General features: G+C 68.1%; 166 protein-coding genes, 3 rRNA genes, 2 pseudogenes, 1 CRISPR repeat array and 1 riboswitch (1 of these 173 only partly in view). Of the genes and pseudogenes, 100 read left to right on the top strand and 71 right to left on the bottom strand.

Annotated elements, in window-relative coordinates:
* Window positions 1-218 carry the 3' portion of a 30S ribosomal protein S17 gene (gene rpsQ / locus ACQCX5_RS10840; protein WP_434542044.1) on the top strand. It extends 76 nt beyond the left edge of the window, so the window shows 218 of its 294 coding nt (coding positions 77-294); its start codon lies off the left edge, out of view; the stop codon is at window positions 216-218.
* Window positions 219-308: 90 nt separating this feature from the next.
* On the opposite strand, the gene ACQCX5_RS10845 is transcribed toward rpsQ, so the two are convergent.
* On the bottom strand, window positions 309-1,598 hold the full coding sequence (locus ACQCX5_RS10845) for an FG-GAP-like repeat-containing protein (protein ID WP_434542045.1): 1,290 nt from the start codon (window positions 1,596-1,598) through the stop codon (window positions 309-311).
* Window positions 1,599-2,039: 441 nt separating this feature from the next.
* On the opposite strand from ACQCX5_RS10845, the gene rplN reads away from it, so the two are divergent.
* From rplN to rplO, 10 genes and pseudogenes are all read left to right on the top strand, one after another.
* The gene (gene rplN / locus ACQCX5_RS10850; RefSeq protein ID WP_434542046.1) at window positions 2,040-2,408 is read left to right on the top strand and encodes a 50S ribosomal protein L14; all 369 of its coding nucleotides are present in this window, start codon (window positions 2,040-2,042) and stop codon (window positions 2,406-2,408) included.
* Window position 2,409: 1 nt separating this feature from the next.
* Window positions 2,410-2,778, top strand: a pseudogene (rplX, locus tag ACQCX5_RS10855) (50S ribosomal protein L24); the annotation flags it as partial.
* A gap of 77 nt (window positions 2,779-2,855) precedes the next feature.
* Complete coding sequence (gene rplE, locus ACQCX5_RS10860; protein WP_434542208.1) at window positions 2,856-3,521, top strand: 50S ribosomal protein L5; 666 nt, start codon at window positions 2,856-2,858, stop codon at window positions 3,519-3,521.
* Window positions 3,522-3,535: 14 nt separating this feature from the next.
* Window positions 3,536-3,721, top strand: a complete 186-nt coding sequence (locus ACQCX5_RS10865) for a type Z 30S ribosomal protein S14 (RefSeq protein WP_434542047.1) — start codon at window positions 3,536-3,538, stop codon at window positions 3,719-3,721.
* A gap of 170 nt (window positions 3,722-3,891) precedes the next feature.
* Window positions 3,892-4,299, top strand: coding sequence for a 30S ribosomal protein S8 (gene rpsH / locus ACQCX5_RS10870; protein WP_434542048.1), 408 nt, complete (start codon window positions 3,892-3,894; stop codon window positions 4,297-4,299).
* Window positions 4,300-4,323: 24 nt separating this feature from the next.
* Window positions 4,324-4,866, top strand: a complete 543-nt coding sequence (rplF, locus tag ACQCX5_RS10875) for a 50S ribosomal protein L6 (RefSeq protein WP_434542049.1) — start codon at window positions 4,324-4,326, stop codon at window positions 4,864-4,866.
* Between the two features lie 2 nt (window positions 4,867-4,868).
* Entirely contained in the window at window positions 4,869-5,252 is a 384-nt protein-coding gene (rplR, locus tag ACQCX5_RS10880) for a 50S ribosomal protein L18 (protein ID WP_434542050.1), read from the top strand.
* A gap of 25 nt (window positions 5,253-5,277) precedes the next feature.
* Window positions 5,278-5,880 carry a 30S ribosomal protein S5 gene (gene rpsE, locus ACQCX5_RS10885; protein WP_434542051.1) on the top strand — a complete coding sequence of 201 codons (603 nt, stop codon included), beginning with the start codon at window positions 5,278-5,280 and terminating at the stop codon, window positions 5,878-5,880.
* Window positions 5,880-6,062, top strand: a complete 183-nt coding sequence (gene rpmD, locus ACQCX5_RS10890) for a 50S ribosomal protein L30 (RefSeq protein WP_434542052.1) — start codon at window positions 5,880-5,882, stop codon at window positions 6,060-6,062. Before rpsE ends, rpmD begins: the two co-directional genes overlap by 1 nt.
* 1 nt (window position 6,063) lies before the next feature.
* Window positions 6,064-6,522, top strand: coding sequence for a 50S ribosomal protein L15 (rplO, locus tag ACQCX5_RS10895; RefSeq protein ID WP_434542053.1), 459 nt, complete (start codon window positions 6,064-6,066; stop codon window positions 6,520-6,522).
* A 27-nt stretch (window positions 6,523-6,549) separates the two neighbouring features.
* Here the strand turns inward: rplO and ACQCX5_RS10900 are convergent, their stop codons facing one another.
* Window positions 6,550-7,254, bottom strand: coding sequence for a lysoplasmalogenase family protein (locus tag ACQCX5_RS10900; RefSeq protein ID WP_434542054.1), 705 nt, complete (start codon window positions 7,252-7,254; stop codon window positions 6,550-6,552).
* Window positions 7,255-7,349: 95 nt separating this feature from the next.
* Between ACQCX5_RS10900 and ACQCX5_RS10905 the strand changes: the two genes are divergently transcribed.
* Window positions 7,350-7,841 (top strand): methyltransferase family protein, encoded by a 492-nt coding sequence (locus tag ACQCX5_RS10905; RefSeq protein ID WP_434542055.1) that lies wholly within the window; start codon window positions 7,350-7,352, stop codon window positions 7,839-7,841.
* Window positions 7,842-7,879: 38 nt separating this feature from the next.
* Here ACQCX5_RS10905 and pntB read toward each other — a convergent pair whose 3' ends face one another.
* The 7 genes from pntB to ACQCX5_RS10940 all read right to left on the bottom strand — a co-directional run bounded on the left by pntB (window position 7,880) and on the right by ACQCX5_RS10940 (window position 18,444).
* A complete protein-coding gene (pntB, locus tag ACQCX5_RS10910) occupies window positions 7,880-9,265 on the bottom strand; it encodes a Re/Si-specific NAD(P)(+) transhydrogenase subunit beta (RefSeq protein ID WP_434542056.1) in 1,386 nt (461 codons plus the stop codon).
* Between the two features lies 1 nt (window position 9,266).
* The gene (locus ACQCX5_RS10915; protein ID WP_434542057.1) at window positions 9,267-10,817 is read right to left on the bottom strand and encodes a Re/Si-specific NAD(P)(+) transhydrogenase subunit alpha; all 1,551 of its coding nucleotides are present in this window, start codon (window positions 10,815-10,817) and stop codon (window positions 9,267-9,269) included.
* A gap of 111 nt (window positions 10,818-10,928) precedes the next feature.
* Entirely contained in the window at window positions 10,929-11,117 is a 189-nt protein-coding gene (locus ACQCX5_RS10920; RefSeq protein WP_434542058.1) for a hypothetical protein, read from the bottom strand.
* Between the two features lie 434 nt (window positions 11,118-11,551).
* Window positions 11,552-13,453, bottom strand: coding sequence for an ABC transporter ATP-binding protein (locus tag ACQCX5_RS10925; protein ID WP_434542059.1), 1,902 nt, complete (start codon window positions 13,451-13,453; stop codon window positions 11,552-11,554).
* On the bottom strand, window positions 13,450-14,721 hold the full coding sequence (locus ACQCX5_RS10930; protein ID WP_434542060.1) for an ABC transporter permease: 1,272 nt from the start codon (window positions 14,719-14,721) through the stop codon (window positions 13,450-13,452). Before ACQCX5_RS10930 ends, ACQCX5_RS10925 begins: the two co-directional genes overlap by 4 nt.
* Window positions 14,718-16,283 (bottom strand): ABC transporter permease, encoded by a 1,566-nt coding sequence (locus ACQCX5_RS10935; protein ID WP_434542061.1) that lies wholly within the window; start codon window positions 16,281-16,283, stop codon window positions 14,718-14,720. Before ACQCX5_RS10935 ends, ACQCX5_RS10930 begins: the two co-directional genes overlap by 4 nt.
* 316 nt (window positions 16,284-16,599) lie before the next feature.
* Complete coding sequence (locus ACQCX5_RS10940) at window positions 16,600-18,444, bottom strand: ABC transporter substrate-binding protein (protein ID WP_434542062.1); 1,845 nt, start codon at window positions 18,442-18,444, stop codon at window positions 16,600-16,602.
* A 1,980-nt stretch (window positions 18,445-20,424) separates the two neighbouring features.
* Here ACQCX5_RS10940 and secY point away from each other — a divergent pair.
* The 4 genes from secY to ACQCX5_RS10960 all read left to right on the top strand — a co-directional run bounded on the left by secY (window position 20,425) and on the right by ACQCX5_RS10960 (window position 24,781).
* Window positions 20,425-21,732, top strand: coding sequence for a preprotein translocase subunit SecY (gene secY / locus ACQCX5_RS10945; protein WP_434542063.1), 1,308 nt, complete (start codon window positions 20,425-20,427; stop codon window positions 21,730-21,732).
* The gene (locus ACQCX5_RS10950; protein ID WP_434542064.1) at window positions 21,729-22,307 is read left to right on the top strand and encodes an adenylate kinase; all 579 of its coding nucleotides are present in this window, start codon (window positions 21,729-21,731) and stop codon (window positions 22,305-22,307) included. Before secY ends, ACQCX5_RS10950 begins: the two co-directional genes overlap by 4 nt.
* 4 nt (window positions 22,308-22,311) lie before the next feature.
* Entirely contained in the window at window positions 22,312-23,145 is an 834-nt protein-coding gene (map, locus tag ACQCX5_RS10955; protein ID WP_434542065.1) for a type I methionyl aminopeptidase, read from the top strand.
* 241 nt (window positions 23,146-23,386) lie between these two features.
* Window positions 23,387-24,781: a DEAD/DEAH box helicase gene (locus ACQCX5_RS10960; protein ID WP_434542066.1), complete on the top strand. Its 1,395-nt coding sequence runs from the start codon at window positions 23,387-23,389 to the stop codon at window positions 24,779-24,781.
* A 9-nt stretch (window positions 24,782-24,790) separates the two neighbouring features.
* Here ACQCX5_RS10960 and ACQCX5_RS10965 read toward each other — a convergent pair whose 3' ends face one another.
* A complete protein-coding gene (locus ACQCX5_RS10965; RefSeq protein ID WP_434542067.1) occupies window positions 24,791-26,875 on the bottom strand; it encodes a hypothetical protein in 2,085 nt (694 codons plus the stop codon).
* Between the two features lie 130 nt (window positions 26,876-27,005).
* Here ACQCX5_RS10965 and ACQCX5_RS10970 point away from each other — a divergent pair, with 130 nt between their 5' ends.
* Both ACQCX5_RS10970 and ACQCX5_RS10975 read left to right on the top strand, forming a co-directional pair.
* A complete protein-coding gene (locus tag ACQCX5_RS10970; protein WP_434542068.1) occupies window positions 27,006-28,022 on the top strand; it encodes a zinc-dependent alcohol dehydrogenase family protein in 1,017 nt (338 codons plus the stop codon).
* Between the two features lie 165 nt (window positions 28,023-28,187).
* Window positions 28,188-29,894 (top strand): choice-of-anchor G family protein, encoded by a 1,707-nt coding sequence (locus ACQCX5_RS10975; RefSeq protein WP_434542069.1) that lies wholly within the window; start codon window positions 28,188-28,190, stop codon window positions 29,892-29,894.
* Window positions 29,895-29,905: 11 nt separating this feature from the next.
* Here the strand turns inward: ACQCX5_RS10975 and ACQCX5_RS10980 are convergent, their stop codons facing one another.
* Window positions 29,906-31,045, bottom strand: coding sequence for a GNAT family N-acetyltransferase (locus ACQCX5_RS10980; RefSeq protein WP_434542070.1), 1,140 nt, complete (start codon window positions 31,043-31,045; stop codon window positions 29,906-29,908).
* A 97-nt stretch (window positions 31,046-31,142) separates the two neighbouring features.
* Between ACQCX5_RS10980 and ACQCX5_RS10985 the strand changes: the two genes are divergently transcribed.
* From ACQCX5_RS10985 to ACQCX5_RS11005, 5 genes are all read left to right on the top strand, one after another.
* Window positions 31,143-33,329, top strand: a complete 2,187-nt coding sequence (locus ACQCX5_RS10985; protein ID WP_434542071.1) for a prolyl oligopeptidase family serine peptidase — start codon at window positions 31,143-31,145, stop codon at window positions 33,327-33,329.
* Window positions 33,326-33,988, top strand: coding sequence for an IMPACT family protein (locus tag ACQCX5_RS10990; protein WP_434542072.1), 663 nt, complete (start codon window positions 33,326-33,328; stop codon window positions 33,986-33,988). Before ACQCX5_RS10985 ends, ACQCX5_RS10990 begins: the two co-directional genes overlap by 4 nt.
* 52 nt (window positions 33,989-34,040) lie before the next feature.
* A complete protein-coding gene (locus tag ACQCX5_RS10995) occupies window positions 34,041-34,415 on the top strand; it encodes a DUF1707 SHOCT-like domain-containing protein (protein ID WP_434542073.1) in 375 nt (124 codons plus the stop codon).
* Between the two features lie 10 nt (window positions 34,416-34,425).
* Window positions 34,426-35,856: a neutral zinc metallopeptidase gene (locus ACQCX5_RS11000; RefSeq protein WP_434542074.1), complete on the top strand. Its 1,431-nt coding sequence runs from the start codon at window positions 34,426-34,428 to the stop codon at window positions 35,854-35,856.
* 74 nt (window positions 35,857-35,930) lie between these two features.
* A complete protein-coding gene (locus tag ACQCX5_RS11005; RefSeq protein WP_434542075.1) occupies window positions 35,931-37,250 on the top strand; it encodes a neutral zinc metallopeptidase in 1,320 nt (439 codons plus the stop codon).
* A gap of 112 nt (window positions 37,251-37,362) precedes the next feature.
* Here the strand turns inward: ACQCX5_RS11005 and ACQCX5_RS11010 are convergent, their stop codons facing one another.
* Window positions 37,363-37,950 carry a hypothetical protein gene (locus ACQCX5_RS11010; RefSeq protein WP_434542076.1) on the bottom strand — a complete coding sequence of 196 codons (588 nt, stop codon included), beginning with the start codon at window positions 37,948-37,950 and terminating at the stop codon, window positions 37,363-37,365.
* A 158-nt stretch (window positions 37,951-38,108) separates the two neighbouring features.
* Window positions 38,109-38,402 (bottom strand): YciI family protein, encoded by a 294-nt coding sequence (locus ACQCX5_RS11015; RefSeq protein WP_434542077.1) that lies wholly within the window; start codon window positions 38,400-38,402, stop codon window positions 38,109-38,111.
* 194 nt (window positions 38,403-38,596) lie between these two features.
* Between ACQCX5_RS11015 and infA the strand changes: the two genes are divergently transcribed.
* The 7 genes from infA (at window position 38,597) to rplQ (ending at window position 42,673) form a co-directional block, all read left to right on the top strand.
* Entirely contained in the window at window positions 38,597-38,818 is a 222-nt protein-coding gene (gene infA / locus ACQCX5_RS11020; protein ID WP_207475599.1) for a translation initiation factor IF-1, read from the top strand.
* 113 nt (window positions 38,819-38,931) lie between these two features.
* Window positions 38,932-39,045: a 50S ribosomal protein L36 gene (rpmJ, locus tag ACQCX5_RS11025; protein WP_002514836.1), complete on the top strand. Its 114-nt coding sequence runs from the start codon at window positions 38,932-38,934 to the stop codon at window positions 39,043-39,045.
* 284 nt (window positions 39,046-39,329) lie between these two features.
* On the top strand, window positions 39,330-39,704 hold the full coding sequence (gene rpsM, locus ACQCX5_RS11030; protein WP_434542078.1) for a 30S ribosomal protein S13: 375 nt from the start codon (window positions 39,330-39,332) through the stop codon (window positions 39,702-39,704).
* A 68-nt stretch (window positions 39,705-39,772) separates the two neighbouring features.
* Window positions 39,773-40,183 (top strand): 30S ribosomal protein S11, encoded by a 411-nt coding sequence (rpsK, locus tag ACQCX5_RS11035; protein WP_434542079.1) that lies wholly within the window; start codon window positions 39,773-39,775, stop codon window positions 40,181-40,183.
* Window positions 40,184-40,213: 30 nt separating this feature from the next.
* Complete coding sequence (rpsD, locus tag ACQCX5_RS11040; protein WP_434542080.1) at window positions 40,214-40,819, top strand: 30S ribosomal protein S4; 606 nt, start codon at window positions 40,214-40,216, stop codon at window positions 40,817-40,819.
* 205 nt (window positions 40,820-41,024) lie between these two features.
* Window positions 41,025-42,032, top strand: coding sequence for a DNA-directed RNA polymerase subunit alpha (locus ACQCX5_RS11045; protein ID WP_434542081.1), 1,008 nt, complete (start codon window positions 41,025-41,027; stop codon window positions 42,030-42,032).
* 53 nt (window positions 42,033-42,085) lie between these two features.
* The gene (rplQ, locus tag ACQCX5_RS11050) at window positions 42,086-42,673 is read left to right on the top strand and encodes a 50S ribosomal protein L17 (protein WP_434542082.1); all 588 of its coding nucleotides are present in this window, start codon (window positions 42,086-42,088) and stop codon (window positions 42,671-42,673) included.
* 147 nt (window positions 42,674-42,820) lie between these two features.
* Here the strand turns inward: rplQ and ACQCX5_RS11055 are convergent, their stop codons facing one another.
* Window positions 42,821-43,459, bottom strand: a complete 639-nt coding sequence (locus tag ACQCX5_RS11055) for a VOC family protein (protein WP_434542083.1) — start codon at window positions 43,457-43,459, stop codon at window positions 42,821-42,823.
* A 190-nt stretch (window positions 43,460-43,649) separates the two neighbouring features.
* Here ACQCX5_RS11055 and ACQCX5_RS11060 point away from each other — a divergent pair, with 190 nt between their 5' ends.
* The 5 genes from ACQCX5_RS11060 to ACQCX5_RS11080 all read left to right on the top strand — a co-directional run bounded on the left by ACQCX5_RS11060 (window position 43,650) and on the right by ACQCX5_RS11080 (window position 49,617).
* Window positions 43,650-44,309 (top strand): TetR/AcrR family transcriptional regulator, encoded by a 660-nt coding sequence (locus tag ACQCX5_RS11060; RefSeq protein WP_434542084.1) that lies wholly within the window; start codon window positions 43,650-43,652, stop codon window positions 44,307-44,309.
* Entirely contained in the window at window positions 44,306-45,220 is a 915-nt protein-coding gene (locus ACQCX5_RS11065; protein WP_434542085.1) for an ABC transporter ATP-binding protein, read from the top strand. Before ACQCX5_RS11060 ends, ACQCX5_RS11065 begins: the two co-directional genes overlap by 4 nt.
* Window positions 45,217-46,863 carry an ABC transporter permease gene (locus ACQCX5_RS11070; RefSeq protein ID WP_434542086.1) on the top strand — a complete coding sequence of 549 codons (1,647 nt, stop codon included), beginning with the start codon at window positions 45,217-45,219 and terminating at the stop codon, window positions 46,861-46,863. Before ACQCX5_RS11065 ends, ACQCX5_RS11070 begins: the two co-directional genes overlap by 4 nt.
* A 1,000-nt stretch (window positions 46,864-47,863) precedes the next feature.
* Entirely contained in the window at window positions 47,864-48,964 is a 1,101-nt protein-coding gene (locus tag ACQCX5_RS11075; RefSeq protein WP_434542209.1) for a glycosyltransferase, read from the top strand.
* Entirely contained in the window at window positions 48,955-49,617 is a 663-nt protein-coding gene (locus ACQCX5_RS11080) for a transglutaminase domain-containing protein (RefSeq protein ID WP_434542087.1), read from the top strand. The genes ACQCX5_RS11075 and ACQCX5_RS11080 overlap by 10 nt, the downstream gene beginning before the upstream one ends.
* A gap of 19 nt (window positions 49,618-49,636) precedes the next feature.
* Here the strand turns inward: ACQCX5_RS11080 and ACQCX5_RS11085 are convergent, their stop codons facing one another.
* From ACQCX5_RS11085 to ACQCX5_RS11125, 9 genes are all read right to left on the bottom strand, one after another.
* Window positions 49,637-50,272, bottom strand: coding sequence for a hypothetical protein (locus tag ACQCX5_RS11085; RefSeq protein WP_434542088.1), 636 nt, complete (start codon window positions 50,270-50,272; stop codon window positions 49,637-49,639).
* Window positions 50,269-51,144 (bottom strand): type II secretion system F family protein, encoded by an 876-nt coding sequence (locus ACQCX5_RS11090; RefSeq protein WP_434542089.1) that lies wholly within the window; start codon window positions 51,142-51,144, stop codon window positions 50,269-50,271. The genes ACQCX5_RS11085 and ACQCX5_RS11090 overlap by 4 nt, the downstream gene beginning before the upstream one ends.
* A gap of 10 nt (window positions 51,145-51,154) precedes the next feature.
* Entirely contained in the window at window positions 51,155-52,099 is a 945-nt protein-coding gene (locus ACQCX5_RS11095) for a type II secretion system F family protein (RefSeq protein WP_434542090.1), read from the bottom strand.
* Window positions 52,096-53,679 (bottom strand): CpaF family protein, encoded by a 1,584-nt coding sequence (locus ACQCX5_RS11100; RefSeq protein ID WP_434542091.1) that lies wholly within the window; start codon window positions 53,677-53,679, stop codon window positions 52,096-52,098. Before ACQCX5_RS11100 ends, ACQCX5_RS11095 begins: the two co-directional genes overlap by 4 nt.
* Window positions 53,676-54,827, bottom strand: coding sequence for an AAA family ATPase (locus tag ACQCX5_RS11105; protein ID WP_434542092.1), 1,152 nt, complete (start codon window positions 54,825-54,827; stop codon window positions 53,676-53,678). Before ACQCX5_RS11105 ends, ACQCX5_RS11100 begins: the two co-directional genes overlap by 4 nt.
* Entirely contained in the window at window positions 54,824-55,570 is a 747-nt protein-coding gene (gene cpaB / locus ACQCX5_RS11110) for a Flp pilus assembly protein CpaB (RefSeq protein WP_434542093.1), read from the bottom strand. The genes ACQCX5_RS11105 and cpaB overlap by 4 nt, the downstream gene beginning before the upstream one ends.
* A gap of 30 nt (window positions 55,571-55,600) precedes the next feature.
* The gene (locus ACQCX5_RS11115; protein WP_434542094.1) at window positions 55,601-56,545 is read right to left on the bottom strand and encodes a pilus assembly protein TadG-related protein; all 945 of its coding nucleotides are present in this window, start codon (window positions 56,543-56,545) and stop codon (window positions 55,601-55,603) included.
* Window positions 56,542-56,931 carry a TadE/TadG family type IV pilus assembly protein gene (locus ACQCX5_RS11120; RefSeq protein ID WP_434542095.1) on the bottom strand — a complete coding sequence of 130 codons (390 nt, stop codon included), beginning with the start codon at window positions 56,929-56,931 and terminating at the stop codon, window positions 56,542-56,544. The genes ACQCX5_RS11115 and ACQCX5_RS11120 overlap by 4 nt, the downstream gene beginning before the upstream one ends.
* A 327-nt stretch (window positions 56,932-57,258) precedes the next feature.
* Window positions 57,259-57,483 (bottom strand): Flp family type IVb pilin, encoded by a 225-nt coding sequence (locus ACQCX5_RS11125; protein ID WP_434542096.1) that lies wholly within the window; start codon window positions 57,481-57,483, stop codon window positions 57,259-57,261.
* Between the two features lie 176 nt (window positions 57,484-57,659).
* Here ACQCX5_RS11125 and ACQCX5_RS11130 point away from each other — a divergent pair, with 176 nt between their 5' ends.
* Window positions 57,660-59,156 (top strand): VWA domain-containing protein, encoded by a 1,497-nt coding sequence (locus ACQCX5_RS11130; protein WP_434542097.1) that lies wholly within the window; start codon window positions 57,660-57,662, stop codon window positions 59,154-59,156.
* A 131-nt stretch (window positions 59,157-59,287) separates the two neighbouring features.
* Window positions 59,288-72,286: a CRISPR direct-repeat array (repeat unit 28 nt; unit sequence GGGCTCATCCCCGCTGCGCGGGGAGCAC).
* A gap of 44 nt (window positions 72,287-72,330) precedes the next feature.
* Here ACQCX5_RS11130 and cas2e read toward each other — a convergent pair.
* From cas2e to ACQCX5_RS11225, 19 genes are all read right to left on the bottom strand, one after another.
* Window positions 72,331-72,672, bottom strand: coding sequence for a type I-E CRISPR-associated endoribonuclease Cas2e (cas2e, locus tag ACQCX5_RS11135; protein WP_434542098.1), 342 nt, complete (start codon window positions 72,670-72,672; stop codon window positions 72,331-72,333).
* On the bottom strand, window positions 72,666-73,613 hold the full coding sequence (cas1e, locus tag ACQCX5_RS11140; protein WP_434542099.1) for a type I-E CRISPR-associated endonuclease Cas1e: 948 nt from the start codon (window positions 73,611-73,613) through the stop codon (window positions 72,666-72,668). Before cas1e ends, cas2e begins: the two co-directional genes overlap by 7 nt.
* A complete protein-coding gene (gene cas6e, locus ACQCX5_RS11145; RefSeq protein ID WP_434542100.1) occupies window positions 73,610-74,203 on the bottom strand; it encodes a type I-E CRISPR-associated protein Cas6/Cse3/CasE in 594 nt (197 codons plus the stop codon). The genes cas1e and cas6e overlap by 4 nt, the downstream gene beginning before the upstream one ends.
* Before the next feature lie 50 nt (window positions 74,204-74,253).
* Window positions 74,254-74,958, bottom strand: a complete 705-nt coding sequence (gene cas5e, locus ACQCX5_RS11150; RefSeq protein ID WP_434542101.1) for a type I-E CRISPR-associated protein Cas5/CasD — start codon at window positions 74,956-74,958, stop codon at window positions 74,254-74,256.
* Window positions 74,955-76,085, bottom strand: coding sequence for a type I-E CRISPR-associated protein Cas7/Cse4/CasC (gene cas7e / locus ACQCX5_RS11155; RefSeq protein ID WP_434542102.1), 1,131 nt, complete (start codon window positions 76,083-76,085; stop codon window positions 74,955-74,957). Before cas7e ends, cas5e begins: the two co-directional genes overlap by 4 nt.
* A 6-nt stretch (window positions 76,086-76,091) precedes the next feature.
* Window positions 76,092-76,754: a type I-E CRISPR-associated protein Cse2/CasB gene (gene casB / locus ACQCX5_RS11160; protein ID WP_434542103.1), complete on the bottom strand. Its 663-nt coding sequence runs from the start codon at window positions 76,752-76,754 to the stop codon at window positions 76,092-76,094.
* Entirely contained in the window at window positions 76,751-78,316 is a 1,566-nt protein-coding gene (casA, locus tag ACQCX5_RS11165) for a type I-E CRISPR-associated protein Cse1/CasA (RefSeq protein ID WP_434542104.1), read from the bottom strand. The genes casB and casA overlap by 4 nt, the downstream gene beginning before the upstream one ends.
* Window positions 78,317-78,540: 224 nt before the next feature.
* The gene (gene cas3, locus ACQCX5_RS11170; protein ID WP_434542105.1) at window positions 78,541-81,294 is read right to left on the bottom strand and encodes a CRISPR-associated helicase Cas3'; all 2,754 of its coding nucleotides are present in this window, start codon (window positions 81,292-81,294) and stop codon (window positions 78,541-78,543) included.
* A gap of 186 nt (window positions 81,295-81,480) precedes the next feature.
* The gene (locus tag ACQCX5_RS11175) at window positions 81,481-82,089 is read right to left on the bottom strand and encodes a superoxide dismutase (protein WP_434542210.1); all 609 of its coding nucleotides are present in this window, start codon (window positions 82,087-82,089) and stop codon (window positions 81,481-81,483) included.
* A gap of 80 nt (window positions 82,090-82,169) precedes the next feature.
* Window positions 82,170-83,021, bottom strand: a complete 852-nt coding sequence (locus ACQCX5_RS11180; RefSeq protein ID WP_434542106.1) for an ECF transporter S component — start codon at window positions 83,019-83,021, stop codon at window positions 82,170-82,172.
* Window positions 83,018-84,697 carry an ABC transporter ATP-binding protein gene (locus tag ACQCX5_RS11185; RefSeq protein ID WP_434542107.1) on the bottom strand — a complete coding sequence of 560 codons (1,680 nt, stop codon included), beginning with the start codon at window positions 84,695-84,697 and terminating at the stop codon, window positions 83,018-83,020. Before ACQCX5_RS11185 ends, ACQCX5_RS11180 begins: the two co-directional genes overlap by 4 nt.
* Window positions 84,694-85,923: a CbiQ family ECF transporter T component gene (locus ACQCX5_RS11190; RefSeq protein WP_434542108.1), complete on the bottom strand. Its 1,230-nt coding sequence runs from the start codon at window positions 85,921-85,923 to the stop codon at window positions 84,694-84,696. Before ACQCX5_RS11190 ends, ACQCX5_RS11185 begins: the two co-directional genes overlap by 4 nt.
* A gap of 3 nt (window positions 85,924-85,926) precedes the next feature.
* Window positions 85,927-86,898 (bottom strand): hypothetical protein, encoded by a 972-nt coding sequence (locus ACQCX5_RS11195; RefSeq protein ID WP_434542109.1) that lies wholly within the window; start codon window positions 86,896-86,898, stop codon window positions 85,927-85,929.
* On the bottom strand, window positions 86,895-88,070 hold the full coding sequence (locus ACQCX5_RS11200; RefSeq protein ID WP_434542110.1) for a prenyltransferase/squalene oxidase repeat-containing protein: 1,176 nt from the start codon (window positions 88,068-88,070) through the stop codon (window positions 86,895-86,897). Before ACQCX5_RS11200 ends, ACQCX5_RS11195 begins: the two co-directional genes overlap by 4 nt.
* 89 nt (window positions 88,071-88,159) lie before the next feature.
* Window positions 88,160-88,299, bottom strand: a riboswitch (cobalamin riboswitch).
* A gap of 118 nt (window positions 88,300-88,417) precedes the next feature.
* Complete coding sequence (locus ACQCX5_RS11205) at window positions 88,418-88,618, bottom strand: CsbD family protein (protein WP_434542111.1); 201 nt, start codon at window positions 88,616-88,618, stop codon at window positions 88,418-88,420.
* Window positions 88,619-88,884: 266 nt separating this feature from the next.
* Window positions 88,885-89,502: a class I SAM-dependent methyltransferase gene (locus tag ACQCX5_RS11210; RefSeq protein WP_434542112.1), complete on the bottom strand. Its 618-nt coding sequence runs from the start codon at window positions 89,500-89,502 to the stop codon at window positions 88,885-88,887.
* The gene (truA, locus tag ACQCX5_RS11215) at window positions 89,499-90,386 is read right to left on the bottom strand and encodes a tRNA pseudouridine(38-40) synthase TruA (RefSeq protein ID WP_434542113.1); all 888 of its coding nucleotides are present in this window, start codon (window positions 90,384-90,386) and stop codon (window positions 89,499-89,501) included. Before truA ends, ACQCX5_RS11210 begins: the two co-directional genes overlap by 4 nt.
* The gene (gene trmB / locus ACQCX5_RS11220) at window positions 90,383-91,159 is read right to left on the bottom strand and encodes a tRNA (guanosine(46)-N7)-methyltransferase TrmB (protein WP_434542114.1); all 777 of its coding nucleotides are present in this window, start codon (window positions 91,157-91,159) and stop codon (window positions 90,383-90,385) included. The genes truA and trmB overlap by 4 nt, the downstream gene beginning before the upstream one ends.
* Window positions 91,146-92,585: a glycoside hydrolase family 125 protein gene (locus tag ACQCX5_RS11225; RefSeq protein ID WP_434542115.1), complete on the bottom strand. Its 1,440-nt coding sequence runs from the start codon at window positions 92,583-92,585 to the stop codon at window positions 91,146-91,148. The genes trmB and ACQCX5_RS11225 overlap by 14 nt, the downstream gene beginning before the upstream one ends.
* A 211-nt stretch (window positions 92,586-92,796) precedes the next feature.
* On the opposite strand from ACQCX5_RS11225, the gene rplM reads away from it, so the two are divergent.
* The 4 genes from rplM to glmM all read left to right on the top strand — a co-directional run bounded on the left by rplM (window position 92,797) and on the right by glmM (window position 97,313).
* Complete coding sequence (gene rplM, locus ACQCX5_RS11230; RefSeq protein ID WP_434542116.1) at window positions 92,797-93,240, top strand: 50S ribosomal protein L13; 444 nt, start codon at window positions 92,797-92,799, stop codon at window positions 93,238-93,240.
* 23 nt (window positions 93,241-93,263) lie between these two features.
* The gene (gene rpsI / locus ACQCX5_RS11235; RefSeq protein WP_434542117.1) at window positions 93,264-93,800 is read left to right on the top strand and encodes a 30S ribosomal protein S9; all 537 of its coding nucleotides are present in this window, start codon (window positions 93,264-93,266) and stop codon (window positions 93,798-93,800) included.
* 751 nt (window positions 93,801-94,551) lie between these two features.
* The gene (locus ACQCX5_RS11240; RefSeq protein ID WP_434542118.1) at window positions 94,552-95,814 is read left to right on the top strand and encodes a TerC family protein; all 1,263 of its coding nucleotides are present in this window, start codon (window positions 94,552-94,554) and stop codon (window positions 95,812-95,814) included.
* A gap of 149 nt (window positions 95,815-95,963) precedes the next feature.
* Complete coding sequence (glmM, locus tag ACQCX5_RS11245) at window positions 95,964-97,313, top strand: phosphoglucosamine mutase (protein WP_434542119.1); 1,350 nt, start codon at window positions 95,964-95,966, stop codon at window positions 97,311-97,313.
* A 128-nt stretch (window positions 97,314-97,441) separates the two neighbouring features.
* On the opposite strand, the gene ACQCX5_RS11250 is transcribed toward glmM, so the two are convergent.
* Both ACQCX5_RS11250 and coaA read right to left on the bottom strand, forming a co-directional pair.
* Entirely contained in the window at window positions 97,442-98,407 is a 966-nt protein-coding gene (locus ACQCX5_RS11250; RefSeq protein WP_434542120.1) for a peptidoglycan-binding domain-containing protein, read from the bottom strand.
* A gap of 139 nt (window positions 98,408-98,546) precedes the next feature.
* Window positions 98,547-99,500 (bottom strand): type I pantothenate kinase, encoded by a 954-nt coding sequence (gene coaA, locus ACQCX5_RS11255; RefSeq protein ID WP_434542121.1) that lies wholly within the window; start codon window positions 99,498-99,500, stop codon window positions 98,547-98,549.
* A 194-nt stretch (window positions 99,501-99,694) separates the two neighbouring features.
* Here coaA and glmS point away from each other — a divergent pair, with 194 nt between their 5' ends.
* The 5 genes from glmS to ACQCX5_RS11280 all read left to right on the top strand — a co-directional run bounded on the left by glmS (window position 99,695) and on the right by ACQCX5_RS11280 (window position 104,250).
* Complete coding sequence (gene glmS / locus ACQCX5_RS11260) at window positions 99,695-101,539, top strand: glutamine--fructose-6-phosphate transaminase (isomerizing) (protein WP_434542122.1); 1,845 nt, start codon at window positions 99,695-99,697, stop codon at window positions 101,537-101,539.
* A gap of 73 nt (window positions 101,540-101,612) precedes the next feature.
* Complete coding sequence (locus tag ACQCX5_RS11265; RefSeq protein ID WP_434542123.1) at window positions 101,613-101,996, top strand: holo-ACP synthase; 384 nt, start codon at window positions 101,613-101,615, stop codon at window positions 101,994-101,996.
* On the top strand, window positions 101,993-103,423 hold the full coding sequence (locus ACQCX5_RS11270) for a bifunctional ADP-dependent NAD(P)H-hydrate dehydratase/NAD(P)H-hydrate epimerase (protein ID WP_434542124.1): 1,431 nt from the start codon (window positions 101,993-101,995) through the stop codon (window positions 103,421-103,423). The genes ACQCX5_RS11265 and ACQCX5_RS11270 overlap by 4 nt, the downstream gene beginning before the upstream one ends.
* Before the next feature lie 87 nt (window positions 103,424-103,510).
* Window positions 103,511-103,891: a hypothetical protein gene (locus tag ACQCX5_RS11275; protein WP_434542125.1), complete on the top strand. Its 381-nt coding sequence runs from the start codon at window positions 103,511-103,513 to the stop codon at window positions 103,889-103,891.
* A complete protein-coding gene (locus ACQCX5_RS11280; protein WP_434542126.1) occupies window positions 103,888-104,250 on the top strand; it encodes a hypothetical protein in 363 nt (120 codons plus the stop codon). The genes ACQCX5_RS11275 and ACQCX5_RS11280 overlap by 4 nt, the downstream gene beginning before the upstream one ends.
* Before the next feature lie 747 nt (window positions 104,251-104,997).
* On the opposite strand, the gene ACQCX5_RS11285 is transcribed toward ACQCX5_RS11280, so the two are convergent.
* From ACQCX5_RS11285 to ACQCX5_RS11315, 7 genes are all read right to left on the bottom strand, one after another.
* Window positions 104,998-105,690: an N-acetylmannosamine-6-phosphate 2-epimerase gene (locus ACQCX5_RS11285; protein ID WP_434542127.1), complete on the bottom strand. Its 693-nt coding sequence runs from the start codon at window positions 105,688-105,690 to the stop codon at window positions 104,998-105,000.
* A 54-nt stretch (window positions 105,691-105,744) separates the two neighbouring features.
* Window positions 105,745-106,698 (bottom strand): ROK family protein, encoded by a 954-nt coding sequence (locus tag ACQCX5_RS11290; protein WP_434542128.1) that lies wholly within the window; start codon window positions 106,696-106,698, stop codon window positions 105,745-105,747.
* 2 nt (window positions 106,699-106,700) lie between these two features.
* Window positions 106,701-107,612: a dihydrodipicolinate synthase family protein gene (locus tag ACQCX5_RS11295; protein ID WP_434542129.1), complete on the bottom strand. Its 912-nt coding sequence runs from the start codon at window positions 107,610-107,612 to the stop codon at window positions 106,701-106,703.
* Between the two features lie 63 nt (window positions 107,613-107,675).
* The gene (locus tag ACQCX5_RS11300; RefSeq protein ID WP_434542130.1) at window positions 107,676-108,503 is read right to left on the bottom strand and encodes an ABC transporter ATP-binding protein; all 828 of its coding nucleotides are present in this window, start codon (window positions 108,501-108,503) and stop codon (window positions 107,676-107,678) included.
* On the bottom strand, window positions 108,500-110,572 hold the full coding sequence (locus ACQCX5_RS11305) for a dipeptide/oligopeptide/nickel ABC transporter permease/ATP-binding protein (protein ID WP_434542131.1): 2,073 nt from the start codon (window positions 110,570-110,572) through the stop codon (window positions 108,500-108,502). Before ACQCX5_RS11305 ends, ACQCX5_RS11300 begins: the two co-directional genes overlap by 4 nt.
* Complete coding sequence (locus tag ACQCX5_RS11310; RefSeq protein WP_434542132.1) at window positions 110,572-111,537, bottom strand: ABC transporter permease; 966 nt, start codon at window positions 111,535-111,537, stop codon at window positions 110,572-110,574. The genes ACQCX5_RS11305 and ACQCX5_RS11310 overlap by 1 nt, the downstream gene beginning before the upstream one ends.
* Window positions 111,538-111,689: 152 nt before the next feature.
* Window positions 111,690-113,312, bottom strand: a complete 1,623-nt coding sequence (locus ACQCX5_RS11315; RefSeq protein WP_434542133.1) for an ABC transporter substrate-binding protein — start codon at window positions 113,310-113,312, stop codon at window positions 111,690-111,692.
* Between the two features lie 264 nt (window positions 113,313-113,576).
* Here ACQCX5_RS11315 and ACQCX5_RS11320 point away from each other — a divergent pair, with 264 nt between their 5' ends.
* The 19 genes from ACQCX5_RS11320 (at window position 113,577) to groL (ending at window position 133,142) form a co-directional block, all read left to right on the top strand.
* Complete coding sequence (locus ACQCX5_RS11320) at window positions 113,577-114,353, top strand: FadR/GntR family transcriptional regulator (RefSeq protein WP_434542134.1); 777 nt, start codon at window positions 113,577-113,579, stop codon at window positions 114,351-114,353.
* A 99-nt stretch (window positions 114,354-114,452) separates the two neighbouring features.
* Window positions 114,453-115,604, top strand: coding sequence for a glycosyltransferase family 4 protein (locus ACQCX5_RS11325; RefSeq protein ID WP_434542135.1), 1,152 nt, complete (start codon window positions 114,453-114,455; stop codon window positions 115,602-115,604).
* Between the two features lie 1,232 nt (window positions 115,605-116,836).
* Entirely contained in the window at window positions 116,837-118,300 is a 1,464-nt protein-coding gene (locus ACQCX5_RS11330) for a DEAD/DEAH box helicase (protein ID WP_434542211.1), read from the top strand.
* A 180-nt stretch (window positions 118,301-118,480) separates the two neighbouring features.
* Window positions 118,481-118,777: a hypothetical protein gene (locus ACQCX5_RS11335; RefSeq protein WP_434542136.1), complete on the top strand. Its 297-nt coding sequence runs from the start codon at window positions 118,481-118,483 to the stop codon at window positions 118,775-118,777.
* Between the two features lie 30 nt (window positions 118,778-118,807).
* The gene (locus ACQCX5_RS11340; RefSeq protein WP_434542212.1) at window positions 118,808-120,685 is read left to right on the top strand and encodes a glycosyltransferase family 39 protein; all 1,878 of its coding nucleotides are present in this window, start codon (window positions 118,808-118,810) and stop codon (window positions 120,683-120,685) included.
* 12 nt (window positions 120,686-120,697) lie between these two features.
* Window positions 120,698-121,930: a glycosyltransferase gene (locus ACQCX5_RS11345; RefSeq protein WP_434542137.1), complete on the top strand. Its 1,233-nt coding sequence runs from the start codon at window positions 120,698-120,700 to the stop codon at window positions 121,928-121,930.
* Between the two features lie 713 nt (window positions 121,931-122,643).
* Entirely contained in the window at window positions 122,644-123,633 is a 990-nt protein-coding gene (gene tsaE, locus ACQCX5_RS11350; RefSeq protein WP_434542138.1) for a tRNA (adenosine(37)-N6)-threonylcarbamoyltransferase complex ATPase subunit type 1 TsaE, read from the top strand.
* Window positions 123,626-124,339: a tRNA (adenosine(37)-N6)-threonylcarbamoyltransferase complex dimerization subunit type 1 TsaB gene (gene tsaB, locus ACQCX5_RS11355; RefSeq protein ID WP_434542139.1), complete on the top strand. Its 714-nt coding sequence runs from the start codon at window positions 123,626-123,628 to the stop codon at window positions 124,337-124,339. The genes tsaE and tsaB overlap by 8 nt, the downstream gene beginning before the upstream one ends.
* Window positions 124,339-124,830: a GNAT family N-acetyltransferase gene (locus tag ACQCX5_RS11360; protein ID WP_434542140.1), complete on the top strand. Its 492-nt coding sequence runs from the start codon at window positions 124,339-124,341 to the stop codon at window positions 124,828-124,830. Before tsaB ends, ACQCX5_RS11360 begins: the two co-directional genes overlap by 1 nt.
* The gene (tsaD, locus tag ACQCX5_RS11365) at window positions 124,823-125,866 is read left to right on the top strand and encodes a tRNA (adenosine(37)-N6)-threonylcarbamoyltransferase complex transferase subunit TsaD (protein ID WP_434542141.1); all 1,044 of its coding nucleotides are present in this window, start codon (window positions 124,823-124,825) and stop codon (window positions 125,864-125,866) included. The genes ACQCX5_RS11360 and tsaD overlap by 8 nt, the downstream gene beginning before the upstream one ends.
* Window positions 125,867-125,925: 59 nt before the next feature.
* Window positions 125,926-126,759: a rhomboid family intramembrane serine protease gene (locus tag ACQCX5_RS11370; RefSeq protein ID WP_434542142.1), complete on the top strand. Its 834-nt coding sequence runs from the start codon at window positions 125,926-125,928 to the stop codon at window positions 126,757-126,759.
* Entirely contained in the window at window positions 126,756-127,244 is a 489-nt protein-coding gene (locus ACQCX5_RS11375; protein ID WP_434542143.1) for an NUDIX hydrolase, read from the top strand. Before ACQCX5_RS11370 ends, ACQCX5_RS11375 begins: the two co-directional genes overlap by 4 nt.
* Window positions 127,241-128,440 (top strand): THUMP-like domain-containing protein, encoded by a 1,200-nt coding sequence (locus ACQCX5_RS11380; RefSeq protein ID WP_434542144.1) that lies wholly within the window; start codon window positions 127,241-127,243, stop codon window positions 128,438-128,440. Before ACQCX5_RS11375 ends, ACQCX5_RS11380 begins: the two co-directional genes overlap by 4 nt.
* Before the next feature lie 51 nt (window positions 128,441-128,491).
* Window positions 128,492-129,070, top strand: coding sequence for a TetR/AcrR family transcriptional regulator (locus tag ACQCX5_RS11385; RefSeq protein ID WP_434542145.1), 579 nt, complete (start codon window positions 128,492-128,494; stop codon window positions 129,068-129,070).
* The gene (locus ACQCX5_RS11390; RefSeq protein WP_434542146.1) at window positions 129,067-129,690 is read left to right on the top strand and encodes an energy-coupling factor transporter transmembrane component T family protein; all 624 of its coding nucleotides are present in this window, start codon (window positions 129,067-129,069) and stop codon (window positions 129,688-129,690) included. The genes ACQCX5_RS11385 and ACQCX5_RS11390 overlap by 4 nt, the downstream gene beginning before the upstream one ends.
* An 80-nt stretch (window positions 129,691-129,770) precedes the next feature.
* Window positions 129,771-130,331, top strand: a complete 561-nt coding sequence (locus ACQCX5_RS11395) for a biotin transporter BioY (RefSeq protein WP_434542147.1) — start codon at window positions 129,771-129,773, stop codon at window positions 130,329-130,331.
* A complete protein-coding gene (locus ACQCX5_RS11400) occupies window positions 130,332-131,015 on the top strand; it encodes an energy-coupling factor ABC transporter ATP-binding protein (RefSeq protein ID WP_434542148.1) in 684 nt (227 codons plus the stop codon).
* A 223-nt stretch (window positions 131,016-131,238) separates the two neighbouring features.
* The gene (gene groES, locus ACQCX5_RS11405; protein ID WP_434542149.1) at window positions 131,239-131,535 is read left to right on the top strand and encodes a co-chaperone GroES; all 297 of its coding nucleotides are present in this window, start codon (window positions 131,239-131,241) and stop codon (window positions 131,533-131,535) included.
* Between the two features lie 23 nt (window positions 131,536-131,558).
* On the top strand, window positions 131,559-133,142 hold the full coding sequence (gene groL / locus ACQCX5_RS11410) for a chaperonin GroEL (protein ID WP_434542150.1): 1,584 nt from the start codon (window positions 131,559-131,561) through the stop codon (window positions 133,140-133,142).
* Window positions 133,143-133,330: 188 nt separating this feature from the next.
* Here the strand turns inward: groL and ACQCX5_RS11415 are convergent, their stop codons facing one another.
* Window positions 133,331-133,975: an HAAS signaling domain-containing protein gene (locus ACQCX5_RS11415; RefSeq protein WP_434542151.1), complete on the bottom strand. Its 645-nt coding sequence runs from the start codon at window positions 133,973-133,975 to the stop codon at window positions 133,331-133,333.
* 2 nt (window positions 133,976-133,977) lie between these two features.
* Entirely contained in the window at window positions 133,978-134,232 is a 255-nt protein-coding gene (locus ACQCX5_RS11420; protein WP_434542152.1) for a PadR family transcriptional regulator, read from the bottom strand.
* 261 nt (window positions 134,233-134,493) lie between these two features.
* On the opposite strand from ACQCX5_RS11420, the gene guaB reads away from it, so the two are divergent.
* The 3 genes from guaB (at window position 134,494) to ACQCX5_RS11435 (ending at window position 137,528) form a co-directional block, all read left to right on the top strand.
* The gene (gene guaB / locus ACQCX5_RS11425) at window positions 134,494-136,017 is read left to right on the top strand and encodes an IMP dehydrogenase (RefSeq protein WP_434542153.1); all 1,524 of its coding nucleotides are present in this window, start codon (window positions 134,494-134,496) and stop codon (window positions 136,015-136,017) included.
* A 72-nt stretch (window positions 136,018-136,089) separates the two neighbouring features.
* A complete protein-coding gene (locus ACQCX5_RS11430) occupies window positions 136,090-137,190 on the top strand; it encodes a GuaB3 family IMP dehydrogenase-related protein (protein ID WP_434542154.1) in 1,101 nt (366 codons plus the stop codon).
* Window positions 137,190-137,528, top strand: a complete 339-nt coding sequence (locus ACQCX5_RS11435) for a chorismate mutase (protein ID WP_434542155.1) — start codon at window positions 137,190-137,192, stop codon at window positions 137,526-137,528. Before ACQCX5_RS11430 ends, ACQCX5_RS11435 begins: the two co-directional genes overlap by 1 nt.
* 546 nt (window positions 137,529-138,074) lie before the next feature.
* Here the strand turns inward: ACQCX5_RS11435 and ACQCX5_RS11440 are convergent.
* From ACQCX5_RS11440 to cysK, 4 genes and pseudogenes are all read right to left on the bottom strand, one after another.
* Entirely contained in the window at window positions 138,075-138,965 is an 891-nt protein-coding gene (locus tag ACQCX5_RS11440; protein ID WP_434542156.1) for a DUF7224 domain-containing protein, read from the bottom strand.
* Window positions 138,966-139,270: 305 nt separating this feature from the next.
* Window positions 139,271-139,954 (bottom strand): ATP-binding cassette domain-containing protein, encoded by a 684-nt coding sequence (locus tag ACQCX5_RS11445; protein WP_434542157.1) that lies wholly within the window; start codon window positions 139,952-139,954, stop codon window positions 139,271-139,273.
* A 263-nt stretch (window positions 139,955-140,217) separates the two neighbouring features.
* Window positions 140,218-140,757 (bottom strand): annotated as a pseudogene (gene cysE, locus ACQCX5_RS11450) (serine O-acetyltransferase); the annotation flags it as partial.
* Entirely contained in the window at window positions 140,757-141,683 is a 927-nt protein-coding gene (gene cysK, locus ACQCX5_RS11455; RefSeq protein ID WP_434542158.1) for a cysteine synthase A, read from the bottom strand. The pseudogene cysE and the gene cysK, both read right to left, overlap by 1 nt.
* Before the next feature lie 127 nt (window positions 141,684-141,810).
* Between cysK and guaA the strand changes: the two genes are divergently transcribed.
* Window positions 141,811-143,379 carry a glutamine-hydrolyzing GMP synthase gene (gene guaA / locus ACQCX5_RS11460; RefSeq protein WP_434542159.1) on the top strand — a complete coding sequence of 523 codons (1,569 nt, stop codon included), beginning with the start codon at window positions 141,811-141,813 and terminating at the stop codon, window positions 143,377-143,379.
* 71 nt (window positions 143,380-143,450) lie between these two features.
* Here guaA and ACQCX5_RS11465 read toward each other — a convergent pair whose 3' ends face one another.
* Genes ACQCX5_RS11465 through ACQCX5_RS11475 form a run of 3 tightly spaced genes read right to left on the bottom strand, consistent with a single transcriptional unit; the run spans window position 143,451 to window position 145,281 of the window.
* A complete protein-coding gene (locus tag ACQCX5_RS11465; protein WP_434542160.1) occupies window positions 143,451-143,843 on the bottom strand; it encodes a PspC domain-containing protein in 393 nt (130 codons plus the stop codon).
* Window positions 143,840-144,061, bottom strand: a complete 222-nt coding sequence (locus tag ACQCX5_RS11470) for a hypothetical protein (protein WP_434542161.1) — start codon at window positions 144,059-144,061, stop codon at window positions 143,840-143,842. Before ACQCX5_RS11470 ends, ACQCX5_RS11465 begins: the two co-directional genes overlap by 4 nt.
* Entirely contained in the window at window positions 144,058-145,281 is a 1,224-nt protein-coding gene (locus tag ACQCX5_RS11475; RefSeq protein ID WP_434542162.1) for a PspC domain-containing protein, read from the bottom strand. Before ACQCX5_RS11475 ends, ACQCX5_RS11470 begins: the two co-directional genes overlap by 4 nt.
* A 140-nt stretch (window positions 145,282-145,421) precedes the next feature.
* On the opposite strand from ACQCX5_RS11475, the gene ACQCX5_RS11480 reads away from it, so the two are divergent.
* Genes ACQCX5_RS11480 through ACQCX5_RS11490 form a run of 3 tightly spaced genes read left to right on the top strand, consistent with a single transcriptional unit; the run spans window position 145,422 to window position 147,959 of the window.
* On the top strand, window positions 145,422-146,915 hold the full coding sequence (locus tag ACQCX5_RS11480; RefSeq protein WP_434542163.1) for a PspC domain-containing protein: 1,494 nt from the start codon (window positions 145,422-145,424) through the stop codon (window positions 146,913-146,915).
* A complete protein-coding gene (locus ACQCX5_RS11485; RefSeq protein ID WP_434542164.1) occupies window positions 146,912-147,628 on the top strand; it encodes a LuxR C-terminal-related transcriptional regulator in 717 nt (238 codons plus the stop codon). The genes ACQCX5_RS11480 and ACQCX5_RS11485 overlap by 4 nt, the downstream gene beginning before the upstream one ends.
* 58 nt (window positions 147,629-147,686) lie before the next feature.
* The gene (locus ACQCX5_RS11490; protein ID WP_434542165.1) at window positions 147,687-147,959 is read left to right on the top strand and encodes a GlsB/YeaQ/YmgE family stress response membrane protein; all 273 of its coding nucleotides are present in this window, start codon (window positions 147,687-147,689) and stop codon (window positions 147,957-147,959) included.
* Window positions 147,960-148,036: 77 nt separating this feature from the next.
* Here ACQCX5_RS11490 and ACQCX5_RS11495 read toward each other — a convergent pair whose 3' ends face one another.
* Entirely contained in the window at window positions 148,037-149,308 is a 1,272-nt protein-coding gene (locus ACQCX5_RS11495) for a phospholipase D-like domain-containing protein (protein WP_434542166.1), read from the bottom strand.
* A 33-nt stretch (window positions 149,309-149,341) separates the two neighbouring features.
* On the opposite strand from ACQCX5_RS11495, the gene pcrA reads away from it, so the two are divergent.
* On the top strand, window positions 149,342-151,864 hold the full coding sequence (pcrA, locus tag ACQCX5_RS11500; RefSeq protein ID WP_434542167.1) for a DNA helicase PcrA: 2,523 nt from the start codon (window positions 149,342-149,344) through the stop codon (window positions 151,862-151,864).
* A gap of 235 nt (window positions 151,865-152,099) precedes the next feature.
* Here the strand turns inward: pcrA and ACQCX5_RS11505 are convergent, their stop codons facing one another.
* A complete protein-coding gene (locus ACQCX5_RS11505) occupies window positions 152,100-153,194 on the bottom strand; it encodes a M23 family metallopeptidase (RefSeq protein WP_434542168.1) in 1,095 nt (364 codons plus the stop codon).
* A 194-nt stretch (window positions 153,195-153,388) separates the two neighbouring features.
* Between ACQCX5_RS11505 and sucC the strand changes: the two genes are divergently transcribed.
* Both sucC and sucD read left to right on the top strand, forming a co-directional pair.
* Complete coding sequence (sucC, locus tag ACQCX5_RS11510) at window positions 153,389-154,570, top strand: ADP-forming succinate--CoA ligase subunit beta (protein WP_434542213.1); 1,182 nt, start codon at window positions 153,389-153,391, stop codon at window positions 154,568-154,570.
* Window positions 154,571-154,574: 4 nt separating this feature from the next.
* Window positions 154,575-155,471 (top strand): succinate--CoA ligase subunit alpha, encoded by an 897-nt coding sequence (gene sucD / locus ACQCX5_RS11515; protein ID WP_434542169.1) that lies wholly within the window; start codon window positions 154,575-154,577, stop codon window positions 155,469-155,471.
* 46 nt (window positions 155,472-155,517) lie between these two features.
* Here the strand turns inward: sucD and ACQCX5_RS11520 are convergent, their stop codons facing one another.
* The gene (locus ACQCX5_RS11520; protein ID WP_434542170.1) at window positions 155,518-157,272 is read right to left on the bottom strand and encodes a hypothetical protein; all 1,755 of its coding nucleotides are present in this window, start codon (window positions 157,270-157,272) and stop codon (window positions 155,518-155,520) included.
* 115 nt (window positions 157,273-157,387) lie between these two features.
* Here ACQCX5_RS11520 and ACQCX5_RS11525 point away from each other — a divergent pair, with 115 nt between their 5' ends.
* From ACQCX5_RS11525 to ACQCX5_RS11575, 11 genes are all read left to right on the top strand, one after another.
* The gene (locus ACQCX5_RS11525; protein ID WP_434542171.1) at window positions 157,388-158,737 is read left to right on the top strand and encodes a cell division protein PerM; all 1,350 of its coding nucleotides are present in this window, start codon (window positions 157,388-157,390) and stop codon (window positions 158,735-158,737) included.
* A gap of 9 nt (window positions 158,738-158,746) precedes the next feature.
* Entirely contained in the window at window positions 158,747-159,382 is a 636-nt protein-coding gene (gene purN, locus ACQCX5_RS11530; RefSeq protein WP_434542172.1) for a phosphoribosylglycinamide formyltransferase, read from the top strand.
* Entirely contained in the window at window positions 159,375-160,934 is a 1,560-nt protein-coding gene (gene purH, locus ACQCX5_RS11535) for a bifunctional phosphoribosylaminoimidazolecarboxamide formyltransferase/IMP cyclohydrolase (protein WP_434542173.1), read from the top strand. Before purN ends, purH begins: the two co-directional genes overlap by 8 nt.
* Before the next feature lie 38 nt (window positions 160,935-160,972).
* A complete protein-coding gene (locus ACQCX5_RS11540) occupies window positions 160,973-161,830 on the top strand; it encodes a bifunctional methylenetetrahydrofolate dehydrogenase/methenyltetrahydrofolate cyclohydrolase (RefSeq protein WP_434542174.1) in 858 nt (285 codons plus the stop codon).
* Complete coding sequence (locus ACQCX5_RS11545; protein WP_434542175.1) at window positions 161,830-162,189, top strand: DUF3017 domain-containing protein; 360 nt, start codon at window positions 161,830-161,832, stop codon at window positions 162,187-162,189. Before ACQCX5_RS11540 ends, ACQCX5_RS11545 begins: the two co-directional genes overlap by 1 nt.
* 63 nt (window positions 162,190-162,252) lie before the next feature.
* Window positions 162,253-163,263, top strand: a complete 1,011-nt coding sequence (locus ACQCX5_RS11550) for a LacI family DNA-binding transcriptional regulator (protein ID WP_434542176.1) — start codon at window positions 162,253-162,255, stop codon at window positions 163,261-163,263.
* A 145-nt stretch (window positions 163,264-163,408) separates the two neighbouring features.
* Window positions 163,409-164,461 (top strand): extracellular solute-binding protein, encoded by a 1,053-nt coding sequence (locus ACQCX5_RS11555; protein ID WP_434542177.1) that lies wholly within the window; start codon window positions 163,409-163,411, stop codon window positions 164,459-164,461.
* A 3-nt stretch (window positions 164,462-164,464) separates the two neighbouring features.
* Window positions 164,465-165,520, top strand: a complete 1,056-nt coding sequence (locus ACQCX5_RS11560) for an ABC transporter ATP-binding protein (protein ID WP_434542178.1) — start codon at window positions 164,465-164,467, stop codon at window positions 165,518-165,520.
* A complete protein-coding gene (locus ACQCX5_RS11565) occupies window positions 165,517-167,229 on the top strand; it encodes an ABC transporter permease (protein ID WP_434542179.1) in 1,713 nt (570 codons plus the stop codon). Before ACQCX5_RS11560 ends, ACQCX5_RS11565 begins: the two co-directional genes overlap by 4 nt.
* Window positions 167,226-168,626, top strand: coding sequence for a lyase family protein (locus ACQCX5_RS11570; RefSeq protein WP_434542180.1), 1,401 nt, complete (start codon window positions 167,226-167,228; stop codon window positions 168,624-168,626). The genes ACQCX5_RS11565 and ACQCX5_RS11570 overlap by 4 nt, the downstream gene beginning before the upstream one ends.
* Before the next feature lie 199 nt (window positions 168,627-168,825).
* Window positions 168,826-169,086 carry a DUF2798 domain-containing protein gene (locus ACQCX5_RS11575; protein ID WP_434542181.1) on the top strand — a complete coding sequence of 87 codons (261 nt, stop codon included), beginning with the start codon at window positions 168,826-168,828 and terminating at the stop codon, window positions 169,084-169,086.
* Window positions 169,087-169,171: 85 nt separating this feature from the next.
* Here ACQCX5_RS11575 and ACQCX5_RS11580 read toward each other — a convergent pair whose 3' ends face one another.
* The 6 genes from ACQCX5_RS11580 to purU form a co-directional block, all read right to left on the bottom strand.
* Window positions 169,172-170,158, bottom strand: a complete 987-nt coding sequence (locus tag ACQCX5_RS11580; RefSeq protein ID WP_434542182.1) for a malate dehydrogenase — start codon at window positions 170,156-170,158, stop codon at window positions 169,172-169,174.
* A gap of 221 nt (window positions 170,159-170,379) precedes the next feature.
* Window positions 170,380-171,216 carry a M15 family metallopeptidase gene (locus tag ACQCX5_RS11585; protein WP_434542183.1) on the bottom strand — a complete coding sequence of 279 codons (837 nt, stop codon included), beginning with the start codon at window positions 171,214-171,216 and terminating at the stop codon, window positions 170,380-170,382.
* A 190-nt stretch (window positions 171,217-171,406) separates the two neighbouring features.
* Window positions 171,407-172,351 (bottom strand): phage tail tip lysozyme, encoded by a 945-nt coding sequence (locus ACQCX5_RS11590; protein ID WP_434542184.1) that lies wholly within the window; start codon window positions 172,349-172,351, stop codon window positions 171,407-171,409.
* A gap of 287 nt (window positions 172,352-172,638) precedes the next feature.
* The gene (locus ACQCX5_RS11595; RefSeq protein ID WP_434542185.1) at window positions 172,639-174,282 is read right to left on the bottom strand and encodes a solute symporter family protein; all 1,644 of its coding nucleotides are present in this window, start codon (window positions 174,280-174,282) and stop codon (window positions 172,639-172,641) included.
* Entirely contained in the window at window positions 174,282-174,647 is a 366-nt protein-coding gene (locus ACQCX5_RS11600; protein ID WP_434542186.1) for a DUF485 domain-containing protein, read from the bottom strand. The genes ACQCX5_RS11595 and ACQCX5_RS11600 overlap by 1 nt, the downstream gene beginning before the upstream one ends.
* A 240-nt stretch (window positions 174,648-174,887) precedes the next feature.
* Window positions 174,888-175,739, bottom strand: coding sequence for a formyltetrahydrofolate deformylase (purU, locus tag ACQCX5_RS11605; protein ID WP_434542187.1), 852 nt, complete (start codon window positions 175,737-175,739; stop codon window positions 174,888-174,890).
* A gap of 26 nt (window positions 175,740-175,765) precedes the next feature.
* On the opposite strand from purU, the gene ACQCX5_RS11610 reads away from it, so the two are divergent.
* From ACQCX5_RS11610 to metG, 12 genes are all read left to right on the top strand, one after another.
* A complete protein-coding gene (locus tag ACQCX5_RS11610) occupies window positions 175,766-176,356 on the top strand; it encodes a uridine kinase family protein (protein WP_434542188.1) in 591 nt (196 codons plus the stop codon).
* 106 nt (window positions 176,357-176,462) lie between these two features.
* On the top strand, window positions 176,463-178,682 hold the full coding sequence (locus tag ACQCX5_RS11615) for an NADP-dependent isocitrate dehydrogenase (RefSeq protein WP_434542189.1): 2,220 nt from the start codon (window positions 176,463-176,465) through the stop codon (window positions 178,680-178,682).
* A 160-nt stretch (window positions 178,683-178,842) separates the two neighbouring features.
* On the top strand, window positions 178,843-180,294 hold the full coding sequence (locus ACQCX5_RS11620; protein WP_434542190.1) for a hemolysin family protein: 1,452 nt from the start codon (window positions 178,843-178,845) through the stop codon (window positions 180,292-180,294).
* A gap of 61 nt (window positions 180,295-180,355) precedes the next feature.
* Window positions 180,356-181,591: a phosphotransferase gene (locus tag ACQCX5_RS11625; RefSeq protein ID WP_434542191.1), complete on the top strand. Its 1,236-nt coding sequence runs from the start codon at window positions 180,356-180,358 to the stop codon at window positions 181,589-181,591.
* A 232-nt stretch (window positions 181,592-181,823) separates the two neighbouring features.
* The gene (locus ACQCX5_RS11630) at window positions 181,824-182,954 is read left to right on the top strand and encodes a BMP family lipoprotein (protein ID WP_434542192.1); all 1,131 of its coding nucleotides are present in this window, start codon (window positions 181,824-181,826) and stop codon (window positions 182,952-182,954) included.
* A gap of 230 nt (window positions 182,955-183,184) precedes the next feature.
* Window positions 183,185-184,816, top strand: coding sequence for an ABC transporter ATP-binding protein (locus tag ACQCX5_RS11635; protein ID WP_434542214.1), 1,632 nt, complete (start codon window positions 183,185-183,187; stop codon window positions 184,814-184,816).
* Window positions 184,813-185,994 (top strand): ABC transporter permease, encoded by a 1,182-nt coding sequence (locus ACQCX5_RS11640; RefSeq protein ID WP_434542193.1) that lies wholly within the window; start codon window positions 184,813-184,815, stop codon window positions 185,992-185,994. The genes ACQCX5_RS11635 and ACQCX5_RS11640 overlap by 4 nt, the downstream gene beginning before the upstream one ends.
* A complete protein-coding gene (locus ACQCX5_RS11645; RefSeq protein ID WP_434542194.1) occupies window positions 185,991-187,313 on the top strand; it encodes an ABC transporter permease subunit in 1,323 nt (440 codons plus the stop codon). Before ACQCX5_RS11640 ends, ACQCX5_RS11645 begins: the two co-directional genes overlap by 4 nt.
* 24 nt (window positions 187,314-187,337) lie before the next feature.
* Window positions 187,338-187,757, top strand: coding sequence for a cytidine deaminase (locus tag ACQCX5_RS11650; protein WP_434542195.1), 420 nt, complete (start codon window positions 187,338-187,340; stop codon window positions 187,755-187,757).
* Window positions 187,754-188,638, top strand: coding sequence for an RNase H family protein (locus tag ACQCX5_RS11655; protein ID WP_434542196.1), 885 nt, complete (start codon window positions 187,754-187,756; stop codon window positions 188,636-188,638). Before ACQCX5_RS11650 ends, ACQCX5_RS11655 begins: the two co-directional genes overlap by 4 nt.
* Before the next feature lie 69 nt (window positions 188,639-188,707).
* Complete coding sequence (gene treZ, locus ACQCX5_RS11660; protein ID WP_434542197.1) at window positions 188,708-190,489, top strand: malto-oligosyltrehalose trehalohydrolase; 1,782 nt, start codon at window positions 188,708-188,710, stop codon at window positions 190,487-190,489.
* 68 nt (window positions 190,490-190,557) lie between these two features.
* The gene (gene metG, locus ACQCX5_RS11665; RefSeq protein ID WP_434542198.1) at window positions 190,558-192,345 is read left to right on the top strand and encodes a methionine--tRNA ligase; all 1,788 of its coding nucleotides are present in this window, start codon (window positions 190,558-190,560) and stop codon (window positions 192,343-192,345) included.
* Window positions 192,346-192,369: 24 nt separating this feature from the next.
* On the opposite strand, the gene ACQCX5_RS11670 is transcribed toward metG, so the two are convergent.
* Window positions 192,370-192,969, bottom strand: a complete 600-nt coding sequence (locus ACQCX5_RS11670; protein WP_434542199.1) for a uridine kinase — start codon at window positions 192,967-192,969, stop codon at window positions 192,370-192,372.
* Window positions 192,970-193,627: 658 nt separating this feature from the next.
* Here ACQCX5_RS11670 and ACQCX5_RS11675 point away from each other — a divergent pair.
* From ACQCX5_RS11675 to rrf, 3 genes are all read left to right on the top strand, one after another.
* Window positions 193,628-195,142 (top strand): 16S ribosomal RNA (locus tag ACQCX5_RS11675).
* Window positions 195,143-195,486: 344 nt separating this feature from the next.
* Window positions 195,487-198,559 (top strand): 23S ribosomal RNA (locus ACQCX5_RS11680).
* 122 nt (window positions 198,560-198,681) lie between these two features.
* Window positions 198,682-198,798, top strand: a 5S ribosomal RNA gene (rrf, locus tag ACQCX5_RS11685).
* Together the 16S, 23S and 5S rRNA genes form the textbook arrangement of a ribosomal RNA operon.
* 472 nt (window positions 198,799-199,270) lie before the next feature.
* Here the strand turns inward: rrf and ACQCX5_RS11690 are convergent.
* The gene (locus ACQCX5_RS11690; RefSeq protein ID WP_434541906.1) at window positions 199,271-200,545 is read right to left on the bottom strand and encodes an IS256 family transposase; all 1,275 of its coding nucleotides are present in this window, start codon (window positions 200,543-200,545) and stop codon (window positions 199,271-199,273) included.
* Between the last annotated feature and the right edge of the window lie 137 nt (window positions 200,546-200,682).

The raw sequence follows: 200,682 nt of genomic DNA on the forward strand, positions 1-200,682 counted from the left end.
TCGTGTCGGACAAGATGGACAAGACCATCACCGTCGCGATCCAGGAGCGTGTCACCCACGCCCTGTACGGCAAGGTCATGAGCCAGACCAAGAAGATCAAGGCCCATGACGAGAACAACGAGTGCGGCATCGGTGACCGCGTCCGCGTGATGGAGACCCGTCCGCTGTCGGCCACCAAGCGCTGGCGCCTGCTCGAGATCGTCGAGAAGGCCAAGTGACCTGAGGGTCACACTGAATGCAGAACAGCCCGTCCCCGGTGGGGGGCGGGCTGTTTCGCATGTGGGTCGTGCTGCGCGGCCGGGGGGGGGTCAGGCCATCAGGCGGATCGTGTTCCAGCCCGTGCCGACCAGGCGCGCGCTGTTCCAGCCGCCACCATTGGTCTGCAGGTAGCTGTACAGCTGGCCATTGGCGTTGCGGCCGACCAGGTCGTTGCGGGCATCGCCGTTGAAGTCGCCGGGCGAGAAGGCCAGCGTGAAGCCGTTCCAGCCGTGACCGGTCTGCTTCTGTGAGACCACCCGTCCAGTCGAGTTCGAGTAATAGGTCCACAGCGCACCGGTGGTGGTGACGCCGGCGAAGTCGGCATGGCGGTCCCCGTTCACCGACCCGGTGGCGATCAGGTGGTTGACTGCACCCCAGTTCTTGCCGATCACCGCAGCGCCGTGCATGCCGCGGGCAGTGGTGAAGGTGTAGCGCACCAGGTTCTTGGCGGCGTCCACGCCGACGATCTCGGGGGTGCCGTCACCGTTCATGTCGCCCACCACCGAGATCAGGCCGAGCCCGTTCCAGTGGCGTCCGACCTTGACGCCGGATGAGAACTTGCCGCCGCCCTGACCGTAATAGACGTACAGCGTGCCGTCGATGTGGCGGGCCAGCAGGTCGTCGCGGCGGTCACCGTTGGCATCAGGCAGCAGCCCTATCCAGTTGAAGTTGTTCCAGCCGCCACCGACGCTGGTGTGGCCGGCGACCGTGCCGGTGCGGGTGCCGGGGTAGAGCCGCAGCCAGCCCGAGGTGTCGACCGCCAGCAGGTCGGCAACGCCGTCACCGGTGAAGTCGCCCCGCGTCCCGGACGCCGGCGTGCTCGGCGTCGTGACCTTCGGCTGCAGGTTGCGGCACTGGTCTTCGGCGTTGCCCTTCACGATGTTTCCCGAGCCGGTTGGCGCGGGGGAGTTGGACTTGCACTGCAGGTTGCCGTCGATGGTGTTGCGGGTGAAGTCCTGCGCGCCGCGGTTGCTGAACGACTGCAGGTCGCCATTGATGCGAACGGCCTGCACGGACGCGCTGCCGCCGCTGGTGAGCTGGATGCTGCCATCGACCATGCCACCGCTGACGGTGACCGACGCGTGCCGCTCGGCCTGGATGTTGCCCTTGACGGTGGTGTTGCTGACCGTCACCCGCGAGTTGTCATGGGCCAGCACATTGCCGTCGACGTAGGCATTCGTCAGCGTGCAACTGGCGCCGGCCGGCACGATCACGTTCTGGCTGATGGTGCCCGACAGGGTGCTGCGGCAGGTGACGTCAGCGGCTGCGTTCTGGGCGGTGACCACCAGGCTGCCGGCGGCGAGCGCGCCGGCCAGGGCCACGGTGGTGAGCTTCTTCATGGTGTTCACTGGGGATACCTTTCGGTTCGGGGCCTGGGCCCGGGTGCTGCTGACGCTAGGCAGCGGGCGGGAGGCGGCCGTGAAACCCCGGTGAGAGACTTCTCATGGACCCCGGTCTGGGGCGCGGGCCGGCGTGATCAGCCGCTTGTGGCGCCCCGATACCACGGTTTGGGGCCGATGGCACCTCTGGGGTACGCTATGCAGGTTGCCCGAAGTCTGAGCCCTCGGGTTGTGCCCGCATGTATTCCACGCGTGCTGGTGCTGAGGGGACCTTTCGTCGGTGATCAACGCCCGCAGTCGTCAACCACCTCCTTCACCCTGGTGATCCGGTGTGCGCTGCCGCGGGTGCCTGCTGGCAAAATCCAGCGGGCCGGAATCGAAGCCCCACCAGGCCGCTCGTCCCACGGGGCGGGATGGAACCGGCGGGGTGAAGGAGAAGAAATGATCCAGCAGGAGTCGCGCCTGAAGGTGGCCGACAACACTGGTGCCAAGGAACTCTTGTGCATCCGTGTTCTCGGTGGCACCGGGCGCCGCTATGCGTCGGTCGGTGACACGATCGTGTGTTCCGTCAAGGACGCCATCCCCGGCGGCAACGTCAAGAAGGGTGATGTGGTCAAGGCCGTCATCGTCCGCACCACCAAAGAGCACCGTCGTCCCGACGGCTCGTACATCAAGTTCGACGAGAACGCTGCCGTCATCCTCAAGAATGACGGTGAGCCCCGTGGCACCCGTATCTTCGGTCCCGTTGCACGCGAGCTGCGCGAGAAGAAGTTCATGCGCATCATCTCGCTCGCCCCGGAGGTGATCTGACATGAAGTCGCTGCACGTCAAGAAGGGTGACCGCGTCAAGGTCATCTCGGGCAAGGAAGCGGACAAGGGCAAGGTCGGCGAGATCATCGCGGTCGACATCGAGCGCCAGCGCGTGACCGTCGAGGGCGTCAACATCGTCAAGCGCCACCTGCGCGACAGCGCGAACGCTGCCGGCCAGCAGGTCAAGGGCGGCATCGTCAGCTCCGAGGCCCCGATCCACGTGTCGAACGTCCAGCTCGTCACCAAGGTTGACGGCAAAGAGGTCGTGACCCGCGCCGGTTACAAGCGCGAAGAGGTCACCAAGACCCGTCCCGACGGCTCGACCTACACGACCACCCGTTCGGTGCGTTACCTGAAGAAGGACGAGGCTGCGGCCGAGAAGGCCCCCGCCAAGACCAAGAAGGCCGCCGACACCAAGGCGAAGGAGGCTGACAAGTGAGCACCGACGTGACTGAAACCACGCAGGCCACCGAAGCCGAAGCGACCCAGGCAACCAGGGCTCCCCGTGAGCTGCCCCGCCTGAAGAAGAAGTACCGCGAAGAGATCGTCGCGGCGATGAACGAGCAGTTCAAGTACGCCAACCCCATGCAGATCCCCGGTCTGACCAAGATCGTCGTGAACATGGGTGTCGGCGAGGCTGCCCGCGACTCGAAGATCCTCGATGGTGCCATCCGCGACCTGACCGCCATCACCGGTCAGAAGCCGCAGGTCACCAAGGCACGCAAGTCGATCGCCCAGTTCAAGCTGCGTGAGGGCCAGCCCATCGGCTGCCACGTCACGCTGCGTGGCGACCGCATGTGGGAGTTCGCCGACCGCCTGCTGACCCTGGCCCTGCCCCGCATCCGCGACTTCCGCGGTCTGAACGGCAACCAGTTCGACGGCCTCGGCAACTACACCTTCGGTCTCAACGAGCAGGTCATGTTCCTCGAGATCGACCAGGACAAGATCGACCGCGTGCGTGGCATGGACATCACCTTCGTCACCTCGGCCAACACGAACGAAGAGGGCAAGGCGCTGCTGACGCACCTCGGCTTCCCGTTCAAGGCAAAGGACGACCCGAAGAAGGCCGGGCCCAAGCGTGGCAAGGCGTTCTACTCCAAGAAGAAGAAGTGAGCTGAGGAGAACCGATGGCCAAGACTGCTCTCAAGGTCAAGCAGAGCCGCAAGCCGAAGTTCGGCGTGCGCGCCTACACCCGTTGCCAGAAGTGTGGACGACCGAAGTCGGTCTACCGCAAGTTCGGTCTGTGCCGCGTGTGCCTGCGTGACCTCGCCCACCGTGGCGAGCTGCCCGGCGTCACCAAGTCTTCGTGGTGATTTCCTGGCGCCGGTGCGCGAGCACCGGCGTCCCCGGCCGGCCCATCCGGGCCTGCCAGGCGCGGGCGTCGTCCACCATGGACGCCACCACGCCACAACACCCCTGACGCAAAGGGTCCGTTTCCGGTGGACCGGGACGTGAAACCGTTGCGAGAAAGAGGCAACAAGCCATGACAATGACTGATCCCATTGCCGACATGCTGACGCGTCTGCGCAACGCCAACCAGGCGTACCACGACCAGACGAGCATGCCGCACTCGAAGATCAAGGTCGGCATCGCCGAAATCCTCAAGTCCGAGGGCTACATCGCGGACTTCGAGATCGTCGAGCCGCAGGAGGGCGAGGTTGGCAAGACGCTGACCATCACCCTCAAGTACGGCGACACCCGCCAGCGTTCCATCGCCGGTGTGCGTCGCATCAGCAAGCCGGGTCTGCGCGTGTACGCGAAGTCGACCGGCCTGCCCAAGGTCCTCGGAGGCCTGGGCATTGCCATCATTTCCACCTCGCAGGGCCTGCTGACTGACCGTCAGGCCCACGAGAAGAGCGTCGGCGGCGAAGTGCTCGCCTACGTCTGGTGACGAGAAGGTAGAGGAGGAACACCCATGTCACGAATTGGCAGGCTCCCGATCACCGTCCCGTCCGGTGTCGAGGTGACGATCGATGGCAACAACGTCGCGGTGAAGGGCCCCAAGGGTCAGCTGAACCACGTCGTGCCCGCCCCGATCACGATCAACAAGAACGACGAGGGCCAGATTGAGGTCGCCCGTCCTGACGACGAGCGCACCAGCAAGTCGCTGCACGGACTGACCCGCACCCTGGTCTCGAACATGGTGACCGGTGTCACCGAGGGTTACGAGAAGAAGCTCGAAATCGTCGGCGTCGGCTACCGCGTGATCTCGAAGGGCCCGACCCAGCTCGAGTTCGCTCTCGGTTTCAGCCACCCGGTGATCATTGACGCCCCCGAGGGCATCACGTTCGTCGTCGAGGCTCCCACCAAGTTCTCGGTGCAGGGCATCAGCAAGCAGGCTGTTGGCGAGGTCGCTGCCAACATCCGCAAGCTCCGCAAGCCCGAGCCCTACAAGGGCAAGGGCGTCCGGTACGCCGGCGAGCACGTTCGCCGCAAGGTTGGAAAGGCAGGTAAGTGACCATGGCCATTTCTCTGGGACACAAGAAGGGCCTCGCCGCCAAGGCTGCGTCACGCACCCGCCGTCAGGTTCGCGCCCGCAAGCGCATCGCCGGTTCGGCGGAGCGCCCCCGCATGGTCGTCACCCGCTCTGCACGTCACCTGTTCGTGCAGGTCATCGACGATGTGGCCGGCAAGACCCTGGCCAGCGCCTCGACGATGGAGGCCGACCTGCGCAACGCTTCGGGCGACAAGTCCGACAAGGCTGCGGTGGTGGGCAAGCTGGTCGCCGACCGGGCCAAGGCCGCCGGTATCAGCCAGGTCGTCTTCGACCGTGCTGGCAACAAGTACCACGGACGGATCGCGTCGCTGGCAGATGCTGCCCGCGAGGCTGGTCTGGACTTCTGAGCAACACGACGAAAGGTAAGTAGCGATGAGTGAAACCCAGCGCCGCGGTGGCGGTCAGGGCGAGCGTCGCGGCCGTGATGACCGTCGTGGCCAGGCGCAGAAGGAAGAGAAGAGCCAGTACCTCGAGCGCGTCGTCGCCATCAACCGTGTGGCGAAGGTCGTGCAGGGTGGTCGCCGGTTCAGCTTCACGGCCCTCGTGGTCGTGGGCGACGGCGAAGGCACCGTCGGTGTCGGCTACGGAAAGGCCAAGGAGGTGCCGGCCGCGATCGCCAAGGGTGTGGAAGAGGCCAAGAAGCACTTCTTCCGGGTCCCCCTGGTGCAGCGCACCATCCCGCACCCCGTCCAGGGTGAGAAGGCCGCAGGCGTGGTGCTGCTGCGTCCGGCCAGCCCGGGTACCGGTGTGATCGCCGGTGGTGCAGTGCGCGCGGTGCTTGAATGCGCCGGCATCCACGACATCCTGTCCAAGTCGCTCGGTTCGCCCAACGCCATCAACGTGGTGCACGCCACCGTTGCGGCGCTCAAGGGCCTCGAGCAGCCCGAAGACGTGGCCCGTCGCCGCGGCAAGCGCGTCGAAGACGTCGCCCCGGCCGGTCTGCTGCGTTCGGCACGCGAGGAGGTGGCTCACTGATGGCACGCCTGAAAGTGACCCAGTTGAAGTCGGGCGTCGGCTTCAAGCAGAACCAGAAAGAGACCCTGCGTTCGCTCGGTCTCAAGCGCATCGGTGACGTCGTGGTGAAGGAGGACCGCCCCGAGATTCGTGGCATGGTCCAGACCGTTCGCCACCTCGTCTCTGTGGAAGAGGTGGAATGAGATGGCGCTGAAGATTCATGACCTGGCGCCCGCTCCGGGTGCGAAAACCAAGAAGACCCGTGTGGGTCGCGGTGAGGCCTCGAAGGGCAAGACCGCTGGTCGCGGTACCAAGGGCACTGGCGCACGCAAGAACACCCCCGAGTCGTTCGAGGGTGGCCAGATGCCGCTGCACATGCGTCTGCCGAAGCTTCGCGGCTTCAAGAACCCGTTCCGGGTTCAGTACCAGACCGTGAATGTCGGCAAGCTGGGCGAGCTGTTCCCCCAGGGTGGCGACGTGACCGTGGCCGACATGGTCGAGGCCGGTGCTGTGCGCAAGGGCCACCTGGTCAAGGTGCTCGGCAGCGGCGACCTGTCGGTCGCGCTGACCGTGACCGCCGATGCCTTCTCGGCCTCGGCAGTGCAGAAGCTCGAGCAGGCCGGCGGCAAGGCGAATGCGCCCGTCGTCGAGGCAGCCGAGTGAGCTGACCCAGCTGATCGCAGCGGCCCGTCACCCCTTGTGGGTGGCGGGCCGCTGTCGTCGTGGTGCGCGCTGCGAGACCAGCACGAGTGCCAGGGCCAGGCACAGCAGCGCAACGCCGTACAGGGCCATCAGCGCGCTCGACAGGGCCACTGAGCCGGGCGCGACGCCCAGCATGCGCAGCGCCAGCGTCGTGTCGCTGGCGACGAATGCCAGCCCACCGATCGTGCCGATCCGGTTCGTGGACGCCGTGATCGCCATCAGCACCAGCAGTACGGCGTAGCCGGCCATGGCGGACAGCAGCCCCTTGGGCACCTCGGGGGACAGCGACAGGAACAGCATCAGGCCGACGGCATGCGCCACGACGAGCGTGCCGACCACCAGCGTGCGCGGCGCGAACCAGTCCACGAACCGCCAGAATGCGGCGACCAAAAAAACCTGCCCGACCGCGAAGGCACCGATCATGGCCAGGTCTGCCTGGTCGAGGAACCGTGGGGCCAGGTCGCCCGCGAAGCAGCCGAGCATGCCGAGCGTGCCGAGCACCCGGGTGACGCCGGTCGTGCCCCAGAAGACGGTCAGGGTGGCCAACGCTGACATCGCCAGTTGGCCGGTGGTGGCGATCGGATCCAGGGCGAGCCAGAGCCCCAGTTGGTTCACCATCAACCCGATGGCCGCCCCCAGCAGCGACCATGACGCCAGCTGGGGTCGTCCGGGGGAACGCGTCTGGGGCTGCATGCCACGGTTCTATCATCACGATTCAGCAAAACGTCATCCAGATGTCCCCGTGGCTACTTGCGGGCCGTCGGGTGATTGCCCCTAAGGTGTGGCCCATGGCCACGCCCAACCCTGATCAGAGCCCTGCAGCGCAGCTCGAAAACCGCATCCCACCCGTCATCCTGTTCTTCCTGGCCTTCGCGGTGCAGCAGCTGTTGCCGCGCCCGAAGAAGAAGGGCGCGCGCGGTCGGGGCATCAGCCGGTTGGCGGCTACAGGCGTTGTCGGCGGGGCGCTGGTGCTGGTGATGTCGGCGGTGCGCAAGCTGGGCGAGAACCACACCACCGTCGACCCGATGGAGCCCACCGACGCCACCACGTTGGTCACCGACGGCCCCTACTCGCTCACCCGCAACCCGATCTATTTGTCGATGGCCATTGCGCTGGCGGGCGGGGCGATCTGGAAGCGTTCTGTGTGGGCGATCGTGCCCGTGGCGCTGTTCGTCGCGGTGCTCACCCGGTTGCAGATCATCCCCGAGGAACGGGCGATGCAGTTCCTGTTCGGGGATGACTACGAGCAGTACACCCGCGACGTGCGCCGCTGGGTTTGATCGGCCGGCGTGTGCAGCCCGGCCTCACAGCGCGGGACTCACAGCGCGGCGATGATCTCCTGCACCCGCTGCTTGGCGTCACCGAACAGCATGACCGTGTTGTCGCGGAAGAACAGCGGATTCTGCACGCCGGCATAACCAGGGTTCATCGACCGCTTGAACACCACGACGGTGCCGGCGTGCCACACCTCGATCACCGGCATGCCCGCGATGGGGGAGTCCGGCTCTTCCAGCGCGGCCGGGTTGACGGTGTCGTTGGCGCCGATCACCAGCACCACGTCGGTCTCGGAGAGGTCAGGGTTGACCTCGTCCATCTCGAGCACGATGTCATAGGGCACCTTGGCCTCGGCGAGCAGCACGTTCATGTGCCCGGGCAGTCGTCCGGCGACGGGGTGGATGCCGAACCGCACGTTGACACCCCGGTCACGCAGGCGGCGGGTCAGGTCGGCGACGGGGTACTGGGCCTGGGCGACGGCCATGCCGTAGCCGGGGGTGATGACAACCGACTTCGCCGAGGTGAGCATCGAGGCCACCTCGTCGACCGAGGTTTCCTGGTGTTCACCGTAGTCACGGGCCACGCCCTCGCCGGTGGCACCCTCGCCGAAGCCGCCGAGGATCACCGAGACGAACGAGCGGTTCATGGCCTTGCACATGATGTAGCTCAGGATCGCACCCGATGAACCGACCAGCGCACCCGTGACGATGAGCAGGTCATTACCGAGCATGAAGCCGGCGGCAGCCGCGGCCCAGCCGGAATAGGAGTTCAGCATCGAGACGACCACGGGCATGTCGCCGCCACCGATGCTGGCCACCATGTGCCAGCCGAGCGCCAGTCCCAGCACGGTGACCACCAGCAGCGGCCACACGGACGGCGCCACCGCGAACCACACGGTCGCCGCCACGGCGGCCAGCAGCATCACCAGGTTGAGCAGGTTGCGGTTGGGCAGCATCAGCGGCTTGGACTTCATGCGTCCACTGAGCTTGCCGAACGCGACCACCGACCCGGTGAAGGTGTAGGCGCCGATCAGCACGCCCACCGCCACCTCGATCAGGTGGGCCAGCGAGTTGTGCTCGGTGTCCAGGTAGGACGCGAAACCCACGGCGACGGCAGCCAGGCCGACGAAGCTGTGCAGCATGGCGATCAGCTGGGGCATGCCGGTCATCTCGACCTTGAGCGCCAGCCACAAGCCGATCGCCGAGCCCACCAGCAGCGGGGCCAGCAGCAGCACGGCGGTGAGCCCGGGGCTGCGCTCGGAGTTCAGCAGCGCATAGCCGAAGGTGGCGGTGCCGGCGATGGTCATGCCGACTATGCCGGCGAGGTTGCCGGCCCTGGCCGATTCGTGCCGGGACAGCCCGGCCAGGGCGAGGATGAACAGCAGAGCCGCGATAATGTAGGCGGTCTGGATCACGGATTCGGCGGTCACGTCAGCCCTTCCGGAACATGGCGAGCATCTTGCGGGTGACGATGAAGCCACCGGCAACGTTGATGGAGGCGACCAGGATGGCCACCACGGCCAGCCCGCTCACCCAGGGATTGGACGACCCGACCTGCAACAGCGCGCCGACCATGATGATGCCGCTGATGGCATTCGTCTCGGCCATGAGCGGGGTGTGCAGGGCGTGGCTGACATTGCTGATGACGTAGAAGCCGACGACGATCGCCAGCATCAGCACCATCCAGTGCGCGAGCAGGGTGGTCGGCATCAGCGAGCCGAGTACGCCGAACGCCACCAGGCCGAGGGCGGTGCCGTAGAGCGCGCGCTTCTGCCTGGTCTGGCGCAGGGCGACCTCGTCGACATGCTTGGACGGCGCCGGCGCGATCTCTGCGGGGGTGTGGGTGGGCGCCGCAGAAACCTTCACCGGTGGCGGGGGCCACAGGATCTGCCCTTCGTGGGCGACCGTCATCGAGCGCACCACCTCGTCGCCCATGTCGAGCGTCGGTGTGCCGTCCTTGGCCGGCGTGATGAGCTTCATCAGGTTGACCAGGTTGGTACCGAACAGCTGCGAGGCCTGCCGCGGCAGCCGGCCGGCGAGGTCGGTCCAGCCGACGATGGTGACGCCGTTGTCGGTGACCACCCGCTCGTCGGGCCTGGTCAGCTCGGTGTTGCCGCCGGTCGAGGCGGCCATGTCGATGATGACGCTGCCCGGCTTCATGTTCGCGATCATCGGCTCGGTCAGCAGCACCGGGGCCGACCGCCCACGAATCTGGGCGGTGGTGATCACGATGTCGGCGTCGGCCGACTCGGCGGCATACATCTTCGCGGCAAGCGCGGCCTGGTCGGCCGACATCTCTTTGGCGTAGCCGTCGGACGAGGCCTGTGCATCGGCAGCACCCACCTCGACATAGGTCGCACCCATGGACTCGATCTGCTCGGCCACCTCGGGACGCACATCGAAGGCCCGCACCTGGGCACCCAGGGCCCCGGCGGTGCCGATCGCGGCCAGACCAGCCACACCGGCGCCGGCCACGAACACCTTGGCGGGCGGCATCTTGCCCGCGGCGGTCACCTGGCCGTTGAAGACACCACCGAACTCGTCCGCGGCCTCGACCACAGCCCGGTAGCCCGCAATGTTCGCCATCGAGCTGAGCACGTCGAGCGCCTGGGCTCGTGAAATGCGCGGCACGGCGTCCAGGCTCATGCCGGTGATGCCGCGCTCTGCCAGCGACTCGACCATCGCGGGGTGGTTGCCAGGGTCGAGCATCGAGACGAGCAGCGCTCCCGGCCTCACCGCGACCAGCTCGTGCGGACTCGGCGGGTCACAGGTGAAGACCACATCAGCGCCCCACGCCTGTTCGGCGGTGCCGATGGTGGCCCCGGCCTCGACATAGGCCTCGTCCGGAAAGTACGAGCGCGCCCCGGCACCTGACTGCACGACCACGTCGTAGCCGAGGCGCAGCAATTGGGCGGTGGTGGTGGGGGTCGCAGCAACACGGGTCTGGCTGGGCCGCGACTCGAGCGGTACGCCGATCAGCACGTGGGTCCTCCTGGTGGGCGGGGTGGCGCCTGTGCGGGAGCCACCTGTTGTGACACTAGCCATGGAGGTGTCGGCGGTTTCAGCGACCCCGGCAAATGCGCGTCGGTTCAATCAGTTCGGGCGGGTGCTCTGGGCGTCGGCCAGGTCCGTGCGCGCTGATGCTCGTCCACCCTCGACGTGCGCAAGCGGCGTGGGTGCCAGTTCTGCAGGTGATTCGGCCGATTCGGGCTGCACATGCGGCGTGGGTGCCAGTTGTGCAGGTTCTTGGACGAGCCCGGGCTGGTGCAGGGCCGCGCCCATGACATGTCCTCCGCCCAGACCTGCACGAGTGGCGCTGGTGCCAGTTCTGCATGCGATTCAGTCGGTCCCAGCTGCACACGCGGCAAGGGTGCCAGTTCGGCAAGTTCTTGGACGAGCCCAGGGCTGGTGAACGGCCGCGCCCATGACATGTCCACCGCCCAGACCTGCGCAAGTGGCACGGGTGCCAGTTCTGCATGCGATTCGGCCGATCCCAGCTGCACACGCGGCGCAGGTGTCAGTTCTGCAGGTGATTCAGTCGGTCCCGGCTGCATATGTGGCGTGGGTGCCAGTTCTGCAAGTTTGGGACAAGCCCAGGGCTGGTGAACGGCCGCGCCCATGACTCGTCCCCAACACCACCAACACCCGCGCCACCGCAACACCGGCCCCGGGGGATCAACCCCCGGGGCCGGCGTGCGCGGTCGAAACAAATCCGCTCAGCTGACCACGTTCGCCAGCATCTGGTCGCGCAGCTCGCGGCGGCGCTTCTGCTCCTCGGGGTCCGGCACCGGCACCGCGGCGATCAGGCGCTTGGTGTACTCATGCTGCGGGTTGTTCACGATCTCAGCGGTGGGGCCCACCTCGACGATGTGACCGTGGCGCATGACGGCGATGCGGGTGCTGAGCATCTCGACCACCGCCAGGTCGTGGCTGATGAACAGGCAGGCGAAGCCGTATTCCTGCTGCAGGTTCTGGAACAGTTTCAGCACGTTCGCCTGCACCGACACGTCGAGGGCCGAGGTCGGCTCGTCCGCGATCAGCAGCCTGGGCTGCAGGGCCAGGGCACGGGCGATGCCGATGCGCTGGCGCTGGCCGCCCGAAAGCTCGTGCGGGTAGCGGTTGCGCATGGCGCGGGGCAGTTCGACGCTGTCGAGCAGCCGCTCCACCCGGTCCGAGAGGGCCTTGCCCTTGAGCTTCTCGTGCAGGAACAGCGGCTCACCGATCGACTCACCCACCGGCAGGCGCGGGTTCAGTGACGAGCCCGGGTCCTGGAAGACAATGCCCACCTCTTTGCGGAAGGGGAACAGGTCTTTCTGGCGGGCATTGGTGATGTCGCGACCATTGATGGCCAACTTGCCCTCGACCACCGGCAGCAACGCCACCGCGGCGCGTCCAATGGTGGTCTTGCCCGAACCCGACTCACCGACCAGGCCGACGACCTCGCCCGGGTCGATGCGCAGGTTGATGTCCTTGGCGGCGCGGAAGGCCGGCCGGCGACCCTGCTTCGGGTACTCGATGGCCGCATGCTCGAACAGCAGCGCCGGCTTCACATCCGCCGGCCCCTCGGTCAGCGGCACCGACTTGCCCTCGTCGGCGACCAGCGTGGTCACTGTCGCATGGTCATGCCCCTCGGTCGTCGAGCCCAGGTGGGGCACGGCGTCGAGCAGTTGCTTGGTGTAGGGGTGCTGCGGGTTGCCGAAGATCTGCTTGGACGAGCCGTGCTCGACGACCACACCGTCCTTCATCACGATGATCTTGTCGGCCATGTCGGCCACCACGCCCATGTCGTGGGTGATGAGGATGATGCCGGCATCGACACGGCGACGCAGTTCGTTCATGAGTTTCAGGATTTCGGCCTGCACCGTGACGTCGAGGGCGGTGGTGGGCTCGTCCGCGATCAGCAGCGCCGGTTCACACGACAGCGCCTGGGCGATCATGATGCGCTGGCGCTGACCACCCGAGAGCTGGTGCGGGTAGGAATTGAACCGCACCTCGGGCTCGGGGATCTCGACGAGCCGCATCAGCTCGAGCGCCCGCTCCCTGGCGGCATGGGGGCTCATCACGAAATGGTTGCGCAGCGTCTCGACGATCTGGAACCCGACCGTGTACAGCGGGTTCAGCGCCGTCATCGGCTCCTGGAAGATGACCGCGATCTCTTTGCCGCGGATCTCGCGCAGCTTGGTGCCGGTGAGCCCGACGAGTTCGACACCGCGCATCTTCGCCGAGCCGGACGAGCGGCCGTTGGGCGGCAGCAGGCCCACCAGCGACATCGACGACTGGGTCTTGCCCGAACCGGACTCACCGACGATCGCCAGCACCTCACCGGCCTTGACGGTGTAGTTCAGCTTGTCGGCGGCGGTGAACCAGTCGTTGTTGACCCAGAAGTTCACGCTGAGGTCCTTGACCTCGAGGATCGTCTCACCACGGGCGACGTGGCTGTCTGACAGCACCTCGATCGAGGACGACTTGAGGGCTTCGGTCGAGTTCGCCGGGGTGTCCTCGTCCGGCGTTGGCAGGCTGGCGGCGGGGGTCTCGACGGGTTCGGCCCACTCAGCGGCAACCTGGTCGCCGGGGATGCCCTCGCCGGCGGTGTTCTCGTTCTGGGGGTTCTCGCTCATGCGCCTGCTCCAGTCGACTCGACAGCGGGTGTGGTGTTGGCAGCTGCGGCCCGCTTCTCACGTTCTGCGAAGGCGCGGTCCATCTTGCCCTGCGACGGGATCCGCTTGGTGCGCGGGTCGAAGGCGTCGCGCAGGCCGTCACCGATGAAGTTGACGCTCAGCGCGATGAGGATGATGAACAGGCCCGGCCACCAGAACAGCCACGGACGGGTCGAGAATGCGCCCTGGTTGGCCGAGATCAGTCGGCCCAGCGAGATCGCGGGCGACTGGATGCCGAAGCCGAGGTAGGACAGGGCAGTCTCGAGCACCACGGCCGTCGACATCAGCAGCGTGATGTTGACGATGATGATGCCCATCGCGTTGGGCAGCATGTGCTTGGTGATAATGCGGAAGTTGCTGGCACCGGCCACTCGGGCCGAGTCGACGAACTCGCGCTCACGCAGGGACAGGAACTCCGCACGCAGCAGACGGGCCATGGTGGGCCACAGGATCAGGCCCAACGCGATGGCCAGCTCGACCGGCATCCAGTCACGGATGAACCGCTCGATCCACGGCGCGGCGTTCAGCTTCTCGGGCAGCGTGTAGACCAGCTTGCCGAGCACGGCGCCGATGACGATCACCGGCAGGGTGATGACGGTGTCGGTCAGGCGCATCAGCAGGTTGTCGACCCAGCCGCGGTAGTAGCCCGCGAGCGAGCCCACGGTGACACCGACCAGCAGCACGATGATGCCCATCACGATCATGACCATCAGCGAGGTCTGGATGCCGGCCATCACCTGGGCGAAATTGTCGTAGCCGATCTCGTCCTGGCCGAAGGGGAACTCACCGAAGATGAACCAGGAACCGGCCGAGCCGCCGAGCCAGCTCGGGAACTGCATGGTCGGGGTACCACCGTTGACCACGTTGAAGATCTCGTTGGGGTCCTGGTGGTGGTAGAAGCCGTTGAACTTGCCGCCGCCCGGCTTCAGGTCGAGACCCATGGTCAGCAGGCTCACCAACGAAATGATCGCCAGGGTGCAGACACCGAAGATGGCGCCCAGGTGACGACGGAACCGCCGCCACACGATCTGGCCCTGTGACAGGCCCTGCACCTCTTTGGCCTCGCCCACGCCCTCACCACGCCCGTGCGCCGAGGCGAACTCGTGCTCGTCGACGATCGGGCCTTCGTCGTGGACGAAGGTCTCACCGGCGGGGGAGGAGTCGCCGGGCTGCCCCCGGGTGGCGGACATGCGGTCGAGGTCGTCGGGACCGTGGAAGTTGTTGCTCATGCGTTCACCCGAATTCGCGGATCGAGGAGGCCGTAGAGGATGTCGGCCAACAGGTTGGCGGTCATGGCGAGCGCACCTGTGATGAGGATGTAGACCATGACGGGATCAATCTGGTTGGTCTCGAGGTGGTCGACGAAGAACTTGCCCATGCCGGACCAGCCGAAGATCGTCTCGGTGATGACGGCACCACCGAGCAGGCTGACGATGTCGACGGGGATGATCGAGGCCAGCGGCATCAGGGCGTTGCGCAGGGCGTGGCGCACCACGACGACCCGCTCCGACAGACCCTTTGACCGGGCGGTGCGGATGTAGTCCTGCGAGAGCACCTCGAGGGTCGCGCCGCGCTCGTAGCGCACATAGCTCGCGAAGCTGATCAGCACCAGCGCCAGGGTCGGCAGTAGCAGGTGGGTGAACCGGTCGATGTTGACCAGCCAGTAGTTCTCGTCGAAGCCGGGGGTCACCGAGCCGATGGTGGCGATCGGGCGGCCCCGGATGGCGCCGTTGTTGAAGTAGGAGTACCACCACTGCAGCATCTGGTCGAGATACATGCCGGCGGCCATCAGCACACCGGTCAGCGCGGCGCCGCGCATCGAGACCCCACGGTCGTCGCCGCCGAACAACCAGCCCACCAGGCACCCGATACCAATCGTGAGCAGCAGCATGCCCAGAATCAGTGCAGTGCCGACCGACAGGCCGGGGAACAGCTTCGACTGCATGGTGTCGGCCAACTGGAAGAACACCTGCTGCAGCGGGAAGTACAGCGCGACACCGATGGCGGCCGTCGTGAGCGCCGAGTACAGGGCCCGGCGGTTCTTCAGGCCGGCGAACAGCAGCGTCATCGCATACGCGGCGCCGAAGCCGATGATGGCCACGCCGACCACGCCGAGGCTGGGGTTGCTGATCCAGTCAGTGACGATGGCCAGCGTCAGCAACCCGAACGTCACCACGAAGGCCGAGGCAAACGTGATCAGTTTGCGCTTCATGGTGCCGCCGAGCGCGCCCGCCCAGAAGAAACCCGCGATCAGCCCGACCGCGACCAGCAAGGGCCAGTTCGGCTGGGGGTCGGCGAGGTAGTCGTTCAACCCGATGGCCAGGTACTCCTTCAGCAGCACCGCGACCCAGAAGACGGGCAGGGCGTAGAGCACGAACGAGACCAGGGTGATGGCGTAGTCAAAGGTGGTGTACTGGCGCAGCGCCGAGATCACACCAATGGTCACACCGATGAGCAGGGCCAGGAACGTCGAGGCGGCGACCAACTGTACCGAGGTGAGCATCGCCGGGCCCAGCATGTCGTTGACCCGCTGGCCGGTGGCCCAGGCCTGCCCGAAATCCCAGTGCAGCAGGATGGACTGCAGCCAGTCCCAGTACCTCACATACCAGGGCTCGTCCAGCTTCAGCAGGGCGATGCGCCGGGCGATCAGGTCTTCCTTGTTCAGCGCGGTCGACTCACGCAGGTCTGACAGGGGATCAAGCGCGAGGGACAGCAGGCCATAAGCGACGACCGAGATCACAAGGAGGATCGCGAGCGCCGTGACGATGCGTCGCAGCAGGAAGCGAATCATGCGCACCTTCGCAGTGGACAATGCCCAGGTGTTGGGCGATGGACGGTACCCCGGGATGGGGCGGCGGTCAGGGATCCTGACCGCGGCGCGCGATGACCATTCATCGAACGCACGGTGACGGGCAGGTGTCCGAAACCGGATAGATTCTGCCCTACCTTAGCGGCGTACCGGTAGTTTGGCCGGTTACGGCTTGGCGAGGACGGGCCGACAAGGGCCTCGCCATGACTGTGGGGCGCCCGGTCTCCCGGACGCCCCACGAGTCCATCATGCTGGCTGTGATCGCCCTGACGACGATGCGTCAGGGATGGTCACTGGCTCAGGCGGTTTCCCACTGCCAGAAGTTCCAGAAGATGGTCGGCGAGATGGTGGTCTTGCTGACGTTCTTCAGGCCCGAGTCGTAGGCGGTGATGCCCGGGAACTGGAAGATGGTGACGCCGAAGGCGTCGGCCACCAGCTTGGTCTCGACCTCGATCACGATCTCCTTCTGACGTGCAGGGTCGGTGGTGACCAGCAGCTCGTCGTACAGCTTGTCGATATCGGCATTCGTGTAGCCGCCGTAGTTGTTCTGGCCGTTGGTGATGAAGTTGGCCTGCGACTCCGCCACCGCGGTGCTGGTCGACTGCCAGCCGAACAGCGACGCGTCGTAGGACTTGTCACCCAGCTTCTGGCCCCACTGCGGGTTGCCGTTGTCGACGACCTGGAAGCCGGCCTTCTCGGCCGATGCCTTGATCAGGGCGAACTGTGCCTCGCGGCGCTTGTTGCCCTTGCCGTACAGCAGGCGGACGGGCTTGAGGGTGCCACCCACCTCGGCGAGCAGCTTCTTCGCGCCCTCGGTGTCGGGGTTGGCGTAGGTCTTGTTCATGCCGTTGGCTGCGACGGTGTCGTCGTAGTTCGGCGAACCCGGCAGGTTGATGTAGGAGTTGCGGACGTTCGCATCAGGCATCAGCGGCTTGATGATCTTGTCCACGATCTCCTGGCGGGGGATGGTCATCAGGAAGGCCTGACGCACCTTGCGGGCCTTCTCGGCGTCGCCGCCGTAGGTGGCCGGGTCGAACGGACCGCCGTTGTTGAAGGTCAGGTCGACGTGCTCGTAGGTGCCCTCGTAGCCGGTCTCGGTGGTGATGCCCTGGGCGCCCTGCAGCGACTTCAGGATGTCAGCCGTCGACTGGGGGCTGATGATCTGGACTTCCTTGTTCTTGAGGGCCGAGACGGCAGCCGCGGGGTCCTCGTTGTAGCGAACGGTGATCTTGTCGACGTTGGGCACGTTGGTGCCCTCGTACTTGTCGTTCTTCTCGAGGGTGACGTACTGGTCCTTCTTGAAGTCAGTGATCTTCATGGGGCCGTACTGCACCAGCAGCTCGGGGTCCTTCGGCATCTCGACGAAGTTCCAGTCCGTGTTCCACGAGTTCGAGATCTTCGAGAGCGACGCGTTGTCCTTGTTCTTGAACGCGTCGATGATTGCCTGGGCGCCCTTGGTGGCATCGGCCTCGCCGAGAGCGCGCTTGGCGACGATGTGCGCCGGGATGTTCACCGAGGCGTTGGCGCCACCGATGAGGGCCTTCTCCCAGTCAGCGTAGGGCTTGGAGTAGGTGTAGGTGATCGACTTGTTGTCGTCGCCCACCTCAGGGAACTCCGTGATCAGCGCGAGGCTGGGGCTCGAGGAGTCGAAGTAGACGTTGGAGCCTTCCACCTTCTTGATGGTGCCGTCCTCGTTCTGCAGGCCCGAGGCGTCCTTGACCGTGTTGAAGTTACCCGACACGGCGCCGTAGTACAGGATCAGGTCGGCAGCGCTGACGGGGGTGCCGTCGCTCCACTTCGCCTTGTCAGACAGGGTGAGCTTCACCTTGAGGGGGTTGTCCGAGACCTTCTCGTAGGTGCCGAAGCCCTCGTTCTTCACGAGGTTCAGGTCCTTGTCGTAGTAGTTGAAGGTGTCGTTCATCATGTAGATGATGTTGGCGTTGGCCGTCGCGGTGCCGAACGAGGTGTTCGAGTTCAGCGAGTAGAGCGGCTGGTTCCACATGACGCTGACGGCGCCGCCCTTCTTGGCGCCGGTCGATGCGGACGTGTTGTCAGTACCAGTCTTGTCGGTCGAGCCGCAGGCCGTCAGCGCCAGGGAGCTGGCGACGACGACGGCTGCGAGCCGCATGAGCTTCTTGCCCAATGTTCCTCCAAAGGCATGGACCCCGTCCCCATGGAACGGAAGTCGAGTCGTGGCAGGAACCGTATACCCCTCAACGCGCCAGCGATACAGCGGGGGGCAGCCCGTGAGTGGATTGTTACAAACCGCGCGATCTGGGGCCCCGGCGGTAACGGCACGGTCACGACTGGCTGCGTGTTCGCTGTGTGTGGCTGCCGGCAGGCGGGCACGGGCCGTGGACGACGCGCAGCGGCCGACGGCCGGGGGCGGGGGGCCGGGAACCTGCACACCTGGCGCCGGGGGCACGTGTGCAAGCCCTCGGAGCGTTTCGGGTTGCGGTTGTGGCATCAGCGTCACGTGCGCAGGTCGGCGGGACATGCTCGCTCGGCGACTGGACGACGCTCCCTCTGGGGGCGCCGCGCTGCCCTTGGGGTGCACGACGCTCCTTCACGGGTTGCCGCGCTCCCTTTGGTGCCGGGTGCAGGGGGAGCGGCGCGCGCCCCAAGGGAGCGTCGTGCACCTGAGGTGGCGCGTCGTGCACGTGAGGGGGAGCGTCGTGGGCGTGTGCGGTGCGTCGATGCGCCGGGCCGAGCCCGGTTCGGTTGCACACCTGGCACCAGCGTCACGTGTGCACGCCCTGGGCTCGTCCGGCTTCTCGGCAGCGCCGTGGACGACGCACAAGCGGCCGACGGCCGGGGTTCAGGCGCTCGACTGTGCACAACTGGCGTCGGTGTCACTAGTGCGGCTCGAATCGGCGGGTCGACCTGCGGACGCGACACGTGTGCCACTTGTGCAGGTCGGGCTGCCTCTGGCGGGCAGGCCGTGGACGACGCTCGGCGGGTGACGACGGGGGGCCGTGCTGGCGAACGTGCACAACTGGCACCAGCGTCACGTGTGCAGGCGCTGGGTTCGTCCGGCTTCTCGGCGGGGTGGCGGAAGACGCGCAGCGCCAGACGGCCGGGGGCGGGGCCCGGGAACCTGCACACCTGGCGCCGGTGGCACGTGTGCAAGCCCTCGGAGCGTTTCGGGTTGCGGTTGTGGCATCAGCGTCACGTGTGCAGGTCGGCGGGACATGCTCGCTCTGCGACTGGACGACGCTCCCTCTGGGGGCGCCGCGCTGCCCTTGGGTGTACGACGCTCCTTCAGGGGTTGCCGCGCTCCTTTTGGGGCCGGGTGCAGGGGGAGCGGGGCGCGCCCGCAGGGAGCTTCGTGCACCTGATGGGGAGCGGTCGTGGGCGTGAGGGGAGCGTCGTGGGCGTGTGCGGTGCGTCGACGCGCCGGGCCGAGCCCGGTACCGGTGCACACCTGGCACCAGCGTCACGTGTGCCGGCGCTGGGCTCGTCCGGCTTCTCGGCAGCGCCATGGACGACGCGCAGCGGCAGGCGGCCGGGGTCCGCGAACCCGCGAACTTGCACAACTGGCACCAGCGCCACGTGTGCGCCTCGATTCGGCGGGTCGGCTTGCGGACGTGACACGGGTGCCACTTCTGCAGGTCGCGCTGCCCCAAGGGCCAGTCCATGGACGACGCGCAGCGGCCGACGGCCGGGGTCCGCGAACCCGCGAACCCGCGAACCCGCGAACTTGCACAACTGGCACCAGCGCCACGTGTGCAAGCCCTCGGAGCGTTTCGGGTTGCACACCTGGCACCAGCGTCACGAAAGCGGCTCGATTCGGCCAGTCCACCTGCGCACGTGACCCGGGTGCCACTTGTACACGTCGAGTTACCCCATGAGCCCAGCCCATGCTCGTCCACGCCGCAGAAACCCTGCCCGGCACACGCGAATTTCCCCTGACCGGCCCCGGCGTGCCGAAAACCCTGCACCCGCGCAACCATTCCCGGCTGACCGCCCCACCTGCACATGACGACCGGGCTGAACCTGGTGTGGGAACTTGTCCTCGAGTTGATAAGCTGCCCGGGCTGCCGTCTGGCGTGCCCGCATACGGGTGCGCCTCGCGTCACGGGTGCTGCGGCGCCTGCCGATCGATCACGAGAGAAGAGCCTGGATGCTTTCCGCCTTCGCCAACGTCTGGAAGTCGCCAGACCTGCGCAAGAAGATGCTGTTCACCCTGATGATCCTTGCGATCTTCCGGCTGGGCTCGGTCATCCCGACCCCCAACGTGAACCTGGCCCGTGTCGACCAGTGCCGCCAGCTCGCCGAGGCAGGCGCCCAGGCCGGCCTGTACTCGATGATCAACCTGTTCTCGGGTGGCGCACTGCTGCAGTTGTCGATCTTCGCGCTCGGCATCATGCCCTACATCACCGCGTCGATCATCCTGCAGCTGCTGACGGTCGTCATCCCGCGCCTGGAATCCCTCAAGAAAGAGGGTGCCGCCGGCACCGCGAAGATCACCCAGTACACCCGCTGGCTGACGCTGTTCCTGGCCGTGCTGAACGCCACCGCGTTCGTGACCCTGGCCGTCAATGACCAGCTGTTCCCCGGCTGCACCGGCATCGTCTACAGCACCGACATCTTCCCGATCATCGTGATGGTGCTCACCATGACCGCCGGCACCGCCGTCATCATGTGGATGGGCGAGCTCGTCACCGACCGTGGCATCGGCAACGGCATGTCGATCATGATCTTCACCCAGATCGCCGCGCAGTTCCCCGCTGCGCTGTGGGGCCTGAAGGCCGCCCGCTCGGGCGCCAACGGCTGGTTCGTCTTCGGTGCGGTGCTCGCCATCGCCCTGCTGATCATGCTGGCCATCACGTTCGTCGAACAGGCGCAACGCCGCATCCCGGTGCAGTACGCCAAGCGCATGGTCGGCAAGCGCCTGATCGGCGGCACGACCACCTACATCCCGCTCAAGGTGAACCAGTCCGGCGTCATCCCGGTCATCTTCGCCAGCTCGATCCTGTACCTGCCGGTGCTGTACTCCACCTTCCGTCCCGAGAGCCGGTTCTCGCAGTGGATCGCCACGAACTTCGCCACCGGTACGCACTGGACCTACAACACGATCTTCTTCATCCTGATCATCGCCTTCTGCTACTTCTACATCTCGATCACGTTCAACCCCGTCGAGATCAGCGACAACATGAAGAAGTACGGCGGCTTCATCCCCGGCATCCGTGCGGGCAAGCCCACCGAGGACTACCTGGCCTTCGTGCTGAGCCGCCTGACCGCCCCCGGCTCGCTCTACCTGGCCGCCATGGCACTGATCCCGACGCTGATCTTCATCGCGATGGGGGCCCAGCAGAACTTCCCGTTCGGCGGTGTCAGTATTCTCATCATCGTCGGCGTGGCCCTTGACACTGTGAAGCAGATCGAGAGCCAGCTGCAGCAACGCAATTACGAAGGGTTCCTCAAGTGAGACTGCTCATCATGGGCGCCCCGGGTGCAGGCAAGGGCACCCAGGCCTCGCGCATCGCCGCGCGCTACGACATCCCGGCCATCAGCACGGGCTCGATCTTCCGCGACAACCTCGCCAACGGCACCGAACTGGGCCTGAAGGTCAAGGCCATCATGGATGCCGGTGAACTCGTCTCGGACGAGATCACCGATGCCATCGTCGCCGACCGCCTCGACCAGGACGATGCGGCCCACGGCTGGCTGCTCGACGGCTACCCCCGCAACCTGCACCAGGTCAGCGCCCTCGATGAGGTGCTCGACGAGACCGGCACGACCATCGATGCCGTGCTCTCGCTGCTCGTCGACGAGGATGCCGTGGTCGAGCGCCTGCTGAAGCGCGCCGAGATCGAGGGCCGCTCCGACGACAACGAAGCGACCATCCGCAACCGCATGCAGGTCTACGCCGCCGAGACCGAGCCCCTGCTCGAGACCTACCGCGACCGCGGGCTGCTGGTCGAGGTCGACGGCATGGGCCAGGTGGACGACGTGACCGAGGCGATCGTCGAGGCCCTCGACGACTTCCTCGCCGAAGACTGAGCGCATGTTCGGACGCGGCATCGAGATCAAGACCCCCGACCAGCTGAAGGCGATGCGCCGGGCCGGTCTGGTGGTCGCGCGCACGCTCGTGGCGCTGGGTGAACACGTCGCCCCCGGCGTCACGACACGCGAACTCGACCTGCTCGCGCGCGACATGCTGGCCAGCGCCGGCGCCGAATCGTCGTTCCTGGGTTATGGCGCCAGCTGGGGCCCGCCCTTCACGGGGGTGACCTGCATCTCGGTCAACGATGAGATCGTCCACGGCATCCCCGGCGACCGGGTGCTGGCCGAGGGGGACCTCGTCTCGGTCGATTTCGGCGCCATCCTCGACGGTTGGCACGGGGACGCCGCACGCACCTTCGGGGTGGGCGCCATCAGCGCCGAGAACGCTGAATTGTCCCGCATCACCGAAGAGTCGATGTGGGCCGGCATCGGCGCCGCGCACCTGGGGGCCCGCATCGGTGACATCGGCGCCGCCGTGCAGTCGTCCATCTCGTCGGCCGGCGACTACGGCATCATTCGTGAGTACACCGGCCACGGCATCGGCACCGAGATGCACATGTCGCCCGACGTGCCCAACTGGGGCAAGAAGGGCCGCGGCGCGCGCATCGTCGAGGGCATGGCCCTGGCGATCGAACCGATGGCGACGCTGGGCACCGAAGAGACGGTCGAACTCGACGACGAATGGACCGTCGTCACCGCAGACGGGTCGTGGGCCTCGCACTGGGAGAACACGGTGACTGCCACCAAGCACGGCATGTGGGTGTTGACCATGCAGGACGGCGGCGAGCAGGCACTCACCAGCCGTGGCCTGCCGTTCGGCCCGCTGGCTGACTGAACCTGCGCATTGGCCAGGCCGGCAGTGACGCTGTAGGATTCAACTACCTGCGGGGTTCCGACCCCGCCTGCGTCGTAGAACGCGTCCTCCTTCACCGGGAACCTTTCCGGGTGAAGTTGAGGAACTTGTCCACGGCGAACGATCGCGACACCTCGCGCTCGCCGACTGCGTAGTCGTCCTTCATCGGTTCGGGCCCTGCCCGATTTGATGGCGGTGCGCTGCGCCCTGCAGGAAATGACACATGACACAGCCCACCTTCGCCGAACTCGGCGTGCCCACGGTCCTCGTCGATGCCCTCACCGGCATGGACCGGCCAACCCCCTTCCCGATCCAGGCCGACACCCTGCCCGACACCCTTGCGGGGCGCGACGTGCTGGGTCGGGGCAAGACCGGCTCGGGCAAGACCCTCGCCTTCGCCATCCCGCTTGTCGCCGCGCTCGCCGGACGACGCAATGCCAAGCCGCGTGGACTGGTGCTCGCCCCCACGCGCGAACTCGCCACCCAGATCACCGCCACCATCGAGCCCCTGGCCAAGGCCGTCGGGCTCAGCGTCACCACGATCTTCGGTGGCGTGCCGCAGCACCGCCAGCAGGCCGCCCTGCGTCGCGGGGTCGACATCGTCGTGGCCTGCCCCGGGCGCCTCGATGACCTGGTCAAGCAGGGGATCGCCCACCTCGACCAGGTGCGCGTCACCGTGCTGGACGAGGCCGACCACATGGCCGACCTCGGATTCCTGCCCGTGGTCACCCGCATCCTCGACAAGACCCCTCGCGGCACCCAGCGCCTGCTGTTCTCGGCCACGCTCGACAACGGTGTCGACAAGCTCGTCAAGAAGTACCTGGCCGACCCGGTGCTGCATTCGGTGGACGAGGCCAACTCGACGGTGGCGAAGATGACCCACCACGTCTTCGAGGTCGACGATGCCGAGAAGGCCAACCTGGTGCGCACACTGGCGTCGGGCACGGGCCGCCGCATCCTGTTCACCCGCACCAAGCACCAGGCCAAGAAGCTGGCCCGCCAGCTGACCGCCAGTGGTGTGCCGGCCGTTGACCTGCACGGCAACCTGTCCCAGAACGCCCGCGACCGCAACCTGGGCGCGTTCAGCGACGGCTCGGTGAAGGTGCTCGTGGCCACCGACGTCGCCGCCCGCGGTGTGCACGTCGACAATGTCGAACTCGTCGTGCATGTCGACCCGCCGGTCGAGCACAAGGCCTACCTGCACCGGTCCGGACGCACCGCTCGGGCGGGCTCGGCCGGCGATGTCGCCACCATCATGCTGCCCTCGCAGCGCGCGGACACCCGCCAGGTGCTGCAGCGTGCCAAGATCACCGTGGCGGCCCAGCGGGTCACCGCCGGGGCCGAGCCAGTGGCCGCCCTGGTCGGTGAGGTGGCGCCCTATGTCAAGCCGGTGACCGGTGGGCCCGGCGTCGGCAACGAGCCGCGCCAGCCGCAGGGCCCCGGCCGTGCCCGGGCTGCCCAGGGTGGACGTGCCCAGACCGGACGTGCCCAGACCGGACGTGCCCAGGCCGGACGTACCCAGATCGGGCGTGCCCAGGGCGGGCGTGACCAGGGACCTGGTACCAGCGGTTCCGCGTCACGCGGTGGCCGTCCGGGCGGACGCCGCCGCGCCGCCTGAGTCGCGCACTCACTCGATCCGGGTGAGCGTGGCCTGGAAGACCTCGGGGCCACGCGCAAAGTACAACCGGCCGTCGGAATGCGGCAGCACATAGTTGCCGGTGGTCAGCGTGCGGTAGCCACCGCTGTTGGGGTTCAGGGCAAAGATCACCCCTGAGCCCGTCGAGCCGTAGACCAATCCGTCGACGCCCTGCGTGAGCTTCGGGTAGCCGTGGTTGCCACCCGACCCGGCGACGTGTGTCTCTTGCAACACCTGCCGTTTCTTCGGGTCGAACCTGAAGATCGTGCCGGCGTTGGTCAGGGCCCACAGGTGACCACCGCTGGTGGGCACCAGCGCCGAGATCGTCTGCAGTCCCTGCACGGGCACATGCCGCCAGGCGATGGTGTCGGTGCGCAGGTCCCAGGCCACGATCTGGGCCTCGGGTGCGATCGGGTCGGCACCCGGGGTGTTGACAGAGGTGCCGATGAACAGCAGGTGATCGACCACCGCCATCGCCACCAACTGATGGCCTGGCAGCACCTCGCCATGGTCAACAACCACACCCGTCGAGGGCGTGTGGAACAGCAGGCGTCCCGAGGCGTGCCCGCGCTTGCCGAGCGTGCCGGCCGCGATCCGGTCGCCCGCTTTCGTGAGCCCGAAGATGCGGTCCTGGTTGAGGTCGTTGAGGTTGAACACGATGCCCGGGTTGCCCGTGCCCAATGGCAGGGCCGGGTTGAGGCGGCGCAGCACCGCGCCCGTGTAGGTGCCCATGTAGATCACCCCGTCGGCCGTCAGGTACTGGTGGATCTGCGACGCGATGCCGCCCGTCGACTGCACGTGCAGGTCATCGGTGGGCGGGTGATAGGTGACCAGGTTGCCGTTGTTGAAACTCAAGCCAACGTAGACCTTGCCGTCAGGCCCCCGCCCGAAGGCCCGCACGGTCACCGGCGTCAGCGGCATCTCGGCATTGGTCATCACATGGCCGTGCCCGGTCTCGATGTTGAACCGCCACAGTTCACCGCGCCGCCCCATGCCGACCACCGACTGACCCGGGTAGTTGGGGTGCTTGAGGTCGAGCAGGCCCATGCCGCCGCCACCGAGGTAGTAGTTCACGGTGCGTGACCACCCCGCATCACCCACCTCGAGTGTGGCCGGGTTGAACGTGCGCAGCCTGTTGACCACATTGTCGCTGAAGTACAACAGCCCCGATTCGTCGAGTTCGGTGGGCATGGACGGCGCCGACTTCGGCAGGTGCGCGACCCATTGCTGCGTGCGCGGGTCGTACACATGCCACTCGAGCGAGCCGCCGTAGTAGGCCATGACCAGACCGCCCCGCCAGGCCATCAGGCTGATCCGGAAGTCAGTGGCCTTCATGGTCGGCGGCTGCGGGATCTCTGTGCGCGCGCCGGTCGCCAGGTTCAGCTTGATCATGCGGGCAGTTCCCTCGGTGCCGATGTAGAGGTTGCCCTGCTCGTCATAGGCCACCGCCCGTGCGTAGTACTCGCCGGGGTCGACCTGTCCGTAGTCGGTGAAGGTGTCGGTGGTCGGGTCGAACGAGAACGCATGCCCGTTGGGGAAGGTGCCGCCATGGATCGTGCCGTCGGCGGCCTCGATGATGCGACAGATGTGCGACTCGCCGGCCACCGCATGGCCCAGGTTCGTCATCGAGTCGTCGCTCGGGTCGTAGCGGAACAGTAGGGCTTCCGGCCCCCAACCGGGGATGTAGACCCGGCCATCGCCGGCGCGGATCATGGACAGCGAATCGTCGAGTTCTTCGATGGCGTGATGGCGCAGCTGCTTGCCAGTGATGGGGTCGAGGGCTGCGAATTGCACGGCATTCTGCGGACTGCCGCCCTGCACATAGAGCACCGGGCTGCCGTCGGGCAGGTAACCGGTGGCCGAGACGTTCATCCTCAGTTCCTTGACGGGAACGCCGAGGCTGCGGACCGCCACGGACATCTCGGGCACACCGCGCCAGGCATCGCCCTGGCTGGTGTCGGCCATCGCGCGATCCGGTGTCAGGGTCGCCCCGGCTACCGCGGCAGATGACAAGGCGAAGGCCATCGTGGCGAAGCTTCGGCGGTTGAGGGCGGTGAACAACATGGGGTCGGACATCAGGCTCACTCCTTCGTGAGGGCTTGGAATGGCGCTGACGCTGACAGGTTATGGAGCACTGATCAAGCAGCTGATGCGAATAACCTTTACGGATTGTCAGGGATGGGGTCAGCAGTGCTTGGATGAATCCATGCGAGGAGCCATCATCCATGCCCCCGGCGATGTCCGGATCGAGGACCGTCCGGATCCCGTCATCACCGCCCCGACCGACGCCATTATCGAGGTCAGCGCCACCTGCGTCTGCGGCTCTGACCTGTGGCGATTCCGCGGCATCAACGAGGTGCCCAGGCCCACGCCGATCGGTCATGAGAGTTGCGGCGTGGTGGTCGAGGTGGGTGCTGACGTCACCCGGGTCAAGCCCGGCGACTTCGTGGTGGCCTCGTTCTATTCCTGCGACGGCACCTGCCCGCACTGCCGGGCGGGGTTCACCTCGGTGTGCCAGAACCTCGACTGGATGGACGGTTGCCAGTCGACCCACATCCGCATTCCCCAGGCCGATGGCACCCTGCACCCGACGCCGGGTATGCCGTCCGCCGACCAACTGCCAGACCTGCTCGCCCTGTCCGATGTCATGGGTACCGGCTGGCATGCCGCCGTGATGGCAGGGGTGCAACCGGGCATGACGGTCGCCGTCGTGGGTGACGGGGCGGTGGGGTTGTGCGGGGTGCTGGCTGCCGCCGAACTGGGCGCGGTACGGGTCATCGCCATGAGCCGCCACGAGAGCCGCCAGCGGCTGGCGCGCGAGTTCGGTGCCACCGACATCGTCGAGACGCGTGGTGACGAGGGCATTGCCGAGGTGCTCGAACTGACCAGAGGGATCGGCGCCGACGCCGTGCTCGAATGTGTCGGCACTGGCGAGGCGATGACCCAGGCGCTGGCCTGCGCACGTCCGGGTGCCATGGTGGGGTTCGTCGGCGTGCCACACGGCATCGACCTGAACATCCGCACGCTGTTCGATTCCAATGTCGGCATCCGGGGCGGCATGGCCGCCGTGGGCAACTACCTGCCCGACCTGATGACCCGCGTGCTGGACGGGCGTATCCATCCCGGCAAGGTGTTCGATGCGACGTTTGGTCTCGATGACATCCTCGAGGCGTACCGGGCGATGGACGAGCGAAGGGCCATCAAGTCACTCGTGCTGCCCTGAGCCCGGGTGCTGGCAATACGTTCAGAAGAGATCTTCTCGACACCATTTCTGCATCGCCCAGAAGCGTAACAACGTCATCAACAACTCACCCTGAACTTCTGCTGAACCTGCTGCTATGGTTCCCCCGGCGGGTGTGCGAGATGCCGCCGATGGCGGACTCGGAGGATGGACTTTCATGGTGGCTGGCCCGGTCGTGACGACCCGGTGAGCGGGATCGGTGGCAACAAGCAGCCGTCGCGCCGTCGAGTCATGGCCGGCGTGGCCTGGGCGACCCCGGCCATCGTCGGCATCGGCGCTGCGCCAGCGCTGGCGGCGAGTGCCCGGGCCAACTCGTGCGTGCCGCACGGCACCACCTCTGCAGTCGCGGGTGGGCGGGTGCTCAGTGGATCGGTGCTGGGCATCGACCTCGACACCGTGACCGGCGTCGACGGACTGTGCGTGGCCAACAATGGTGCCGGCGACATAGCGCCGCAGGGCTGGGTCACCGGCCCGACCCCGGCGCGGCAGGTGGTCGGCGACCCCACGGCTTTCGTCAACGACATCGATGCCGCGGCGATCAATGACCAGGCGGTCATTCCCGCAGCGACAAGGCTCGGCGCCGGCACTGGACTGTTCACCCAGTACGCCCGCGCGGTCGAGAACGGCTACCAATTGGCGGCGAGTGGCGCCGTCACCCAGACCGGTGGTGTGCAGCCCGACCTCGGCAGCGATGCGCCCACCCTGGCCGAGGTCGACCTGGCCCACCTGGTCGGCACCCTGCTGCCATCCGTCACGCTGAGCCCCGTCGCCAACCTGAGGCTGCAGGTCGGCGCCCTGTGGGGCCGTGCCCTGTGGAACGCGTGCACCGGCCAGGTCGCCCGTGACTACCTGATCGGCCGCCTGGACACCGCCTGGACCTCGCCCGCCCTCGCAGACCTCGCCCACAGCGCGACCCGCACTGTCGGCCGACTGCAGGCGGGTGTCGACCAGCTGGCCAGGGGCACGAACCCCGGCCGCATCGGGGTGCCGCTGGACGCGCTCGACGCCGCCCTCGACGAGCTGCAGACCGGCCTCGCCAGCGCTGCCCCCACTGTCCAGGCACTCAGTGCCGACATCGACCTCGCGGCCGTACGGGCCGCACTGACCCAGCCGGTCACCAGCGCCGACGGCATCGTGGGCATCAACCCGGGCACCGCAGGGGTGCGGATCGACCTTGGCGCTGCGCTCGGTCCCCTCAACCGCCGCGACCCCAACACCGACCTGGTGCTTGATGCCGCGGCGGTGACGACCATCACCGGTGCCCTCACCGAGGCAGTGCGCGGCACCTGGCTCACCGGGCTCAAGCACCAGGTCGAGCAGGCCATCTGGCTCGCCCGGGTCAGCGGTCAGGTGCTGGTCCCCATCACCGTCCAGGGCCAGGTGGCGCTGCACGTGCAGGTGGGCTTCACCGACGTGCCGGTGGCGGGCCTGCGCGACGGCACTGTGACCACGACCGGCACCCCCAGCAGCACCATCACCACCAGCAGCACCGTTCTCGGCGACGGCCTGCCGCCAGAACTCGTGGACGACGTCGTCGCCACAGTCGCCGCCGCCGTGCTGCCGGCCGTCGGCTCAACCATCGCAGACCGGCTCACCCCCACCTGGGCCGGGATGGACACGCCCGCCCGAGCCGTGCACGACGAGGGCGGCCAGTTGTTCAGCGTGCTGCAGACCCACGATGTGCTGTCGGTCACGGTCAACTGGCAGCAGTCGACCGAGCCGGGCACGACCACCCCATGGGTGCCGACCCACGAGGTGGCCGCGCTGAAGCTGGGCGTGCTGGGCGAACGGGGCGGTGTGCAACTGCTGCTCGGCCGGGCGCGTGTCGGCCCGATCGGCGCCTGGACCCGCTGACCGGCCCCTCGTCACAGCTTCTTCTGCCACGCCGCCGCGATGCCCCGGGTCTTGTACCCGAGACGCTCGTTGATCGCCCACATGTAGTCGTTCTCGCCGGCATTCCACGTGTGCACCCGCCTCGCCTGCGGCCAGTGCTCGCACGCCAGGTGCACGGCGGCCAGCTTCATCGCAAGGCCCAGTCCGTGGCCGCGATGGTCGGGCAGCACCACGGTGATGCCCTGGTAGACCGGCACCAGGTTGTGGATTGAGACGATCAGCTTGGTGTAGGCCGCAAGCTCACCGCTGTCGCAATGGCGCACCGCCACCGTCGCGGTGTCGCTCTCGCGGTGGCGTTCCGTGTCCATGTGCAGGATGCGCTCGGCCGTGATCACCGGTGGGGTGAAGTCCAGCTCGCCAAGCGGCACCGTGGCCTCGAACCCGGTGACCAGCGCCGCCATGGCAGGTGCCAGCGTGGGGTCGATCGGCCCCGTCCACGACACCAGTTCGTAGCCGGCGGCGACCTCGGGCACACCGAGCGCCGCGGCGGGGTCGTCGGGCAGGGTCTGCACCGAATAGCGCTCGGCCTGGGCGAGGCTGTAGCCGTGCTTCATCGCAAACCGTGCCGACGGATCGTCGCGCTTCACGCCGAAGGGGCCCTCGGCGGGCATGACCAGGTCGGTCCAGCCAGTGGGGTCACCCACGTGTTCGGCGTAGCCGCCCACCGTGGTACAACCCCACGCACGCGCCACCTGCTCGACTGCCAGGAGCAGTCGCGAGCCCAGCCCCCGACCGCGCCAGTCGGGCCGCACGACGATGCCGACCTCGCCGAGCACATGGGTGTTGTCCTCAAGGTCGGCCCGCATGCCGGTGGCCGCCACCACCGCTGCCGCACCCAGCTCAGAACCGGGCAGCACCTGCGGCAGGCCCTCGGGGCTGGTGCCCAACCCGTCGACGGCGCCGTCGAGTGCCACCAGCAGCCGCTTGCGGGTATAGCGCTGGTCGCCGAGGTCTTGCAGTTGCGACGGGACGAACTCGTCGAAGTCCGCATGCCCGTACACGCCGCGCCACACCGCGTTGGTCATCTCGAGTGATCGGGCGATGACGTCCGCGATCGCGCCGTGGTCGGCTGCCGGCACGTCGACGAGGCAGATCAGGGGTTCAGTGCTCACCCCACAAGTAGATTCCGTGCGCCAGCCTGCCCGCAAGCGAAATACGGGGCCAGAGGCCGGACGAGGCACTGGCGCGGCCGGTGGTTGGATGGACCCCATGACCCAGCCGCCCACCCCGCCCAGCACCGCCCCGTACACCGAGCGTGACGACACGGTCGAGACGCTGCACGGGCGCCGCATCGCCGACCCCTACCGCTGGCTCGAAGACCCCGACTCGCCGCGCACCCGGGCCTGGGTCGATGGCCAGCGTGACTACTGCGAACAGGTCTTCGCCGGCATCAAGGGCCAGGCGTGGTTCAGCGACACGATGAACCGACTGCTGCGCCGGCCCCGCGCCGGCACGCCCGACCAGCGCGGCGGCTGGTACACCCGGCTGGTCAACGACGGCACCCGCGACCACGACCTGCTGGTCGGGGCCCACAGCCTCGACGACCTGGTCGACGCCGCACGTGCCCAGGTGCTGCTCGACCCGAACACCTGGTCGGCCGACGGCACCACCGCGCTGGTCGCCCATGCGGTCAGCCCCGATGGACGCCTGCTGGCCCACCACCGCAGCGAGGCCGGGTCGGACTGGACCACCATCCGACTGCTCGCCCTGGCCACCGGCGAGCTACGTGGCGACCGCGTGATGGCCAAGTTCAGCCGGGCCGAATGGTTGCCCGACTCGTCCGGGTTCATCTATTCGACCTACCCGCAGGCGCTGCGCAACGACGGGGTCGACCCGAGTGCGCTCGAGGTGCCGCACCTGATGCTGCACCGCGTCGCCACCGACGGGGTCGGCGCCCAGTCCGCCGACGACATCGACCTGCTGAGCTTTCCCGACGCCCCGGGGCGCATGATGCGCGCCGACATCTTCACCAGCCCCTCCCAGGACTGGCTCGTGCTCTGGGTGGGCCAGGGCACGAACCGCGCCAATGCCGTCTGGCTCGCCCCGCTGGTCGACGGTCCCGCCGGACAGGTGCCGGGGGACTGGGTCGAGTTCATCGCCGACGAGCTGCATGAACGCCTGCCCATCGGCATCGTCGGTGACGAGCTGCTGCTGCAGACCGACGAGCGGGCCCCGATGGGCCAGGTCGTCGCGGTCGGGTTGCCGGGCACCCCGGCAGTCGGACGACGCCGGGTCGTGGTGCCCCAGGCCGACGACGTGCTCGAGCACACGCTGCTGACCGCCGGCCCGGACGGCGACCACGTGCTGGTGACCTGCCACCTGGTCGATGTCAGCCCACGGCTGCAGCGCTGGTCGGTCGCACACGCGACCCTGCTCGGCGACGTCGATGTCGACGGCGGCGCGCTCGTGGCGCTCAATGGCGACCCGGACGAGGTCGAGGTCTTCATCGGCATGAGCACCGTGACCACGCCGACGGCCAGCACGGTGCTCGATGCGGCCACCGGCGAGGTCGTCCCGATCGCGGGGGCGGGCGACACGACCGCCGACGACCTGCCCGAGGTCAGCATCACGCCGCCGACCATCACCCGACACCGCGCACCCAGCACCGGCGGGGTCGAGGTGCCGTACTTCCTCATCCGCCCCGCCGGTGCCTCGTCCGAGGCCGGCCCCGCACCCACGATCGTCTACGGCTACGGCGGGTTCTCGCTGCCCGTGCTGGCCAACTACAGCCCCGGCTGGGCCGGGTGGTTGGCCGCCGGCGGCTCGCTGGTGATCGCCAACCTGCGCGGCGGTTCCGAGTTCGGTGCCCAGTGGTACGAGGACGGTCGCCGCGCGCACAAGCAGCATGTCTTCGACGATTTCATCGCGGTCAGTGAACACCTGGTCAGCACGGGCATCACCGATGCCGACCACCTGGTCGCCTACGGCCGCAGCAACGGTGGCCTGCTGGTCGGTGCCACGCTGGTGCAGCGGCCCGACCTGTTCGCGGCCGCCATCCCGCAGGTGGGCGTGCTCGACCTGCTGCGCTTTCACAAGTTCACGATCGGTGCGGCGTGGTCGTCCGACTACGGCAACCCTGACGACCCCGACGACTTCGCGGTGGCGCTGGCGTATTCGCCGCTGCACAACATCGTCGGCGCCGACGGTGACCAGCGGGCGTTCCCGCCCACCCTCGTCGTCACCGGCGACCACGACGACCGCGTCGTGCCCGCCCACTCGCACAAGTTCACCGCGACGTTGCAGGCCGCCCAGGCCGACCCCGATGCCCCCATCGTCAGCCGCATCGAGGCCGCCACCGGGCACGGGGTGGGCAAGCCGATCGGCATGCAAGCCGCCGAATGGGCCGACATCCTGGCGTTCGCCGCCCACCATGCCGGACTCCCGGTGCCAGAGTGATCACCACGCTGCGCCCCGCCGCTGACGCCAGCGCCGAACTCGAGATCAAGCGCTCCCGGTTCCTGGCCCACCTGGCCCGTACCCCGGACGAGGCCGCCGCCCGCGACTTCATCACCACCATCAAGCAGCGCTACCCCGATGCACGGCACCACTGTTCGGCCTTCGTCGTGGTCGTGCCGGGGCAGCATGACGCCGAGCATTCCTCGGACGACGGCGAGCCATCGGGCACGGCCGGGCGCCCGATGCTCGACGTGTTGCGCGGAGCCGGTGGCGAGGGCGAGGGGCTCGGTGAGTGCTGCGTGGTGGTGGTGCGGTACTTCGGGGGAGTGCTGCTCGGCACCGGTGGGCTGGTGCGGGCTTATGGCGATGCCACCCGCGAGGTGCTGCGGGGGCTCCCGCTCGTCCGGGTCGCACCGCGCGAACTGCTCGAGGTCGAGGCCGAACACGGCGACGCGGGCGCGCTCGAGCACGGGCTGTCGCAGTTCGGTTGGGCCCCGGTCGAGCGGCACTACGCCAGCCGGACGACCCAGCTGGTGCTGGCCGTCGACGACGTGCAGGGCGCACTGGCACGCATTGCCGAGCTCAGCGGCGGGCGGGCACAGGTGCGTGACCTGGGTGCCAGTCAGGTCGAGGTGCCAGCTGGGCGGCTGCCGGGGTGAGAGGGGCACGCGCATGAGCCCGGGTCGCTTGCCGAGTTCGTAGACTGGACGGGTGAGCAACCTGCCGATCTCGTCGAAGTACCGCAGCCAGGCGCACCTGCCCGTCCCCGATGAGGAGCGCGAAGACCTGGGGCGGCGACTCAACGAGGCCTTCACCAATGGCACGATCCCGGCCGAGCAGTACCCCGTGCTGCTTGACCGTGTCTACGATGCCCAGACGCTCGGCGACCTGGCCCCGGTGGTCGAGTTGTTGCCCGTCAAGCAGACCTATGACCAGCCCAACATCGTGCAGGCCGGTGCCGGGGCACCCGCTCCCGGCGAACTGACCCAGGCCCGGCCCCCGGGCAAGCTGGCCCTCTACGGCGTGGCCGGCGGCATCGGCGCGATCCTGTTGCTGGCCCTGTTGATCCTGATCATCGTGTTGTGAGGCTGATGGCGTGAGCGGACCGCAGCAGGACCCGGCACCGGGCGGGGGCACACCCCCGCAGCCGGGGGAGTGGTGGCCCTTCCGCGGGGCCGCCGCGCCGTCGGGTTCGGGTGCTGCGGGTTCGGGTGCTGCGGGTTCGAGTGTTTCGGGCTCGGGTGCTGCCTCGGCCGCGACGCCGACGCGCCCGGAGACCGCGCCGACGCAACAACTGCCGGGGTGGGACGCCAGCGCCCCGACCCAGCAGGTGCCGACGTGGGGCGGGCAGCCGCACCCGACCGTGGTCATGCCGGGCGTCGAGCCGCAGCCGGTGGCGCAGCAGCCGGTGCCGCAGCAGTGGCCCCCGCACCAGCAGCCCCAGTGGCACGCGCCCCAACAGCCGTGGCTGCCACGGGGCGGTGCGATGCCCCCGGCCCAGCAGTGGCCTGCCCAGCAATGGCCTGCCCAGCAATGGCCCGCACAGCGGTGGCCGCAGCAGGCGACGGCTGCGTCACCGGCGACGTCGTCCCGGGGCAAGACCGGACGTACCGTCGCCGTGCTGGCGCTGTTCCTGGTGTGCGGTGTCGTGGCCGGGGCAGTGTTGACCAACATCTTCGGGCGTGCTGGGTCGACTGCAGCGAGTCCGCCGCCGGTGGTGACCGGCCCCGGGGTCTCGCCGTCGTCCGCAACGCCGACACCGACACCCACCCGATCGCCGTCGAGCGCGAGGCCCACGCCCTACCAGGTGCCGCCCACCAAGTGGTCGGCCCTGCCGAAGCCCTCACCCACCAACCAGGCCCAGCGGGTGACGCAGGCGAATGCGCTCTATGCGCTCGAGTTTCCGTCGCCCATGACCTGCCCGACGATTCCCGAGGGCATCGAGAAGCGGTCGGAGTTCCAGAAGTTGGCCCGCCAGCTGGTCACCTGCCAGTACGAGGCCTGGGCGCCGGTCTTCGAGCAGACGATGGGCTTCAAGCTGTCGAAGCCCGGCCTGGTGATCTTTGCCGAGCAGGTGAAGTCGCCGTGCGGCACGGTCGATGACGACCAGTCCTTCTACTGCCCGAACTCGGCCGAGATCTACCTGAGCGAGAAGCGCTTCGAGTCGTCGCAGGACTGGTGGCGGCTGCACTTCGCCAACACGATCGCGCATGAGTTCCTGCACCACCTGCAGTCAGAGGCGGGCATTCTCGAGGGCGCCTATTCGCTGGACATGACCGGCGACGAGCGCACCCGGCGGGTCGAACTGCAGGCCTATTGCATGACCAGCCGCATGATGGTGGTCACCCCGGCATACGAGTTCGGTGACCGCGACTACCAGATCTTGAAGGCCTGGGCGGCTGAAGGGGATTCGTCCAAGACCCACGGCAGCGTCGCATCTCGCAAGAACTGGTGGATGCGCGGCCTGGAGCAGAAGACGCTGGGCGGGTGCAACACGTGGGTGGTGCCCGCGAGCCAGGTGACGTAGGCAGGTTGACGTAGGCCGGTGACGTGGGCCCGGGGGACGTACCGAAGGAACCCCCGGGGGGACACAATGGCTGCATGACTCAGCCCGTGCCCCAGAACCGTCCGCCGCGAGGACCGCAGTGGTCGCAGGGCTGGGGTGTGCAGCAGTGGGGCCAGCCGCAGGGTGGTCAGCAGCAGGGTGGTCAGCAGGGTGGCTCGTACCGGCCGCAGCATGGCGGGCCGCAGTTCGGCGCGCCGCGGTTCGGCGGCGGCCCGCAATACGGTGCGCCGCGGTTCGGTGGCGGACCCCAGTATGGAGGGCCACAATACGGCGGGCCCCCGCAGGGCCGTCCGCCGTTCGGGCCCATGGGGCCGTGGCCGGGTGGCCATCGACAGCCGCCGGCGCCTCGACGAGGTGGCGGCTGGGGAGTCGTACTGGTGGTGGTCGCCCTGGTGGCGGCGGTGGGACTGCCGGGCTACGTGTGGCTGAACCGCACCAGCAACACGACCAACCCGACCATCAGCCCGGTCGTGCGGACCACGCCGGCGCTGCAGACCACGCCTGTCGAGACCGAGCCGTCGACCGAGCCGCCCACCAGCGAACCGCCGTCGTCCGAACCGCCGACAACACCGCCGACGACCCAGCCCACGACCAGCGAACCGCCGGTGGACACAGGGGTGCTGCCGCAGCGCACGTGGGCAGCGCTGCCGGGGCCGCACTCGAACCACCCGACGTGGGTGACGCTGCAGCGCAACAGCATCTATGGCTATGACTTCCCGAAGCTGACCTGCCCCGATGTGCCCGACGGGTTCAGTTCGACCCAGCAGTTCCGCACGTTCGCGACCAACACGCTGAACTGCCAGCACAACGGCTGGGCGACGATCTTCAAGGCAGCGGGCAAGGCCCTGCCCAAGCCGAAGGTCCTGTTCATCAGCGGGGCCGTGCAGACGCCGTGCGGCACCAGTGGGGCCAAGGTCTCGTTCTATTGCGGGTCGTGGGACGGGTCGTCGTACGCGATCTATGTGCACTCCTCGCTGATCGAGCAGTCAAACACCTGGTGGCGGCTGCGGGGCTACGAGACGCTGTCGCACGAGTACGCGCACCACGTGCAGATGATGGCCGGGGTGCTGCGGGCCAACAGCAACCTGGTGCAGGCCGGCAACCTGACCCTGACAGAGGGCTCGCGCCGGCTCGAGCTGCAGGCGTCGTGCTATTCCATGCGTCTGCTCTACATCACGCCGTCCACGAAGTTCTCGCGTGCCGACTACCAGACGGTGGTCGAGTGGTCGTCGGTTGACCAGGACGAATACCACGGCAGCGCCAAGTCGAACACCTACTGGTGGCAGCGCGGGCTGTACATGCAGAAGGTGGGCGGCTGCAACACCTGGACGGTGGGTTCGTCGAGCGTCTCGTGACGGCCTGGGGCGGTTGCCGGTGTATCGAGAGGTCACCATCTGCAGAACACGTCGCTGGGATCTGCAGATCGTGACCTCTCGGCGGTGACTCAGGGGTGCCAACCCCGCGCGGTCAGCTGTTCGTGCACAATCTGGACGACCTGCGGGTGCATGCCCCGGGCAGATGTTTGGCGGTGACCTGTTCGAAGCCGATCCCGGTCGCCCGGATGAGCCGGGCCCGGTCGAGGTCGTAGTCCATCTGCTTCACCCGCTCGCGGTGGTGGCGCCCGTCGTAGTCCATGGCGAAGCGCCAGCCGCGCCAGTAGAAGTCCACCGTGGCGACCCAGCCGCTCTCGGTGACCAGGTCGACGTTGAGCTCCGGCTCGGGCAGCCCGGCCCGCACGAGTAGCAGCCGCGTCAGGGTTTCGCTGACAGAAGCGCTGCCCGGACGAATCAGGCCGAGCGCCTCACGGGCCCGACGCACCCCACGTCCGCCGCCACGCAGCCCGGCGCGCAGGTCGTCCGCCGTCAACGCTGACTTCGGTCGCAGCAACCAGTCACCCGCAGTGACCAGGTCATCGAGGGCCAACGACTCGGCGAGGTCGACCCACGTCGAGACCCCCGTCGTCACCGGATGGGCAGGGACACCAGCCTGAATCGCCGCTGACACGGTGAAGGTGCCGTTCAGGTCGCGGGGCAGGGGTGGTGATTTGCGGGGCACGCCGTCACTGAACCATGCGAGGCGCCCACCGCGGGGGCCTGAAGTGCTCGCCTGTGGATAACCCCGGCCCTGGTCGGCATCGAGAGGTCGCCATCTGCAGAACACGTCGCTGGGATCTGCAGATCGTGACCTCTCGGCGTCCAACCCCCCGGACGACCTCAGCGCTTGTTGGCCAGGGCCCCGATCAGGGGGTCCCACGCCTGCACGCGGCGCTGCGCAATCAGGCCCTCTTCGTGGAAGGGGTCGGTATCGAGCAGTTCGACAACCTCGTCGGCCGACTCGGCGCGGAACAGCAGCAGTGCCTCGCCCGGATCGGTCTCGAGCAGCGGACCCGAGGCGAACAGCACGCCCGACTGGGCCAGCCCGCCCAGGTAAGCGCGGTGGATCGGACGCACCTCGTCGAGGCTGGCCTGGTCATCGGTGTAGGTGTAGTGCACGGCGAAGAAACCCATGCGTCATGATGACATGCGGGCGACTGCAGTGACAGGTGGTGCCCACTCGTGGCATCATGCCCGGTCCGATTTGGGCTGCGGGTGAACCGTGGCGTAGAGTGGGGCGTCGGTCACCTGTGACCACGGACGATTCTGCCTGCATGCCTTCGGCTCGGACGCATGCCGGCGACAAATCAACCAGAAATGGGAACGCCTTGGCGAAGAAAGAAGGAGCCCTCGAGCTCGAGGGTGTTGTGGTGGAGGCACTGCCCAACGCGATGTTCCGCGTTGAGCTGGCCAACGGCCACCGCGTCCTCGCGACCATCAGCGGCAAGATGCGGCAGCACTACATCCGCATCCTGCCCACTGACCGTGTCGTCGTGGAACTGTCTCCTTACGACCTGACCCGCGGACGAATCGTCTACCGCCACAAGTGATCATCGGGCATGCCCCGAGTCTGCTCGGGGAGTGCCCCGGGTCAGATCAGCAGTAATCCACCCAGACCGGGGCGGGCGCATGTCCACACCGGTTCAGACCAGAAAGAAGCTCGATGAAGGTTCAGCCGAGCGTCAAGAAGATCTGCGACAAGTGCAAGGTGATCCGCCGGCACGGTCGTGTGATGGTGATCTGCGACAACCCTCGTCACAAGCAGCGCCAGGGCTGAGCCCACGCCGCACCGCGAGGTTGCTCGCACCACCTGTCCAACGGGGACGACCCTGAGGACGCTTGACAACTCAATACCCAACACGTGGCGCAAGGCCGGAGCAATCCGGTTCCACCCCCGGGCGAAGGCCGGGGCCCCAGCACACAACCGGTCAATCCGGTGGGGGGACGCGTCACGCCGCCACACCTTCGCGGTCGCTAGCCGACTCCACACAACCCTGCGGGAAACAGGGGGAGCGGTGACCGGGACGCCCACCGGCGTCCAGAACATCGAAAGGTTGCCACATGGCACGCCTCATTGGTGTCGACCTGCCGCGCGAAAAGCGCCTTGAGGTTGCACTGACCTACATCTTCGGAGTGGGCAAGACCCGCGCCGCCGAGACCCTGGCCGCCACCGGCATTTCCGGTGACCTGCGCGTCCATGAGCTCAATGATGACCACCTGGTTGCTCTGCGTGACCACATCGAGGCCAACTACGAGACCGAAGGTGACCTGCGCCGAACTGTCGCGTCCGACATTCGCCGCAAGATCGAGATCGGCACCTACCAGGGTCGCCGTCACCGTGCGGGCCTGCCCGTGCGCGGTCAGCGCACCCGCACCAACGCTCGTACCCGCAAGGGCAAGAAGAAGGCCGTCGCCGGCAAGAAGAAGGCTCGCTGATCGAAGCCCTGACGGGCTCCGGCAGCTGATCGCCTCTCACGACAGACTCCAGGAAGAGACACAGACTTATGGCAACTGCAGGTCGCAAGGCCGCCGCCGCGAAGACGAAGGTGCGGCGCAAGGAAAAGAAGAACGTCACCGTTGGTCAGGCTCACATCAAGTCGACCTTCAACAACACCATCATCGCCATCACCGATCCCAGCGGCGCTGTGATTTCGTGGGCCTCGGCCGGCACCGTCGGCTTCAAGGGCTCGCGCAAGTCGACCCCGTTCGCTGCCCAGATGGCCGCTGAGAACGCTGCCCGCCGCGCGATGGACCACGGCATGAAGCGTGTTGACGTGTTCGTCAAGGGTCCCGGCTCGGGTCGCGAGACCGCCATCCGTTCGCTGGCTGCTGCCGGTCTTGAGGTCGGCGCGATCGCCGACGTCACCCCGGTGCCCCACAACGGTTGCCGTCCGCCCAAACCGCGCCGCAACTGACCCGCCGAGACAGGAAAGAAGGACTGAACAATGGCCCGTTACACCGGCCCCATGACCCGCAAGTCCCGCCGTCTTGGCGTGGACCTGGTTGGCAACGACAAGGCGTTTGAGCGCCGCCCCTACCCCCCGGGTGTGCACGGCCGCGGCCGTACCAAGGACTCGGAGTACTCGCTGCAGCAGCGCGAGAAGCAGAAGGCACGTTTCGCCTATGGCGTGCTCGAGAAGCAGTTCCGTCGCTACTACGCAGAGGCTGACGGCCGTCCCGGCAAGACCGGTGACCTGCTGCTGCAGATCCTCGAGTCGCGCCTCGACAACGTCGTGTACCGCGCTGGCTTCGCCTCGACCCGTCGTCAGGCCCGCCAGCTGGTCTCGCACGGCCACTTCATGGTCAACGGCCAGAAGGTGAACATCCCGAGCTTCCGCGTGACCCCGCACGACATCATCGACGTCGCGCCGAAGTCGCTCGACCTGACCCCGCTGGTCGTGGCTCGTGAGACCCATGGTGAGCGCGAGGTTCCGGCCTGGCTGACCGTGCGTCCCAACCGGATGCGCATCCTGGTGCACCAGCTGCCGACTCGTGACCAGATCACGATCGACGTCCAGGAACAGATGATCGTCGAGCTCTACTCCAAGTGAGCCCCAGCAGCAGCCGTCCGGGCAATCGGGCGGCTGCTGCACCCGGTCCGGGTGGGGGAAGAATCCACCGCCCGGATCACCGATCTTCGGATCACACTGAATCTTCGGATCAACACGATCTTCGGATCCTCGTACTGCATCTCGGGAACGGTTCCCGAGGGCCTGTCGTGCCGTCAAATGGTGGGCGGCGCGGGAAGGAAGACACATGCTCATCGCACAGCGTCCGTCGCTGACCGAAGAGGTCATCGACGAGTACCGTTCGCGTTTCGTCATCGAGCCCCTGGAGCCCGGCTTCGGCTACACCCTGGGCAACTCGATGCGTCGCACCCTGCTCAGCTCGATCCCCGGTGCCGCCGTCACCAGCATCAAGATCGCCGGAACCCAGCACGAGTTCTCGACGATCCCCGGTGTTGTTGAGGACGTCACCGAGATCATCCTGAATGTGAAGAACCTGGTGCTCTCGTCCGAAGAGGACGAGCCGGTCACCATGTACCTGCGCAACAAGGGTGCGGGCAACGTCACCGCCGCCGACATCGAGACCCCTGCCGGTGTCGAGGTGCACAACCCCGACCTGCACATCGCCACCCTCAACGAGGACGGCATGATCGAGATGGAGCTCGTCGTCGAGCGTGGCCGCGGTTACGTGTCGAGCGCGCTGAACAACTCGCCCGACGCCGAGATCGGCCGCATCCCGGTCGACTCGATCTATTCGCCTGTGCTCAAGGTGAGCTACAAGGTCGAGGCCACCCGTGTCGAGCAGCGCACCGACTTCGACCGCCTCGTGATCGATGTCGAGACCAAGCAGTCGATGAGCCCCCGCGACGCCGTGGCGTCGGCCGGTCGCACGCTCGTGGAGCTGTTCGGCCTGGCCCGTGAGCTGAACTACGACGCCGAGGGCATCGAGATCGGCCCGTCGCCGGTCGATGAGCAGCTCGCCCAGGACCTGGCCATGCCGGTTGAGGACCTGAACCTCACCGTTCGTTCGTACAACTGCCTCAAGCGTGAGGGCATCCACACCGTCGGCGAGCTTCTCGGCCGTTCGGAGCAGGACCTGCTCGACATCCGCAACTTCGGCACCAAGTCGATCGACGAGGTCAAGGCGAAGCTTGCCGAGATGGGTCTGGCCCTCAAGGACAGCGCCCCCGGGTTCGACCCGCTGGCCGCCGTCGAGCGTTACGAGGAAGACGACTACGCCGAGACCGAGCAGTACTGATCCGCACCCGCCACCGGGCGCGAGTCCGGTAGATACCCTGAGGAACAACCAACATGCCCAAGCCCACCAAGGGTCCCCGCATCGGCGGAACCCCGGCTCACGAGCGGATCATCCTGGCCAACCTGGCCAGCCAGCTCTTCGAGCACGGTCGCATCACCACCACTGAGACCAAGGCCAAGCGCGTGCGCCCCCTGGCCGAGAAGCTCATCACCAAGGCCATCAAGGGTGACCTGCACAACCGTCGTCTGGTGCTGAGCACCATCACCGACAAGGACATCGTGCACACCCTGTTCGCCGACATCGCGCCGGCGATGGAGGGTCGTGAGGGCGGCTACACCCGCATCACCAAGCTCGGCCCCCGCAAGGGTGACAACGCCCCCATGGCGCTGATCGAGCTCGTGACCGAGCCGGTCGTCAAGAAGGCTGGCCCGGTCCAGGCTGACGAGACCGCCGAGGACGCCAAGGCCAAGATCGCCGCTGCTGCTGAGGCCGAGGTCGAGGCTGACGACGCCGCCGAGATCGACGCCGCTGAGGCTGAGGTCGACGCCGACGCCGACGAGGTCGTTGCTGAGGCCGAAGAGGCTGAAGAGGCCGAGGTCAAGGCCGATGAGGCCGACGCCGATGAGGATGCCAAGGCCTGATCGTCCGATCACCCGGGTACTACTGACAACGCCCGCCCCCTTGTGGGGCGGGCGTTGTGGTGTTTGTGGGGGGTGGGGGTTCGTGGGTGTTCGTGGACGAGGCAGGCGCGCGGCGGATGATGTGGCGCGGGCCCGCGTGCACCCGGCTCAGACGCGCCAGGTTCCCGCCGGGCCGGTGAACTCGACCCAGATCCCGAAGTCGCCCTCGTCCACGGACAACGGCACGCCCAGCGATTCAAGGGCGACCCGATAGGGCTCGGGGTCCGGGGCGCTCGCGCCCCAGGCGGTCACTGCAGCGCGAGGCCCCACCGTTGCCGCCGGTGAGGGTCCGCCGAGCCAGTCGATGAGGAACGGCACGATCCCAGAGGCGTCGGCATGCAGCGGCTCGCTCAGTGTCCAGGCGAGTTCGACGCCGTCCGGGGTGGTGCGGCGTCCGGGGCCGAGCGGGCCCACGTCGAACCCGAGGCCGAGCAGCCCCGCCGCGGCGGACTCGAGGTCGCCCGGGTGTGCGGCGAACGTGCACAGGCTGATGCCGTTCACCCCGGCCAGCTTGAACGGCGGGTTCGGGTGCCCCGGGACGACCTGGGGATCGACCGCGATGAGCTCGACATAGGCCTCGTCCGTGAGACCGAACAGCGCATTGTGCGTGCCGGTGCGGGGGTGCTTGCCGCCGGCTTCGGGGCGCACACCGAGGCGCATGGCGAACTCGTCGCAGGCCGCGGCCAGGTCGGGCACGGTGATGACGAGGTGGTCGAGGTTGCCGAGGTCTTCTGCAGGAGTGGTCACAACAGAATCCTGCCACGGCCTTGCTGGCCCGTTCGGGATTGCCGCCCCACGCCAGCTTTGCCCCGCGGCGGGAACTTTGCCCTGCGGCGCCGCACGGCAAACTTCCCGCCGGCAGGCAGATCTGCCGCGGACGGGCAGTTCCACTGCACACCTCTTGCCATCGACTGAACAGGCGTTTAGTATATTGAACATGGGTTCAGTCACCGACCTCACCGCGCGCGCCCAGATCCGTGACGCCGCCGCTGCGCTCTTCGCCGAGCACGGCTTCGACCGGGTCACCATGCGGCAGGTCGCCGCATCGGCCGGCGTCTCCCCAGCCCTCGTCGTCCACCATTTCGGTTCGAAGGACGGTCTGCGCACCGCTGTCGTCGACCATGTCGTGGCGTGGTTCGACAACACCATCGACAAGAGCCAAGAGGCACTCGATGGCCGCAACTGGCAAGAAGTGCTCAACGACGCCGCAGACTCATTCACCCATGCAGACACCCTGCCCAGGTTGTTCGGGCGCATGCTCGTCGACCGTGACCCAGCGATGCAGGGGCTCTTTGCCCGCATCGTCGAACGCTCAGAAATCATCATGCAGCGCTACATCGAGGCGGGCGTCATGTCCGATGACCCCGACTCCCGGTTGCGAACCGCCATGTTGGTGGCCAGCGACCTGGGGGCGTTGATGTTCAGGCCCTACCTGAGCAGCTTCCTCGGGTTCGACCCCTACGGCGATGGCATGCCACGGTGGGCGGCCGTCGCCACCCGCGTGTACGCCTCGCTGCTTGTCGACCAGTCCTTCCTGACCGCGTTCGACACCAGCCGCACAGACACCACTACCAACTCCCCACAGGAGCAATTGTGAGCATCATCCGCACCGAAGCCCTCGTCAAGACCTTCGGACCCACCCGCGCCCTCGACGGGCTCGACCTCGTGGTCGAACCCGGTGAGGTGCACGGCTTCCTCGGCCCGAACGGCGCCGGCAAGTCGACCACCATCCGCATTCTTCTCGGCCTCATGCGCCACGACTCCGGGACCGCCCGGCTGTTCGACCGCGACCCGTGGCGTGAGGCCGTCGAGCTGCACAAGCGTCTGGCCTATGTGCCCGGCGACGTCACGCTGTGGCCCGGCCTGACCGGCGGGCAGTGCATCGACGTGCTGGCCGCCGCCCACGGCGACATCGACACCCAGCGCCGCGACGACCTGATCGAGCGATTCGAGCTCGATCCCACCAAGAAGAGCCGCAGCTATTCCAAGGGCAACCGGCAGAAGGTCTCGCTGGTCGCCGCCCTGTCAACCCACGTCGAACTGCTGCTGCTGGACGAGCCCACCTCGGGGCTCGACCCGCTCATGGAAAGGGTTTTCCAGGACGTCATCACCGAGCGGCGCGCCGACGGCGTCACCGTGCTGCTGTCGAGCCACATCATGGGCGAGGTCGAGGCGCTGGCCGACCGGGTCAGCATCATCCGCGAGGGCCGGCTGGCCTCGAGCGGCACGCTCGCCGACCTGCGGCGCCACACCCGCAGCCACGTGCACGCGCTCACGCTGCGTCCACCGGCACTGCCCGCGAGCGCCGACCTGGCGCTCACAGCGGACGGCGATCGCACCGAGGTGAACGGCACCATCGACGCCGACCACGTGGGCCAGCTGGTCGCGGCCCTGCACGACGCCGGGCTGCACACGCTGACGGTGACGCCGCCGAGCCTGGACGACCTGTTCCTGACCAACTATGCCGACGCCGAGAATGCGCCGCTGACCAGCGCCGGTGCCCGATGAGCACGCTCACCACACCCGTCACCGCACCCGCGCGGGCGTCGTCCTCGACCGCGGGGCAGGGGCGCACACTCGACGTCTCGAACCTGCACACGATGCTGGGCATCAACCTGCGCACCGGCTGGCGCACGCTGCTGGGCTGGTGGCTGGCGATGGTGGCGCTGGCCGCGATCACCGCCCAGTCGATGGAGCGCACCTACCCGACCCCGGCCGAGGTGCGGGCCTATGGCGAGACCATCGGCTCTGGTGCCGCGATCCAGATGATGAACGGTCGCATCGCGGGCCTGGACACCCTGGGCGGCATTTTCGCGAACGAGTTCGGGTTCATCGTCTCGTTCGTCGTGCCCGTCATGGGCATCGCGCTGGTGGCACGCAGCACCCGACGCGAAGAGGAATCCGGGCGCCTCGAACTGCTGCTGGCCTCGGCGCTTGGCCGGCACGCGCCGCTGGCCGCGGCCCTGCTGATCACCTTGGGTGTCGCGCTCGTGACGGGGCTTGGCGTGTGGGCCTCGGTGCTGGGCACTGACATCGACGTGGCGGGGGCGGCCTGGTATGCGGCCGGCATCGCGGCGATGATCATGCTGTTCGGGGCGGTCGCGGCCGTCGCGGCCCAATTGGCCGAGAACACCCGCGGCGTCTGGATGATCGGCGTCGCCATCGCCATCGCCTCGTACCTGGTGCGCGGCCTGTCGGCGGTCAACGACGGCTGGTACGGCTGGCTGACCCCGCACGGGCTTTTCGACGGCATCAAGGCGTTCGGTGGCAACCCGCAGTGGTGGCCACTCGCCGTGCTGGTCGCGGTGAGCGTGGTGCTGGTGGTCGTGGCCGCCGGGCTGAACGCCAGCCGTGACCTGGGCGCGGCGATGTGGCAGGCGCGTCCGGGGGCGCGGCACGCCTCGGCGGTGCTGCGCAGCCCTTGGGGCATCGCGCTGCACGAGCACCGTGGCGCCCTGATCGGGTGGGCGGTGATTGCCGTCGTGGCCATGGCCATCTATGGCTCGCTGACCCAGCAGGTCATCGAGGCGTTGCAGGCCTCGCCGCAACTGCAGATCTTCGTGCAGGCGGGGCTCAACTCGGTGGTCGCGATGTTCGTGCTGCTTGCGGCGATGCTTGCCGCCGCGGCGGCGATCGTGCTCGGTGGGGCCTTGCGTGCGGCCGAAACCTCCGGACGATTGGAGGCCGAACTGGCGGGCCCTCGAAGCCGTGTCGGCTGGATCAGCCGTCACCTGGTCGTGATCAGCCTCGGGTCGGTGGTGATCCTGTGGCTGGGTGCGGTGATGCTGGCGGCGTCGGCCAACGCCTCGCTGGGTGATGGGCAGTTGTGGGGGCCGGTGATGCGGGCGGCTGCGGTGCATGTTCCGGTGGTGCTGGCCTTCTCGGGGGCCTCGGCCGCGATGTTCGCGTGGCTGCCGAGGTGGCGGGGGCTGGTGTGGGCCGTCTATGGGGTCGCGGTGTTCCTGGGCTACATGGGCGACGCCCTCGGAGTGCCCGACTGGCTGCTCGACAACTCCCCATTCATGCTGGCCGGCATGGTGCCGACTGAGCCGGTGCGCTGGGCCGGGGTGGTCGTGATGTCGGTCATTGCGGTCGTGGGGCATGTGCTGGCGGTGGTGGGAATGCGGCACCGGAGCCTGCCGGTGGTGTGAGTGAGCCTGCCGGTGGTGTGAGTGGGGTGGTGGGCGGTGGGTGGGGACGCCCGACGCGCGTGACCGACCTGCCACAACCACTTGGCTTGCGTAACTCGACTTGGCTTGCACTTACAGCACAAGCTGAGTCGAGTTTCGCAAGCCAGGTGGACGAGGGCTGGGGTCGGGCTCGGGTCCATCACCAGCTGGCGGGGTTGAACTCGTCCGGGGTGGCCCGAAGTTGCAGAAGTGGCGCTGGTGCCGCGTGTGCAGGTTGTTTTCGGGGCTGGGGCTTGCAGAACTGGCGCTGGTGTCAGTTGTGCAAGGTGTTTCGGTCGTCGGGCTTGCAGACGTGGCGCTGGTGTCAGTTGTGCAGGTGTGGGTGTTTCCCGCGGTGCTGAACCGTTGGTAGTCGAACGGTTCGGCACCGCTGTGGAGCCCCTGAACCTGCCGCCCCGACCTGTACTCGTCCCGAATCCGCCCTCTCGCCCCCGCCAGTCCCGCTTGGCTTGCGTAACTCGACTTGGCTTGCACTGACAGCACATGCTGAGTCGAGTTTCGCAAGCCAGGTGGACGAGGGCTGGGGTCGGGGCTCGGGCATTCGTGAGCTGGCGGCTCTGAACTCGACTTGGCTTGCACTTACAGCACAAGCTGAGTCGAGTTTCGCCAGCCGGGTGGACGAGGGCTGGGGTCGGGCTCGGGCATACATGAGCTGGTGGCTCTGAACTCGTCCGGGGTGGCCCGACCTTGCAGAAGTGGCACTGATGCCACGAGTGCAGCCTCCGTCGGCTCTCGGGCTTGCAGACGTGGCGCTGGTGCCACTTCCGCAACCCGAGGGTGCCCCCAGCGGTGCTGAACCGTCGGTAGTCGAACGGTTCGGCACCGCTGTGTCGTCCAGCCCACCCGCGCCCTGAACTCGTCCACACCCCCGTTGCACCCCATTGGTTAGGCTGACCCCGTGCCGGACCAAAAACTACGCATCGCGCAGCTTGCCAACTTCGTCGGCCCCGTCTCGGGAGGCATGCGGGTCGCCATCGACGAGCTTGGCAAGGGCTACGTCGCCGCCGGCCATGAACGCATCCTCGTGATCCCCGGCGAGCAGGACCAGGTCACCGAGACCGAGCACGGCATCATCGTGCAGGTGCGGGCGCCCAGGATCAGCCGTGAATACCGCATGATCGCGACTCCGTGGCGCGCGCTCGATGTGCTCGACCGGTTCAAGCCCACCTCGATCGAGGTCAGCGACAAGTGGACCCTCTCGCCCGCCGGCAATTGGGCCCGCAAGCGTGGCATCGGCTCGGCGCTGTTCAGCCACGAACGCCTCGACGACATGCTGGCCATGTGGCTGCGTCGCCAGTTCGGCGTGGAAACCGTTGTCGGCGGCCTGAACCGGCGCCTGGCCAAGCAGTTCGATGCTGTCGTAGTGACGTCCCACTACGCCGCGGACGAGTTCATGGACACCGGCGCCCACCTGGTGCACGTGCCGCTGGGTGTCGACCTCGAGACGTTCCACCCGATGGGCTACGAAACCCCCGAACCCACCCCCGACGGCACCCGCGACGAGCCCGTGCAGATCTGCTACGTCGGGCGCATGTCGCACGAGAAGAGCCCGCAACTGGGTGTCGCCGCGGCGGTCGAACTGCACCGGCGTGGGGTGCCGATCCAGCTCAACATGTACGGCACCGGCCCCGACGTCGAGGCGCTGAAGGAGCAGGCCGGCGACGCTCCCGTGGTCTTTCATGGCTTCGTCAAGGGACGCGACGAGGTCGCCAAGCGGTTCGCCCACAGCGACATCAGCTTTTCGGTGTGCCCGGCCGAGACGTTCGGGCTGGCGGTGCTCGAGGCACTGGCCTGCGGCACCCCGGTGGTCACCAGCGACCGCGGCGGCGCCCATGAACTCGTCGACGAGACCAGCGGTGAGCATGGACGACCGACTGCCGAGAGTCTGGCTGATGCCACTCAGCGCCTGATCGCCCGACTGGGGCCGGGCCTGCGCAACGCGGCCAGGGCGCGGGCCGAGAAGTACACCTGGCAGGCGAGCACCGACAAGATGCTCGCGATGCACCACCGCCTGGCGGCCGGCCAGGCTGCGACCGACGGAGGGAACAAGCAATGGGCGTGATCGCGCGACTGCTGAAGGTGGCCGCCGTGGCAGGGGCGGTGGCAGGTCCGGTGTGGGCGAGGGCCCCGAAGGGTGAGCGCATCGCCCCGGACGGGGTGCACACCCTGGACGAGGCAACCTCCGCGGCGCAGTCGTCCGGGCTCTCGGGCTGGGAACTCGTCGACCACGTCACGGGGGTGGTGCACCGCAAGTTCAGCTACTACTCGTGCTACCACTGGTGGGAATCGCCCGCCGAGGCCTTCGCCCGCAGCCGTGGCCAGTCGAATCAGTACAACCTGGCGCTGGCCAGCGTGCTGCGTCGGCTCGGTTTCGAGGTGCGGACGGTGCATGCGTCGCGGGTGCGGCTGCAACGTTCGCCGTGGTGGCATGCGGGGCACACGTGGCTCGAGGTCACCATCGACGGCATCACCAAGGATGTCTGCGCCAGCCGCGCCGAGAACCGGGCCGGTCAGGTGACGTTCGTGCCGGTGACGCCGGTGCGGTTGTTCCGGGGGCTGACGTATGTCGACACCACCCTCGGGCTGGCGCTGATCGTGGTCGTGGTGGCGTGGCGGGCGTGGCTGAATGGTGAGCCGCTGCCGCGGTGGGTCTACCGTCCGTTCAACGAGGCGGCCAGCACCGAGGGTTGGCACGAGTCACGCCGCGGCGCCTGACGGCCACCCAACCGGCCACCTAACCCGCCAGCAGCCCCGCCACCCACGGTGCCACCAGCACGCCGAGCACCATGAACGGGCCGAACGCGACGTCAGTGTCGCGCCTGGCCACCCGGGTGGCCAGCAGCACCACGCCCACCACGGCCATCAGCACGAAGGCCGCCACCGTGCCCAGCAGCGCCAGCAGCACGCCGGGCCAGCCGACGCCGATCCAGCCCAGGGCGGCACCGGTCGTGAGCCCCAGTTTTACGTCGCCCAGCCCGAACCCCGCCGGGTTGATGAACGCGATCACGAACAGCACCGTCGCAGTGATCAGCCCCGCGACGATGGTCATGCCCCAGCGGCCCCAGTCGCCATGCACGGCCGCCGGCACCACCAGCAACACCACGAAGACCCCGAACGGCAGCAGCGTGAACCGGTCCCAGAGCCGGTGCTGGGCCAGGTCTTGCGCGGTGCCGGCGCCCCACGCCCACGCCAGCACCGCGAACGCCGGCCACGCCCACACGTCGGTCCACAGCACGGCCCAGACGAACACCGCCACTGCGGTAACCCCATAGATCCACCGCGAGGGCCGGGCCAGTGCGCCGCCGGCGCCAGCCCCGGCCCCGTCGTCAGCGTCACTGTCGTTGCCCCGGACGATGCTGGTGTCGGTCAACGCCCCGAGAACCCTTCGATGATGGTGATCGCCGCCGGCCCCATGATCACCAGGATGATCACGGGCAGAATGCACAGGATCAGCGGGAACACCACCTTGACGGGGATCTCCATGGCCTTCTTCTCGGCCAGCTGCCGACGCGTCACCCGCATCTCGTCCGACTGCGCCCGCAGCACATCGGCCAGCGGGATGCCGTACGCCTCGGCCTGGATGATCGTGCGGACGAACCGCCGCAGCGGCGTCGAGCCGGTGCGCTTGGCCAGGTCTTCATAGGCATTGCGGCGCGACTGGCCGACCTGAATGTCCTGCATCGTGCGGACCAGTTCACGCGCCAGCACCCCACGACCGTTGCGGGCCACCCGCAGCATGGCCGAGTCGAAGCCCAGCCCGGCTTCGACGGCGATGCTCATCTGGTCGAGCGTGTCGGCCAGTTCAAGGTCAACCTGCTGGCGACGATTCAGATACGTGTTGTAGAGCAGCAGGTCGGGCAGAAAGTAGCCGCCGATCGTCAGCCCCAGCAGCATCAGCACCAGCACCGCATGCTGGCCCGAGATCCAGGCGATCGCCGTCATGATCAAGAAGAACAGGGCCAGCAGCACCTTGATCGAGAGCAGCTGGTCGACCGTCCAGCCGCCGGGGAACCCGGCCTTGGCCAGCGCCTGTTCGAGCTGGTTGCGCCGGGCCGGTGAGTTGATCAGCCGGGCGAAGCCCAGGTTGCCCTGGGTGCGCCGCGAACTGGCCATCGTGGGCTGCGCGACGCCGCGTTGCAGGTTGGCGACGGCCCGCGTGCGCACCGGGTCGGCACCGACGAACAGCAGCCCCAGCACCGTGGCGAGCCCGACACCGAACAGGGCGAGTGCGACATAGATCATGGCCGGCCCCTCAGTACTTGATCCGGACGACGGCGCGCAACCACAGGCTGCCGATGATCAACAACAGCGTGGCCAGCCCCAGGAAGAACCAGCCCAGCGGACGGGTGAACAGCAGGCCGATGTAGGGCGGGTTCACGATGGCGAAGATGCCGGCCATGGCGAACGGCAGCACAATCAGCACGATCGCCGACAGCTTGCCCTCACCGCTCAGCGCGTCGACCTGCCGGCGCAGCTGAGCGCGCTCCCGGATGGTGTGGGAGACCCCGTCGAGCACGTCAGCCAGGTTGCCGCCGACCTCGCGGTTGATGGCGACGGCCTGCCCGATCCAGCTGAAGTCCTCGCTCTTCATCCGCTCAGCGGTGTCCTCCATCGAGTCGGCCAGTGGGCGCCCCAGCCGCAGTTCGTTGGTGATCCGCGTGAACTCGTCATTGGTCGGCGTGGCCGCCTCGCGGGCGACGGTGCTCAGCGCCTGCGCAAACGAATACCCCGACCTCAGGCTGCCGGCCAACATCTGCGCGGTCTCGTCCAACTGGGTAGCGAACGCGGCGCGGCGCTGGTCGGTGCGCACCAGCACGAACGCCCACACCGCGACCGGCACCAGCACCAGCAGCACCACGGCCAGGGCGAGCGAGCCGAGCAACAGGCCCAGCGCGAACGCGGCGATCATGGCGCTGCCGGTCAGCACCACCACATTGCTGGCTGGCATCTTGATGCCCGCGATCTCGAGCTTCTCGGCGAGCCCGCTGCCGCGGCGCCGCAGCACCTTGTCGACACCCGTGGTGAGCTTCGTGGCCACCCCTGACAGCGCCGAGGCTTGCTGGGCGTCGTGCGGGCGGCGGCGGTACTTCGGCACCACCGGACGGCTCGGGGCGACCAGCAACACCAGCACCGTGATGAACGAGATCGTGCCCAGGATCGCCGCAGCGGCCAGGTAGCGGTCGTTGAGCCAGCTCATCGCAGCCACGCGCCGTTGGCGCCGAAGACCTGCGGCGAGATGGTGATGCCCAGGTCGGCGAACCGGTCGGCGAACGCGGGCCGCACTCCCGTGGGGACGACGTGGCCCAGGAACCGGCCGTTCGGGTCGACGCCCGCGGCGTAGTCGTACAGGAATACGTCCTGCATGGTGACGGTCTGGCCCTCCATGCCGTGCACCTCGGTGACCGCCACCACACGACGGGTGCCGTCGCGCAGGCGCGCCAGCTGCACGATCAGGTCAATGGACGAGGCAATCTGCTCGCGGATGGCACGCAGAGGCAGCTCCAGGCCGGCCATCAGCACCAGCGTCTCGAGCCGGCTCAGCGCATCGCGGGGCGAACTGGCGTGCACCGTCGACAGCGACCCGTCGTGGCCGGTGTTCATGGCCTGCAGCATGTCGAGCGCCTCGGAGCCGCGCACCTCGCCGACAACGATGCGGTCGGGGCGCATGCGCAGCGCGTTGCGCACCAGGTCGCGAATGCTCACCTCACCCTTGCCCTCGATATTGGGTGGGCGTGATTCGAGCCGGACGACGTGGGGCTGCTGCAACTGCAGCTCGACGGCGTCCTCGATCGAAATGATGCGTTCGCCTTCGGGGATGAACGACGAGACCACGTTCAGCAGCGTCGTCTTGCCGGTGCCGGTGCCGCCGGAAATGATGATGTTCAGCCGGGCCTTGACGCAGGCGGCGAGCAGTTCGGCGATCTCGGGGCTCATGGTGCCCAGGCGGATCAGGTCGGGCACGGTCAGGGCGTCGTGGCTGAACTTGCGGATGGTCAGCGTCGAGCCGCTGACGGCCAGCGGCGCGATGATGGCGTTGACGCGCGAGCCGTCCTCGAGGCGGGCGTCGACCAGCGGTGAGGATTCGTCGATGCGGCGCCCGATGCGGCCGACGATCCGGTCGATGATCTGGCGCAGGTGTGCCTCGTCCCGGAACGTCGCGTCGGTGCGGTAGATGCGGCCCGCGTGCTCGATGTAGATGTTGTCGGGGCCGTTGACCATGACTTCTGTGACGCTGGGGTCGGCGAGGAAGCCCTGGATCGGCCCGAGGCCCAGGATGTCGGCTTGGACTCCCTCGACGAAGCGGCGCCGTTCGGGGCCGCTCATCGCGAGCCCCTCGGACTCGATGACCTGGGCCAGTTCGGTCTGGACCAGTTGCTTCAGCTGGTCGTCGTTGAGGTCTTCGGACGAGAGCCGCACACCCAGGCGCTCGTACAGGGTGTCGATGGTGCGGTCTTGCAGGCGGCGCATCGCGTCGTGCTTGCCAGCGACGGGGCCGCTGCGGGCGGTGAGGGTGGACGGGCCTGTGCCGGTGGAGGGTGCTCCGTTGGAGGGTGCGTCGGGGTCGGGGCGTGCCCAGGGCGAGGGCTCCGAGGGGGACTCCGGCGGCGATGCGGCGCTGGTCGGGGAATCGGTGGGGGCGGCCTGCTCGTCCGATAGTGGTTCGGGATGTTCGGCGTCGGCGGCGTAGGGAGGTTCGGGTGCAGGCGCCGGGGTGGGGGAGAGCGGCGAGTCGGTGCCCTTGGCCCGGGCCGCGGCGAGGCGTTCGGCGAGGTTCACTGGGACTCCTTGCGGCGCGAGAACAGCCCCTTCTTGGGTTCGGCGACGGGGTGGCCCACGAGCCGGGCGACGACCTGGTCGAGTTCCTTGGTCACCTTGTCCTTTCCGGCGCTCTGCGTGAGCGGGATGCCCTGGTTCACCGAGATCGGGATGAGGTTGGTGGTCGGGATGACCGTGTCGACCTTGGCACCGATGCTGGCCTCGACGTCGGCGACCGTGAGCCCGCGGGAGTTGTCAGCGAAGTTGAGCACGATCTGGCGCGATTCCATCAGCATCTGCAGTTCGCCCAGCGTCTGGATCTCCTTGCGCAGGCCACGCACTCCCGGCACGTCGAGCCCGGTGACCAGGATCAGGTCGCTGGTCAGGTCGAGTGCAGCCAGGGTGTGCTCGGACAGCCCGGGGGAGGTGTCGACCACCACATAGGCGAACGCCGTCGAGAGGGTGCGCAGCAGCGTGGTCACCTCTTGTGCGGTGACCTGGTCGGCGGCGACGGGGTCGTCGGCGCCCGCGACCACCCACAGACCGGTCTCGTGGGGGGCGAGGTAGGGCTTCAGCGCGAGCGCGTCACCGCCGGCAGCGGCCTTGGCGGTCTCGGGCAGCGCGTACTCGGGGTTGAGGTTGAGCGCGGTGGCGACGTCGCCGAAGTGCAGGTCGAGGTCAACCAGCACGACGGGCAGGCCGGTGGCGCGCACCAGCCCGATGGCGACGTTGGTGGTGACGGTGGTCTTGCCGACCCCGCCCTTGGGCGAGGCGACGGTGACGATGCGTCCGCGCTGGGTCTCGGCGGGGGCCGAGAGCCGACGCCGGTTGCGGGCGATGGTGTCGCGCACCTCGTCGGGGTTGGCGCTGACGCGCATCATGTCGCGCACGCCGGAGCGCATGGCCGAGAGGCCAAGGGTGGCATCGTCGCTGATCAGCACCACGGGCACTCCGAAGCGTTCGGTGGCCCAATTGGCGATCTGGAGCGACTCCTGGGGGTTGTCACCGGCTTCGATGAGGACGAGTTCGGAGCCGTTGCCCAGGTTCTGGGCGACGAGCTGGGGGTTGCGGGCCTGCTCGCCGACGAGGGTGACGACCTGGCCGGAGGTGGCATTGGTGACGGTGTTGACGACATCTGGCGTGTGCGCCAGCAGCACGAGCCCGCTCATGAGCCGGCCGATGCGGTGGGAGAGGCAGCAGTGAGCGGGTTGGGGGCGCCGGTGGGCAGGGTGACGATGCGCCCGCCGGAGGTGTTGCTGGTCTGCCGCTCGAGCGTGAGCCAGATGGTGCCGTGCTCGGCAGTCCAGACGATGCGGTCGGCATCGGTGCTGGCGACGGCGAGGGTGATGAGTTGCTCAGCGGGTGCTGCGCTCTGACCCGTGTCAGCCTGGGCCGTCGTGCTGCTCACCCGGGTCACGAGCACCTTGTGCAGCATCGGCATGGTGTAAGAGACGCTGTCAGTGGTCTTCCATGAGGCGGTGACGCCGACGGTGTCACCAGCCTTGAGCTGGCCACCCAGAACCCGTTCGGGGGCGAGCTTCACAGTGACCTGCACGAGCTGGGGCGGCACGACGACGGCATCGTTGGTGAGCGCCTCGGGGTTCGTGAAGCGGGACGAGAACAACTGCTCGCCGGGGTGCAGGGTGGTATCGGCGACCTTGCCCTCGAGCGACTTCAGATCAGTGACGACACCCGGAGGCACCGCGCTCGCTGGGAGCTGCCGTTGCTCGACGTTAGTACCCAGTTTGGCGACCTGCCCGCGGGGGATCTCGCGGGTGACGACCAGCACGCTGGTGGGTTCGAGGTTGGCGATGGCGCGCTGGTCAGCGCCGCGCACGTAGAAGGCGATCATGACGACGCCGGCGATGGCCAGGACACTGGCGAGGATGGCGGCGGCAACGCGGCGTTTCATGTGACGTGGGGGCTTTCTGGTCAGGTAGGGTCAGGCGGTGAGTTTGATGCCGTAGGCACCATGCATCGGGGCGGAGTCGTCAACCACTGCGTCGAGCGTCACCATCCTGACGAAATTGCCCGTGATGTATCGCTCCGAGCCGGTGCATTTTTCGTCAGCAGGTCCGTACCAGTCCTGCCCCTTGTTGAGGCAGTAGTTGGTGATTTCGAATTCAGCGTACGCCGCGATGATGTATGGCCCCTTGCCTGAGGCGGGAACATTGTCGAAGACGGGGACCAAGACTGTCTTTCCGACGAGGTTCTGCAGTGCCTTAACGCATACGTCGTTGCTTGGACCAGCATTTCCCGTGATGCCCGGGACCGAGTCCCCGATCTTGGTGTCCGCCTTGCATGTGGTGCTGGCGCCCGCCACATCGAGCCATGCGAAACCGCCCGGGATCTTCTCGGTGGGGTTGTGAGAACTCGTGCATTCGCCCGGCTTGTCGTGGCTGTTGTCCTTCGACAGCAGCGTGACGCCGGTCTTGGGGAGCTCGCTCTCGCTGGGAACCTGACACATCGAGACAACCCAGGGAAGGATGGAACCCCCGCCGACGCCTCCCCACGTGGCGGTCGCTCGCGCAGCGACATCGCTGTTGCTCGTGCCGAGCACCTGGGCGAACCAGTGGGTGCGGGTGGTCATGACCTCGACCGTCACGGAGTTGGACGTATGACTGATGGCCGTCACGGTGACCTTGGTGTCGTTCTTGTTGCCACGGGCGTACTTGGTGGCCATGCCCATCTCGTCGGCTTCACAAGTGCCCTTGGCGCAGCTCTGGGCCAGAGCAAGGGCAGCCGCGTCGGCACCGTTCTGCAACTGCTTCTTATCCCACCACAGTGCGCCGACGTCTATGGCGAGGGCGGCGAAGCCGACCAGCATCACCAGGCTGATGGCGGTGACGATGGCTACGGCGCCGCGCTCGTTCCTGCGGCGGTTCATCCCCCACACCTCATCTCTCCGGTCCCGGAAACGCTCATGGAGCCAAAGAACCCGGTCAGCCCGGGATAGCCGTAGCTGAGGGTGACGATGCAGGACGTACCGTCGGTCGAGGTTGAGGGGGTGGCAGTCCCGGCCTTGCCCGTCGTGTCAGCGAAGGCTTGCTCGGCCTTCACCTTGCCCACGGAACCTTTGTCTGCTGCGGTCGAAATGGCCATGGCGCGCGCGCCCTCGCGAGCGGCGCCGGCGGCAGAACCGGTCAAGTAGAGGCGGTAGCCGTACTCCGTGATACCAAGCAGCAGTGCGATCAGGATCGGGAGAATGAGTGCGAACTCGACAGCGGCTGCGCCGCGCTGTCTCTCGCCGCGGTGCCGATGGTGGTTGCGCATCGAGGCGCCTCCGCTCGGATGAGGGGGATTGCATGCATGGTGCCGCACGAGTGCGGTAAACAGTCTTGCGTGGCCACCTGACATACTGGTGGCCACCCAAGGACATTTCTTTGAAGAACCCAGGGGTGAAAGTGGCAAAGAGAGCCAAGATGCGCAGGCCGAACGCCCAGATGAAGGTCAGAATGCCTCCGGCTATTGCAGCGAGCACAATGGCATACTCAACAGCGGCGGCACCTTTGTGCCAATCGCTGATGCGTCGAAGGTGTGCTGCCACCCCTGGGGGTTGGGCCTGGTGCAGCATGAGCTGGGTCCGTGCCGAAACCTCGGTCAGGCCGGGAGCTCGTCCTGAACGGTGGTGAAGGCCTTCAGAACCCGCTCGCCGATCGTGAACACCACGGTGATGATCACTGCTGCGATCGCCGCGACCATGATGCCGTACTCAACGGCGGTGGCGGCCTTCTTAGGATCCTTGAAGCGACCTGCGATGCCGAACACGACGGACTGGAGCAGGACGCTGACTGAGGCCTGGATGTAGGAAGCAAAAGCACCCATGTCGGATGCACCTTTCTTGAGGGTCCGGGCGTCCCGGTTCGTCCTCCTGGACGCCTGTGGTGTGGCCCGCTGCCATGAAGGTAGCCGGTCCCAACCGGCGCGTCAAGACACTGTTATTTATGAGATGACCCTACCTTGTCTTACTATCTGGCGGCGCTTCGGCAATGATGGGCCTTGTGCTCCGCTGGATCGCCGGTTTTGCCCTGGCCCTCTGCCTCGCCCTCGCCCACCCACCCGTGGCGCGGGCCGATGCGCTGTCTGACCTAGCCGCCACGCTCAACATCACCCCCGAGCCCACTGGTTATGTGGTCCTGGTCGACACGTCCGTCTCGATGCAGAGTGACGGTCGGTGGGGCCGCGTCCGTAGTGCGCTCGGTGCCCTCGCCGGCCAGTTCGGCAGTGATGACGTAGTGAGTCTTATCACGTTTGATAACGGCGTCACAAGCACCTGGGAAGCCACCTCGCCCACGTCGTCCGAGATGCTCGCCAAGCTGCCGTCCAAGCCGACCGGCACCCAGACCGACATTGGCGCCGCCATCGACGCCGGAGTGGCCGCGCTCGGCAAGACCGCCCGCCAGGTCGGTGCCATCGTCCTGCTCACCGACGGCCAGCTTGACGCCGCCCCCGGCTCGAAGTACCCCACCGCCACGTCGCCGAGTTGGCAGGACCTGAAGGCGCGCGCGGCGTCCGTCTCGAAGGACAAGCAGATCGGCGCCTATGCGGTCTCGGTGGGGGCGAACACCGACGCCGGGCTGCTCACCCAGGTGTTCCCCAAGGCGAGCGTCTCGACCCCGACCGACATCACCGCCTATCTGGCCGGCATCAACCGCGAGATCACCAAGACCCGCATCGGACTTGCGCTGGCTGATGACCTTTCCGCGCCGGTGACGGTCACCCTCGACCAGGCGAAGGTCAGCGGGACCACGCTCACGGCGACTGCGCGGATTACTTCGACTGCCAAGAAGGTGCCGCTGACGGCGACCCTCGGTGGGGTGAACCCCGGTGTGCCGGGCGGCACGGCAACGATGAACCCGGCCACGCTGGAACTCGCACCCGGTGCCACGGCGCAGGCGACCATCACCATCACGGGCATGAAGCCGGGGGTCGGCAAGCAGGCGATTACGGTCAACCTGGCCAGCCCGTGGCAGGCGGAGCTGGCGGCGGCGGAGCTGAAGGTTCCGGGGGCGGTGACGTCGAATGCGGTGGACTACACGGTGACGGCAGCTGCGACGTCTGGCGCGTCTCCGTCGAGTGTGGGGCAGACGCCGGCGGCGGCGGAGCCTCCGGTCGCGGAGGGCGCACCGGTGTGGTTCACGCGGGGACTGCCGATCGCTGGTGCGGTGGTGGTGGGGCTGGGGTTGTTGTGGGCGGTGGTGGCTGGTGTGCGGGCGGCGCGTCCGAAGCTCGATGGGTCGCTGGCGCTGCTGGTCGACGGGGTGGTGACTGATGAGGTGGTGCTGACGGGGACTGGGCGCAGCTTCCGGCCTGAGGGGCTGAAGGTTGGGGTGACGGCGCGCAAGGACGGGCGGATCGTAGTGCAGGGCAAGCAGAGTGGCGGCGGCAAGGTCGCTGGGACGCTGGCGGATGGTGAGGCGCTTGACCTGGGGAGTGGGCGGGCGCTGCGGTACACGGCCAAGCGGACGCGGATGCTGGAGATGGTCAACGCGGAGTGAGGCCCGGGTTTGATTGGGTCTCACCCCTTGTCGGGACACTGCGCTGGCGGCTAGGCACCGCAGTCACGACCAGCATCGGAGCGTGCGGCGGTCGCTGCGAGAATTGGCGGGTCGAGGACCTGCCAGACAGCGGGCTCATCCCCGCTGCGCGGGGAGCACAAGGCCGACGGCGCCCGCCACGAGCTGTCCGCGGGCTCATCCCCGCTGCGCGGGGAGCACGCTGGGGCTGGTGCTGGGCGACGGTCATGCGAGGGCTCACCCCCGCTGCGCGGGGAGCACGGCGCGCTGGTCCTCGGCGGCGATGTGCAGCAGGGCTCATCCCCGCTGCGCGGGGAGCACACGGGCTTGATGCCCGCCATGATCATGCGCAGGGGCTCATCCCCGCTGCGCGGGGAGCACCCGGCACCGAGCTGTACCGAACCGAGCTGATCGGGCTCATCCCCGCTGCGCGGGGAGCACACGCGGAGCGCCACACGCTCCACCGTGTCCCAGGGCTCATCCCCGCTGCGCGGGGAGCACCCGTTCACCTTCACCCCATCCCACACCATTTGGGGCTCATCCCCGCTGCGCGGGGAGCACGCGTTCGCGGCCGCGGGCATCGACCCCGCCATGGGCTCATCCCCGCTGCGCGGGGAGCACGGCCACGACATCAACGACCGGATCCTGCTGCTGGGCTCATCCCCGCTGCGCGGGGAGCACGCGGTGCTGATCGGCTTGGCGGCGTCGGAAGTGGGCTCATCCCCGCTGCGCGGGGAGCACGGTCCCGGTGGCCGGCTGCTGGTGCTGCCGTCGGGCTCATCCCCGCTGCGCGGGGAGCACACCAGACCGATGGGGTTTGCGGCCAGGACGATGGGCTCATCCCCGCTGCGCGGGGAGCACACGGCCCGCCGGCTCACGGCCGAGCGGCTGAGGGGCTCATCCCCGCTGCGCGGGGAGCACTGGTCCATGGCAAGGGCGACCGCCAGCGTACGGGGCTCATCCCCGCTGCGCGGGGAGCACATGAATTCGTGGGATCGAGACGACGACGCATGGGGCTCATCCCCGCTGCGCGGGGAGCACTGGCGTCACGGCATTGCCGGCCAGGCGAACCCGGGCTCGTCCCCGCTGCGCGGGGAGCACTGACTCCTGACAGTCGTGGCGATCAGGCCCCGGGGCTCATCCCCGCTGCGCGGGGAGCACCAGGACATGCCGAGCGGGTTGAGTGCGGTGAGGGGCTCATCCCCGCTGCGCGGGGAGCACCAGGACATGCCGAGCGGGTTGAGTGCGGTGAGGGGCTCATCCCCGCTGCGCGGGGAGCACGGCTGGGGGCGCGGAATGATCTGGACCAAGGCGGGCTCATCCCCGCTGCGCGGGGAGCACATGCCCGCCAACGCCGTGTCCAGATTGGCGATGGGCTCATCCACGCTGCGCGGGGAGCACCGGCGAGCTGGACGAGACCGCCGATCCTGATGGGGCTCATCCCCGCTGCGCGGGGAGCACGCCGACGAGATGGGCTTGGTGGCGTCGGACGTGGGCTCATCCCCGCTGCGCGGGGAGCACAGAGCCCGCCTCGCTCACGAACCGCTCCTGCGGGGCTCATCCCCGCTGCGCGGGGAGCACCCAATGCCACGACTCGCCAGATGCGGGTGTCGGGGCTCATCCCCGCTGCGCGGGGAGCACCGTCGCGTTACACCGCTTGTGGGTCGCGCGCTTGGGCTCATCCCCGCTGCGCGGGGAGCACTGCGCGACCGCACCGGACGGCGATGACACCTTGGGCTCATCCCCGCTGCGCGGGGAGCACTGGCTAGGGGTTCTCCTAGTCACACGGCTGTAGGGCTCATCCCCGCTGCGCGGGGAGCACGCCTTGGCCTGCCAGCCCATGAGCGCCTGCGTGGGCTCATCCCCGCTGCGCGGGGAGCACGGCGTTCGCGGCCACCCTCGGCATCCTCGGCGGCGGGCTCATCCCCGCTGCGCGGGGAGCACCGAAGGTCGACCACGCCGCGATCGTGGACCTCGGGCTCATCCCCGCTGCGCGGGGAGCACATCAGGTCCGGTGGGCCGGATGCCGAGCTGATGGGCTCATCCCCGCTGCGCGGGGAGCACGCCTTGTCACGCATGATGTGCATAGCGTCGCAGGGCTCATCCCCGCTGCGCGGGGAGCACCCAGGAGCAGGAATGACCGTCGAGCCGACCGAGGGCTCATCCCCGCTGCGCGGGGAGCACATAGATGTATTTTTGGGCTTGCCAAGTGTTCCGGGCTCATCCCCGCTGCGCGGGGAGCACCAGTGAATCCGGTCATGGTCGGGCTCCTCGTCGGGCTCATCCCCGCTGCGCGGGGAGCACCGATGTTGTTGGACGGGCTGGAGTCGGGTGGCGGGCTCATCCCTGCTGCGCGGGGAGCACTTGGATTCCCCCGGTGCCGAGCTGGCGAAGTGGGGCTCATCCCCGCTGCGCGGGGAGCACGCGTAGCCGTAGATGCTGTACGCCTTGCTCAGGGGCTCATCCCCGCTGCGCGGGGAGCACGACTTGCCCATCAGGCCACCCTTCCGACTGAGGGGCTCATCCCCGCTGCGCGGGGAGCACGCACCCAGCACCGTCGCCAGCTCGTTGTACGCGGGCTCATCCCCGCTGCGCGGGGAGCACCCGCCCGCGGCCGCCTGCTGGCTGTCCTGATTGGGCTCATCCCCGCTGCGCGGGGAGCACGATGGGTCAACGCCGGGTACCACGTCGAGCATGGGCTCATCCCCGCTGCGCGGGGAGCACGCCTTCGACTACCTGAACGGGAACAGCGGCTGGGGCTCATCCCCGCTGCGCGGGGAGCACCCGTTGACGAGGACTTGGTAGCCGCCGATGGCGGGCTCATCCCCGCTGCGCGGGGAGCACGCGGTGCCGATGCAGGCGGTGACGATGAAGTCGGGCTCATCCCCGCTGCGCGGGGAGCACGCGCCATTCGCGGTGGTGACCCAGGTGGCGGAGGGCTCATCCCCGCTGCGCGGGGAGCACTCGAACCCGAGCCAGCGCAGCGTCGCCGCCCGGGGCTCATCCCCGCTGCGCGGGGAGCACAGCGGGCATCAGTCGCTGCTTCGGCTGCGGTCGGGCTCATCCCCGCTGCGCGGGGAGCACGCATTTGCGCCCTCGCCCATCGCGATCATGAGGTGGCTCATCCCCGCTGCGCGGGGAGCACCGTGGTGTGACTAGGCAAGTCACGCACGGGGCGGGCTCATCCCCGCTGCGCGGGGAGCACCTCCCGGTAAAAGGGAGGTCGGGCGCGGAGTTGGACTCATCCCCGCTGCGCGGGGAGCACTCGAGCTCGGACACCTCAGTGCCCAGCCGGAAGGGCTCATCCCCGCTGCGCGGGGAGCACAGTCGTGCGCGGTCGCGGTCACGCTGGGCGGTGGGCTCATCCCCGCTGCGCGGGGAGCACGAGTGGATCTGGTCGGCCGAGCGGTAGCCCCAGGGCTCATCCCCGCTGCGCGGGGAGCACCGGCTGCCGCCGCGGTCGGGGCCCCGGTTGTGGGGCTCATCCCCGCTGCGCGGGGAGCACGCCTCGGCGTCAGCGTCCAGCTCGATGGTCGCGGGCTCATCCCCGCTGCGCGGGGAGCACGTCCTTTCCCAGTCGATCTCGAGGGCGGGCGGGGGCTCATCCCCGCTGCGCGGGGAGCACGCGGCCATGGCGGCTGGCCGCGAATTCGGGCAGGGCTCATCCCCGCTGCGCGGGGAGCACGCGATTTCGGATTCGAGCCTCGCGCCCTTTGAGGGCTCATCCCCGCTGCGCGGGGAGCACGGTCCATGCGACGACATCGGTCGGGCCGGTGTTGGGCTCATCCCCGCTGCGCGGGGAGCACCAGCGGTGGCACAGGTCGCGGGCCCTCGGGTCGGGCTCATCCCCGCTGCGCGGGGAGCACAGTAGTAGCCGTCCCGCGCCCACACGTCCCCCGGGCTCATCCCCGCTGCGCGGGGAGCACGTCGCGCCCGGCACGCACAGCGTCTGCAGCGTGGGCTCATCCCCGCTGCGCGGGGAGCACGTGGACCGCGACGGGCGACCCCTCCCGCCGAAGGGCTCATCCCCGCTGCGCGGGGAGCACGGCGAGGATGAGCCCGCACCCGTAGGCGCGTTGGGCTCATCCCCGCTGCGCGGGGAGCACCGGCGAAACCATCGAGGCCAGGCCGCGGTCCAGGGCTCATCCCCGCTGCGCGGGGAGCACATCAGCCACGGGACACCTCCTGCATCAGACGGGGGCTCATCCCCGCTGCGCGGGGAGCACCCAGGCCGACCCCGACCAGGTCGGTACGGTCGCGGGCTCATCCCCGCTGCGCGGGGAGCACACGGCGATGAAGGTCAAGGCCGCCTCGTACAAGGGCTCATCCCCGCTGCGCGGGGAGCACATCAGGTGCCGTTGCAGCGCCTGCTCGTCCGCGGGCTCATCCCCGCTGCGCGGGGAGCACCTGGCGCTGGTGACCGACCCGGACACCGGCGAGGGCTCATCCCCGCTGCGCGGGGAGCACGAGCGGCGGGTGCGGGGTCTGGCTGCGGAGTGGGGCTCATCCCCGCTGCGCGGGGAGCACCCCGACGTCTCTTCGAGGCTGAGGCCGTACTGGGGCTCATCCCCGCTGCGCGGGGAGCACACCTACAACGCGCACCCCGAGTTCGCGGACCTGGGCTCATCCCCGCTGCGCGGGGAGCACCCGCCCCAGCGCGCCGTGACCCTTTCCTCGCCGGGCTCATCCCCGCTGCGCGGGGAGCACCGGTTCTGAATGTTGGTGAACGTCAGCAACAGGGGCTCATCCCCGCTGCGCGGGGAGCACAGCACCGTCGACCAGACCTCAGCGATCTGGCCGGGCTCATCCCCGCTGCGCGGGGAGCACCCCAGTGACGGGTCGCCGTAGCCGGTCACCAGGGGCTCATCCCCGCTGCGCGGGGAGCACACCCGGGCCGAGCCGGCCCGGACGGTGGCCCGGGGCTCATCCCCGCTGCGCGGGGAGCACAAGGTCACGCCCCGCGAGGTCTCGCTGGTCGGGGGCTCATCCCCGCTGCGCGGGGAGCACCCGGGGAAGTCGGTGTAGGAGTCGACGCCGCTGGGCTCATCCCCGCTGCGCGGGGAGCACCCCTCGCGGCCCCGCATGAGCATGTCAAGCACGGGCTCATCCACGCTGCGCGGGGAGCACGAGTTAGTGCCCTGGCGCGGGAAGTCGACGACGGGCTCATCCCCGCTGCGCGGGGAGCACATCCCCGCCACCGACGCCGAGGTCGCAGTCAGGGGCTCATCCCCGCTGCGCGGGGAGCACTAATCGATCAGCTCGCGGTTCCGCGCGGCCGTGGGCTCATCCCCGCTGCGCGGGGAGCACGCGTGCTGGGATCCCAGCTCAAAAACATGGGTGGGCTCATCCCCGCTGCGCGGGGAGCACTTCCGGTCCGGCACTGACGCCGCCGGCGCCGCGGGCTCATCCCCGCTGCGCGGGGAGCACACCTCGCCATGCAGGCGGCGAAGGAAGAGCGCGGGCTCATCCCCGCTGTGCGGGGAGCACTTCGAGCAGTACGGGTACTTCGTCCGCGAGCTGGGCTCATCCCCGCTGCGCGGGGAGCACCCACTACCAGCCACCATGGCGTGCGCAGGCCGGGGCTCATCCCCGCTGCGCGGGGAGCACGCGCGCGTGAGCTTTGGGTGCCCCTGGAGGCCGGGCTCATCCCCGCTGCGCGGGGAGCACTGATGCCCGCAGCAACCGCCGACGCGGCCACCGGGCTCATCCCCGCTGCGCGGGGAGCACCCTCCGCCTGGCTCTGCTTGCCGATCGACTTGCGGGCTCATCCCCGCTGCGCGGGGAGCACCGGCCCGAGTGGCCCGCCTCGTCGCTGCGGACGGGCTCATCCCCGCTGCGCGGGGAGCACCAATCGAGCGGTCGGAAATTGCCTCGAAAAAAGGGCTCATCCCCGCTGCGCGGGGAGCACTGCTGTTGCGGCGGTCCTGGCGTGGCAGTGCCGGGCTCATCCCCGCTGCGCGGGGAGCACCGGGGTGCACCACGAGCTGCGCCCCAACGGCGGGGCTCATCCCCGCTGCGCGGGGAGCACTGGTGGGTCCTGGACGCGGTGCACGGCTACGCGGGCTCATCCCCGCTGCGCGGGGAGCACCGCTGGCAGTCTCGTGGGGCAGTGAGTCGGATGGGCTCATCCCCGCTGCGCGGGGAGCACCTCCAGCGCAAGTCCAGGCAGGCCGACCGAATGGGCTCATCCCCGCTGCGCGGGGAGCACGAAGTCAGCGACTGGCCCCGCGAAACGGGGACGGGCTCATCCCCGCTGCGCGGGGAGCACCGGGCTCGGAGGCTGAGCCGTGTATCTGCCCCGGGCTCATCCCCGCTGCGCGGGGAGCACGACATCGCGCTGGCGCCCGCCTACGCCGGCCGGGGCTCATCCCCGCTGCGCGGGGAGCACGAGGCCCACTCGCTCAGCTTGGGCGCGATGATGGGCTCATCCCCGCTGCGCGGGGAGCACTCGGGATCCATCTGCGACAGGGCTGCGTCGAGGGGCTCATCCCCGCTGCGCGGGGAGCACGCGGCGCAGATGATGCAGTGGCGTGCGCGGCCGGGCTCATCCCCGCTGCGCGGGGAGCACGAGGTCGGCGTTCGTCGCGCCGTCGACCCCCAGGGCTCATCCCCGCTGCGCGGGGAGCACTCGGCCTCGTGGTCGGCGTGGTCGCGGGTGTGGGGCTCATCCCCGCTGCGCGGGGAGCACGCGAGGGCGAGCACGGCAGCAGCGACGACAGCGGGCTCATCCCCGCTGCGCGGGGAGCACGTCCGACGTCCGGCGAATCAAGGCCTTCGCGGAGGGCTCATCCCCGCTGCGCGGGGAGCACGCGCCTGGCGTGAGTGTGAGCGTGGCCATGGCGGGCTCATCCCCGCTGCGCGGGGAGCACTGGTGGGTCCTGGACGCGGCGCCCGGCTACGCGGGCTCATCCCCGCTGCGCGGGGAGCACACCTACCACCGCAAGGAGCGCGGCGTGACTGCGGGCTCATCCCCGCTGCGCGGGGAGCACATTGCGTGACATGTCACTTGCCCTTTCCTGATGGGCTCATCCCCGCTGCGCGGGGAGCACAGGGCTCGATCACCGGCGAAGAGAAGCGACTTGGGCTCATCCCCGCTGCGCGGGGAGCACGCCGCCGTGGCTGCTGCCGCAATCGGGACAGAGGGCTCATCCCCGCTGCGCGGGGAGCACAGCAGGGTCGTGGTGGTGGTGGCCTGCTGCTGGGGCTCATCCCCGCTGCGCGGGGAGCACCTCTCGAAGCGGGGCAGGATCGCACGCAGTGTGGGCTCATCCCCGCTGCGCGGGGAGCACGTTGCCGAGGCTTGCGCCCTGGCGCCCGAACAGGGCTCATCCCCGCTGCGCGGGGAGCACGCGGCCACTTGCACGGCCGCGGCCAGTGATTCGGGCTCATCCCCGCTGCGCGGGGAGCACCTTGTCGGCCATCGAGACGGCCAGGACACGTGCGGGCTCATCCCCGCTGCGCGGGGAGCACTCAGTCCAGAACTTGCCCGCGGCCGGCTGCCCGGGCTCATCCCCGCTGCGCGGGGAGCACGCCCAGGCCGACCCCGACCCCGACAAGCGCGAGGGCTCATCCCCGCTGCGCGGGGAGCACCGACAGCAGCTCTTCGAGCTTGTCGAAGAAGGCGGGCTCATCCCCGCTGCGCGGGGAGCACGGGATGGTGTCGGGCTCGAAGCCGTGGCCGGTGGGCTCATCCCCGCTGCGCGGGGAGCACCTGCGACCCCGCGAGGCAGCCAACGCCCAGCGGGGCTCATCCCCGCTGCGCGGGGAGCACGCTCACCTGCGACATGGTCGTGATGCTGCCGAGGGCTCATCCCCGCTGCGCGGGGAGCACTGACTCCTGACAGTCGTGGCGGTCAGGCCCCGGGGCTCATCCCCGCTGCGCGGGGAGCACCAGGACATGCCGAGCGGGTTGAGTGCGGTGAGGGGCTCATCCCCGCTGCGCGGGGAGCACCACGGGACTGTGCGGGGCCATGGGTGGCGACGGGGCTCATCCCCGCTGCGCGGGGAGCACGCAGCATTGCAGCGTCTGTGAGCTGCGCGCTTGGGCTCATCCCCGCTGCGCGGGGAGCACGCGGTCGGGGAGTGACCGTCGCAGCTCTGCACGGGCTCATCCCCGCTGCGCGGGGAGCACGACGGCTCGAACATGGATGCGCAACTGCGCATGGGCTCATCCCCGCTGCGCGGGGAGCACTCTTCGCCGGTGATCGAGCCCTCGGCTGGGGGGGGCTCATCCCCGCTGCGCGGGGAGCACAATGCCACGCCGCCGTTACGGCCGCGGCGCGCGGGCTCATCCCCGCTGCGCGGGGAGCACCGTAGCTTGGACAATTGCTGGGCGCGACGCACGGGCTCATCCCCGCTGCGCGGGGAGCACGGGGATTTCTGCACGGCGGGCAGCGGCTGCCCGGGCTCATCCCCGCTGCGCGGGGAGCACGGGCGGCACGTGGATGCCATGGCCACACTCGCGGGCTCATCCCCGCTGCGCGGGGAGCACCGCGGCGTCGAGCACGGCTACCGCTGCGGCCAGGGCTCATCCCCGCTGCGCGGGGAGCACACCGACCGCGACGTGTCCGACGCCGTCGGCATGGGCTCATCCCCGCTGCGCGGGGAGCACTGAACACCGAGCCGGACGGGGTGGCCACTTCCGGGCTCATCCCCGCTGCGCGGGGAGCACTCTCGGTGTGGCACCGCGACGAGGGCTTGGGCGGGCTCATCCCCGCTGCGCGGGGAGCACTCACCTGGCTTTCCGACAAGATCGGCCCGACCGGGCTCATCCCCGCTGCGCGGGGAGCACCGCCTGGGGCGGCGTCCTCTTCAAGCGGACCCGGGCTCATCCCCGCTGCGCGGGGAGCACGGTCTTGTCGGTCAGGCCACGCGGTTGGCGATGGGCTCATCCCCGCTGCGCGGGGAGCACCCCGAAGCCCCCAGCGCCCCCGTGGCTTGGGGGGGCTCATCCCCGCTGCGCGGGGAGCACCCCAGCGCCTTCCGCCCGCTACCGTTCCCGGCGGGCTCATCCCCGCTGCGCGGGGAGCACTATGGGTCCATCCACCAGGTGGCCAGGATCCCGGGCTCATCCCCGCTGCGCGGGGAGCACCGCCTCGTCTCCGAAGCCGCCGGCCTCAGCTCGGGCTCATCCCCGCTGCGCGGGGAGCACGATGGACTGGCCCCGGAGCTCGACGCCGATGGGGGCTCATCCCCGCTGCGCGGGGAGCACGACGGCCTCGGTCTGCTTGCCCAGGGCCTGCTGGGCTCATCCCCGCTGCGCGGGGAGCACGAAAACCTTGCGGACAACTCTTCCGCCTGGTTGGGCTCATCCCCGCTGCGCGGGGAGCACCCCGTCTCTGACACGGTGTAGCGGGGCCAGGGGGGCTCATCCCCGCTGCGCGGGGAGCACGCGGCCGCGAACAGCGCCCAAGCGGCGGCCTGGGGCTCATCCCCGCTGCGCGGGGAGCACGCTGGCCGCGATGCGGCAGCAGCTAGGGTCTTGGGCTCATCCCCGCTGCGCGGGGAGCACCTGGAGCAGTCCACACAGCGCAAGCTGGGCGAGGGCTCATCCCCGCTGCGCGGGGAGCACGGTGCCAACAGCCATAGCCGTAGCTCCTTAACGGGCTCATCCCCGCTGCGCGGGGAGCACAATCGGGCACGATCTTGCCTTTCAGCGTCCACGGGCTCATCCCCGCTGCGCGGGGAGCACCGCTGGAGCGCACGGACGCCCACGACCTCGGGGGGCTCATCCCCGCTGCGCGGGGAGCACGACGGTACGCCCAACCCTAATTTCGGCCAGCCGGGCTCATCCCCGCTGCGCGGGGAGCACCTCGTCGGCCTGTCGCCGCAGCAGATCGAACGGGGCTCATCCCCGCTGCGCGGGGAGCACTGGTGGCGGTCATCTGGTCCTCGCCCCCACCCGGGCTCATCCCCGCTGCGCGGGGAGCACCCACCGCCGACCTTGGGCTTCGCGGCGGCGACGGGCTCATCCCCGCTGCGCGGGGAGCACGGCGATGAGGTCTTCCCTCGTCGTGTAGGCGTGGGCTCATCCCCGCTGCGCGGGGAGCACGATATCGAACAGCGGCGTTGTCATTGCGTCTCGGGCTCATCCCCGCTGCGCGGGGAGCACCCACGAGTCCTCGGATTCGGGCGCCGGCAGCAGGGCTCATCCCCGCTGCGCGGGGAGCACGGCTTCCGGGATGACGCGGAACCGGCGGCCGCGGGCTCATCCCCGCTGCGCGGGGAGCACCTTCAAGTCCGAGGTCACCTCCACGCCGTCCCGGGCTCATCCCCGCTGCGCGGGGAGCACCCGGCCAGGTGGGCCAGGGTCACCGCGCCTAGGGGCTCATCCCCGCTGCGCGGGGAGCACTCCTCGTCCTCTCAGGAGGGCGCCCGCCCGACGGGCTCATCCCCGCTGCGCGGGGAGCACGTCGCTGACTCTTCCGAGACCAAGTTCGGCGAGGGCTCATCCCCGCTGCGCGGGGAGCACTTGTGCGTGGAAGGGGGAGGGAAAGCCCACCAGGGCTCATCCCCGCTGCGCGGGGAGCACGCAGAGTTGGCGGTCATCTGGACCGCTGTCCAGGGCTCATCCCCGCTGCGCGGGGAGCACCCCTCCCGCCTGCCCCGGTCATCACCGAGGCCGGGCTCATCCCCGCTGCGCGGGGAGCACCCACGGGCGCCGCCTGGGACACTATCAAGGCGGGGCTCATCCCCGCTGCGCGGGGAGCACATCTCACCAATGACGCGGTCAAGGTCGATCCATGGGCTCATCCCCGCTGCGCGGGGAGCACGACGCTGCAGCCCGCGCCCTGACGAACATGCAGGGCTCATCCCCGCTGCGCGGGGAGCACGCCAGCGTTTGAGGGCCAGAAATGCAGCCTTGGGGCTCATCCCCGCTGCGCGGGGAGCACTCGGTCACGACCGCATCAATCTTCCGCGGCGAGGGCTCATCCCCGCTGCGCGGGGAGCACTCGCTGTAGAGGATCGCGTCAGCGCTCGGGGGGGGCTCATCCCCGCTGCGCGGGGAGCACCTCCCGGAAAAAGGGAGGTCGGGCGCGGAATTGGGCTCATCCCCGCTGCGCGGGGAGCACGCTTGTTCCCATGCTGCGATGTAGGGGCCCATGGGCTCATCCCCGCTGCGCGGGGAGCACCGCTGTTCGGGAGCAACGACCCCGCGCAGCGCGGGCTCATCCCCGCTGCGCGGGGAGCACCCACCCGCGACCACCGACAGGACCATGTCGAAGGGCTCATCCCCGCTGCGCGGGGAGCACTGCTGGTAGGGCTGCTGCCGCGCTCCCCCGCCGGGCTCATCCCCGCTGCGCGGGGAGCACGCGTACGTGACCACCATGCGGGCGCGTCGCGAGGGCTCATCCCCGCTGCGCGGGGAGCACCCGGCGCCGACGACAGCGAGGACGGTGACGATGGGCTCATCCCCGCTGCGCGGGGAGCACAGCCAGAAGATCCTCGCCAACGGGCAGCGGCAGGGCTCATCCCCGCTGCGCGGGGAGCACGGCGCCGAGATGATCGCTTCCGGCCAATTCGGGGGCTCATCCCCGCTGCGCGGGGAGCACTGGGGTACAGGGACGGCCACCATGCTGGCCAGGGGCTCATCCCCGCTGCGCGGGGAGCACTTGTCCCGTTCCCCGCCTACCCAACCGCCACCGGGCTCATCCCCGCTGCGCGGGGAGCACCCTGTACCCCAGCCCGTCGAGCTGGGCAGACTGGGCTCATCCCCGCTGCGCGGGGAGCACGCGTGCGAGTACAGCGGCGTGGAACGCGAGGCGGGCTCATCCCCGCTGCGCGGGGAGCACGCTGTCCAGCTGGTGGCCGACGATGAGCGATGGGGCTCATCCCCGCTGCGCGGGGAGCACCAGGCCGAGCTCGACGCGCGCAACCACGGGACGGGCTCATCCCCGCTGCGCGGGGAGCACTGAGGTCTCATCGATGACAGCATCGATGATGAGGGCTCATCCCCGCTGCGCGGGGAGCACCGCTACAACAGTCGGATGGGGCGATCCAGGCCGGGCTCATCCCCGCTGCGCGGGGAGCACCGGCCGAGATGCTCGCCGACGCCGAGACGGGTGGGCTCATCCCCGCTGCGCGGGGAGCACGGCAGCGACGATTCCGCGCTTGGTGACGGTGAGGGCTCATCCCCGCTGCGCGGGGAGCACGGTATCGGTGTCCGCATCGACGGCGGCCGCCAGGGCTCATCCCCGCTGCGCGGGGAGCACAGGTTGCCGCTGAGGTTGTGCGACATCACGGTGGGCTCATCCCCGCTGCGCGGGGAGCACCAGCAGTTCACCATCACCGACATCGCCAGGATGGGCTCATCCCCGCTGCGCGGGGAGCACATCCGCGCCAGCATGTACTCGCCCGTGAATGGGGGCTCATCCCCGCTGCGCGGGGAGCACACCGCAGAAGACCCGCGCACCGGGTCGACCGGGGGCTCATCCCCGCTGCGCGGGGAGCACTGTCGATGGTGACGGTTGCTGCTGCCTTCCACGGGCTCATCCCCGCTGCGCGGGGAGCACGCGATCGTGCCCGAGCTGGCCGGCGCGGGCCTGGGCTCATCCCCGCTGCGCGGGGAGCACGCGGATGCGACCATGGCGAATGAGCCGGCTGGGGGCTCATCCCCGCTGCGCGGGGAGCACGACGTGTGCACGTGGTTGGTGCTCGACTTGCCGGGCTCATCCCCGCTGCGCGGGGAGCACTTGCCCGACCGCGGCTGCGACTCAGCCCACTGGGGCTCATCCCCGCTGCGCGGGGAGCACCCGCCCATGTGTTGTCGCCGCGAAGGAAGGTGGGGCTCATCCCCGCTGCGCGGGGAGCACGGCGCGCTGGTCGGTACCTGGACACACAAGACGGGCTCATCCCCGCTGCGCGGGGAGCACGATGAGTGCTGGGAGTGGACCGGGGCGCTCACGGGCTCATCCCCGCTGCGCGGGGAGCACTTCCACCACTCCCAGCGAACCGGCCTCGACCCGGGCTCATCCCCGCTGCGCGGGGAGCACCGGTTCACGGCTGAGTTTGCGCGGCGGTTGAAGGGCTCATCCCCGCTGCGCGGGGAGCACAGTTTCGAGACGATCAAGCGGGTCGTGACGGAGGGCTCATCCCCGCTGCGCGGGGAGCACACTTACTGACAAGGCAGTTTACCGCTTGGCCCTGTCAGGATTACTTACCTTGGTCGACGCCGATACTTGGCTGCCTTGGACCAACCCTTCCGCATAGGGTTGGAGACCTCGTCATCCCCCGGTCGTCGAATGAGCTTGACGCCTTCGACGTCGACGACCTCCCAGTCGTGGCGGTGCACCACGAAGTCGAGTCGCTGCTCGTTGTCTGCCTGAAACACCATGACGGCGCGTCCGTCCTTGCACATCTCAATGATCCGCCACCACAAGGCTTCACGAACGCGGCGGGACACCCGACCCACGAACACCCCAGGGGATATCTCCAATAGCCAGCGCGTGAGGAAGCCCCGCAACCCACGCGGCACCGCAGTCAGGACGACGACTACCATGGCAGGTCGTCGTCTTCAGGTATCCAGGAGCGTCCGGCGGCGACGGTGTTGTGTCCGCCGTCCCACAGCTCCACGACGTCCCAGTCGCGATCGTCGACGTCGTCGCCGAGCAAGCCGCGGATGTCACGAACGATGGTGGTCATGAGCTTTGTCTCGCTGAACCGGTCCCGCATGGCCAGACGGACAGCCGAGGGCAAGTCCGCAGGGTTCTGTGCCACCACAGAGAAGGCCGTGGGCACAGCGAGTTCCATCTTGTACAGGTCCGCGATGTCATAGACGAAGGATCGGTCGTGGCCGGTGTGAATGAAGCCCAAGCCCGGGGAACATCCGAGAGCGACGACGACGGCATGCACGACCCCGTAGAGACAGCTTGTGGCAGCAGTAACTGCTTGGTTCGCGGCGTCGGACGCCTCGAGGTCACCCGACCGGTACTCGCGCCCATTCCACTCAACGCCGGCATCCCGTGCCGCCGTGCGATAGCCGCGCTTCACCCGGGCGCCTTCACGCCCTCGCAGCTGCTGCATGGTGGCCGATTCGGCAACGTCGTCGGGGAATCGCATCTCGTACATCCGCCGGGCCACAGCGAGTCTGCTCCGCTGGTTCGACACCGCATCCACCTGGGCGGTGAGTAGCCTCGAAGTCCTGCTCAGCGGGCGGCCATGCGCGTAGTAGCGGACGGCCTCTTCGCCGACCCAGACGACGGTCGCGCCGGCGTCGGCCAGCACCACCATGGCTTGGTGGCTGATGTCGGTGCCGGGACCCAGCATGAGTGCCGCGACCGTGGCGGCCGGGAAGTAGAGGGTGCCTGCCTCATCAACCGCTGTGATGGCGTTGTCGTCACGGTGGATGCGGCAGCGCTCGAGGTAAACGAAGGTCACTCGGTCCTCGACCCTTGTCAGCTCGCGCAGTTCAGAGGGCCGAGGACCGGGGATAGGTTTCATCCTCGCCTCGGCGCCAGTGTCATGAGTCCGGCTCCGTAGGCTTTTGCGCGCCCAAGTCCCTGCATCAGCGCGCCACGAAGTGCGACCTCGTCGGTCACCCTGAGATGTCCATCGAACTGGGACAGGCTGATCGACACGGCCTTCTGGTCGTGTTTCGAGAAGCGCAGGTGTTCCGTCCGCGTGACCATGGCAGTCGGTTCTTCGACCGACCCGACATCGAAGCCTGCGGCGGCCGAACGGTTGATGAGCCAGGGGATGTGGCCGCTGAGCGTCAAGGGGATGGGCTTCCCTCTTGTCCCGTCGGCCGGCCCGATCTTGACAGGGTTCGCGGTGAGGCGAAACCGCCAGATCTGCCCCTCGCGCAGTCCGCTCAACAGCTCGTCGAGACTACCGGTGGCCCAGGTCTCGACTGAAGGCCACCCGCACTCCTCGACCAATGCCGAGAGATCAGGCTTGGTTGCACTGCTGATCAGCAGCTCGCGGCGGCCGTGGTCGCCGTGGTCCAATCGCCACAGGACTCGACCTTCAGTGCTCGAGGCTGGGAACGACGCGAGCACCGCGGCATGCAGCCGCTGCGCTGACGCCAGCATCTTTCTACTCTCGCGCCGTTGCGTGTTGATCTCAAACCTTGTGAGGTACATCAGGCACGCTCCAATCCGACCAGCCAGTCAACCAGTCCGCCCTCCGTGCTGCGCCCTGCCGGGTTGTCCACCGAGACGGTGGTCTCAACCACGGGACGCCAGGTGTGTTGCCTGTTTCGCGGGTCGTAGCTCACGGGCGAATCGTGGGTTTGGGCGGTGGCCACTTCGTCGGGGGCAGCATCGATGACGAGGGGAAGGGGCACTGATTGCCGTTCGCGTCGACGGTGATGGTCGGACGCCTGCCATGGAACCTCAGCGAGGGCCGTGGGGAGGTCCTCTTCTGTGACCCCGAGAACCAGCTTTCCCTCGACCGGGCATGACCTGCGGCCGAGGAACAGCGGGAACGCTGGCCGTTCCAAGGCGGAGCGCAGCCCTTCAATCAGGGCGTCGTCACCCTGGACACCAGCGACGAAAACCGCATCTGCCAGGTAGCGCCGATGGGTTACGGTCGGCGGCTTCTTCGGACCACTGGTGTGGGCTGTCTGAAAGTCGGTGATGACCACCCCGGGCTGGTCCGTCCTGACCCCGAACCGCAGGCGCAGCAACTCCTCGATCGGGTCAGTGCGGCGCACGCCCATCGCGGCGGCAAGCAGCCCCAACACCCCACTCTTGGTCGGGTACCGGTTCGTGTCCCGCCGCAGGAACCGCGAGCTGTCACCCCAGGACTGGAGCGGGCCGGCGAGGCGCAGCAGCAGCGCGGTCACGACGCATCCTCGCTCAGTTCTGCCAGCACGGTCTCTCGAATGGATGAGATGGCCTGCGGCAGGGAGGTCAGGTCTCCGAGGGAGGAGGCTTCGGCGGAGACCTCGGATTCAGCGACCACCCACGTCTTGAGCGGCGCCGTGCCGAAGGTGGCATCGAGGTCCTGTGCCCTGCGCACCAGAGCCGCCACCGATCGGGCCACGAATCCCTCGTCGCTGACCGGCACAGGCCGTTCGAATGCACCAACGAGGTTCACCGGGCGGCTCTCCCGCAGCGTCACCAGCACCATCGAGGGCAGGGTGTCCGCAGCCATGGAGTTCTTCTTGCCGGACGGCAGCGACAGGGTGAAGGCCTTGACGAACTGGGCGGCAGCGTCAGCCGTGACCTCAGTTGCCTGGCCCAAGTTCTCGCTGAGCAGATCGAGACTCAGTGCCGCATACCGGTAGAGGGTCGCAGATGAGAACTCGATCGTGCCGACCATTCCGGCGCCCGCGTCGTCGTCATTGCGCCGCTTCTGGTCATCGACGGCAGTGTAGAAGTCGCCCTGCGGGTCAACAGTGTGTGTGCTGATGGCGTGTGCCACCTGCAGAGACGCATCAACATTGAGATCTGGCGACGAAGCCACCATGCGGCCGAACAGTGCGATCTCGATGCCGTGGCTGGTGTCGATGGCGTTCTTGGCAGCGGTCTTGTCGACCTTGTCGGGGTCTGCGACGGCAACCTCCGCCAGAGCCTGAACCTGCTGGTTGCTGATGAAGAACAGCGCCTCGGCCTCGTAGTCCGCCTCGGAGATGGTGGCGTCGTCCTTGCTGCGAGGCTTCTTCGGTGTGACCCCGGCGGCCTTCAGGACTTCAGTTGCCAGACTGGCAGCTCGTTGCTCGTCCTCGACGCCGCGAGCCATGATGGCGTCGCTCACGAGTCGTACGATCCTCTTGGTGCGGGTTGCCCGCTGGGACTCTGCAATCTCATCAGCGAACTGCAGCCTCGTGGCTCGCTTCCACGCCTGGCTGCTGACGCGCAAGCGGTTGGCGCCGCCGTACACGCCCGACTTCGGGGCGCCGGTGTCATCCCGGTTGATGTTGCTCGGGGGCAACGACTGGATGACATGAACTTCGAGGAACTTGGTCATGATGGATCAGTCCGTTTCTGTCGTGGGTTCGACGTCGGTGTTGGCGGGGGTTTCTGTGGTGGTTGAGCTCGTCGGGTGGGCCCTGTGGAAGGCGCGGGCCCAGCGCAGGTGGACGGTGGATTGACGCTGTGGGTTCTGCAGGTCGAAAAGGTCGGCTGCGAGCTGGCCGTAGTCGAGTTCGATGTCGAGCGGGCGCATCTGGGACACCAATGCGCGCAGATGGGTGATCGTCATCCGAATCGTGCTGGCATGCACCAGGAGGGAGAATCGCGAGACCACGCCCGGGTCCAGCTGGCCAGCTTGGCCTCTGCGAAAGGCGAGTGTGCGAACGGCGCCACCGAACCGGACGCCGGGCCGATGGACTGCGCTGCCGCGACCCTGTTGGTGCAGTGCGAAGAGGTGCAATGAGGTAGCAACGGCCAACTCCCCGCGGGACGGGTCGTCGGTGTGTCCGACCAGGTTCTCGGGCATGCCCTCGAACAGCAGGTCGTAGAGGGATGGATCGTCGGCCGGCTGCATCGGGTCGAGCCTGCGCAGTTGGGCGAGGGTCGCGGTGGCGCGGCTGGATGCCGGGCCATCGTTTCGCAGGTAGGCCTGCTGCAGGGGCTCGACCCTGCGGCGGACATGGCTGCTGGCGGACGCCTGGGCAGTATAGCTGGGCATAGTCATTCCTTAGCGGCGGTTGGTTGGGCAAGCGGGGTGAGCTGCTGGATGCGATGTACGAACCAGGACCACGCGCTCAGGCTCGTGACGAGTTGCTCCTCGATGACACGTCCTCGTAGCCCGGCATCGCCTGCTGCTTCGAACATCGTCTGTCCGTGGTCCAGGAGGCACCTGCGAATTCGGACCTGCCAGTCGACCGTGGCGCGGTCGATAGAGTCCATCGTGAGTTCCGCGAGCCATTGTCGAAAGACGGGGTCGATGGCTGCGTACGCGCTCACAGCGGCACGGTCACGCGACTTTTCTTCGTCTGCCCCGGTGGCCTGCGCCAACCTGCTGGCAAAGTACCGGGTCGCGTTGGAGCCCTCGCGAGCGAGTTCGGCGGCGGCGGCAGCAAGATGCGTCAGCCTGGGGTTGGTCAGTGCGGCCACGGAGCCGTCGAGGGTGTCGTCGACCACAGTCTGGATGCTGGAGTTCTGGGGTCCGTAGATCATTCCGACGACCTGCAGCCGAAGCCGCAGGTTCGCATCGAGGATGCCCTCGTCGACGAGGGTCGACAGCCAGGCCGCCGTCCTTGGTCTGCCCGCAGAGTCGGCGAGGAGTGCGTTGAGGCCGCGCCACACCTGGCGAGTGGGGTCATGGACGACTGGCATCAGCACGTCCTTGCCCGCCTTGCGCTTCTGGTTCTCGCTCGAGCGCCAGGCTGACATGGGTTCGATCGCGTTGTTGTTCTGAGGTGTCAACGTGTCACCGTAGGAGACCTGTGCCGAGCGAACGAGGAAGTCGGGACCCCAATGCAGGCGGACTCGACGGTTCGGCCAGGTGAACAGTTCTGCAGGACCGGCGGGGATCTGGTCCTTCCGGGAGGACACGGGGGTGTCGATCTGCCACCCGGTGCGCTTCTCCGCCGGAAAGTGCCCCAGCGGGGTGTTGAGCAGGATCGTCTGGGCCAGCGTCGCGCCGTGGAAGATGACCACACCGAGGTTGCCGGCCCAGGCGGGATAGCCGGTGGGGTAGCCGCGACCGCCCTTGACGGCAGGATCGCCCTGTTGACCCGTTTTGATGCCAGCTGTGTCGAAGGACTGCACGTGGAGCAGCCAGCGGGCCGCTTCGCCGATGTCTAGGGGCCGGGAGGGGTCGCGGGTGGTGAACCACTGGTCGTGGTCGGGGACCAGTCGTTGCACACCGGGCTCGAGGTTGCCTGCGGGGTTGAGGTCGGCGGACTGCATGAAGGGGCGTTGCGGGTGGGCGAGGTCGAACTCATCGGCGTGCTCGTCGAGGTAGCGAAGGATGGCCGGCAGGCATCTCTCCCAGTCATTCCAGCACTCCCTCCACAGCTCGATGGAGTCAGACATGTCCGCGGATTCGTCCGCAAGGGCTGCGAGCACGATGGCGATGAGTAGCCGCAGGACGGCGACGTCTTGAGTGGGTAGGTCGCCGTCAAGACGGTCGATTGTCGGTGCCTGCACGAACACCTCGCGCAGGTTTGGTGTCAGCGACGAGCCGTGCATATCGGTCGCCTTGAGAAAACCTGTGGTCATCAGGTTGGTGTCGCGCTGCCGCTTGGTCATGGCTCCATCGTCCTCTGAGTTCGACAGTGTGTCAAGACCCCCCTCCTAACATTCACCCTCCAATTTACGCGTTGAGACTCTTTGAGTCGGCGCGATGCGACGGGGCCCGACAGCTGCCGGGGTAGCATCGATGCCGCCCCAACCGGGGATGAGCCCGCGTACATCGGAGGGTGTATCGGTGGGTGTCACTGCTCCCCGCGTAGCGGGGTAGGTGCTCAGGGAGGTCACGAGCTGACCTCCCTGAGTCCCAGTTCCTGGTCGTAGCGCAGGGTTCGCCCAGCCACGCTGGCGGTCCCATCCCCGTCGAGCACCAGGACCAGTTCGCCCTGCAGCCAGGGGGAGGACTGCCAAGCGCTCGTGTCGAATTTCTCCAGCGCCGCGATGGTGTCGTCCAGCGTCTTCGGGTTTGCGGTGAAGCTCATCGGGAGGCTGACCGTGCAGGCGGCAGCCGCCCGCGCCAGGGCCATGTCGGCGGGACCCAGCGGGCGTGGCAACACTCGCTGCGAATGGGGACCGATGCCATCCAGCAGCCGGACTTCGCCGTCACTGCGTCGCTGCAGCACGATGACTTCAAGCGACTCATCGGTATCCCGCACCGCGGCGCCACTCCGCCCGGCCGGTGTGTCAGGGTCTGTGGCCGCGGGTTCAGACCAGGCGCCCAACTGCCAGCGATCGTTCGGGGGTGCCACGGCGAACGCCATGGCATTCGTGCGTTGCTTGGTGCGCTTGGCGTCCAACTGGGTCAGGGCCGCTGCCCAGGGCTCGCGCCACTCAGCGGGTGCGGGGCGGTCCTCGTCATAGGCCGTTGCCACCAGCCGCGGGATGTCATCGGGCAGATGGATGGTCAAGGGTACGCCCCGAAATGTCGCCAATGTGGACAAGAGCCTCCACTTGCCGTAGACGCGGTCGATCCCCCTGCTGAACGAGGGCAGGGACGCGGCCCAGTCCTGCACCCCGATGAGGTGGCATCGTGGGGTGCTGACCAGTGCCGGCCGCTGTCGGCCGGGATGCCGATGCAGGCGACCCAACCGCTGCAGCAGCAGGTCCATGGGCGCCACATCGCTGACCATCACGTCGAAGTCGACGTCCAGCGACTGCTCGAGCACCTGCGTGCCGACCACGATCAGCCGCTCAGGTCGTGGCCCGTCCGGCCCCAACCGCGAGACCAGGTCTCGCTCACGGGACAGTCGATGAGGTGCCACGAACTTGGAATGCAGGAGGACCACTTCGCCGATGCCAGCACTCTTCAGTGCGGCGTAGCGCTCCTGGGCTCGGGAGACGGTGGAGCAGATGACCGCCGCACAACCACCACCGGCCAGTTCGCGGTCGAGCAGACACGTGAGGCTGTCGAGGTCATCGGCGAGGGGGACGATGGTGCAGGTCGTGACTGGCTTGCCGTCGGACGCGACAGGCCAGGATCCGTCGCCATCGCCCACGATCGTCAGGCGGGGGTAGGTATCGGGGCTCCCGGTCAGCTCCGGCACCGCCACGCCTGCCCCACTGGCGTACGCATCCATCAACTCCCTGCGGATCTCGGGTGGAAGCGTTGCCGACAGCAGCAGTACCGGTGTGCCGTGATGGGCGAGCCATTTCAGGGTTGTGGTGAGGTAGACGCGCATGAAGTCGTCGGCGGCATGCACCTCATCGATCACCACGACCTTCTCGGCCACCGCAAGCTGTCTGAGCATGACGTGCTTCGCCCTCAGTGCCGCGAAGAGCACCTGGTCGATGGTGCCGACGACGTGCGCGGCCAGAATTGCTTGGCGGCGGCCGCGGAACCAACTGGAGACGTACACCTCGGGGCCCTGCCCGCGGGACGTCGCGCTGCCCTCGGCGTCGTCGTGCACGTCGGTGATCGTCATGTGTTGCAGAGCCCGGAAGTCGTCATTGAGCGCCGACTTGCCGTGCACGAGGTTGAGCGTGGTGTGGCCTCCCTTGCTCGTGCTTTGCAGCCAGCTCTGGATGCGACTGAACAATGCATTGCTGGTGGCCATGGTGGGCAGGGCGAACAAGGACCCGCTGAGGCCGAACTTCTTGGCCAGGGCGGCGGCAGCCATCAGTGCGGCCTCCGTCTTGCCCGAGCCCATGGGAGCTTCAACGATGAAGAGGCACGGGGTCGTCATCGCATTCGCCGCTTCGACGATTGCCCGCTGAAGTGGCCGAACCCCGGCGTCGGCCAGATGGGGAAATTGTTGGCGGAACAGCAGGTCTGGGTTGTCGCTGTCGCCGTGGGGCACCCATCGCGTCGGCAGATCGAGTGCATCAGTCGCGCTCAACAGTGGATCGATTGCGTCAGCGCGGTGGTAGGGGAACAAGTCAGTGTTGCTGGCCATCCAGTCCGCCATGACCACCAGGCCGTTCAGTTGCACCTGTGCCCAAGCAGGCAGCCGAAGGTGCGGTAGTCCCGCCTGCTCGAGCTCGACAAAGGCGAGCATCTGCTCCCAGATCTCTTGCCGGGCGGCCTGCCACAGGCCGCTGCCGAGTCCAGGGGTGTCCAGCGCGTTGGGGCTGCCGGCGACGGGGCGTCCGTGATGGGCCCCGATCACCCCGGCGAACGAGATCGCCTCGGGACGTCGGTACCCGGCCGCCATCAGGATTTCGGTCATCGCGACCTGTCCCATGCGCCCGTGAGGATCGAGGCGGGGCAGCATGGGAGGGGGAAATGCGTAACCCAAACGCTTGAGATCGTGTGTCAGGAACGCAAACCCTGGAACTGAGTCTGACTTGCGCTGGAAGTCTGGTGCGGCCTTACCAATGTCATGCAGACCAGCGAGAAGCCTGACGACGCTGCGGGCCGTTTCCGGTGAGCCCAGCAGGTCGGCAAGGCGCTGCTGCGTGCGAGAACTCACCCAGCGGTCCCACAGCACCCCGGCAATGTTTGCAGAATCCTCCAGATGCTGAACCAAGGGCATCCACGTGCCCTCTGGGGGGTTGGTCTTCCCCCAGAGTGCGGCGGTTTCGGGCGTCCATCTCAGCATGCATTGAAGGCTAGCGAGGGGGTCCGACATTTTTTCTGCAGGGGTGAAGAAAGCCTGCTCAGGTCGTGGTTGTGACCGAAATAAACGAGTTGCCCAGGAGTGTCCCGGCGACCACCCCCCACAACCAACAAGGACGCCCCCTCAACCGAGGGGGCGTCCACAAGCTCAGGTTCGTCCGAGTCGACCTCAGATCAGGTCAGCACCCTTGGCCTTGGTGAAGCGCTCGGTCACGTCGGCCCAGTTGATGACGTTCCACCACTCGGTGACGTAGTCAGCCTTCACGTTCTTGTACTGCAGGTAGTAGGCGTGCTCCCACATGTCGAGCTGCAGCAGCGGCACCTGCGCGGTCGGCAGGTTGCCCTGCTGGTCGAACAGCTGCGCGATGTTCAGGCGCTTGCCCAGCAGGTCCCAGACCAGGATCGACCAGCCGGAGCCCTGGATGGCCTTGGCGTTCTCGTTGAAGTGCTTCTGGAAGCCGTCGAACGAACCGAAGTACTCATCGATCGCTGCGGCCAGCTCGCCGTCGGGGCGCTCGCCGCCCTCGGGCGACATGTTCTTCCAGAACACGGAGTGGTTGATGTGGCCACCCAGGTGGAAGGCCAGGTCCTTCTCGAGCTTGTTGATGTTGCCGAACTCGCCCTTGTCACGGGCCTCGGCGAGCTTCTCGAGGGCGGTGTTGGCGCCGGCAACGTAGGTGGCATGGTGCTTGCTGTGGTGCAGCTCCATGATCTCGGGGGCGATGTGCGGCGCCAGAGCGCTGTAGTCGTAGTCCAGGTCGGGCAGCGTGTAGGTCACTGTGATGCCTTTCTTCAGGTCGGTACTCACTCACACCCGAGCCTATTGCTCCGTCCAAGGGGCCGCCACGGTTCTCACGATCATTCAGCCGTTGGCGCACCCGCTGCGCGACCCGTGGACGACCCCAGCCCGGACGACGCCCGCCCGAACGAGGCCCGTCGCGAGGCACGGCGCAGGACGCGCAACAGCGGGGGACCGAGCACCAGCAACAGGGCCCCGGTCATCACCGCGCGGCCCAGGTTCCAGCCCATCGAGGTGGCCACGTTGAACCAGAAGAACCGCACCAGGTTGCCCCCCGGCCCGGCGCTGGGGTCATACGAGATCTGGGAATCACCGCCGGCGGCGAACGGCCAGAACGAGAAGTCCATGAGCCAGCCATAGGCGAACGAGGCCACCGCGCCATAGGCCACCAGCAGCACCACCTCGAGGGCCCCGCGCCACTGCGGCAACAACCCCGCGCCGAGCCCCACCAACCCCGCGGCAAGCATCTGGAACGGCAGCCACGGCCCCACCCCGCCGGTCAGCAGCGCCGACGCGAACAGGCCGGTATTGCCGAGCACGAACCCGAACCCCGGCCCGAACACCCGCCCCGACAAGATGATGGGAAAGAACACCGTCTCGAGCCCCGCCGTCCCGGCCCCCAGGGGACGCACCCCGGCCACGACCGCCGACATCACCCCCAGCAGCGCCAGCGCCTTCACATCGGAATGCTCGCCCGTGACCTGTGCGGTGATCACCGCCACCACCAGCCCGACCACGCCGATCAGCAGCATCGGGGCGAAGTCGTTGGTGGTCAGCGCCGACCCGGGCGCCAGGAACAGCGGCCAGCAGAACGTGATCACCGCCAGCACGGCCGCGATCGCGACCATCACCCACGTGCGGGCCGACAGGGCCATCGCGGGTGCCGGACGAGCAGTGCGCGTCTGGCTCATGACCTGACCGCCACGGGGTGCTCGGCTGCGGGCTGCCCGGCACCAGTCCCGACACCCTGCGGCGCCAGGTCGGCCAGCGTCAGCACCCGCCGGGGGAAGAACACCTTCGACAACTGCGGCGCGAACGTCGGCGAACTCGTCAGCACCTCACGGGTCGGCCCGTCGGCCACCACCTCGCCGTCGCCCAGCACCACCGTGCGCTGCGACACGGCCGCGGCGAACTCCACGTCGTGGGTGCTCACCACCACACACGTGCCGCGCGCGGCGAGCCCGCCCAGCATGCCGACCAACTGGTGCTTCATCGCATAGTCCAGGCCGCGCGTCGGCTCGTCCAGCAACAACACCCGCGGACCCGCCGCCAACTGGATCGCCAGCACCAGCCCCAACCGCTGCCCCTCGGACAGGTCGCGGGGGTTCGCGGACGGGTCGAGCACCAGCCCCAGCTCGTCGAGCAGCCCCGCAGTGGTGCCGGCCGCGACCCCGGACTCCTTGTCGGCCTGCGCGCATTCCTGGGCGACGGTGGGCAGGTAGAGCAGGTCGGCGGCGGTCTGGGGCACCAGCGCCAGGGTGCGGCGCAGCACGGCCGGGTCGGTGGTGCGCGGGTTGGTTCCCGCGACGTCGATGCTGCCGCGGTGCTCCAGCGCGCCCTGCAACGCCCACATCAGCGTCGACTTGCCGGCGCCGTTGCGTCCCATCACCGCGCTGACCTCGCCGGCCCGGAAGTCCAGGTTCACCCCGCCCAGGGCCTGCACCCGTCCGCGTCTCACAGCCAGTTTCTGCACGCTGACAAGGGGGTCAGCCGCGTCTTGCGGGGTCGGTGCGTGCGCGTGCCCGTTCAGGGCGAGGACGCGCCGCGACCCCTCAGCCGCGAGCCGCCGACGGGCCTCGCGCACGCTCAGGGGCACCGGGTGCCAGTCCATGACCCGGGCCAGGTCGGCCAGCGGGGGAACGACATTGCTGTGGGCCAGCACCTCGCCGGGGCTGCCGAGCACGGCCCGCCCGTCGCCGGGAAGCCAGAGCATCGAGTCGGCGGCGTGCATCACCCGTTCGAGGCGGTGCTCGGCCAGCACCACCGTCAGGCCCACCTCGTGCACCAGCGTGGTGATAGCCGAGAGCACGTCCTGGGCCGCGGTGGGGTCGAGGGCCGAGGTCGGCTCGTCCAGCACGACGATGCGCGGCTGGGCCGCGAGCACCGACGCGATCGCGACCCGCTGCTGCTGCCCGCCCGACAGGCTGGTCAGGGGGCGGCGGCGCAGGTCGCCGATGCCGAGCAGGTCGAACGTCTCTTCGACACGTTTGCGCATGGCGTCGTGGCCCAGACCCAGCTGTTCCATGCCATAGGCGACCTCGTCCTCGACGGTGTCGGTGACGAATCCCTGGATCGGGTCCTGGCCCACAAAGCCGACGACATCGGCCAGGTCGCGGGGACGGTGGTCGCGGGTCGAGCGCCCATCGACGAGCACCTGGCCGTCGAGGCGTCCGCCGGTGAAATGCGGCACGAGCGCATTGATGGCCCCCAGCAGCGTCGACTTGCCCACGCCGGTGGGCCCGACGACCACGCACAGGTCACCCTCGGGAATGGTGAACGACACATCGTCGAGCACGGGCGCGCGGTCGGCCGGGCCGTCACCGTCGGGGGAGTCGTACCAGATCGAGACGTGGTCGAAGGTGATCACCGGGGCTCCTCGTCGTCGGTGGTGGCGCGGGTGGACGCTGCCGGGGTGGGTGCCGCCGGTTCACTGAACAGCAGTGCGGCGGCGAGCAACACTGCCGCCGCGACCATGCCCAGTGTCAGCGGCGGCCACTGCAGCGGGGTCGTCCGGGGGAACAGCACGGCACTGTTGGTCGCATCGATCACGCCGATGACCACGGCCGCGGCGATGCCGCAGGCGACCAGCGCGGTGTCCTGCCAGTGCCAGGGGTGGGGACGATAGCGACTGATCTGCTGGCCCCTTCCGGAAAGGTGCAGCCCCACCAGCATCATCGCGGCCGCCACCCCCATGCCGACCAGCGCCCACACCTCGGCCCCGCGAATCGAGAACAGGGCGTAGGTGGCCCCGACCATGCCGAGCAGGCCCACCAGCAGCAGGGCGGTGACGGCTGCCCCGAGCGCTCCCGGGACGGCCCGCAGACGGCGGCCGTAGCCGCGCGATTCCATGGCGGTGGCCAGCCGCATCGAGCGTTCAAGCGCATCCTCCATGACCGGCACCAGGATCGCCAGCACGGCACCCAGGCCCTTGCTGCGGCCACCCCTGAGGCGCCGCGCACGTCGCACGCGTCCGATGGATTCGATCAACTGGGGCGCCACGCTCAACGCAATCACGACGGCCACCGAGACCTGGTTCAGCGCGGCGGGCACCGACTTCAGCGCCTGGCGCGGGTTCGCCAGCGCATTGGCGGCGCCCACGCAGATGACGATGGCGGCCAGCCGCATGCCGTCATAGGCGGCGGCCAGCACGGCATTGAGGGTGACGGGGCCACCGAACCGGATGCCGGCCATCCAGTCGGGCAGGTTGGCCTCGGGCAGGGTGAACAGCACCAGCCCTTCACGCGAACCGCCGAGCAGCGCGGTGAGCACCACCCGGAACCCGATCACGACCAGCGCGAGGGTGATGTAGGCCCCGACCGACCGGGCCCACGGGGCATCACTGCGACGCAGCACCGTGACCAGCAGCACGGCCGCCACGACCAATGCCAGCAGCAGCGGGTTGGCGGTGAAACTCGCACAGATCGCGGCCCCCACGGCCCAGCCCCACCACGCCCACGGGTGGGTGCTGCGGGCCGCCGGACGGGTGCCGACCGCCGGGCTGCCGGCCCCGGGAACGCCGGCCCCGGGAACAGTCGAGCCCGGCCCGGCCACCGGATGGGTGGCCGAACCGGGCAGGACGGCAGTGCGGGTCATCGCTCAGGCCAGGTCGTCGTCATCGAGCCCATCGGCCCGACGGCGGCGCACGGCCACGACAGCGCCGGCGGCGCCGGCAGCAACCAGGCCGACGGTCGCGGCCACGGCCCACGGCGAACCGGTGCCGCTGCTGCTCGGACGCTCAGCCGCCACGGTGGTGGGGCTGGCGGTGCCGGCGGGCGAGGTCGCCGCGGTGCTGGCAGCGGCGATGCTGGACGTCACTGGCGCCGACGGGGTGACGGCCGACGGCGGTGCGCTGGTGCTCGCAGTCGTCGGTGCCTTGCTGGCCGCCGACGACGGCGCGGTCGCCTTGACCGTGGTCGGCGCGGTGGTGGCCTGCGTGCGGGTGGCTCCGCTGGTGGCCCTGGACGTGGGTGCGGGTTTCGGCGCACTGGTCGTCCGGGGTGCGGTGGTCGTCGGCTTCGGTGCGGTGGTCGTCGGCTTGGCCGTGGTCGGCGGCGCCGAGACATACGGCTGCAGGCCGGCGGGTTTCAGCACGGTCGACAGTGAGCTCGAGCAGTTGGGACGGCTGCTGTAGCACCAGCCCTGGACGCTGCCCGGCTTGGGCGAATACTGCTTGGCGCCGCGGGTGGAATACGTCCACGAGCTGCCGGCGCTGGCGTGGTAGTACTGCCAGTAGCCGTCGGCGGTCGTCCACTCATTGCCCTCGATGCAGCGGTTCGGCAGGCCGTTGAGCTGGCAGATGAACCCGTCGTTCGAACTGCGCTGGGTGATCGAGATGCCCGCGTTCTGCAGCGCCTGCCACCCGGACGACGGATTGCCCACACACGTGTTGGCCACGGTTTCGCCGTTCGGCCCGACCACGACCAGCCACACCTGACCGGACTGGGTGCACGTCGAGGCCGACGCGGGCAGGGCGGCGTGGGCCACCCCGGTGGGCACCAGTCCAGCAGGGACGGTGCCCACGAGGGCGGCCAGCACGGCCAGGATGACGATCCGCGCGATGCGGCTCATCGGTTGCGGCGCCCGCGGGCGGCAGCACCCGCGGCGACCAGGGTCGTCGCCACACCGGCGAGCAGCACCACAGGCAGCGTCGTGTCGTCCGAGGTGCCGGTCGAGGGCAGCGGACGCGGGGTGGTGGTGGCAGCCGGGGTGCTGGTGGTCGGCGCGCTGGTGGTCGGTGCGCTGGTGGTGGGCGCGGGGCTGCTCACCGGGGCGGTGGTGCTCGGCGGGGCCTGCAGCTCTGCGTCGAGGTAGTTCTCGCCGGCGAGCAGCAGCAGCGCCTGCGAGGTGGCCATCAGGTCGGGCTCGGTGCCGTCGGGGCTGTTCGGCAGGCCGGCGCCACCGGTCTTCGCCTGCTGGGCGACCAGGTAGGCGATGGCATCGCTCATGTCGAGGCCGGCGGCGAGCAGGCCCTGGCCGACCATGGCGGTGGCATTCGCGGGGGAGTAGCCCGGCCACGAGCCGTCGGCCTGCTGGGCCGAGGCGGCCCAGGTGATGGCCTTGTCGAGGGCGGTGCTGACGGCCGCGCCGCCCTGTCCGCTGGCCTCGAGGCCCACCAGTGCGGCGATCGCCACACCGGTCGAGTCGACGTCGATGGCGAAGGTCACGGGGGAATTCCAGGTCTCCAGGTAGCCGAAGGCGCCCGAGGCGTCCTGGGCGGTCACGAACGCATCGATCGAGGCCTGCGGCACCGTCTCGCCGGCGCGCACGAGCGCGATCACGGCATAGGGCAGGTTGAACATGCCACCCGCATCAGGCTTGCTGACCAGCCCGTCCTGGATGATCTTGATGAGGTCGACGCCGCCGTAGTTGGTTGGGTCGGCGCCCAGGGCCTGCACGGCGATCGCGGCAATGGCGACCTTGCCGGCGGCACCGGGGTTGGTGGCGTAGGTCTTGGCATCAGCGCGCAATGCGGCGTCCATCTCGGCGAGCACGTCAGCGTGCAGGCCGGTCGGGGCCAGCGAGATGATCGAATCGGCCAGGGTGCCCGTGCTGAACGCGGACGGATCGGCCTTCCACTGCGCGGCCAGCCAGTCAGCGGCGGCGGTGGCCTGGCTGCTGGGGGCCGCGGCGGGCACCATCGGGCCCGCGAGCGGGGCCTGGGCCTGCGCCATGCCGGCAGCGACGGGCGAGACGAACAGTGCGGCCGCAATCCCGGCGGCGGCGACATGGCGGAGCTTCATTGGCTTCCTCTCAACTGAACCAACGAAGGGTGCGCAGTGTCGCGCGCCTGGAGTCCGTTGGCCACGACGGACGTGACCCTGGGGCCACGGGGTGGGCGCTCGCCACGATGGGTACTCCGACTCGGATGCGCCAAGCACATCCTCACGGCTGCGGGTCAGCTCCGGATTCGCACCGGATTCCCCCAATAGCAGCGATCAGGATCAACCTACCCCAGACCGCCGACAAGTTGACCACTGCCCATGGGTAATGGGTATGGGGTGGACATGCCGGGGCAATAATGCGACCCGCCCCCCGGGTGGTGGTGGGGGACGGGCCGCGGGTCAGTCGGCGTTTGGTCTGCCTTGACTCAGAACTTGTCCTTGGCCTCGTCAACGAGGTCACCGGCGGCGTCCTTGACGTCTTCACCGGCCTGCTTCACATGGGCTTCGCCCTGCTGGAGCTTGCCCTCAGCCTCAAGGCGTTCGTTGTCCGTGGCATCGCCGAAGGCTTCCTTTGCCTTGCCCGACAGTTCGTCGGCGGCGTTCCTGATCTTGTCCCCGAGCCCCATGGCAACCTCCCTCGGCCAGGTACCTCCCGGCCTGTTCTGTCGACGGTACGCCTCATCTGCGCGCGGTTCAGGCGGACACAGCAATTCGTCAGATTTGCTCAGTCGTCCTCGGGGTGGGGCGGCCTCGGGGTGGGGGGCACCGCCCTGCCACGTTGCCCCTGATCGCAACAGTTGCCCTTGTTCCGGCACAAGGGCAACTGTGCCGTTCAGGGGCAGTGCCGTTCAGGGGCAACCGGACGACGTGAGCCGCGCCAGCGCCAGGGCCCTCAGTCGTCCTCGGGCCGCGTCACCCGCAGCACCCGGAACCCCTTGGCGCTCGCATGCTTCGCACACGCCCAGCCCTCGCTGACCAGCCACTGCTGCAGTGAGTCCGCGCCCAGGTTCTTGCTGACCACCAGCCATGCCTCACCGCCCGGTGCCAGCCGGGGCAGCCACGTCAGCAGCAACTCGTGCAGCGCCTGCTTGCCGATCCGGATCGGCGGGTTCGACCAGATCTGCTCATAGCGGGCATCGCGCGCCAGCACCTCGTCGGGCGAGCCCGCGAACACCTGGTCGCCCACCCCCGCGGACGAGGCATTCGCCCGGGTCAGCTCGACCGCGCGGGAGTTCACGTCGACCGCATCGACGCTCGCTCCCGGGCAGGCGGCCGCCAACGCCACGGTGATGGGCCCGAAGCCGCTGCCCAGGTCGAGCAGCCTGATGCCGTCGCCGGCCGGGGGAGTGGTCTCACGGAACAACACCGCCGTGCCCGGGTCGAGCCGACTGCCCGAGAACACGCCGTTCGCCGAGGTGAAGCGGTGGTCTCGTCCCCAGATCGTCGCGGTGACCTCACGTTCGCGGGCCGGGGCCGCAGAGGGTTCGGGCGATTCGAAATAGTGGCTCATTCAGACTCCTGTTGCTGTGGCTCGTCACGGCGGCTGCGGGCCTGCGCCGCCCGGGCGGCCAATTGGTCATCGGGTGGGTAGCCGACTTCGCTGAGCGTCAGCCCCGAGGCGGGCATCACCGTCACCGACGAGTCCCTGGCCCCAGCCGCGAGCAACCCGGTCACCCAGTCGACGTCACGGCGCACCTTGCCCTGGTTCGTCCCGGCCAGCCCCACACCGACCACCGCACCCATCAGTGAGCGGACCATCGAATGGCAGAATGCGTCAGCCACCACGGTCGCCACGATCATCCCGGCCCCGGTGGTCGCAGCTTCTTGGCGCACGCACTCGAAACGCTGCAGCGTGCGGATCGTCGTGGCCCCCTCGCGCGGCTTGCAGAATGCCGCGAAGTCATGCAGCCCGAGCAACACCTCGGCGGACGAGTTCATGGCCGCGACATCGACCACGCCCCGCACCACCGCCACCCGGTGCCGCAGCGTGGGTTCGCGCAACGACTGCTCGTCCCAGATGCGGTAGGTGTAGCGCCTGAACATCGCCGAGAACCGCGCATCGAAGTGAGCACTGACCCGCCGCACCCCGTGCACCGCCAGGTCATCGGGCAGCACGCGCCGCAGCCGGTGCGCCAGCACCTCGGCCGGGTCGGCGTCGGTCCGGTCGCGCAGATCGACGGTGAAGTCGTCGGGCAGGTCGAGGTGGCACACCTGGCCGGTGGCGTGCACGCCGGCGTCGGTGCGTCCGGCGACGACCAGCGCAGGCGCCGGGTCGAGCCGCAGCACCCGCGCGATGCCCGCGGACAGTTCGTGTTCGACCGTGCGTAGGCCCGGCTGGGCCGCCCAGCCCGAGAACTGGCTGCCGTCATAGGCCAGGTCGATGCGCAACCTCATGTGTCGCCGCCGTCCACCACATACGTCAGGTCATGGATGTCCCGCCCGGCCTCGATGCCCCGGCGCTCGTACTTCGTCAGCGGACGCGCGTCCCACCGCGGCGCCCACCCGCCCGACCCCGCGTGCACATTGCGCAGCCCGGGTGCCTGGTCGAGCACCTCCCGCATCCAATCGGCGTAGTCAGCCCAGTCGGTGGCCAGGTGCCAGTGCCCGCCCGGGGCGAGTTGGCGGACGACGGTTGCCGCCAGGTCGTCGTTGACCAGACGGCGCTTGTGGTGGCGGGCCTTGTGCCAGGGGTCGGCGAAGAATGTCCACAGCTCGACGACCTGGCCGGGCTCGAACAACAGGTCAAGCCCCTGGGCGCCGTCGGCGATCACGATGCGCACGTTGTCGACATCCTCGCGGGCGAGCTTCGACAGGGTGCTGGCCACCGAGGGCTCGAACACCTCGAACGCGACCACATTGACCTCGGGACGCGCCTTCGCCATCGGCACCAGCGAATCGCCCTGGCCCGACCCGATCTCGACGACGATGGGCGCATGGCGGCCGAAGATGGCGTCCCAGTCGGGCACCGGCTGCGGGGCCACCGACGTGCTGGTCTCGCGGGTCTCGACGGGCACGACGCGGGTGGGTGACCACCGTTCCCAGGCCTTCTGCTGGCTGGGGTTCATGCGGGCCGAACGGCGCACGAACGAGACGACCTCGCGATGCACGCGCGCCCCGGGCTGCTGGTCAGGGTGTTGGTTCTCATCGCGCTGGTCAGTGTGCGGCATCCGGTCCCCCCGTCTGGTCAGGCCTCGTCAGGTCAGCCCCCGTCAGGTCATCCATGCGCACCCCGGCCACATCGAGCAGCAACTCGCAGAACATCGAGTTGGCCCACGAGAACCACGGTCGCGTGAACCGGCTCGGGTCGTCGGCATGGAAACTTTCGTGCATCATGCCGGTGCCGGCGTCAGTGCGCATCAGCACCTCGACCATGCGCAGCTTGGTCTCGGTGCGCGTGCTGGTCAGGCCCTGCACCGCCAGCGCGATGGGCCAGATGTGGTCGTAGGGGGTGTGCGGGCTGCCGACCCCGGACGCGGCCACGCCCAGGTGGTAATGCGGGTTGGCCTGTGAGAGCACCCAGCGGCGGGTGGTCAGGTAGACGGGGTCATCAGCGGCCAGCGACGAGCACAGGGGCAGGCTGAGCAGGCTCGGCATGTTCGCATCGTCCATGCGCAGCTGGTGGCCCAGGCCGTCGACCTCATAGGCCAGGGTGCCGTCGTCGGCGAACCCCCACTGCGCCACCCCGGCGCTGATCTGGGCCGCGAGGTCGTCGCATTCGGCAGCAAACCCGGCGTCGTCCCAGGCCTCGCGGGCCATCTGCGCGAGCAGCCGCAGGGCGTGCGCGGCGAAGAACTGCGCCGGAATGTTGTAGCCGTACGTGCAGGGGTCGTCGCTGGGGCGGAACCCGCACCACGTCATGCCCGTGACCCCCACGGGTGTGCCGCGGCCGTCCTCGCCCAGGGTGTCGCCCGTGCCGGGGCGCACGAACCGGTAGTCAGAGTCAGTGTCGTGGCGCTGTTCGCGGCGCCACAGCTGGACGACCTGGCGGGCTCCGGCCCGTACCGGTACCAGGACCGCGGCATCGCCGGTGGCCTGCCACACCTGCCACGCGAACTGGATCGGGAAGGCCAGCGAGTCGACCTCGTACTTCTCTTCCCAGACCCAGGGGTTGTCGCACAGGTCACCGGCATGCCACGAAGCGTTGTTGGGTTCGGGGTTGAAGGCATTGGCATAGGGGGCGCGGGCGATGCAGGCCCACTGCTGGGCGACCACGTCGGCCAGCGTCGCGGCGATCTCGGGGCAGTCGCGGGCCAGCAGCACGAACGGGCGCATCTGGGCTGAGGAGTCCCGCAGCCACATCGCCGGGATGTCGCCGGTGATCACGAACATGCTGCCGTCGGGGCGCCGGCTCAATGTGGCCTGCCAGGTGTTCAGCATCTGCTGGGTGAACAGCCGTCCGGCGCGGCCGTCGTCGAGGGCGTGGGTGATCGCGACGGCATGGCGGTTGATGGTGGCGCGCACGGCGTCCGAGGCGGGATGGGTGAGGGGCTGCCGTTCGTCCGCATGGCACGAGAGCGAACGCGAGACGAGGTGGGCGAGACCCCGGGCCAGACCCGGCCACCTGGCGGGCTGCGCCCAGCGGGGCGACGTCATGGGGACAGGGTAGGGCCACGGGTGGCTGAGGGGGTAATATCAGCGGGTCGCCGCCGGGCTGGCGCTCATTTTGACCGCGATCAATGTCGCAGGTAAAGTTGTCCGCTGTTGCGCCCGGCCCTGGTCCGGATGCGGGGTCGTGTACCCCGAGCCCGCGAGGAAGGCGCTGCTGAAGAGTCCAAAGCAACCAACTGGAAGATGGTCCGTGACCGTGTCTACCTACACTCCCAAGCCTGGCGAGATCACCAGGAACTGGCATGTGATTGACGCCGAGAACGTCGTGCTCGGCCGCCTCGCCGTCGCTGCTGCCACCCTGCTGCGTGGCAAGCACAAGGCAACCTTCGCGCCCCATGTCGACGGTGGCGACTTCGTGGTCATCGTGAACGCTTCCAAGATTGCCCTGACCGGCAACAAGCGCACCGACTCGCTGCGGTACCGCCACTCGGGTCGCCCCGGTGGCCTCACCGCCACCCCGATCGGTGACCTGCTCGACAAGGACCCCCGCAAGGCCGTCGAGCAGGCCGTCTGGGGCATGCTGCCCAAGAACAAGCTGAGCCGCCAGCTCATCTCCAAGCTCAAGGTCTACGCCGGCCCGGAGCACCCCCACGCTGCGCAGCAGCCGCAGCCCTACGCGATCACCCAGATCGCCCAGTGACTGCGAAAGACTGAGGACCTCCCGTGACTGACACCGTGGAACTTGACGAGAACGTCGAAGAGTACGACGCCGAGCAGTCGTTCACCGACGAGAACGACCGCGAGATCGCTTACCGCAGCGACTCGAACCCTGCCGCCGCTGCCGGTGGTGCCACCTCGCGTCCGGCCGTGATCGCCGCCGGTGGCGCGACTGGTCGCCGCAAGGAGGCCGTGGCCCGCGTGCGCATCGTGCCCGGCTCGGGCACCATCACCATCAATGGCCGCACCCTGGACGACTACTTCTCGAACAAGGTGCACCAGCAGATCGTGACCGAACCGCTGACCACCGCCGGTGTCGAGGGTTCCTACGACATCATCGTGCGCATCCACGGTGGTGGCGTGTCGGGTCAGGCCGGCGCCCTGCGCCTGGGCATCGCCCGTGCACTGAACGCCGTTGACGCCGAGGCCAGCCGCCCCGCGCTCAAGAAGGCCGGCATGCTCTCGCGTGACGCCCGCATCAAGGAACGCAAGAAGGCCGGTCTCAAGAAGGCCCGCAAGGCCCCGCAGTACTCGAAGCGTTGATGTGTGCGGCCCCGGTGGCCGCCGCAGCATTGCTCGCACAACCCCCTGCCGTGTGGTGGGGGGTTGTTGCGTTGGTGGACGTGGTGCGTCGTGCAGGTGCCGCGCGTCGTGAGGTCGTCCACGTAGCTGGCGTTGATCGACGTAGCTGGTCTCTAGAGCGCCAGCCACGTCGAATACCGCCAGCCAGGTGGACGAGCCAGGGTGGCGGCGGGCGGAACAGTGACCGGGGCCAACATCTGAGAAAGAAGTAGCCAGCGGCCGCCCCACGCGCACTTACTCGCGTCACTGGGTCGCTGGCTACTTGTTTCTCAGATCCTGGGTAGGCACACCGACGTGGACGAGGCAGGGGCAGCGGCCCGGTTCGGTCACCCGGGCCCCGTGGACGACCCCTGCAGGTGCATTCCTGGCGCTGGTGTCAGTTGTGCTCCTCGAAACGGCGCTGCGGGCTGCGTTGGTGGCGCTGGTGCCAGTTGTGCAGGTTGGGCTGTGCGCGGCGGGCGTCCAGCGGCCCGACCACATCCACCACCCCACCTCCACCCAACTCCGTCCGGAATTAACCCGGCACCCTCGTTGCTTGCTAAACTAGGCCCGGCTCGGCGGTGCCGACCTCACTCAGGGCGAGCGACCCCTTGGTCCCGTTCCTCTTCCCCTGCCCAGCAGGGGCATCAGGTTTCAGCCACGTCTGACGACCCGTCAGGCGTCCCACCGCCCGTCGGCTTTTTCGTCCGGCATTTTCACCCTGGAGCTTTGCGTGAACCCACCCATGTACGTGTGGATCGGCACGGTCGTACTCATCGCGGCACTGCTGGCCTTTGACTTCTTCTTCCACGTGCGCAAGGCACACATTCCGACGCTGAAAGAGGCGGCCTTCTGGTCGGCCATCTACGTGGGCATCGCGATCCTGTTCGGGTTCGCCGTGTGGATCTTCGGTGGCCACCAGGCCGGGGCCGAGTACTTCGCGGGCTACGTGACCGAGAAGGCGTTGAGCGTCGACAACCTGTTCGTCTTCCTGATCATCATGTCGAGCTTCAAGGTGCCCCGCGCCGACCAGCAGAAGGTGCTGCTGTTCGGCATCGTGTTCTCGCTGTTCGCCCGCACCGGGTTCATCTTCCTGGGCGCGGCCATCCTCGACCGGTTCGCCTGGGCGTTCTACATCTTCGGCCTGATCCTGATCGTCACTGCCGGCAACATGTTGCGCAGTGAGGGTGAGGACGAGCATGACGCCGACAACTTCATCATCCGGCTCGCCCGCAAGTTCTTCCGCACCACTGACTACTACGACGGCGACAAGCTGTTCACCGTGGTCAACGGCAAGCGCATGCTCACCCCCATGCTGCTGGTCATGGTCGCCATCGGCGGCACCGACATCCTGTTCGCGCTCGACTCGATCCCGGCCATCTTCGGCCTGACCCAGTCGACCTTCATCGTGTTCACCGCCACCGCGTTCTCGCTGATGGGCCTGCGCCAGCTGTACTTCCTCATCGACGGACTGCTCGACCGCCTGATCTACCTCAGTTACGGCCTGGCCGCGATCCTCGCGTTCATCGGCGTGAAGCTGATCCTGCACGCGCTGCACGAGAACAACGTGCCGTTCATCAACGGCGGCGAGCCCGTGAACGTGGTCGAGATCGACATCGCGACCTCGCTGATCTTCATCGTGGCGGCCCTGACCGTGACGATCGTCGCCTCGCTGGTCTCGCCCAAGGGCAAGGCCCAGACGGCCGTCAACAACGCCCGTCACCACGCCGAGAACTACCTGAACCTGGGCTACGAGGACGCCGCCAACCGTGAGACGACGTACGCGAAGCTGGTCAAAGAGATGGCCAACATCTCGCTGATGCCCAAGAAGTACCGCGATGAGATCGACGACCAGGACGAGCTGATGGAACTGTTCATCCGCGCCCGCGAGACCCACGACCGCCAGGTCGCCGAGGGCCACGGCTCACGGTTCCCCGGGCTGCCGATCACGCAGGCCGAGCGTGATGCTGTGCAGCAGTCGGGGCCGACTGCCTGATCGTCCGCCCACGTGCCCCCCATCGCAGCATCTGCCACTGTTTCGAAACAGTGGCAGATGCTGCGTTCAGGGGCAACCAGCCGGTGCGTCGACAGGGGAGTGGGTGCGGCAGGGTTCGCGCACGCGCCCCGGGGCACTACTGTGTACGCGTGGCTCGACTCTTTGGAACTGACGGGGTTCGCGGCAAGGCGAACGTTGACCTGACCGCTGAACTGGCGCTCGACCTCTCGGTCGCCGCGGCGCATGTGCTGGGCGAGGCCGGTGTCTTCGACGCCCGCCCGACCGCCATCGTGGGACGAGACCCACGTGCCAGCGGTGAATTCCTCGAGGCCGCGGTGATCGCCGGCCTGGCCAGCGCCGGTGTCGACGTGGTGCGGGTGGGCATCGTGCCCACGCCCGCACTCGCCTTCCTGGTCAACAACGCGGACGCCGACCTGGGTGTCATGCTCTCGGCCTCGCACAACCCCATGCCCGACAACGGCATCAAGTTCTTCAGCCGTGGCGGTGTGAAGCTCGACGACGCCCTCGAAGATGCCATCGAGCAGCGCATGGGCGAGGACTGGCAGCGCCCGACCGGTGCCTCGGTGGGCCGGGTCACCACCGACCTCGGGGCTGTCGAGGCCTATGTCGCGCACCTGGTCTCGTCGCTGGGCGCCGATTCAAGCCTTGAAGGGCTCAAGGTCGTTCTGGACTGCGCCAACGGTGCCTCGTCCATGACCGCAGTGGCAGCATTCGAAACCCAGGGCGCCCAGGTCATCGCAATTCACCACGACCCCGACGGCCTCAACATCAACGAGAACTGCGGTTCGACCCACATGGGTGACGTGCGCCGCGCAGTCGTCGAGCACGGTGCCGACCTGGGCCTGGCCTTCGATGGCGACGCCGACCGCTGCCTGGCCGTCGACGCGCAGGGCAATGACATCGACGGCGACCAGATCCTGGCGATCCTGGCGCTGACGCTGAAAGAAGAGCACAAGCTCGCCTCGGACACCGTGGTCGCCACCATCATGAGCAACCTCGGTTTCGTCAACGCGATGCGTGAGCGCGGCATCCGGGTCGACCAGACCAAGGTCGGCGACCGCTATGTGCTCGAGTCGATGAACGCCAACGGGTTCGTGCTGGGGGGCGAGCAGTCGGGCCACGTCATCATGAGCGAATTCGCCACCACCGGTGACGGCGTGCTGACCGGCCTGCACCTGGCGGCCCGCATGGCTCGCACCGGCAAGTCGGCGGCCGAGCTGGCTTCGGTGATGACCCGGTTGCCTCAGGTGCTGGTGAACGTGACCAACGTCGACAAGTCGCGCGCGGGCATCGATCCTGAGATCAACGCCGCCGTGGCGAAGGCCAACCATGCGCTGGGCACGTCCGGCCGGGTGGTGCTTCGTCCGTCGGGCACCGAGCCCCTGGTGCGCGTGATGGTCGAGGCCGGGACGACTGAAGAAGCCCGTCGGGTGGCTGACGAGCTGGCCGCGCTGGTGAAGCAGCGGGTCAGCCTCTGAACCCCCCAACAGCACGTTTGCCGCCCTTCGGGAAGTTTGCACACCGGCGCCGGTGTGCAAACTTCCCTCGGGGCGGCAAACGTTTCAGCCGCGGGGCGTTACGCCCTGGAGGTCAGGCTGACCGGCGCTCAGGCCGACCAGTCGCAGTGCACGTGACCGCTGTGGCCCGCATCGCCGGGGCCCAGCGTCAGGCGGGCGCCTGCAGCCGCGCAGGCATTGCGCACCCGGGCGGCCATGTTGCGGCCGGCCGTGGTGGTGTCGATCTTCTGGCCGTTGGCGAAGTCGATGTCGACGGCGCGGCCCTTGTAGTGCAGCGAGGTGCTGGAATGGTCGCAGCCGGCGATCGAGGTCACCCGGTAGCTGTTGTTCACGCCGAAGTCACGCATGAAGCGCAGCATGTTGGTGCTCAGGTAGACGCCGACCTTGCCGACGTCGCCGCCGCCGGTGTAGGCGACGCGGCCGGCCGCCGTGTCGACCATGTTCTGGCGGGGCGAGGAATAGGTCGGGCCGCAGAAGTGCAGCAGGTTGATGCCCGAGTCGTTCAGGATCTGCTGGGCGTACTGCGCGCGGGTGGTGGTGCCACCCGTCGAGGCCACCCCGGCGATCAGGCCGCGCCAGGTGTTGGCGCCGACGACACCGTCGACGGTCAGGCCCTTCTTGGACTGGAAGCTGCGCACGGCCGAAAGCGTCGCAGGCCCGAATGAACCGTCGACGCTCAGCGAGTAGCCATTGCGCAGCAGCTGGGTCTGCAGGGCCTTGACGGCATTGCCGGTGTTGCCTTCGCGCAGCGTGTAGCTGGCCAGCTTCGGCCAGGTGGCGGCGCCGACCGAGCCATCGGCGACCAGGCCGTTGGCCGACTGGAACTTCTTGACGTTGGCCGTGGTGGCGGATCCAAAGCTGCCGTCAGCGGTGGTGGGGTAGCCCTTGGCGGTGAGCAGGTACTGCACCGTCTTGACGTGGTAGGTGTTGGTGTTGCCGGACGAGACCGCAGGCCACGAGTTGAACGTGACAGCCTGGGCGGTCGAGGCGCTGGACGAGCCCAGCAACCCGAATGCGGTGACAACCGCGATGATGAGCGCAGCGAGACGCTTCACGGAAGTGCCTTTCCGTCGAGGGAGGGGATGTTCGCGGGGTACATGGGCACCCGCGCGAGGCTCACGCTAACCCTTTTCTGGTTCAGGCGGGGCGGAATATGGAATGCCGATCGCAGGGTCTGGTCACCCCCAGCCCCCGTCAGACCTTGCGGATCAGTACCTCGCCGACGCTGTGGTCCGGGCCCTTGCGCAGGATCGCGGTGGCCCGGTCACGCGTCGGCGCGATGTTGTAGTGCAGGTTCGGGCCGTTGATCTCGTCCCAGATGTTCATGGCCATCGTCGTGGCCTCGGCATCGCTCAGCTGGGCGAACTTGATGAAGTAGCTCTCGGGGTCGCGGAAGGCGGTGGCGCGCAGCTGCAGGAAGCGGTCGAGGAACCACTGCTGGATGTCGGCCTCGGCGGCGTCGACATAGATCGAGAAGTCGAAGTAGTCACTCAGCGCCTGCCCCGCCCGACCGTCGGAGTGCACCCGCGCAGGCTGCAGCACGTTCAAGCCCTCGATGATGAGGATGTCGGGCTTGCTGATGACATGCTCCTGGTCAGGGATGATGTCGTAGATCATGTGGGAATACACCGGCGAGGCGACCTCGGCCTGGCCCGACTTCACCGCCGCCACATAGGCCAGCAGCGCCCGGCGGTCATAGCTTTCGGGGAAGCCCTTGCGTTCGAGGATGCCCCGGCGTTCGAGCTCGGCATTCGGGTACAGGAACCCGTCGGTCGTGATCAGCTCGACCTTCGGCTGGCCGGGGGCCTGCCGCAGCAGCTCCTGCAGCAGGCGGGCCGTCGTCGACTTGCCCACGGCCACCGAACCGGCGATGCCAACGACGAACGGCGTGCGCTCGACATCAAGCTCGAGGAATGCGTTGGTCGCCCGGTACAGGTGGCCCAGGTGGCGCCGGTGCAGGTGCATCAGCTGGGTCAGCGGCACGTAGACCTCGACGACCTCGTGGTGGTCGGTCGGGTCGCCGACGCCGCGCAGCCGCGCCAGGGTCTGGGCATCGACGTGGATGTCGGTGTGGTCAGCGAGGTTGGCCCAGTCGCGTCGCAGCATCGAGACGTGCGTCGTCGGGTGGTCGCTGTGCTCGTGTGGCATCGTCGGGTGTGGGTCCTCACGGATTCAGGCTTGTGCCGGCAAGTGCCAGCAGGCAGCATCATGTCAGGCAAGCGTCACACGTCTGGACGCACCCCGCCGCAACAGGCTCCAGCATGTGGAAGGCCGCAGGCCGGGGCACGCCTCGCCGGGCGTGGAGTTGGGTTAACGCTCAGTGTTCATGTACGTTTCTTGCCATGTGTGGAATCGTGGGCTATATCGGCCATCGCAATGCGCAGGACGTCGTCATCGGTGGACTGCGCCGACTGGAATACCGTGGATACGACTCGGCAGGCATCGCCGTGCCGGGGCCGGACGGGCTCCAGGCCCGCAAGAAGGCCGGCAAGCTCGCCAACCTCGAGGCTGAACTCGAGGCCAACCCGATCCCCGAGGCCCAGCAGGGCGTCGGGCACACCCGCTGGGCCACCCATGGCGGCCCCACCGACACCAATGCCCACCCGCACGTGTCGTCGAACGGACGCGTCGCGCTCGTGCACAACGGCATCGTCGAGAACTTCGCCGAGCTGCGCGCAGAACTGCAGGCCGAGGGCATCGAGTTCACCAGCGAGACCGACACCGAGGTGGCCGCGCAGCTGCTCGGGCGCGAGGTCGAGAAGGGCGCCGACGTGGCGTCCGCGCTCGGCACCGTCTCACAGAGACTGACCGGCGCCTTCACGCTGGTCGCCATCGACCAGGCCGACCCCGACCGCGTGGTCGCCTCGCGCCGCAACTCGCCGTTGGTCGTCGGGTTGGGCGAGGGCGAGAACTTCCTGGCCAGCGACGTCGCCGCGTTCATCGAATACACCCGCGAGGCCATCGAGCTCGGCCAGGACCAACTCGTCGTCATCGACCGCGACGGCGTGACCGTCACCGACTTCGAGGGCAACCCCGTCGAGACCCGCCAGTACCACGTCGACTGGGACCTGTCGGCCGCCGAAAAGCAGGGCTACGACTGGTTCATGCGCAAGGAAATCTTCGAGCAGCCCCAGGCCGTCGCCGACACGCTGCTGGGCCGCTTCAACCAGCGCGGTGAGCTGGTGCTCGACGAGATCCGCATCAGCCCTGAAGAGCTGCGCCGCGTCAACAAGATCGTCATCGTCGCCTGTGGCACCGCGTTCTATGCCGGGCTGGTCGCCAAGTACGCCATCGAGCACTGGACCCGCATTCCCTGTGAGGTCGAGATCGCCAGCGAGTTCCGCTACCGCGACCCGATCATCGACCCGATGACCCTGGTGGTGACGATCTCGCAGTCGGGCGAGACCGCCGATACCCTGATGGCCGTGCGCCACGCCCGCGAGCAGCATGCCAAGGTGATCGCGATCTGCAACACCAACGGCGCCACCATTCCCCGTGAATCGGACGCCGTCATCTACACCCACGCCGGGCCCGAGATCGGGGTGGCGTCCACGAAGGGGTTCATCACCCAGGTGGTGGCCTGCTACCTGCTCGGCCTGTTCCTGGCCCAGGTGCGTGGCATGAAGTACGGCGACGAGATCAAGGCGATCATGGACGAGCTGGAGTCCATGCCCGAGAAGATCCAGAGCGTGCTCGACAACCTCGACCCGATCATGAAGCTGGCCGAGCGGCTGAAGCAGCAGCGCTCGATCCTGTTCCTGGGGCGCCACGTCGGCTACCCGGTGGCCCTCGAGGGGGCGCTGAAGCTCAAGGAACTCGCGTACCTGCACGCCGAGGGCTTCGCCGCCGGTGAGCTGAAGCACGGCCCGATCGCGCTGATCGAACAGGACCTGCCGGTCTTCGTGATCGTGCCCCCGCAGGGTCGCGACCAGCTGCACGACAAGGTCGTCTCGAACATCCAGGAGATCCGTGCCCGCGGCGCCCGCACCATCGTGCTGGCCGAAGAGGGCGATGACGAGGTGGCGCCGTACGCCGACCTGTGGTTCAAGCTGCCCAAGGTCTCGACACTGCTGCAGCCGCTGGTCGCGACGATCCCGCTGCAGGTCTTCGCCTGCGAGCTGGCCACCCAGCTGGGCCACGATGTCGACCAGCCGCGCAATCTGGCCAAGTCGGTCACGGTCGAGTGAGCTGAACCGCAGCGGGTGAGCTGGTGGGGGCGTGGTCCGCAGGTGCGGGCCGCGCCCCCACTACGCTGAACCCATGATCATCGGGGTCGGGGTCGACGTCTGCCACATCGGCCGGTTCGAACAGATGCTGGCGCGACGGCCAGGCATCGCCATCAAACTGTTCACCCCGCACGAGCGCACCATGTCGGTAACGTCGCAGGCCGGCCGGTTCGCCGCCAAAGAGGCCCTCGCGAAGGCGCTTGGTTCACCGGGCGGCATGCGCTGGACCGACTGTGAAGTCGTGCGCCACGACGACGGTCGCCCGCACTTCGCGCTGCAGGGCACCGTCAAGAAGACCGCGGACGACCTGGGCATCGATGTGGTGCACGTCTCGATCAGCCACGATGCGGGGGTGGCCACCGCGTTCGTGATTGCCGAACGGACCGCTGGCGGCAACGCGAACGAGGTGCGATCGTGATCCCGATTCTTTCCGCCGACCAGGTGCGCCAGGCCGAAGAGGCGTTCTGGGTGCGCAACCCCGGCGTCGACCTGATGGCGCGGGCGTCGTCCGCAGTGGCCGAACAGGCCCGCGAACTGCTCGACCGTCGCCGCTACGACGCGGCGCAGAGCCCGGTCGTGGTGGTGGCCGCGGGGCCCGGCAACAATGCCGGCGATGCCCTGTTCGCGGCGGCCGAACTCGAGGCGACGGTGCTGGTGTGGGCCGTGACTGACCAGACCCACCCCGCGGGGCTGCGGGCCGTGCTCAAGGCGGGCGGCCACCTGGTCTCGCGCACCGAGGCGCTGGACGCCCTGCCCGAGGCGGCGCTGGTCATCGACGGGGTGGCGGGCATCGGCAGCCGCCGCGGGCTGAGCGAGACGGTCGAACGCTTCGCCACCGAGGCCCGGCGCAGGCGCGTGCCCGTGCTCGCCGTGGACGTGCCCAGTGGCCTGGCAGCCGATCGTCCGGGGGTGCCGGCGCCGGCGTTCAAGGCGGCGACGACGGTCACGTTCATCGCGCACAAGCTGTGCCAGGTGGCCGCGCCGGCGGCGCAGCACTGCGGCACGACCCACCTGGCGGACATCGGCGTGCCCGTGGGCGAGCCGCAGATGTGGCAGGTCGAACCGGCCGACCTGCCGGCCTGGTACCCGTGGCCCGATGCGAGCTCTGACAAGTATTCACGAGGGGTGGTCGGCCTGGACACCGGGTCGGTGCGCTACCCGGGCGCGGCGGTGCTCGGTGCGGCCGGGGCGCTGTTCACCGGGGTGGGCATGGTGCGCCACGCCGGGGTCACCGAGGTGGCCGACCGGGTCGTCGACCGCTGGCCCAGCGTGGTGCCCGGCCCCGGCCGGGTGCAGGCGTGGGTGGCCGGGTCGGGCTGGCAGGTCGACGGCGAGCACCGTGAGGTTGCTGCCGCGCGCCTGGACGAGCTGTGCGCCGACGGGGTGCCGGTGGTGGTCGACGCGGGGGCCGTCCACGTGTTGCCCGAACACCTGCCGGCCGGGTCGCTGCTGACCCCGCACGCGGGGGAGTTGGCGACGCTGCTGGGCGTCGGGCGTGACCAGGTCGAGGACGACCCGGTGCGCCACGTGCGCGCGGCGGCGGCCAGGACCGGGGCGACGGTGCTGCTGAAGGGGGCGACGCAGTACGTGGCCGAGCCCTCGGGGCGGGTGCTGCTGGCGTTGCCAGGCCCGGCATGGGCGGCGCAGGCCGGGTCGGGCGACGTGCTGGCCGGGGCATGTGGAGCGCTGGTGGCGGCCGGGGTCAGGGCCCCCGAGGCGGCGGTCGTGGCGGCATCGCTGCAGGCGCTGGCGGGGTTCGCACACCCGGGTCCGCGGCCGCCGGAGGTGTTGGCGCAGGCGTTCCCGGAGGTCATCGCGGGGTGGACGGCGGCAGCCGGGTCTTGACGGCAGGGGGTCTTGACGGCAGGGGTCTTGACTTCAGCGGGCGGCTGGCCGAGGATGAGGGCACGCTCGCACCGTGGAGGGCAGACGGTGTCCACATTGATCAACCCAGCCAGTCACACCCGCCGGGTGTTGCTGTCGTCCATGGTTGCCCTCGGGGCACTGGCTCTCGTGGGCTGCTCCCGGGACCAGCTTGTCGATGCCCACCTCAACAGCGTGCACCCGGTGCCCGGGCAGCAGAACCGGCTCGTGGTGGCCTACGTGTCGGCGGCCCAGGTGCGGCTGCCCATCGAGGTCGAGCTGCAGCAGGATCCGCAGCAGGTGCGCATCCGTGTCCGTGAGCGGCGGCCCACCACAGACATGACCGCGATCGCCTACGAGCACACCACTGAGGTGACCTTGGACGCCCCGCTCGGCAGCCGTCCGGTGATCGACCTCGTGACGGGGCTGTCCGTGAAGGTGGTGACATGACCAGCCCGGGGTGCAGCCGCCGGACGGTGCTGGTGGTGTCGGCAGCGGGGGTGGTGATCGGGTTGGCCGGCTGTGGGGCGCAGCGCACGCCGCGGCCGGTGCCGATCGAGTCGATCGCTGCGGTGCCCGGGCAGACCCTGCGCTATGTGCTCACCTACCGGTCCGTGCTGGAATCCGCCGACCTGGCCGACGTGACCGTGGACGAGACACCCCAGTGGGTGCGCATCCTGGTGCGGGAACGGCAGCCGCAGCGGATGGGCCAACCCCGCACCCACACCACCGAGATCACGCTGAAGTGGCCGCTGGACAATCGGACGGTCACCGATCAGTCGACCGGCACGCCGATCCCGGCGCGCTGACTGGCCACCTCGGAAAGCCGGTCGAGCGTGGTCCGCATGCCGCGGCGCATGTCGGACCCGGGCCAGCTGCGTCCGGGGCTGGTCGGGGCACCTGCCACAGTAATGTGCATCGACCGGGCCAAAACGGCCGATTCTGGGGACTTTTGCCCCGGTCGATGCACGCTGCTGTGGTGAATTGGGTCGGGGGCAGTGGGCGAACCCGCCATCGGCGGCGGCGTGCAGCCGGTCCCGCAGCACGCGGCTCCCCCTGAGGTGCACGCCGCTCCTGTTGAGGACGGCTCCAACGGGAGCGTCATGCGCTGATGGGGAGCGTGGTGCTCCGCAGAGGGAGCGTGGTGCTCTGCAGGGGGAGCGTGGTGAATGGCACGGGGGCTGCGCTACCGACCGCGTGGATGACGGCTACCCGGAGCGCACGCGGCCAGCGACGAGGCGCGCCTGGCTGCCCACACCTGCAGAAGTGACACCAGCGTCACGACGACACGCGATTTCGGTCCGACGGGCTGCCGACGCGGCACCCATGTCACAAGTGCAACTTCCGGTGCGGGCGCCGACAGCAGCGGCCCTCGGAACCATGGTGCTGGTGGGGGTCGGTATGCCGCTGCCACAGTAATGTGCATCGACCGGCCCCAAACCGCCGATTCAGTCCACATTTGCCCCGGTCGATGCACGCTGCTGTGGTGGATTGGAGCTGTGGTGGATTGGACCCGGGCAGTGGCCGAACCCCACCGCTGGGCCGACCCCAGCCGCTCAGACGACCACCGCGTCGCGGAACCAGCCCGTGATCGAGCTCGGGTGCGTGATCGCCGTGCCGACCACCACCGCGAACGCCCCCGTGGCCCGTGCCGCCGCCGCCTGCTGCACCGTGTGCACCCGCCCCTCGGCCATTACCACGTGCTCCGGCAGCGCCTCGACCAGCGCTGACAGCAGCTCCAGGTCGGGGCCGTCGGTCTTCGGACGCGCCCCGGTGTAACCCGACAAGGTCGTCCCGATGATCTCGGCGCCCGCTTCGGCCGCGGCCATCGCCGCATCGAACGAGTCACAGTCGGCCATCACCGGCGCATCGGTGTGCTCGCGCAACCGCCTCAGCGTCTCGGCGAAGCTCAACCCATCCGGCCGCGCCCGCAGCGTGCCGTCGAGCGCGATGATGTCGGCACCGGCGTCAGCCACGGCCACGGCATGGTTCAGCGTCGGGGTGATGAAGACCCCCTCCTTGCCGTCCTTCCAGATGCCGATCACCGGCACGTCCACCACAGCCTTGACGGCGCGGATGTCATCCAGCCCCTGCGCCCGCACCGCGCTCGCACCGCCGATCACGACTGCCTGGGCGACCTGCGCCATGGTCTCGGGGTGGCGCATCGGCTCACCGGGATAGGCCTGGCACGAGACGACCAGGGTGCCCTCGAGCGGGGCGAGCAGGGGATGCTGGCGGGGTGTGGTCATGGGCAGAACCTTTCGTGAGGAATGGGAAACCAGTCTCTGAGGGCGAATCCGGCGTCACGACACCAGTGCCCAGTGCGCCGCGCCCAGCAGCGCCGCCTCGACCCCGGCAGCCGCGGGCACGACGGGGGTGGTGGCGACAGCGTCCATGGCATCATGGCGCACGCCGTCGGCGACAGCGTCTGACCACAGCGGCCCAATCTCGCTCACGCCGCCCGTGAGCACCACCACGTCGGGGTCGATGGTGTTCAGCAGCCCGCCGATCACGCGTCCGGTGGCGAACCCGGCCTCACGTACGACCGCCGCCGCCACCGCGTCGCCCCCAGCAGCCATGGACGAGACCTCGCGGGTGTCGGCCGCGGCACCGCCACGGGCCACGAACTGGGCATGGATTCCCGGCCCCGATGCCAACCCCTCCAGATGCCCCCGGCGCCCGCACGAACACAGCAGGTCACCGGCCTCGGGGCTCGCGAGGTGGCCCAGGTGGCCGGCCGCGAAATGCGCACCGATCACCGGGGCCCCCTCGAGCACGTGGCATCCCCCAATACCCGTGCCGACCGCCACCAGCAGCACGCTGGCGTGGCCACGTCCGGCCCCGAAGACGGCCTCGCCCAGCCCGTGGGCATGCACATCGTTCAACGCAGCGACCGGCAGTCCGAAGTGCTGCCTGAACGGTCCGACCAGGTCGGTGCCGGCCCAGCCGCGCAGCGAGTCGGTGGCGTGGGTGACCCGGCCGTCGACGGGGTCGATCACCCCGGCCGATGCCAGCCCGACCGCGACCGGGGCATCGAGCCCCGCCGCCCCACCGCGCGCGGCCACCGCCGCCATCACCGCGACCGCATTGGCCACGATTGCTGCCGCGCCCTGCATCGCCGGGGTGGGCGCCGATACGCCGTCGAGCACCTCGGCGCGCGCGTCGTCCTCGCCACTGACCCCGCCGACACCGCCAAGGCGCACGAGCGCCGCCGTGGTCTTGGTGCCTCCGAGGTCGAGCGCGAGCACGTGGGTCATGGTCAGAGCAGCCCTGTCTGGTCGAGAATCTGGCGGATACGCTGCACAGCCTCGCCGGTTATGGCAGTCATGGGGCGCGACATCTCATTGGTGGAGATGATGCCCAGCTCTCGCAGCGCCGTCTTGAACGCGCCCACACCAGCTGCCGGCCCGACCTTGCCCACGGGGGTGAACACGATCTCGAACAGGTCGGCCAGGCGCTGCTGCTCGGCCTGCACCGTCACCCAGTCGCCCGCGACCGCGGCGCGGTGCAGCCGCACGTAGCCGTGCGGGTCGACGTTGCCAAGACCCGGGACGACGCCGTCGCCGCCGGCCAGGTACGACCCGTCGACGACGACCTCATGGCCGGTCAGCAGCGACAGGGGTGAACCGGCGGCCTTGTTCTGCATCACCAGCCGCCGGAACGACACGTCATCACCCGAGGAGTCCTTCACACCCACCAGCACGCCTTCGCTGCCCAGGCGCACCAGCATCCCGGTGTCCAGCTTCACATGCACGCAGACCGGCAGGTCATAGGCCCACAGCGGCAGGTCACAGCCCGCGGCAATCAGCCGGAAGTGGTTCTCAATCTCCTCCGGTCCCGTGATCGCATAGAACGGCGCGGTCGCCACCAGCCCCTGCACACCGACCTGCTCGGCCACACGCGCATGCTGCAGCACCCGGTCGGTCTGCATGTCGATGGCCCCGGCAAGCACCGGCACCTGGCCCGCCGAGATGCCCACGACGGCCTCGAGCACCTGCCGGCGGCGGGCGTCGTCGAAGTACGCGACCTCACCGCTCGAGCCCAGCGCGAACAGGCCGTCGACGCCGGCCTCGATCATGCGGGTGACAAGGCGTTCCAGGCTCGGCAGGTCGACCTCGCCAGACTCGGTGAGCGGCGTGATGACAGGGGGGACGACACCCTTGAGGGTCATGGTTCTTCTTTCGTGGACGAATTGGGTGGGACAGGCAGGGGTGGATTCAGAGAAGCACAGGCGTCACAGCAGCGACGGCGTCGCGGCCAGCAGCGTGCGGGTGTAGTCGTTGGCGGGGCTGTTGAACACCTGCTCGGCGGCCCCGGTCTCGACGACCTTGCCGGCCTTCATCACCGCGATGCGATCGCTGACATAGCGCACCGTGTTGATGTCATGCGAGATGAACACCAGCCCCAACCCGAGTTCTGACTTCAGGTCGGCCAACAGGTTCAGCACCTGGGCGCGCACCGACACGTCGAGGGCCGAGGTCGGCTCGTCGGCCACGATGATGTCGGGGTCGAGCACGAGCGCCCGGGCGATGGCGACGCGCTGGCGCTGGCCGCCCGAGATCTGGCGGGGCAGCACGTCGAGCGCCGACTGGGGCAGGCCGACCAGGTGAAGCAGGCGCTTGACCTTCTCGAGGCGTTCGTCCGGGGTGCCGATGCCGTGCACGCGCAGCGGGTCGATCAGCTGGTCGCGGACGACCATGCGCGGGTTCAGGGCGGTGGCGGGGTCCTGGAAGACGACCGAGACCGACCGGCCCAGCGTGCGCCTGGCCTTGCGGCCCGACCCGAGCTTCTTGCCGTGGAACAGCACATCGCCCTGGGTGACCGGCTGCAGGCCGACCATGACGCGGGCCAGGGTGGTCTTGCCGCAGCCCGACTCGCCCACGATGCCGACGACCTCGCCGCGTGCGGCGGTGAAGTCGACGCCGTCGACGGCACGGATGCGGTCGGGGCGGAACAGCTTGCCGGTGCGCAGCCGATGCACCACGTGCACGTCGCGCAGGTCGATCACCGGGGTCTCGGCGGTTGTGGCCGGTGCGGTGGTGGTTGCCGTGCTGGTGCTCACTGGTCTGCTCCTGCCGGGACGGTGGCCTGGGTGGTGGCCACGGAATGCGTGGTGCCGTCGAGCGTGATCATCTTCGGACGGATGTCATGGCCCAGGCCCGGGGTGGACGACCGCGGCGCGAACCGGTCACCGCTCACGAACTCGCGCGGCGAGGGCACGGTGCCGGGCACCTGGTGCAGGCGGGCGGCGCCGCCCTCGATCGAGAGCACCGAGCCGAGCAGGCCGCGGGTGTACTCGTGGCGGGGGTCGGTGAGCAGTTCGCGGGTGGTGGCCTGTTCGACGACCTGGCCGGCGTACATCACGGTGATGCGATGGGCCAGCTGGGCCACCAGGGCCAGGTCGTGGCTCACGAAGACCATGGCGAACCCGAGCTCTTCGCGTAGGCGGTTGAGCAGGTCGACCACCTGCTGCTGCACCGTCACGTCGAGTGCGGTGGTGGGCTCATCGGCCATGACCAGCTTGGGGTCGCGGGTCAGCGCCATGGCGATCAGCACGCGCTGGCGCTGGCCCCCCGAGAGCTCGTGGGGGTAGGACGCGAGCATGCGCTTCGGGTCGAGGCCCACCATCTCGAGCAGGTCTTCGGCGCTGCGGGTGCCGCCACGCCTGATCAGTTGCTGCATCTGGGTGCGGATCAGCATTGACGGGTTCAGTGAGCTGAGCGCGTCCTGGTAGATCATCGCCATCTCGTGGCCGCGCAGGGCATTGCGGTCCTGGTTGTTGAGCTTGAGCAGGTCTCGTCCCTGGAACAGCACCTCGCCGCGCACGTCGGCCTTGGGGCCGAGCAGGCCCATCACGGCCATCGAGGTGATCGACTTGCCGCAGCCCGACTCGCCGACCAGGCCCATGGTCTCGCCCTCGCGGACGCTGAACGAGACGTCATCGACGATGTCGACCTCGCCGTGGGCCTCGGGAAAGGCGATGCGCAGGTTCTTGACCTCGAGCAGGGTGGGCGCGTCGGGGTTGGCCAGCACGAGCCGGTCGGTGCGCTGGCGCTCGGCCACGCTGAGCCTGGTGAGCGACTCGTTGAGCAGCGCGGTGGCGGTCTCGCGGTCGGTGACGCCAAGCACCTGTTCCTCGGCCGGGGTCTCGGCCTCGTCCTTGGCGGCCTCGGCGCGCAGCATGGCCTTCTCGTCGGCCTCGACGTTGACCTTCTTGCGCGGTGCGGGGCTGGCCAGGGTGTCGGTCATGCCCTCGGACAGGATGTTCAGCGAGAGCACCGTGAGCAGGATCATCAGGCCGGGGAAGAACGTCGGCCACCACGAACCGGTGATCAGCAACTGCTTGCCCTCGGCCAGGATGTTGCCCCACGACGGGTTCGGCGGCTTCACGCCGGCGTTGATGAACGACAGCGATGCCTCGAACACGATGGCGTCGGCGACCAGCACGGTGGCGAAGACGAGGATGGGGGCCGCGCAGTTGCGGGCCACATGCTTGATCAGGATCCACGTGGTCGAGGCGCCCATCACCTTCGAGGCCGAGACGTAGTCCTCGCCGAACTGGGACAGGATGTTGGCCCGGATCACGCGGGTGAGCTGCGGGGTGTACAGGAACGCGATGGCGCCGATGATCACGGGCACCGAGGTGCCGAAGACGGCGATGAAGACCACCGCGAGCGCGATGCCGGGGAAGGCCATGATGATGTCGAGGATGCGCATCAGGACCTCTGAGACCCACTTGGGGCCGGTGGACACGATGGCGCCCAGGATTGACGATGCGATGAGTGCCGCCAGCGTGGCGCCCAGGCCGATGACCAGCGACGAGCGGGCGCCGAAGAGCACGCGCGAGAAGATGTCGCGGCCGGTGGCGTCGGTGCCGAACCAGAACGTGCCATTGGGCGCGACCGCCGGGCTCAGGATCTCACCGGCCGGCAGCTGGCCGACGATGCTGGGGTCGGTCGACAAGCCGGTGGCGAGCGGGTTGAACGGGGCCAGCAGCGGCGCGAACACGGCGGCCAGCACCAGCACGACCAGGAACGCGACCGCGATCTTCGAGGTCAGCGGCAGGCGGCGCAGGCCACCCAGGCGGGCACCCTGCACGGACGTGAGGCGTGAGGTCAGCTTCGGACGCATCAGATGCTCCTGATCCGGGGGTTGACCAGCACGTACAGCAGGTCGACGACGATGTTGACGATGATGAAGGCGATGGCCACGGTCAGGGTGACGCCCTGCACCAGGAAGACGTCATTGCGCATCACCCCGTCGAGGATGAGCTGGCCCATGGCCTGGATGTTGAAGATGATCTCGATGATGGCGGCGCCACCCATCAGGTAGCCGACGCGCAGGCCCAGCACGGTGATCGGGGTGATCAGGGCATTGCGCAGCACGTTGCGGGCGACGACGGTCGGGTAGGGGATGCCGGAGCCGATCGCGGTGCGCACATAGTCCTTGTCGAGTTCTTCGACCATGGACGTTCGCACGACGCGGGTCAGCGAGCCGGCGACGGGTACGGCCAGGGCGACGGCGGGCAGGGTCACGTTGTTGGCATAGACGGCGGCGTTCTCGCTGAGCGGCACCCAGTCGAGGATGAGCGCCGGGAAGACGCCCCAGCCGCCGGGGACGGTGCCCAGCCACTGGATGAGCAGGATGGCGAGCCAGAACGACGGCATGGCCAGCGACGCGATCGAGAAGACGCGGATGACCTGGTCGACCCAGCGGTCACGGAACAGCGCGGCCAGCACACCGAGCACCAGTGCGATCACCACGGCGATGGCCAGGCCCAGGAAGGTGAGCTGCAAGGTGATGGGGAAGGCCTTGGCGACCACATCCGAGACGGGGGTGTTGCCGGTGGTGGTGCCCAGGTCGCCGCGCACGAGCCCGGCGAGGAAGGAGGCGTAGCGGACCAGCAACGGGTCATTCAGCCCGTGTTCCTCGCGGTACTTCTCCAGCGCCTCGGTCGAGGCGGACTCACCGAGGGCCAGCTGGGCCGGGTCGGCGGGGGAGAACGACATCACCACGAAGACCAGCAGGGTGACGCCCAGCACCATGATGGGAAAGGCGATCAACCGCCGTCCGATCAGGCGGAGCAGGTTCGACACAGGACAACTCCTTCGTTGTTTCCCTCGTGTGCGGTTCTTCTTCGCTGTGACGCTCACACGTCACACGGGGTCCGGGCGGCCCGCGACCGCATCGCGCGGGCCGCCCGGGGTTCAGGGTCGGTGACTACCGACGGTTCAGGTGGACGAGCTGGTCACTTGGTCGAGCCGACGCCCACGAAGGCGAAGGTCACGGCGATCGGCTTGAAGTCGACCAGCGTGTTGGGGTCCCAGGCCGTGGGGGCCTTGCGATGGAACAGCGGGTAGAGCGGCACCTCTTCGGAGAGCAGGTTGAACAGCTCGCCCCAGGTGCTCTTCTGCGTGCCCTCGTCGGTGGCCTCGAGGCCCTTCTTGAGCAGTTCCTGCACCTTGGTGTACGAAGGCGTGCCCTTCCAGTGCATGCGCTTCTCGGTCCAGGTGTCACCCGCGTACCACCAGCGCATCAACAGGTCGGGGTCGTTGCCGAACACGGTTGGGTCGCCGGGGGCGATCACGACGTCGAACGCGTTCGGGTTGCTGTCGATGGTGTTGTAGACGTCGGCTGACTGCTTCTGCTCGAACTCGACCTCGACACCGACGGCAGTAAGTGATTCCTGGATGATCGGGGTCACCTTCTGCACCCAGTCGTGGTTGGTGCACAGCAGGCGGAACTTCTTCAGCCCCGTCTCGGCGAACAGGCTCTTGGCCTTCTCGGCGTCGAGTGCATAGACGGTCGAGGCCTTCTGGTACTGCGGGTGCGACGTCTGCAGGAACGAGGTCGCGGCCTCGCCCTGGCCCAGCAGACCGGTGGCGATGACCTTGTTCATGTCGATCGCGTACAGGAACGCCTGGCGGTTCTTGACGTTGTTGAACGGGTTGTTCGCGCCGTTGTTGAACATGGCGAACAGCAGGCCGAAGCCCTGCACCGACTCGACGGTGGCGCTGGCCTTGAGCTGCTCGATCGACAGGTAGGGCACCGAGTCGATGACCTGGACGCTCTTGGACTGGATCGCGTTGGTGCGGGTCGCGGCGTCGGGAATGATCTGCCATTCCATCGACTTGGCCTTGGCCGGCTTCGGGCCGTTGTAGGCATCGAAGCGCTCGAAGACGACCTTCTTGCTCACTGCGCCCGAGTCGGTCATCTTGTAGGCGCCGGTGCCGATGGGGTTCGCGTCGAAGGCCTTCTTGTCCTTCTCGACGGCGGCCTTGGGCACGATCTTCACCACGGCCAGACGGTCGGCGAACAGGCCCGTCGGGTGCTTCAGCGTGAACGTGACGGTGGTCTCGTCCTTCTTGGTGACCTTGTCGACGAACGGGATGAACTGCGAGTACAGCGACGCGTTGGCCTTGTCGAGCACGCGCTCGAAGGAGTAGACGACGTCGTCAGCGGTGACCTTGCTGCCGTCGTGGAAGGTGGCGCCGTCGCGCAGGGCCACGTCGACGGTGGTGCCGTCGGCCTTGGGCAGTTCCTTCGCCAGTGCTGCGTAACCCTTCTTGGTGACCGGGTCCAGCTCGGTCAGGCCCTCCATGGTGTGCCAGTTCGCAGCGATGGTGACGGCCGCGCTGGTCGTCATCGGGTCGTACCCGTTGGTACCGAGCTCATAGCTGATGGCGGCCAGGATCTTGCCGTCGGCACTGGCCGAGCCCGCGCCACTGGCGGCGGTGGTGTTCGTGGTGCCGCCCGTGCCGGCCGGCGCGCAGGCCGACAGCGTGGCAACAAGGCCGGCGGCCGCACCGACCGAGGCCGTCAGCGAGAAGAATGCCCGCCGCGAGCGCGGCTCCTGGGGGTGGGACTGCATGTAAGGCTCCTTTGCGAAATGAGTCCGTGCGGCCGGGGGCCGCGGGGTGCTGGTCGCTCCCGGTGGAGCTTCCAACTGACATCCGACGTCAGACGTCTGATGTGCGTTAGGATGACTCTAGGTTCGACCCCGCCGCTGGTCAAGTGCGCACCCCGTGTCGCGAACGTCACGATTCGGACACGGAACGGTGCGCCGGTGACGGGCGACACGGTTTCGAAACGATGTGTCACCAGGGCGGTGCCATCACAGTGACGGAGGCAACACATGACCCCGAGCGCGCATCCATCGCATTCGCTCACCGGGCTTGCGCGCATCGCGAAGACCCGGCCCAGCGCCGGCATGTCGGCGACTGAGGCGATCAAGCAGTACATCCTTGACGAGGGATTGCAGCCGGGCGACCCCCTGCCCACCGAGGCCGAGCTCTGCGACTCGCTCGGGGTATCGCGTTCGTCGGTGCGCGAGGCGATCCGCACCCTGGTCTCGCTCGACATCGTTGAGGTGCGCCACGGGGTGGGCACCACGGTGGGTGGGGTGTCGCTGGCGCCCTTCGTCAACGGTCTGGTCTTTCGCAGCCTGATGAACCCCGGCGGCAGCTTCTCGAGCCTGCGCGATGTGGTTGACCTGCGTGAGGGCATCGACATGTTGGTGGCCGACCAGCTGATTGCGGCTCACGGGCGTCAGGACGACCCCGAGCGCGAGGCGCGGCTGGACGTCCTCGTGGCCCGCATGCGTGACCAGAACGCCCGAGGCGAGGGGTTCATGCAGGAGGACAGGGAGTTCCACACCACCCTGCTCGAGCTCGGCGGCAGCCTGCTGATGCAGCAGCTGGTCGCCGCGCTGTGGGAGGTGCACACCATCGTCGTGCCGCAGCTGGGCATCACCCCGCCCGAAGACATGGACTCGACCGTCGATGCGCACGGCGCCATGCTCGATGCGGTGCGCGCCGCAGACGTCGAGGCCTACCGGGCAGCCGTCGTCCAGCACTATGCGCCCCTGCACCGCGCGATCGCACGGGCCGTGGACGAGGTCGCGGTCGGCTGAAACCCACGAGCCCCGCGGCGACCGCGTCACCGAACGTTCACCTGCGTGGCGTGGACATTTCCGGCAGGACGCGGGAATGGCGGGGTTAGACTGCCCGACATGCGTGTTGCCATCGTCGCGGAGTCATTCCTGCCCCAGGTGAACGGTGTGACCAACTCGGTGCTGCGCATTCTGGAACACCTGCGGGCGACCGGTCACGACGCGTTCGTCGTCGCCCCCAATGACCCCGGCAAGACGCCGAAGCAGTACGCGGGCTTCCCGGTGATCCCGCAGCCCTCGGTGGGCCTGCCCGGCTATGCCGACGTGCGGGTGGTGGGCACCACCACGTTCACCATGGCCAAGATCCTGGACGACCACGGGCCTGATGTGGTGCACCTGGCGGCGCCGTTCCTGATGGGTTACAAGGGTGCGCTGGCGGCAGCCCATCTGGGCCTGCCGAGTGTGGGCATCTACCAGACCGAGGTGGCCACCTATGCCTCGCGCTATGGCGCGCCGCACCTCGAGCCGGTGTTCTGGCGCCGGCTGCGGCTGGCGCACTCGCTGGCCACCCTGAACTTCGCGCCCTCGACTTTTGCCCGCAGCCAGCTGGTCTCACAGGGCATCCCGCGGGTGGGCATCTGGGCGCGCGGGGTCGACTCGGAACGATTCCACCCCGACAAGCGCTCTGAGCAGCTGCGCAGGGAATGGGCGCCCAACGGCGAACGCATCGTCGGCTACATGGGCCGGCTGGCCCCCGAGAAGGGCGTGCAGGACCTGCGGGTGCTCGCCGACCTGCCGAACACGAAGCTGGTGATCATCGGCGGGGGACCCCTGCTCGACCAGCTGAAGCAGACCATTCCGGGAGCGATCTTCACCGGCCCCAAGTCGGGCGAGGACCTCGCCATCTCATTGGCCAGCTTCGACGTGTTCGTGCACACCGGCGAACTCGAGACCTTCGGCCAGACGATCCAGGAGGCGCAGGCCTCGGGCGTGCCGGTAGTGGCTCCGCGGCGCGGCGGGCCGATCGACCTGGTCTCGCCCTCGCACACCGGCTGGTTGTACGAGCCGGGCAACCTCGACGAGCTGCGCTCGCACGTGGCCGACCTGATCGGGGACGATGCCAAGCGCGCCGCGTTCTCGCTTGCCTGTCGCGAGACCGTCAAGGACCGCACCTGGCCGGCGTTGTGCAACCAGCTGATGGGCCACTACCGCGAGGCGATCCATGCAGCAGCGCAGTCGGCGACGCCGCAGCCGCTGATCACGGCGCTGTAGCTCAGCTGGTCGTCATCTCTGGTCGATCCGGTACCTCAGACGGTGCCGGATTGATCCCTGATGCCCACGGATCCCCGTCCGAGTGTGCTCGATTTCACGATCCGGGCGCCCGGCAGGTAGAGTAGGACGCCGCGGGTCAGATGCCCGCCCGTACAACGGAAACTTCCGTTGGCGATGCGAATCAGTTGCAGGGAACTCCCGCAGGCCGAGGTCTGCGAGGGGCTTGAGGGACAGCGACGAATTCGCCCCACCACCACCGCCGGCGTCCACGACACCGCAGCACGGCCCAGCCGTGCGAGCTCACTGTGGCAGCGCCGGGATTCCCTTGGCACTGAGGCCCCCGCACACCACGCGTCTGCATGCGCAGTCACACCTGTGTGCGGCCCTGCGACGTGCACGGCGGACGAGTCCGCCGAATTGATCGCGTCGCCGACCACCGTCGGTGACCTCGCCGCTGCCCCGTGCAGCCGTCCGCCATGCGGCGGGAAGGATTCACCATGCCCTACGACGCCCCCAAGAAGAAGTCCGGCTACCCCAAGCGTGGCCCGAAGTCGACCAAGGCCGATGGCACCCCCAAGAAGCGCTGGTCGTCGGCCGAGCGCCAGGCCAAGGGTCTTGCCCCCCGCCGTGGCGGCGGTCAGCGTGGCGAGAACCGCACCTGGGGCGTGAACGGCGCCGAGACCCCGGCCCGCGACCGCTTCGAGCGCACCGATCGCTTCGAGCGCAATGACCGTTTCGAGCGCAATGACCGTTTCGAGCGGGACGATCGTCCGCGCCGCGACGACCGCGGCCAGGGTGCGCGTGACGACCGGTTCAACCGCAACGACCGGTTCAACCGCGACGACCGCTCCAACCGTGACGACCGTCGTGGTGGCTACGGCGAACGCCGCAACAGCTTCGGCGATCGTGGCCCGCGCAATGACCGGTCCGAGCGCGACGACCGTCCCCGCTACAACGACCGCAACCGCGATGACCGTCCCCGCTTCGAGCGCGACGACCGTCCCCGCTACGAGGACCGCAACCGTGACGACCGTCCGCGCTTCGACCGTGACGACCGTCCGCGCCGCGACCGCTTCGACCGCGACGATCGTCCCCGGTTCAACCGCGACGACCGTGACGGCGAGCGCCGCAACAAGCGCCCGTTCAACCAGGGCCACCACAGCGATTCCGACCACCACCACCGCGGTGCGTGGGGACGCCCCCGCAACGAGGAGGAGCGTTTCGAGGACGTCATGGAGTGGGCCCAGGACGAGGTTGAGGTCGACACCTCGACCGTCGACCACGAGGGCGGCTTCAGCACCCTTGGTCTGCCCGACGAGATCGTCGCGATCCTGACGGCGCGCGACATCATCGACCCGTTCCCGATCCAGGTCGCCACCATCCCCGACGCGATGGCCGGCCGCGATGTGCTGGGCCGCGCCCGCACCGGCTCGGGCAAGACCTTGGCCTTCAGCCTGCCTGTGGTCACCCGCCTGTCCCAGGATCCTGACGCCACCCAGCACAAGGGTGGTCGTCCGCGCACCCCCCGTGCGCTGGTGCTGGTGCCGACCCGCGAACTCGCGCTGCAGGTTGCCGACGTGCTCTCGCCGCTGGCCGCCTCGCTGCACCTGAAGCTGGTGCTGGTCGCCGGTGGCATGTCGTACGGCCCGCAGCTCAAGGCCTTCGAGAAGGGCGTCGACATCGTCGTCGCCACCCCCGGACGCCTGATCGACCTGCTCGAGCAGGGCGCTGCCGACCTGTCCGATGTGCAGATCACCGTGCTGGACGAGGCCGACCACATGGCCGACCTCGGCTTCATGCCGGCCGTGACCACGCTGCTCGACGCCGTCGCCGAGGGCGGCCAGAAGCTGCTCTTCTCGGCGACGCTCGACGGGGCTGTCAACAAGCTCGTCAAGCGCTACATGAACGACCCGGCGCTGCACGAGATCGACTCCGACAAGGGCTCGGTCTCGACGATGGCACACCACGTGTTCGTGGTGAAGCCGCACGACAAGGTGGCCGTGGCCACCCGCATCGTCAGCCGTGGTGGCCGCACCGTGGTCTTCGCCCGCACCCAGCTGGGGTCCGACCGTGTCGCCGCCCAGTTCCGTGAGGCCGGAGTCATGGCCGGTGCGCTGCACGGCGGGCTGACCCAGGGCGCCCGCGCCCGCATTCTGACGGCTTTCAAAGAAGGCCAGCTGCCCGTGCTGGTCGCGACCGATGTCGCTGCCCGCGGCATCCACGTCGACGAGGTCTCGTTGGTGCTGCAGCTCGACCCGCCGATGAACGGCAAGGACTACACCCACCGCTCGGGCCGCACCGCCCGCGCCGGCGAAGAGGGCGTCGTCGTCACCATGGCCCTGCCGCACCAGCGCAAGCAGGTGCTGCGCATGATCGGCAGCACCGGTGTGCACGTCGACCCGATGGCCATTCACCCCGATGACAAGGCACTGGACGACCTGACCGGTGCTGGCGCCCCCTCGGGTGAGGCCATCAGCGAGGACGAGTTCAAGGCCCTGGTGGCTCCTCGTCCCGCGGCCCGCAAGCCCCGCCCCGAGGGTGGCCGCGGCGGACGCAGCGGCGGCTACAACCGTGGCGGTCGTGGCGGCGGTTACCAGGGTGGCGGCCGCGGCGGCCACCAGGGTGGCGGCCGGTTCAACAAGGGCCCCAAGCGTGAGCGCATCGCCGAGTCGGGCGGCTGGAACCGCGAGGGCTGAGCCCCTCACAGCTGACCCAGCGAAGTTTCGTGCCGGCACACCGCGGTTCTCGCCCCTGAGGGGCGGGAACCGCGGTTTCGTTGTACGAAACTTCGCCAACCGGCGCCGTTGAGCCGGCTCACAGCCAGCTCACAAGCGCTGCACACCATCGCCAAAGGCTGGCCCGACAGCCTCGTTGGCATGACTTCTGCTGCCAACCCCCAGGCCATCCGGGATTCCGGTGCCGCCCACATCCCCGAGACAGTGTTGTCGTCATTCGACGGCACCGGGGCAACCGAGCAGGCGGCCACGCCCGCCCCAGCCGCGGCCCCCGCCAGACCGTCGGCGCCACCGGGGCGCTGGCTCGTCCGGGGCACGGTGGCTGCGCTGTTGGTGGCCACTGCGGTTCTCTACCTCTGGGGCCTCAACGAGTCGGGTTATGCCAACTCGTTCTATTCGGCCGCCGCGCAAGCCGGGTCGCAGTCGTGGCAGGCGTGATTCTTCGGCTCGCTCGATGCCGGTAATGCCATCACCGTCGACAAGCCCCCGGCCTCGCTGTGGTTGATGGGGCTGTCGGTGCGGCTGTTCGGACTGTCGTCGTGGTCGATCCTGGCCCCGCAGGCACTGCTCGGGATCGCGGCGGTGTTCATCACCTACCTGTCCGTGCGCCGGGTGCTCGACCGGGGGCTCGGCGTCACCCAGCGCTCGCACTGGGCGGGCCTGTTCGCCGGGCTGGCGCTCGCCCTGACCCCCGTCGCGACGCTGATGTTCCGGTTCAACAACCCCGATGCACTGCTGGTCGCCCTCGAATGCCTCGCCGCCTATTTCGTCGTGCGCGCCATCGAGAAGGCTGGGTGGAAGTGGCTCGTCGCCGCCGGTGTCGTCATCGGCTTCGGGTTCCTCACCAAGATGCTGCAGGCGTTCGTGGTGCTGCCGGCCTTCGTCGCCGCCTACGCCATCGCCGCGCCGACGACCATCAAGCGCAAGCTCACCCACCTGTTGGCAGCGTTCGGCGCCATGCTCGCCGCACTCGGCTGGTATGTCGCCATCGTCGAACTCGTGCCCGCTTCGTGGCGTCCCTACATCGGCGGCTCACAGAACAACTCCCTGCTCGAGCTGGTCTTCGGTTACAACGGCCTCGGCCGCATCACCGGCGAGCAGGTCGGTTCGGTCGGGGGCGGCGGCCAGGGCGGGGGCTGGGGCACCACCAGCGTGTTGCGCATGTTCGAGGGGGTCTCGGGCGGCATGGTCTCGTGGCTGATTCCCGCGGCGCTGGTCGTGCTGATCGGTGGTCTGGTGCTTGCCGGACGAGGCCAGCGCGCGGCCGCTCAGCTCGCCACCGCTCAGCCCGTCACCGCTCAGCGCGACCCCAGCCTCGTCCGGGCGGCCATGGCCGAACGGGGCGGCCTGGTCATCTTCGGCGGCTGGCTGGTGGTCACCGCGCTGGTGTTCTCGTTCATGCAGGGCATCTACCACGACTACTACACCGTGGCGCTGGCACCGGCGATCGGGGCGACGGCGGCGATCGGGTTCGCCGTGGTGTGGTCGGCGCGGCGACTGGTCGCGGCCCGGCTGACCATGGCGGTCGCGGTGGCGGTCACGGCGGTGTGGGGTTGGGTGCTGTCGAGCCAGGCCGGCGGGGTCTACGAGACCATCGGCCATGCCGCAGCGGTGCTGGGTGGCGTCGTGGCGGTGGTGCTGCTGGTGGTGGGTCAGCAGTTGCGCCGACTGGCTGCCGCGGGGGCCGTACTGGGTGTGGCGGCCGCGGCTGCACTGGCGGGGCCGGCGTCCTATGCGGTGAACACGGCGGCAACGCCGCACACGGGCTCGATCGTGACAGCCGGCCCGGTCACGAACCTTGGTGGCTCGGCAGGGCGCATGGGTGGGGGCCCCGCAGCAGGGCGTGGAGTCCCCGGCGGTGGTCGTCCGCAGACCCTGCCCAACACGCAGAACCTGCCCAACCAGCAGCCCCCCGGCATGACCGGCCAACCGCCCACCGGCGACGGGCGCACGGGGTTCGGCAACCCCGGTGGCGGCATGAACGGGCTGCTCAACGGCGCCAACGTGTCCGCCGAACTGGTCGCCGCGCTGCAGGCCGATGCGGGCAACTACACGTGGGCGGCGGCCAGCGTCGGGGCGCAGAACGCCGCCAGCTACCAGCTGGCCTCAGGGCAACCGGTGATGGCGATCGGCGGGTTCAACGGCTCTGACCCGTCGCCGACGCTCGCGCAGTTCCAGCAGTACGTCGCCGAGGGCCGCATCCACTACTTCCTGGGTGGCGGCGGCTTCGGCGGCCAGAACGGCGGCTCGAACGCCGCCGGCGAGATCGCGGCCTGGGTGCAGCAGAACTTCACGGCCCAGACCATCGGCTCGACGACCGTCCATGACCTGACGCAGGCGAAGTAGGGGGTGGCCGCGATGACTGACACCGAACTCACGACCCGGGTCGCCGCCGCCGACCACACCGCCACCGCGCTGGTCGACATTGTGATCCCGGTCTACAACGAACAACGCGACCTCGAGGCGTCGGTCACCCGGCTGGTCGACTTCCTCGCCCGGGAATTCCCGTACAGCCACCAGATCACCATCGCCGACAACGCCAGCACCGACGACACCCCTGTCATTGCCGACCGACTCAGTCGCCAGCTGCCCGGCGTGCGCTGGGTGCGCCTCGAGCAGAAGGGTCGCGGGCGCGCCCTCAAGCAGGTCTGGGCACAGTCCGGTTCGGCGGTGCTCGCCTACATGGACGTCGACCTGTCCACCGACCTGCGGGCCCTGCTGCCGCTGGTGGCCCCGCTGGTCAGCGGGCATTCCGACGTGGCCATCGGCACCCGGCTCAGTCGCGGCAGCCGGGTCGTGCGCGGCGCCAAGCGCGAGTTCATCTCGCGGTGCTACAACCTGTTGCTGCGCACCAGCCTGGGGGTCGGGTTCTCGGATGCCCAGTGCGGGTTCAAGGCGGTGCGCTCTGACGTGGCGCGCGGCCTGCTGCCGCTGTGCGAAGACAACAACTGGTTCTTCGACACCGAGATGTTGGTGCTGGCGCAGCGGGCGGGGCTGCGCATTCACGAGGTGCCGGTGGACTGGGTCGACGACCCGCAGTCGAGCGTCAACATCGTGGCCACCGCCGCCGAGGACCTGCGCGGCATGGCCCGCCTGGCAAGGGGCTTCGCCACCGGGGCGATCCCGCTGTGGCGGCTGCGGGACGAGGCGCTGGCCCGCCGGCCGATGGCTGCTCCTGTCCCCGGGGTGCCCCGGGGCATGGTCGGCCAGGTCGTCCGGTTCGCGGGGGTGGGGGTGGCGAGCACGATCGCGTATGCGCTGCTTTATTGGCTGCTGCGCCAGGGCATGGGGGCACAAGCGGCGAACTTCGTGGCGCTGGTGGTCACTGCCGTCGCCAACACCGCCGCGAACCGGGCGCTGACCTTCGGCGTGCGGGGCCGGGACAGGCTGGTCACCGACCACCTCGGCGGACTGGGCGCCTTCGGCATCGGGCTGGGGCTGACCAGTGGGTCGCTGGGGCTGCTGCACACCTGGGGCGCGGGCTCGCCGCGCTGGGTCGAGCTGGTGGTGTTGACGGGCGCGAATGCGATGGCGACGGTGGTGAGGTTCCTGGTGCTGCGGCGGTTGATGCACGCCCGGGCGGATGGGTGAGAGTGGAGTTTGCCTGTCGGCGGGAACTTTGCTCACCGGCGCCGCGGGGCAAAGTTCCCGCCGGGCGGCAGGGTTCCCGCGGGGCGGCAAACGTGGGGCGCGGACGAGGCACCAGCGCGGCCCTCACTCGCCTCCGGTCGTCCTCGAACTTGCACATGTGGCACCAGTGCCACGTTCGCCACCGGAATCGCCCGAAGCGGGTGCACAAGCGCCACCGGTGCCACTTCTGCAAGATCCGGCCGGGCTGGCACCCCGGGGCCGGGCCGAGCAAGATGGTTCCGGGCGCGGACGAGGCACCGGCGCGGCCCTTCACCAGCCTCCGCTCGTCCACGAACTTGCACACGTGGCACCAGCGCCAGGTTCGCACCCGGAATCGCCCGAAGCGGGTGCACAAGCGCCACCGGTGCCAGTTCTGCAAGATCCGGGGCTGGCGGCGGGCTTTGCCGCCCGACGGCGAGTCTGCCTGCCGGCGGGAACTTTGCCCACCGGCGCCGCACGGCAAAGTTCCCACCAGGCGGCAGGGTTCCCGTGGGGCCGGCAAACGGGCCCCGGACGAGGCACCAGCGCGGCCCTTCACCAGCCCGGCGCTCGTCCTTGAACCTGCACGAGAAGTTCTGTGCCACCACACGGCGATTCCCGCCCCGCAGCAGCCCGAATCCCCGTTTGCCTGCACGAAACTTCGCCACCGCGCCAGCGGCGTACACTGGTCGATCGTGACCAAAACGCCCGAAGCCGCCGCCATCACCATCCGGCTCGCAGAACCCGACGACGCCGCCGCGGTGCTGGGTGTGGTGCAGGCAGCCTTCGCCGCCAGGCCCCCGGTCGACCCGCCCGCGGCCGCCCTGTCCGACACCGTCGACGACGTCATCGCCGTCATCGACGCCGGGGGAGAGGTGCTGCTCGCCGAGGTCGACGGCACCCCCGCCGCCTCGCTGCAGGTCACCGCAGTGGTCGACCAGCTCGACGGCGAGCACCTGGTCACCATCAACCGTGTCAGCGTCGTGACCGAGTTCCGTCACCTGGGGCTGGGGGCTGCCATCATCCGCGCCGGGGTGCTGGTGGCCACCGAAATGGGCGCCACCGTGGTCGAACTGCTCGCCCGCAGAGAGTTTCCCGGCAACCGTCGCATGTGGGAATCCCATGGCTTCCACGCCGAGCGCGAGCACCCCCTGGGCTGGATCATGCGCCGTGAACTGCCCGTGCGCCTCGAGGTGCCTGATGGCCCGGCGATGCAGCACCTCGGCGAGGCCATCGCGCCGATCCTGCGCGCCGGTGACCTGCTGATCGCCTCGGGCGAACTCGGCGCCGGCAAAACCACCTTCACCCAGGGCCTGGCCCGCGGCCTCGACGTCGACGGTGCGGTGATCTCGCCCACCTTCGTCATCAGCCGCGTGCACCATTCCCGCCACGACGGCCCCGACCTCGTGCACGTCGACGCCTACCGACTGGCCTCGGCCGCCGAGGTCGACGATCTCGACCTGGACGAAACCCTCGCCGGTGCTGTCACCGTCGTCGAATGGGGCGAGGGGCTGGTTGAGAGCCTCAGCGATTCCGCGCTGCACGTGCAGATCCAGCGCTCCGGTGACCCCGACGACGAGACCCGCACCGTGCTGGTCTGGGGCGAGGGCCCCCGCTGGAACGACATCGCCCTGCGCACCAGCCTCACCTGGCCCGCCACTACCCTGGAGCACACCCATGGCTGAACCCCGCTGGACGCTCGCCATCGACACCTCCACCACCGTCTGCGCCGCAATCGCCCTCGACGGCCAGCTCGTCGCCGAGGCACATGTCGACGACACCCGCGCCCACACCGAGGCGCTGATTCCGCTCGTGACCCAGCTGTGCGCCGACGCCGGCATCGCGGTGGCCGACCTGGGCGAATTCGTCGTCGGCGTCGGTCCCGGCCCCTTCACGGGCCTGCGCGTCGGCATCGTCACCGCCCACACCCTCGCCGCGCTCGCGGGCCAGCCGCTGCACGGCGTCTGCAGCCTCGACGTCATCGCGCGCCAGGCCGTGCTCACCACACCTGAGGACGACGCGCTCGCCGGTGGCTTCACCAGCGTCATCGACGCCCGCCGCAAACAGGTCTACTGGGCCCGCCACGATGCCGCCGGCGCCCGTGTCGACGGCCCGTTCGTCACCGACCCCGACGCACTTCCTGACCTGCCCGTCACGGGCCCCGGCGCCGCGCTCACGCCTCGTCCGGTCGTGGGCCCCGCCCACCTCGACGCCGGTGTGCTCGCCACCGACTGGGCCCAGCTGCCCGACGCCGGCATCGAGCCGCTCTACCTGCGCAAGCCCGACGCGACCGAGCCGACCCGGCGCAAGTCGACGCTGCTGCCCACCAGCCTGTCGCCGCGCCGCAAGCGCACCAGCCGCCTCGGACGACTGAAGGGCGAAGCCCCGTGATGCCCGCCCGGGCCACCATGGACGACGCCGCGGCGCTGGCGGCCCTCGACGCCCGCTGCTTCGCCCCCGGCGAACGCTGGAGCCAGCAGCTGTGGCATGAGGAACTCGACGCGGCCGCGCAGCCCAGCACCGGCCGGCTCGTGCTCGTGCAGCGCGACCGCGACATCATGGCCGCCGCCACCTTCTCGTCCGTCTTCGAGACCGCCGAACTGCTGCGCGTCATGGTCGACCCCACCCACCGCGGGCTGGGACTGGCCCGCCAGTTGGTCGAGGCTGGTCGCCTGTGGGCGTCCGAACGCGGTGCCGAGCGGATGCTGCTCGAGGTGCGCCACGACAACCTGGCCGCCCTGCGGCTGTACGAGGGGCTCGGCTTCTCGTCCATCGACACCCGCCGTGACTACTACGGCACCGGGCTGCATGCGGTCGTCATGCAGGTCGCGCTCAACGCCCCGAACCACGCCAGCGACCGTGAAGGAGCCCACCGTGTCTGAACCCCTCGTGCTCGGCATTGAATCGTCCTGCGACGAGACGGGGGTCGGCATCGTCCGCGGCACCGAATTGCTCGCCCACGAGGTCGCGTCGTCCGTCGACCAGCACGTGCGCTTCGGCGGCGTGGTGCCCGAGGTCGCCTCGCGGGCACACCTCGAGGCGATGGTGCCGACCCTGCAGCGGGCCTGCGAAAATGCCGGCGTCGACCTGGCCGACCTGGACGGCATCGCCGTCACCGCGGGCCCCGGGCTGATGGGTGCGCTCGTCGTCGGTGTTGCCAGCGCCAAGGCCCTGGCCGCCTACCTGAACAAGCCGCTGTACGGCGTCAACCACCTGGCCGGACACGTCGCCGTCGACCTGCTCGACCACGGCGACCTGCCCACCCCGTGCGTCGCGCTGCTGGTCTCGGGTGGGCACACCTCGCTGCTGCTCGTCGACGACATCGCCACGAAGATCACCGAGATCGGCTCGACCATCGACGACGCTGCTGGCGAGGCCTATGACAAGGTGGCCCGCGTGCTCGGTCTGCCCTACCCGGGCGGCCCGGTGATCGACAAGGCTGCCCAGCTCGGTGACCCGAGCGCCATCCGGTTCCCGCGCGGATTGACCGCCAGGCACGACCTCGAGAAGCACCGCTTCGACTTCTCGTTCTCGGGCCTCAAGACGGCCGTCTCGCGCTGGGTCGAGGCCCGCCAGCGTGACGGACTCGACGTGCCCGTCAACGACGTCGCGGCCTCGTTCCAAGAGGCGGTGGCCGATGTGCTCACCGCCAAGGCCGTCGACGCCGCCACCCACCACGGCGTCACGCACATGCTCATCGGCGGGGGAGTGGCCGCCAACTCCCGGCTGCGCGCCCTGCTCGAGGAACGCACCGCTGCCGCCGGCATCGAGCTGCGTCGTCCCCGGCCTGCGCTGTGCACCGACAATGGGGCGATGATCGCCGCCCTCGGGGTCCAGGTCATCAAGGCGGGCGGTCGTCCGAGCTCGCTGGGCATTTCGGCCAATTCGGGGCTGCCGGTCAGCACGATCCTGGTCTGACGATCCTGTGCTGACGTCTGCCCAGGGGCCTTGTCGGTGACGTCGGTACGCTTGGACGCGTGAGCATCTACAGCTACGGCAGCTACGGCGCCCCAGAGGGTTGGTTCAAGGTCGGACGCGTGGACGTCACCTCCACAGTGTTCGTGGCGGCCCTCGGCGCCATCGGCGTGGTCGTCTCGGCCTTCATGCCGCAGCTGCTGAACGTCGCGGTGCTCGACCCCGCCGCGATCATGCGCGGCGAGGTCTGGCGGTTCTTCACCTGGCCGTGGTTCGACCGCATCTCGCTCTGGTCGGTGCTGTCCCTGGCCATCCTGTGGTATTTCGGCCGCGACCTCGAGGGCCAGATCGGCCGCAACCGCATGGCCTGGCTCTATGGCGGCATGTGGCTGGTGCTGTCGCTGGTCTCGTTCGGCATCGGCTTCGTGCTGGGCGGCGGGGCGCTGCTCGGCATGGGCTACCTGCAACTGTTGGTGCTGCTGCTGTGGATCGCCGAGTACCCCCGACGGCCGTTCTTCTTCGGCATCCCCGCGTGGGTCATCGGGGTGGTGCTGGTGGCCGTGCAGGTGTTGCAGCTGGTCATGTTCCGGGCCGTGGGTGGCCTGGTCACGCTGGTCATCTCGATCGTGCTGGTGGCGGTGCTGGCCCGCTCGCAGGGGCTGCTCACCGACTACGCCTGGATCCCCGGACGCCGCGCCGCCGGCTCACGCCAGAAGGCCGGGGTCGGTGCCCGGGTCAAGCAGGCCAAGGCCAGCCGCGAGCAGCAGCAGCGCAGCAATGACGCCGCCCGCATCGATGAACTGCTCGACAAGATCGGCGCCCAGGGCATGCACAGCCTCACCGATGCCGAGCGCCGCGAACTGGAACGCCTGCGCCAGCGCCGCCAGACGCGATGATCACCCCGATCCTGACGACGCTCGCGTTCGTCCGGCACCCCGATGGTGAGCGGGTGCTGATGTGCCACCGGGTCGCGCGCGCCCGCGACGAGCAGCACGGCAAATACAACGGCCTGGGCGGCAAGGTCGAGCGTGACGAAGACGTCGTGGCCTGCATCCGGCGCGAACTGTGTGAAGAGGCTGGGCTCGAGGCGGTCTCGCTGCGGCTGCGTGGCACCGTCTCGTGGCCGGGGTTCGGCCGCGACGGGTCCGACCACTTCGGGTTCATCTTCGTGGTGGACGAGTTCACGGGCGAACCCCCTGCAGGTAACGACGAGGGCGTGCTCACGTGGGAACGCATCGACGACCTGCCGCGGCTGCCGATGTGGGAGGGCGACAGGCACTTCGTGCCGCTGGTCTTCGACGAGGCGGTGCCGCAGTTCCATGCGGTGCTGCCCTACCGCGACGGTCGCCCGGTGGGCTGGGACGTGAGCGTGCTGGGGTGAGCGCGCTGCTCACCGACAGCACCGGCCAGCAGGCGTTGGCGCTGGCCGCCGCCCAGGACGACCCGGGCTCCGTGCAGGCCGCAACCCGGCTGCGGGCGCAGTTCAGTTCCGAACTGGCCACCGCGGCCCTGCACCAGGAAGCGCTGCGCCGCCGCGCGCGGGCCAAGTTAGGCGACCGCGCCGCCGACATGCTGTTCACCGCCGACGGGCTCGAACAGGCCACGCGCCCCGAGGTCTCGCGGTGGCGCTTCGCCCGGCTCGTGGCGGCGGGTATCACGAGGGTGGTCGACCTGGGTTGCGGCATCGGTGCCGACGCGATGGCAGCCCTCGACGCCGGTCTTGACGTCGTGACGATCGAGCGCGACGCCGAGGTCGCCGAGTTTGCCCGGCACAACCTTGCCGTCGCGAATGGGCAGGCCGGCCCAGGGACGGCCGAGGTCGTCGTGGCCGACGCCATCGACTGGGCCGCGGCGCACCTGCACTCGTCCAGCCCCACGACGGCCGTGCTGCTCGACCCCGCCCGGCGCACCGACCGCGGACGCACCTGGCGCGTCGAAGACCTGAGCCCCCCGTGGGACTTCGTGCTCGACGTGCTGGCGGCGGGTCGCCCGGCCGTGGTGAAGCTGGGCCCCGGCATCGACCGCAGCATGCTGCCGCAGGTGCCGACGAGCCACGTCAGCCACGGCGGTGATGCCGTCGAGACCACGCTGTGGGGCGGGCCGCCCGGCGTTGCGTTCCCAGGGGTGGAAGCGGTCGTCATCGACCGCGCCGGCACCGTGCACACACTGTCGGGGCAGCCACGCGCCGTGCCGTTCGGCCCGCTCGGATCCTGGCTGCACGAGCCCGACCCCGCGGTGAGCAGGGCCGGGCTGGTGGGGCTGCTGGGCGATGACCTGGTCCAACTCGACCCGACCGCGGGCTACTACTCCGGCAATGTCGACCTGACCAGCCCGTTCGTCACCAGCTTCGAGGTGCTCGAGGTGCTCGAGGCCAGCCCCAGACGGTTGAAGGCCTGGGTGCGAGAGCATGGCGTGGGCACCCTCGAGATCAAGAAACGGGGTCGCGGCGGCCTGCTCGATGTCGACCCGGCGGCCCTGCGGCGCCAGCTGAAACCCAAGGGCCCGGCCAGCGCGACGATCGTGCTGGCCCCGACCGGTGAGGGCGTCCGGGCCATCGTGTGCCGACGGGCGGGCTGAGCCCACCCAAGGCATTGTTGAACGGTGTTCAGCTGCCGGTACTCTGGCCCCATGCCGCTGACGAAGACCGAGGTGCTCGCCGCAGCCCTCGAGATCCTCGATAGCTACGGGCTCGCCGACCTGAGCATGCGCCGCCTCGCCGCCGACCTCGGCGTGCAGCCGGGCGCGCTCTACTACCACGTCGCCAACAAGCAGACGCTGCTGGTCGAGCTGGCCGATGTGGTGCTGGCTGACCTCGAACCGGCCGGCGGCCCTGCCGTTGACCCCGATGCCGACCCCAGCCAGGTCGTCCGCGACTTCGGTGCCCGGCTGTACGCGCTGCTGCGACGGCACCGCTCGGGCGCCGAGCTGGTCAGCGCCGCGCTGGCGATGCGCCCGGTCGACGAATCGCCGGCCACCGGGCTTGCTGCCCGGCTCGAACGGCTCGGCGTCGATACGGACGATGCCCAGGCCCTGGCCCACGGCACCCTGCACCTGGTGCTCGGCCACGCCCTCGACGACGAGCAACGCCGCCAGTACGCCCAGTTCAACCCGGACGCCACCACGGACGGCGCCGACCCCGCCCGCCTCGACCGCGCCCTGCAACTGCTCGGCGCCGGGCTCGCCGCGCTGGCAACGACACCGCCATGATGACCCTCTACCAGCCCGGCCACAGCCTCGTGCACCGCTGCCCGGCCGGCGTGAAACTGCTGGTCATGCTGGCCTGCGGCACGGCGGCCTTCTTCGTGGACGACCTGCGCGTGCTGCTCGTGGCCCTGGGCGTGGTGCTCGGGCTGGTGGTGGTCGCAGGCATCCGTGCCCGGGTGGTGTGGCGCACCGCACGCGCCGTGCTCGCGATGGTGGCGCTGGTGGTGGTGTTGCAGGGGCTGCTCGGTGACTGGCCCACAGCCTGGGTAGTGGGGGTGCGCGTGCTGGTGGTGATCGTGCTCGCCAGCATGATCACCTGGACCACCACCCAGGGCCAGATCATCGACGCCGTCGAATGGACCGCCGGCCCGCTGCGCAGGTTCGGCGTGCGCCCGGAGCGCATCGGGCTGATGATCGCGCTGGTGTTCCGGTTCGTGCCGGTCATTGCTGAGGAATCGGCGCGCGTGCGCGAGGCCCATGACGCGCGGGGCGTGCGACCGGGGTTCAGCTACCTGGCGCCACTGGTGATCCGCACGCTGCGCATGGCCGATGGGCTGGGGGAGGCGCTCGAGGCACGCGGTGTTGATGATGAGCGTGTCGACGCTGCGCGACGTCCGAGTTGAACACTGTTCAAAAAGTGTGGTGCAATACGAGCTGCCCCGCCCTGATCGTCCACGAACCTGATCGTCCACGAAAGGCCCCGATGATGCGTGCCAAAGACCTCGCCCTGGTCGCCCTGTTCACCGCGCTGATGGTGGTGCTGGGGCTGGCCCCGCGCATCCAGCTGCCGCTGCTGCCGGCGCCGTTCACCACCCAGACGCTCGGCGTGATGCTGGCCGGTGGCATCATCGGCGCCAAGCGGGGGTTCGCCTCGATGGCCCTGTTCGTGCTGCTCGTCGCCGTCGGCGCGCCGGTGCTCGTGGGCGGGCTGGGCGGCTTCGGCATGCTGCTCGGCCCCACCGGCGGGTTCATCTGGGCCTACCCCCTCGGCGCCCTGGTCACCGGCCTGCTGGTCGAGGCCTGGTGGAAGCGCCTGAACTACGTCTGGGCGTTCATCGCCTGCTTCATCGGTGGCTCGCTCGTGCTCTATGCCATCGGCCAACCCTGGCTGATCGCCAACAGCGGGCTGACGCTCTCGCGGGGCTGGTGGTCATGGGTGATCTACCTGCCCGGAGACCTGGTCAAGACGGTCGTCGCCGCCGCGGTGATCGTGACCGTCAAGAAGGCCTACCCGTTGATCGCCCCGCGCCGCGTGACCGCCTGAGTGATCGAGCTCGACCAGGTCAGCTTCAGCTACCCGCAGCGTGACGTGCTGCGGGGCGTGAGCCTGCGCCTGGTCGAACCCCGCATCGGCATCATCGGCGGCAACGGCTCGGGCAAGTCGACGCTGGCCCGGCTGCTGAACGGCCTGGTCGCACCCACCGAGGGGCGGGTGCTGGTCGATGGCCTCGACACCCGCCGCGACCTCAAGGGCGTGCGGCGCAAGGTTGGCTTCGTCTTCCAGGACCCCGACCTGCAGATCGTGATGCCGACGGTCGTCGAAGACCTGGCGTTCTCGCTTCGTCCACTCAAACTACCCGCCGCCGAACGCGACCGACTGCTCGACGAAACCCTTGTCAAATACCGGTTGGACGCCCACCGCGACCACCCGGCCCACCTGCTGTCGGGGGGCCAGAAGCAGTTGTTGGCGATCGCGGCAGTGCTGATCACCAACCCCTCGGTGTTGGTCATGGACGAGCCCACCACGCTGCTCGACCTGCGCAACCGCCGGGCCGTGATGCGGCTGGTCGCGGGCCTCGAGCAGCAGGTGGTGATGGTCACCCACGACCTCGATGTGCTGGCCGACTTCGACCGGGTGCTGGTGATCGATGACGGCCGGGTCGCCGCCGATGGGGCACCGGCCGAGGCGATCGCGGCGTACGAGCGGTTGGTCGAGGCCTGGGCCTGATCCCCGGGCGCAGTTCTCTGGCACTCGGGTTCTCATGGCGCTCGGGGTTCTCTTGGCACTCGGGTTGATCGAGTGCCAACCCGGGTATAGGTTGGTTCTTGGCACTCCCGTACCGAGAGTGCCAGCGCCAGACGGGGCGGCACCGCGACGACGTCCCACCCGGCATTGTGTGGACAATCTCATCTGCCCCAGGGCAGCAATTGAACAAAGAAAGGGGTTTGACGTGGCAGCCACGATCAAGCCGCTCGAGGACCGCGTCCTCGTTCAGCCTCTCGACGCCGAGCAGACCACCGCTTCGGGCCTTTTCATCCCGGAAACCGCCAAGGAGAAGCCCCAGGAGGGCAAGGTCGTCGCCACCGGTCCCGGCCGCATCGATGACAAGGGCAACCGTGTTCCCCTCGACGTTGCCGAGGGCGACGTCGTGATCTTCAGCAAGTACGGCGGCACCGAGGTCAAGTACGACGGTGTCGAATACCTGCTGCTGAACGCGCGCGACATCCTCGCCGTCGTCAGCAAGTGACCTGGTAAGGACTGGTAGAACACATGGCAAAGACCCTTCAGTTTGATGAGGAGGCGCGTCGCTCGCTCGAGCGTGGCGTCGACATCCTCGCGAACACCGTGAAGGTGACCCTCGGCCCCAAGGGCCGTTACGTCGTCCTCGACAAGAAGTTCGGTGCCCCCACCATCACCAACGATGGTGTGACCGTGGCGCGCGAAGTCGACCTCGAAGACCCGTACGAGAACCTTGGCGCTCAGCTCGCCAAGGAGGTCGCCACCAAGACCAATGATGTTGCCGGCGACGGCACCACCACCGCCACCGTGCTGGCCCAGGCGCTCGTCCACGAAGGCCTGCGGGCCGTCGCATCGGGCGCCAACCCGGTCGGCCTCAAGCGGGGCATCGACCAGGCCGTGACCGCCGTGGTCGACGAGCTGCGCAGCCTCTCGCGGTCGATCGAGACCACCGAGGACATGGCGAACGTGGCCACCATCAGCTCGCGCGACGAGCAGATCGGCGCCCTGATCGCTGACGCGTTCGACAAGGTCGGCAAGGACGGTGTCATCACCGTCGACGAGTCGAACACGTTCGGCACCGAGCTCGAGTTCACCGAGGGCATGCAGTTCGACAAGGGCTACCTGTCGCCGTACTTCGTGACCGACGCCGATCGCATGGAGGCTGTGCTCGAGGATCCCTACATCCTCATCCACTCCGGCAAGATCAGCTCGATGAACGACCTGCTGCCGGTGCTCGAGAAGGTCATCGCCGCCCACGGCACCCTGTTCATCGTGGCCGAGGACGTCGATGGCGAGGCGCTGTCGACCCTGGTCGTGAACAAGATCCGTGGCACCTTCACCTCTGTTGCCGTCAAGGCCCCGGCCTTCGGTGACCGCCGCAAGGCCATGCTCGAGGACATCGCGATCCTGACCGGTGGTCAGGTCGTCGCCCCCGAGGTCGGCCTGAAGCTCGACCAGGTGGGTCTCGAGGTGCTCGGCCGCGCTCGTCGCGTCGTCGTCACCAAGGACAACACCACCATCGTCGACGGCGCTGGTGCCCATGAAGAGGTTTCGGCTCGCGTGGCCCAGCTGCGCGCCGAGATCGAGCGCACCGATTCCGACTGGGACCGCGAGAAGCTGCAGGAGCGGGTTGCCAAGCTCGCCGGTGGCGTCTGCGTGATCAAGGTCGGCGCTGCCACCGAGGTGGAGCTCAAGGAGAAGAAGCACCGCATTGAGGACGCCGTCTCGGCCACCCGTGCGGCCATCGAAGAGGGCATCGTCGCCGGTGGCGGCTCGGCCCTCATCCACGCTGCCCGCGTGCTGAACGATGGCCTCGGCCTGACCGGTGACGAGCGCACCGGTGTGCAGATCGTGGCCCAGGCCGTGCGTGAGCCGCTGCGCTGGATCGCCGAGAATGGTGGCGAGCCCGGTTATGTGGTCGTGTCGAAGGTCGCCGAGCAGGAGCCCGGCAATGGCTACAACGGCAAGACGGGCGAGTACGTCAACCTCATCGAGGCCGGCGTCATCGACCCCGTCAAGGTGACCCGCTCGGCGCTGGCGAACGCGGCGTCGATCGCGTCGCTGCTGCTGACCACCGAGACCCTGGTGGTCGAGAAGGTCGAGGACGAGGACTGATCACCTCGACCACGAGCTGAATGGCGAACGCCCCGGGAAGCCCGGGGCGTTCGTCGTTGGTGGGTGAACGTTCACGCCGACACCTTTGGGGGCACGTCGACACCGGTGGACAGGTGTCAGCGCGCACGCAAGGGTGTCAGCGTGCCCGTTTCAGCCATGCCGCGGTCCCGTGCGACTCCGGGAGCCGATCAGCCCCGTCTGGCCGCCCGGACGAGCTTCAGGCTCGCCCACACCACGAAGGCCAGGTAGATGATCGTGAAGCCGATGGCCACCCAGTTCATGACACTCAGCCCCGGATCCGGAGCCGGCTCGCACCCCTCACCCGCACAGGTGACAGTTGCGACGAAGCCCACGCCGGCGACCGCCGCCCACGTGAACGGCATCAGCGTGCCCCACGACAGGGCGGCCAACACCTTGTCACCCAGGTTCCAGCGGCTCGACAGCACCAGCGCCACGATGCCCGCGACCCACATCGGGATCGCCAGGAACCACACCACGAAGAGCAGCGCGGCCCCCACCAGCAGGATGGCTGCAGCGGCCTCGGCTCGTCCCCGGTTCGGCTTCTCGGGCGCGGTCATCGGCACCCCCATGGACGAGCCTTGCGGCGCGGCGGCATCGACGACCTCGGCAGGCGTGCCCAACCGCTCGAGCACGTCGCGAATCTCGGCCTCGGACGGGTCGCCGGCCAGCGGCGGCTGGTTGAAGGCATCGAGCAGGTGGTGCTCGATGTCGGCGACCAGTTCGTTGGCCTGGTCGGCGGGCAGCCGGCGGGCCTCGGCGCGCAGCCGCGCGAGATAGTCGGCGACGAGCCGGTGGTCGAGTGCGCTCATCATGATCATTGCCTTCTGGTGAGGATGTCGTCGACGGAGAGCTTCAGTGCGCCCCATGCCTGACGGAAGTCGTCGAGGGCCTGGTGGCCCTCGGGGGTGAGCGAGTAGTAGCGCCGCGGGGGGCCCGACGGCGACTCGCCCCAGGCGGTCTGCACCAGACCGTCCTTGCGCAACCTGCTGAGCAGGGGATAGATGGTGCCTTCGCGGGCCAGCAGACCAGCCTGCGACAGTTCGGTTACGCCGCTCCCCCTGGAGTGCACGACGCTCCCCATCCGTCCATGCCGCTCCCCACCGAGCCGGCCGCCACGGGAGCGTCGTGCGCCGAAAGGGAGCGTCGTGCGCCTGAGGGGGAGCGTCGTGCACCGAACGGGAGCGTCGCGGGCGGAAGGGGCGCCACCGCCACCGCCACCCACCACCCCCGTGCGCCCAGCGCGAACGCGGACGCCCAGCAACGTTCCCGGTTTCAACAACCCACGGCCCGGCGCATAGAATCGAGACCGGTCGACGGAAAGGCGCACGCAGTGAACGACGAGCTCAACGGCACCGGAGTGCCCCCTAAATTTGCCACTCTGGGTCTCACCTACGACGATGTGCTGCTGCTGCCCGGCGAGACTGACGTCATCCCCAGCGAGGTCGACACCACTGCGCAGCTGACCCGCGACCTCACCATCAGGATCCCGCTGCTCTCAGCCGCGATGGACACCGTCACCGAGTCGCGCATGGCCATCGCCATGGCCCGCAACGGCGGCCTCGGCGTGCTGCACCGCAACCTGTCGATCGAGGACCAGGCCGAACAGGTCGACCTGGTCAAGCGCACCCAGACCGGGCGCATCACCAATCCCGTCACCATCGGCCCCGATGCCACCCTCGAAGAGCTCGATGCGCTGTGCGGCCGCTACCGCATCTCGGGCGTGCCGGTCGTCGACGAGCAGCGCCGACTGCTGGGCATCTGCACCAACCGCGACCTGCGGTTCACCCCCGTGGACGAGTGGGCCACCACCTACGTGCGTGACGTGATGACCTCGTCCCCGCTGTTCACCGCACCCAGCGACATCAGCCGTGAGGACGCGACGCTCATCCTGCGCCAGAACAAGCGCGAGCGGCTGCCGCTGGTCGACGCCGACAACCGGCTCACCGGCCTGATCACGGTCAAGGACTTCGTGAAGTCCGAGCAGTTCCCCGACGCCAGCAAGGACGCCCAGGGCCGGCTCATGGTCGGCGCCGGGGTGGGGTACTTCGGCGATGCCTGGCAGCGCGCCACCACGCTGATCGAGGCCGGTGTCGATGTGCTCGTGGTCGACACCGCCCATGGTCACGCACGGCTGCTGCTCGACATGGTGCGCAAGCTCAAGGCAGACCCCGCCACCCGCAACGTGCAGGTGATCGGCGGCAACGTCGCCACCCGCGCCGGCGCCCAGGCGCTGGTCGAGGCCGGCGTGGACGCCGTCAAGGTCGGTGTCGGCCCCGGCTCGATCTGCACCACCCGCGTGGTCGCCGGTGTCGGCGTGCCTCAGGTGACCGCGGTCTACGAGGCCAGCCTCGCCGCCGGCCCAGCGGGCATCCCGGTAATCGCCGACGGCGGCCTGCAGTACTCGGGCGACATCGCGAAGGCCCTTGTCGCAGGCGCTTCAACGGTGATGGTGGGCTCGATGCTCGCCGGTTGTGAAGAGAGCCCGGGCGAGACCGTGTTCATCGCCGGCAAGCAGTACAAGCAGTACCGGGGCATGGGCTCGCTCGGCGCCATGAGCAGCCGCGGCAAGAAGTCCTACTCCAAGGACCGTTACTTCCAGGCCGACGTGGCCAGCGATGACGAGCTGATCCCTGAGGGCATTGAGGGCCAGGTGCTCTACCGCGGCCCCGTCGGGCAGGTGCTGCACCAGATGGTCGGTGGCCTGCACCAGTCGATGTTCTACGTGGGTGCGCGCACGATCCCCGAGCTGCAGCGCAACGGCCAGTTCGTGCGCATCACCTCGGCGGGCCTCAAAGAGAGCCACCCGCATGATGTGGCCAACATCGCCGAGGCGCCCAACTACAGCGGTCGCTGACGTCGTCCGGGCTGCCGGGCACTAAAGTGTGTGGCTGGCGCGAGCCACACACCGACAGCGAAGGCAGGTCACATGTACGACATCGGACGCAGCAAGCGCGCGGAGCGTGCATTCTCGCTCGACGACATCGCGATCGTGCCGAGCAGGCGCACGCGTGGCGCCGAACAGGTCGACCTGCGCTGGAAGATCGATGCCGTGCAGCTCGACTTCCCGATCCTCGCCGCACCGATGGACTCGATCATGTCGCCGGCCACAGCGATCGAGGTCGGACGTCTGGGCGGCCTGGGCGTGCTCAACCTCGAGGGTCTGTGGACCCGCTACGAAGACCCCGAGCCGGTGCTCGCCGAGCTGGCGGACTGTGACGACGCCGACTCGACCGAGACCCTGCAGCGCATCTACTCCGCGCCGATCCAACCCGAACTGATCCGGGCCCGCATGGACGAGATCCGCGACGCCGGGGTGCCCGTGGCCGGCTCGCTGTCGCCGCAGAACACCCAGGAGTTCGCCGAACATGTCGTGGCCAGCCAGCCCGACTTCTTCGTGATCCGGGGCACCGCCGTCTCTGCCGAGCACGTCTCCGACGCCGCCGAGCCGCTGAACCTGAAGAGCTTCATCCACCAGATCGACGTGCCCGTCATCGTCGGCGGCTGCTCGAACTACCGCACGGCCATGCACCTGATGCGCACCGGCGCCGCCGGCGTGCTCGTCGGGTTCGGTGGCGGTGCCACGCATGCCAACCGTGAGGTGCTGGGCATCGAGGTGCCGATGGCCACCGCGATCAGCGACGTGGCCGAGGCGCGCCGCGACTACATGGACGAGTCCGGTGGTCGCTACGTGCAGGTCATCGCCGACGGTTCGGTCGGGCGCTCGGGTGACATCGCCAAGGCCATCGCGTGTGGCGCGGACGCCGTGATGGTGGGCGCGCCGCTCGCGCGCGCCACCGAGGCCCCCGGACGCGGCTGGCACTGGGGCGCCGAGGCCTGGCACGAGTCGCTGCCCCGCGGCGCACGGGTGCGCCTTGACCAGGTCGGCAGCCTCGAAGAGGTGCTGGTGGGCCCCTCGCACACCTCGGACGGGTCGATGAACCTGGTGGGGGCGCTGCGCCGCGCGATGGCGATCACCGGCTACACCGATGTGAAGTCGTTCCAGCGCATCGAGATCGTGGCGCATTGATGGACGAGCAGGTGACGGACGACGCGGCGGTCCGGCAGCGGTTGGGTGAACTGCGGGGCAGCATCGACAATCTCGACGCCGCACTCGTCCACCTGCTCGCCGAGCGGTTCAAGGTGACGCGCCAGGTGGGGCAGCTCAAGGCCCGCGGCGGACTGCCCCCGGCCGACCCCGCGCGCGAGCAACAGCAGATCGAGCGGCTGCGCGCGCTGGCCGTCGATGCCCAGCTCGACCCCGAGTTCGCCGAGAAGTTCCTGACGTTCATCGTCACCGAGGTCGTGCGCCACCACGAGCAGATCGCCCGCGGCGAGCAGCCGACCGACGACGAGGATCGGGGCTGAGAGCCGCTACGGCGGCGAGCACCGGCAGCAGCCAGGTGCGGGAGTCCCCCCGCAGCGTGTAGATCGCCCACCATGCGCTGCCCGGCACGGTGCGTGCGAGTGCCGTGGTGACCACGAACCACACCACGGGGCCGAGCGAACTGAACACGCTGCCGGTCAGACGCCACAACACGAGCGTCAGGCCGGTCGTGAACAAGGCGGCCCGCGCGTACAGCGAGGTGGTCGCACCGGCAGCCATCATGGCCGCCGCCGGCACGAGTACGGCAATCCAGGCCGCAACCAGCCCCACGCGGCCCAAGGGTCGGGTCGACACGGATTCCCATTGGGTCCGAGGCTCGAGGACCCAGACGATGACGGCCCCGAGCAGGACGGCGGGAAGGCACAGCGCGGGGACTGATACTGCGCCGGTCAAGCTCGGCAAGCGCACCGAAGACCCCGACGCAGTCCACGCAACCAGGGGGAGCAGGGTGAGCGCGACCAGGCCGACGCCCACCCGGTGCGCGTGTCGATACAAACCCCAATCTCGCCAGTTCGCGCCTGGGCTGCTCACGGTTTTGTGCCGCAGACGCCACGAGCGGCCATGGTGGTGGCGAACCACTGGTCCTGCTGGGGGAGCGGCTGAGCGAGAATTTTTGCCAACGTGGGTGAGACCGTCACATCTGCGCGATTGAAACCTGCGGCCAGCCAGACCCAGGCGGCAAGGTCTTGAAACGATGCAGGCCCGTGCCAGGGTTCGCGCAACGCGCATGCCGGCATGGGCACCGCTGCGGCCCCCATCACCACGGACCGGCGGACCACCGTGTCGCTGCCGGGGTTGGCTCCGCCCTGGTAGCTCCACTCCGCAGCGGTGGCGGATGACAGGGCCTGCGGCGCTGTGACACCGACCTCGTCCAGCACCTCGACGATCCGGCGCGCGGTGTCCGTGATCACGGCACGATCGCGTTCCTGTTCCGGCCACAGGCAGATCTGCGGCTTCTGGCCTTGGCACACCAACTGGTTGGTCGGCCGATCGTGGACGCCGTTGGGGTGGGTCACGGGTGCCACAAGCCATAGGCACAGGCCGGTGACCAGCGTCTGGACCACTACCACCAGGCCGGCGCGGGGCCAGCTGGGGCGCTGGACCAGCCACCACAGGACGCCGACGAGCGAGAGGTAGAAGGCGAGGCTGCCGACGAGGACGCTGAGTGAAACTTCCTGGTCGAGCAGGCAGCACGAGCTGTGCAGCGCGAGCACGTGACGCCACGCCATCGCGTTGGTGGCCTCGGGGAAGGCCATGCCGACGAAGCCCACCATTGCTGCCACTGGCACGGCCAGAGCCACCGGCACAACCCGCCCGAGCAGGAACCCCAGCAGTGTCCAGGCAACCAGCAGCAGGATTGAGGTCAGGATCAGGGTCAGGTCGACAGGCCGGGGAGTACCGCGCAACAGCGGGGCCATGCGCGCGACCCCCAACATCGGGGTGAGGACCGCGGCCCATAGAGCAGGGGTGAGCCAGCTGACGATGAGCCGCCATGGACGGCGGGTGGAGACGGACTCGGGCGCCCTGGCGCGCCGCGACGCCCACCCCTGCAGGGCGGCCCACCCCGCCAGTGCGGCAGGCAGCAGGATGAATAGCTGCGGCAGGTTCATGAAGGCGCTGGGCCACGTGCGAGTGAGTTGCCAGACCAAGCCCTCCGCCGGGACGAGGGAGACCGCAGCAGTCAAGGTGAACAGCGCGGCAGGCAGCAGCCAGTGTCGCGGCATCACTCCTCCTCGCGGATCAGGGAACGGTAGGCCGATACAGCCCTCTCTTCAGTGGCAGCCCCACTGCCAAGGCTGATGAAGTCGGTCCAGGAGCTCTCGTGAATGATCCGGCCCCTGTCCATGACCGCGACGTTGGCTTCGGGGAGTCCCATGTCTTCGGTCTGGTGGGTGGCAATGAGGCAGTCCACCTCCTCGAGTTTCCCCACGAGGGCATAGAGGCGCGAACGCTGATTTGGGTCGAGCCCGGCAGTGGGTTCGTCCATCAACAACACCGTAGCGTCGTGGGTGAGCGCACAGGCAATGGCCAGTCGGCGCAGCTGGCCCCCGCTCAGCTGCGAACTTCGCTCATTGGCCTTCCCTGTCAGGTGGACGCGTTCCAACGACGATGCGGCCCTGTCCCAGGCGTCGCGACGGGACAATCCCTTGAGCCAGCCGGCGTAGGCAACCTGCTCGCGTGAGGTCATCCCAGGAATGGGGTCGACGCGCTGGGGAATCCACCCGACACGCTGTCGCCACAGTGGCAAGGACTTCGTGTCCAACTGCTGGCTGCCCCACAGCAGTTCCCCATGCTGAGGCGTCAACGACGTGGCCAGGAGCGACAACAAGGTCGATTTTCCCGCACCGTTGGGTCCCAACAGGAAGGTCGTGCCCGTGGGCAGGTGCCACGAAAGGGTGTCGAGCACCCATGGGCCCCTGCGGCGATAGCGGAAGCTGACCTCGGAGCACGCCACTGTCATCAATAATCCACCCTCGTGGCAGGAGTCATGATCGAACTACCTCGTGCAGCGCGTGCCTCGTGCTGGGGCTCCGTTGTCCCTTCAGCCACGTTGTCCGGCACGCTAGCAGTTCATAGAGCCGCCTGCCCTCAGATCATGAATTCCGGTGCCAGCCCAGCCTCGGGTTCGTCGCCGGTGGTCGTGGCACCCGAACCGGTCCGGTGGTCCCGAATCGTCGACGGCGCGGCCAGCACCGTCTCACCCGCAGGCACGTCCTTGATCACCAGTGCCCCCGCGCCGATCTTGGCGTCGTCGCCGAGCGTGATGTTGCCGAGCACCACGGCGCCGGCGCCCACCACGACGCGGTCACCGAGGGTCGGGTGGCGCTTGGCGCCGCGTTCGAGTGAACGCCCGCCGAGTGTCACCTGGTGATAGATCATGCAATCGTCCCCGAGCACGGCCGTCTCGCCAATGACGACGCCCATGCCGTGGTCGATGAAGAACCGGCGGCCGATCGTGGCCCCGGGATGAATCTCCACACCGGTCAGAAACCGGCTGAACTGGCTCAACGCACGGGCAACGGGCTTCAGCGCCGGGCTGGCGTTCCACAGCGCATGCGAGACCCGGTGCGTCCAGATGGCGTGGACGCCCGAGTACAACAGCGCCACCTCCAACCTGTTCACGGCCGCCGGATCATTGCGCATCGCTGCATCGAGGTCTTCGCGAAGGTGTCCGCGGACCTCGGCCAGCCCGGTGCTGAAGTCACCCATCAAGAATCCAGCAGGTGCTTGTAGAGCAGGCTGGACAGGTACCGCTCGCCAAGGTCGGGGATGACCGTGACGATGGTCTTGCCCGCGTTCTCGGGACGCGCAGCAACATCGGCGGCAGCCTTGAGCGCTGCACCCGACGAGATGCCGACCATCAGGCCCTCCTGGGTGGCAGCCGCGCGGGCGGTGGTCAGGGCGTCCTCAGAAGCCACCTGCACGACCTCGTCGACCACACTGGCGTCGTAGGTGTTCGGCACGAAGTTGGCGCCGAGACCCTGGATCTTGTGGGGGCCGGGCTGGCCACCCGAGAGCACCGGCGATTCGACGGGCTCGACCGCGATCACCTGGATGTTCGGGTTCTGCTCCTTGAGGTACCTGCCGGCGCCGCTGACGGTGCCGCCGGTGCCCACGCCCGAGACGAGGATGTCGACCTTGCCGTCGGTGTCGTTCCAGATCTCGGGGCCGGTGGTCTTGTAGTGGATGGCCGGGTTGGCCTCGTTCTCGAACTGGCGCACGAGCACGGCACCCTGGGCGCCGAGTTCTTCAGCCTTGGCGACAGCGCCACGCATGCCCTCTGCGCCGGGGGTCAGCACGAGTTCGGCACCGAAGGCCCGCAGCAGGGTACGACGCTCGAGCGACATCGTGTCGGGCATCGTCAGCACCACCTTGTAGCCGCGCGCAGCGCCGACCATGGCGAGCGCGATGCCGGTGTTGCCCGAGGTGGCCTCGACGATGGTGCCGCCGGGCTGCAGCTGCCCGCTGGCCTCGGCCGCGTCGATCATCGCGACGCCGATGCGGTCCTTGACGGAGTTGGCCGGGTTGTAGAACTCCAGCTTTGCCAGCACGGTGGCGGGGGTGTCGATCAGACGGTTGATCTTCACCAGGGGCGTACGCCCAACCAGTTCAGTGACATTCGAAAAGACGGTCATGCACTGACTCAATTGCCTGCTGCCCCGAAATATTCCGGGTTCCAGAATGTGGACGCCCCTGGGCTGGTGACGACCCCCTCCGGTGCGCGGTCATCGGCAGGGGGCTGACGCCACTAGGATGCTGCCCATGTCCGATCCCGCCACCGAGGCCCTGCACGCCCCCGTCCTGGTCATCGACTTCGGCGCCCAGTACGCCCAGTTGATCGCCCGTCGCGTGCGTGAGGCCAACCTGTATTCAGAGATCGTGCCACACACCTTCACGGTCGAGCAGGTGCTGGCACGTCGTCCTGCCGCGATCATCCTGTCGGGTGGGCCGCAGTCCGTCTATGCGGACGGCGCCCCGCAGGTCGACCCGGCGCTGTTCGAGGCCGGGGTGCCGGTGTTCGGCATCTGCTACGGCTTCCAGGCCATGACCCAGGCGCTCGGTGGCGTGGTCGCCAAGACCGGGCTGTCCGAATTTGGACGAACCCAGGTCTCGATCGATCAGGGCGGTTGCATCCTGGCCGGCCTGCCGTCGACCGCGAACATGTGGATGAGCCATGGCGACGCCGTCTCGAAGTCCCCTGAGGGGTTCACCCCGCTGGCCCACTCGGCGGGCGCGCCGGTCGCCGCATTCGAGCACGCCGAGCGCAAGTTCGCGGGCGTCCAGTGGCACCCCGAAGTGCTGCACAGTGAACACGGCCAGCAGGTGCTGCGCGCCTTCCTGGTCGACCTGTGCGGGCTCGAACCGAACTGGACCAGCAAGAACATCGTCGACGAGCAGGTCGCCCACATTCGTGAGGTGGTCGGCGACAAGCGGGTGCTGTGTGCCCTGTCGGGCGGTGTCGACTCGGCGGTCGCGGCGGCGCTGGTGCAGCGTGCCATCGGTGACCAGCTGACCTGCGTGTTCGTCGACCATGGCCTGTTGCGCAAGGGCGAGGCCGAACAGGTCAAGAAGGACTTCGTGGCCGTCACCGGTGTCGACCTGGTCGTCGCCGACGAGGTCGACCGCTTCCTGGGTGCGCTGGCGGGCGTCAGCGACCCCGAGACCAAGCGCAAGATCATCGGGCGTGAGTTCATCCGCACGTTCGAGGCCACAGCCCGCGAGCTGAACAACGACCGCGACATCGACTTCCTGGTGCAGGGCACCCTGTACCCCGACGTCGTCGAGTCGGGCGGCGGTGAGGGTGCGGCGAACATCAAGAGCCACCACAACGTCGGCGGCCTGCCCGATGACCTGCAGTTCACGCTGATCGAGCCCCTGCGCACCCTGTTCAAGGATGAAGTGCGCGCCGTCGGCGCCGAACTGGGCCTGCCCGACTACATGATCTGGCGCCAGCCGTTCCCCGGCCCCGGCCTGGGCATCCGCATCATTGGTGAGGTCACCGCCGAGCGCCTCGACATCCTGCGCGAGGCCGATGCCATCGCCCGCGCCGAACTGACCGCGGCCGGGCTCGACCGTGACATCTGGCAGTGCCCCGTGGTGCTGCTGGCTGACGTGCGCTCGGTGGGCGTGCAGGGCGACGGGCGCACCTATGGCCACCCCGTGGTGCTGCGACCGGTCTCGTCCGAAGACGCGATGACCGCGGACTGGACGCGCGTGCCCTATGAGGTGCTCGAGAGGATCAGCACCCGGATCACCAACGAGGTGCGGGAGGTCAACCGTGTGGTGCTGGACGTGACCAGCAAGCCGCCGGGCACGATCGAATGGGAATGAGTGAATGGGGAAGGCCCCGCAGCAGGTGACCTGCTGCGGGGCCTTCGCCGTGTGTGGACCCGGCTGGGGGATCAGTCCTTGTAGAGGTCGAACGGGTCAGGGTCGCCGGGGCGGTTGGCCTGCGGGGTCTGCGGGGCAGGGCCGGGCTGGGACGAGGAGTTCGGGGACCAGGGCTTGGAGCCGGTGTTCTTGTCGAACAGCTTCTGGCCTTCACGCACGGCCTGGTCCATGAACGTCTTGTCCGAGCCCTCGGCGGGCAGGACCGCCCACGCGATCAGGTAGGCGACCAGCACGAGGCCACTGGTGAACACGGCCGCGACGGCCGTGATGATGCGGATGATGCCGACGTCGACGCCGGTCTCGCGGGCGATGGCTGCGCAGACACCGGCGATCATCTTGTCGCTGCTGCGGCGGTACTTGGTGGGCACTTTGGCTCCTGAGAAGTTGGAGAGATTGGTGTTCATGACGGGTCCTGTCGTGATTGGTGGCGGTTGATGACGAGGCCGAGGGCACCCAGGGCGATCAGCACCAGGGGTGCTGCGACCTGGACGACCTGCCAGTTGATGGCCACGCCGAATGATCGGACGAGACCGATGGTGGCGACGCCCAGCAGGATCACGCCCCAGATCAGGGAGTTGGCGTCGACGCGGTAGTGCTGGTTCTGGTTCCGGTGGGCGGTCATGAGAGCGTCACCTTCGAGGCGTTGGCGGTCAGCACGATCACCAGGGCGGGTTGGCCGGGAACTCGTTTGTTCAGCGTGCCGTTCACCCAGCCGCCGGAGACCGTCTCGTCGTGGTCGAACAACGAGGCCGCCTTGAGGTCGTAGCGCACCTCGTAGCTGCGCGGCAGGCGCAGCGTGAGGTCTGAATAGGTGACGTCGATGGTGACGACCTTGTCCGCGGTCAGGGGCACGGCCGAGAAGTCAGCCACCGCGTGTTCCTGCAGGCCGTAGGTCAACGTCTGCGGCAACTGCGTGGCCGCGGTATAGGTCACGGTGGGTTCCCCGGCGTGTTCCGGTGGCGGCATCACCAGGGAACCAAACATGAGCACGCTGGCGAGCACGCCGGCGGTGACCGCCAGGTGCGGACGCCGGGTGAACGACCCGATCAGCAGGCCCAGGCCCAGCACCGCGATGAACGTTGCGGTGGGCAGCACCAGGGGGTGCGCACTCGACGTGAAGGTCTGGTTCGCCAGCGAGGCGGCCCCGATGGCGAAGGCACCCACCACCAGGGCAGCCAGCCACGAGGGGCGCCGGTGGGTGCGTCGCGGGGCCGGTGCGGGCGAGGCCGCGACAGCCCGGGGCTCCTGGTGCTGATCGTCGTACAGGTCAAGGGTCGCACCGAGCCGGGGCACCTGTGGGGGAGCGGGGGCCAGCGGCTCGGTGCTGAGGTAGACCGACTCGAGGCGGCTCTGCCAGGCCATCGAGGCGGCGTCGAAGTTCGTCATGGGCTGGCGCATCGGCACTGGCGGCGCCAGCTGGGCGCGGGCCATGGCACGCTGGCGGTGCCTGCGTGAATACCACCAGACCGCCAGCAGGATCAGACCGGGCATGGGGCCGTACGGAAAAACATTGCTCATCAGGCTCATCGCCACGATGCACAGCACCACCAGCGAGCCCACCACCAATGGCCAGCGCCACGTGCGGGTGCTGGGCACCTGCTGGTGAATGAGCGGTTCGGACGACCCCTCTTCGACCATGAACACCCAGCAGAAGGCGTACAGCACAATGCCGACGCCACCGGACAGCGCGAGCAGGCTGAAGCCGGCGCGCACGAGCAGGGGGTCGATGCCGTAGCGCAGCGCAATGCCGGCACAGACACCGCCGACCAGGCGATGGGTGCGCGGGCGCACGGTCGCGAGCAGGCCATCGGGCACGTTGCTGCGACGAAGCGTTTCGGTCATGGTCCCATCTTCACCCGACTCGGGCGCCCACGTCATCGGGATCGACCCTGACCTGCCACTGACTTGGGTGTCCGGTGCTGGCCTCAGGGGCACGAACATGTGACGCTTGGGGTGAGATGAATGCACAGCCTGCCCAGCGGATGCCACCTCAGGTGCCCGCGCGACCCCCGCAACGGTCGCCACAGCTGGGTCGTCCCGCTCAAGGGCATGCCCAGCCGCAGCAGTCTGCCCGTCCGACGCCACCGCCGCCGCCGACCCAGCCCGGCCAGGTGCCGCCCGCCGCACCGCCGTGGTTCGTGCAGGGGCCGTACGGCCCGCAGCAGCAGCCCCACCTGCCGGCGCCCCAGCAGCGGCGGCGCCGCGATGAGGTGGCCGCGCTACCGGCCGACCCACACTTCCGCCGCGCCCATCGGGTGCAGGAACGTTCCTGGATCGCGGGCGTGTGCGCAGGCATCGCCGAACACCTGGGTTGGCCCGTCGGGGCCGTGCGCGTCGGCTTCGTGGCACTGTCGTTCGCCAGTTTCATCGGGGTGATCCTCTACGGGCTGCTCTGGATCCTGATGCCGCGCACGCCCAAGGTGGCCGAGGCCCCCGGGCTCGAATCGGCGACGCGCACCAACAAGCGCGGCACCCGAAGTACCCCCGACCGACGCCGCGATGCGGGCACGATCACGGCGGTCGCGGTGTTGGGCGTCGGCGTCATCTGGGCTGCCCAGGCCACCGGGCTCGGGGTGCCGCTGAACTGGTTCTGGCCGCTGGCGTTTGCGGGTATCGGCCTGTCGCTGGTCTGGCGCCAGGCTGACGTGGAACCGGCTGCCGGGACCGACACGTCGCGCCGGGTGACCAACAAGTGGCTCGCACCCTTCGTCAGCACGCATGGTTGGACCGGGATCATGCGAATCCTGGTCGGGGCCGGCATGATCGTCACCGCCGGCTCGGCCGTGGTCGCCTCGTCGGTCGGCGTGGCCCAGTTGCCGGCCCTGCTGCTGCTGTCCGGCCTGATCGTGGGCGGCATCGGTCTGGTCGCCGCCCCGTGGATCCATCGCTGGCGCACCGACCTGCAGTCCGCCCGCGAAGAGAAGCTGCTCTCCGACGCCCGTGCCGACATGGCTGCGCACCTGCACGACTCGGTGCTGCAGACGCTCGCGCTCATCCAACGCCAGTCGGACGACCCCAAAGCGGTCGCGTCACTGGCCCGCAGCCAGGAACGCGAGCTGCGCTCGTGGCTCTATGGCGATGTCGAACCGGACGACACCCACCTGTCGTCGGCACTGACCCGGGCAGGGCAGCAGATCGAGAACGAACGCGGTGTGCCGATCGAGGTCGTCTGCGTGGGCGACGCCGAACTGACCACCGATTTGTCCGCACTCGTGAGCGCCGCACGCGAGGCCATGATGAACGCTGCAAAACATTCGGGGGCCGACAAGATCGACGTGTACGGTGAGGTGGAGGATGGTCACGTCGAGGTCTACATCCGCGATCGCGGCAAGGGTTTCGACATCGACGAGATTGCCGACGACCGCCAGGGCGTGCGCGGTTCGATCATCGGCCGCCTCGAACGCCATGGCGGTCGGGCCAGGATCACGTCGGCACCCGGCGAAGGAACGAACATCCGATTGGAGATGGACCTGTGAGTGAGACCCCAGTTGGTGCTGCCGGGCAGCCGGGCACCAGCAGCCCCGTGCGGGTGGTGCTGGTCGATGACCATGCGATGTTCCGTGCAGGTGTGCGCCACGAGCTGACCCGTTATGCCGACCGCATCGAGGTGGTCGGTGAGGGTGAGGACGTCGACACAGCGGTCGCGGCGATCCGCGAGACGGCGCCGGCGGTCGTCCTGCTTGACGTGCACCTGCCCGGCGGCGGTGGCGCCGAGGTGATCAGGCAGTGCGAAAAGCTGTCGATCGAGGCGGGGGAGGACCCGGCGACGCGCACGAAGTTCCTGGCGCTGTCGGTCTCGGACGCCGCCGAGGACGTCATCGGCGTCATCCGTGCAGGCGCCCGAGGCTATGTGACCAAGTCGATCGACTCGAACGCCCTCGTCGAGGCCGTCGGCCGGGTGGCCACGGGCGATGCGGTGTTCTCACCGCGGCTCGCGGGCTTCGTGCTGGACGCCTTCTCTGGGGCGATCGACATCGCCAGCATCGACGAAGACCTGGACAGGCTGAGCCAGCGCGAACGCGAAGTCATGAAGCTCATCGCCCGCGGCTATGCCTACAAAGAGGTCGCCCGCGAACTGTTCATCTCGATCAAGACGGTCGAGACGCATGTGTCGAGCGTGCTGCGCAAGCTGCAGCTGTCTAACCGCCACCAACTCACCAAGTGGGCAACCGACCGCAAGCTGGTCTAACCCTGAAGACCTCGCGGATCAGCACAGCACGGGCGTTCAGACGTGCGAAGGTGGAGCCATGAGTATTCTCGCTTGGATCGTTCTGGGCCTCATCGCCGGCGCCATTGCCAAGGCAATCCTGCCGGGCGAGCAGGGTGGCGGCTGGATCGTCACCATCATCCTCGGCATCGTCGGCGCCATCCTCGGCGGCTTCATCGCCTCGGCACTGTTCGGTGTCAACGTCAACGAAAGTTTCTGGAGCCTGCCCACCTGGATCAGCGCGATCGTCGGTTCGCTGATCGTGCTGGTCATCTGGGGCTTCATCCGCTCCAAGGCCGGCAAGAGGGCCTGACCACCTCACCACCCACCAAACCTGACCACCCGGGGGTCGACCAGAGCGGTCGGTCCCCGGGTGTTTTCGTCCCTGCCTCAGAAGACCGGGCGCCAGGGGGCCAGGAAGGCCTCGGTCGCCTGGGCCACCTTCGACCGGCTGCGCCACTGGTCCAGGGTGAGCTCGATGCAATTGGTCAGGTCGGACTCGAAGATCTGCTCGAGCTTGGTGGCCACGGCCGGGTCGGTGAACTCGGCATTGGCCTCGTAATTGCCGCTCAGGCTCAACCGGTCGAGGTTCGCCGTGCCGATCGTTGACCACACGCCGTCGATCGTGGCGGTCTTCGCGTGCACCATCGCCCCCTGGAACAGGAACAGCCGCACCCCCTTTGACAGCAGTTCGTCATAGAACCCGCGTGAGAGCCAGTCGGCGACGACGTGGTTTGACTGGGCCGGCACGATGATGCGCACATCGACCCCGCGCCGAGCGGCCGCGAACAGGGCCGCAGTCAGGTCGTCGTCGGGGATCAGGTAGGCGTGGGTGAGCAGGATGCGGTGCTCGGCGCGGTCGATCGCCTCGAGGTACATGTTGCGGATCGGGTAGACCCGCCAGCGGGGGGTGTTGCGGTGCACCACCAGGGGCGTGTCCCAGCCACGGCCGTCCGGGTCGGGCAGCTTCGGCAGCGACTTGGGCGGCATGAGGCCGACTGGCTTCATGTTCCAGTAGTCGACGAACGCGTTCTCGATTTCGCCGGCGGCCGGTCCCTGCACGCGCATGTGGGTGTCGCGCCACCGGTCGGCATACAGCGAGCCGATGTTGTAGCCACCCAGGTAGGCGTCGTGGCCGTCGACGACCAGCATCTTGCGGTGGTCGCGTCCTGACATGCGCACCGAGGGCACGGGGCTGCTGATCAGCGGATGACGACGCAACTGCACGCTGGCCGGGAACTCGAAGAATCGGGGGTCGACGACCATGTTGCCGAACACGTCATAGACGACATGGACGCGCACGCCGCGCTCGCTGGCGGCGATCAGGGCGTCCTTGAACTGCTGGCCAACCTCGTCGGACTTCCAGATGTAGGTCTCGAAATAGACGTAGTCCCTGGCCGCGTTGATCGAGTCGAGCATGTCATCGTACAGGTCCTGGCCGAACGTGTAGATGCTCAGACGGTTGCCACCGGCGATGGCGAACGGTTCGGGTGCGACGGTGGGGAACCGGCGAACTTTGCGGTGGCGGCGCCGGATCACGTCGTTGATCGACAGGGCCAGCATCACGACGACCTGTCCGGCCAGCGTCAGGCCGGTCACCCAGTTGAAGGCCCGTCGTGCCCGCCCGAGCAGACGGCGCCAGGGTGATGCGTCAGAGTTCATGGCCCCACGATAGTGAACTAGGGTTGTTGGGCCATGACCGAACACCCTGACCTGTTCTCGTTCTTCGCCCCGGACGAGCCCGCCCCCGCGCCCGCACGCCGCGCGCGGCCTGCGTCGTCCGGGGCTGACAGCGCCGACCGCCCCCAACGAATGGTCGACCCCGGCGAGCTGCTGGCCGGGCTCAACGTGCCGCAGCGCGAAGCGGTCATCCACGCCGGATCGCCGGTGCTGGTCGTCGCCGGGGCAGGGTCGGGCAAGACGAGGGTGCTCACCCGCCGCATCGCCTGGCTGGTCAGCCAGCGCAATGTGCACCCCGGGTCAGTGCTCGCCATCACGTTCACGAACAAGGCGGCCGCCGAGATGCGCCACCGCGTGGCCGAACTCGTCGGTGGGCGGGCGAAGCTGATGTGGGTCTCGACGTTCCACTCGGCGTGCGTGCGCATCCTGCGCCACGAGATCGACCGCTTCGGGATCAAGAAGACCTTCTCGATCTATGACGACACCGATGCCAAGCGGCTGATGGGCCTGGTGATCAAGGAACTCAACCTCGATCCCAAGAAGTCACCAGTGCGGGCGGTGCTCAACTGGGTCTCGTCGCGCAAGAACGAGTGCGTCGACCACGAGACGGCCATGAAACAGGCGGCCGACGGCAACGACCAGACCTATGCCGCGGCCTATGCGCTGTACCAGCGGCGCCTGACCGAGGCGAACGCGCTCGACTTCGACGACCTGATCATGACCACGGTGAACCTGTTCAAGGCATTCCCCGACCTGCGCGAGCAGTACCGGCGCCGGTTCCGCCATGTGCTGGTCGATGAGTACCAGGACACCAACAACGCCCAGTACCAGCTGATCCAGATGTTGTGCGGTGCGTGGGATGCCGATGCGGGCCTGGTCGAGGGGGCCCCGACTGTTGAGGCACCCGAGCTGATGGTGGTGGGTGATTCGGACCAGTCGATCTACGCCTTCCGCGGTGCCACGATCCGCAACATCCTGGACTTCGACCAGGACTTCCCCGGCGCCCGCACGATCCTGCTCGAGCAGAACTACCGCTCGACGCAGAACATCCTGGCCGCGGCCAATGCCGTCATCCAGCGCAACTCAGGTCGTCCGGACAAGAAGCTGTGGACCGACGCGGGCGATGGCGACCTGATCACCGGCTACGTCGCCGACACCGAGCATGACGAGGCCCAGTTCGTCGCCGACGAGATCGATGCCCTGGCCGATGCGGGCAAGCACAAGTACAGCGATGTCGCGGTGTTCTACCGCACCAATGCCCAGTCGAGGGCCTTTGAGGACGTGTTCATCCGTACGGGCATGCCCTACAAGGTCGTGGGCGGGGTGCGGTTCTACGAACGCAAAGAGATTCGCGACGCCATCGCCTATCTGCGGGCCATCGCGAACCCGGCTGACGAGGTGTCGGTGCGGCGCATTCTCAACGTGCCCAAGCGGGGTATCGGCGACAAGGCCGAGGCGGCCGTCGAGATGCTGGCCGCCGAGCACCGCATCACCTTCACCGAGGCGCTGGAGCGGGCCGGCGAGATCCCGGGGCTGGCGACGCGATCGCGCAAGCAGGTCGAGCTGTTCGCCCAGCTGATGGCCCGGCACCGGCAACTGGTCGCCGATGGGGCCAGCGCCGATGATGTGCTCGCGTCCATCCTCAAAGAATCGGGCTACGTCGACGAACTGCAGCAGTCGAGCGACCCGCAGGACGAGACCCGCATCGAGAACCTGGTCGAGTTCACCTCGATCGCGGCCGAGTTCGTGAGCCAGGCGACGACGCTCGACGTGACCGACGACCTGACCGAGGACGAGACCCCCGCAGACGGCCTGGTGCTCGCCGCGGGCAGCCCCGAATTCGACCCGTCGCTGCCGGCCTTCCTCGAGCGCATCGCCCTGGTGGCCGATGCCGACCAGGTGCCCGACGGCGACGACGGGCAGGGCGTGGTGACGCTGATGACGCTGCACACCGCCAAGGGGCTCGAGTTCGACACGGTGTTTCTGTCCGGGTTCGAGGAGGGCATTTTTCCCCACCAGCGGGCGATTGCCGACGCCGATGAGCTGGCCGAGGAACGACGGTTGGCCTATGTGGGGCTCACCCGGGCGCGCAAGCGGCTGTACCTGAGCCGGGCGGCGGTGCGTTCGGCGTATGGCACGCCGTCATACAACGCCCCGAGCAGGTTCCTGGACGAGATCCCGGCCCACCTGATGGATTGGCGGCGGCTCGGCTCGCAGATCAGCAACTGGGCGGCGAGCTCGGCCTCACGGCAGTACCAGTCACGCGAGGGCATTGGCGCGGGCGGCTGGGGCTCACGCTCGTCCGACGGGCCGGCGTTCGGTGGGGGCCGGGGGCGGATGCCGTCGCTGCCGAAGTCGGTGCCGAGCAAGAACATCCTGCACCTGGATGCCGGCGACCGGGTGATGCACACCACCTTCGGACTGGGCACGGTCGTGGCCACGAGCGGGGCGGGGGACGGCGCCATGGCCGATGTCGACTTCGGCTCGATGGGCGTCAAGCGGTTCATGCTGAAGCACACACCCATGGACAAGCTGTAGGGCCTGGACGGGGCTGGTGTTCGTCGGGCCCGAAAGCTTGCGTCTCGACGAGTTTTTCGGCCCGGAGCCCCGGTCGGGGGCGAAAAAGTTGCTGTGGGGCGAGTTCTTCTGGTTGGACGGGCCCGGGCCGGCGGGTGGTCACCGAGCTCGGCCCAGGTCTCGTCCGCACCCGGACACAACACAGCGCCCGGTGCGAGGCACCGGGCGCTGGTCTGAAAGCGGGTTGGGAAAGGGCTCAGCCGAGGCCCTTGCTGCGCAGCCAGGCCATCGGGTCGGCGGCGGAGTAGACGTCGCCGGGGATGGTGCCTGCCGGGTAGTACTCGAAGTGCAGGTGGGCTCCGAAGCTGCGGCCCTCATCACCGACGTAGCCGATCAGCTGGCCGGCCTTGACCGGCTGCCCGGCGCTCACGGTGCGACCCGACAGGTGGGCGTACAGCGTCGAGGAGCCATCGGCGTGGTTGATCGTCACGTACTTGTAGCCTGCCCAGCCGGCGGCCGACATGTTGCCCGAGACGATGCCCGAGGCGGCGGCGTAGACGGGGGTGCCCATGGGGGCGGGGAAGTCCTGACCGGTGTGGTAGCGGGCCCACGAGCCGGTCTTGCCGAAGTAGGCGCCGTTCGAATAGGTGCCGGGCTTCAGCGGCAGCGCGTAGCCACCGCTGCTGACGGCCTTCAGGTCTTCGGGGGTCAGCTTGAAGCCCGACTTGGTGTCCTGCTGGTTCGCGGCAGCCTGCGCCTGCAACTGCTTGAGCAGCTCGGCGGCCTTCTTCTTCTCTTCCTCGATGCGCTTCGCCTCGGCCTTGACCTTGGCGACATCGGCGTTCATCAGGCGCTCGCGCTCGGCGGCCTCTGAGGCGGCCTGGGCTGCGGACACGTTCTTGTCGCTCTCCTGCAGCGACTTCTGGCGGGCAGCACCCTTCGAGTTCGCCAGCGTCTTGCTCAGCTCGGAGCGGACGCCGTTGCGGTTCGGGGTGGTGACGCGGGTGCCGAACAGGCCGCCGGTGGTGTCGTTGCTGGCCTTGGCCTCGCCCTCGGCGGCGGCCTTCTGGTTCGCATCGAGCTTCAGGTTCTGCGGCTCGGCCTTGCTGTTGTCAGGGTTGCCCTTGTCCTGCACGATCGAGCTCTGCGCCTGTTCGGTGCTGGTGGCCGCAGCCGCCATCACCACACCGCCGGCACCCAGCAGGCCGAGCGAGCCGATGACCAGCGCCACCAGCGTGGGGCGCACCACCTTCGACGCGTGACCACTGTCCTCAAAATCGGTGACCGGGGTGGCGGCGGTCGTCTTCGCGAAGGCGCGGCGAAGCGCCAGTCGCGCGAATGTGTCCTGCACAGCTCTCCTCGATCAGGATGGGGGTCTGTCGGGGACAACCCCGACTCACGGATCAAACCTTAGCAATTCTCAGGAACGATTCAAAAACGGGGGTGCCACGTGGACGGCGGACTTCGAGAGCCGCGGCGGCTGCGGCTGTGGGGGAGTAGTGTCGTCGTCGGTTCAACGACGACAACATGAAGGACGGACCCCAGGTGGACCTCTTCGAGTACCAGGCCCGGGACCTCTTCGAACGGCACGGCGTTCCCGTGCTGAGGAGCTTGGTCGCCACGACCCCCGACGAGGCGCGTGCCGCCGCCGAGAGGCTCGGCAGCCCGGTGGTGGTGGTCAAGGCACAGGTCAAGACCGGTGGACGAGGCAAGGCAGGCGGCGTGAAGCTGGCCCGCAGCCCTCAGGAAGCGGCTGAGAAGGCTGAAGAAATTCTTGGTATGGACATCCGCGGTCACAAGGTCGAAAAGGTCATGATCGCCGAGGGTGCCGACATCGAGCAGGAGTACTACTTCTCGCTGCTGCTCGACCGGGCGAACCGCAACTACCTGGCGATGTGCTCGGTCGAGGGCGGCATGGACATCGAGACGCTGGCCGTCGAGCGCCCCGAGGCCCTGGCCAAGGTGCCGGTCGACCCGCGCACCGGCATCGACTGGGACACCGCCGACCGCATCGTCGAAGAGGCCGGGTTCGCCGAGGACGACCGCCGCCGCGTGGCCCGCGTGCTGGGCGTGCTGGGCCGTCTGTTCGTCGACCAGGACGCCACCCTGGTCGAGGTGAACCCGCTGGTGAAGACCAGGCAGGGCGACATCATCGCGCTGGACGGCAAGGTCACCCTTGATGACAACGCCCGCTTCCGCCACCCCGACCATTCCGTGTTCGACGACGTCGACGCCGGTGACCCGCTCGAGAAGCGGGCACAGGACAAGGGCCTCAACTATGTCAAGCTCGACGGGTCCGTGGGCATCATCGGCAACGGTGCCGGTCTGGTGATGAGCACCCTCGACGTCGTGGCAGCCGCCGGCGCAGACCTGCCCGGTGAGCCGAAGCCGGCGAACTTCCTGGACATCGGTGGCGGCGCCTCGGCGCAGGTGATGGCCAACGGCCTCGAGATCATCCTGTCCGACCCGCAGGTGAAGTCGGTGTTCGTCAATGTCTTCGGCGGCATCACCGCCTGCAACGAGGTCGCCAACGGCATCGTGGCTGCCATGCACATGCTGGGCGAGAAGGCCGCCAAGCCGCTGGTCGTCCGCCTCGACGGCAACGCCGTCGAGATTGGCCGCGAGATCCTCAACGAGTTCAACCACCCGCTGGTGACCGTGGTCGACACCATGGACGCCGCAGCCCGCAAGGCCGCCGAACTGGCCGCCACGACCACGGAGGCCTGAGCACATGTCGATCCTGCTGAACAGCAAGTCAAAGATCATCGTCCAGGGCATGACCGGCTCTGAGGGGCGCAAGCACACCCAGCGCATGATCATGTCGGGCAGCCGCATCGTGGGTGGCGTGACGCCCGGCAAGGGCGGCCAGTCGGTGCTCTTCGAAGAAGACCCGGTGCCCGTGTTCGGCTCAGTGGCCGAGGCGGTCGAAGAGACCGGTGCCAACGTGTCCGTCATCTTCGTGCCGGCAGCGCACACCAGGTCGGCCGTCCTCGAGGCGACGCGCGCCGGCGTCGAGCTGATCGTCTGCATCACCGAGGGCGTCCCGGTGGGGGACACCGCCGAGTTCTACGCCGAGGTCGCCGAGTCGAACTCGCGGCTGATCGGCCCCAATTGCCCCGGGCTGATCTCACCCGGCAAGTCGAACGCGGGCATCATTCCCGCCAACATCGCCGGTCCAGGCCGCATCGGCCTGGTCTCGAAGTCGGGCACCCTGACCTACCAGATGATGTACGAGCTGCGGGACTTCGGGTTCTCGACGGCGGTCGGCATCGGCGGTGACCCGATCGTGGGCACCACCCACATCGACTGCCTGCAGCTGTTCCAGGACGACCCCGAGACCGATGCCATCGTGATGATCGGTGAGATCGGCGGTGACGCCGAGGAACGGGCTGCCGACTACCTCCGTGAGCACGTGACCAAGCCGGTCGTCGGCTACGTCGCCGGTTTCACCGCCCCCGAGGGCAAGACGATGGGCCACGCGGGTGCCATCGTCAGCGGCTCGGCAGGCACGGCTGCCGCCAAGAAGCAGGCGCTCGAGGCTGCCGGCGTGCAGGTGGGCAGCACCCCCTCGGACGCGGCCCGGCTCATGCGCGAGGTCATGCAGTCGCTGGGGGCGTCCGCCCGCTGACCCGCACCCGGCACGGGTTCAGCGGCACGGGGTCAGCGGCACGGGTTCAGCGGCTCTGCGTGACCCGCTGGCCCGACCGGGCGGCGAGCAGCAGCCACGAATCGTCGGTGAAGTCGAAGTTCTTGCGGGTGTTCGACACGAGGTAGCTGACCCGATTGCCCGAGACGACCACGGCCACCCGGAAGTAGACCTCGCTGTTCTCACTCGTTGCCTGGGTCACGGTGAAGACGCGACCGGTCACGACCTGACGGTCCTGGCCGGTGATCGACAGCGGCCGGTTACCCGAGATCTTCGCCGTGGCCAGGCGGTCACCACAGCTGGCGATGTTCTTGTACAGCGTCTCGGCGAACGCCTTCGCGCCGGCATCGTCCTTGAAGGCGAACCGCACCTGGTCGACGCCGAACGCCTCGGGGGCAGCAGAGTCCTGCTCGAGCAGGTACGACCGCTGCTCGCGCCCGGTGGGCCCGGTCACCGAGGCCAGGGTCACGTTCTCGCACTGGCTGCCCTTGGTGGTCACCTGGGCGACCTGGGTGGAGTTCCAAATGCCCTGGCCGGCGGTGATCCGGGGGATGTCGGACTGTGCCAACCAGCCGAAGATCGGGGTGGGGGGCACCACCTCGGCGCGCACCGCCAGCGTCGCCGGGGCAGTGCCGTCGGCGCTGGTGGCGAGCCGCTTGGAAGACTCGACCACCGCCGCGGCCACCTTCGCAGGCTCGACCGGTTGCTTGGGCTGGGTCACGTCCATCATCGAGACCGCGGTGCCGGTGCGGCTGATCACGACGGTGCGGTACTGCACCGTCGGGTCCTGGTAGGCGATGACCATCGAGAACGACTGGTCGGCAAGCCCGCTGATCGAGGCGGCACTCTCGAGGTGGGCCGGCACGTCATCACAGGCACTCAGCCTCGCCAGTCGCACCGAATAGGCCTGCGTGGCGTCGGCCTCGGTGGCATAGGCGTCGATGCGCTGCAGCGCACCCAGGCCGGCCGTCTGGCTGGACGTCAGCACGCGCTGGCGGGTGATCTGGGCGTTCGGCAACCCCTGGGGGTTGGTCATGCAGGTGACCTGCGGTGAGGTCGGCTGCACATCGCTGAGGGTCTCGCTGATCGTCCAGGCACCCCCACCCAGCGCTGCGGCAGCCTCGGAGGTGCCCACCAACGACGCGTCACTGATGGCGTCCGGCCTGCTGGGCGTGGCCGACGAACTGGGGGTCTGCGTCACCGTGACCGTGCGGGCGTCCTTGCTGAACTGCCGCACGGCCAACCACGCGGCACCGCCGCCCAGGGCAAGCACGACGACGCCCACCAGCAGCCGGGTGGGCCATGGGTTGCGGGCGGCGCGGGTGGTCAACTCGTCGGGCTGGTCCTCGTCCGCGGCACCTGCGGGCACAGGGGCCGGCGCCGCGACGGGTTGGGCGACCGCGGGCTGCTCGTCGGGGACCGGCGCGGCGTCGGGCTCCTCAGGTGCTGACCCCGGGGCGACGAACGCGGGCATGCCGCTGGGCTCTGCGGGCTCGGCGGGTGTCTGGGCCGTCGCTGCCGTGGTGGCGCTGCCGGGGCGCATGAAGGCTGCGTGCCCGGGCGCGGCGACCGGCACGGGCCCGGTCGCCTCGGCGTCGGGCTGGGTGTCCTCGGGCTGGGGAACGTCGTCAGCAACAGGCCCGGGGGCGCTCATGAACCGCCCGCCGGGGCGTCCCGGGGTTGATGCTTCGGCTGGGGTATCGTCGGGGACGGCCGAGTCGCGTGCGTCATCCTCGGCAGCCCGGCGGGCTCGCCTGGGTGCCTCGGGGCGTTCGTCGCTCACGGGAATCCTTCGCGGTTGACAGCAGGGGTCATCCGGGGCTGTTGCCCGTGGATGCAACCTTCAGTTTACCAAGGACGTCCCGTCCACCCTGTCAACACAGCGAGAGGAACACTCAGTGGCACGATCACGACGCCGCCGGGACCGCGCCGACGTGGCCGTGGTGGTCGATGGCGACGCCACGCGCGAACAGCAGCCGTCCCGACCGGAGCCGTGGCTGCCCTGGTGGCTGGCGGCCGCCGGGGCCGCGCTGGTGGCCGTGGCCATCACCTGGGTGGTCGTGGTCGGCCTGTTCGCGCTGGGCTGGCTCGCCACCCCTGAACTCGACTTCACCGCCGTGATGTCGAGCGGCACGGCGGCCTGGCTGATGGGCTATTTCGGCGGCGCCACCATCGCCGGCCTGCACATCACCATGCCCCCGCTCGGCATGGTGCTGGCCAACCTCGTGCTCGCGGCCAGCCTGGCGGGTTACGCCGCGGGGCAGGCCCGGCTGGCGGCACCCGAACAGCTCAACAACCACCAGCGCGGCAGCCTCGCCCTGCGCACGGCCGGCCTGTTCGCCGCCGCCCATGTCGTGGCCGTGCTCGTGCCGAGCTTCTTCATCGCCACGACCGAGCAGTCGGCCCGCGTGCTGGTCGGCGCAGCAGCCATCGGTGCCGTCGCCGGGCTCATCGGCGCCTCCCGCGCGTTCCAGTGGCGCATCACCGAGGACTGGCCGCGCTGGCTGCGCCCCGTGCCCGCTGCCGTGCTGGCCAGCGTGCTCGTGATGCTGATCACCGGCGGCATCGTGCTGGTCTGGGGCCTGGTGGGCGAACGGTCGCGCATCATCGCCCTGCACGAGTCGCTGCAACCCGACACCCTCGGCACCGTGCTGCTCGTACTGGTGCAGTTGGCCTGGCTGCCGAACCTGCTCGTGTGGTGCACGTCGTGGGCATTGGGGGCAGGCTTCCAGGTCGGGGTCGGGTCGATCGTCAGCCCGGCCCAGAACCAGGTGGGGCTGCTGCCGACCATCCCGGTGCTCGGGGCCATCCCCGAGACCGGGCCGGGGTCAGCGGCACAGCTGGCCTGGCTGGTCTCTGGCCTTGTCGCCGGTGCAGTCGGTGCCATCGTGGTGCTGCGTTCGCGTCCACGGGCGCGGTTCGACGAGACCGCACTGGTCGGCGGGCTGGTCGGCGTCGTGGCCGGGCTCGTGCTCGTGGCCCTGGGCCTGTTGTCGTCCGGAGCCCTGGGCGAGCAGCGACTCGTCGCGGTGGGCGTGCGCCCGACAGCCCTGTTCGTGCAGGCGCCCACGCTGCTCGGTATCGCCGGCGTCTTCACGGGTGCGGTCATGGGGCTGTTGCGTCCCGTGCGAAAGAAGGACGAGGGCGATGGGGCCGGGCCCGGGGCCCACAATCCGGGCGCTGACGAGCCCACCCGCGAGGTCTCCTCCGACGACTTCCTGCCCACCAACCGCATCGAGCGCGAGTAGGGTGTGGGCGTGACTTACCGCGTCCTTGTGCTGCTGTCGGGATCGGGCACCCTGTTCGCTGCCCTGGCCGAACACCTCAAGGGGCGTGACGACATCGAGATCGTCGCCGTGGGTGCCGATCGCGAATGCGCCGGGCTCGACCGCGCCCGCGACCTGGGCCTGCCCACCTTCGCGTTGCCCCTCGCCAAAGGCGCCGACCGGGCCGTATGGGATGACGAGCTCACCGACCGTGTTGCCGCCCACCGACCCGACCTCGTGGTCAGCGCCGGGTTCATGAAGCTGCTGGGGGCGAAGTTCCTGGCGCAGTTCGGTGGCCGCACCATCAACACCCACCCGGCGCTGCTGCCATCCTTCCCCGGCATGCACGGCGCCCGCGATGCACTCGCACACGGCGTCAAGGTCACCGGCGCCACCGTGTTCATGGTCGACGACGGCGTCGACACCGGGCAGATCCTCGCGCAGGGCGCCGTCGACGTGGCAGCCACCGACACCGCCGAGAGCCTGCACGAACGCATCAAGGTCGTCGAGCGGCTGCTGCTGTGCCGCACTGTCGACGAGCTCGCACAGGCCGGCGCGACGGCGCCCGCCAACCCAGAGCCCAGCAACTCAGACCCCAGTACTGCAGAGGGAGACAACCATGAATGACACCCAGCCCATCAAGAGGGCCCTGGTCTCGGTCTATGACAAGCAGGGGCTCGACGAGCTGGCCAGGGCGCTGGTCGCGGCCGGTGTCGAGGTCGTCTCCACCGGCTCGACCGCCAAGAAGCTGGCCGAGTCCGGCGTGCCCGTCATCCCTGTCGAGCAGGTCACCGGGTTCCCCGAGTGCCTCGACGGTCGGGTCAAGACGTTGCACCCGAAGATCCACGCGGGCATTCTGGCCGACCGTCGCCTCGAATCGCACCGGGCACAGCTGGTCGAACTCGACGTCGCCCCCTTCGACCTGGTGGTGTCGAACCTGTACCCGTTCACCGAGACGGTGGCCTCGGGCGCCACGGCTGACGAGTGCATTGAGCAGATCGACATCGGCGGCCCCTCGATGGTGCGCGCCGCGGCCAAGAACCACCCGTCGGTGGCCATCGTCACCAGCCCCGACCAGTACCCCGGCCTCGTCCGGGCCCTGGCCGAGGGCGGATACACCCTCGCCGAACGGCAGCAGCTCGCTGCAGCAGCGTTCATGCACACCGCCACCTATGACATCGCCGTCGCCAGCTGGATGGGCAGCGTGCTCACCGACAGTTCGGGCGGCGACGGGTTCCCGGCGTGGGTCGGGGCCTCGTGGAACAAGGTCGGTGCCCTGCGCTATGGCGAGAACAGCCACCAACCCGCCGCGCTGTACAGCCAGGGGTTCGGCGCTCCCGGCATCACCCAGGCCGAGCAGCTGCACGGCAAGGCGATGAGCTACAACAACTACACCGACGGCGACGCCGCCTACCGTGCCGCCTACGACTTCACCGAGCCGACGGTCGCCATCATCAAGCACGCGAATCCCTGTGGCATCGCGTCCGGTGACGACATCGCCGAAGCGCACCGCAAGGCCCACGCCTGCGACCCGGTCTCGGCGTTCGGGGGCGTGATCGCCACGAACCGTCCCGTGAGCCTCGCGATGGCCGAACAGGTGGCCGACATCTTCACCGAGGTGATCATCGCCCCGGCCTATGACGACGGCGCGGTCGAGGTGCTGACGGCCAAGAAGAACATCCGCATCCTGGTGGCACCGCCGTACACCCATCCCGGCGCCCAGCTGCACCCCATCTCGGGCGGGGCGTTGTTGCAGGCCCCCGACCGCATCGACGCCGAGGGCGACAACCCCGCGAACTGGCAGCTGGTCAGCGGCGACGCCGCGGACGAGGCGACGCTGGCTGACCTCGAGTTCGCCTGGCGCGCCTGCCGTGCGGTGAAGTCGAACGCGATCCTGCTGGCCTCCGGGCAGGCATCGGTCGGTGTCGGCATGGGCCAGGTCAACCGGGTCGACTCGTGCAAGCTTGCCGTCGAGCGTGCGGGGGAGCGGGCCGCCGGATCCGTCGCCGCCTCCGATGCGTTCTTCCCGTTCTCGGACGGCCCGCAGATCCTGATCGGCGCGGGCGTGAAGGCCATCGTCCAGCCCGGAGGCTCGGTGCGCGACAACGAAACCATCGAGGCGGCCAAGGCGGCCGGGGTGACGATGTACTTCACCGGCACGCGCCACTTCTTCCACTGATGCCCCACCAGAACAGTACGCAGAACAGAGGTGCTGAGATGACCGCACAGAAGCTCGACGGCAAGGCCGTCCACGCCGCGATCAAGGACGAGCTGACCACCCGTGTGCAGGCCCTGGCCGCCAAGGGGATCGTGCCGGGATTGGCCACCGTGCTCGTCGGCGAGGACCCCGCCAGCCAGCGTTACGTCGCCATGAAGCACCGCGACTGTGAAGAAGTGGGCATCGCCTCGATCCGGGTCGAACTGCCCGCCGACGCCTCGCAGCAGCAGGTGGACGAGGCATTGCGCCGGCTCAACGAGGATGACGCCGTCACCGGCTACATCGTGCAGTTGCCGCTGCCGAAGCACCTGGACGAGTTCGCGGCACTGGCGGCCGTCGACCCCGACAAGGACGCCGACGGCCTGCACCCGATCTCGCTGGGCAAGCTGGTGCTGAACGAACCCGCAGCCCTGCCGTGCACCCCGCGCGGCATCATCGAACTGGTGCGTCGCCACGGCATCGAGTGGAAGGGTGCCGAGGTGGTCGTGGTCGGCCGCGGTATCACCGTGGGCCGCCCGCTGGGCCTGATGCTGACCCGCCGTTCAGAGAATGCGACGGTCACCCTGTGCCACACCGGCACCAGGGATGTCGCCGAGCACACCCGGCGCGCGGACATCGTGGTGGCGGCGGCAGGCGTGCCGCACATGGTCACCGCCGACATGGTCAAGCCCGGGGCAGTGCTGGTCGACGTCGGGGTGAGCCGTGTCGACGGCAAGACCGTGGGTGACCTGGCCCCGGATGTCTGGGATGTGGCCGGCTGGGTGACGCCGAACCCCGGCGGTGTCGGGCCCATGACGCGTGCCATGCTGCTCAGCAATGTCGTCGACCGCGCCGAACAGTTGGCCGGCCTGCGCTGATGAGTGACCTGGCCCCGCTCGACGTGCCTGAGCCGGCGCCCAGCAGGGCGCCGCGGCGGGGCGGGCTGGGGCTGTGGGTCGGGCGGCTGCGCAACCAGTGGCCGCTGCTGCTGGTGCTGGTGGCCATGGGCGCATCCTGCGTGGTGATGGCCACCGGCCACTGGCGTCGTGGGGCGTTCGCATTCGGCAGCGCCGTCGTCCTCGCGGGGTTGTTGCGCATGGTGCTGCCCAGCCGACGGGCGGGGCTGCTGGCGCTGCGCGCCAGGTGGTTCGACACCGTGCTGCTGCTGGTGGCCGGGGCGGCATTGCTGGCGCTGACACTGGTGGTGCCACCGTCGCCGCCGCCGTCGGCGCAGTGATGAATGTGCTGCGCGATGTGAATGGGCTGCGCAGCGTGAACACGCTGCGCTAGATTGTGCGCCATGGCTGGCCGCGTGACCTTGCTGGATGTTGCCCAACGGGCTGGCGTATCCCGCGCCACCGCATCAAATGTGGTTACCGGGCAGGGCCGTGTTTCGCAGGCGACGCGGCAGCGCGTGCTGGCTGCCATGGATGAGCTCGGATACGTCTACCACCAGGCTGCCGCCCAGCTGCGCCGACAGGTCTCACGCACAATTGGCGTGATTGTCACCAACATCGATCGCCCCCATTTCGGTGAATTGCTTGTGGGGCTGGAGACGACGCTCACCGATCGCGGTTACACGCTGCTGGTCATCTCGACACGTGACCAGCTCGACCTGCAACAACGGGCCATCCGCACCCTGCGGGAATACCAGGTGGCAGCCGTCGCCCTGGTGCCGGCGACGGGGACGACCTCGGCCCACCTCGACGAACTGCGATCCTGGGGCATCCCGCTGTTGTTCCTCGTGCGGTACGTGCGGGGCGACGGGATTGCCTATGCAGGCCCGGACAATGTGGCCGGTGGCCGACTGGTGGGTGAACACCTCATCGGGCATGGCTGCCGTCGCCTGCTCTACCTGGGCGGGCGGCCGCGGATCAACACACGGGAGGACCGGATTGCGGGGGTGCACGAGGCGATCGCGGCGAGCCACGAGTCGATCGAGTTCGCCGAGCAGGTATGTCTGCCCACCGCGGCGGGCGGGTTCGCTGCGGGGCAGGAACTGCTGGCGTCGGGCGGGCCGCTGCCCGACGGCATCCTCTGCCATGGCGACCTGGTGGCGGTGGGGCTGCACCGTGCACTGCATGACGCAGGCATGACCGGCGCCACCCGGGTGGTGAGCTTCGACGGGATCGCGGTCAGCGGGTATGTGGTGCCGAGGCTGACCACTGCCGCGAGCAACGCCGGCGAACTGGGGCGCGCGGCGGCGCAGTCGCTGGTCGAAGGACTCGAACAGGGGTTTCCGGTCCAGTCGACCCGGCCGGTCCCGACGCTGGTCGTGGGCGAGTCGTGTGGCGTCCACGACGATGCCTAGCGACGACGATGCCTGGCGACACCGTCGCACGCCCGGGCGGGGGCCACGCACCGGTTGGCGGCAGCCCTTGACAGTGGAGTTGCCGGCGTGGTCTGATGACGATGGTGGATCGATCCACCACGTCACAGCTCAAGGAGGTGCTGTCATGCAGACATCGATGGGATCACAGCTGGGCCGCCGAGGTTTTCTCGCCGGCAGTGTCGTCACGGGGCTGGGCCTGGCGGGTTGCGGGCTCCAGTCCGCGGGGGACCAGACCGCCACAAAACTCACCATCTATTCGCCGCGACCCAAGGCGATCACTGACCATGTCATCGCCGAGTTCAAGAGGGCCCACACGCAGTACGATGTGCAACTGTTGACGCTCGGTGCCGCCGAGGTGGCCGACCGCATTCGTGCGGAAAAGGCCAATCCGCAGGCCGACGTCTGGTGGGGCGGCACCCCGTCGATCTTCGGCGCCGCGGTCAAGGACGACCTGGTCGCCGCTTTCCCTGAGGCGGTCACCGGTCTGGTCCCCGACAAGTTCCACGGTGAGGACAAGCTGTGGCTCGCCGAGATGCAGCAACTACAGCTCTTCATCTACAACCACGACATGATCAAAGAGGCCGAGGTGCCCAATGACTGGGCAGACCTCATCGACCCGCGATACAAGAACAAGTTCATCATCCGCGATGTGGCCGCCTCGGGAACGATGCGCGGTATTTACAGCTCGATCATCTACCAGTATTACAAGACCGACAAGTTGCCGGATGCCGGGTATGACTTCCTCAGGAAGTTCGATGCCAACACCGTCGACTACGCCGCCAACCCCGAGCAGTTGTACCTGCGCCTGACCCGTCAGGAAGCCCCGCTCAGCCTGTGGAACCACCAGGACACCCTGACGCAGGCCAAGGGCGGCGCGCCCTTCAGCATCAAGGTGCCGGCATCGGGAGCCTGCCTGAACCTGGACGGTATCGCCCGCGTCAAGGGGGGCCGGAACGAGCAGGGTGCCGTTGACTTCGCCACCTTCGTGCTGTCGGACGGGATGCAGACATGGCTGGCAGAGAACGCGTTCCAGATCCCCACCCGCGAGATTGCCAGCAAACCGGAGTGGCTCAGCAGGATCGAGGTCAAGGAGTTGCCGGTCGACCGGACTGTACTGGCCGCCAAAGAGAAGGAGTGGACCACGTACTGGGTCAGCAACATCAAGAATCAGGGCTGAACCATGACCTCTGTGTCGCTGCACCAGATCAGCAAGACCTACCCCGGGTCGTCGCGCACGACGGTGGCTGTCGACCTCGCGGTGGCCGAGGGGGAGTTCTTCACCCTGCTCGGACCCTCGGGGTGCGGCAAGTCGACGCTGCTGCGCATGATCGCAGGCTTCCTTGCCCCCACCCGGGGGCGCATCCTCTTCGGGGACAAGGACGTCACCAACCTGCCGCCGCACAAGCGGGGCATCGGCATGGTCTTCCAGAACTACGCCCTGTTCCCCCATATGACTGTCGCCGAGAACGTCGGTTACGGACTTCGCCTGCGCAACGTCGACAAGCCGGATCGACACCGTCGCATCGACAAGGCGCTGAAGACCGTCGACCTGACCGGCTACGGTGACCGGCGGATCGACCAGTTGTCCGGTGGCCAGCAGCAGCGGGTTGCCCTGGCGCGGGCGATCGTCATCGAGCCGACGGTGCTGCTGCTCGACGAGCCCCTGTCGAACCTCGACGCGAAGCTGCGTGAAGAGACGCGCGCCGAGATCAGGGCCACGCAGCGAGGGGCCGGGGCGACGGCCGTCTACGTCACCCACGACCAGGCCGAGGCCATGTCGATGAGCGACCGGATCGCCGTGCTCGCCGATGGCAGGGCCCACCAGGTCGGTTCGCCGAAGCAGGTCTATGCCCAGCCGGCGACGCCGTACGTGGCGCGGTTCATCGGGCGCAGCAATGTGGTGCCGATGACCGTGGCACATGTGGGTGACGACCACGCGGTGGTGACACTGGCCGGCACCTCGATCGGGGCCCGGCGCCACCCCGACCACGCCCTGCAAACCGGTCAGGCTGTCAACGTTTCATTGCGCCCCGAGGCGTTGGCGCTGGTCGGTGAGACCGAGGGCCAGTTCGCCGGGGTCGTCAAGGCGGTTGAATACCTGGGCGCCAGTGCACTGGCACGGGTCGACGTCGGCGGTGTCGACATGATGGTTTCGACCCCACGCCTGGACGTCGCCGTCGATGAGTCGGTGCATGTGGTGACGTTGCCGCGGGCCGGGTGGGTGATCCCGGAATGAGGCAGAAGACGTCCTCGGACCGGTTCATCGTCCTGCTCGCCATCCCCACCTTCCTGGTCATCACCTTCTTCGTCGTCCTGCCCATGGTCCTGACGGCGGTGGAATCCGCCGGTGGCGACGGGCTCTCGACCAACTACGGTGATTTCCTCGACGGCGCCACGCAGCAGGCACTGCTGCTGTCGGTGGGCATCTCGTTGCTGAGCGTGCTGTTCGCCGGTTTGATCGGTACGGCGCTGGCCGTGCTGCTCAACCGGTTCGACTTCCCGGGCAGGCGCTGGCTCGAGGTCTTCGCGGTGCTGCCGCTGGCGCTGCCGCCCCTGATCGGTACGATCGCCTTCGTGCTGCTGTTCAGCACCTCGGGGATCATCCCGCGGGCACTGGGCCAACTCGGCATTGCGCCGAGCTCGGTGGCCTTCAATGGTGTCGCCGGTGTGTTGCTGGTGCATGCGTTCACCCAGTACCCGTACTTCTACATGGCGGTCTCGTCCGGGTTGGCCTCGTTGGACCCGTCGATCGAAGAGGCTGCGGCCAGCCTCGGCGCCCCCCGCTGGAAGATGTGGCGCGACGTCTTGCTGCCGATGCTGACGCCGTCGCTGGTGGCCGGTGCGCTGATCACGTTCATGACCGCCATGGCGTCGTTCACCGCGCCGCAGTTGTACAACGTGCAGACGCTGACGCTGCAGATCGTGGCGACGCGCACCAGCGGTGACTACTCACTCGCTGCGGCGCAGTCGACGGTGCTTGGAGTGGTCTCGATCATCTTCTTGTTCGTCATGCGCTGGTACCAGGGCAGGCGGGTGCATCGCAGCCTGTCGAAGGGGGTCCAGTCCCACCGGGCGCAGGCGAAGGGTGCGGCGGCGTTGCTCGCGGCGGTGGGCAGCACGCTGCTGAGCCTGGTGCTGCTCGCCCCGATCGTGGTGATCTTCCTGGTCTCGTTCTCGGTCGACGGCACATGGACGACGCAGATCCTGCCCGACCAGTTCACCGTGCAGAACTACCTGGACATCTTCAGCCAGCCCGACCTGTTCCTGCCCGTGAATGTCTCGCTGCAGACCAGCCTCATCGCGACCCTGGCCGCGGTCGTGGTCGGCGGTGCCGCCGCGTGGGTGATCGCCCGCTGGCCGTTCCGCGGCAAGTCGCTGATGGACATGGCCATCATGCTGCCCTGGGCACTGCCCGGCACCGTCATCGGTGTCAACCTCGTCACCGCATTTGCCGCACCGACCCCATGGAACCTGGGCCTGGTACTGGTCGGGTCGATCGTGATCCTGCCCGTCGCGTACTTCGTCCGCTACGTACCCCTGGTCTTCCGCAACGCCTCGGCATCAATCGAACAGCTGGACCCGTCGGTCAACGAGGCGGCCCAGTCGCTCGGGGCCTCGCCGGTGAGGGCTCTGGTCACCGTGGTGTTGCCGCTGGTGGCCAAGGGACTCATCGCCGGGGCACTGCTGGCGTTCGTCGATGGTGTGGGTGAGTACGTGGCCTCCGTCATCGTCTACCCCGCCGGGTTCGCGCCCATGTCGGTGGCCATCTACCAGATGATCTACGGGTCGCAGTTCGGCACCGCAGCCGCATACGGGTCGTTGCAGATCCTGTTGATCTTCGTGGTGCTCGTCGTGTCCAGCCGCTTGCAGGCGGGCAGACGCAGCCGGCGTGGTGGGCTGACGCCGGTTGATCCGGCGCCAGTCGCCGCGGGGGGTGCGGCATGAGCACGCCCTCGCGTCCGAGCATCGCCGATGCCCGCAGCACGCCGCCTCGTTTCACCGACTTTGCCCTGCAGGACCCGGGGGTGCGTGCCGTCTTCGGTGCCAGCCCGCGCTGGCAGGCATGGCTCGACGTCGAGGCGGCGCTCGCGCTGGCGCAGGCAGACCTCGGTTTGGTGCCGCGCGAGGCGGCAGACGCCATTGCGGCAGCGGCCAGGGTCAACCTGCTCGACATGGACCGCATGCGCGCCGCAATGGCGGTGCAGGCCCATCCCCTGGTGCCGATGCTCGAGGAGTTCGTCCGGGTGGTCGGCCAGCCACATGGTGGCTGGGTGCACTGGGGCGCCACCAGCCAGAACATCATGCAGACCGGCAACTCCCTGCTGTTGCGACGGGCACACGGCATCCTGTCCGACCTGGTCGATGCCACCCTGCTGGCACTGGCCGATCTCGCCGAGCGGACCGCCGACATGTGCATGGCCGGGCGGACCCACGGTCAACACGCCGTGCCGATCACCTTCGGGCTCAAGGTCGCGACCTGGATCGACGAGGTGTGGTGGGCCAGGGACCGGTGCGACCAGACGCTGGCGACGTGCTTGCGGGTGATGATCGGCGGCGCGGTGGGCAGCTACGGCTCGCTGGGCGCCCGCGGACCTGACGTGCAGCAACTGATGGCCGCCCGGCTGCAGCTGACCAGCATGGCCGTGCCGTCCAGGGTGCTGGTCGACCCGCTCGTGGCCTATGCGGGCGACCTCGGGTTGCTGTCGGCGGCACTTGCCCGGATCGCCAGCGATGTCGAGTCGATGATGCAGACCGAGTTCGGCGAGGTGGCAGAGCCCATTGGGCGTGGCTCAGTGGGCAGTTCGACCATGCCGCACAAGCGCAATCCCAAGCTCGCCAATGATGTGCTCGAACTGTCCGCTGACATCCGGGCGTTGGCCCCGAGCGCGGTGGCGGCGCTCATCCATCCGGGCGAGGCGGACGGCTACGCGACCGCACTCGTCGACAGCGTGGTGGAACGTTCCTGCATCTGGATGGGCGACCTGCTGGTGCGGGTGCTGACGATCATCGCGGGGCTCGAGGTGTTCCCGGACCGGATGCGGGCCAATCTGGGTCTCTCGGGCGGAATGATCGGGTCGGAACAGGTGATGCTCGCCCTTGCCGAGTTCGTGGGGCGCGACCAGGCCCATGCCATCGTCTATGACGTGGCGATGCGGGCGGCCGAGACCGCGGGCGACTTTCCGGCCTTGTTGGCCGCGGACGAACGAGTCGGTGCCCACCTCGATGCCGCCCGGTTGGTCGAACTCCTCGACCCTGCCCACAACGTCGGGCTCTCGGCCACGCTGGCCAGGGAGGGCGCGACCAGGGTGCGGCAGCGGTTGGCGCCCCACCTGTTAAGGTAGTTGAGCCTGAAAGATCCTGGCTGGTGTGGTTATTCCAGCCCTCGGCACCCGGTTGACGGCTCGAGTGAGTGACAGCGCTGAGTCGGGGTTCCGCAGATGCAGTCGCGCTGCCCGCGCGAACCCGAGGCGTCACTCAAACCCATGTGGTTGGCGGCGCCAGGGACGGGTTCCCGCCGCCGCCTGCCCGGAACAGGAACCGATGAACAAGCGCATCCTTCTCACCCAGGTGATCATGACCCTGCTGATGGCCAGCATCATGTCGGGCATCATGAGCCTGATCGCCATGGGGCCGTCCATGCACTGGTTGGCCAGCTGGCCGCTCAGTGCCCTGATGGCCTGGCCGATCGCCTTCGCCGTCACGATGGTGGCCTGGCCCGCGTCGATGGCCATCGCCGGGGCAGTGCTTCGTCCCCGGGTTGCCGCGGCCAACGCTGCTGCACCCGTGGTCGAAGAGGCCTGAGCGACGCCGGTCTGAACAAGCACAACGGCCCGCCCCCCGTCGCATGTGACGTGGGGACGGGCCGTTGCCATGCCCGGGTGTCGGCTCAGATCAGGCCGAGTTCCTTGACCGCGTCGCGCTCCTCGGCCAGCTCGGCCACCGAGGCGTCGATCTTGGCGCGCGAGAAGTCGTTGATCTCGAGGCCCTGGACGATCGAGATCTCACCATTGTTGGTGGTGACGGGGAACGACGAGATCAGGCCTTCCTGCACGCCGTACGAGCCGTCGGACGGGATTGCCATCGAGACCCAGTCACCCTCGGGGGTGCCCTTGATCCAGTCGCGGGCGTGCTCGATGGTGGCGTTGGCGGCCGAGGCTGCCGAGCTCAGGCCGCGGGCCTCGATGATGGCCGCACCACGCTTGGCGACGGTCGGGATGAAGGTCTGCTCGATCCACGGCTGGTCGTTGATGAGCTCGGCGGCGTTCTTGCCGCCCACCCGGGTGTTGAACAGGTCGGGGTACTGGGTCGAGGAGTGGTTGCCCCAGATGGTGAGGTTCGTGATCTCGGTGACCGGCACGCCCAGCTTCTGGGCCAGCTGCGACTTGGCGCGGTTGTGGTCCAGGCGGGTCAGCGCGCTGAAGCGCTCCTTGGGGATGTCGGGGGCGTTGTTCATCGCGATCAGCGCGTTGGTGTTGGCGGGGTTGCCGGTGACGACGATCTTGATGTCGTCAGCGGCGGCCTCGTTGAGGGCCTTGCCCTGCGCGGTGAAGATCGCACCGTTGGCGCTGAGCAGGTCGCCGCGCTCCATGCCGGCCTTGCGGGGCATGGCGCCGACCAGCAGCGCGAGGTTGGCGCCGTCGAAGACCTGCTTGGGGTCGTCGCCGGTCACGACGCCCGCCAGCGTCGGGAAGGCACAGTCGTCGAGTTCCATGACGACGCCTTCGAGGGCCTTCAGCGCGGGGGTGATCTCGAGCAGGCGCAGTTCCACCGGGGTGTCGGGGCCGAGCAGCGCACCAGAAGCGATACGGAAGAGCAGGCTGTAGCCAATCTGGCCGGCGGCGCCGGTGACGGCAACCTTCACGGGAGTGCTCACGGGATTCCTCTCATCATCGAGTGTGGGCCGCGGACGGGGTGCCGTGCGGTCCCTCCGAGGACGAGCCTAGCGAATGGCGGGCAGGCGCCGTTCGGGGGGCCTCGGGCTGATCACCCCGACGCGGCCCGTGGTGGGTGCAATGTGACGAATCCCACGCCCGCACGCGCCTGCCTGCCCCCGGTGGCCGGGGACAGGCAGGTTGCATGAGCGCAGGGTGGTGATCAGATCCAGACGCCGGTGACGGCGTGGAACTTGTCGCGGGTGACGGGGCCGAAGCGGCCGTCGGCGGTGATGCCGACACGGGTCTGGAACTCCTTGACTGCCGATTCGGTCTTGGCGCCGTAGACGCCGTCCACCGTGAGCGGAGTGGCGGCGTAGCTGGGGAACCAGGTGTTCATCGTCCGCTGCAGGTTGGTGACCCGGGTGCCGGTCGAGCCCACGGCGAGGGTGGGCACGGTGGTCGTGGTGCCACGCAGCTTGTTGTAGTAGTAGGTGATGTTGCCGAAGCTGCCCACGTACTCGAAATGCATGGTGTCGTACTTGGTGGGGTAGGTGTAGTGGCCGCCCCAGTAGAAGCCGTGGTTGATCCACATCTTCACCACGGCCGGGGGGATGTTCGACTGGAACGTGTAGGACTGCGGGTTGGACTGCCAGTTGATGTCGATCGCGCGGCCGTAGGCGTGGTTGGACGGGCGGGTGGTGCCGGCGATGAACCGGCAGTTGTAGCCGCCGGTGTCAGCGGCGCGCAGGGTGTAGCCCATCGCCTCGGTGCGGCGCATGAGCTCCTGGACGAGCGGCTGCAGTTCGGCGCGCATGACGGCGCGGGCACCATTGGTGGACACGGCGACCTTGGTGGGCACGTTGCAGTAGATGCTCGAGCCTGACACCCGCACGCGGGTCGAGTCGTCCCAGCCGGAGGGGTGGGCGACGTAGGTCATGACGGCACCGGGGTACTGGCTGCGGGTGTAGGCCTGGGCGGTGACGCCGGTGCTGGCGATCAGGGTGGCCGAGAGGCCGAGGGTCACGGCGGCGGCGCCGATCTTCTTGAAGATGTTCATCTCACGCTCCTGTGGATGTTCTGGTGCCTGTGGCACCGGGGAGGGGGGTGGCCACCCGGTGAGGGGGTCCGGGTGGCCGTGCTGCGCCTGCTGGCGGGTGCAGGAACAGCCGGTCGCGGCACCGACGTGGTCGACTGCTGGACGAGCCGGTGCCGCGAACGGTTCAGGTGGGGTGCCGGGGGCGTGCCCGTCAGTCGACGAGGCTGCCCCAGGTCTTCGGCCCGGCGACGCCGTCAGCGACCAGTCCGACCGACTTCTGGTAGCTGACGACCGCGCTGTAGGTGGCGGGGCCGAAGCTGCCGTCGATCGCGCCGGTGTACTTGCCGTGGGCCTTGAGCTCGACCTGCAGGGCCGTCACGGCCGAGCCGGTGCTGCCCTGCTTGAGGGTCGGCACAAGGGCATTCCAGGTGATCGGGCCGGCAACGCCGTCGGCCACCAGACCGCGCGAGCGCTGGAACGCGACCACCACGTTGTGGGTGGCCGAGCCGAACGAACCGTCGACGGTGATGGTGTAGCCCTTGCTGCGCAGCAGGTACTGCAGGGTCGTCACGGCGGAACCGGTGCTGCCCTGCTTGAGGGTCGGGAACGAGGTCTCGGTCGAGGGCGGGGGGGTGGAGCCCGAGTAGCGGCTGTAGACGCTGTTGGCGGCGTTGATGCGCGCGGTGTCGTTGTGCACACTGGGGCGCTCGTAGTACTGGCGCACCGCCACGGCGGCGCCCGAGACGGTGGTGGTCGCCTTGATCTTGCTGTAGGCGTAGCTCTCGGGGCCCATCAGCTCCTTCCAGACGAAGTCGAGCTGCAGCTGCAGGTTGTACCACGGCAGGCCCCGCTGGGTGGCGTAGTTGTACAGGGCGGTCAGGCGCGAACCCTCCCACTGGGCGATGCCGCGACCGGGGCCACCGCCGTACTGCTTGGCGGCGGGGTTGATCGGGTCGGCACCGGACTCGACAATGAAGTTTCCGATGAGGCCCGCGGTCTGGGCGGCGGTGAAGCCCTTGCCCCGGAAGAAGTTCCAGGCGGTGAGGTTGTTGTCGGCAGCCATTGCCGAGGTGGCGTGGACGACGCCGATGCCGGCCGCGAGGGTACCGGCAGCGAGGGTGAGAGCGAACCGACGGTTCACAGTGGTCTTGCGCATGAGTGGTCCTTCTGGTGGAGGTCCCCCAGGTATGCGATTTTCGGCAGGACGGTGAGGGGTCCGGCCTGCGAGAAGGAACCTAGTGCGAACAAGTGGCAGTCGGGGCTGAAATCTTGAATTTCATTTTCAACTTGTTCACAGGCAAGGGTGGTCGGCGACTACCAGTCCAGTCTGGGCTCGCCGTCCCGCCGCTTGTCAGCGCGAAGAAACCGGTGCCGGCAACCCGTTGGTTGCCGGCACCGGTTGGTGAGAAATTACTCAGTTTTTGGGCTCACTGCCTGCGCACCTCAGTGGGCGATGGCACCCTCTGCCCCTGCACCGGTGAGCGAGCGGACCTCCATCTCGGCGCTCTTGCCCGCGTCCGACACCTCTTTGGACAGGATCGTGCCGAGCCAGCCGAGGACGAACCCGACGGGCACCGAGATGATGGCTGGGTTGTCGAGCGGGAACCAGTCGAAGTTGGCGTTCGGGAACATGGCCGTGGGCGCCCCCGACACGGCGGGCGAGAAGGTGATCAGCACCAGGGCGCTGACCAGACCGCCATAGATCGACCAGATGGAGCCCTGGGTGTTGAACCGCTTCCAGTACAGCGAGTACAGGATCGAGGGCAGGTTGGCCGACGCAGCCACCGCGAAGGCCAACGAGACCAGGAACGCGATGTTCTGGGACTTCGCCGCGATGCCACCGACGATCGCCAGCACGCCGATCACGATCACCGTGATGCGCGCGACCTTCAACTCGTTCTCGGGCGACGCTGTGCCCCCCTTGATGACCGAGTTGTAGATGTCGTGGGCGAATGATGCCGACGAGGTGATGGCCAGGCCGGCCACCACCGCGAGGATGGTGGCGAAGGCAATGCCTGCGATGACGGCGAGGAAGATCGTGCCGGCCGTGCCCTGCCCCGGCAGCCAGAACGCCAGCGCCGGGGCGGCGGCATTGGCCTTGCCGGGCATGGAGTTGATGGCATTGCTGCCGACCAGCCAGGCGGCCCCATAACCGAGCACCAGCGTGAACAGGTAGAAGGCGCCGATCAGGCCGATGGCCCAGGTCACCGAGCGGCGGGCCTCTTTGGCCGTCGGCACGGTGTAGAAGCGCATCAGCACGTGGGGCAGGCCCGCGGTGCCGAGCACCAGGGCGATCGACAGCGACACGAAGGCGAGCTTCGAGGTCGGGGTCTTGCCGTACTTGAGCATCGGGTTCGACAGGTCAACGGGCTTGCCGGCGTTGGCGCTGGCGGTCTCGTTGGCCTTGCCGATGAGGCTGGACAGGTTGAACCCGGTCTTGGCCAGCACCCACAGGGTCATGATGGCGGCGCCCGAGACGAGCAGCACGGCCTTGATCATCTGCACCCACGTGGTGCCCTTCATGCCGCCGATGAGCACATAGGCGATCATCAGCACACCCACGATGATGATGACGAGGTTCTGGGTGAATTCACCCGAGACGCCCAGCAGCAGGCTGACCAGGCCGCCTGCACCTGCCATCTGGGCCAGCAGGTAGAAGAACGACACGGCCAGGGTCGAGATCGCGGCCGCGAGGCGCACCGGGCGCTGCTTCATGCGGAAGCTGAGCACGTCGGCCATGGTGAACTTGCCCGTGTTGCGCAGCGGCTCGGCGACCAGCAACAGGGCCACGAGCCAGGCCACGAGGAAGCCGATCGAATAGAGCAGGCCGTCATAGCCGCTCAGGGCGATGGCGCCGACGATGCCGAGGAACGATGCCGCCGACAGGTAGTCGCCGGCGATGGCCAGGCCGTTCTGGCGCCCCGAGAAGGCCGCGCCGCCGGTGTAGAACTCCTTGGAGCCCTTCTTGCCGCCGGTCGAGACCCTGATGACGATCGTCAGGGTCACCACGACGAACAGGACGAAGATCGCGATATTCGCGATCGGGTTGCCCAGCTTGACAGTTTCGAGGATCACGGGTTCGAACATCACTGACGCCCCTCTTCCAGCTCGGTGCGAAGCTTGGTCGCAATCGGGTCGAGGTTCTTGTTGGCATGGCGGATGTAGGCCCAGGTGATGCCGAACGTGGTCACGAACTGCAGCAGGCCGAGCAGGATGCCGAGGTTGACGTGGCCGAACACCGGGGTCTTCATGAAGTCTTCGGCATAGGTGCTCAGCAGCACGTAGGCGAAGTACCACACGAGGAAGGCGATGCTCAGCGGGAAGGAGAAGTTGCGGAACTTGCTGCGCAACTCGCCGAACTCCGGCGAGCGCTGCATGTCGATGAAGGCCTGCTCGCTGATGGGCCCGGGGGCTGCATCAGCGCGGTCCTTCTGGGGATGAGGAGAGGTCACGACACTCCTTGGACGGGTCCCCCCGGGTGGGGGAACGCGGTGTGTGGCGATCCCAATGGGGGCAACGTTGCGGACCCCTGGGCATCACCTGACGTGGGACTTCACGTCGTGAGCAAACTAGTCGAACATGACCGGTTGCACCGCCGTACGTCACGACCATTTTTGTGAAATAGTTCACATTTCACATGTCGTGTGGTGACATTCGCGCCCCCAGATGGTGACTTGGGCCTCTGACTGGACTCAGTCAAAAACGACCGACCGCGCGCCGTCCAGGAAGACCCGGTGTTCGGCGAACAACTGCACGGCGTCACTGAGGGTGCGCGACTCCTCGTCCTGGCCCAGTTCGACCAACTGCTTGACGGTGCGTGAGTGGTCGACCCGCACCACGTTCTGCTCGATGATCGGGCCCTCGTCGAGGTCAGCCGTGACGAAGTGTGCCGTCGCCCCGATCAGCTTCACGCCACGCGCATGCGCCTGGCGGTACGGATTGGCCCCCTTGAAGCCCGGCAGGAACGAGTGGTGGATGTTGATGGCCCGGCCGGCCAGGAACTCGCAGAGCTCGGGGCTCAGGATCTGCATGTAGCGGGCCAGCACGACCAGCTCGATGTCCTCACGCTCGACGACCTCGCGCACGCGGGCCTCGAACGCAGCCTTCGTGTCGGGCAGCACGACATGCGACTCGAACGGGATGTTGTAGAAGTTCGCCAGCGGCTCGAGGTCGGGGTGGTTGGCCAGCACGCGCGGGATGTCGGCGGTCAGGCGCCCGGACCGCTGGCGGTAGAGCAGGTCGTTGAGGCAGTGGCCGGCCTTCGAGGCCAGCACCAGGATGCGCAGCGGTCGTCCGGCTTCGTGCACCGACCAATCGGCGTCGAAGCGCTGCGCCACCGGCGCCAACTGCGCACGGAACTCATCAGCATCGAGCACCGAGTCGACCTCGACCCGCATGAAGAACCGTCCGGTGTCGGTGGACGAGAACTGCTGCAGTTCGGTGATGTTGCCCCCGGACGCGCCGCAGGCACCCGTGACGGCGTGGACGATGCCGGGGCCGTCGATGCAGGTGAAGGTCAAAACCCAGTGGTACATGCCGCTCATCGTAGTGGGACGCCTAGACTCTCGGGGTGACCGATTCCGCCGCGCCGACCGTGCCCTCGCTGCACAACGCCCAGCCGCAGAACCCCCAGCGGCACGCCCCCCTGTTGCACGCCGTGGCCGACTGGGTGGACGAGGGCGCCCGCTGGATCGTGATCGACGGACTCGGCGCCAGCGGCAAGACGACGCTGGCCGACCAGCTGGTCGCGCACGTCGACGGGCTTGCCGTGGTGCACCTGGACGACTTCACCCGCCCGGGGGCGGTCGGCTGGGAGCGGGAGCGATTCACCGCACAGGTCTGGGCCCCGCTGCAGGCTGGGCAGGCCGCCCGTTACCAGCGCCACCACTGGACCAGCCCCGAGCCCACCGACTGGGTCGACCTGCCGGCCGCGCGGGCCGTCCTCGTCGAAGGGATCGGTGCCAGCGAACCGCCAAAGGGCGTGGCGTGGGACCGCTTCATCTGGTTGGCGGCCCCCGAATCGGTGCGCAGCGAGCGTGCGGCCCTGCGCGACCCCGGTCGGTTCGGCTGCTGGTCGCAGAACTGGCGCCCCACCGAACAGGAGTGGTTCGACCGGACCGAGCCCTGGCGGGGGGCCGACCTGGTCTGGGTCACAGCCTGATCAGGCCGGCCCAAGAGATACCCCAAAGAGATACCTCGACGTCGAGCTACCCGGGCCCATCCGCTAAGTTGGCCCCCAACAGCCTTGACCCATCAGGAGCACATCGATGTCGCAGACCATCACTTGGACCAAGATCGACGAGGCCCCCGCACTCGCCACCTATTCGCTGCTGCCGATCGTGCAGTCGTTCCTCGCGGGCAGCGGCATCGAGGTGCAGACGGCGGACATCTCACTCGCCGCACGCATCCTGGCCCAGTTCCCCGAGCGGCTCAGCGAAGACCAGCAGGTCGCTGACGAACTGTCGCGGCTCGGCGCCCTGACCCTCACCCCGCAGGCCAACATCATCAAGCTGCCCAACATCTCGGCCTCGGTGCCGCAGCTGAAGGCCGCGATTGCCGAACTGCAGTCGCAGGGCTTCGATGTGCCCGACTACCCCGAGCAGCCCTCTGACGATGCCGAAGCCGAGGTGGCGGCCCGCTATGCCAAGGTGCTCGGGTCGGCTGTCAACCCGGTGCTGCGCGAGGGCAACTCCGACCGCCGTGCCCCCCAGTCGGTCAAGGCCTTCGCCCAGAAGCACCCCCACAAGCTCGGCCCGTGGACGGCCGACAACCAGGCCGAGGTCGTCTCGATGACCGGTGGCGACTTCTACGGCAACGAGAAGTCGGTCGTGACCGAGAAGGGCACCACGCTCACCATCACCCTGCGCGGTGTCGACGGCGGCGAAACCGTGCTCAAGGACGGCGTCCAGACCCTCGACGGTGAAATCGTCGATGCCACGTTCCTGAGCGTGGCCGCCCTGCGCGAGTTCTACGCCGCCCAGGTCGAGGCCGCCAAGGACCGTGGCCTGCTGCTGAGCCTGCACCTCAAAGCCACCATGATGAAGGTGTCCGACCCGGTGCTCTTCGGCCACGCCGTCACCGTGTTCTACGCCCCCGTCCTGACGAAGTACGCCGCCGAACTTGCCCAGGTCGGGTTCAATCCCAACCAGGGCATCGGTGACCTGTACGCCAAGATCGCCACGCTCGACGAGGCGACCCGGACGAGCATCGAGGCGGACATCCAGAAGCTGTACACCGAGCGCCCCGCGCTCGCAATGGTCAATTCCGACAAGGGCATCACCAACCTGCACGTGCCGAGCGACGTCATCATCGACGCGTCACTGCCCGTGGTGGTGCGCGATTCGGGCCAGATGTGGAACGCCGCCGGTGAACAGCAGCAGACCCTGGCGATGGTGCCCGACCGTTGCTACGGCCCGATGTACCAGGCGGTCATCGCCGAGCACAAGCGCAACGGCGCCCTCGACCCCGCCACCATCGGCTCGGTGCCCAACGTCGGCCTGATGGCCCAGAAGGCCGAGGAGTACGGCTCGCACCCGACCACCTTTGTGGTCCCGCAGTCGGGCACTGTCGTGGTGACCGACGCCGGCGGCAACGAACTTTTCGCCCACGAGGTCGAGGCCGGTGACATCTGGCGCATGAGCCGCGTGCGTGACATCCCCGTGCAGGACTGGGTGAAGCTGGCCGTGACCCGCGCCCGCGCGACCGGTTCACCGGCCGTGTTCTTCCTGGACGAGAACCGCGCCCACGATGCCAATGTCATCGCCAAGGTGAACTCCTACCTGGCCGAGCACGACACCAGCGGCCTCGAGATCAAGGTGCTCGCACCCGTCGACGCGGTGCAGTTCTGCCTGGCCCGGATCCGCCAGGGCAAGGACGCGATCTCGGTGACCGGCAACGTGCTGCGTGACTACCTCACCGACCTGTTCCCGATCCTCGAGCTGGGCACCTCGGCCAAGATGCTCTCGATCGTGCCGCTGCTCGCCGGCGGTGGCCTGTTCGAGACCGGTGCCGGTGGTTCAGCACCGAAGCACGTGCAGCAGTTCGTCGCCGAGGACTACCTGCGCTGGGACTCCCTCGGTGAGTTCTCGGCGCTCGGGGCCTCGCTCGAGCACGTCGCTGCCACGTCGGGCAATGCGAAGGCGGGCGTGCTCGCCGCCGCGCTCGACCGGGCCATCGGCACGTTCCTGGACGAGAACAAGTCGCCAGCCCGCAAGGTCGGCCAGATCGACAACCGTGGCAGCCACTACTACCTGGCGCTGTACTGGGCCGAGCAGCTGGCCGCGCAGACCGACGACCAGCAGCTGGCCGACCGGTTCTTCGGGATCGCCGAGGCGCTGCGCAGCAACGAGGCCACGATCAACGACGAGCTCATCGGCGTGCAGGGCAACCCCGTCGACCTCGGGGGCTACTACCACCCCGAGGTGGCAAAGACTGAGGCGGCGATGCGTCCGTCGGCGACGCTGAACCAGATCATCGACGCCCGCTGACCGGGGCCGCGCGCCCGGCTGGATGACCTGCAGCCGGGCGCGTCCCGTCGTCTAGGCTTGACCTCGTGAACCAACGCGCCAGCACGTGCCAGAGCTCTACGGAGTGTGACAGTCCCGGGCCCCATGGGGGCCACCTGACCAGTCATGGGGGTGAGGGCTGGTGACGTCCGTGCTGGGCAACATCGCCCTGATCTTCCTGTTCATCGTCATCGGGGGCGTGTTCGCCGCCGCAGAGATGGCGCTGGTGTCGCTGCGTGAATCGCAGGTCAAGCAGCTGTCCACCAAGGGCAAGCGTGGCGCGGCGATCGCCAGGCTCACCGAGAACCCGAACCGGTTCCTGTCGGCGGTCCAGATCGGCGTGACGCTGGCCGGTTTCCTGTCGGCGTCGTTCGGTGGCGCGACGCTGGCTGACGAACTGTCCCCGGTGCTGGTCGACATCGGCGTGCCCGAGGTGGTCGCGTCGCCCGTTTCGCTGGTGCTCATCACGATCCTGATCAGCTACTTCTCCATCGTCCTCAGTGAGTTGACGGCCAAACGGCTGGCGATGCAGCGGGCAGAGTCGTTCGCCCTCGCACTGGCACCGATGGTCAATGGCATCGCGTCGGCAGCCCGTCCGATCATCTGGTTCCTGGGCAAGTCGACCGACGTCGTCGTGCGCATCCTCGGTGGCGACCCGGACACGGCCAAGGAGGTCGTCAGCGACGAAGAGATCCGTGCCATGGTCTCGGGCTCGGCCACGCTGGGTGACGAGGAGCGCCGCATCGTCGACGAGGTCTTCGATGCAGGCAACAGGTCGCTGCGCGAGGTCATGGTGCCCCGCACCGAGGTCGACTTCCTCTCGGGAGACATGCCCGCCTACAAGGCCATCCGCGTCGTGCAGGGCGCCCCGCACTCGCGTTACCCGGTCACCGACGGCAGCCCCGACAGGCTCGCCGGCTTCCTGCACGTGCGTGACCTCATGGACCTCGACGTCACCACGCGCTCGGTGCCGTTGAAGCAACTGGCCCGCCCCGTCATGAGCCTTCCCGACACCGTCAAGGTGCTGCGCGCCATGACCGAGATGCGCCGCCAGCGCGGCCACATTGCCATCGTCATCGACGAATGGGGCGGTACCGCCGGCATCGTGACGCTCGAAGACCTCATGGAGGAACTGGTCGGCGACATCACCGACGAGTACGACGTGATCGACGAGGGCCAGGTGACCCACCGCCAGCTGCGCGACGTCGACGGGCTCATGACGATCGAGGAGTTCACCGAACGGTCCGGCTACACGCTGCCCGACGGGCCCTATGACACGGTCGCCGGTTACTTCATGAACCAGTTGGGCCGCGTCCCCGAACTCGGCGACTCGGTCGAGGTCGAACTCGCGCGCGACGCCCAGGCCGACATGAACCTGCCGGCGACCCGGCGGTACCGCTTCGACGTGATTGAACTCGACGGGCGGCGCGTGGCGTGGTTCGACCTGACCCAGGTCGAGGCTCCCGGTGGGTCGGACGAACGGGTGGCCGACAAGGCCGACGGCACCGACGGCGACCCGGGCCATGACCGCCCTGTCGAGGGCGATGGCGCCACCGGCGGTCCCGACGCAGAGGCGGGCGACCGCGCGTCCTGACGACCCCGGTCGTGGTAGACATTCCTTGTCACGACAAGGACATCCGAAGGGGGAGCGGCGGGTGAGTTCGCGGGTCAGCCAGACCGGGGACGAGGACGGCTCCCGGCTGCTCGCCTCGGCCGAGGTGGGTGAACTGCTCGCGGCCGCCACCCGGCATGCCGGGGGAGAGCTGCTGTCCTGGCAGATGGACCACATCGACGCCCACCCCGGCCACTCGACGACGGCGACCTATGCCGCCCGGGTGCGCTGGGGCTACGGCGAACGCGACGAATTGCTGGGCGTCAGCGCCCGCACAGGGCCCCGCGTGCCCACCGACAACCGGGCCGACATCTTCGCCGACGGTGACCGCGAGGTCGCAGTCTGGCTGTACCCGAACGACCCCGACCTTCCGGGCCTGGCCCGGGCGGCCTACCCCGAGAAGATGGCAGATCTGGTCAACGAGTACCACCTGGTCAGCCGTCCCGTCAGCGCCGACCAGGTGAGCCTGTCGATGATCGGCTACCGCCCGCGTCGCCGGGCGGTGCTGCGCATGGATGTCACCGACCCAGCCGAGACCTTCTATGTCAAGGTGCAGCGCAAGAAGCAGTTCGACGAGGTGCTGCAACGCCACCACCTGCTGCTCGAGGCGGGGGTGCCGGCCCCGGGCGTTGCCGCGGCCACCCCTGAGCACCTGCTGGTGCTGAAGCAGCTGCCCGGACGAGCCCTGGCCAAGGCGATGTTCGACCCGGACGACCCGTGCACCGCCGAGGACCTCATCAATGTGCTCGACTCGATGCCCTCGTCCGTCAGCCACCTCGAACGACGACCCCCCTGGACCGATGCGGTGGCGCACTACGCCACCATGGTCACCGCGGCGGTACCGTCCACGAAGGACCGGCTCGACTGGATGGTGAAACAGATCGAGCAGGGCCTGGCGGGCATCGAACCGGGCAACGAACCCACCCATGGTGACTTCCACGAGGGCCAGGTATTCGTCGCCGACGGCCACGTCTGCGGCATCCTCGACATCGACACCATCGGGCCCGGCAGGCGGGCCGACGACCTCGCCTGCATGGTCGCGCACCTGTCGACCGTGCAGCGCATGAACCGTCAGCAGGCGGCCCGCGTGCACCACCTGATCCGCACCTGGGTGCCGGTCTTCGACCATCGGGTCGACCCGGTCGAACTGCGGCTGCGGGCAGCGGCCGTGATCATCTCGCTGGCGACCGGTCCCTACCGTGGCCAGGAACCGGCGTGGCAGGCCGAGACCATCGCGATCCTCGACGCTGCCGAAGCATTGGTGCGCCAGGTGGCCTGAGGTCGTCCCACCACCGACGACAGTGGTCCCGCCCCTTGTCGGCAGGGTGATTCATTGCGCTGTGGTAACAGTTTGCGACTTCGCAGCCCCGGCGGCAGACGCAAGGTGAACGGAGGGTTACAGTCTTCTTCTGCGATGTCTGCTTGCCCCGTCACCCGTGACGCCACTTCCCCGACAGGCTTCGCAATGGGCAGCACCCGCCCCCATCCTTTCTGCTCAGGAGGCAGTTCACGTGAAGAAGAAGTCGCTTCTGACTGGGGTCGCCGCCTTTGCGGCCCTGGCCCTCACCCTCTCGGCCTGTGCCGAGGCGCCTGACGCCGGCACCACCACTGGAGCCACCACCACCGCTGCTGGTGGCGCGAGCACGACTGCTGCCGGTGGCAGCGATTTCAAGGCCTGCATGGTCTCTGACTCAGGTGGTTTCGACGACAAGTCGTTCAACCAGACCTCGCACGACGGCCTCAAGAAGGCCAAGGCCGACCTCGGCATCCAGACCGCCGAGATCGAGTCGGCCGACACGAAGGACTTCACCGTCAACATCGACTCGATGGTGAAGGCCAACTGCAACATCGTCGTCACCGTCGGCTTCCTGCTGTCGGACGCCACCATCGCGGCGGCCAAGGCGAACCCGAACGTCAAGTTCGCCATCGTGGACGACAACCCCGCCGCTGCCAAGGGCCTGACCAACTTCAAGCCGCTCGTCTTCAACACCGCCGAGTCGAGCTTCATGGCCGGCTATTACGCCGCCGCCACCACCAAGACCGGCAAGGTCGGCACGTTCGGTGGCATGAAGATCCCCACCGTCACCATCTTCATGGACGGCTTCGCCCAGGGTGTGGCCTACTACAACCAGACCAAGGGCAAGAACGTCCAGGTGCTCGGTTGGGACGCCGCCAAGCAGGACGGCCAGTTCGTGCCTGAGCCCAAGCCGTTCGACAACATCGCCGGCGGCAAGACCACCGCACAGAACCTGGTGAGCCAGGGCGCCGACATCATCTTCCCCGTGGCCGGCCCCGCCGGTCAGGGCGGCCTGCAGGTGGCCAAGGAGTCGGGCGGCAAGGTCCAGGCGATCTGGGTCGACACTGACGGCTGTGTCTCGGCCGCCGAGTACTGCTCGATCATCTCGACGTCGGTCTACAAGGGCATGGACGTCTCGGTGTTCGAGGCCATCAAGGCCGCCAAGGAAGGCACCTTCGATTCCACCGCCTACGTCGGTACCCTCGCCAACGGTGGCACCGGACTCGCCCCCTTCCACGAGTTCGACTCCAAGGTTCCGGCAGAGCTGAAGACCGAGCTCGACAAGGTCAAGCAGGACATCATCGACGGCAAGATCAAGATCACCTCGGTCTCGCAGCCGAAGTGACCTCGCACGTCGGGCCGCTGCCGGCCTGACCGGGCAACCACACGGGAGGGGTCCCCGCGGACCCCTCCCGTTTTCCTACCCCTCCCGTCTTCCTGCCCCACCCGTTCTTACCGCCCCACCGCACTCGTGACCTCGACTTGCCCTGCCACCGCCGCGAATATGGAAGGATTCAGCGCGTGACCAGCCCAACAACTGAGCCCCAGCGCGTCGCCGACGACTCACCTGCGGGGATGCTGGCGGCCGAGCACGGCTTTGAGCCGCCGTTGGCAGAAGGCCTGAGCCTGCGCGGCATCACCAAGCGCTTCGGCAGCCTTGCCGCCAATGACGACATCAGCCTCGACGTCGTGCCCGGACGCATTCATTGCCTGCTCGGTGAGAACGGTGCAGGCAAGTCGACGCTGATGAACGTGCTCTACGGCCTGCTCGACGCCGACGAGGGCTGGATCTTCGTCGACGGTGTGGCCCAGCACTTCAGGTCACCGAAGCAGGCGATGGCTGCCGGCATCGGCATGGTGCACCAGCACTTCATGCTCGTCGATGTCTTCACGGTCGCCGAGAACCTCATCCTCGGCCGTGAGCATGCACCGGCCGGTGTGCTCGACATGGGCCGCGCGCGCCGGCGCGTCCGGGAACTGTCGGACCAGTACAAGCTGCAGGTCAGCCCCGACGCTGTCGTCGAGCACCTGCCCGTCGGCGTGCAGCAGCGCGTCGAGATCCTCAAGGCGCTGTCGAACGATGCGAAGGTGCTTGTCTTCGACGAACCCACCGCCGTGCTCACGCCGCAAGAGATCGATGACCTGATGGTGATCATGCAGCGGCTGCGCGACGAGGGGCGTGCGATCGTCTTCATCACCCACAAGCTGCGCGAGGTCAAGGCCATCGCCGACGAGATCACGGTCATCCGCCGTGGCAGGGTCGTCGGCCAGGCCGCCCCGGATGCCAGCGAGAACGAACTCGCCGAGATGATGGTGGGCCGCTCGGTCAGCCTGACCGTGGCCAAGACCGCCGCAGTGCTCAATGACGTGCGACTGAAGGTCGACGGCGTCTCGGTCGTCGATCCCGCCGGCAACGTGGTCGTCGAGGATGTCAGTTTCGATGTGCACGGCGGCGAGATCCTGTGCCTCGCCGGGGTGCAGGGCAATGGCCAGTCCGAACTGGCCGAGGCGCTGCTGGGCACCATCCCGGTGCTCAAGGGTGTCATCACCATCGATGGCACCGACACGGCGCGACTTTCGCCACGCCAGACGATCGATGCCGGCTTCGGCTTCGTGCCCGAGGACCGGCAGCATGACGGCTTCGTCTCAGAGTTCTCGGTGGCCGAGAACCTGGTGCTCAACCAGATCGACCAGTACACCAACGCCGGCAACCTGCAACTGGCGAGCATCCGGACGAATGCCGAACACCGTGTGCAGGAATACGACATCCGCACCACCTCGATCAACCTGCCCGTGAGCTCGTTGTCCGGCGGCAACCAGCAGAAGGTGGTGCTGGCGCGCGAGCTGTCCCGTCCACTGTCCGTGCTCGTCGCCAGCCAGCCCACGCGCGGGGTGGACGTCGGCGCCATCGAATTCCTGCACAAGCGCATCGTCGCCGAACGCGACGCGGGCACGGCCGTGCTGATCATCTCGACCGAACTCGACGAGGTCGAGGCCCTTGCCGACCGCATTGCCGTGATGAACCGGGGCCGCATCGTCGGGATCGTGCCGGCGGGCACGCCGCGCGAGGTGATCGGCCTGATGATGGCCGGCATCCCGGCGGACGAGGCGCATGCCGCGGCGGGCGCATCTGGCGCCGACCCGATCGACACCGACCCGATCGACACCGGGGCAATCGACACCGAGCGGAACGAGGAGCAGCAGTGACCGCCAAGAAGCGTCGCATCCCCTGGTCGGACGTCTGGGTGACCCTGGCCGCATTCGTGCTGGCATTCATCGTCGGCGCGATCCTGATGGTGGTCAGCGACCCCGACATCCTCGACAAGTACAAGTACTTCTTCGCCCGCCCGGGCGACGCGTTGGGCGCCTCGTGGGACAAGGTCTGGGGCGCCTACAGCGAACTCGTCAAGGGCGCCTTCGGCGGCATCGGCGCCATCTCGTCGACGACGGCCCAGGCAGCACCGCTCATCTGCGCCGGTCTCGGCATCGGGCTGGCATTCCGCGCGGGCCTGTTCAACATCGGTGGTCAGGGCCAGGCGGTGCTGGGTGCCATCGCCTCGGCGTGGGTCGGCTTCACCGTCAAGGGGCTGCCCTTGCCGCTGCACCTGCCGCTCGCCATCCTGGCGGGCCTGGCAGCCGGTGCCCTGTGGGGCGGCTTCGTGGGCCTGCTCAAGGCGCGCACCGGCGCCCACGAGGTCATCGTGACGATCATGATGAACTACATCGCGACCGGCACGCTTGCCTGGCTGCTCACCACCACCGCCTTCCAGCGTCCGGGTCGGGCCGACCCCATCGCGCCGGTGGTCGAATGGAGCGCGACCTTCCCGCGCCTTGAGGGCACCCAGTTCCACCTCGGGTTCGTGCTCGCACTCGTCGCCGCCTTCGTGGTCTGGTGGATCATGGAGCGCACGAAGCTGGGCTTCGAGATCCGTGCCGTGGGGGCGAACCCCAACGCCTCGGCGACTGCCGGCATGTCAGTGGCCAACATCACGTTCATCACCATGGCCCTCTCGGGTGCGCTCGCAGGCCTGGCGGGGGTGCAGGCAGCGCTCGGCCCCATCTCGGCCGCGACGCCGACCCCGCTCACCGCGGGCCTGGTGGGCAGCATCGGTTTTGATGCCATCACCGTGGCCCTGCTGGGCCGGTCGCGACCCCTCGGCATCGTGCTCGCGGGCCTGCTGTTCGGGGCGATGAAGGCCGGCGGCCTGCGCATGCAGTCGATCGCGCAGACCCCGCTCGACCTCACCTATGTGCTGCAGGCGCTGATCGTGTTGTTCGTGGCCGCGCCGCTGCTCGTCCGTACCCTGCTGCCCTTCTTGAAGCAGCGCACCAAGAAGACCGTGGCCGCCGTGCCGGCCGGTTCTGCCAAGGGAGGCATCGCATGAGCGCCGTGACCAGCACCCCTGACACCAACACCCCCGCAGAAGGCCTCACAGAAACCGGCGAGGTCGTGCTGCGCACCACCGAGTCGCACGAGGCCCGTACGCACCGCTACTCGCTCGGTGGGTTGTTCGCCGTGCTCGGCGTGCTCATGGTCTGGCTGTCGACCTCGACCACGGGCACGGCCCAGTTCGCCCTGTCGAACGCGTTCGACGAGGTGCAATTGCCCACGTTCTCACTGCCCGGACTGCCGGTGGTCATCGCCTGCGCCGTGGTGCTGCTCGCCGCCGGGGCCGTGATGATCGCCCGCCGGCTGCCCGGGGCATGGCCTGCGCTGGTCGGCACGCTGGCCGGACTGGCCGTCGTCATCGGCTTCCTGACCTGGGCGGCGGCCGGTCGCGGACTGCCCTTCCAGATCAGCAACCAGATGGCCGGCACGATCATGCTGGCCACGCCGCTCGTCTTCGGCGCGCTGTGCGGCATCATGTGCGAGCGCGCGGGCATCGTCAACGTCGCCATCGAGGGCCAGATGCTGGTCGCGGCGTTCACTGCGGCCGTCGTCGGGTCGACCACCCAGTCGATCACCGCTGCCATCTTCGGGGCCGTGCTGGCTGCCATCATGATGTCGGCGGTGCTGGCCCTGTTCGCCATCAAGTACCTCGTCAACCATGTGGTGCTCGGGGTGGTCATCAACCTGCTGGCCTCGGGCCTCACCGGGTTCTTGTTCGACCAACTGGTCCGACCGCGATCCAGTGAGTTCAACGCGGCCCCGACCATGAAGGCCGTCGCGATCCCCGGACTGTCACAGATCCCGTTCCTGGGGCCCGTGCTGTTCACCCAGACCGTTCTCGTCTACATGGCCATCGTCGCGGTGGTCGTGGCCTGGTTCGTGTTGTTCAAGACCTCGTGGGGGCTGCGCATCCGGTCCGTGGGCGAGCACCCGAAGGCCGCCGACACGGTGGGCATCAACGTGCACGGCATCCAGTGGAGCGCGGTGCTGTTCAGTGGTGTCTTTGCCGGTCTGGGCGGGGCGTTCTTCACCGTCGGGTCGATCGGCGCGTTCAACAAGGACATCACGGTCGGCAACGGCTTCATCGCCCTCGCTGCCGTGATCATGGGACGCTGGCACCCGGTGCTGGCCGCGATCATCGCGCTGTTCTTCGGCTTCGTCACCCAGATGGCGACCCAGCTGCAGACCCTGAGCACCCCGATGCCCAGCCAGTTCCTGCTGATGCTGCCCTACATCGCCACCATCATCGCGGTGGCCGGCCTGGTTGGTCGGGTGAGGGCGCCAGCCCACGACGGCATCGCGTATGTGAAGTAACCGAACCGAGATGACTGACACGAGATGACAGAACTGCCCTGGGACGACCTGCGGGCCCGCGCCGTCGAGATGACCTCGCGGGCCTACGTACCCTATTCGCACTACCCCGTGGGCGCGGCCGCCCTCGTGGACGACGGCCGCATCGTCACGGGCTGCAATGTCGAGAACGCCGGCTACGGGGTGACCCTGTGCGCTGAATGCGGACTGGTCTCTGACCTGGTCGCCGGCGGTGGTGGCCGCCTCGTGGCGTTCTGCTGTGTCAACGCCGATGGTGGGATCATCACCCCTTGTGGGCGCTGTCGCCAGCTGCTGTGGGAACACGGTGGCGCGTCCCTACGGGTGCTGAGCCCGGCCGGTGAGGTCGGCATGGACGCCCTGCTGCCGCAGGCGTTCGGCCCCGAGTCATTGGACGCCGTCGAGGGTGCCCGGGGCAAGCAGTCGTGATCAGGGCTGCGGCAGACGGGTCGGCGTTGTCGAACCCCGGCCCGGCGGGCTGGGCGTGGTACATCGACGACGAGCGCTGGGCGTCGGGCGGGTGGCCACACGGCACCAACAACATGGGCGAACTGATGGCCGTGCTCGACCTGCTGGTGCAGACGGCGGTCACTGATGAACCGCTGCACGTGCTGTGCGACTCGCAGTACGCGATCAATGCCATCTCGAAGTGGATGCCGAACTGGAAACGCAAGGGCTGGCGCAAGGCCGACGGCAAACCGGTGCTGAACGTCGAACTGCTCAAGCAGCTCGACGCCGCGATGACCGGGCGTGACGTCACGTTCGAATGGGTCAAGGGCCACGCCGGCCACGAGATGAACGAGAAGGCGGACGACCTGGCCCGTGCCGCCGCGACGGCCTTCCGGGACGGCACGCCCGTGGCCCATGGGCCGGGCTTCAGCGGTGCCGCGCCGGCCACCCCGCTCGACGTGCACCCCGGCCAGGTCGACGATGAGGACCTGTTCAGCGTGGCGCCGGCAGCCACCGGCGACGACGACCTGGTCACGGAACTGGTCGCGCTGACCCGTGACCTGCTCGACAACGACACCCGCACCAGCACCCATCGGCTCGAGCAACTGCTGCACCCCGACCTGGTGCGCCACGATTCCCATGGCCGGGTGCAGACGTATCGCCGGCTGGTGCTCGGCATGGATCGCATCGACCTGCGCCCCGGCGTCGAGGTGCTCGGCCTCGACCAGCTCGCCGACGACGTGGCCGTGCTGCGCTGGCGGCTGGTCATGGGCTCGAGGCGGCTGCTGGTGGCCTCGACGTGGCTGCGCGCCGACGCGGGGTGGCAGCTGCGGCTCGAACAGGTCACGCCGATCCTGTGACCCCGGTCCTGTGACCCGGCTCCGGTAACGTGGGCGACCGCCGGGTGCCAACACCACAAGGGGGTCACTGTGATCCAAGCATTTGACGTCTGGGCGCCCCGCCCGACCGACGTTGCCCTGCACATCGACGGCACCGACCACCCGATGCAGCGTGACGAGACGGGTTGGTGGCATCTGGTGGACGAGCTGCCCGAGCACCTGCTCGGGCCGGACGTGGACTACGGCTACCGCATCGACGGCGACCTGCTGCCAGACCCCCGCAGCCGCCGCCAACCGCACGGCGTCCACGGGTTGTCGCGCACCTTCGACCCGGGGGCCCACGACTGGGGAGACCATGACTGGACGGGGCGCCAACTTGCCGGTGCCGTGGTCTATGAGATGCACATCGGCACGTTCACTGCTGAAGGCACCCTCGATGCCGCGATCGCCCACCTCGACCACCTGGTCGAGGTGGGCATCGACCTGGTTGAGGTCATGCCGGTCAACGCATTCAACGGCACCGTCGGCTGGGGCTATGACGGCGTCGACTGGTGGGCCGTGCACGAGCCCTACGGTGGCCCCGCTGCCTACCAGCGCTTCGTCGATGCCTGCCACCAGCGCGGCCTTGGCGTCATCCAGGACGTCGTCTACAACCACTTCGGCCCCAGCGGCAACTACCTGCCCAGGTTCGGGCCCTACCTCAACGACGACGTGCAGACCACGTGGGGCAGCGCGGTCAACCTCGACGGTGAGGGGTCCGACGAGGTGCGTCGCTACATCCTCGAGAACGCCCGGGGCTGGTTCCTCGACTTCCACGTCGACGGGCTGCGGCTGGATGCCGTGCACGCGCTGGTCGACCGGACCGCCTTCCACATCCTTGAAGAGCTGGCGGCCGAGACCGAGGCGACCAGCACCTTCGTCGGACGTCCGCTGTGCCTCATCGCCGAATCCGACCTCAATGACCCGCGACTGATCGCCAGCCCCGAGACCGGTGGCTACGGGCTCACCGCCCAGTGGAGCGACGACTTCCACCACGCCCTGGTCGCCAACCTCACCGGCAGCGGCGACGGCTACTACGCCGACTTCCTGGGGCTCGATGCACTCGCCAAGGTGCTCGAGTACGGCTTCTTCCACGACGGCACCGAATCGAGTTTTCGTGGACGACGGCATGGGCGCCGGCTCGACACGCCCGTCACGCCCACGTGGCGCCTGGTCGTGTTCTCGGGCAACCACGACCAGATCGGCAACCGGGCCGACGGCTCGCGGTTGAGCTCACGGGTCTCGACCAACCAGCTGGTCATCGCGGCCATGCTGACGCTGCTCAGCGGGCCGACGCCGATGGTGTTCCAGGGTGAGGAATGGGGAGCGGCGACCCCCTTCGCCTTCTTCAGCTCGCACCCCGAACCAGACCTCGCGGCGTCGGTCACGGCCGGCCGGGTCGACGAGTTCGCCCGCATGGACTGGGACCCCGGCTCGGTGCTCGACCCGCAGGCGCCCACCACCCACGAGGTGTCCAGGCTCAACTGGGACGAGCCTGCGCATGCACCGCACGCAGCCGTGCTCGAGGCCTACCGCCGGCTCATCGCACTGCGCCGCTCGCACCCGGACCTGACCGACCCACGGTTCAGCTCGGTACAGGTCGACCACGACGACGAGCAGCAGTGGCTGCACGTGCAGCGGGGTGAGCAGATGTCCCTGGTGGCGAACTTCGGTGCCGAGGACTGCCGGGTGCCGCTCGGTGGTGACTGCGAGGTGCTGTTCAGCAGCGGTGAGGTGGTCGTGACCGAGGGGGTGGCCGCACTCGGCGCCCACGCCGGTGCGGTGCTGCGGGTCGTCCGGGCCGACGAGGCGCGCACGACCTTGTCGGGCTAGGCGGGCGCCGGCCGGGGACAGTCGCGACGCGTGCAGCGGCGTGTCGCAGCGGCACTAGGATGAAGCCCATGTGTGCCAATGTTCTCGCCGCTGTCGCGTGGCCGTATGCCAACGGTCCCCGCCACATCGGTCACGTGTCCGGATTCGGTGTGCCCTCTGATGTGTTCGCGCGCTACATGCGCATGGCGGGCCACCGGGTGCTGATGGTCTCGGGCACCGACGAGCATGGCACCGCCATCCAGGTGAAGGCCGACCAGGAGGGCCTGATCGCCCGCGAGACCGCCGACAAGTACCACGGCATCATCGCGCGTGACCTGCAGGGGTTGGGCCTGACCTACGACCTGTACACCCGCACGACCACCCAGAACCACCGAGAGGTGGTGCAAGAGGTGTTCCGCACGCTGTACCGCAACGGCTACGTGGTCAAGCAGACCCAGATGGGCGCGATCTCGCCCAGCACCGGGCGCACGCTGCCCGACCGGTTCATCGAGGGCACCTGCCCGCATTGCGGCTATGACGGGGCCCGCGGCGACCAGTGTGACAACTGTGGACGACAGCTCGACCCGATCGACCTGGTCAACCCCCGTTCGCGCATCAACGGCGAGACGCCCGAGTTCCGTGAGAACGAACACTTCTTCCTCGACCTGCCGGCACTCGCCGACGAGCTGTCGCGTTGGCTCGGGACCCGCACCGACTGGCGGCCCAACGTGCTCGCGTTCAGCCACAACCTGCTCAAGGAACTGCGTCCGCGTGCCATCACCCGGGACCTGGACTGGGGGGTGCCGATCCCGGTCGAGGGCTGGGAGGGCAATGACATGAAGCGCATCTATGTGTGGTTCGACGCGGTGATCGGCTACCTCTCGGCCTCGATCGAGTGGGCGAAGCGCTCGGGCAACCCGGATGCCTGGAAGGACTTCTGGCACGACCCGGCCGCCACCAGCTACTACTTCATGGGCAAGGACAACATCGTCTTCCACTCGGTCATCTGGCCCGGGATCCTGCTGGGGGCCAATGGCGAGGGCTCGCACGGCGGCGAGGCCAGCGAGGTGCTCGGCACGCTGAACCTGCCCACTGAGATCGTCTCGAGCGAGTTCCTGACGATGAAGGGCTCGAAGGTGGCGAGCTCGCGCGGGGCTTCGATCTTCGTGGGTGACTTCCTGCGTGAGTTCGGCCCGGATGCGCTGCGCTACTACATCGCGGTGGCCGGGCCCGAGAACCAGGACACGGACTTCACGTGGGAGGAGTTCGTCAGGCGCATCAACTTCGAGCTGGCCAATGAGTGGGGCAACCTGGTCAACCGGTCGATCTCGATGGCGCACAAGAACAACGGGGCGGTGCCGGCCGCCGGTGAACTGCACGAGGTGGACCGTGAGCTGTTGGCGGCCTCCTCCGGGGCCTTCGAGACGGTGGGCGACCTGCTGGCCCACTGCAAGTTCAAGGCTGCGATCACCGAGGCGATGCGCGTCGTGGGGCTGGCGAACAAGTACCTGTCGGACACTGAGCCCTGGAAGCTGAAGGACGACCCCGCGCGCCGCGACACGGTGCTGCACGTGGCCCTGCAGGTGGTCCAGGACGCCAACACGTTGCTGACCCCGTTCCTGCCGCACGCGGCGCAGAAGGTGCACGAGGCACTCGGTGGCACGGGTGTATGGGCGGCGATGCCCGAACTGGTCGAGGTCGATGAGGACGGTTCGACCTATCCGGTGCTGACCGGTGACTACACCCAGCAGCAGGCCACGTGGGTTTCGACGCCGATCGAGGCGGGCCGGCCGCTGGCGAAGCCGTCGCCGTTGTTCAGCAAGTTGGACGAGAAGCTGGCACAGACCGGGCCGGAGTGGGCGCCGATCCAGGCCTGACTGGCGCGGTCAGACCGGATGGGGTCAGGCCGGGTGGGACAGCCGGCGGATCGCGTTGGCGGCGTCCGCCATGCCGTAGGGGGTGAACCCGGCCTCGAGCGCTGCTCGACGCAGGGCCGGTTCCTGGCGGACGAGGGCCAGGCCGCGGCGCACCAGCACTGACGGGGACTTGCGGCGCTGGCGCAGGTCGCGTTGCAGGCGCCGGGCGAAGTTGAACCACCGGGGGCGGTCGAGCCAGATGCCGGTGACATCGCAGCCGGCCTGCCGGCAGGGGTCGAGCAAGTCGATGGCAAAGATGCCTTCACAGATGACCGCCCGGGCGCCGCCGGCATCGAAGTGATGGGTGTCGATGGCGCGGTTGGCGGCGATGTCGTAGTGGGGGAGAGTCGCCTGCCCGCTACGGCCGATCTCGGTGAGGGCCGTCACTGCCGCGTCAAGGTTCCAGCTGCGGCGGTCGTCCCAGTCGATCATGCGCACCCCGCCCGGCAGCACGGTCACGGGCATGTCCGGGTGGTCGTCGTCGAAGTAGAAATCGTCAAGGCGCACCTGGGGCACGCGGGTCTGCGCGGACAGGCGTGACTTGCCGCTGCCCGAGGGGCCGGCGACCAGGATGATCGAAGTCATGGCTGGCAGGCTATCGAGGACGGCCGGGGGAGTGCCAGAACGCCTGCTGGGGCCCGATTTGACGAGTGGTGGGCGGGTCACTAATGTTTACCGAGCCCTGAGGGTGTGACGGACGAGCCGAGAGGTGAGGACGGACCCGGGGCCACCACCCAAAGTTGAGTCGGGATGAGGTGTGTGTCCGGTGAGGGCCCACTGAGGATCCCGGTCTTGTGCTGCGCGGTTGGTGTGGCTGGTGCCGAGGATTTGACTCCGAGGGGCTGGCCGGGTAGTGTTGGTGAGGTTGTCGCAAGACAGCGGAACTGGTCTCTGGCTAGGGGAAACGCTTTCGGGTGGGTCTTCTGGGTGGGGGTGCTGAGCTGGGTCTCCGGTTTGACAGTCGGGGAGCGGATCAGTAAAGTTAGGCGGGTTGCCCCAAGCGGATGCCGAGAGGTTGATGTGCGGGTTGCAAGCGAAACTTGAGAACTCAACAGCGTGTCTAAAGTCAATGCAAATTTTTTTGGTTCACACCATTTTGGTGTGGCCCGTGCCCGGCCCTTTTGGGGTTGGGTGAAATTCCTTTGATGGACAACATTTTGATCAGCTAGTGCTGGTCTTTTGCTGGGCATCGAACTTGTTGACGCTGTTCATCCTGTTTTTGGACGGGGTGTGGCGATATTTTTCAACGGAGAGTTTGATCCTGGCTCAGGACGAACGCTGGCGGCGTGCTTAACACATGCAAGTCGAACGGTAAGGCCCTTCGGGGTACACGAGTGGCGAACGGGTGAGTAACACGTGAGTAATGTACCCTTGACTCTGGGATAACAGTTGGAAACAGCTGCTAATACCGGATATGACCTGGCCCTGCATGGGGTTGGGTGGAAAGCTCTGGCGGTCTTGGATCAACTCGCGGCCTATCAGCTTGTTGGTGAGGTAGTGGCTCACCAAGGCTTCGACGGGTAGCCGGCCTGAGAGGGCGACCGGCCACACTGGGACTGAGATACGGCCCAGACTCCTACGGGAGGCAGCAGTGGGGAATATTGCACAATGGGCGCAAGCCTGATGCAGCAACGCCGCGTGCGGGATGACGGCCTTCGGGTTGTAAACCGCTTTCACCTATGACGAAGCGAAAGTGACGGTAGTAGGAGAAGAAGCACCGGCCAACTACGTGCCAGCAGCCGCGGTGATACGTAGGGTGCGAGCGTTGTCCGGAATTATTGGGCGTAAAGAGCTTGTAGGCGGTTGATTGCGTCAGAAGTGAAAACTCAGGGCTTAACCCTGAGCCTGCTTCTGATACGGGTCGACTAGAGGGAAGTAGGGGAGAACGGAATTCCTGGTGGAGCGGTGGAATGCGCAGATATCAGGAGGAACACCGGTGGCGAAGGCGGTTCTCTGGACTTTTCCTGACGCTGAGAAGCGAAAGCGTGGGGAGCAAACAGGCTTAGATACCCTGGTAGTCCACGCCGTAAACGGTGGGTACTAGGTGTGGGGGACTTCCACGTTCTCCGTGCCGTAGCTAACGCATTAAGTACCCCGCCTGGGGAGTACGGCCGCAAGGCTAAAACTCAAAGGAATTGACGGGGCCCCGCACAAGCGGCGGAGCATGCGGATTAATTCGATGCAACGCGAAGAACCTTACCTGGGTTTGACATGTACCGGTAACGTCTGGAGACAGGCGCCCCTTTTTGGTCGGTACACAGGTGGTGCATGGCTGTCGTCAGCTCGTGTCGTGAGATGTTGGGTTAAGTCCCGCAACGAGCGCAACCCTCGTCCTATGTTGCCAGCGGGTAATGCCGGGGACTCATGGGAGACCGCCGGGGCCAACTCGGAGGAAGGTGGGGATGAGGTCAAGTCATCATGCCCCTTATGTCCAGGGCTTCACGCATGCTACAATGGCTGGTACAAAGGGCTGCGAACCTGCAAGGGTGAGCGAATCCCAAAAAGCCAGTCTCAGTTCGGATTGGGGTCTGCAACTCGACCCCATGAAGTCGGAGTCGCTAGTAATCGCAGATCAGCAACGCTGCGGTGAATACGTTCCCGGGGCTTGTACACACCGCCCGTCAAGTCATGAAAGTCGGTAACACCCGAAGCCAGTGGCCCAACCGTTTGGGGGGAGCTGTCGAAGGTGGGACTGGTAATTAGGACTAAGTCGTAACAAGGTAGCCGTACCGGAAGGTGCGGCTGGATCACCTCCTTTCTAAGGAGTCTGTGTGGCCGGCGCCCTTGTGGGGTGACGGTCCAGCTGCTGGTTCCAGGGCACCTGTTCCTGGCTGGCGCAGGCAACTTGTGGAGCATTGACCTGCGGATCCTTGGTGGGGTTCATCGTTCAGTACTGCTGGCCTTTTGGGTTGGTGTGGAAGTCGGTGGGTTCTGGTGGGGGTCTTGGGCACGCTGTTGGGTCCTGAGGGGTCGCTTGCACGGTTTGTGTGGGTGGGTCTTCTTTGCGGCCATGGTCCTGGTGCCCTTGTTGGGGTGTTGGGGTTGTGTGTTCGCCCGTATGTTGAGAACTTCACAGTGGACGCGAGCATCTTTGTAGATTTTTGACAAGCTACTAAGTGCGATCGGTGGATGCCTAGGCACCAAGAGCCGATGAAGGACGTTGTAACCTGCGATAAGCCTCGGGGAGCTGGTAAACGAGCTTTGATCCGAGGATTTCCGAATAGGGAAACCTTGAATACCGGAGTCATGTCCGGCAACCTCTGCCTGAATGTATAGGGCAGTTGGAGGGAACGCGGGGAAGTGAAACATCTCAGTACCCGTAGGAATAGAAAACAATAGTGATTCCGTGAGTAGTGGCGAGCGAAAGCGGAAGAGGCCAAACCGCATGTGTGTGATAGCTGACAGGTGTTTCACATGCGGGGTTGTGGGACCATTCGGCCAGGGCTGTCATCCTGGCGAGGAGTCAAAAATGAGCGTTGAAGTCGAAGTGTCTGGGAAGGCATAGCGCAGAGGGTGAGACTCCCGTAGGCGTAAGACGTTCACTCCTGAGTGTGTTCCCAAGTAGTACGGAACCCCTGAAATTCCGTGTGAATCTGGCGGGACCACCCGCTAAGCCTAAATACTCCTTGGTGACCGATAGCGGACAAGTACCGTGAGGGAAAGGTGAAAAGTACCCCGGGAGGGGAGTGAAATAGTACCTGAAACCGGTCGCATACAATCCGTCGGAGCCTTTCGGGGTGACGGCGTGCCTTTTGAAGAATGAGCCTGCGAGTTAGTGGTATGTGGCGAGGTTAACCCGTGTGGGGGAGCCGTAGCGAAAGCGAGTCCGAACAGGGCGTTGAGTCGCATGCTCTAGACCCGAAGCGTAGTGATCTATCCATGGCCAGGTTGAAGCGACGGTAAGACGTCGTGGAGGACCGAACCCACTTGGGTTGAAAACCGAGGGGATGAGCTGTGGATAGGGGTGAAAGGCCAATCAAACTACGTGATAGCTGGTTCTCCCCGAAATGCATATAGGTGCAGCGTTGCGTGTTTCTTGCCGGAGGTAGAGCACTGAATGGTCTAGGGGGCCCACAAGCTTACCGAAATCAATCAAACTCCGAATGCCGGTAAGTGAGAGCGCAGCAGTGAGACTGCGGGCGATAAGGTTCGTAGTCGAGAGGGAAACAGCCCAGATCATCAGCTAAGGCCCCTAAGCGATAACTAAGTGGAAAAGGATGTGGAGTTGCGGAGACAACCAGGAGGTTGGCTTGGAAGCAGCCACCCTTGAAAGAGTGCGTAATAGCTCACTGGTCAAGTGATTCTGCGCCGACAATTTAGCGGGGCTCAAGTTATCCGCCGAAGCTATGGCATTCACATTTTGTGTGGATGGGTAGGGGAGCGTCGTGTGCGCGGTGAAGCGGCGGGGTGACCCAGCCGTGGAGAGCACACGAGTGAGAATGCAGGCATGAGTAGCGAATGACGGGTGAGAAACCCGTCCGCCGAATATCCAAGGGTTCCAGGGTCAAGCTAATCTGCCCTGGGTAAGTCGGGACCTAAGGCGAGGCCGACAGGCGTAGTCGATGGACAACGGGTTGATATTCCCGTACCGGCGAAAGTGAGCCAATACTGAATGGGATGATGCTGAGCACGGAAGCTGGTGGAGGTCTTCGGACTGAGATCGGTGACTCTGCGACCCAAGTCTCTAGTAGGTAAGCTGCGGAGGGACGCAGGAAGGTAGCCCAACCCGGGCGATGGTTGTCCCGGGCCAGGTGTGTAGGGCGAGTGGTAGGCAAATCCGCCACTCATATAGCCTGAGACACTCGTGGGGAGCAGATTTCGGTCTGTGAGTGGGTGATCCTATGCTGCCTAGAAAAGCTTCGTGAGTATTGCTTAGCCGCCCGTACCCCAAACCGACACAGGTGGATAGGTAGAGAATACCAAGGCGATCGAGACAATCGTGGTGAAGGAACTCGGCAAAATGCCCCCGTAACTTCGGGATAAGGGGGACTGGACGTGTGATGCCACTTGCTGGCTGAGCACTGAAAGTCGCAGAGACCAGGCCCAAGCGACTGTTTACCAAAAACACAGGTCCGTGCCAAGTCGAAAGACGATGTATACGGACTGACTCCTGCCCGGTGCTGGAAGGTTAAGGGGAAGTGTCAGCGCAAGCGAAGCACTGAACTTAAGCCCCAGTAAACGGCGGTGGTAACTATAACCATCCTAAGGTAGCGAAATTCCTTGTCGGGTAAGTTCCGACCTGCACGAATGGAGTAACGACTTGGGCGCTGTCTCCACCACGAACTCGGCGAAATTGCATTACGAGTAAAGATGCTCGTTACGCGCAGCAGGACGGAAAGACCCCGGGACCTTTACTATAGTTTGGTATTGGTGATCGGTACGACTTGTGTAGGATAGGTGGGAGACTTTGAAGCGGGCACGCCAGTGTTCGTGGAGTCATCGTTGAAATACCACTCTGGTCGTTCTGGTTATCTAACCTAGGTCCATTATCTGGATCAGGGACAGTGCCTGATGGGTAGTTTGACTGGGGCGGTCGCCTCCCAAAAGGTAACGGAGGCGCCCAAAGGTTCCCTCAGCCTGGTTGGCAATCAGGTGTTGAGTGTAAGTGCACAAGGGAGCTTGACTGTGAGAGGGACACCTCGAGCAGGGACGAAAGTCGGGACTAGTGATCCGACGGTGGCATGTGGAAGCGCCGTCGCTCAACGGATAAAAGGTACCCCGGGGATAACAGGCTGATCTTGCCCGAGCGCTCACAGCGACGGCATGGTTTGGCACCTCGATGTCGGCTCGTCGCATCCTGGGGCTGTAGTCGGTCCCAAGGGTTGGGCTGTTCGCCCATTAAAGCGGCACGCGAGCTGGGTTCAGAACGTCGTGAGACAGTTCGGTCCCTATCCGCTGCGCGCGTAGGAATCTTGAGAAGAGCTGTCCTTAGTACGAGAGGACCGGGACGGACTAACCTCTGGTGTGCCAGTTGTTCTGCCAAGAGCACGGCTGGTTGGCTACGTTGGGAAGTGATAACCGCTGAAAGCATCTAAGCGGGAAGCACGCTTCAAGATGAGGGTTCCCACAGATTAATCTGGTAAGGCCCCCGGCAGACCACCGGGTGATAGGTCGGATGTGGAAGTGCTGTGAGGCATGGAGCTGACCGATACTAATAGGCCGAGGGCTTGTCTACTACAAAGATGCTACGCGTCCACTGTGAGGTTCCCGGGATACGGTCGGGAACCAGACATTCCCTGCACCACCCCCTGGCGGGGTTGGGTGCGGGTGATGGTTCCGCTGATATCTCAATAGTGTTTCGGTGGCCATGGCGAAAGGGAAACACCCGGCTCCATTCCGAACCCGGAAGTTAAGCCTTTCAGCGCCGATGGTACTGCAGGAGGGATCCTGTGGGAGACTAGGACGCCGCCGGACTTATCAACACCCCCTCGGGTGACCCAGTAATGGGTCTGCCCGAGGGGGTGTTTCACATCCCCCGAAACCCACACCCGTGGCAGCCGCAGCGGCCGGCCGGCCAGCCCGCACACCAGCCCCCAGGAATGGACCAGCTGCGGCTCGTCCACGATTCACCCCCCCCGGGGGCATCGACAGGTCATCATCTGCACATCCCCGGGCCCGGGGGGTCTGCAGGTATCGACCCCTCGACGCCTCACCCATGCCGGGCCGGGGGGCGTCCCACCCGAACCTGCAGAGGCGGAACCTGCACTCGTGACACCAGCGTCACCACCGCAACCCGAACCGGCGCTGCCGGCTGCACAACTGGCACCAGCACCAGTTCTGCAACGTCACCCCCCCACCGTTTGTTCGGCCCAGCGCTGGACGAGGCAACCGCGCGGCCCCAGAGCTTGTCAAGATGTCTGTGTAAGTGTTGTGGGTCGGGTTGGGTTTAGAGGTGGGCGTTGATGCGGTCGGGGTAGACGAGGGCGAGCTCGCCGAGGGCTGCTTTCCAGCCGGTGACGAGTTGGCCTTCGACGAGCTTGCCTGGGGCCTTGCGTTTGGTGGGGGGCAGGCCTGCTTCCTTGGCGCGTTGCCGGGCCCTCTTGTCCTCGATGTTGCGGATCGCGAGCCAGAGCAGCTTGATCGCGGCGGCGTCGTTGGGGAAGTGGCCGCGGTTCTTGATGATCTTGCGTAGCTGGTAGTTCAGCGACTCGATGCTGTTGGTGGTGTAGATGACCTTGCGCAGCGCGGGCCCGAACGCGAGGAACGGGGTGAACCGGTCCCAGGCGTCTTCCCAGGAGCGGACCGCGGCCGGGTACTTCTTGCCCAGGTTGGAGTCGGCGAACGTGGTCAGCGCCATCAGCGCGGCGTCCTCGTTGGCAGCGGTGTAGATCGGGCGCAGCATCGCCGCGACGGCCTTGCGGTCGCTGTAGGACACGAACCGCATCGAGGCCCGGATCAGGTGGACCACGCAGGTCTGGACCAGCGCCCCGGACCAGGTCGCCTCGATCGCCTCGGGGAAACCGGTCAGTCCGTCGCAGCAGACGATCAGGACGTCCTTGAGGCCGCGGTTGGCGAGCTCGGCGCACACGCTCGCCCAGAACCTCGCACCCTCGGAGGCCTGGACCCAGATGCCCAGGACGTGCTTGACCCCGTCCATGTCGACACCGACGCCGATGTGCGCGGCACGGTTGGCCACGTGCGCGCCGTCGCGGATCTTGACCACCAGCGCGTCGAGGTAGATCACCGGGTAGAACCCCTCCAGCGGGCGGGTCTGCCACGCGGTGACCTCCTCGGCCACGGCGTCGGTGACCTTGCTGATCGTCTCGTGCGACAGCTCGGTGCCCAGCGTCGCCTCGAGGTGGTGCTGGATGTCACGGATCGTCATCCCGCCGGCATACAGGGAGATGATCATGTCCTCCAGCCCGCCCAGCCGCCGGCTGCCCTTGGGGACCAGCTTCGGGGCGAACGTGGAGTTGCGGTCCCGCGGCTGGTCCAGGGCGATGTCGCCGATCTCCGACCCGACGGTCTTGGGCGTGGTCCCGTTGCGCGAGTTGCCCGACCCGTGCCCGGCCCGGTCGCCCCTCTCGTACCCGAGATGGTCGCTCAACTCGGCGTCCATCCCGCGCTCGAGGACGGCCTTGATCATCTCCGGCAGGAAACCGCCCTCACCGGTCAGCGCAACGCCACGCTCGTCCGTCGCGGCCATCAACTTGTCGAGCATGTCGTCGTCGAACAGCTCCCGCCGCAGCTTCCGAGCCTCCGGCTCAACCCCGGAATCCTTCTTCGGATTGGTCATGGTCACAGTCAATCTCCTTCAAGTAGGGAGACCCTCACTTACACAGACCATCTGACACGTCC

It is taken from the genome of Aestuariimicrobium sp. G57, assembly GCF_050110855.1.
Taxonomy (GTDB): Bacteria; Actinomycetota; Actinomycetes; order Propionibacteriales; family Propionibacteriaceae; genus Aestuariimicrobium.

Excerpts from the sequence above, each read along its gene's own strand:
- ACQCX5_RS10845 (WP_434542045.1), bottom strand. The coding sequence starts at position 1,598 with ATGAAGAAGCTCACCACCGTGGCCCTGGCCGGCGCGCTCGCCGCCGGC.
- rplN (WP_434542046.1), top strand. The coding sequence starts at position 2,040 with ATGATCCAGCAGGAGTCGCGCCTGAAGGTGGCCGACAACACTGGTGCC.
- ACQCX5_RS10865 (WP_434542047.1), top strand. The coding sequence starts at position 3,536 with ATGGCCAAGACTGCTCTCAAGGTCAAGCAGAGCCGCAAGCCGAAGTTC.
- rpsH (WP_434542048.1), top strand. The coding sequence starts at position 3,892 with ATGACAATGACTGATCCCATTGCCGACATGCTGACGCGTCTGCGCAAC.
- rplF (WP_434542049.1), top strand. The coding sequence starts at position 4,324 with ATGTCACGAATTGGCAGGCTCCCGATCACCGTCCCGTCCGGTGTCGAG.
- rplR (WP_434542050.1), top strand. The coding sequence starts at position 4,869 with ATGGCCATTTCTCTGGGACACAAGAAGGGCCTCGCCGCCAAGGCTGCG.
- rpsE (WP_434542051.1), top strand. The coding sequence starts at position 5,278 with ATGAGTGAAACCCAGCGCCGCGGTGGCGGTCAGGGCGAGCGTCGCGGC.
- rpmD (WP_434542052.1), top strand. The coding sequence starts at position 5,880 with ATGGCACGCCTGAAAGTGACCCAGTTGAAGTCGGGCGTCGGCTTCAAG.
- rplO (WP_434542053.1), top strand. The coding sequence starts at position 6,064 with ATGGCGCTGAAGATTCATGACCTGGCGCCCGCTCCGGGTGCGAAAACC.
- ACQCX5_RS10900 (WP_434542054.1), bottom strand. The coding sequence starts at position 7,254 with ATGCAGCCCCAGACGCGTTCCCCCGGACGACCCCAGCTGGCGTCATGG.
- ACQCX5_RS10905 (WP_434542055.1), top strand. The coding sequence starts at position 7,350 with ATGGCCACGCCCAACCCTGATCAGAGCCCTGCAGCGCAGCTCGAAAAC.
- ACQCX5_RS10920 (WP_434542058.1), bottom strand. The coding sequence starts at position 11,117 with ATGGGCGCGGCCCTGCACCAGCCCGGGCTCGTCCAAGAACCTGCACAA.
- ACQCX5_RS10925 (WP_434542059.1), bottom strand. The coding sequence starts at position 13,453 with ATGAGCGAGAACCCCCAGAACGAGAACACCGCCGGCGAGGGCATCCCC.
- ACQCX5_RS10930 (WP_434542060.1), bottom strand. The coding sequence starts at position 14,721 with ATGAGCAACAACTTCCACGGTCCCGACGACCTCGACCGCATGTCCGCC.
- ACQCX5_RS10935 (WP_434542061.1), bottom strand. The coding sequence starts at position 16,283 with ATGATTCGCTTCCTGCTGCGACGCATCGTCACGGCGCTCGCGATCCTC.
- secY (WP_434542063.1), top strand. The coding sequence starts at position 20,425 with ATGCTTTCCGCCTTCGCCAACGTCTGGAAGTCGCCAGACCTGCGCAAG.
- map (WP_434542065.1), top strand. The coding sequence starts at position 22,312 with ATGTTCGGACGCGGCATCGAGATCAAGACCCCCGACCAGCTGAAGGCG.
- ACQCX5_RS10960 (WP_434542066.1), top strand. The coding sequence starts at position 23,387 with ATGACACAGCCCACCTTCGCCGAACTCGGCGTGCCCACGGTCCTCGTC.
- ACQCX5_RS10965 (WP_434542067.1), bottom strand. The coding sequence starts at position 26,875 with ATGTCCGACCCCATGTTGTTCACCGCCCTCAACCGCCGAAGCTTCGCC.
- ACQCX5_RS10970 (WP_434542068.1), top strand. The coding sequence starts at position 27,006 with ATGCGAGGAGCCATCATCCATGCCCCCGGCGATGTCCGGATCGAGGAC.
- ACQCX5_RS10975 (WP_434542069.1), top strand. The coding sequence starts at position 28,188 with ATGGACTTTCATGGTGGCTGGCCCGGTCGTGACGACCCGGTGAGCGGG.
- ACQCX5_RS10985 (WP_434542071.1), top strand. The coding sequence starts at position 31,143 with ATGACCCAGCCGCCCACCCCGCCCAGCACCGCCCCGTACACCGAGCGT.
- ACQCX5_RS11005 (WP_434542075.1), top strand. The coding sequence starts at position 35,931 with ATGACTCAGCCCGTGCCCCAGAACCGTCCGCCGCGAGGACCGCAGTGG.
- ACQCX5_RS11015 (WP_434542077.1), bottom strand. The coding sequence starts at position 38,402 with ATGGGTTTCTTCGCCGTGCACTACACCTACACCGATGACCAGGCCAGC.
- rpmJ (WP_002514836.1), top strand. The coding sequence starts at position 38,932 with ATGAAGGTTCAGCCGAGCGTCAAGAAGATCTGCGACAAGTGCAAGGTG.
- rpsM (WP_434542078.1), top strand. The coding sequence starts at position 39,330 with ATGGCACGCCTCATTGGTGTCGACCTGCCGCGCGAAAAGCGCCTTGAG.
- rpsK (WP_434542079.1), top strand. The coding sequence starts at position 39,773 with ATGGCAACTGCAGGTCGCAAGGCCGCCGCCGCGAAGACGAAGGTGCGG.
- rpsD (WP_434542080.1), top strand. The coding sequence starts at position 40,214 with ATGGCCCGTTACACCGGCCCCATGACCCGCAAGTCCCGCCGTCTTGGC.
- ACQCX5_RS11045 (WP_434542081.1), top strand. The coding sequence starts at position 41,025 with ATGCTCATCGCACAGCGTCCGTCGCTGACCGAAGAGGTCATCGACGAG.
- rplQ (WP_434542082.1), top strand. The coding sequence starts at position 42,086 with ATGCCCAAGCCCACCAAGGGTCCCCGCATCGGCGGAACCCCGGCTCAC.
- ACQCX5_RS11060 (WP_434542084.1), top strand. The coding sequence starts at position 43,650 with ATGGGTTCAGTCACCGACCTCACCGCGCGCGCCCAGATCCGTGACGCC.
- ACQCX5_RS11070 (WP_434542086.1), top strand. The coding sequence starts at position 45,217 with ATGAGCACGCTCACCACACCCGTCACCGCACCCGCGCGGGCGTCGTCC.
- ACQCX5_RS11075 (WP_434542209.1), top strand. The coding sequence starts at position 47,864 with ATGCGGGTCGCCATCGACGAGCTTGGCAAGGGCTACGTCGCCGCCGGC.
- ACQCX5_RS11080 (WP_434542087.1), top strand. The coding sequence starts at position 48,955 with ATGGGCGTGATCGCGCGACTGCTGAAGGTGGCCGCCGTGGCAGGGGCG.
- ACQCX5_RS11090 (WP_434542089.1), bottom strand. The coding sequence starts at position 51,144 with ATGATCTATGTCGCACTCGCCCTGTTCGGTGTCGGGCTCGCCACGGTG.
- ACQCX5_RS11095 (WP_434542090.1), bottom strand. The coding sequence starts at position 52,099 with ATGAGCTGGCTCAACGACCGCTACCTGGCCGCTGCGGCGATCCTGGGC.
- ACQCX5_RS11105 (WP_434542092.1), bottom strand. The coding sequence starts at position 54,827 with ATGAGCGGGCTCGTGCTGCTGGCGCACACGCCAGATGTCGTCAACACC.
- cpaB (WP_434542093.1), bottom strand. The coding sequence starts at position 55,570 with ATGAAACGCCGCGTTGCCGCCGCCATCCTCGCCAGTGTCCTGGCCATC.
- ACQCX5_RS11115 (WP_434542094.1), bottom strand. The coding sequence starts at position 56,545 with ATGAACCGCCGCAGGAACGAGCGCGGCGCCGTAGCCATCGTCACCGCC.
- ACQCX5_RS11120 (WP_434542095.1), bottom strand. The coding sequence starts at position 56,931 with ATGCGCAACCACCATCGGCACCGCGGCGAGAGACAGCGCGGCGCAGCC.
- ACQCX5_RS11125 (WP_434542096.1), bottom strand. The coding sequence starts at position 57,483 with ATGGGTGCTTTTGCTTCCTACATCCAGGCCTCAGTCAGCGTCCTGCTC.
- cas2e (WP_434542098.1), bottom strand. The coding sequence starts at position 72,672 with ATGGTAGTCGTCGTCCTGACTGCGGTGCCGCGTGGGTTGCGGGGCTTC.
- cas1e (WP_434542099.1), bottom strand. The coding sequence starts at position 73,613 with ATGAAACCTATCCCCGGTCCTCGGCCCTCTGAACTGCGCGAGCTGACA.
- cas6e (WP_434542100.1), bottom strand. The coding sequence starts at position 74,203 with ATGCTGGCGTCAGCGCAGCGGCTGCATGCCGCGGTGCTCGCGTCGTTC.
- cas7e (WP_434542102.1), bottom strand. The coding sequence starts at position 76,085 with ATGACCAAGTTCCTCGAAGTTCATGTCATCCAGTCGTTGCCCCCGAGC.
- casB (WP_434542103.1), bottom strand. The coding sequence starts at position 76,754 with ATGACTATGCCCAGCTATACTGCCCAGGCGTCCGCCAGCAGCCATGTC.
- casA (WP_434542104.1), bottom strand. The coding sequence starts at position 78,316 with ATGACCAAGCGGCAGCGCGACACCAACCTGATGACCACAGGTTTTCTC.
- cas3 (WP_434542105.1), bottom strand. The coding sequence starts at position 81,294 with ATGCTGAGATGGACGCCCGAAACCGCCGCACTCTGGGGGAAGACCAAC.
- ACQCX5_RS11180 (WP_434542106.1), bottom strand. The coding sequence starts at position 83,021 with ATGAGCCAGACGCGCACTGCTCGTCCGGCACCCGCGATGGCCCTGTCG.
- ACQCX5_RS11190 (WP_434542108.1), bottom strand. The coding sequence starts at position 85,923 with ATGACCCGCACTGCCGTCCTGCCCGGTTCGGCCACCCATCCGGTGGCC.
- ACQCX5_RS11195 (WP_434542109.1), bottom strand. The coding sequence starts at position 86,898 with ATGAGCCGCATCGCGCGGATCGTCATCCTGGCCGTGCTGGCCGCCCTC.
- ACQCX5_RS11200 (WP_434542110.1), bottom strand. The coding sequence starts at position 88,070 with ATGAAGCTCCGCCATGTCGCCGCCGCCGGGATTGCGGCCGCACTGTTC.
- ACQCX5_RS11205 (WP_434542111.1), bottom strand. The coding sequence starts at position 88,618 with ATGGGGCTCGGGGACAAGATCAGGAACGCCGCCGACGAACTGTCGGGC.
- ACQCX5_RS11210 (WP_434542112.1), bottom strand. The coding sequence starts at position 89,502 with ATGAGCCACTATTTCGAATCGCCCGAACCCTCTGCGGCCCCGGCCCGC.
- truA (WP_434542113.1), bottom strand. The coding sequence starts at position 90,386 with ATGAGGTTGCGCATCGACCTGGCCTATGACGGCAGCCAGTTCTCGGGC.
- trmB (WP_434542114.1), bottom strand. The coding sequence starts at position 91,159 with ATGCCGCACACTGACCAGCGCGATGAGAACCAACACCCTGACCAGCAG.
- ACQCX5_RS11225 (WP_434542115.1), bottom strand. The coding sequence starts at position 92,585 with ATGACGTCGCCCCGCTGGGCGCAGCCCGCCAGGTGGCCGGGTCTGGCC.
- coaA (WP_434542121.1), bottom strand. The coding sequence starts at position 99,500 with ATGCCACACGAGCACAGCGACCACCCGACGACGCACGTCTCGATGCTG.
- glmS (WP_434542122.1), top strand. The coding sequence starts at position 99,695 with ATGTGTGGAATCGTGGGCTATATCGGCCATCGCAATGCGCAGGACGTC.
- ACQCX5_RS11265 (WP_434542123.1), top strand. The coding sequence starts at position 101,613 with ATGATCATCGGGGTCGGGGTCGACGTCTGCCACATCGGCCGGTTCGAA.
- ACQCX5_RS11280 (WP_434542126.1), top strand. The coding sequence starts at position 103,888 with ATGACCAGCCCGGGGTGCAGCCGCCGGACGGTGCTGGTGGTGTCGGCA.
- ACQCX5_RS11285 (WP_434542127.1), bottom strand. The coding sequence starts at position 105,690 with ATGACCACACCCCGCCAGCATCCCCTGCTCGCCCCGCTCGAGGGCACC.
- ACQCX5_RS11290 (WP_434542128.1), bottom strand. The coding sequence starts at position 106,698 with ATGACCCACGTGCTCGCGCTCGACCTCGGAGGCACCAAGACCACGGCG.
- ACQCX5_RS11295 (WP_434542129.1), bottom strand. The coding sequence starts at position 107,612 with ATGACCCTCAAGGGTGTCGTCCCCCCTGTCATCACGCCGCTCACCGAG.
- ACQCX5_RS11305 (WP_434542131.1), bottom strand. The coding sequence starts at position 110,572 with ATGCGTCCGAAGCTGACCTCACGCCTCACGTCCGTGCAGGGTGCCCGC.
- ACQCX5_RS11315 (WP_434542133.1), bottom strand. The coding sequence starts at position 113,312 with ATGCAGTCCCACCCCCAGGAGCCGCGCTCGCGGCGGGCATTCTTCTCG.
- ACQCX5_RS11320 (WP_434542134.1), top strand. The coding sequence starts at position 113,577 with ATGACCCCGAGCGCGCATCCATCGCATTCGCTCACCGGGCTTGCGCGC.
- ACQCX5_RS11325 (WP_434542135.1), top strand. The coding sequence starts at position 114,453 with ATGCGTGTTGCCATCGTCGCGGAGTCATTCCTGCCCCAGGTGAACGGT.
- ACQCX5_RS11330 (WP_434542211.1), top strand. The coding sequence starts at position 116,837 with ATGGAGTGGGCCCAGGACGAGGTTGAGGTCGACACCTCGACCGTCGAC.
- ACQCX5_RS11335 (WP_434542136.1), top strand. The coding sequence starts at position 118,481 with ATGACTTCTGCTGCCAACCCCCAGGCCATCCGGGATTCCGGTGCCGCC.
- ACQCX5_RS11345 (WP_434542137.1), top strand. The coding sequence starts at position 120,698 with ATGACTGACACCGAACTCACGACCCGGGTCGCCGCCGCCGACCACACC.
- tsaB (WP_434542139.1), top strand. The coding sequence starts at position 123,626 with ATGGCTGAACCCCGCTGGACGCTCGCCATCGACACCTCCACCACCGTC.
- ACQCX5_RS11360 (WP_434542140.1), top strand. The coding sequence starts at position 124,339 with ATGCCCGCCCGGGCCACCATGGACGACGCCGCGGCGCTGGCGGCCCTC.
- ACQCX5_RS11375 (WP_434542143.1), top strand. The coding sequence starts at position 126,756 with ATGATCACCCCGATCCTGACGACGCTCGCGTTCGTCCGGCACCCCGAT.
- ACQCX5_RS11385 (WP_434542145.1), top strand. The coding sequence starts at position 128,492 with ATGCCGCTGACGAAGACCGAGGTGCTCGCCGCAGCCCTCGAGATCCTC.
- ACQCX5_RS11390 (WP_434542146.1), top strand. The coding sequence starts at position 129,067 with ATGATGACCCTCTACCAGCCCGGCCACAGCCTCGTGCACCGCTGCCCG.
- ACQCX5_RS11395 (WP_434542147.1), top strand. The coding sequence starts at position 129,771 with ATGATGCGTGCCAAAGACCTCGCCCTGGTCGCCCTGTTCACCGCGCTG.
- groL (WP_434542150.1), top strand. The coding sequence starts at position 131,559 with ATGGCAAAGACCCTTCAGTTTGATGAGGAGGCGCGTCGCTCGCTCGAG.
- ACQCX5_RS11415 (WP_434542151.1), bottom strand. The coding sequence starts at position 133,975 with ATGATGAGCGCACTCGACCACCGGCTCGTCGCCGACTATCTCGCGCGG.
- ACQCX5_RS11430 (WP_434542154.1), top strand. The coding sequence starts at position 136,090 with ATGTACGACATCGGACGCAGCAAGCGCGCGGAGCGTGCATTCTCGCTC.
- ACQCX5_RS11435 (WP_434542155.1), top strand. The coding sequence starts at position 137,190 with ATGGACGAGCAGGTGACGGACGACGCGGCGGTCCGGCAGCGGTTGGGT.
- ACQCX5_RS11440 (WP_434542156.1), bottom strand. The coding sequence starts at position 138,965 with ATGGCCCCGCTGTTGCGCGGTACTCCCCGGCCTGTCGACCTGACCCTG.
- cysK (WP_434542158.1), bottom strand. The coding sequence starts at position 141,683 with ATGACCGTCTTTTCGAATGTCACTGAACTGGTTGGGCGTACGCCCCTG.
- guaA (WP_434542159.1), top strand. The coding sequence starts at position 141,811 with ATGTCCGATCCCGCCACCGAGGCCCTGCACGCCCCCGTCCTGGTCATC.
- ACQCX5_RS11465 (WP_434542160.1), bottom strand. The coding sequence starts at position 143,843 with ATGAACACCAATCTCTCCAACTTCTCAGGAGCCAAAGTGCCCACCAAG.
- ACQCX5_RS11470 (WP_434542161.1), bottom strand. The coding sequence starts at position 144,061 with ATGACCGCCCACCGGAACCAGAACCAGCACTACCGCGTCGACGCCAAC.
- ACQCX5_RS11475 (WP_434542162.1), bottom strand. The coding sequence starts at position 145,281 with ATGACCGAAACGCTTCGTCGCAGCAACGTGCCCGATGGCCTGCTCGCG.
- ACQCX5_RS11480 (WP_434542163.1), top strand. The coding sequence starts at position 145,422 with ATGCCACCTCAGGTGCCCGCGCGACCCCCGCAACGGTCGCCACAGCTG.
- ACQCX5_RS11490 (WP_434542165.1), top strand. The coding sequence starts at position 147,687 with ATGAGTATTCTCGCTTGGATCGTTCTGGGCCTCATCGCCGGCGCCATT.
- ACQCX5_RS11495 (WP_434542166.1), bottom strand. The coding sequence starts at position 149,308 with ATGAACTCTGACGCATCACCCTGGCGCCGTCTGCTCGGGCGGGCACGA.
- pcrA (WP_434542167.1), top strand. The coding sequence starts at position 149,342 with ATGACCGAACACCCTGACCTGTTCTCGTTCTTCGCCCCGGACGAGCCC.
- sucD (WP_434542169.1), top strand. The coding sequence starts at position 154,575 with ATGTCGATCCTGCTGAACAGCAAGTCAAAGATCATCGTCCAGGGCATG.
- purH (WP_434542173.1), top strand. The coding sequence starts at position 159,375 with ATGAATGACACCCAGCCCATCAAGAGGGCCCTGGTCTCGGTCTATGAC.
- ACQCX5_RS11540 (WP_434542174.1), top strand. The coding sequence starts at position 160,973 with ATGACCGCACAGAAGCTCGACGGCAAGGCCGTCCACGCCGCGATCAAG.
- ACQCX5_RS11545 (WP_434542175.1), top strand. The coding sequence starts at position 161,830 with ATGAGTGACCTGGCCCCGCTCGACGTGCCTGAGCCGGCGCCCAGCAGG.
- ACQCX5_RS11550 (WP_434542176.1), top strand. The coding sequence starts at position 162,253 with ATGGCTGGCCGCGTGACCTTGCTGGATGTTGCCCAACGGGCTGGCGTA.
- ACQCX5_RS11555 (WP_434542177.1), top strand. The coding sequence starts at position 163,409 with ATGCAGACATCGATGGGATCACAGCTGGGCCGCCGAGGTTTTCTCGCC.
- ACQCX5_RS11560 (WP_434542178.1), top strand. The coding sequence starts at position 164,465 with ATGACCTCTGTGTCGCTGCACCAGATCAGCAAGACCTACCCCGGGTCG.
- ACQCX5_RS11565 (WP_434542179.1), top strand. The coding sequence starts at position 165,517 with ATGAGGCAGAAGACGTCCTCGGACCGGTTCATCGTCCTGCTCGCCATC.
- ACQCX5_RS11570 (WP_434542180.1), top strand. The coding sequence starts at position 167,226 with ATGAGCACGCCCTCGCGTCCGAGCATCGCCGATGCCCGCAGCACGCCG.
- ACQCX5_RS11575 (WP_434542181.1), top strand. The coding sequence starts at position 168,826 with ATGAACAAGCGCATCCTTCTCACCCAGGTGATCATGACCCTGCTGATG.
- ACQCX5_RS11585 (WP_434542183.1), bottom strand. The coding sequence starts at position 171,216 with ATGAACATCTTCAAGAAGATCGGCGCCGCCGCCGTGACCCTCGGCCTC.
- ACQCX5_RS11590 (WP_434542184.1), bottom strand. The coding sequence starts at position 172,351 with ATGCGCAAGACCACTGTGAACCGTCGGTTCGCTCTCACCCTCGCTGCC.
- ACQCX5_RS11595 (WP_434542185.1), bottom strand. The coding sequence starts at position 174,282 with ATGTTCGAACCCGTGATCCTCGAAACTGTCAAGCTGGGCAACCCGATC.
- purU (WP_434542187.1), bottom strand. The coding sequence starts at position 175,739 with ATGAGCGGCATGTACCACTGGGTTTTGACCTTCACCTGCATCGACGGC.
- ACQCX5_RS11615 (WP_434542189.1), top strand. The coding sequence starts at position 176,463 with ATGTCGCAGACCATCACTTGGACCAAGATCGACGAGGCCCCCGCACTC.
- ACQCX5_RS11635 (WP_434542214.1), top strand. The coding sequence starts at position 183,185 with ATGCTGGCGGCCGAGCACGGCTTTGAGCCGCCGTTGGCAGAAGGCCTG.
- ACQCX5_RS11645 (WP_434542194.1), top strand. The coding sequence starts at position 185,991 with ATGAGCGCCGTGACCAGCACCCCTGACACCAACACCCCCGCAGAAGGC.
- ACQCX5_RS11650 (WP_434542195.1), top strand. The coding sequence starts at position 187,338 with ATGACAGAACTGCCCTGGGACGACCTGCGGGCCCGCGCCGTCGAGATG.
- metG (WP_434542198.1), top strand. The coding sequence starts at position 190,558 with ATGTGTGCCAATGTTCTCGCCGCTGTCGCGTGGCCGTATGCCAACGGT.
- ACQCX5_RS11670 (WP_434542199.1), bottom strand. The coding sequence starts at position 192,969 with ATGACTTCGATCATCCTGGTCGCCGGCCCCTCGGGCAGCGGCAAGTCA.
- ACQCX5_RS11690 (WP_434541906.1), bottom strand. The coding sequence starts at position 200,545 with ATGCTCGACAAGTTGATGGCCGCGACGGACGAGCGTGGCGTTGCGCTG.